Annotated in this window: 165 protein-coding genes, 1 rRNA gene, 2 pseudogenes, 2 riboswitches and 2 other annotated features (1 of these 172 only partly in view); of the genes and pseudogenes, 129 read left to right on the top strand and 39 right to left on the bottom strand. The window is 41.1% G+C overall.

Annotated elements, in window-relative coordinates; translation table 11 throughout:
• The 4 genes from hisF to M8E35_RS04800 form a co-directional block, all read left to right on the top strand.
• A protein-coding gene (hisF, locus tag M8E35_RS04785) for an imidazole glycerol phosphate synthase subunit HisF (RefSeq protein ID WP_252467642.1) crosses the window boundary here: on the top strand, nt 1–219 show its final stretch. Its footprint begins 543 nt before the window's first position; the window shows 219 of its 762 coding nt (coding positions 544–762); its start codon lies off the left edge, out of view; it ends in the stop codon at nt 217–219.
• A gap of 43 nt (nt 220–262) precedes the next feature.
• Nucleotides 263–934, top strand: coding sequence for a bifunctional phosphoribosyl-AMP cyclohydrolase/phosphoribosyl-ATP diphosphatase HisIE (gene hisIE, locus M8E35_RS04790; protein WP_252467643.1), 672 nt, complete (start codon nt 263–265; stop codon nt 932–934).
• Between the two features lie 183 nt (nt 935–1117).
• Nucleotides 1118–1915 carry a bile acid:sodium symporter family protein gene (locus M8E35_RS04795; protein ID WP_252467644.1) on the top strand — a complete coding sequence of 266 codons (798 nt, stop codon included), beginning with the start codon at nt 1118–1120 and terminating at the stop codon, nt 1913–1915.
• Entirely contained in the window at nt 1905–2120 is a 216-nt protein-coding gene (locus M8E35_RS04800) for a hypothetical protein (protein ID WP_252467645.1), read from the top strand. Before M8E35_RS04795 ends, M8E35_RS04800 begins: the two co-directional genes overlap by 11 nt.
• A 92-nt stretch (nt 2121–2212) precedes the next feature.
• Here the strand turns inward: M8E35_RS04800 and M8E35_RS04805 are convergent, their stop codons facing one another.
• The 6 genes from M8E35_RS04805 to M8E35_RS04825 all read right to left on the bottom strand — a co-directional run bounded on the left by M8E35_RS04805 (nt 2213) and on the right by M8E35_RS04825 (nt 7459).
• Nucleotides 2213–2815: a hypothetical protein gene (locus M8E35_RS04805; RefSeq protein ID WP_252467646.1), complete on the bottom strand. Its 603-nt coding sequence runs from the start codon at nt 2813–2815 to the stop codon at nt 2213–2215.
• Between the two features lie 246 nt (nt 2816–3061).
• Nucleotides 3062–4306, bottom strand: a complete 1245-nt coding sequence (locus M8E35_RS04810; protein ID WP_252467647.1) for a hypothetical protein — start codon at nt 4304–4306, stop codon at nt 3062–3064.
• Nucleotides 4307–4524: 218 nt separating this feature from the next.
• Nucleotides 4525–4650, bottom strand: a complete 126-nt coding sequence (locus M8E35_RS26430; RefSeq protein WP_289710678.1) for a hypothetical protein — start codon at nt 4648–4650, stop codon at nt 4525–4527.
• Between the two features lie 33 nt (nt 4651–4683).
• A complete protein-coding gene (locus M8E35_RS04815; RefSeq protein WP_252467648.1) occupies nt 4684–4899 on the bottom strand; it encodes a hypothetical protein in 216 nt (71 codons plus the stop codon).
• Nucleotides 4900–4923: 24 nt separating this feature from the next.
• Nucleotides 4924–5532 (bottom strand): DUF1836 domain-containing protein, encoded by a 609-nt coding sequence (locus M8E35_RS04820; protein WP_252467649.1) that lies wholly within the window; start codon nt 5530–5532, stop codon nt 4924–4926.
• Between the two features lie 625 nt (nt 5533–6157).
• Complete coding sequence (locus M8E35_RS04825; protein ID WP_252467650.1) at nt 6158–7459, bottom strand: aminotransferase class I/II-fold pyridoxal phosphate-dependent enzyme; 1302 nt, start codon at nt 7457–7459, stop codon at nt 6158–6160.
• A gap of 238 nt (nt 7460–7697) precedes the next feature.
• Here M8E35_RS04825 and M8E35_RS04830 point away from each other — a divergent pair, with 238 nt between their 5' ends.
• The 8 genes from M8E35_RS04830 (at nt 7698) to M8E35_RS26680 (ending at nt 16151) form a co-directional block, all read left to right on the top strand.
• Nucleotides 7698–8360 carry an NUDIX hydrolase gene (locus M8E35_RS04830; protein ID WP_252467651.1) on the top strand — a complete coding sequence of 221 codons (663 nt, stop codon included), beginning with the start codon at nt 7698–7700 and terminating at the stop codon, nt 8358–8360.
• A 469-nt stretch (nt 8361–8829) separates the two neighbouring features.
• A complete protein-coding gene (locus tag M8E35_RS04835) occupies nt 8830–9834 on the top strand; it encodes an ABC transporter substrate-binding protein (RefSeq protein WP_252467652.1) in 1005 nt (334 codons plus the stop codon).
• An 18-nt stretch (nt 9835–9852) separates the two neighbouring features.
• Entirely contained in the window at nt 9853–10722 is an 870-nt protein-coding gene (locus M8E35_RS04840; protein ID WP_252467653.1) for an ABC transporter permease, read from the top strand.
• A 48-nt stretch (nt 10723–10770) separates the two neighbouring features.
• Complete coding sequence (locus M8E35_RS04845) at nt 10771–11565, top strand: ABC transporter ATP-binding protein (protein WP_252467655.1); 795 nt, start codon at nt 10771–10773, stop codon at nt 11563–11565.
• Nucleotides 11566–11791: 226 nt separating this feature from the next.
• Entirely contained in the window at nt 11792–12463 is a 672-nt protein-coding gene (locus M8E35_RS04850; RefSeq protein WP_252467657.1) for a SanA/YdcF family protein, read from the top strand.
• Nucleotides 12464–12772: 309 nt separating this feature from the next.
• Nucleotides 12773–13558: an enoyl-CoA hydratase/isomerase family protein gene (locus M8E35_RS04855; protein ID WP_252467658.1), complete on the top strand. Its 786-nt coding sequence runs from the start codon at nt 12773–12775 to the stop codon at nt 13556–13558.
• 279 nt (nt 13559–13837) lie between these two features.
• Nucleotides 13838–14482, top strand: coding sequence for a cyclase family protein (locus M8E35_RS04860; protein WP_252467659.1), 645 nt, complete (start codon nt 13838–13840; stop codon nt 14480–14482).
• A gap of 157 nt (nt 14483–14639) precedes the next feature.
• A complete protein-coding gene (locus tag M8E35_RS26680; protein ID WP_252467660.1) occupies nt 14640–16151 on the top strand; it encodes a CapA family protein in 1512 nt (503 codons plus the stop codon).
• A gap of 88 nt (nt 16152–16239) precedes the next feature.
• On the opposite strand, the gene M8E35_RS04870 is transcribed toward M8E35_RS26680, so the two are convergent.
• Nucleotides 16240–18021 (bottom strand): L-lactate permease, encoded by a 1782-nt coding sequence (locus tag M8E35_RS04870; RefSeq protein ID WP_252467661.1) that lies wholly within the window; start codon nt 18019–18021, stop codon nt 16240–16242.
• Nucleotides 18022–18592: 571 nt separating this feature from the next.
• Between M8E35_RS04870 and M8E35_RS04875 the strand changes: the two genes are divergently transcribed.
• The 14 genes from M8E35_RS04875 to M8E35_RS04940 all read left to right on the top strand — a co-directional run bounded on the left by M8E35_RS04875 (nt 18593) and on the right by M8E35_RS04940 (nt 36895).
• The gene (locus M8E35_RS04875) at nt 18593–18994 is read left to right on the top strand and encodes a hypothetical protein (protein ID WP_252467662.1); all 402 of its coding nucleotides are present in this window, start codon (nt 18593–18595) and stop codon (nt 18992–18994) included.
• Between the two features lie 10 nt (nt 18995–19004).
• On the top strand, nt 19005–20366 hold the full coding sequence (locus M8E35_RS04880; RefSeq protein WP_252467663.1) for a B12-binding domain-containing radical SAM protein: 1362 nt from the start codon (nt 19005–19007) through the stop codon (nt 20364–20366).
• A gap of 536 nt (nt 20367–20902) precedes the next feature.
• Nucleotides 20903–21664 carry a MerR family transcriptional regulator gene (locus tag M8E35_RS04885; RefSeq protein ID WP_252467664.1) on the top strand — a complete coding sequence of 254 codons (762 nt, stop codon included), beginning with the start codon at nt 20903–20905 and terminating at the stop codon, nt 21662–21664.
• Nucleotides 21665–22317: 653 nt separating this feature from the next.
• Nucleotides 22318–23532 (top strand): MFS transporter, encoded by a 1215-nt coding sequence (locus tag M8E35_RS04890; RefSeq protein ID WP_252467665.1) that lies wholly within the window; start codon nt 22318–22320, stop codon nt 23530–23532.
• A gap of 24 nt (nt 23533–23556) precedes the next feature.
• Nucleotides 23557–24204, top strand: a complete 648-nt coding sequence (locus M8E35_RS04895; RefSeq protein WP_252467666.1) for a Crp/Fnr family transcriptional regulator — start codon at nt 23557–23559, stop codon at nt 24202–24204.
• Between the two features lie 728 nt (nt 24205–24932).
• Nucleotides 24933–26324: an SLC13 family permease gene (locus M8E35_RS04900; RefSeq protein WP_252467667.1), complete on the top strand. Its 1392-nt coding sequence runs from the start codon at nt 24933–24935 to the stop codon at nt 26322–26324.
• A gap of 37 nt (nt 26325–26361) precedes the next feature.
• Nucleotides 26362–28227 (top strand): aryl-sulfate sulfotransferase, encoded by a 1866-nt coding sequence (locus M8E35_RS04905; RefSeq protein WP_252467669.1) that lies wholly within the window; start codon nt 26362–26364, stop codon nt 28225–28227.
• 222 nt (nt 28228–28449) lie between these two features.
• A complete protein-coding gene (locus tag M8E35_RS04910; RefSeq protein WP_252467671.1) occupies nt 28450–29367 on the top strand; it encodes an NAD(P)/FAD-dependent oxidoreductase in 918 nt (305 codons plus the stop codon).
• Nucleotides 29368–29544: 177 nt separating this feature from the next.
• A complete protein-coding gene (locus M8E35_RS04915) occupies nt 29545–29856 on the top strand; it encodes a thioredoxin domain-containing protein (RefSeq protein WP_252467672.1) in 312 nt (103 codons plus the stop codon).
• A 463-nt stretch (nt 29857–30319) separates the two neighbouring features.
• A complete protein-coding gene (locus M8E35_RS04920; protein ID WP_252467673.1) occupies nt 30320–31285 on the top strand; it encodes an MBL fold metallo-hydrolase in 966 nt (321 codons plus the stop codon).
• A gap of 208 nt (nt 31286–31493) precedes the next feature.
• A complete protein-coding gene (locus tag M8E35_RS04925) occupies nt 31494–32885 on the top strand; it encodes an FAD-binding oxidoreductase (RefSeq protein WP_252467674.1) in 1392 nt (463 codons plus the stop codon).
• 4 nt (nt 32886–32889) lie between these two features.
• Complete coding sequence (locus M8E35_RS04930; protein WP_252467675.1) at nt 32890–34173, top strand: (Fe-S)-binding protein; 1284 nt, start codon at nt 32890–32892, stop codon at nt 34171–34173.
• 30 nt (nt 34174–34203) lie between these two features.
• Nucleotides 34204–35487 carry an NPN-dependent 2-hydroxyacid racemase, LarAH10 family gene (gene larAH10, locus M8E35_RS04935; protein WP_252467676.1) on the top strand — a complete coding sequence of 428 codons (1284 nt, stop codon included), beginning with the start codon at nt 34204–34206 and terminating at the stop codon, nt 35485–35487.
• 53 nt (nt 35488–35540) lie between these two features.
• Nucleotides 35541–35791 (top strand) — a binding site (T-box leader).
• 96 nt (nt 35792–35887) lie between these two features.
• Nucleotides 35888–36895, top strand: a complete 1008-nt coding sequence (locus M8E35_RS04940) for an ABC transporter substrate-binding protein (protein ID WP_252467677.1) — start codon at nt 35888–35890, stop codon at nt 36893–36895.
• Nucleotides 36896–36999: 104 nt separating this feature from the next.
• Here M8E35_RS04940 and M8E35_RS04945 read toward each other — a convergent pair whose 3' ends face one another.
• From M8E35_RS04945 to M8E35_RS04970, 6 genes are all read right to left on the bottom strand, one after another.
• Nucleotides 37000–37695 (bottom strand): ABC transporter ATP-binding protein, encoded by a 696-nt coding sequence (locus M8E35_RS04945; RefSeq protein ID WP_252467678.1) that lies wholly within the window; start codon nt 37693–37695, stop codon nt 37000–37002.
• The gene (locus M8E35_RS04950) at nt 37692–38429 is read right to left on the bottom strand and encodes an ABC transporter ATP-binding protein (protein WP_229249910.1); all 738 of its coding nucleotides are present in this window, start codon (nt 38427–38429) and stop codon (nt 37692–37694) included. Before M8E35_RS04950 ends, M8E35_RS04945 begins: the two co-directional genes overlap by 4 nt.
• Before the next feature lies 1 nt (nt 38430).
• Nucleotides 38431–39417, bottom strand: a complete 987-nt coding sequence (locus M8E35_RS04955; RefSeq protein WP_252467679.1) for a branched-chain amino acid ABC transporter permease — start codon at nt 39415–39417, stop codon at nt 38431–38433.
• A gap of 16 nt (nt 39418–39433) precedes the next feature.
• Complete coding sequence (locus tag M8E35_RS04960; protein ID WP_252467680.1) at nt 39434–40312, bottom strand: branched-chain amino acid ABC transporter permease; 879 nt, start codon at nt 40310–40312, stop codon at nt 39434–39436.
• A 99-nt stretch (nt 40313–40411) separates the two neighbouring features.
• Nucleotides 40412–41647 carry an ABC transporter substrate-binding protein gene (locus tag M8E35_RS04965; RefSeq protein WP_252467682.1) on the bottom strand — a complete coding sequence of 412 codons (1236 nt, stop codon included), beginning with the start codon at nt 41645–41647 and terminating at the stop codon, nt 40412–40414.
• Nucleotides 41648–41944: 297 nt separating this feature from the next.
• Nucleotides 41945–42751, bottom strand: a complete 807-nt coding sequence (locus M8E35_RS04970) for a carbon-nitrogen hydrolase family protein (protein ID WP_252467683.1) — start codon at nt 42749–42751, stop codon at nt 41945–41947.
• A gap of 216 nt (nt 42752–42967) precedes the next feature.
• Between M8E35_RS04970 and M8E35_RS04975 the strand changes: the two genes are divergently transcribed.
• Complete coding sequence (locus M8E35_RS04975; protein ID WP_084110257.1) at nt 42968–43195, top strand: glutaredoxin family protein; 228 nt, start codon at nt 42968–42970, stop codon at nt 43193–43195.
• An 81-nt stretch (nt 43196–43276) separates the two neighbouring features.
• On the opposite strand, the gene M8E35_RS04980 is transcribed toward M8E35_RS04975, so the two are convergent.
• Nucleotides 43277–44452, bottom strand: a complete 1176-nt coding sequence (locus tag M8E35_RS04980) for a pyridoxal phosphate-dependent aminotransferase (protein ID WP_252467684.1) — start codon at nt 44450–44452, stop codon at nt 43277–43279.
• A 36-nt stretch (nt 44453–44488) separates the two neighbouring features.
• Nucleotides 44489–45466, bottom strand: coding sequence for a 2-hydroxyacid dehydrogenase (locus M8E35_RS04985; RefSeq protein WP_252467685.1), 978 nt, complete (start codon nt 45464–45466; stop codon nt 44489–44491).
• Nucleotides 45467–45783: 317 nt separating this feature from the next.
• On the opposite strand from M8E35_RS04985, the gene M8E35_RS04990 reads away from it, so the two are divergent.
• The 7 genes from M8E35_RS04990 (at nt 45784) to M8E35_RS05020 (ending at nt 52730) form a co-directional block, all read left to right on the top strand.
• Nucleotides 45784–47718, top strand: coding sequence for an HD domain-containing phosphohydrolase (locus M8E35_RS04990; protein WP_252467835.1), 1935 nt, complete (start codon nt 45784–45786; stop codon nt 47716–47718).
• Between the two features lie 271 nt (nt 47719–47989).
• Nucleotides 47990–48715, top strand: coding sequence for a metallophosphoesterase family protein (locus M8E35_RS04995; protein WP_252467686.1), 726 nt, complete (start codon nt 47990–47992; stop codon nt 48713–48715).
• A gap of 66 nt (nt 48716–48781) precedes the next feature.
• Nucleotides 48782–49570 carry a YdcF family protein gene (locus M8E35_RS05000; protein ID WP_252467687.1) on the top strand — a complete coding sequence of 263 codons (789 nt, stop codon included), beginning with the start codon at nt 48782–48784 and terminating at the stop codon, nt 49568–49570.
• Nucleotides 49571–49664: 94 nt separating this feature from the next.
• Complete coding sequence (locus tag M8E35_RS05005; RefSeq protein WP_252467688.1) at nt 49665–50285, top strand: dienelactone hydrolase family protein; 621 nt, start codon at nt 49665–49667, stop codon at nt 50283–50285.
• A 60-nt stretch (nt 50286–50345) separates the two neighbouring features.
• Nucleotides 50346–51245: a helix-turn-helix transcriptional regulator gene (locus M8E35_RS05010; protein WP_252467689.1), complete on the top strand. Its 900-nt coding sequence runs from the start codon at nt 50346–50348 to the stop codon at nt 51243–51245.
• Between the two features lie 123 nt (nt 51246–51368).
• Nucleotides 51369–51830, top strand: a complete 462-nt coding sequence (locus M8E35_RS05015; RefSeq protein ID WP_252467690.1) for a GyrI-like domain-containing protein — start codon at nt 51369–51371, stop codon at nt 51828–51830.
• A 15-nt stretch (nt 51831–51845) separates the two neighbouring features.
• Nucleotides 51846–52730 carry an SPL family radical SAM protein gene (locus M8E35_RS05020; RefSeq protein WP_252467691.1) on the top strand — a complete coding sequence of 295 codons (885 nt, stop codon included), beginning with the start codon at nt 51846–51848 and terminating at the stop codon, nt 52728–52730.
• Nucleotides 52731–52906: 176 nt separating this feature from the next.
• Here the strand turns inward: M8E35_RS05020 and M8E35_RS05025 are convergent, their stop codons facing one another.
• Entirely contained in the window at nt 52907–53062 is a 156-nt protein-coding gene (locus M8E35_RS05025) for a hypothetical protein (protein WP_252467692.1), read from the bottom strand.
• A 212-nt stretch (nt 53063–53274) separates the two neighbouring features.
• Between M8E35_RS05025 and M8E35_RS05030 the strand changes: the two are divergent.
• The 3 genes and pseudogenes from M8E35_RS05030 to M8E35_RS05040 all read left to right on the top strand — a co-directional run.
• Nucleotides 53275–53999 (top strand): annotated as a pseudogene (locus M8E35_RS05030) (helix-turn-helix transcriptional regulator); the annotation flags it as partial.
• Nucleotides 54000–54122: 123 nt separating this feature from the next.
• Complete coding sequence (locus M8E35_RS05035) at nt 54123–55058, top strand: DMT family transporter (RefSeq protein ID WP_252467696.1); 936 nt, start codon at nt 54123–54125, stop codon at nt 55056–55058.
• The gene (locus M8E35_RS05040; RefSeq protein WP_252467697.1) at nt 55030–55698 is read left to right on the top strand and encodes a B3/B4 domain-containing protein; all 669 of its coding nucleotides are present in this window, start codon (nt 55030–55032) and stop codon (nt 55696–55698) included. Before M8E35_RS05035 ends, M8E35_RS05040 begins: the two co-directional genes overlap by 29 nt.
• A 79-nt stretch (nt 55699–55777) precedes the next feature.
• Here M8E35_RS05040 and M8E35_RS05045 read toward each other — a convergent pair whose 3' ends face one another.
• Nucleotides 55778–57001: a S1C family serine protease gene (locus M8E35_RS05045; RefSeq protein ID WP_252467698.1), complete on the bottom strand. Its 1224-nt coding sequence runs from the start codon at nt 56999–57001 to the stop codon at nt 55778–55780.
• 350 nt (nt 57002–57351) lie between these two features.
• Here M8E35_RS05045 and M8E35_RS05050 point away from each other — a divergent pair, with 350 nt between their 5' ends.
• The 3 genes from M8E35_RS05050 to M8E35_RS05060 all read left to right on the top strand — a co-directional run bounded on the left by M8E35_RS05050 (nt 57352) and on the right by M8E35_RS05060 (nt 61425).
• A complete protein-coding gene (locus tag M8E35_RS05050; RefSeq protein ID WP_252467699.1) occupies nt 57352–57741 on the top strand; it encodes a hypothetical protein in 390 nt (129 codons plus the stop codon).
• A gap of 195 nt (nt 57742–57936) precedes the next feature.
• Nucleotides 57937–59955, top strand: a complete 2019-nt coding sequence (locus M8E35_RS05055) for a molybdopterin-dependent oxidoreductase (protein ID WP_252467700.1) — start codon at nt 57937–57939, stop codon at nt 59953–59955.
• A gap of 186 nt (nt 59956–60141) precedes the next feature.
• A complete protein-coding gene (locus M8E35_RS05060; protein WP_252467701.1) occupies nt 60142–61425 on the top strand; it encodes a glycoside hydrolase family 18 protein in 1284 nt (427 codons plus the stop codon).
• A gap of 210 nt (nt 61426–61635) precedes the next feature.
• On the opposite strand, the gene M8E35_RS05065 is transcribed toward M8E35_RS05060, so the two are convergent.
• The 3 genes from M8E35_RS05065 to cax form a co-directional block, all read right to left on the bottom strand.
• Nucleotides 61636–62991, bottom strand: coding sequence for an ammonia-forming cytochrome c nitrite reductase subunit c552 (locus M8E35_RS05065; protein ID WP_252467702.1), 1356 nt, complete (start codon nt 62989–62991; stop codon nt 61636–61638).
• 18 nt (nt 62992–63009) lie between these two features.
• Complete coding sequence (locus tag M8E35_RS05070; protein ID WP_252467703.1) at nt 63010–63495, bottom strand: cytochrome c3 family protein; 486 nt, start codon at nt 63493–63495, stop codon at nt 63010–63012.
• Between the two features lie 273 nt (nt 63496–63768).
• Nucleotides 63769–64803: a calcium/proton exchanger gene (cax, locus tag M8E35_RS05075; protein ID WP_252467704.1), complete on the bottom strand. Its 1035-nt coding sequence runs from the start codon at nt 64801–64803 to the stop codon at nt 63769–63771.
• Between the two features lie 102 nt (nt 64804–64905).
• Here cax and M8E35_RS05080 point away from each other — a divergent pair, with 102 nt between their 5' ends.
• Nucleotides 64906–65415, top strand: coding sequence for a GNAT family N-acetyltransferase (locus tag M8E35_RS05080; RefSeq protein WP_252467705.1), 510 nt, complete (start codon nt 64906–64908; stop codon nt 65413–65415).
• A gap of 192 nt (nt 65416–65607) precedes the next feature.
• On the opposite strand, the gene M8E35_RS05085 is transcribed toward M8E35_RS05080, so the two are convergent.
• The 4 genes from M8E35_RS05085 to M8E35_RS05100 form a co-directional block, all read right to left on the bottom strand.
• Complete coding sequence (locus M8E35_RS05085) at nt 65608–66528, bottom strand: SufB/SufD family protein (protein ID WP_073029904.1); 921 nt, start codon at nt 66526–66528, stop codon at nt 65608–65610.
• Nucleotides 66509–67261 carry an ABC transporter ATP-binding protein gene (locus M8E35_RS05090; RefSeq protein WP_252467707.1) on the bottom strand — a complete coding sequence of 251 codons (753 nt, stop codon included), beginning with the start codon at nt 67259–67261 and terminating at the stop codon, nt 66509–66511. Before M8E35_RS05090 ends, M8E35_RS05085 begins: the two co-directional genes overlap by 20 nt.
• Nucleotides 67262–67449: 188 nt before the next feature.
• A complete protein-coding gene (locus M8E35_RS05095) occupies nt 67450–67710 on the bottom strand; it encodes a hypothetical protein (RefSeq protein ID WP_252467709.1) in 261 nt (86 codons plus the stop codon).
• 222 nt (nt 67711–67932) lie between these two features.
• Entirely contained in the window at nt 67933–68574 is a 642-nt protein-coding gene (locus M8E35_RS05100; protein WP_252467710.1) for an HAD family hydrolase, read from the bottom strand.
• A gap of 224 nt (nt 68575–68798) precedes the next feature.
• On the opposite strand from M8E35_RS05100, the gene M8E35_RS05105 reads away from it, so the two are divergent.
• Nucleotides 68799–70343 (top strand): L,D-transpeptidase, encoded by a 1545-nt coding sequence (locus M8E35_RS05105; RefSeq protein ID WP_252467711.1) that lies wholly within the window; start codon nt 68799–68801, stop codon nt 70341–70343.
• A 590-nt stretch (nt 70344–70933) separates the two neighbouring features.
• Here M8E35_RS05105 and M8E35_RS05110 read toward each other — a convergent pair.
• Nucleotides 70934–72019: an FUSC family protein gene (locus tag M8E35_RS05110; RefSeq protein ID WP_252467712.1), complete on the bottom strand. Its 1086-nt coding sequence runs from the start codon at nt 72017–72019 to the stop codon at nt 70934–70936.
• A 318-nt stretch (nt 72020–72337) separates the two neighbouring features.
• Here M8E35_RS05110 and trkA point away from each other — a divergent pair, with 318 nt between their 5' ends.
• The 3 genes from trkA to M8E35_RS05125 all read left to right on the top strand — a co-directional run bounded on the left by trkA (nt 72338) and on the right by M8E35_RS05125 (nt 75712).
• The gene (trkA, locus tag M8E35_RS05115) at nt 72338–73669 is read left to right on the top strand and encodes a Trk system potassium transporter TrkA (RefSeq protein ID WP_252467713.1); all 1332 of its coding nucleotides are present in this window, start codon (nt 72338–72340) and stop codon (nt 73667–73669) included.
• 14 nt (nt 73670–73683) lie between these two features.
• The gene (locus M8E35_RS05120; protein ID WP_252467714.1) at nt 73684–75135 is read left to right on the top strand and encodes a TrkH family potassium uptake protein; all 1452 of its coding nucleotides are present in this window, start codon (nt 73684–73686) and stop codon (nt 75133–75135) included.
• A gap of 88 nt (nt 75136–75223) precedes the next feature.
• A complete protein-coding gene (locus tag M8E35_RS05125; RefSeq protein WP_252467715.1) occupies nt 75224–75712 on the top strand; it encodes a GNAT family N-acetyltransferase in 489 nt (162 codons plus the stop codon).
• 93 nt (nt 75713–75805) lie between these two features.
• Here the strand turns inward: M8E35_RS05125 and M8E35_RS05130 are convergent, their stop codons facing one another.
• Nucleotides 75806–76315: a cytochrome c3 family protein gene (locus M8E35_RS05130; RefSeq protein ID WP_252467716.1), complete on the bottom strand. Its 510-nt coding sequence runs from the start codon at nt 76313–76315 to the stop codon at nt 75806–75808.
• Between the two features lie 118 nt (nt 76316–76433).
• Between M8E35_RS05130 and M8E35_RS05135 the strand changes: the two genes are divergently transcribed.
• The 14 genes from M8E35_RS05135 to M8E35_RS05200 all read left to right on the top strand — a co-directional run bounded on the left by M8E35_RS05135 (nt 76434) and on the right by M8E35_RS05200 (nt 89730).
• Entirely contained in the window at nt 76434–76820 is a 387-nt protein-coding gene (locus M8E35_RS05135; protein ID WP_252467717.1) for a RidA family protein, read from the top strand.
• A 74-nt stretch (nt 76821–76894) separates the two neighbouring features.
• The gene (locus tag M8E35_RS05140; RefSeq protein ID WP_252467718.1) at nt 76895–78007 is read left to right on the top strand and encodes a TDT family transporter; all 1113 of its coding nucleotides are present in this window, start codon (nt 76895–76897) and stop codon (nt 78005–78007) included.
• Between the two features lie 137 nt (nt 78008–78144).
• Nucleotides 78145–78774, top strand: coding sequence for a hypothetical protein (locus M8E35_RS05145; protein WP_252467720.1), 630 nt, complete (start codon nt 78145–78147; stop codon nt 78772–78774).
• 5 nt (nt 78775–78779) lie between these two features.
• Entirely contained in the window at nt 78780–79388 is a 609-nt protein-coding gene (locus tag M8E35_RS05150; RefSeq protein WP_252467722.1) for a DsbA family oxidoreductase, read from the top strand.
• A 52-nt stretch (nt 79389–79440) separates the two neighbouring features.
• Nucleotides 79441–80139, top strand: coding sequence for a ferredoxin-like domain-containing protein (locus M8E35_RS05155; RefSeq protein WP_252467724.1), 699 nt, complete (start codon nt 79441–79443; stop codon nt 80137–80139).
• Nucleotides 80140–80333: 194 nt separating this feature from the next.
• Nucleotides 80334–81002, top strand: a complete 669-nt coding sequence (locus M8E35_RS05160) for a futalosine hydrolase (RefSeq protein WP_445012471.1) — start codon at nt 80334–80336, stop codon at nt 81000–81002.
• On the top strand, nt 80999–81841 hold the full coding sequence (locus tag M8E35_RS05165) for a 1,4-dihydroxy-6-naphtoate synthase (RefSeq protein ID WP_252467728.1): 843 nt from the start codon (nt 80999–81001) through the stop codon (nt 81839–81841). The genes M8E35_RS05160 and M8E35_RS05165 overlap by 4 nt, the downstream gene beginning before the upstream one ends.
• Nucleotides 81842–81997: 156 nt before the next feature.
• Nucleotides 81998–82258 carry a spore coat protein D gene (locus tag M8E35_RS05170; protein ID WP_252467730.1) on the top strand — a complete coding sequence of 87 codons (261 nt, stop codon included), beginning with the start codon at nt 81998–82000 and terminating at the stop codon, nt 82256–82258.
• A 228-nt stretch (nt 82259–82486) separates the two neighbouring features.
• Nucleotides 82487–83386, top strand: coding sequence for a uroporphyrinogen decarboxylase family protein (locus M8E35_RS05175; RefSeq protein WP_252467837.1), 900 nt, complete (start codon nt 82487–82489; stop codon nt 83384–83386).
• 270 nt (nt 83387–83656) lie between these two features.
• On the top strand, nt 83657–84964 hold the full coding sequence (locus M8E35_RS05180; protein WP_252467839.1) for a phenylacetate--CoA ligase family protein: 1308 nt from the start codon (nt 83657–83659) through the stop codon (nt 84962–84964).
• Nucleotides 84965–85233: 269 nt separating this feature from the next.
• The gene (locus tag M8E35_RS05185; RefSeq protein ID WP_252467731.1) at nt 85234–86118 is read left to right on the top strand and encodes a GNAT family N-acetyltransferase; all 885 of its coding nucleotides are present in this window, start codon (nt 85234–85236) and stop codon (nt 86116–86118) included.
• A 780-nt stretch (nt 86119–86898) separates the two neighbouring features.
• On the top strand, nt 86899–87135 hold the full coding sequence (locus M8E35_RS05190; RefSeq protein ID WP_309446442.1) for a helix-turn-helix domain-containing protein: 237 nt from the start codon (nt 86899–86901) through the stop codon (nt 87133–87135).
• A 141-nt stretch (nt 87136–87276) separates the two neighbouring features.
• Nucleotides 87277–88044, top strand: a complete 768-nt coding sequence (locus M8E35_RS05195) for an NRDE family protein (RefSeq protein WP_252467733.1) — start codon at nt 87277–87279, stop codon at nt 88042–88044.
• Nucleotides 88045–88128: 84 nt separating this feature from the next.
• Nucleotides 88129–89730: an ASKHA domain-containing protein gene (locus tag M8E35_RS05200; protein ID WP_252467735.1), complete on the top strand. Its 1602-nt coding sequence runs from the start codon at nt 88129–88131 to the stop codon at nt 89728–89730.
• On the opposite strand, the gene M8E35_RS05205 is transcribed toward M8E35_RS05200, so the two are convergent.
• A complete protein-coding gene (locus M8E35_RS05205) occupies nt 89704–90705 on the bottom strand; it encodes a methyl-accepting chemotaxis protein (protein ID WP_252467736.1) in 1002 nt (333 codons plus the stop codon). The two genes, M8E35_RS05200 and M8E35_RS05205, sit on opposite strands and share 27 nt — an antisense overlap.
• Nucleotides 90706–90850: 145 nt before the next feature.
• A complete protein-coding gene (locus M8E35_RS05210; protein ID WP_252467737.1) occupies nt 90851–91258 on the bottom strand; it encodes a hypothetical protein in 408 nt (135 codons plus the stop codon).
• A 109-nt stretch (nt 91259–91367) separates the two neighbouring features.
• Here M8E35_RS05210 and M8E35_RS05215 point away from each other — a divergent pair, with 109 nt between their 5' ends.
• From M8E35_RS05215 to fakB, 12 genes are all read left to right on the top strand, one after another.
• On the top strand, nt 91368–91634 hold the full coding sequence (locus M8E35_RS05215) for a hypothetical protein (RefSeq protein WP_252467738.1): 267 nt from the start codon (nt 91368–91370) through the stop codon (nt 91632–91634).
• A 471-nt stretch (nt 91635–92105) separates the two neighbouring features.
• Entirely contained in the window at nt 92106–93071 is a 966-nt protein-coding gene (locus tag M8E35_RS05220) for an HlyD family secretion protein (RefSeq protein WP_252467739.1), read from the top strand.
• Between the two features lie 15 nt (nt 93072–93086).
• Nucleotides 93087–93740 (top strand): HlyD family secretion protein, encoded by a 654-nt coding sequence (locus M8E35_RS05225; protein ID WP_252467740.1) that lies wholly within the window; start codon nt 93087–93089, stop codon nt 93738–93740.
• 15 nt (nt 93741–93755) lie between these two features.
• A complete protein-coding gene (locus M8E35_RS05230) occupies nt 93756–95387 on the top strand; it encodes a DHA2 family efflux MFS transporter permease subunit (RefSeq protein WP_252467741.1) in 1632 nt (543 codons plus the stop codon).
• Complete coding sequence (locus M8E35_RS05235; RefSeq protein ID WP_252467742.1) at nt 95344–95811, top strand: MarR family winged helix-turn-helix transcriptional regulator; 468 nt, start codon at nt 95344–95346, stop codon at nt 95809–95811. The genes M8E35_RS05230 and M8E35_RS05235 overlap by 44 nt, the downstream gene beginning before the upstream one ends.
• An 81-nt stretch (nt 95812–95892) precedes the next feature.
• A riboswitch (purine riboswitch) is annotated at nt 95893–95994 on the top strand.
• A gap of 472 nt (nt 95995–96466) precedes the next feature.
• The gene (locus M8E35_RS05240) at nt 96467–97630 is read left to right on the top strand and encodes a pyridoxal-phosphate-dependent aminotransferase family protein (protein ID WP_252467743.1); all 1164 of its coding nucleotides are present in this window, start codon (nt 96467–96469) and stop codon (nt 97628–97630) included.
• A gap of 217 nt (nt 97631–97847) precedes the next feature.
• A riboswitch (purine riboswitch) is annotated at nt 97848–97949 on the top strand.
• 179 nt (nt 97950–98128) lie between these two features.
• On the top strand, nt 98129–98932 hold the full coding sequence (locus M8E35_RS05245) for an FAD binding domain-containing protein (protein WP_252467744.1): 804 nt from the start codon (nt 98129–98131) through the stop codon (nt 98930–98932).
• Nucleotides 98917–99366: a (2Fe-2S)-binding protein gene (locus M8E35_RS05250; protein WP_252467746.1), complete on the top strand. Its 450-nt coding sequence runs from the start codon at nt 98917–98919 to the stop codon at nt 99364–99366. The genes M8E35_RS05245 and M8E35_RS05250 overlap by 16 nt, the downstream gene beginning before the upstream one ends.
• A gap of 1 nt (nt 99367) precedes the next feature.
• Nucleotides 99368–101647 carry a xanthine dehydrogenase family protein molybdopterin-binding subunit gene (locus M8E35_RS05255; RefSeq protein ID WP_252467748.1) on the top strand — a complete coding sequence of 760 codons (2280 nt, stop codon included), beginning with the start codon at nt 99368–99370 and terminating at the stop codon, nt 101645–101647.
• Between the two features lie 183 nt (nt 101648–101830).
• Nucleotides 101831–102172 carry a MazG-like family protein gene (locus M8E35_RS05260; RefSeq protein ID WP_252467750.1) on the top strand — a complete coding sequence of 114 codons (342 nt, stop codon included), beginning with the start codon at nt 101831–101833 and terminating at the stop codon, nt 102170–102172.
• Between the two features lie 184 nt (nt 102173–102356).
• Nucleotides 102357–103373 carry a uroporphyrinogen decarboxylase/cobalamine-independent methonine synthase family protein gene (locus tag M8E35_RS05265; protein ID WP_252467752.1) on the top strand — a complete coding sequence of 339 codons (1017 nt, stop codon included), beginning with the start codon at nt 102357–102359 and terminating at the stop codon, nt 103371–103373.
• Between the two features lie 147 nt (nt 103374–103520).
• A complete protein-coding gene (gene fakB / locus M8E35_RS05270) occupies nt 103521–104363 on the top strand; it encodes a DegV family protein (protein ID WP_252467754.1) in 843 nt (280 codons plus the stop codon).
• Between the two features lie 530 nt (nt 104364–104893).
• On the opposite strand, the gene M8E35_RS05275 is transcribed toward fakB, so the two are convergent.
• Nucleotides 104894–106597: an acyl-CoA dehydrogenase family protein gene (locus tag M8E35_RS05275; RefSeq protein WP_252467756.1), complete on the bottom strand. Its 1704-nt coding sequence runs from the start codon at nt 106595–106597 to the stop codon at nt 104894–104896.
• Between the two features lie 325 nt (nt 106598–106922).
• Between M8E35_RS05275 and msrB the strand changes: the two genes are divergently transcribed.
• Together msrB and M8E35_RS05285 are read left to right on the top strand one after the other, a co-directional pair.
• Entirely contained in the window at nt 106923–107885 is a 963-nt protein-coding gene (msrB, locus tag M8E35_RS05280; RefSeq protein WP_252467758.1) for a peptide-methionine (R)-S-oxide reductase MsrB, read from the top strand.
• 244 nt (nt 107886–108129) lie between these two features.
• On the top strand, nt 108130–108741 hold the full coding sequence (locus tag M8E35_RS05285; RefSeq protein WP_252467760.1) for a nitrogen regulation protein NR(II): 612 nt from the start codon (nt 108130–108132) through the stop codon (nt 108739–108741).
• 26 nt (nt 108742–108767) lie between these two features.
• Here the strand turns inward: M8E35_RS05285 and M8E35_RS05290 are convergent, their stop codons facing one another.
• From M8E35_RS05290 to M8E35_RS05310, 5 genes are all read right to left on the bottom strand, one after another.
• Nucleotides 108768–109076 carry a zinc-ribbon domain containing protein gene (locus M8E35_RS05290; RefSeq protein WP_229248573.1) on the bottom strand — a complete coding sequence of 103 codons (309 nt, stop codon included), beginning with the start codon at nt 109074–109076 and terminating at the stop codon, nt 108768–108770.
• A gap of 168 nt (nt 109077–109244) precedes the next feature.
• A complete protein-coding gene (locus tag M8E35_RS05295; RefSeq protein WP_252467762.1) occupies nt 109245–109952 on the bottom strand; it encodes a B-box zinc finger protein in 708 nt (235 codons plus the stop codon).
• Between the two features lie 17 nt (nt 109953–109969).
• On the bottom strand, nt 109970–110446 hold the full coding sequence (locus tag M8E35_RS05300; protein ID WP_252467763.1) for an anti-sigma factor family protein: 477 nt from the start codon (nt 110444–110446) through the stop codon (nt 109970–109972).
• The gene (locus M8E35_RS05305) at nt 110403–111080 is read right to left on the bottom strand and encodes an RNA polymerase sigma factor (RefSeq protein ID WP_252467764.1); all 678 of its coding nucleotides are present in this window, start codon (nt 111078–111080) and stop codon (nt 110403–110405) included. The genes M8E35_RS05300 and M8E35_RS05305 overlap by 44 nt, the downstream gene beginning before the upstream one ends.
• 106 nt (nt 111081–111186) lie before the next feature.
• The gene (locus M8E35_RS05310) at nt 111187–111651 is read right to left on the bottom strand and encodes a hypothetical protein (RefSeq protein WP_252467765.1); all 465 of its coding nucleotides are present in this window, start codon (nt 111649–111651) and stop codon (nt 111187–111189) included.
• Nucleotides 111652–111885: 234 nt separating this feature from the next.
• On the opposite strand from M8E35_RS05310, the gene M8E35_RS05315 reads away from it, so the two are divergent.
• Together M8E35_RS05315 and M8E35_RS05320 are read left to right on the top strand one after the other, a co-directional pair.
• Entirely contained in the window at nt 111886–112116 is a 231-nt protein-coding gene (locus M8E35_RS05315; protein WP_309446443.1) for a hypothetical protein, read from the top strand.
• Between the two features lie 15 nt (nt 112117–112131).
• Complete coding sequence (locus tag M8E35_RS05320; RefSeq protein ID WP_252467766.1) at nt 112132–112782, top strand: potassium channel family protein; 651 nt, start codon at nt 112132–112134, stop codon at nt 112780–112782.
• Nucleotides 112783–112799: 17 nt separating this feature from the next.
• On the opposite strand, the gene M8E35_RS05325 is transcribed toward M8E35_RS05320, so the two are convergent.
• Complete coding sequence (locus M8E35_RS05325; RefSeq protein ID WP_252467767.1) at nt 112800–114218, bottom strand: Na+/H+ antiporter NhaC family protein; 1419 nt, start codon at nt 114216–114218, stop codon at nt 112800–112802.
• A gap of 229 nt (nt 114219–114447) precedes the next feature.
• Here M8E35_RS05325 and M8E35_RS05330 point away from each other — a divergent pair, with 229 nt between their 5' ends.
• Complete coding sequence (locus tag M8E35_RS05330; protein WP_034600576.1) at nt 114448–114633, top strand: hypothetical protein; 186 nt, start codon at nt 114448–114450, stop codon at nt 114631–114633.
• Between the two features lie 146 nt (nt 114634–114779).
• Here M8E35_RS05330 and M8E35_RS05335 read toward each other — a convergent pair whose 3' ends face one another.
• Nucleotides 114780–115637: a methyl-accepting chemotaxis protein gene (locus tag M8E35_RS05335; RefSeq protein ID WP_289710681.1), complete on the bottom strand. Its 858-nt coding sequence runs from the start codon at nt 115635–115637 to the stop codon at nt 114780–114782.
• A 57-nt stretch (nt 115638–115694) separates the two neighbouring features.
• Between M8E35_RS05335 and M8E35_RS26850 the strand changes: the two genes are divergently transcribed.
• The 21 genes and pseudogenes from M8E35_RS26850 (at nt 115695) to M8E35_RS05435 (ending at nt 144110) form a co-directional block, all read left to right on the top strand.
• The gene (locus tag M8E35_RS26850; RefSeq protein WP_373887423.1) at nt 115695–115871 is read left to right on the top strand and encodes a 4-hydroxyphenylacetate 3-hydroxylase C-terminal domain-containing protein; all 177 of its coding nucleotides are present in this window, start codon (nt 115695–115697) and stop codon (nt 115869–115871) included.
• Nucleotides 115852–116430, top strand: a pseudogene (locus M8E35_RS05340) (4-hydroxyphenylacetate 3-hydroxylase C-terminal domain-containing protein); the annotation flags it as partial. The gene M8E35_RS26850 and the pseudogene M8E35_RS05340, both read left to right, overlap by 20 nt.
• A gap of 594 nt (nt 116431–117024) precedes the next feature.
• Entirely contained in the window at nt 117025–117711 is a 687-nt protein-coding gene (locus M8E35_RS05345) for a PHP domain-containing protein (protein ID WP_252467768.1), read from the top strand.
• Nucleotides 117695–118528 carry a 4Fe-4S binding protein gene (locus tag M8E35_RS05350; protein ID WP_252467769.1) on the top strand — a complete coding sequence of 278 codons (834 nt, stop codon included), beginning with the start codon at nt 117695–117697 and terminating at the stop codon, nt 118526–118528. Before M8E35_RS05345 ends, M8E35_RS05350 begins: the two co-directional genes overlap by 17 nt.
• 15 nt (nt 118529–118543) lie before the next feature.
• The gene (locus tag M8E35_RS05355; RefSeq protein WP_252467770.1) at nt 118544–118846 is read left to right on the top strand and encodes a 4Fe-4S dicluster domain-containing protein; all 303 of its coding nucleotides are present in this window, start codon (nt 118544–118546) and stop codon (nt 118844–118846) included.
• A gap of 47 nt (nt 118847–118893) precedes the next feature.
• On the top strand, nt 118894–119487 hold the full coding sequence (locus M8E35_RS05360) for a hypothetical protein (protein WP_252467771.1): 594 nt from the start codon (nt 118894–118896) through the stop codon (nt 119485–119487).
• A gap of 11 nt (nt 119488–119498) precedes the next feature.
• Nucleotides 119499–119696, top strand: a complete 198-nt coding sequence (locus M8E35_RS05365) for a hypothetical protein (protein WP_073029975.1) — start codon at nt 119499–119501, stop codon at nt 119694–119696.
• Between the two features lie 92 nt (nt 119697–119788).
• The gene (locus M8E35_RS05370) at nt 119789–120142 is read left to right on the top strand and encodes an FAS1-like dehydratase domain-containing protein (protein ID WP_252467772.1); all 354 of its coding nucleotides are present in this window, start codon (nt 119789–119791) and stop codon (nt 120140–120142) included.
• Nucleotides 120139–120543 (top strand): MaoC family dehydratase, encoded by a 405-nt coding sequence (locus M8E35_RS05375; protein ID WP_252467773.1) that lies wholly within the window; start codon nt 120139–120141, stop codon nt 120541–120543. The genes M8E35_RS05370 and M8E35_RS05375 overlap by 4 nt, the downstream gene beginning before the upstream one ends.
• Before the next feature lie 260 nt (nt 120544–120803).
• Complete coding sequence (locus tag M8E35_RS05380) at nt 120804–122201, top strand: sigma-54 interaction domain-containing protein (RefSeq protein ID WP_252467774.1); 1398 nt, start codon at nt 120804–120806, stop codon at nt 122199–122201.
• 296 nt (nt 122202–122497) lie between these two features.
• The gene (locus M8E35_RS05385; protein WP_252467775.1) at nt 122498–123277 is read left to right on the top strand and encodes an enoyl-CoA hydratase/isomerase family protein; all 780 of its coding nucleotides are present in this window, start codon (nt 122498–122500) and stop codon (nt 123275–123277) included.
• A gap of 87 nt (nt 123278–123364) precedes the next feature.
• The gene (locus M8E35_RS05390; protein ID WP_252467776.1) at nt 123365–124843 is read left to right on the top strand and encodes a 4-hydroxyphenylacetate 3-hydroxylase family protein; all 1479 of its coding nucleotides are present in this window, start codon (nt 123365–123367) and stop codon (nt 124841–124843) included.
• Between the two features lie 142 nt (nt 124844–124985).
• Entirely contained in the window at nt 124986–126800 is a 1815-nt protein-coding gene (locus M8E35_RS05395) for an acyl-CoA dehydrogenase family protein (RefSeq protein WP_252467777.1), read from the top strand.
• Nucleotides 126801–126889: 89 nt separating this feature from the next.
• Entirely contained in the window at nt 126890–127756 is an 867-nt protein-coding gene (locus M8E35_RS05400; RefSeq protein ID WP_252467842.1) for a 3-hydroxyacyl-CoA dehydrogenase family protein, read from the top strand.
• Nucleotides 127757–127797: 41 nt separating this feature from the next.
• Complete coding sequence (locus tag M8E35_RS05405; RefSeq protein ID WP_252467778.1) at nt 127798–129099, top strand: DUF362 domain-containing protein; 1302 nt, start codon at nt 127798–127800, stop codon at nt 129097–129099.
• Nucleotides 129100–129152: 53 nt separating this feature from the next.
• The gene (locus M8E35_RS05410; RefSeq protein ID WP_252467779.1) at nt 129153–131540 is read left to right on the top strand and encodes a 3-hydroxyacyl-CoA dehydrogenase/enoyl-CoA hydratase family protein; all 2388 of its coding nucleotides are present in this window, start codon (nt 129153–129155) and stop codon (nt 131538–131540) included.
• Between the two features lie 11 nt (nt 131541–131551).
• Nucleotides 131552–132709 carry a thiolase family protein gene (locus M8E35_RS05415; protein WP_252467780.1) on the top strand — a complete coding sequence of 386 codons (1158 nt, stop codon included), beginning with the start codon at nt 131552–131554 and terminating at the stop codon, nt 132707–132709.
• Nucleotides 132710–133907: 1198 nt separating this feature from the next.
• Nucleotides 133908–135563 (top strand): AMP-binding protein, encoded by a 1656-nt coding sequence (locus M8E35_RS05420; RefSeq protein ID WP_252467781.1) that lies wholly within the window; start codon nt 133908–133910, stop codon nt 135561–135563.
• Between the two features lie 204 nt (nt 135564–135767).
• Nucleotides 135768–137417, top strand: a complete 1650-nt coding sequence (locus M8E35_RS05425) for a long-chain-fatty-acid--CoA ligase (RefSeq protein ID WP_252467782.1) — start codon at nt 135768–135770, stop codon at nt 137415–137417.
• Nucleotides 137418–138032: 615 nt separating this feature from the next.
• Nucleotides 138033–142607, top strand: a complete 4575-nt coding sequence (gltB, locus tag M8E35_RS05430) for a glutamate synthase large subunit (protein WP_252467783.1) — start codon at nt 138033–138035, stop codon at nt 142605–142607.
• An 18-nt stretch (nt 142608–142625) separates the two neighbouring features.
• A complete protein-coding gene (locus tag M8E35_RS05435) occupies nt 142626–144110 on the top strand; it encodes a glutamate synthase subunit beta (protein ID WP_252467784.1) in 1485 nt (494 codons plus the stop codon).
• Between the two features lie 370 nt (nt 144111–144480).
• Here M8E35_RS05435 and M8E35_RS05440 read toward each other — a convergent pair whose 3' ends face one another.
• Nucleotides 144481–145680: an MFS transporter gene (locus tag M8E35_RS05440; RefSeq protein ID WP_252467785.1), complete on the bottom strand. Its 1200-nt coding sequence runs from the start codon at nt 145678–145680 to the stop codon at nt 144481–144483.
• A gap of 272 nt (nt 145681–145952) precedes the next feature.
• On the opposite strand from M8E35_RS05440, the gene M8E35_RS05445 reads away from it, so the two are divergent.
• The 6 genes from M8E35_RS05445 to M8E35_RS05470 all read left to right on the top strand — a co-directional run bounded on the left by M8E35_RS05445 (nt 145953) and on the right by M8E35_RS05470 (nt 153696).
• Nucleotides 145953–146885, top strand: coding sequence for a magnesium transporter CorA family protein (locus M8E35_RS05445; RefSeq protein ID WP_252467786.1), 933 nt, complete (start codon nt 145953–145955; stop codon nt 146883–146885).
• A gap of 15 nt (nt 146886–146900) precedes the next feature.
• The gene (locus M8E35_RS05450) at nt 146901–149285 is read left to right on the top strand and encodes an ATP-dependent DNA helicase (RefSeq protein WP_252467843.1); all 2385 of its coding nucleotides are present in this window, start codon (nt 146901–146903) and stop codon (nt 149283–149285) included.
• Nucleotides 149286–149414: 129 nt separating this feature from the next.
• Complete coding sequence (locus M8E35_RS05455; protein ID WP_229248609.1) at nt 149415–149840, top strand: EamA family transporter; 426 nt, start codon at nt 149415–149417, stop codon at nt 149838–149840.
• Nucleotides 149841–149888: 48 nt separating this feature from the next.
• Nucleotides 149889–151118, top strand: a complete 1230-nt coding sequence (gene mutY, locus M8E35_RS05460; RefSeq protein WP_252467787.1) for an A/G-specific adenine glycosylase — start codon at nt 149889–149891, stop codon at nt 151116–151118.
• A 644-nt stretch (nt 151119–151762) separates the two neighbouring features.
• Nucleotides 151763–153091, top strand: a complete 1329-nt coding sequence (gene glnA, locus M8E35_RS05465) for a type I glutamate--ammonia ligase (RefSeq protein WP_252467788.1) — start codon at nt 151763–151765, stop codon at nt 153089–153091.
• 32 nt (nt 153092–153123) lie between these two features.
• Nucleotides 153124–153696 (top strand): ANTAR domain-containing response regulator, encoded by a 573-nt coding sequence (locus M8E35_RS05470; RefSeq protein ID WP_252467789.1) that lies wholly within the window; start codon nt 153124–153126, stop codon nt 153694–153696.
• Nucleotides 153697–153793: 97 nt separating this feature from the next.
• Here the strand turns inward: M8E35_RS05470 and M8E35_RS05475 are convergent, their stop codons facing one another.
• Nucleotides 153794–156385, bottom strand: a complete 2592-nt coding sequence (locus M8E35_RS05475; RefSeq protein WP_252467790.1) for a PEP/pyruvate-binding domain-containing protein — start codon at nt 156383–156385, stop codon at nt 153794–153796.
• A 529-nt stretch (nt 156386–156914) separates the two neighbouring features.
• Here M8E35_RS05475 and M8E35_RS05480 point away from each other — a divergent pair.
• From M8E35_RS05480 to M8E35_RS05560, 17 genes are all read left to right on the top strand, one after another.
• Nucleotides 156915–157475 carry a UbiX family flavin prenyltransferase gene (locus M8E35_RS05480; protein WP_252467792.1) on the top strand — a complete coding sequence of 187 codons (561 nt, stop codon included), beginning with the start codon at nt 156915–156917 and terminating at the stop codon, nt 157473–157475.
• A gap of 640 nt (nt 157476–158115) precedes the next feature.
• A complete protein-coding gene (gene serC, locus M8E35_RS05485; RefSeq protein ID WP_252467794.1) occupies nt 158116–159201 on the top strand; it encodes a 3-phosphoserine/phosphohydroxythreonine transaminase in 1086 nt (361 codons plus the stop codon).
• 112 nt (nt 159202–159313) lie between these two features.
• The gene (locus M8E35_RS05490; RefSeq protein WP_252467796.1) at nt 159314–160477 is read left to right on the top strand and encodes a phosphoglycerate dehydrogenase; all 1164 of its coding nucleotides are present in this window, start codon (nt 159314–159316) and stop codon (nt 160475–160477) included.
• Between the two features lie 38 nt (nt 160478–160515).
• On the top strand, nt 160516–161754 hold the full coding sequence (locus tag M8E35_RS05495) for a DUF1015 domain-containing protein (RefSeq protein WP_252467797.1): 1239 nt from the start codon (nt 160516–160518) through the stop codon (nt 161752–161754).
• A 419-nt stretch (nt 161755–162173) separates the two neighbouring features.
• Nucleotides 162174–162429: a binding site (T-box leader), on the top strand.
• A 195-nt stretch (nt 162430–162624) separates the two neighbouring features.
• Nucleotides 162625–163761: a bifunctional 3-deoxy-7-phosphoheptulonate synthase/chorismate mutase gene (locus M8E35_RS05500; RefSeq protein ID WP_252467798.1), complete on the top strand. Its 1137-nt coding sequence runs from the start codon at nt 162625–162627 to the stop codon at nt 163759–163761.
• Nucleotides 163762–164225: 464 nt separating this feature from the next.
• The gene (locus M8E35_RS05505) at nt 164226–164969 is read left to right on the top strand and encodes a GntR family transcriptional regulator (protein ID WP_252467799.1); all 744 of its coding nucleotides are present in this window, start codon (nt 164226–164228) and stop codon (nt 164967–164969) included.
• Between the two features lie 10 nt (nt 164970–164979).
• Nucleotides 164980–166746 (top strand): adenine deaminase, encoded by a 1767-nt coding sequence (ade, locus tag M8E35_RS05510; protein ID WP_252467800.1) that lies wholly within the window; start codon nt 164980–164982, stop codon nt 166744–166746.
• 14 nt (nt 166747–166760) lie between these two features.
• Nucleotides 166761–168905: a xanthine dehydrogenase family protein molybdopterin-binding subunit gene (locus M8E35_RS05515; RefSeq protein WP_252467801.1), complete on the top strand. Its 2145-nt coding sequence runs from the start codon at nt 166761–166763 to the stop codon at nt 168903–168905.
• 52 nt (nt 168906–168957) lie between these two features.
• The gene (locus M8E35_RS05520; protein ID WP_252467802.1) at nt 168958–169989 is read left to right on the top strand and encodes a BMP family protein; all 1032 of its coding nucleotides are present in this window, start codon (nt 168958–168960) and stop codon (nt 169987–169989) included.
• 117 nt (nt 169990–170106) lie between these two features.
• Nucleotides 170107–171645, top strand: coding sequence for an ABC transporter ATP-binding protein (locus M8E35_RS05525; protein WP_373887421.1), 1539 nt, complete (start codon nt 170107–170109; stop codon nt 171643–171645).
• Nucleotides 171639–172733 (top strand): ABC transporter permease, encoded by a 1095-nt coding sequence (locus M8E35_RS05530; RefSeq protein ID WP_252467804.1) that lies wholly within the window; start codon nt 171639–171641, stop codon nt 172731–172733. The genes M8E35_RS05525 and M8E35_RS05530 overlap by 7 nt, the downstream gene beginning before the upstream one ends.
• Nucleotides 172669–173619: an ABC transporter permease gene (locus M8E35_RS05535; protein ID WP_252467805.1), complete on the top strand. Its 951-nt coding sequence runs from the start codon at nt 172669–172671 to the stop codon at nt 173617–173619. The genes M8E35_RS05530 and M8E35_RS05535 overlap by 65 nt, the downstream gene beginning before the upstream one ends.
• Before the next feature lie 19 nt (nt 173620–173638).
• Nucleotides 173639–174088, top strand: coding sequence for a hypothetical protein (locus tag M8E35_RS05540; RefSeq protein ID WP_252467807.1), 450 nt, complete (start codon nt 173639–173641; stop codon nt 174086–174088).
• A 74-nt stretch (nt 174089–174162) separates the two neighbouring features.
• Nucleotides 174163–175056 (top strand): FAD binding domain-containing protein, encoded by an 894-nt coding sequence (locus tag M8E35_RS05545; protein ID WP_252467809.1) that lies wholly within the window; start codon nt 174163–174165, stop codon nt 175054–175056.
• Nucleotides 175025–175495 carry a (2Fe-2S)-binding protein gene (locus M8E35_RS05550; RefSeq protein ID WP_252467812.1) on the top strand — a complete coding sequence of 157 codons (471 nt, stop codon included), beginning with the start codon at nt 175025–175027 and terminating at the stop codon, nt 175493–175495. The genes M8E35_RS05545 and M8E35_RS05550 overlap by 32 nt, the downstream gene beginning before the upstream one ends.
• 368 nt (nt 175496–175863) lie before the next feature.
• Complete coding sequence (locus M8E35_RS05555; RefSeq protein WP_252467813.1) at nt 175864–176181, top strand: DNA-directed RNA polymerase subunit alpha C-terminal domain-containing protein; 318 nt, start codon at nt 175864–175866, stop codon at nt 176179–176181.
• Between the two features lie 148 nt (nt 176182–176329).
• A complete protein-coding gene (locus M8E35_RS05560) occupies nt 176330–176542 on the top strand; it encodes a hypothetical protein (protein ID WP_073030001.1) in 213 nt (70 codons plus the stop codon).
• A 127-nt stretch (nt 176543–176669) separates the two neighbouring features.
• Here the strand turns inward: M8E35_RS05560 and M8E35_RS05565 are convergent, their stop codons facing one another.
• Complete coding sequence (locus M8E35_RS05565; RefSeq protein ID WP_252467814.1) at nt 176670–177221, bottom strand: manganese catalase family protein; 552 nt, start codon at nt 177219–177221, stop codon at nt 176670–176672.
• 208 nt (nt 177222–177429) lie between these two features.
• On the opposite strand from M8E35_RS05565, the gene M8E35_RS05570 reads away from it, so the two are divergent.
• The 9 genes from M8E35_RS05570 to M8E35_RS05610 all read left to right on the top strand — a co-directional run.
• On the top strand, nt 177430–178104 hold the full coding sequence (locus M8E35_RS05570; protein WP_252467815.1) for a GntR family transcriptional regulator: 675 nt from the start codon (nt 177430–177432) through the stop codon (nt 178102–178104).
• Between the two features lie 196 nt (nt 178105–178300).
• Nucleotides 178301–178828, top strand: coding sequence for a chromate transporter (locus tag M8E35_RS05575; protein ID WP_073030004.1), 528 nt, complete (start codon nt 178301–178303; stop codon nt 178826–178828).
• 93 nt (nt 178829–178921) lie between these two features.
• The gene (locus M8E35_RS05580) at nt 178922–179461 is read left to right on the top strand and encodes a chromate transporter (RefSeq protein WP_252467816.1); all 540 of its coding nucleotides are present in this window, start codon (nt 178922–178924) and stop codon (nt 179459–179461) included.
• 150 nt (nt 179462–179611) lie between these two features.
• Nucleotides 179612–179953, top strand: a complete 342-nt coding sequence (locus M8E35_RS05585) for an HIT family protein (protein WP_252467817.1) — start codon at nt 179612–179614, stop codon at nt 179951–179953.
• Between the two features lie 2 nt (nt 179954–179955).
• The gene (locus M8E35_RS05590) at nt 179956–181092 is read left to right on the top strand and encodes a M20/M25/M40 family metallo-hydrolase (RefSeq protein WP_252467818.1); all 1137 of its coding nucleotides are present in this window, start codon (nt 179956–179958) and stop codon (nt 181090–181092) included.
• A gap of 232 nt (nt 181093–181324) precedes the next feature.
• Nucleotides 181325–182014 carry a protein-L-isoaspartate(D-aspartate) O-methyltransferase gene (locus M8E35_RS05595; RefSeq protein WP_252467819.1) on the top strand — a complete coding sequence of 230 codons (690 nt, stop codon included), beginning with the start codon at nt 181325–181327 and terminating at the stop codon, nt 182012–182014.
• A 116-nt stretch (nt 182015–182130) separates the two neighbouring features.
• Nucleotides 182131–184332, top strand: a complete 2202-nt coding sequence (recQ, locus tag M8E35_RS05600) for a DNA helicase RecQ (protein WP_252467820.1) — start codon at nt 182131–182133, stop codon at nt 184330–184332.
• A 170-nt stretch (nt 184333–184502) separates the two neighbouring features.
• Nucleotides 184503–186008, top strand: coding sequence for an MDR family MFS transporter (locus tag M8E35_RS05605; RefSeq protein WP_252467821.1), 1506 nt, complete (start codon nt 184503–184505; stop codon nt 186006–186008).
• A gap of 420 nt (nt 186009–186428) precedes the next feature.
• Nucleotides 186429–187000: ribosomal RNA gene (locus M8E35_RS05610) — 16S ribosomal RNA — on the top strand; the annotation flags it as partial.

Raw genomic sequence — 187000 nt, forward strand, 5'->3', positions numbered from 1 at the left:
GGCTACGAATTAGAATTGACTCGGGCTGTTAGTCGAGCCGTGTCCCTGCCCGTCATAGCGAGCGGCGGGGTAGGAACCTTAGAACATTTAGCGGAAGGGCTCACCTTAGGGGAAGCGGACGCCGTCTTAGCGGCTTCGATCTTTCATTACAAGGAGTACAGCATTGAGGAAGCCAAACGGTATTTGGCGCAACGGGGAATTTTGGTACGACATTCGTAGTTCGATATTCGAACTGCGATATAGATAGAAAGGTTTGAGATATATGGATGCAAATGAAATACAAGCTTTAGACTTATTGAAGATCCGCTGGGATGCTCACGGGCTTGTTCCTGCGATTGTTCAGGATGTGGAGACTAGGGAAGTCTTAATGTTGGCATATATGAATGAAGAGTCCTTGCGAAGGACTCTGCTTGAAGGGAAGGCTTGTTATTACAGCCGAAGTCGACAATCCCTGTGGCTGAAAGGGGAAACCTCAGGACATTTCCAGGAGATCGTGGATATTAAATTTGACTGTGATCAGGACGCCTTACTTCTGACTGTGAAGCAGATAGGTATGGCTTGCCATGAAGACTATTTCTCGTGTTTTCACTACGATCTGACCAGCGAAGGATTTAAGGGAATTGGAGAGCCTGAAGTGAGGCCTGAGCCTACACTGGGAAGGACTCTAGAGCTGCTGACAGATGTGATTCATTCCAGAAATCAGGAACGGCCTGAAGGGGCTTATACGACCTATCTATTTGAAAAAGGAATTGATAAGATTCTTAAAAAAGTCGGAGAAGAAAGCGCGGAAGTGATTATCGCCGCTAAGAATGCCGATCCAGAAGAGATTAGGTGTGAAGTATCGGATTTGTTCTATCATGTGTTAGTGATGCTGGAAGAGCGCGGGGTTAGAGTCAGTGAAGTAGCCAGGGAGTTGCTTGAGAGGCGTAAGTAGGATGTCTTAATTTAATATACTGAAACAAACAAAGCTGGAGGAGAGTTCCAGCTTTGTTTTGTTTCAGATACATATTGGTTTATTAAACACCGATAAGCGGTATTACTAGATTATCTTTAAATATTGTATTACAGGGTGTACAATATTTAAGGTACATATGACATTAATAATGGAGTATAAAATATGCAAACTTTTTTAACTGAGTTTAACCAATGGTTAAATAGGTATATGTTTGTAATGGTAACAGCTGGAATCGCCGCTGGATTCTTCATTCCGCTTATAAATTCACCGCTTATCAGTGCCTTAGCAACAGGTTTATTTGCCTATATGACCTTTATGAGCGCCTTACGTACAACCTTTCAGGATGTCGTCCGTATTTTAACGAAACCTCTTGTTCCTTTATGGAGCATGTTCTTGATCCATGGCATTTCACCGCTAGTTGCATGGGGGGTAGGACTCTGGATCTACCCAGATAATTTCTACATGCGCTTAGGTCTTTTGCTTGGTTCCACTATCCCGATTGCGGTCACTTCGGTTATTTGGACCACGATTGCTAATGGAGATATTGCACTCGCATTGGTGACGGTGACTCTGGATACTTTACTGATCCCTATCTTATTTCCAGCCTTTTTTATAATTATACTTGGAACAAGTATTGTCATCGATTATGGAAACATGATATTGCGGTTGCTCTTAATGGTTACCATCCCAAGCATCCTTGGAATGGTAATTAATGAAATAACAAAAGGGAGGTTGGAGAACTTCGCTGTTTCAGTAGGGGGAGTGACTTCGAAGATTGCTAGCTTTTTCGTTGTCTTTCTCAATTCTGCTGTTGTTCTTCCAAATATAAAATGGGATATTTCGGCAGTCAAAATGATGATCGTCGTTGTGGGATTAGTTTCTGTTAATTATTTAATTGGGTTTTGCGGGAGCTATCTTTTAAAAGATCGGCGGCAAGGTCGTAACTGCCATGATCTTTAATGTAGGAATGCGCAATACAGGCTTTGGTTCTGTTATAGCCATTTCTTATTTTCCAGCTACTGTTGCCTTACCTATTGTCTTAACACTCCTCTTTCAACAACCGATTGCGGCGATTGTTTCGAAGATTATAATGAAATTTGATCATCAGGATCGTAAAATAAGACCAGAGGCCGGCACACTAACCAGTCCAGTTAGAGATCTTTGAATATCACATGCCCTATGTGCCCATAGAGACCATATGATGTATTTTAGAAGATTGAACGACTATCTCCTTTGAACAATAACATTGAGCTTTTTTTAGATAAAATACTTTACGTCTATCTGTAATGAATCTAAGATTTGTTGTATTACATTATCCAACTTATTTGGGAAGTCGACCGTATCTGATAGAAGAGATATTCTAACGACTTCGTCAGTATTGTTAATTTTCAACCAATATTCTTTTCCACTTATTGATTCTTGTCCAAATTCAGCAGTCCATTCGATTATGAATCCTTGATATTCACTTTTTAGAACATTACTTACCTTATAAGACCTGAAATCAAAAGGACTTAAGGATTTGCTATAGCTAAGAAAACGCTCTAAATCCTTGATCTTCCATAACTGTATATAGCCCCTGAAAGCCAATTCATTGTTTACTAAATATGTACTAAATTGCATCTCATTTCCCATGTCAGAGCTAACGTAGACCTCGGTGGCATCCGGTACTGAAAATGTTATAGTATAGTCGTCTATATCATATTGCAAAGGCTTGTAACTGGTCATTATAGTTGCATAACTCTGTATTGGAAAATAACCATGTTTAATAGTTTTTACCGACCCTCTTAACAAAAGGCTCAGAGATATAAGCACTGCAATAATTAAAGTTGTACCTATAAGGATAAGCGTTTTTTTTCTCATCTTTTTCCCCTTCTTTTGTTTTCTACCTTATAATCTATTGAAATGCATGAACAATAATTACCTAACAACTTTTCTTATACTCCTGAATGGTTTTGACAGCGCTGGCGACTTATTTATGGAAAGGCTTTTTGCTAAATTTCTAATTTCCGTAAATGTATGCTAAATAATTAAAGCACCCTATCGTGACTTTTACAGTCTAACTCGATAGGGTGCTTTAATGCATCTGGGAGGGTTATTGTTTTAGATTCAAGGCCTTGCAAAGTGTTCCATGATTTTTGCCCAAATACGTTGTGTTTCAAGGAATTCGCTATTATGTTTTTTAACATTTTTATGGTATTTCTCCAATTCAGCTAAGACTTTAATAAAATCCTGCTTCCCGAAATAAGCGCATATTTTGGGTAATATCTCGTTAAGTTGTTCCCGCATCTCTTCAATCTTTTCCTCGTAATGATCTCTTTGTGTGATGTAGAGCAGTAATGGCTTATAACGAATCCAACCTATACAGGCCTTGTAAAAGCGAGTGGTAATTTGCTCGGTATCAGCCTTTATAAATTTTAATCGGAGTGGGAGAACACCTTCTAGAAGGTCATTATAAGTTGAGAACCCGTCATGAAATGTGTAACATGGCACGCGCAAAACTTTTCGTTCGCTAAGGCAGGTACTTAAAAAGGTATCCTCGCCTCTAGCTCCTGGCGGATTGTAAAATGGAAAAATACGACGAGAATCGGTAAGGTTGATACACAGATTAGCACCTGAGATGAATTTGGAATGGTTTATTTCCTGAACCTCTATGGCATCAGCGCTAGTCAATATCTTTGTATCAGCGTAGGTTACTCCGCCATTTTCCATAACAGTTTTCAAAGTATCCCAGTTAATGATATCATTGCTGATTGCCTCGATGAATGAACGGAAATCAGCTTCGGTCATAGTGTCATTAAACTCTATATGGGGAATAGGGGATATATATCCGCAATGATTCCCATGGGTGATGTCCGCTTGAGCAATATATTTAAGATGCCCTGTCAGGACCTCCTGGCCTCCCCAAATTGCTGTATTACGAGTATTGGTCACTGCCAGCGGGTATTCGTCGTCGTCCAGAAAAACCAGATAATCCATATTGTGCTTAATAGCGTTATATAGCACAGCGTTACGTTTGGCTGCATACCCCTTACCAAAGATCAAGGGAACTTCACTAAAATTGATGACGTTTTCTCGAATTAAATAGTCAATTTCTTCTTTTATAGCAATGCTCCCAATAAAATTGCTGCTATCAATCTGCTCTGCTAGTTCTGGGTGTACATTGGTGTAATCAGTTATTTTAGTTTTATGATAATCAAGATCATATGCTACAAAAAGATTTAAACTAATACTTTTGTTTTCAACCAACCCGGATTCCTTCCAGGTGTGTATATAAGTTCTCAGCACCTTTTGAAAGCTCTTTCTCCCAGTCGCAAAACCGATGCCAACTTTAATGATTTTGTCCTCGTGCAATTAATCACTTCCTTTTGAAATAAATCTTTCATAAAGTCTCGTTATATTGCTATAAATAATAGCAAAAAGTTATAAAGTTTAAGTGTCGCCAACATATTCTTTACTTGAATAATTAATGTATATCTGCACCGCTTTTTCTAAAGTAAAGTAATCAGTTCCACAAAAGTTAAAGTAGGTGCTCTCCTTGCTGCCGTTGACAAGAGCTTAAGATTGGAGCATTACGGCAATAAACTTATACCCACAAGTAATGAAGCTGATAAACCAAGGAATATCAATACATGCTTTAAGTCCTTAATAGTTTTCATGATAAACACGATTCTTTCGCCCGCCTTTCGTAACCTCATGTCTGAAGCATCCTCCTTAAAGAATACTAAAAACTAACATTTACTTGATTTCAAAGGATAAAGATTAGTTCGCTTTTCTAAGTGAGCTTTCATTATGCCCGTTAAAACATGATCTGTCTTCGTACAAATTCTCTTTACCTTGTACTGGTCCCCTATCACACCGCTAGTATCGACATGAGCTTGTACAATTCCATTTTTGATAATGTTCAAACTAGTGTCAGGGCTAGTTTCCTTGATAGCTTTGGCCATTGAATAATGCCTCCTTTAGTCATTCTATACCCCATCAATTGAGGGCGATTCAATCCACTTCAGAATAAGCTCCCTCGTAAAACTTGCCCACTTGGATATTGTCAAAAATGTCACAAAGGTTGATGCCTTAATATCATCTTCTGATGGATCTCTTTTAGCTCTAATTATTTCTAATGCTCTACCGTAAAGTACATTTAGACTTGGGGTAAGTTTCTCAATCTCACTAAATAGAGATAAATGATATTCATATAACTCAACTAACGTAAAATTTGATATCGACTCCCCATAGTCGATAATTTCTTTGGCCTCTTTTAATTCAAACAACACTTTAAGATCGTTAGTCATAAGGATTCTAGCCACTTGTTGTGGTGGATACTTCTTACCGTCTGGACTCTCAATGATGCCCCGTTTTACCCAGTTTTGAATTGTTGCAACCTCGAAAGCTTGATCATTTACACCAATTATGGACCCAATGGAGTTACTTGTACCTAATTTAACGATTTGTGATGCCATTAATTCTATATCGGGTATGCCTTTATTGTTACTAAACTTAGAAAACAAAGGACTTTCTGCACCCTTTATAATCATTTCTACGGGTCCCAAGAGTTTTTCTTCTATTTCATCATTTGACATCAAAACACAACCTTAAATCAATATAGTATAACTATAATACGTGAAATATATTTATTGTATTACATAAAGAGTTCAATTGACTGTATTAATATTTATAATAGCTCTTTAATAGTATAAAGTCAAATAAAGATTATTGTTTTATACAAATTTATCCACCTAAAATTGATCGAAGAAGAAAAAACCCTATAGGGTTAGACCTTTTATCAGTCCACTCTATAGGGTTCACTTTATCAATTCCGAGACACCCACTTCTTCAAGTGGGTGTTCCTTATTCTACTTCGGTGACGATAGTCTCCAGTGGAGAGTATGGACGAGCGCCTTTCCCAATAGGAACACTTGGCGCGAAGGAGGTAGACTCCATCCTACGCCGCGAATGTATTCGTCTGTGCATATGCGCCTTCGGCATAAGTCTATCCTCAGCGCAATTGTATTCGTTACGGGCCGTGCGCTTTCGGCGATAATTTCCACCGGAGACTATCGTACTGGAGACTTATGCCACCGAAGTCTCGATGTTCAGCTTTAGCTGAACGAGTTCACTAGTTGCATCTAGATCTTTGTTCTTTCTTTACAAATACAGGTTTTAGACACTATCGTATAAGGGCTAATTAGAGGATTATGGGTTACCCTAAGAGTTCTGCCCTGATAAATCTTTAAATCCCTGATAAATTAGATCATAGAGGTCTTTCAGTTCATCTTCCTCGACACAAGAAAAGGCTACTCGAATATCCCCTTCACCAAGTGAGATGACTCCAACACCGTATTTCTCAAGTAGATGAATGCGCAAGGCTTCGGCATTGATCCCTTTAAGTTTAAGACACATGAAATACCCTGAATTAAATGGATAGTAGTCCCAAGCGTCAGCAAAATCACCTTGATCAAGTATCTGTTTAACTTTAAAAGCTCGTTTCTTTAATACTTCAAACTTTTCTTGTTTTTGAGCTTGAAATTCTGTCGAACGAATTGTATTTAAAACAAATGTTTGGGCTGGGTGAGAAGCACTGGAAATTGTTCCCCTAAGGATGCCTTGAGTCTTCTTTTCCAAGCCATCCAGTACAGCAGGAAATTCAGAGCCAAAGGTGATAAAGCCTACACGAAAGCCCCACATATAGTCTTCTTTCGTTGCTCCATCTACCTTAATGGCTAAAATTCTTGGATGTATGTTAGCGACTCGGCCAAACAGTGATTCCTTGATGGTATTTTCATAGAATAATCCAAAATAAGCATCATCGCTAATCACGACTAAGTTCATTCCTTGTTCAGCGACTTCTTTTAAAGCTTCAACAATGTCCGTTGCTTCTTGTTCCGTGGGGGTATACCCTGTCGGATTATTTGGGAAATTAAGCAGTAAAATAGCTTTTCCATGGTCTTTTTTAGAAAGTAGAGCTTCTTTCATGCCTTTAGTATTGAAGGTCCCTTCCTCTGTATAGAAAGGAAAAGAGATGTTTTTTGCTCCTCTGCGGATCCCAAAGATGAAGGTATAATTCCCCCATAATTTATCCGGTAAAACAAGAGGGTCGTTCTCGTCAATAAATAAGTCCGCGATAATACTTAAACCATGGGTTAAGGCATTAGTAACGATGGGATAACTAAATGATTTATTGGTTAGTGAAGGGTTTTCTATTATCATTTTTTCTCGCCAGAGCTTTCTAAGCTCGGGTTTTCCTGCAGGAGGGGCATATGGATAAAGGTCCTTAGGATCGTAGTCAGCTAGAGTTTCTTGGATTAACGGTAAGAACATTGGGCGGTCTTTCTCAGTTGCAATCCCTATCGTGGCGTTAAAACGGTAGGCTTTCTGCTTAGCTTCAGCAGTTTGAGTTAAGATCCCCTTGGGATAGTACAGTTCTTTTCCGAGAGTTGATAATAATTCATAAACATAGGGATTTTCCTGTTGTATTTTGTTATTTAAGTCTTGGGCAATCTCATTCATAATATTACTCCCTTGCTTAATCTTGGTGTCATTTTTAATAAGTATTGCGAAGCAATTAAATTGTACACTAAAATAGTTTTTTCCTCCACTATTTATGATATAAGACTGAAGGAATTTTTTGAATTTGTACAGAATTATTACATATGCTGTATAGATTCAAACCTATGTAATGCTAGTTTGATGGCGTGTTCAGATTTAAGGTATTGAAGATTTATGAGAGGATAAGTGGAACTGAGATATGAATAAATCTATGCTAGAAGATTTAAAGGGAAAGATGCCTGCAGTGCCTGGAATAAATGGCAAAGAAGAGTATTTTAATTCAGCTGTTTTAGCGTTACTAATACTAATCGATGAAGAATATCATTTTATTTTTCAAAAAAGATCTGCCGCTATAAGACAAGCAGGACAGATTTGCTTTCCGGGCGGTAAATTTGATCCCCATAAAGATGCTGACTTTAAAGAGACTGCTATAAGAGAAACTGCAGAAGAATTAGGCGTTGCCTCTGATAAGATAAGTATCATTGGTACGCTTGATACCATTTTTTCAGTGATGGGCACCACTGTAGACGCATTTCTGGGCGTCATAGATATTAGCAGTCTGGATGACCTAAACATTAATCCGCATGAAGTCGAGAGAGTTTTCTCCATTCCAGTCTCTTACTTTGAAAGAACTGAACCCGAGGTATATCAGGTAAGTATTACTGCCAATCCGTCATACATCAACAAGGCGGGGGAAGAAGTTATTCTCTTGCCTGCGAAAGAACTAGGGTTAGAAGAGCAGTATACCAAGCCATGGGGAAACATTATGAATAATATTTATGTCTATAGGGTTGAAGGAGTGACTATATGGGGGATAACTGCAAGATTAATTAGAGATGTTATAGCAAAAATCAAGGCGTAGCGGAGCGACTGGATCTATTGAGCCAGCAAGGTATTCCGCTTGCCTGCAGGATTGAGGAAGAAAGTTGCTCTTGAAATCCACTTGATGGAGTGCTATTATTATATAAACCGTTGAAGGGGAAGTAAAACCGCATGACCAACCTCATAGAGAGTCGAGCAGGGTGGAAGCTTGGCAGGTAACGGAGCGTGTAAATGGGCCCCTGAGGGTGGAGCGAAAAAGCTTAGGCTTTAGTAGTTGCCAACGCAAGGCCAGCGTTATTGGGCTAAGGGTGTGTTGGCACTCTGCATGAGAGGATGCAATTTATGCATCAACTAAGGTGGTACCGCAGATTAACGTCTGTCCTTATTTTAGGATAGGCGTTTTATTTTTGTGTGTCCCACGCTTCGTCCCATTCAGAACCGCGAACTGAATGAGACGTGCAGAGAAGGAAACCCTCAAATTTTTTAATTAGAATGGGGAGGTATCTTCTATGAAAAAGCAATTGGCGGCAGTAATCTCAGCGTTTATGACCTTGGCCCTGGTTTTTTCCTTAACGGCTTGTGCGCCCAGCAAAACAGAAAACACAGGCAACGCCGATGCAAAAAAGAAAATCGGTATCGTGCAAATTGTTGAACATCCTTCACTAAATACCATTAGAGAGTCTTTGATAGCGGAGTTACAGGCCCAAGGCTATAAAGATGGCGAAACTATTACGATTGATTATCAAAATGCCCAAGGAGACCAGACTAACTTAAAAACCATAGCTCAAAAATTTGTAAGTAATAAATATGACCTTATTGTTGCTATTGCAACTCCTTCAGCTCAGGCAGTCGTCAGTGAGACGAAGGATATTCCCATTCTTTTCTCAGCATGTACTGATCCTCTGGGATCTGGATTGGTTACCGATATGGAGAAACCGGGCGGTAATGTTACGGGTACATCGGATGCTGTATCAGCAGAAAAAATTATGGAGCTTGGCAAGCGCATTACTCCTGATATCAAAACAATTGGGGCATTATATAATTCGAGTGAGACAAATTCTGTATCCGTGATCAATGAACTTAAAGAGTATGCTCAGAAAAACAATATGACGGTAGTTGATGCTACTGTAACTAATTCCTCTGAAGTTCAGCAGGCAGTTACTTCTCTTGTAGATAAGGTCGATGCTCTTTTCTCGCCCATTGATAACACCGTCGCCTCCGCTATGCCTCTAGTGACTCAAATAGCGAATAGAGCGAAAAAACCTATCTACGTTGGAGCTGATTCTATGGTTAAAGATGGAGGGCTTGCAACTTACGGAATTAATTATCAAGTATTAGGTAAAGAGACTGGAATTATGGCTGTGGAAATCTTGAAGGGTAAAAAGGCTGGAGATATTCCAGTCAAAACCATGAAGGATATGGATATTTATCTTAATAAGACAACTGCAAAAGCAATCGGAATTAATCTGTCAGATGATGTGTTGAAAGAAGCGGCTCAGGTATTCGAAAATTAAGAAACAAGGGGTTTAAATATGAGTGTCATGGTGTTACTGGGTTCCATTGAATTGGGAATCATTTATGCAATTATGGCTTTAGGGGTTTTTGTATCTTTTAGAACCCTTAATATGCCTGACCTAAGTGTGGACGGCAGTTTTGTGCTTGGTGCGGCGGTGTCTGCCGTCATGAGTCTTAACGGGCATCCGTTTCTGGGCTTGGGGATCGCATTTATAGCGGGATGTGGAGCAGGGTCTATCACTGCCTTGTTGCATACCAAACTAAAGATTCAACCGCTTTTAGCTGGAATCCTAACCATGCTGGCTTTATATTCTTTGAACCTAAAGGTTATGAGTGGGCGGGCCAATATCCCCCTGATTAATAAAGCAACTGTTTTTAAACCTTTTGAAGGAATAATTCTGGGCGGGTATGATTATAGCAAGTTGTTATTTTCCCTAGCCGTGTTGACTCTGTTACTCCTTTTACTGTTCCTCTTTTTGAAGACAAGACTGGGGTTCGTTTTAAGAGCGACAGGGGACAATGATCAAATGGTAAGAGCCCTGGGAGTTAATACGGATTTGGTGATTCTAGTGGGATTAGCTCTTTCCAATGGTTTAGTTGCCGTGGCTGGTGCGCTGATTGCTCAGTCTCAATCGTTCGTAGATGTTGGGATGGGGATTGGTATGGTGGTTATCGGACTAGCCTCAGTGATTATCGGGGAAGTAGTATTTGGGGTAAGTTCCCTCCTGAGAAGGCTGATTGCGGTTATTCTGGGATCTATTCTCTATCGCTTGATTATTGCCTTTGCGCTTGAAATAGGGATGCCCCCTACTGACTTAAAACTTGTCTCAGCGGTGATCGTGGCCTTAGCGATGTCTATGCCTATTCTTAAGAAACGTTTTCTGTAGTAAAACGGAAATTATCGTATACACCTCATGAAAGGAGCAAATAACCTGATGCTTAGAGTTGAGTCGTTAAGTAAAACGTTCGGAAAAGGGAGCACCAATGAAAAACTCGCTCTTAATGAGGTTAACCTGTCACTTCAGGAAGGCGAATTTGTAACGATCATTGGTGGCAATGGCGCTGGAAAATCGACGCTTCTGAATTGTATCTCAGGAGTATATGAAATTGATGAAGGCAGGATCATTCTTGACTCGAAGGATGTCACCTCTGATCCAGAGTATAAACGCTCTAGAAACATTGGAAGGGTTTTTCAGGATCCACTGAAGGGAACGGCCCATGATATGACCATTGAAGAAAACTTGGCTATTGCCTTTGCTAAGGGAAAATCTGTAGGTTTACAATCTGGAGTGACAAAAAAGGATACCACTCTTTTCAAGGAACGACTTGAACTGTTAGACCTTGGTCTAGAAAATAGAATCAAGCAGAAGGTGGGCCTTCTTTCTGGAGGACAGCGTCAAGCCCTTACGCTTCTGATGGCCACAATTATAAAACCTCGGCTCTTACTTCTCGATGAACACACCGCGGCGCTTGACCCTACTATAGCCCGCAAGGTATTGAGTTTAACTCGTAAACTTGTCTCTGAGGAAAAACTGTGTACTTTAATGATCACGCATAATATGAAGGCTTCCTTAGAATACGGGACAAGAACGATTATGATGCATGGGGGAAAGATCATGATGGATCTTCAGGGCGAAGAAAGAAAAGACATGACCGTGGATCGACTGATCGAGCAGTTTGAGAAAAGAAGCGGAGCCGAGTTGGATAATGATAGAATGTTATTAGGCTAAGTTTCAAGCATGTTTAATAGTAATTTAGTAGATCAAAGCCGCTAACAGATGTGAAGTTAGCGGCTTTTTAACGGGGTTAATGTTGAATATTTCTTGCTATAACATATAATAGAAGATGATTAAGCTAGATCCCAAAATACCATCCTTCGTAATTCTATTCCCGCTGATCTAGGACATGAAACTTGATGAAACAGAGGAGTGTCATAAGAGGAAGGGTGTATCTATTTTGAAAAAACGTCTAAAAAAGATATTAGTTTCATTGATTTTGATAATGATTATTGGATCTGCAACTGTCTTAATTATCAACAATAGTGTAGAATCAATCGGGGAAAGCTACATATTAAGTCCCAATGAGGTTCCCAAAGCAGATGCTATTCTAGTTTTAGGTGCGTATGTTTTTCCAAGCGGAACTGTGTCCACTATGCTTAATGATCGTTTAACTGCAGGTTATGAACTGTATGAGTTGGGGAAAGCGCCCAAACTATTAGTGAGCGGAGATCACGGACAAAAAGATTATGACGAAGTTAATTCGATGAAGAGCTTTTTGAGAGATAAAGGGGTGCCAAGTTCGGACGTATTTATGGATCATGCCGGCTTTAGCACTTATGAGAGTGTATACCGAGCCAGAGATATTTTTAAGGTTCAGAAGGTTATTATTGTTACTCAGGAATATCATCTAAAGCGAGCAGTTTTTGTGGCGAGGGAGCTAGGCTTAGAAGCCTATGGAGTTGTTTCCGACAAACGTGATTATGGACAGGCCATGCATATATATAACCTGAGAGAAATAGCAGCTAGGAATAAAGACTTTTTATGGGCAAAGATCATAAAACCAGAACCAACATTTTTAGGGGATTCAATCCCTGTTTTCGGTGATGGCAAAGCCACGGATGATAAGTAGGTTTATTTGTTTAATTTGGACGAACTATTCTCTTAGAAAGCTGGGGGCTTATTTACAGCCTCTAGCTTTTTACATTTAATCTGCCTAGTAATAATTCATGTGTTTACTGCAAGGGAGTATAGAAGCACCTGTTCAACACGAAATAGGATGTGTCCCTTTATAATTGAAATTTTGATTAGAAAAATAGAGGATTATAATAAAATTCGGCGAATTTGAATTATCAGAATATGAATAGCAATTCATATATAGTTAGAGGAATTTTATTTTAGACTTCATTCTTACAGTCTCAAGAAAGGTGGAAAGAAAAATATGGATTGGAAAACTGTTAAACTAGAAATCATGGACACTGGAGTTGCAGTACTTACATTGAATCGACCTGACACAATGAATTCAGTCAATGACCAACTTTGTTCAGATGTTCAGGCTGCTTGTAAGGAGGCATCTGAAAATGATGCGGTAAAGATCATAGTTATTACTGGAGCGGGCAAGGGGTGGTCTAGCGGGGGAGATATTTCTATGCTCGCTAAAATAAAAGACCCTATCAGCGCTAAGGAGACTTATGATGCGTCAGGCGCACTTGTAACAGCGATCTATGAAATGAAAAAACCGGTCATAGCGGCACTTAATGGAGTGGTAGCAGGTGCTTCCGTAGCCGCATGTATGGCTTGTGACTTGATTATTGCCTCTGAAAAAGCGCGTATTGGTTTTACCTTTATGCAATTGGCATTTTGTCCGGATAGTGGTGCCTCGCATTTTCTAATTCAGAAAGTAGGCTATCATAAAGCTCTGGAATTACTGTGGTTCGGTAAAATCATTAATGCCGAGGAAGCAGAAAAGTTGGGATTAATAAACAAGGTGGTCCCGCATGAAGAGTGCTTGCCTGAAGCTATAAGATGGGCAGAAAGGTTAGCTTTGCAACCATTAATGGCAGTAAGTCTGGATAAGAAATTATTGCGCGAGGCCGGCAAAAATGATTATTATCAACAGACTGAGTTGGAGGCAATGTATCAAGTTCTGACTTGGTCTTCCGAGGATTTTAAAGAAGGCTGTGCGGCATTTGCCGAGAAACGAAAACCCGTGTTTAAGAATAGATAGCATAGCAAACTTGAAAAGCAGATTGATTTAATGGACTCATTTATGAACTAATCCCTAGATAGTGTAAGGACCCGCAAAACTACAGTTGCCCATTAATTATGGGTAACTGTAGTTTTGCGGGTCCTTAATTATTTAATCATACTAAGTAGAAAGGGCTATGGAATCCAATCGATGTTTTAAGTTGTGCAAAGAGTGGGAAGAGTATCGGGATTTACTTTAGGGGAAGTTAAGGGTATATTTAGGTTCGAGCGTATGTCATAGGATATCAAGGAGGAAAACATGAAAGTAACTGATTTAACGCATATAATTTATTCGAGTATGCCTGTTTTCCCAGGAACTGAAGGACCACTCTTTCAGAAAGCAAACACGATAGAAAAGGATGGTTTTCAAGAGGTAAAAATCACAATGTACTCCCATACAGGTACACATATAGACGCACCAGCACACATGCTCCAGAATGGATTGTATTTAGATGATTTCGAAATTGATAAGTTTATTGGGAAAGGTGTTATTCTTGACTTTTCAGATTCCAAAGAATCATCAATAGAACTTGATAGTTTAAGATCCTATGAAGAAAAAATAAAGAATGCAGAATTTATTATATTAAAAACAGGATGGAGTAATTATTGGGGAGACGAAAAATACTATGCAGATTTTCCTGCTTTAAGTGAAGAAGCCGCCAAATGGTTAGCCCGATTTAAGTTAAAGGGAATTGGTATAGATGCAATTTCAATTGATAATATGAATACAGAGACATTTCCAGTTCACAAAATATTCTTGGCGGAAAACATCCTAATTATTGAAAACCTTACGAACTTAGAATCAATTATGGAAGAAGCCTTTATTTTAAGTATCATGCCGCTGAAAAACAAAGCTGCAGATGGTTCACCAGTTCGAGCATTTTGTATCGAAGACGAAGTTTAAGTTATTAGGGATAACTCAAAATTAACATAATATAACTTAGATGTTCATAGGAGGATATAAACCTTTATTTTACAAGTGCATAGTAGAGATAAGTATTCACCTTCCTGGAGATTTTAAATTTAGATCTAAATTTAAAATCAAAGGGGGGTGATCTTTTGTGTTTAACCGATTCTTAGCTTTCCCCATAACTTTAATTCTCGTTTTTGGGTTTTCTGCCCAAGTTCGAGCAGAAGATACAATTACGCTCAGCCAAACAGGTGATGTCAAACAAAAAACGGATTTTGTAGATATCCAGCAAATAATACCTAATATAGAGTTAGATATAAAGTATGCGACCACTGACAATTTTACTCATTCGAAACTTTATGATAGTCCACAAGCGCTTCTCCGCCAAGGGACCGCCGAGAAACTTAAAAAGGTTGCCGACGAAGTAGGAGAAAAGGGATATCGATTAAAGATTTGGGATGCTTACAGGAGTCCTGATGCCCAGTTTGCGATGTGGAAGCTTATACCGGATCGACGGTATATCGCAGACCCATATAAGGGCTATTCTAACCATTCTCGAGGGTCTGCAGTTGATTTGACCTTGGTGGACAAACAGGGTAATGAGCTTCCCATGCCTACGAGCTTTGACAATTTTACGGAAGAAGCAGCTCGGTCCAATAAGAATGCAAAATACTTACGAGAAGCTATGGTGAAACATGGATTTAAGCCTTTGGCGACGGAATGGTGGCATTTTGACGATAAAGATGCCTATCAACCTGCTAAGGCAGTTAAGGTTTCACCAGTCTTGCCAAAAGAGGCTGTTATTACTATTAGCGCAATAGGAGATGTTACCCTGGGCCAAGATGAACGTTTTCTATATGAAGGAAGTTTCAATCAGTATTACAACCTAAAAGGACCTGAATATTTTTTCTCAGGAGTCAAGAAAATCTTGAGTGAGGATGATCTGACGATTGCTAATTTAGAAGGGACACTGACTGAGGCAACCGAAAAACCCAATAAGAGTTCACAAGGAAGTAGGGCGTTCTTCTTTAAAGGAAATCCGTATTATACAGCTATCTTGAAGGATGGAAGCATTGAGGCTGTAAACCTCGCAAATAATCATTATATGGATTTTTTAAGCAGAGGGTTCATGGACACTTTATCAACCTTGGATCATGCGGGGATATCTTGCTTCGGGGATCAAAAAGTTGTAATCTTTGATAAAAAAGGTGTGAAAATTGGATTGGTAGGAGTTAATACTTTAGGGCCATTAGAAGAAGGAGTTGACTCTGAAAACCTGATATCTGAGTTAAAAGTTAACATAGAGGCTTTACGTGAAAAAACTTCTCTAATAATAGTAAGTTTTCATTGGGGGATAGAAAATAAATACAACCCAACCGAAGAACAACGTAAACTTGGCCGATTGGCGATCGACCAAGGGGCAGATTTAGTACTTGGTCATCATCCCCACGTTATTCAACCATACGAAATATATAAAGGTAAATGTATAGTCTATAGTCTGGGAAACTTTGTATTTGGGGGCAATTCAAATCCATGGTATAAAGACACGGAAATATTTCAGCAACAGTATAGCTTTGTAAATGATAAACTAGTCGAAATAAGTTCACCAGACATTATACCATGTCGTTTAACGTCTAGTTTCAAGCCAGAACCGTTAAAATAAAAACTGTCGGGTTGCAAAAAGGCTCCTCATTCACATGCTGTGAATAAAGGAGCCTTTTTAACTATAAATATCTTCGGTTATAAGTGAATTATTTTAGAGGAAGATTCTTAAGTCTGCTGTTATTCGTTGCAATAATATAGACTGCAGCAGCCCAAATTAAAGCTACGATAATCGTTCCGGCATTGAAGAACCCTTTTTGGGCTGTATAGAGGATGGAATATCCGAGTGCTCCTGGGAGTAAAGCATAATATGAGAATACTACTAATGTCTTACGAATAATATAGCCTTCTTTTCCGAGGAGACCAACAACTGCTGAAGCAGCGACAACATTGTGTACGCAGATAACATTACCAGCTGCACCACCAATGGCTTGAAGTGCCACAATCCAAGTAGGGTCAACCCCAATTCGCTCTCCAACACCGAACTGGAACAAGGAGAACATCATGTTGGAAACCGTGTTACTTCCGGCTACGAAAGCACCAAGACCACCAATTAAAGGAGCAAAGATCGGCCATGCAGATCCTGCTAACCCAGCAACAGCATCAGCGAGGACAATCGGCATACTATCGAGACCAGCTGCGCCTCCTTTTGAATTCATGAACACTTGAACCATAGGGACGGTGAAAATAAGAGCCGAACCGGCACCGAGCATTGTTTTTGCGGAGCCTTTCCATGCTCTGGCATAGGCTACCCCATTCATCTTATGCATAAAGAATGTAATGAGGGAGACTGCGATAAAGACCGTACCTGGTAAATACAGAGGTTGGAAGGAGGCTGTGATACCTGTTCCGAAAATTTTCGGCCAAACAACATTCCAACTCTTGACCCAACCTAAGAAGGGTAAGAAACTGAGCCGAGTGAGAACAAGGAACAAACCTACGAGTACATAAGGCATCCAAGCCATAAGGCCACTCATCTTAGTCTTAGCGGAGATATCCTTAATTTCAATCGAACCAGTCCAAGATGGATCCCAGTTTTCTTTTGGTTCGAAATCCCAAGCTTCTCCTTTAGGCATGAGGAAACCTTTTTTAGCAGCAGTTACAACAATTGCCAGACCTGTTAATCCACCGATCATGGAAGGGAATTCAGGTCCGAGTAATTTAGCAACGGTAAGGTAAGGTATTGTCATCGAGAACGCTGAAAAGAGTGCGAATTTCCAAATCTTGAGGCCTTCACTAAAGGATTTGTTTTTACCAAAGTAACGAGTCATGAAAGCAACAACGAAGAGAGGAATAAAGGCACCTGCCACAAAATGTAGCATAGCGACTTTGGCCGCGATGGCAAATCCGACGAAAGCATTCCAGTCGGTATAGCCTAAAGATTGAGCATAAGCTTGTAATTCAGGAGTTTTGAGACCTGTTCCGACTCCTACGAGCATGGGCGTTCCAACAGCACCGAAAGATACGGGAGTACTTTGAATCATCATTCCAGCGACGACGGCAGCCATAGCTGGGAAGCCGAGTCCAACCATCAAAGGAACAGCCACTGCAGCAGGAGTACCGAATCCTGATGCACCCTCAATAAAGGATCCAAAGAGCCAAGCGACAATGATAACTTGAATTCTTCGGTCGGCGGTGATTCCAGTGAAGCCTCTCCGAATGGCTTGGATTGCTCCACTTTCTTGTAATGTATTTAATAGAAGAATAGCACCAAAAATAATATATAAGAGTGTACCAGCAGTAATAATACCATTAACAGTTGCAGCACCTACTTGGTTGCCGGGGACTTTCCAAACAAAAAGTGCGAGAACAACAGCAGTTACAAATGAGAGGGGCATTGCTTTACTTGCAGGCCATCTCAACCCGACAAGGAAAACTGCTACAACCGCTATAGGGAGTAGTGAAAGAATGGCTAATAATCCTGTGCTCATCTAGAAACCTCCTCAATAATTTTATTGATAAATTAATATAATTCCTTATTGCATAATTCTTACATAACCAACCCCTTTCCTAATAGGAACCTCCTTCAAATGGTAGAATGGTTTACCTATCATACCACACTGTTAAAAAAATTAAACTAAGAACCTATTCATATATTATACTAAATGAAAAATATTTTCAATAAATTGAGTTTATTTTCACTAATAAATAATTCTATATAATAGTATAAGTGTTTTGAAAATAATTTGCCTTCATACTACAGATACTTTGAAAGATTCTGAATCTTATTTTGAAACAAATAAAAATAAAAGAATCTGTAATATAAGTTAAAGTAGAGGTTACAAGTTAAGGAGCTTATTGAATTGCTAGCCTAAAAAATGCGGCGGAGCCTCTAATGTTTTAGAAACCTTTGTATATAAGATGTTGTTTCCTGCAATGTTCTTAATTCACTGATTTCATTTTAGAAAGACTATAGGATCGATATTTTTAAAAAATCAAATTTCACCAAAACATAACTATTTCTCCTCGAAGGAAGCTATAGTTAGTGAGTTTTTTCAAAGAATGAGTAGTGAGTATGTGGATTTAGTACTGACAGCTTTAGAAAAACAACCGAATACCCGCCTGAAAATCTTTGAAATGTTTCGCCAGCAGTTTGAGTGGAATGCTCAATACAGGGACCTTTTGCGGGTTTACTTTGTTTATCAGTTTCAATCCATGCTAAAGGCAGAGACTTACCAAGGAAGCGGTTTAGATATTGTTTTGGCACAAATCATTAGGTACGGACAAGAAAATGGTGAAGTCCGCAAGGATATGCCAACTGAGTATCTTGCCAAACATCTAGAAATGATGTACATATTGGAATTCTTAGTTTGGTTATTGGAACCTGAAACTTGGGATGCTGAGAAGAATCTTGGCGCGATGGTCGACTTGTTTATGCACGGCGTAGAAAATAAAAGAGAGTGAGGAACAAATCATGAAGGTGATGTTGATTCAACCTCCCAGCAGTACTTCCTTTATGGACAAAGTATATATGTATGAACCCCTTGGATTGGAGTACCTTGGGGCAGGCCTTAAAGAAGATGGTCATGAGGTTTTGCTTTTGGATGCTCGAATAGAACCTGACATTGAAGTCGTTTTTCGGTCCTTTCAGCCGGACATCGTAGGAATAACAGGCTATACTAGCCACTTAACCATCATTAAAAATATGGCTATTCGGTTTAAAGAGATCAACTCGGAGGTATATATTATTATTGGGGGGCATCATGCCACAGTAAGGCCTAAGGATTATAATGTTGAAGGGATTGATTTAGTAGTAGTAGGAGAAGGGGTTTTCACCCTTCGAGAGGTTATTAAACATCGGCAGCTGCAACAATCACTAGATGATATACCGGGCTTGGCGATCCCTGGAATTGAAATGAAGTTTACCAAGGATCGCCCCTATACGAACCTCGACGACTTGCCTTTTCCTGATCGTTCACTTACTGCCCAATATAGGGAATTATATTTTAGCGATTGGATGAAACCCTTAGCCTCAATTCGGACATCTTTGGGATGTTTTGGTCGGTGCAATTTTTGTGCACTCTGGTCGATTACTGGAGGTAAGTATTTACAACGTCAACCGGAAAGAATCGTCGAAGAGTTACAAAACATTCAAGAAGATTACGTTTTCTTCTGTGACGATGAATCCATGTGCGATACTCGAAGAATGGATAATTTGGCCGATTTAATCCGAGAGTCAGGAATACGAAAAAAGTATTTTCTTTATGGCCGTGTCGATACAATTGTCAAGAACCCAGACCTTTTTGCCAAATGGAAAGAAATTGGTTTAACACAAGTTTTTGTAGGCTTTGAAAGCTTTTCAGATACTCGGCTTAAGGAATTAAATAAAGAAATCACTGTAGAACAACAAAAACAAGCGGTTAAGATTTTAAACGATCTTAAAGTAGATATCTATGCAGCGTTTGTGATCGATCCATCCTTCACCCGTCAAGAATTCAACCAATTAATCGACTATGTCACAAAGCTCAATGTATCCTATGCTGCCCTTTCAATTCTTACTCCCTTACCAGGAACGAAGCTATTTGAGCAAACCGAACATCAGCTTATAGCGAAAGACCCTGAATTCTTTGACTTTATGCATACCGTCTTGCCAACGACCTTGCCCTTAGAAGAGTTCTACAGTGAATATGCCAGGACAATTATGAAATCCACTCCTACTCTGCGCTATCTTAAATACATTTCGAAATTCAACTGGAAGAGAAGGTTGCCAATCATGAAGGATCTCCTAGGTGTTGTGAAAGACGTTCGCGAAGGTTATAAGTGGCATCTATCTTAACTTTGTTTTCGAAAAATAGTTTTCTTAAGAAAGTTAGTAAATGAGAATGAGTACAAATTTATGATGCATAAGACTAACAGAGGATAGTGCATCAGGTAATTTCATACTTGAAAGGTAATGAAGTAGTAGATCTAAATAATAAAACTTGCAGGAGGCGGTTGCGACGAATCGTTTGGTTCTAATCTTATTTGGAATTTCAGTATTCTTTTCGGGCCTAACCTATCTTTTAGGGCGAGTATCACCACGAATAAAGAGTGTCAAATATTTACCGGCCCTACTGTGCTTACTCGGTGGTATGTATTATCTGTACTTGGCTAAGACTGTGCATAGTGGAGCTGGTTTTGAGGATCTTGCAAATGTGGTCATGTCAATGATGTTTCTGATAGGCTTTGCTTCGGGGGCAGTTACGGGTTTAATTCTAGATATTTCTCCTAAGTTTAAATCATAGGCTTGATAATTTTATATAAAAATATCTTAAAAACCTCTTTACATTGACGTTGCGTAAAGGTGTATAGTTCATTTCAGGAGGTGATCACGTGGAATACACGGTGCAAAAATTAAGTCGTTTGGCAGGCGTCAGCACTCGTACTCTGAGATATTATGATGAGATAGGAATTCTTAAGCCGGCGAGAATTAATTCATCAAGGTATCGCATTTATGGCCAAGCTGAAGTTGATCGTTTACAACAGATTCTTTTTTATCGAGAGTTAGGTGTAGGCTTGCCGAGTATTAAAGATATAGTAACGGCCCCTTCTTTCGACGGAACAAAAGCACTGAGAGAACATCGTGAAAAACTTCTTGAAAAAAGAGAGCAGTTGGATGCGTTGATTGCCAATGTTGACAAAACCATTGCGCTAACTGAAGGAGGAATTACCATGTCGGATAAAGAAAAGTTTGAAGGCTTTAAGCAAAAGCTCGTGGATGACAATGAAGCAAAGTATGGCAAGGAAATCCGCGAAAAATATGGGGATGAGACGGTTAATAAGTCTAATCAAAAAATGAAAGAGATGGCTCAAGAACAATACGACGAAATGACGAAGCTTGCTACAGAGGTTAACGACACCCTTTACGCTGCGTTTAAAACAGGCGATCCGGCTGGAGAGCTCGCTCAAAAAACTGCAGATCTCCATCGTCAGTGGCTATGCCATTCTTGGGATAGCTATTCAAAAGAAGCCCATGCTGGACTTGCCCAAATGTATGTAGATGATCCGAGATTTACGGCATACTATGACGAGAAGCAACCGGGCGCTGCAGAATTTCTAAGAGATGCCATCTTCATTTATACGGGAAAGAAATAAGCTGAACGAACTGCAAGTTAAAGGCTACGCATAAATGCGTAGCCGTTTTTTATCTTAAGAAAGTTACATACTTCTGGATCACGACACCTTGCCATCCATGGCGGTGTTACAACCTCGAACATCCAAGCAAATTCTTTTTAGTTAAGGAAAATCTAATAATTGGTTTTCAAATACTTAAAGTCCCATATTAACATGGAACAAGAGAGATCACGTGAAAGGACGAAATAAATAAATGATGATCATAAAAATTTTTTAGGGAAGATTTCCGCTTGGGGTCCTCCTGTTCGAGTCAGGGGCATCGCCAATTGCTTAACGTCAACCAATTTTTCTTTTGCTAGAAGGGTTGCTGAGGATTCGATTTTTTAGAATTATCTTGACTTAGTATCTCAAATAGTTTAGCCTATAGTAGTATTGGTTAAGAAAGGGTGACTATTAAAAAAATGCGCTACTAATTCTTGTTCACACAAAGATTCTTGTTAATATGACGAGTAATTTTTTCGGATAGGATTAGTATGAGCATTTTTAATAGATAATTGGGTTGCTTTGAGGAAAGGTTTTTGGCCTTTTCGTGCTATGCCGTGTTAAGGGTAGGCAACTCACTTCAATTATTAAGGTGTTTCTGCCTCCTGTCCAAAAATGGATAGGGGGCTTTTATGTTAAATTTAATCCGTAATCGGTTAGTGCAAGCGATTTTAGGATCTGTGTTATTTTTACAAATTGGAATCTGGGTGCGTAATTTTGCTGTGTTACTCTTTGTCATGGAACAAACGAATGGGGATGCGTTTGCCATCTCTATGATTTCCGTGGCAGAATATGCGCCGATGTTGATTTTCTCGTTTATCGGCGGAACCTTTGCGGACCGTTGGCGTCCTAAGAGAACAATGATCTGGTGTGATGTTCTCAGTGCAGTGTCAGTGTTTGCTGTTTTGCTCACCTTGGTATTGGGTACTTGGAAAGCCGTTTTTTTCACGACAATCATTTCGGCAATCTTATCCCAGTTTTCTATGCCTTCAGGTATGAAGCTGATAAAGGAAAATCTGCCAGCCGAGCAAATACAACCAGTAATGTCAATTTATCAGACGATCTTTACTATCTTTATGATTCTTGGACCAATTCTTGGCACCTTTGTCTATCAGAAGTTTGGAATTATGATCTCCATTGGTGTAATGGGCCTGGCCTTTTTACTATCGGCGGGTACCTTGACATTTCTGCCTCCAGATCGTATGAACGTAGTAGAAAAGACCGGCACAACCCTTCGTCAGGAAATGATGGAAGGAATTCGATATGTATTGGGGAAGAAAATCTTGACACTCTTAGGCTTGTGCTTTTTGGCTGCTGGCTTGGGAGGGGGACTTGTTCAACCTTTAGGAATCTTTCTGGTCACAGAACGGCTTGGCTTGCCAAAAGAGAGTTTGCAATGGCTCTTGACCTTTAACGGAATAGGGATGCTTATAGGTGGAATCATCGTTATGATTTTTGCTAAAGCCATTGCTCCACAAAAACTCTTGGCCTTCGGGATGTTCATCGCTGCAATCTGTATAGCAATTAGTGGACTTTCGACGATCCCATGGTTGACATATCTAATAAATTTATTCATGGGACTAGTGCTTCCGTGCATTATGATCGGAATTAACATGATGATGATGCAAAATTCCGAAAGTCAGTTTATTGGCCGAGTGAATGGGATTCTGATGCCCTTGTATACCGGAGCTATGGTTTTGTCGATGAGTGTAGCAGGACTGCTTAAAGAAACCTTTTCTTTAGTTGCTATGTATGAAGCAGCAGGAGTACTATATATTATTGGATTGTTGTTTCTGTTGCCGTTATTTAAAATGGAGGGTGATAAACCTCATTTTGAACGTGGATGAAAGATTCTTAGAAGGAGAGCCCGCATGGACCTGCTTAAAATGCCTGGCGTTGTTTATTGTGAATTTAAGAAAAAATCATATATTATCCGGCAAGGGGAAAAGGTTGACTCGATATATTATTTAGTCAGTGGTACCTGCTATCGGACAGCCATCACAGAAAAAGGGGACGAAATCATTTATGGTGTTAAAGAATCAAATAATAACCTGATTTACTCTTTATTGGGGGTCCTAGTTTTATATAGTGATGGAATTAGCACGAATCAATTTGTTGCTAGAAGCAATTGTTGTTGCTATAAGATTCCTAAAGAAGTATTTTTCCAATATGTACAAGATAAACCCGAAATTTTAACTCAAATGCTATATATGGCCATGTGGGAGCTGCGAGAATTAGCAGGCTCCTTTCAAGCTAGGCAAGAAGGCAAGGTTGCCAATCGCCTATGTAATCTTTTGTTGAAGAATGCTCAAACTAACCAAGGAAAACGATTGATTGATAAAGGGTATAGTAATTCGGAAATTAGCCGATTCTTAGGTATCCATAAAGTTACGGTGGCACGAATTCTAAGAGTATTAAAGGAGGAAGGTATTATAGATAAACAAAAAGAAGGTATTATCATCCTGGATGAAAAACGATTGGAAAACTACGCGAAAGCTGAAAAGATGATGGATTACTAGAATTATTGCCTATTACTAACAGATCTTCGAATATATAGAAGCTATGGAGTTTAAATTCCATAGCTTCTATCGATTTTTCCACCTTAATATCCAACTCAGACTTTGGGCAATCCGCTAAGGATGGGCAGCCGGTATGAGGATGGAAATTTCAAAGAGGGGCCAAATGTTGCACCGGTGCAACATTTGGTTTTAACTCCAGGTGCACGGTTTTAGACGCCAAAGGCTGTTTTTTCATGCACATTATTTATTAAAGACACTACCCGTAAACCCTTGCAAAATCTAGACTTTTCGATAAATCAGCAAGCCCTAGTTATAGCCATAAATCCTTAAGACGCAAATCTCTTTTATACGGTTCTTATAGAAAATTTGTCTTTCGAGGTAGCAATGGGTGTTGTAGTATTGGAGTCATAATCTCTAAGTTAGATGTCTGAAATATTATTTGACTGGTCGTTGGGAATAGAATAAAAACGTTAACATAGGTTATCGTTTTTATTTAGGTTTTGCTGGTAAGATTGGCTTAACTGATAGATGGTATTAGTAATACTGATAGTTTGGAGGGCGGGATTTTCATAGAGAGATTGTATCGAATTAGCGAAGAAGGATATTAACTACAGTATAATTTATATTTTTTGCAAAAGGATGTGATTAAAATTACAAGTACAAATGCAAAGCCTAAAAAAACAAACAATATTCTATATTATGTCCACTGTGTGATTGGTATTATTATAATGTTCGGTTTTGGGATGTTAGAGCCCTTTACTCCGGTGACTCCAGTAGGCATGCAAGTCTTAGGGATCTTTATCGGTGTAATTTATTTGTGGTCTTTTGTCGGTATCTTATGGCCCAGCTTATTAGGTTTGATTGCATTAGGAGTATCTGATTATGCAACTATGCCAGAGGTTCTACTTAAATCCTTTGGTGATACGGTCCCTATCTTAGTGTTTTTCGCTATGATCCTCTTTGGCGCAATTCAGCACCACGGTATTACAAATTATATTAGCAGATGGTTTTTAACCAGAAAAGTTATCAATGGAAGGCCTGTCGTATTTAGCTTTATCTTTATATATACTACTTATGTTTTGGCAGCTCTTTCAGCTAATATTTTGCCAGCCTTGCTTTTGATGTGGGCGATTCTTTATGGCGTACTTGAAAATGTTGGTTATAAGAAGGGTGACGCATACGCTTCAATTATGGTTATTGGTACTATGTTTGGGGCTATCTCAGGTCAAGCTGCGAAACCATTTACTGGGTCAGCCCTAATGGTTGTAGCCTCTTTTGAAAAGGTGTCTAAAATGAAGCTCGATTATTTGCCTTATATGCTATTTGGTTTAGTTATGTCCACCTTGGCCATTATAGTATTTAGCTTATTGATTAAATTTGTATTCAAACCGGATATGAGCAGAATTGCTAATATTAATACAGAGCAATTTGAGAAAGAAAAGCTACCAGCAATGGATTTGCGACAAAAAATATTATTTGGATGTTTGTTTGGTTACCTAGGATTAATTCTCTTGCCAAGTATTTTACCCAAGACCATTAGCTTTGTTGCTTTAATCAATAAGATAGGGCCTTGGGGGGTTGTCATTGGGTTTATTGTAGGATTAAGTCTGTTTAAAATCAATAATAAACCAATTATCGATTTTAAAGAGATCACTGGGCGTTATGTTACTTGGGATGTCTATTTCTTGGTAGCAATGGCTATGGTTATCTCTGGTGCCTTAACTCAAGATGCGACGGGTATTAAGCCATTTTTAGTCGAAGTATTAAATCCCTTACTGGGAAATCGTTCGCCAATCGTCTTTACAACAATCCTCATCATCTTTTCGATGATAATTACTAATGTTGCCAACAATGGGGTAATGGGTGTCTTATTAATGCCCATTGTATACTCTTTCTCCTTACAAAATGGCACCAATCCGATGGCGGTCGCGACAGCACTAACCTTTGCCTTGCATATAGCAATTTTGACACCAGCCGCTTCTCCTTATGCAGCTATTTTATATGGCAACAAAGATTGGGTGGAAGCGAAGGATGTTAGTAAATATGGATCGATTATTGTTGTCACCATGCTCGCGTTATATGTAATTGTAGGTTTTCCACTATCAAATTTCATTTTTTAGTATTTAAGTCAAACGAAATTTTAAGGAGCGATTACTTATGACAGTGAAATTTAAAGAGTTCGAACACATCATTAGCGAGCAGTTTCGCACTGAAGAAGCTTTCTTAGCGGAATACCAAAAAGGAGACTACTCCTTTAGTAACCCTTATGTCAAGCTAAATCCTTATCTCATTGCACCATTAACAGCTCTTATTATGTTCAAAACACCAGAGCCTACAGATGTAACCATTACGGTTAAAGGAAAAGAAACTGCTGGAGATATCACCTTTGAAATCAAAACAGCTACTGAGCATATGATTCCTGTCTATGGCCTTTATGCAGATTATGCGAACCAAGTGGAGTTAGTTTTGACTAATGGGGAGAAAACCGTTGTAACAATTCAAACCGAAGCGGCGCCTGATTCAGTCAAATTGCCAAGCAAAATAGAAACCACCCCTGAATACTTCGGAGACAATATGATGTTTGTCAGTCCCACCTCTCCTGCAAGCACTGCTGCCTATGACTATAAAGGGGATGCTCGCTGGTATGGTACCCTAAATACGGCTTTCGATATTAAGCGGGTAAAAAACGGCCGCTTATTGCTGGGGACGCATCGTTTGGTTACCCCTCCTTACCATGTTACAGGTCTCTATGAAATGGGGATGATTGGTAAAATATATAAAGAATATCGACTTCCAAGTGGTTATCATCATGACCAATTTGAAATGGAAGATGGCAATATCCTCATCTTAACTCAGGACTTACCCAGAGGGACTGTGGAGGATATGTGCGTCTTAGTAGATCGTAAAACTGGCCAGATTCTGAAAAGCTGGGATTACCAAAAAGTATTACCGCAAAATGTTGCGGGATCGGGGAGTCATTCCAGCCATGATTGGTTCCACAATAATGCGGTCTGGTATGACAAAAAGACAAATTCCTTAACGTTATCCGGACGCCATCAAGATGCCATCATTAACTTAGATTATGAGACAGGTGCTTTGAACTGGGTTATCGGTGACCCTCAAGGCTGGCCTCAAGAACTCGTGGATAAATACTTCTTTACTCCAGTAGGGGACGGTGAATTTGACTGGCAATATGAACAGCACGCTTGTGTCGTATTACCCGATGGAGATATTTTTGTCTTCGACAATGGACATTGGAGATCTAAGGTTAAGGAAAACTATGTGGCGGCCAAAGACAACTTCTCCCGTGGAGTAAGATATCGAATTGATACCGAAAGAATGGAAATTGAGCAAGTCTGGCAGTATGGTAAAGAGAGAGGCGCTGAATTCTTCTCGACGTACATTTGTAATGTGGAGTACTATGCTGAAGGTCACTATTTAGTGCACTCTGGAGGTATCGGTTACTTGAATGGCGAGCCTAGTAATAGGCCACCTGTACAGTATACAGGCAAAGATAAAGAAAATACGATCTTTAATTCCATTACTGTCGAGCTAAAAGATGATGTTGTAATGTACGAAATGCAAATACCGGCTAACTACTATCGTGCTGAAAAATTAAAGCTATATTGTGCTGAAGATGTCTTGACTCTCGGCAAAGGAGAATTACTGGGAACCCTAGGCGTGACTGAAGAGTTCTTAACGATCCCACCAGCCGAGGAAGCAGGCTTGGTTCCTCAGCTATACAATGTTAAAATCGGTCTCGAAGAAGATAGAGTTATATTTAAAGCAACCTTTGAGAAAGGTCAAATGGTTCTGCTTCAGTTCGAAGGAGATACAACTCAAAGTTACTTTGTCCCCACAACCAAACGCCCATTCTTAGCAATGTGTGTGGGTACGTTCCTCGAAAGCGATGATAGGGCCGTTGAATTCCCAGTCAGCAGAGAAGGGTTAACAGGTGAATTTAAAATTACCTTAATTATTGATGAGAATAAATTCGAAACTGGTCTAACTGTTCAACTCTAAGAGAACGGCTTTAATTGCTATGAAGTGCCTCTTTTCCTAACTCATAAGGGACTGAGGTACTTCTAAGTTTATGATCCATGTAGTTCGCAGACTTTAAAATTACTGACAGGAAAAGGGCGCAAAATATGTTAGCTTAGGCTATACCCTCCTTTTCCCTACGCTGTTAAAATAATATTTAGGCGATAATTTGCGGACGACCATATTATTTTTGGAGGGAAGACAATGATTCAGTATGATGTAGCAATCATCGGTGCGGGTCCGGCTGGAATGACCGCAGCTATATATGCAGCAAGAGCAAATTTGAAGGTATTACTTTTAGATAAATTGGCCCCAGGGGGGCAAATTGTTAATACCTTTGAAATCCAAAACTATACTGGAATGGGAACCATTAATGGCGCGGAATTAGCTATTAAAATGTTTGAACATACCCAAGAGTTGGAGGTTGCCTTTGATTATGGCACAGTAATAGACATTCAAGCAGAAGGCAACTTAAAAAAACTAATTTGTGAAGAAGGCCACTCTTATGAGGCTAAAGCTGTTATTATTGCCACTGGTACTAAGCCAAGAACTCTTGGGGTACCTGGTGAAGATAAGTTTACGGGAACGAGTATCAGCTGGTGCGCTATTTGTGATGGAGCACAGTATCATAACAAAAAGGTAATCGTCACCGGCGGTGGCAATTGTGCCGTTGAAGAAGCCCTCTATTTAGCAGGTTTGGCAGAGGAAGTGACCATTGTAACGTTATTTAATTTAACCGCTGACCCGGTAGCTTGTTCTAAATTAAGAGCAATGTCCAATGTCAGAATTTATGAGTTTTATGATATTCTTGAATTCTTGGGGGAAGACAAATTCGAGGGACTAAGGGCCAAATCGACGGTAACTAGTGAAGAGATCACCGTGCACGCAGACGGCGCTTTTGAATATATCGGGCTAGAACCGAAAGCGGAGGCGTTTAGAGGCTTAGGAATTTTAAATGAGCAAGGGTACATCGAGACGGATTCATACATGGCGACCAAAGCATCGGGTATTTATAGTGCAGGCGATATTACGAGTAAGCACATGAGACAGGTTATTACCGCGTGCAGTGATGGGGCTATTGCAGCACAAGCGGTTGCAAAATATATTGAAAACTTACACTGAACTCGTCCGCATAGTAGAAAGGAAATCTCGCTTAAAGAGAGCAGGAGTTTAATAGTTACTTAATTAAGCGTCGCTCCCACCATCGTATGTACCGTGGGTATATAGCAGTTCAACAGGAATTAATGCACTAATTTTGGAGTCAAAGAATCGTTCAAAAATGAAGGAGAGATAAGTAAAATGGCGGTTGCAGTCAGAGAAATTAACGGGGTGGAATTAGAGCAATTAATTGCTGAAGGTAAGGTTTTAGCTGATTTCTATTCAAAGGTTTGCGGACCTTGTAAAATGTTAAGCTTTGTTTTAAATGATGTTGCCAAAAATGTAGATAATGTAGAGATTGTAAAATTAGATTTTGACGAAAATAAAGAAACGGTAGAGAAATACGGTGTAGTGGGCTATCCGACATTGATTCTTTTCAACAATGGTCAGGAAGTAGAGCGGTTAAAAGGATTACAACAAAAACCAATTATCCAGCGAATGATTGAAAGATAATCCCAATTTTTGTGAACTGGTTCAGCTAAAGCTGAACATCGAGACTTCGGTGGGGGAGTCTACCTCCTTTGCGCCAAGTGTTCCTATTGGGAAAGGCGCTCGGCGATACTCTATCCTACGCCGGTAGGCATTCCTATTGGGACCACGGCTTCGGCGATACTCTCCACCGGAGACTATCGTCACTGAAGTAGAACAAGGAACACCCATTTAAAGTGGGAGTCTCGGAATTGGTAAATGAAATAACCCCTTGGGATTAATTGATATAATCACAAGGGGTTATTTCATTCTTCTTAATTAAAAAATATCGTGGATGTTAAGACCGAATTAGCTAACAGGACTTAAGAGAACGGTTACATTACTGGTAAAACAAGGTATAATATATTAAAGATACTTGTAACACATTAGTGCAGTCTTTTATACTAGTGTTACCCTTTCGATAGCGAATTAATTTGGAGGCATTAAAATGATTACTGAAATCTATCCCAATATTTTCAAAAACGAAATACCTCTCCCTAAAAATCCTTTAAAGGCTATCAACAGTTACGTCATTATATCTGATAACAAGAATTTGATTATAGATACAGGATTTAACACTGCAGAATGCCAAAGTGAGTTAATGCGCGGCCTAGAAGAGCTAAACATCGACCTAAATAAAACGGATCTCTTTATAACCCATATGCATACTGATCACTCAGGTCTGGCACCTATGCTTAGAAAGCAGGGAGTACATGCAATTTATTTTAGCAAGATTGATGGAGAAATTTTCAATCAAGCTTCCCAAAAGAATGTATTTTTTAAAGTTCTTAACAAACTATTAGGGTTTGAAAGCGAAAGCGTATCTAAGTTTGGCAAAGAGTTTGGGGTTAGAGAGACTGAGCTTCTTGAATTCAACCCATTATATGAAGGGGAAAAATTAGATATTGGAGATTATAGTTTCGAAGTAGTGGATATTCCAGGGCACACGCCAGGCCACATCGGTTTGTATGAGAAAAAGCATAAACTGTTTTTTTCAGGAGACCATATATTGGATGAAATAACCCCGAATATAACCTTTTGGGGATTCGAACAGGATATTTTAGCGACCTATTTCAAGAGCTTAAATAAGGTATTTGAGTATGAAATCGATTATTTGTTTACGGCTCATAGAACCATTATCAGGGATCATCGCAAAAGAATTACTGAGCTTCTGAGTCATCATGAAGAACGCCTCAATGAGATTAGGGGCATATTAAGAGATGGTGGAAAGACACCTGTTGAAATGGCAGCAACTATGCACTGGGATTTGAGTCATAAGAAATGGGCTGACTTCCCTTTTTCACAGAAATGGTTCGCTTCGGGAGAGGCATTATCTCACTTAGAGCATCTGGTACATATTGGAGTCGTCGAGCGGATAACTAAAGCAGAGGCGCTCCTTTACGAACTTAAATAATAAATCGCCATTCATTGAGAGGTAAACCGATACTCTCGATACTAAGATAGCAGTTAACGGTGTTTGGCTAATGAGATGGAGACTGGCATTTGTCGGTTTCCATTCTTAGTTTTAAAGGATATTAGCTGTAAATAGCGAAATAATATATTATTCTTAGTATAATGAAGAATTCTGTAGAAAAAAGGATCCGACTCGAGGAGGGAACAAGTTGAGGCCAGAGATTATTCAGAAACTTAGCGAAATTGTTGGAAAAGACAACTTATATACAGAGTTGGAAGATTTGTATTGTTATACCTACGACGCTTCATTTGTTAAGGCGGATTTTAAGAAGGATTTGGCGGGCGTAGCTGTGTATCCAAGTAACACCGAAGAAGTAGTACAGATAATCAAGCTGGCTAATCAAGAGATGATTCCGGTAGTTCCACGGGGGGCCGGAACAAATGTTAGCGGGGGAACTATTTCTGTAGGGGATTGTATTATCTTGGTTCTTAAAAGAATGAACAAAATACTTGAGATTGACGGCAAAAATTTAATTGCTGTGGTGGAACCCGGCGTCATTACTGGCCAGTTACAGTGCGAAGTTGAGCGAATAGGCCTGTTTTATCCCCCAGATCCCGCCAGCCAGGCCTTTTCAACAATGGGCGGCAATGTGGCCGAATGTGCAGGAGGACCGCGTGGCGTGAAATATGGAGTCACTCGAGACTATGTAATTGGGCTCGAGGTAGTACTTCCCACAGGGGAAGTTATTAATACCGGTGGAAGAACAATTAAAAATGTGACCGGGTATGATATGACAAAGTTATTTACCGGTTCAGAGGGGACCTTATGTGTCATAACTAAAATCATCGTTAAACTTATTCCGTTACCAGAAGCTAAGAGCACTATGATGGCAGTTTTTCCTGAGATTGTTCAAGCCTGTGAAACGGTATCAGAAATCATTGCCACGGGACTAGTTCCCTGTTCACTCGAATTGTTGGACAACATTTACATTAGAAATATTGAGGAATATGCTAAAGTTGGGCTGCCCACAGAGGCGGGTGCCGTGCTCTTAATCGAAGTTGATGGGGACTCGGAAATATTGGCGAAACAGATTGGAAAGATAGAAAAAATCTGCAGTAGATTAGGAGCAGTCCAGATCAGGGTTGCCAAGACTAAAGAGGAAGCAGAAGAATTGTGGCGCGCGCGCCGCTCGGCCTTCGCAGCCGTGTCGAGGTTAAGGCCGACCATTATCGGTGAAGATGCGACGGTTCCGCGCAGCAGTATTCCGGCAGCTGTGAACCGTATTCAAGAAATAGCGACTAAATATAACATTATTGTTGCGATACTGGGACATGCCGGAGATGGCAACTTGCATGCCACCATCCTTACTGATGAGACGGATCAGGAAGAGATGGCAAGGGTCGAAAAGGCTATCGACGAGATCTTTATAGCTACCGTAGAACTGGGTGGATCATTAAGCGGTGAGCATGGTATAGGGCGGGCGAAATCCAAATTCATTACAATTCAGACTGGGGAGGCTGGACTGGAAGTTCAACGTCAAATTAAACAAGCACTTGATCCTAATAATATCTTAAACCCTGGCGTAATGTTTGGAGCGTGATGAAATGGATCGTTCATTAGAGTCTTGGCAAAAAGAAGTTATCCGATGTATTCGTTGCGGTGCCTGCCAAAATGTCTGTCCTGTTTTTAAAGAGTTGCAGGCAGAATCCACAGTCGCCAGAGGGCGAGTTAAGCTCATTCGAGGAGTCATAAGTAAAGACTTAGATTTAACGGAGGGTTTTATTGACAAGATGTCGTTGTGCTTAATGTGCAAGGCCTGCGTTGTGAACTGTCCGAGTGGAGTGAAAGTTGACAAGCTAGTAGAAGCGGCCCGTAAGGAGATCGCAGAGAAGAAAGGACTTTCTCCGCTTAAGAATCTAATCTTTCGCTTAGTTTTGAAAAACCGTTGGGTATTTAACACGGGAATGAGGACCGGACGAATTTTTCAAGGCTTAGTCTTCCGCAAAGGGCCTAATGGGCAAGGAATGCTGCCAAGAATGTCCTTGGGAATAGACAAGAGAAGACTCCTTTCTCCTCTCGCTCAAAAACCGTTTAAAAGCATGTATCCCGAAGTGGTTAAAGTCCCTGAAGCAACCATGAGGGTATCTTTTTTTACGGGGTGCATGATCAACTATATTTATACAGATACCGGTCGGGCAGTTATCAACGTCCTTAATCAAAACGGAGTGGAAGTTGTAATTCCTTCTCTCCAAAACTGTTGTGGTACTCCTGTTCGGATTAATGGGGACTACGAAACTGCTAAAACAATGGCGAGGGCAAATATAGATGTTTTCCTGAAAGAAAAGGTTGATGCTGTTGTCGTGGCTTGTGGCACGTGTGGTTTAAGCCTGAAGGAAGAGTATGCTGAGTTACTTGAGGATGATCCGAGCTATGTTGAAAAGGCCAAGAAGCTTGGGTCCATGGTCAAGGATTTCACAGAACTGGTGGTTTCTTTGGAGGGATTTGAGGGCAAAATGGGTCGGTTACCAGTTAAGGTCACTTACCACGATCCTTGTCACCTCGTCAGAGGGTTGAAGGTTAAAGAACAACCCAGACAGATTATCAGAAGTATTCCTGGCGTGATTTTTGAAGAAATGACTAAAGTGGATACCTGCTGTGGCAGTGGGGGTTCTTTCAGCTTATATCACTACGAACTTTCGACTAAAATCAATGACCATAAAGTGGAATCTATTCATCAAACTGGGGCAGAGATATTGGCTACAGGGTGCTCTGCCTGTCGAATGCATATCGCGGACGGTCTGAATCGCCAAGGGAATCCAGTAAAGGTGATGCATACCGCGCAACTATTGGAAATGGCTTATCGGGCCAGAGAGAATCCGGCCCTGTAAAACATGATAAAGGTTAAGGGAGGAAAAACCTTGAATAGCTTTAAACTTGCCTATGGTAAAGAAATCTTGTCTTTTGAAGTACCATCTGCAGTAAAGATTCAGGAGATTGAAGCGAAAGCCAGTCAGCCAATAATAGATATAGAAGAGGCTGTGCGCCAGGCAGTGGCTCATCCCCTAGGCACGGTTCCCCTGATAGAGGTGGTGAAACCTGGAGACAAAGTGGTAATTGTGGTTAGCGACATTACTCGGCTTTGGGTTAGGGCGGATGTTCTTTTACCTATCTTACTGGATGTCCTAAATGAGGCTGGTGTTCCAGATAAGGATATCTCCATCGTCACGGCAACTGGTGATCATCGTTTGCAGACGGTTGAAGAACACACGGCCATTTGTGGTGCAAAGGTCTTGGATAGAGTTCCAATTTACGATCATGAGTGTAATGCCCCTGATTTAGTTGATTTAGGTTTATCCAAACAGGGCACCCCTATCAAAGTTAATCGTCGGGTATGGGAAGCGGACAAGGTAATACTTACCGGAGGAATAGCCTATCATTTGCTGGCAGGTTTTGGTGGCGGACGTAAGTCGATTGCTCCTGGAGTCTGTGGCTACGAAATGATCCAGAAAAACCATGCTTTGGCGCTTAAAGAAGCAGGGCCCTCAGGACTTAATCCAAACATTCAGACCGGAAAAATGGAAGGCAATCCAGTTGCAGAGGATATGTTAGAAATCGCTCGTCTAGTAGGCGTAGATTTCATCCTTAATGTCGTTGTCAACGAGAAGAAGGAGTTTGTCTATATTGCGGCGGGTGAGTTACATCAGGCTCATTTAGCGGGGTGCAGGGTTACTGAAGAAATCTTCGGCATTGAGATCAAAGAAAAAGCTGATTTGGTTATTGTTTCAAGCGGTGGGTATCCTAAAGATATTCAACTTTACCAATCAATTAAAGCCTTAGATAATGCTACTTACGCTGTGAAAGAGGGTGGCGTTATTATCCTGGTTAGTGAATGCTCAGATGGGATAGGTTCTCAACCTTTTCAGGATTATTTTAAATATGGCGAGGTAGAGGATATGAGTGCTAGGCTCCATGCTGATTTTACTATGCCTGGTTTTGTAAGTTTGAGAACAGCGAGCATTTGCCGAAAGACACCAGTTATTTTGATTAGTTCTCTACCAGAAGATGTGGTAAAACTGGTGAAGATGGTTCCCGCCCATTCTCCAGCAGAGGCATGGCAATTAGCGACCCAAATGCTTGGTCAGCAACCTGAATCCATCTATGTAATGCCTCACGGTGGAAATACCTTTCCGATTATGAGCTAGGGCATAATATTTCTAAATGGTATTGAATTTATGGTATAGGGGTGTTATTATCATATAAACCGTTGAAGGGGAAGTAAAACCGCATGACCAACCTCACAGAGAGTCGAGTAAGGTGGAAGCTCGGCAGGTAATGGAGCGGGTAAATGGGCCCCAGAGGGTGGAACGAAAAAGCTCAGGCTTTAGTAGTTACCAACGCAGAGCCAGCGTTATTGGGCTAAGGGTGTGTTGGCACTCTGCATGAGGGGATGCATTATTATTTGTGCATTAACTAAGGTGGTACCGCAGATTAACGTCTGTCCTTATTTTAAGGATAGACGTTTTATTTTTATCTTCACCGTTCTGTTTGTAAGAATAGAACATGCAGTTGCCAGAAATATTAAATTAGAAGAGAGGTATTATAATGAAAAAGCAATTGGCAAGAATGATGATTTCCGTAATAATGACCATAACCTTATTGATTTCTTTAACCGCCTGCTCACCAAGTAAAACTGAAACTCCCGATAAGACTTCAGCAAAGAAGACTATCGGTATCGTCCAAATTGTAGAACATCCCTCATTGAATACTATCAAAGAATCTATTGTCAATCAGTTACAGGAGAAAGGTTTTAAAGATGGTGAGACTATTTCAATAGATTATCAGAATGCCCAAGGTGATCAGTCTACGCTAAAGACAATCGTCACTAAATTTGTAAACAATAAATATGACCTTATCATCGCTATTGCTACACCCTCAGCACAGGCTGCTGTAAGTCAAACAAAGGATATTCCCGTGCTTTTCGCGGCTTGTGCTGATCCTTTGGGATCAGGAGTCGTGACTAATCTTGAAAAACCAGGCGGTAATGTAACGGGTACCTCAAATGCTGTTTCTGCTGAGAAAATAATGGAGTTGGCCAAGCGGATCACCCCGAATTTTGAAACCATTGGCGCATTATACAATTCAAGTGAAACCAATTCTCTATCTGTAATTAAGAATCTAAAAGAGTATGCTAGTAAAAATAATCTAACGATTATTGAATCGACCGTGACCAGTTCCGCTGATGTACAGCAGGCGGTCACATCTCTGGTAGGTAAAGTCGATGTTCTCTTCTCACCCAATGATAACACAGTTGCTTCTGCGATGCCTTTAGTAGCCCAAATTGCCAATAACGCCAAGCTGCCTGTATATGTGGCAGCCGATTCAATGGTTAAGGATGGGGGGCTGGCAACCTACGGTATAGACTATACTGTGCTTGGGAAAGAGACTGCCGACATGGCTGTAGAGATCTTAAATGGAAAGAACCCTGGGGATATTCCAGTCATGACCATGTCTGATATGCAGATTTATGCCAATAAAGACACAGCAAAGGCTATCGGAATTAATCTGCCGGATGATGTGTTAAAAGAGGCAGCTCAGATTTTCGGGAATTAAGGAAATTAAACTGCCTAAATAGTGGTGTAAAGAATAAGGGGCCTTCCAAACTTCAAGATGAAGCATGGAAGGCCTTTGCATTCAAATAATAATGCAATTGCTTCTTATACCAGCAAATACTTCGAACGCACTTCTTCATTTTCGGCTAACTCATCTACGGTACCTTCAAAGCGTACCTGTCCTCGTTCAAGAACATAACACCTATCGGCTAATTTTAAAGCAGATTTGAGGTTTTGTTCGGCTAAAAGAATCGATATCCCGGTTGAACGAAGCTGAATAATTTGTTCTTCCAATTCCTTTACGATTAAAGGCGCTAGACCTTCGGTAGGTTCATCTAAAATCAGAAGCTCTGGATTTCCAAGTAAGGCCCTGGCAATACTTAACATTTGCTGTTCTCCTCCGCTTAAGTTCCCACCCCGTCGGTTTTCTGTTCTTTTGAGTACAGGAAATAACTCGTGGACTTTGGCCAAATTCCAAACCCCTGTTTTGATGCCATCGGCAATCTCGAGATTTTCACGTACAGACAAGTCTGCAAAAATCCTGCGGTCATCAGGGACAAAGCTAATCCCTAATTTAACCATCCGCTTAGTAGGGGTTTTCGCAATGTCTTGTCCTTTAAAATAGATTTGTCCGGATTTTGGCTGGGTAATTCCAATAATACTCTTGAGAGTCGTTGTCTTTCCGACCCCGTTACGACCAAGTAAGGATACGACCTCTCCTTGATTGACCTTTAAAGATAAACCAAACAGAACATGGCTTAATCCGTAGTAGGTATGAATGTCTCTAACGTCTAACATCATCCAGTTTCCCCCAAATAGGCATTTTGCACAGATTTATCATTTCTGATGTCTTGTGGCAGACCTTGAGCAATTGTTTTACCTTGGTGAAGTACCATAATTTTTTGGGCAACATCAAAAACTAATTCCATATCGTGTTCAGTAAGCAGTATTGTAAGGCCTTTTTCACGAGATAAGTGCTTAATAAGATTGACAATTCTGCGGGTTTCTTCTGATGACATTCCAGCTGTAGGCTCATCTAATAGAAGGAGTTCAGGTTTGCTCCCCAAGGCAATGGCAATTTCTAGGACTTTTTGGTCCCCATAAGATAAAGCACTGCACGAACGATCTTTAAAATCAAACAATCCGAAACTGTCCAGAATTTCCAATGTCTCTTCAATAAAAAGTTTTTTTGCAGGTCTGAAAAAGTTTTGATCTAAGCGATGTTTAGCAATGACTGAAGCTTGCACATTTTCAAAAACCGTAAGACTTGAGAAAATATTGATCAATTGAAAGGACCTGGCCATTCCTCTATGGCAGATTTTATAGGGAGCCATACTCGTGATTTCTTTACCTTGAAATCGGATATGGCCGGAGTCCGCCTGCAAGTGTCCAGTTATTAAATTAAATAACGTGGATTTTCCTGCGCCATTAGGACCAATAACTGCTACAACTTCACCCTTTGGAACCAAAAGGTTAGCATCTGAAATGGCTTGAAATCCATCGAACGATTTCTTGAGCTGTTCAACCTGAAGCATATTAATATTCTCCTCTCTTATCCTGGCTTTTGTTATAAATCTCCATAAGATAACCAAGAATACCTTGAGGCAAGAACAATACCAGAAGGAGTAACAGCAGTCCAAGGACAAGAAGCCAGTACTCTGTGTACAGACCAACAACCATAGATAAAAGGACTAAAATACCTGCACCCAACATTGGACCCATAAAAACAGTGAGTCCACCCATTAAACACATAATCAGAACCTCTGCCGATTCGCTCCAAAATAAAAGAGAAGGGGCAACAGAGCGTTCAACTAAGACAAATAAGACACCTGCAATTCCTGCAAAGAATCCGGCAATTACAAAGGCTGTCAAGCGATGCCTTTTGACATTGACACCAACACTTTCAGAGCGAACAGGGTTATCACGAGTAGCAAGTAACATGAGTCCAAAAGGGGATTTGGTGATTATATATAGAATTATTAAAGAAATGACTAGAATTAAAAGAGTTGCATAATAGACAGAATTGATTGAGGTAAGGAATTCCGGAACAGGTATTGCATGAATTCCGTTATCTCCATTGGTTAGTGCATTCCAGCGGTAGACAATGGCCCAAACCAATTGACCTAGTGCCAGTGTAAGCATACCGAAATACAGGCCTCTTAAACGTACACAAAACCATCCGATTACAAAGGCTATGAGAGCAGCAACCAGGGGGGCGAGCAAGACGGCAATAGCAAATGGCCATGAAGTTTTGGTTGTAACGATCGCCACTGTATAGGCGCCCACTCCGAAAAAAACGCCATGGTGGAGATGAAGCAGTCCACCGTATCCCAGAACCAAATTCAAACTTGTGGCGAGTAAAGCCGTTGTAAAAACAGTGGCTAGCAAGTAGACATAATATTGGGTTAGAAACTCTGGGGCTAGCAAAAGAACTATAATGCCGACTGCTGCTATACCCAGGCCTAGATAGGTATTAAACTTTCCCTTCGGATTTTCAATTAACTTAAAATTATTCGTGGACATATCTGTGTTCCTTTCTCTACCAGGCAGATTTTAGTAAACCAGAAGGTCGTAGGATAAGCAGAACACCCGCTATAATATAAGGAATTATAATAGCAACTCCAGGGATAAATAATATCCCAAAGGCCTCCCCAACTCCCATAATAATTGAACTAATGAGTGCGCCCCATATATTGCCCAGGCCACCTACTACCACGATTAAGAAGGCATAAATGATAATACTGGCATCCATACCCATGGAGATGGTGGTTGTTGGAGCAATTAAAGCTCCCCCCAGACCGGCAAGCCACCCACCTAGCGCAAAAACCATGGCAAATACCTTGGTACTGTTAATACCTAAGACATCCACCATTTCGCGGTCCGTAGCTGTTGCACGACAAATCTTACCTAGATTAGTTTGGGATAAGAAGAACCACAAACCGAGTGCAACAACAGGTCCGACAACCAGCAAGAAAGCATTATACCAGGGAAGAGAAGCCCCCCATAGATTAAAGGAACCCCTTAAAGCTTCAGGAATATGCATAGATTTATATTCTGTTCCCCAAATTATTTTGACCAGATCCCCCGCGATAAGCACAAGAGAATAAGTCAATAGCATCTGTATTAAATGATCCCTGTTATAGATAAATCTGAGCAACCCGCGTTCGATCACCAAACTAATGAACATGACTGCGATAGGGGCAACCAGCAGGGCTAACCAAAAGCCATAAGGACCTTGCCCAAATAGAGTTGAGACTGAATAAGCAATAAATGCACCTACCATATAAAGTGCACCGTGAGCAAAATTAGTAATTCTTAGGACCCCAAAGATGAGAGTGAGTCCTGCAGAAACAATAAAGAAAATCATTCCGCGACTTAGTCCAATGAAAAACTGACTAGCGAGTGTAGCAAAATCCATGGGTTAATCTCCCCCGTCATTAATGATTGCATAAATGGACGGTACCTAGCAGCACCGCCCATTATTTATCCCGTTATTTCTTAATTAACAAACCCCATACTATTTTGACCGAGCCTTAAGGATTTGGTCAACAGAGGGCATAATTTCCTCGGAATTTAAGGTATGAAGGTCACCGCCTGTAAAGACGCCATTAACTTTGGCAACTACACCATAGGACATGGGAATAGCCACCTGATGATCCTCTTTTCGCAGGGTTGCTTTGCCGACCGGGGTATCAATCGTTAATCCTTCCATAGCGTCAATGATCTTTTCTTTATCTGTACTTCCGGCTTTAGCAATCGCTTCACCAAGGAACTTGCCGCCCATGTAACCATATAAGGCAAATGCAGCGGGTTCACGATTATATTCCTTCTTAAACGCTTCAGCAAAGGCCTTGTTTTCTGGTGTGTCCGGATAATTATACAGATAAGGATTAGTACCCATGACACCCTCTGGAGCTTGGTCTCCCAAGGGTCTCAGAGTGGAAGGATCGTAGCTGGTGTGTGCCCAGACTGGGATTTCCTTATTTAGCCCGGTTGCTTTGACTGCTTTCATAAAGGCTACCATATCTGCTCCCCCAGTACCAACTACCAGCACATCAGGTTTTGCGCTGCGGATAGCGTTAATATATGGAGTGAAGTCTGTTTCTCCAACGCGCCACCAAGATTCATCCATTTTCTGAACATCGGGTTTAAGTGTTGTCAAATTGGACCATAGGTTATTGATCAAAGAGTGACCATATTCATAATCACTTCCGGCTAACCAAACCTTTTTATAGGATGATTTGGAGAGTTGGGCGGCACCTGCTTTTCCTATGATCGCAGTATTTGGCAAAGTGCTAAATACATAACGATGTCCAGCTTCACCAGTGATTTTTTCACTCATTCCACCCCATACGATGAAGGGTACTTTGCTCTCTTTAGCATATTGTGAAACAGCTAGTGAGCCTGCACTATTCGTAGTTCCTGCCAGAAAATCGACTTGTTCACGCATTACGAGTTCTTTAGCCCAGCTTGTTGATTTATCCGGCTTGAATTCGTCGTCACGAGTAACAAATTCGATCTTTGGACCACCTTTATCGGCAAATTCTTTGACAGCTAATTTAAAACCGTCTAAAGAGTCACTGGCATATACAGCTGCACCGCCGGTATAAGTATCAATAATTCCAACTTTAACTGGTTTATCTTCTGTCTTAGCGGGTGAATTACTTCCACAACCTGAAGACATTAATGCTGTAATTAACAGCATGGACCCTAAGCGAATAAGTGATTTTTTCTTACCTACCATTCTAACCATTCTGTTTTCCCCTCAATCTTTATTTTTTGTGTAAATAATGAGTTTAGATCTTCTCTTTTTCTGAACTTTTCCTAGTTTATAAAAATAATTTTTCCGTCCTACCATACTTCCTTTCACTTAGGTTCTTCCTTTGAGCTTCATTTGCGATAGTTTATTTGAGAGAGACGTAAAAGAATATGTATGAATTATAACAGGTGAGTGTAGAACAGACAATACTTAATTTAATGTGTATTAAAACACTCTAATGGATAAAGTATCCAAAGTATCGGCTATTTTCATGCATCAGAAATCCAATTTTTAGTAGAGATCTTCTCTGCGTTGCTTCCAAACTGGCAGTGCATCCCTATATTCTTCAATCTGAGCAAAATCAAGATCAACTATCAGAACTCCCGGCTTTTCGTCCAACTGTGCAAGTATTTGGCCCCAAGGATTGACGGCTATGGAATGGCCGTAGGCAACATAGGAAGCCTCGGAATTGCGGGCTGGAGAAGTGCCCAGCATAAAGATCTGGTTATCTAGAGCACGGCTTCGAAATAATAATTCCCAGTGAGCCGGACCGGTGGTCATGTTAAAAGCAGCAGGAACAATGACAAGGAGTGCCCCTTCTTTAGCCATTTTCCTAGTTAATTCAGGAAAGCGAATATCATAGCATATTTCCACACCGAATTTACCCCACGGTGTTTCAAATATTGTAGTGGTATTTCCCGCAGACAGTACTTGTGACTCCGTAAACTCAATCCCATTCTTGACACATACATCGAATAGGTGTGCCTTGCGATGCTTGGCAATAATCTCACCCTTTGGATCAAATACAATGCTCGTATTGTAAAGGAGTTCACCGACCAATTCTGGAATAGATCCGCCAATGAGGAAAAGACCGTGGGTGCGAGCCAGGGCAGAGAGGTGGTTCACAGTTTCTCCAGAGAGTATATTTTCAGCATAGTTCCTAAAGCAATGGATATCGTACGGGCAATTGAACATTTCTGGCAAAACTGCCAATTGTGCCCCGGCAGATGCAGCCTCTTGCACCATGATTGCAGCTTGGGTAAGATTTTCTTGCTTATCGGCTTTAACAGGCAGTTGGCATAATGCAATCTTTAGCATAGATGAGTGCGCCTCCCCAGTATAGTATGGTTATTGATAATTGGAATTATAACTCTATCTAGTGTATATTATGAACTCGTCTCTCAATTCAAAACAGTAAGTGAAGATTTACCATGGAGTCAGTGTTGAGGGCTTGCAAATCGTATAGGATAAAACGAATGAAAACTGCAATTTATGTGATACTAATAATAAAATAAATAACAGGAGGATATAACAATGAAAAATGTAACTATGTTTTCCAACAATACCTGACCATATTGCACAGTAGCGAAGAAGTTTCTTTCGCAGAACAATATTCCTTTTGAGGAGAAGAATATCAGTACTGATCAGGAAGCTTTAAAAGAGTTGCAAAGCAGGAACATTAATAGTGTTCCCACTTTCTTGGTGGGGGATGAAACTGTTGTAGGTTTTAACAAGGAAAAGATACTTGCCCTTTTACATTGAATTCTCGTTGATAGGAAAAACCGCTGGGTACTTATAAAGCCCAGCGGTTTTAAATTATAAATTTGAAAAAGGTAATTTTGACTATCTGATTTTAAGTAACGAAGTTTCGATACGTTCTAAAGCTTTCTCGATATTCGCTACCGAGTTTGCATAGGAGAAACGGAGATATCCTTCACCGTATGATCCAAAGGCGGTGCCTCCCAGACAAGCAACTCCTGCATCGTACAAGAGGTGATCAGCTATTTCTTTTGTGTCTTTACCGAAGGATTTGAAATTAGGAAATACGTAAAATGACCCCTCAGGCAATAGACAGCTCACTCCGGAAATAGAGTTTAAGCCATTAACCATTATGTCACGGCGCCTCTTAAACTCCGCTACCATATTTTCGACTTCTTTTTGTGGTCCCGTGAGTGCTTCCTTTCCAGCCATTTGAGTAAATGCGGAAGTACAGGAATTAGAATTGACCATAAGTTGAGCAATTCGAGCCGCAATTTCAGGGTGCATTACCCCGTAACCCAATCTCCAACCCGTCATGGCATAGGTTTTTGAAAATCCGTCTAAGATAATGGTCCAATCCTTCATACCTGGCAACGAGGCAATAGAAAGAAGGGGAGTGTCACTATACACGATTCGATCGTATATCTCATCAGAAAGAACAAGTATATCTTTTCCCCTCACCAGGTCTGCAATCGCTTTAATGTCATCACTTGTGAGAACACCACCGGTAGGATTTCCTGGGGAATTAATAATAAGCATTTTAGTTTTTGGTGTAATTAACTGGGCTAGTTCATTAACATCTAATCGAAACTGATTTTCTTCTCGCAATGGGATAGGGACAGGTGTTCCTCCCACAAACCGAATTACGGATTCATATATCGGAAAGCCGGGATTCGGATAAATTACTTCATCGCCAGGATTCACAGTCGCCATGATGGAAAAAAACATAATCGGCTTTCCGCCTGGGACGATAACTACATCCTCAGCAGAGGCATCAACCTTTTTATGATTGCGAATGTATCCAGCTATTGTTTCTCTGACTTCTGGGATACCGGGAGCGGGAGTATAGTGTGTATATCCGCTGGTTAGGGCAAGGCAGGCGGCATCAATAATATTTTTAGGGGTGTCAAAATCGGGTTCGCCAATTTCTAGATGGACGACATCTTTACCCTCAGCTTCTAACTTTTTAGCTTTTGCCAATACTTCAAAAGCAGTTTCTGTACCAAGCAAAGACATTCTGTCTGCAAATACTTTTTTCATTTGAAACACCACTTCCCATGTGAATTTAGTTGAATTTTATTTTTTAAATACTTCTGGGTTTAAACAATTCGGAGGAAGTTCCCCTCTCATAGCCGCTAAAATATTGGTCACAGCGATGATCCCCATTTTGGTGCGGGTATCGATTGTGGCACTGGCAATATGAGGGCAAACGATAGCATTATCCAGTTCCAATAGTCCTTCAGTAAACTCAGGCTCGAATTCGTACACGTCAAGACCCGCTCCCCATATTTCCCCGGATTGCAGAGCCTTCACCAGTGCGGATTCATCCACTACTGGACCGCGGGAGGTATTTATTAAAATTGCAGTATTTTTCATTAGTTTAAACTCTTTTGTACTTATTAAATGAAAGGTCTCTGGGACAAGCGGAGTATGGATGGAAACAAAATCGGATTCTCTGAGAAGAGTTTCCAGACTGACGTATTGACCCTCGGTTTCTTTTTCGAAATCCGGATTAGCTGCAACGTCCGAATAGAGTACTTTCATATCAAAGGCTTTTGCCCTTTTAGCAAATGACAAACCAATTCTTCCAGCACCAATTACCCCAACGGTCTTGTTCATTACGTCCTGCCCTAAAAAAAGCATTGGACCCCAACCTTTATATTTTCCCATTCTGGAGTACTTATCTGATTCCACGACTCTTCGCGCCACAGAAAACAATAAAGCCCAAGCCATTTCTGCCGTTGTATCAGTAAGAACCCCCGGTGTGTTAGAGACCATAATGCCTCTTTCAGTAGCGGAGGGGATATCTATATTGTTGTAACCTACAGCATAGTTAGCAAAAATTTTGGCCCCTTTTGCGGCATCCATCACCTCAGCATCGATAGGATCAGTAAGCAAACTTATGATAGCATCTCTGCCCTTAACCTTCTCTAATAAAACGGATTTTTCTAGAACATGGCCCGATCGATTAACCTCCATGTCGCAATACTCTTCGAGCATATCGAGGGCCGGTTTAGGAATCTCATTGGTGACATAAACTTTCCATCTACTCATGTCTAACCTCCAATTATTATAGTCTAGTAGATTCTATACGAGTAGTAATCCCAAATGCAAGAGGTATTATGAATTTATTACGAAATTTATCGTATCATCTAAGAATTCTGCATCTTCAACTTTAGTTGAACGAGTTCACTAACTAGGTCTGTTAAAAGTGACAAAAAAGATATTTTTTTTCAGAAAAAAAGTTGGTCACATTATTTACTATTAGACAGTTAAATTTCTCTTCAAAACAATGATATAATTATCTAGTTACTGTGTTTTGAGGAGAGTTGCACTTGGATAATAATAGTTTGTTTATAGTAATTTCATTAGTGTCTGTATTATTTTATACATTAGTTCGGTTGATGTCTAATTTGCGTCGCAAAAATGAAGAACTTCAAGCATATATACAACAAGTAACAGCAGCTCAAGAAGAACTTAGATTTCATTATAATCAGAATGTTGAAAGCGAAAAGAAGTTAAGTATAAGTGAAGAGAAATTCAGAACTATGTTTGAGCAAGCACCTTTAGGTATTGCTTTAAGTGATACATTAACAGGAAAGCTATATCAGATAAATCCAAAGTTTGCGGAGATCATTGGTAGAAAAATGGAAGAAGTCGTTGGTATTGACTGGATGTCCATCACTCATCCTGATGATGTTCAGGGAAATTTGAAGAATTCAGTTTTAGTTAATGACAAGAAGATAAAGGGCTTCAATATGAGTAAACGATATATTAAGCCCGATGGTTCTGTAGTTTGGGCTAAGATAACAGTGGCCACCTTGAATCTGGAGTATAAAGGCAGTATAAGTGAAATATGTATGGTAGAAGATATTACCGAACAAAAATTGAATGAGGATGCCTTAAAATCCAGTGAATATACTTTTCGCAAGTTATTTGAGGGTTCATCCGATGCAATATTATTATTAGAGGATTATAAAGTTATCGATTGTAATCCAGCAGCAATTGAGTTTTTGGGCTATGATTCAAAGAGTAAAATTGTTGGTAAAACAACATGGGAGCTTTCACCTGAAAGGCAACCCGATGGAATTCCTTCTATGGAAAAAGCGCTAGATATTAATAAATACGCTCAAAATAAAGGTAAATACAAATTTGAATGGTGGCTTAAAAAGGAAAATGGCATTGAATTTCCAGTTGAGATAATGTTAACTCCGATATTGCTTAATGGTAAACAAGTTTTACATGCAATCTGGAGAGATGTCAGTGAACGCAAACTATTGGAACAAAAACTGGAATATTTAAGCTATAAGGATGTATTAACAGGCCTATATAATAGAAGATTTTTTGAAGAGGAATTAAAGCGCCTAAACGTACAGAGAAATTTACCTTTAACCATTGTTATGGCAGATGTTAATGGCTTAAAGCTTATTAATGATTCCTTTGGTCATGCCATGGGGGATGAACTCCTTAAGAAGGTCGGCCAGGTGATAGTTAGAGGGTGCCGAGCGGATGATGTTATCGCTAGACTTGGCGGAGATGAATTTGTCATACTGCTCCCCAAGACAGATACTAATGAAACAGAACAAATTGTTAAGCGTATTAAAGCACATGCCTTAAAAGAAACAATAGGCTCCATTGAGATCTCTATTTCTTTTGGCTGGGAAACAAAAATTGACAGAGAAGAAGATATCCGAGAAATCCTTAAAAAAGCTGAAGATTATATGTATAAGAGGAAATTATATGAGAGCCCAAGTATGAGAGGGAAAACGATCAATGCTATTATTAGCACCCTTCATGAGAAAAATAAGCGAGAAGAACAACATTCACATAGAGTATCGGCTTTATGTGAATGTATGGGGAAAGCTTTAGGATTACCTGAAGGAGAAGTCGAAGAACTTAAGACCGTTGGTTTACTTCATGATATTGGGAAAATAGCAATAGAAGAAACAACACTTAATAAGCCTGGTGCGCTAACAGAGGATGAATGGGAAGATATTAAGCGTCATCCTGAAATTGGCTACAGAATACTCAGTACTGTCAATGATATGGCAGAAATAGCGGAATACATTTTATATCATCATGAGAAATGGGATGGACAAGGGTATCCTAAAGGCTTAAAGGGAGAAGATATACCTTTCCAATCAAGAATCATAGCTATAGTTGACGCGTTCGATGCCATGACCAGCGAAAGAAGCTATCGCAGTGCGTTGCCTGAAGAGGTCGCTATTGAAGAACTGCTGAAAAACTCTGGCATTCAGTTTGATCCTGAAGTGGTAAGTGTATTTGTTGAAAAGGTATTGAAGTGACTACGGGTGTTCGACAAATGCTAAATAACAAGGCTGGAAGCGATTATTATTGCTTCTAGCCTTGTTTTGAGTAAGTTTAAAAATAAGACAATGATAAGATTTTTAACGCTAGGAGGGATTTGCTCTAAGAAGTGGAAGATATCCATTAAGTACACTTATAGCAATCTTTTTGAAAAGGAAGGCATTCTGAAGGATAGGTGCGGAATGTCAGCTTAGGTTGTTTTAATCACATAACTGGCAACACAAGTTATTAAAAAGCAAGGAGATCAACATGGAGAAAATTGCAGTAATATCTGATATTCATGGGAATCTGCCCGCCTTAGAAGCTGTATTAGAAGATATTAAAAATAGAAGGATCGAGAGAATATTTTGTCTTGGAGATCTAGCCGGAAAAGGACCAAGTTCAGCTGAGACCGTAGATATAATTAGACAACATTGCGAAGTAGTGATTAAGGGCAATTGGGACTACTATTTGACAGAACAAACGGGGCATGAAATTTTAACGTGGCATCAGAGTATTCTGGGAGTCGAAAGACTAAACTATATGAAGGAGTTGCCAATCTATAAAGAATTTTATATAAGTGGAAAGCTATTAAGACTGTGTCATGCATCGCCGAATGATCTTTTTCATAGAGTCTACCTTTCAACTGAACAAAGCAAGAGAATAAAATTGTTTGAAGCGACATCAACACTTAATCTTGAAGCAGATGTGGTTGGATACGGAGATATACATGGCGCTCACGTAGATAATTTCGATGGAAAGACAATTTTCAATGTTGGAAGTGTTGGCAATCCACTTGATATAACCGAAGCTTCATATGGAATAATTGAAGGGAATTTAGATGATAAAAATAAAGGTCCATTTACAATATCACTTGTTAGGGTGCCCTATGATATTGAATTAGCAATTTTTCATGCTGCCTTAACAAATATGCCAGAGAAGCAAGAATATATTAACGAATTAAAGACAGGGATATTCAGGGGGAGAAAAGCCTGAAAAGTACATTTGAATTAGGACTGATTCCGATGAATTTTAACTGGTATAAGGCCATAGAAAGGAGTGATGAAAATCAATCGAAAAGTGAGAGGGCTTCTTTTCTTTTTAGGAACTATCGGTATTCTAGATACTTTGTTGCTCTTTTTATCTAATGGGGGAATTAATTTAGGAACGATTTTACCAGGGGTCTTGGGAGGGATGTTGATTTTATCGGTTGTGGTCAAGGAACTTTTCTGGAAATCCATCCTTTTAAGAAAAGATAGACCATGGTTCATTAAGCTCCGTCAGGGTATTATTTCCTTATTCTTGATTGGATTGATCTCATTTCTGGTAATCGAGGGGGAGATCATTGCTAATTCTCGCCCAGATCCAGTTGTCGAGGTGGATTATTTGATTATTTTAGGGGCAGGTCTGAATGGAGAACAACTTTCCTGGACACTTTGGGAGCGGATGCAAAAGGGTCTAAACTATTTGGAGGCGCATCCCAAGGTGAAAGTAGTCCTTTCGGGGGGGCAAGGTCCTGGCGAAGGAATTTCTGAAGCGGAAGGAATGCGCCGTTTCTTGGTGGATCATGGGATTAAAGACGAACGCATTCTTAAAGAAGATCAATCTACAAGCACAATGGAAAACTTCCGCTTTAGTAAAGAAATATTAGCCCGTCAAGCGGGCTTTCAAAACTCAGAGACGGTTGCGGTGATCACGAATGACTTTCATCTCTTCCGCTCAAAAATTCTTGCTCAGCGCAATGGGTTAATCCCGGTGGGTATTCCGTCCCCAACACCCTGGTATATCGTGCCGAACGTTTATTTAAGAGAGTATTTTGCGGTCGTAAAATCCCTTATTTTTGATTGGTAGCTTTCATTAAACAAGGTTGGAAATTGAAGTTATTAAAAAGGTATGAATTATGTGAAATAACCTTTATAAATATGAAAAGGTTGGAGTCTATGCGATGGTTGATAGTATTAATAATAATGAGGAATCAGTAATAATCGTTTTACACGAGATATATGGAATTAATCAGCATCTCAAATTGATTTGTGAACAATATTCATCGGCTGGATACCATGTTTTATGTCCAAATTTTGTGAAGTCGGGCGATTATTTCGATTACAGTAGAGAAGAAGAAGCTTACCAGTACTTCATTGAACATATCGGTTTCTATACAATGGTGGATGAAGTTAAGTCAATACTGTTGAAAGCTAAATCAGACTATAAATATGTATTTCTACTAGGGTTTAGCGTAGGAGCAACCTCAGCATGGATTTGCAGTGACCTTGAAAATTCGGTAGACGGAATAATTTGTTACTATGGTTCTAGAATAAGGGACTATGAAAGCATAACTCCCAATTGCCCGGTATTATTAATCTTCGCTGAAGAAGAAAAGTCATTTAATGTTCGGGAATTGACAAGTTCCCTTGGACAAAAGAAATTTGTAGATGTACACGTGTTAAATGGAAAACACGGATTTAATGATCCATTTTCCAATCGCTACAACAAGAAATGTCAACAAATCGCTAAAGATCTGGCAGATGGGTTTTTAATAAGGGTAAAAGAAGGACCGGAGGGTTAATGATCTTAATATGACATGCGGTTGTCATATCCTTAAGGTATAATGATAACAGGTGATGAGATGCAAATTAATAGATTGTTTGAAATCGTATATAGCCTTCTTAATTGCAAAACAATAACCGCTAAAGAATTATCTGAGCGGTTCGAGGTGTCTGTGCGCACAATTTACAGAGATGTTGAAGCCTTAAGCAACGCTGGGATACCGGTGTATATGAGCAGAGGCAAAGGCGGAGGAATCAGCCTCCTTGACAATTTTGTGCTCAATAGATCAGTCTTGTCAGATACTGAACAGACTGAAATACTAACTGCTTTGCAAACCTTAAATGCTATAAATTATCCTGACGTAGACACTATTATTGCTAAGTTAGGGGCACTCTTTAATAAAGAAGATTATAATTGGATTGAAGTAGATTTTTCCAATTGGGGCAGTAAGGACCAAGGAACGTTCAATCTGTTAAAAACCTCAATTGTTAACAGAAGAGTTATTACCTTCAATTATTTTAGCTCCTACGGAGAAAAAACATTCAGAACTGTAGAGCCATTGCAACTGTGGTTTAAGGATAAAGCATGGTATTTGAAGGGTCGCTGTTTATTAAAACAAGCCTTTAGAATCTTCAAACTTAATCGAATGAAAAATCTACGAATGACTGAAGAATCATTTGAAAAAGAATCAGTGAAAGAACTTGTGAACGAGCCCGCCCAAGGAATCAATTTCCAGAGGGTTGACTTAAAATTGCGTTTTAAACCATCTGTCGCCTATCGTGTATATGATGAATTTGACGAAAATGAGATTGTTAAAAATTCCGATGGAAGTTTTAATGTAAGTGTTTCATATCCTGAAGATGAATGGGTTTATGGATATATTCTATCTTTCGGCAGCTTTGTTGAGGTTATAGAACCTAAGCATATTCAGGATATTATAATTGAAAGGTTAGAAGATACTTTAAAACAATATAAATAGTCCATAGGGGTAATATGACACTATGTCGTCATATTACCCATGGTATCCTTTGTATATCAACGATCTACACGGAGGAACTGATCATTAAGTACCGTGTGACGTTAATCAAAGGAGGGCGAGACTATGGATTATGAAGTTGTTCTTGTGGAAGAAAAGACAGTAGTCGGGCTTATGGTTACCACCACCAATGAAGAAAACCGGGCAATGACAGATATAGGAATGCTTTGGGGAGAATTCTTGCAGGCAGGGGTCTATGATTCTATATCTAATAAGATTAATGCCAAAGGGATTGGGCTCTATACTGACTATGAAGGAGACTTTACAAAGCCTTATAGGTTTTTAGCGTGCTGCGAGGTTAGCGAAGCCACTGACATAGCAAAGATGGTTGTAAAAATGATCCCGCGTGGGAACTATGCCAAGTTCATTGTCAAGGGGCACATGCAACATGCAGTAGCCGAATTTTGGTCAAATCTGTGGGGATTATCGCTGGACCGTAAATACAGCTCAGACTTTGAAGAATATCAAAATAATTCTAATGATATGGAAAATCAAGAAATACATATTTATATTGCTGTGAATGATTAGAGAAAGGGCTTTAATATGGATTTCATACCGGCAAAAGCTATTTTATCCGGTTATAGTGGGGACAATAATTGGTTTGGAAACAACTATAACATGAATATTTACAAAGGGTGTAATCACGGGTGTATCTATTGCGATAGCCGAAGCGAGTGTTACCATGTTGAAAACTTTGATAAGGTGAGAGCTAAGGAAAATGCTCTTACCTTAATTCATCGTGAGCTTAAGTCAAAGCGCAGAACGGGAGTCATAGGTACAGGCGCAATGAGCGATCCATACAACCCTTTTGAAAAGGAATATAAACTGACGAGAGGTGCCTTAGAGCTTATTAACACTTATCGCTTTGGCGTTTCGATTGCTACAAAAAGTGATTTGATTACACGGGATATAGATCTGTTAAAAAAAATACGCCAGCATTCTCCTGTTCTCATTAAGCTGACAATTACCACTTGTGATGATGAGCTTTGCAAAAAGATCGAGCCTAATGCGGCAGTATCCTCGAAGCGTTTTTCTGCCCTTAAACAGTTGTCTGAGAACGGTATTTTTGCGGGGGTACTGCTGATGCCAGTTTTGCCGTTTATTGAGGATAATGAGGAGAACATTAGTGGGATTATTCGTATTGCCCATGAAAACAGTGCAAAATTTATATACCCTGCCTTCGGCGTAACACTCAGGCAAAATCAAAGGGATTGGTATTACAAAAAATTAGATGAAATTTTTCCGAATCTTAAAGAGAGCTACATTCGTAAATTTGGTAATTCTTACGAGTGCAGTTCACCAAAAGCCGATCAGCTTTGGAAGTTGTGTAAGAGTGAGTGTGAAAGGCTGGGAATTCTTTTTAAAATGGATGAAATTATAAAAGGTTACAAGCGAGGGTATGGCGAACGTCAGCTTACGCTGTTTTAGGGGTTGTTATAAGACAGTTAAGAGTATAACATTATCACCGAAAGTGCCCTAAAGCAGTGAAAGATACAGTATAAAACTGAAGGAAGCATAGAAAGAGCATTAACAAACTAATTCAAGTTTTGTTAATGCTCTTTAATTAAGCACATGCGATTATCATTTTCTAAACGAAGAAATATTCATGGAAGATCTGGATGAATAGTTGTCCATTGGGAGGCGTGTTGATATGCCTTATGCTCTTTTCCTGCAAACATTTTTGTCTGAGAGTCAGTGTCTAATGGCTCGATACATTCTTGGTAAAGATCTAAAGAAATAAATTCGTAATCAGTTGACATTTTTCCCAATCCTTCTTTCAAGTAATTAACGTTTAGGCGAATATTTAGTTAGGTCATTTTAAATTGTGTAAATATCATTGGAATTATGCATGATGCATGATAGATACGAAGACAATGAAAGCTCTCAAACACTGATATACTGGAGCTTACTAATATTCATGCTATAATATACTGAACAGGTTATATTAATCTTAGAAGAAAAGGTGAATGCATTGGAGTGTATTAAATGTGAACGCAGGGTATATGATTCCAGACTTAATTCACACGCACATACGTATGCACAATTAATTTTACCCATGCATGGGATGCTTTATATAGAAACTAATTCTAAAAAACTAACTCTAAGAGAAGACCATTTGTTTTTTCTCCCACCTGATTGCCAACATACGTTTGGGTCTGAGCAGAGTAACGAATTCTTGGTTTTAGATATATCCGATAAGATGCTTAATAAATATGATATGGAAAAAATGATGGGTGGGAGGGAGTTTTTATTCGATGATAGATGGAAAGCAATAAGATATTTATTGTTAAATGAAGCTGATAACAAAGAAGGTACTGGTTCACTTAATGACTTATTCCTTTACTGCTATCATTTTATTGCCGATGGAAATATACCTCCTTCAATCAAGTACATCAACGATCATTTTACGGAAGATATAGACCTAAAAAAATTAGCAGATATTGAACACTATAATATCTGTTATTACAGTGAATGGTTCAAAAATAACCTGAAGGTCTCACCAGTTGAATATATTCAGAATTTGAGAGTGAAAAAAGCAAAAGAACTGCTTTTAAATACAAACCTTTCCATTTTACAAATTACTCAAATAATAGGGTATAAACATAATTCATCATTTACGAGAGTATTCAAGGATTTGGAAAAGATCACACCTGCAGAGTTTAGAATTAGAAATCTAACAATATGCTAAAAGACAACTGTATTTTAGAAAAGACTATTACTGCTAAAGGAGCTATAATTATAAACAGGTTTATCAAAAAACTATCTTAGAATAGTTTTTTATTTTTTTCCAGCCAATTTATTATTAGGAGTGCATTACAGTTGGAATTACGGTTATTAAAAAACAAAAAAAATATAGCCTATACTAATTTAGTTCTTTGCATTTTATTATGGGCCTCTATACCCGTAGCAACAAAAAAAATGCTATTGGAGCTGGATAGTTTACAGATTTTGTTTTATTCGACATTCTTCTCAACGCTAGTACTTGGGATATTAATAATATTCCAGAAGAAAGTTAATTTCTTGAAAATATATACCAAGAGTCAATATAGTATGATGTTTCTGCTTGGCTTCCTGGGGAATTATTTGTATTATGTTTTTTTGTACGGAGCACTCAGTAAAACAACAGCTTCCGAAGGTTTTATCTTGGCCTACACTTGGCCTATTATGGTGCTCGTCTTGTCCTTTATAATACTTAAAGATAAGCTCACGATACAAAAGGTTGTAGGAATTTCGATCAGCTTTTTTGGGATAATTGTAATAACTACTAAAGGAAATATAGCAACATTTAATTTAACCAATTTCCAAGGAGATCTATTGGCACTTAGTGGAGCTTTTGTTTTTGCATTGTTCTCTGTGCTAGGTAAAAAGTATAACTTTGACAAAACAATAAGTGTTTTTATCTATTTCTTATCGGCATTAATATTCATTATTCCAACGGTATTGATGTTTTCAGAAATTATTTTGCCAAGCTTTAATGTTTGGCTATGGATTATTTATAATGGAGTCTTTGTTAATGGTATTTCTTATATATTTTGGTTTAAAGCTTTAGAAGAGGGAGAGACTCATATTATCTCTAATTTACTTTACCTGACTCCGTTTATATCCCTAATTTACATTTCAATATTTTTAGATGAGAAGATACTAATGAGTGCAATAATTGGTGGCGTAGTGATTGTTATGGGTGTTTCATCCCAATATATACCATTGAATAGGAATAAGGAGTTAGATGAAATTGATAGACATTATGATATGTAGCGAATTAAAGATAATTTGTCCTAATATTAAACTTGGATGTATTCAAGCAAATGTAAAGGTTGACAGCAGTGCTGACAGTCTATGGGAGGAAATAAATAATTATTGCGATGTTCTAAAACGGCAAATACATATAGAAGAATTAGAAGCCTTACCCGGGATTAATGATGGAAGAGAAGCTTATAAAAGATTAGGTAAAGCGCCCAGTAGATACAGGCTGTCTTCAGAAGCATTAATTAGAAGGGTCTTACAAGGAAAAGGAGTTTATAGAGTAAACAATATTGTTGACATTAATAATCTAATATCATTGAAGTCAATGTTACCGGTCGGGTCGTATAATGTCGAAAACTTGCATTCTCCTATCTCCTTGAGGATAGGTAAAGAAGGAGAACAGTACAAAGGCATCGGTAAAGACCTTGTAAATATAAATAGTCTTCCCGTGTTAACAGATTCAATTAGTAGTTTTGGAAGTCCTACAAGTGATTCGGAGAGAGCAATGATCACAAATAATGTCAGCCAAATACTGATGTGTATTTATTCTTTTAATGTCAAAATTAATATTGAAGAATATCTTCAACATGCCGGAGAACTCTTGAAAAAATATGCTAATGGAACACAGATTAAGACGAAAATAATTGAGTAAGAGTTCCTTATGCAGAACGACAAGGCTGAAACGAATTTGTTTCAGCCTTGTCGTTCTTATTCCGCTAACGATTGATTTTTTAAGTCGAAGATAATTCTCCTAGAATTGCTTCTGCTTGCTTAGTTTGTCCATCCCGGATATAGGTTATGGTTACTTTGTCGCCTACCTTGTTTTTATAGAGCTCACGAATTAGGTCCGAAGAATTTTGAATTTGGACATCGTTAATCTTGGTAATGACATCGCCCTGTTGAATTCCGGCCTTTGCGGCTGGACCATTTTGCGTTACTCCTGAAATGTAGGCCCCTTGGGGTTTATTGTTAGTTTTAGCGTAAGTGTTGTATTGATCATCGGTGCTGACTAAAAGGGCTGGATGCGTGGCTACTCCTGAAGCGATCAGCTGTTGAATTGTTGGCAAGGCGTCTGAAATTGGAATTGCGAAGCCCATTCCTTCAAAGCCTGTTTCGGCATATTTCACCGAGTTAATGCCGATAACCTGTCCTTGATAATTCACAAGCGGTCCGCCGCTATTACCAGGGTTTATGGCTGCGTCTGTTTGAATTAGATTGTAACTCGCTACGCCTTGGAGGTTTAGGGTGCGATTGGTGGCTGAGATGACTCCCGTGGTTACGGAACGTGCAAATTCATCGCCGCCAGGATTTCCAATTGCAACCACAGATTCACCTACTTCAACTTTTGAAGAATCTCCTAGCGCTACTGCGGTAAGGTTTGTTGTATCCGAAATCTGCAATACCGCAAGATCTGTACGTGGATCAGCGCCAATGAGTTTCGCATCAAGAGTACGCCCATCGCTTAGACTGACGGTGATTTTTTGGGCACCCTCAATCACATGATTATTGGTCGCAATATAGCCTTTTTCAGCATCAATGATAAAACCTGAGCCGCTTCCAGCCTCCTGGAGATTGGAGTTTCCTGAAAAACCTCGACTCGATTGGAGGTTTGAAACCCCCACAACTGCGGGACCAACATTTTTAGCAATTTGCGCTACAGGGTAAATAGTTGCATCGGCTGTATAATTAGCAACTTGTGTAAACGAGGAATTAGTTGTCTGCAGTGGTGAGGAAGTGTTTGCCGGGTAAATATAAGGGACTGTTGCAACAGTAGTCAGGCCGCCAATGACGGCACTGATTAAACAGAGGCTTGCGTAGGCAACAACCTTTCTCTTCGGTTTATGGTGGGGGATAGGTTGTTGTACGGCGGACAATATTTCGATTTCCTTTACCGCGTTAGTGTTATCTGAAGAGCCGTAATTATCATTGAACGTTGAGCGAAATTCTTCTTCCATAATATGTTCCTCCTTTATTTTCTGGATTTAATTAGGATCGTAGAGATTATGGCAATCAAAACAATTCTGGTAGAGTATTATTTTGGAGTTCTCTTCGTCTGACTAAGTGCTACTTCCTAAGGATATCCGAAATATGTTAAAGGAAAAGGTGCAAATTGTGAAAGTTTATTGGGCTTGAAGTCTAGATTCTGTGAAATGGGGGGAAGAGGGTGACTAAAAGAAATAATCTTTGCTTTGCATATTAGAAGGACTAAACAAGTTTTTGCCGAATTGTGAGGATTAAGGAAAAGTGGCTATACGGGGGCAGGTTTGTGAATACAGTGATGAATATTAGATAGGAGTGTCAAACTATGTTATATAATAAAAGGTATCTGGGAACTTCTTTGGCAACCCAGATGATTCTTATACCATTTTTGCTCACCATAGGACTTCTCATGGTTTCGTCGATCACAGATGGGCTAAGGTTATACGAGCTTGGCAGGGATGCAAGGAAGTTGATTCTTTCATTAATAGCCCTAACAGGTTCAGTTATGGTGGGGATTTTTGTTGGTTACTTTTTTGCAAGATTGTCCAAACATAAGCCCGACAGCGCAAAGGAAAGGTATTTCCCCGCCCTTGTGCCAATTATCTATGCTCTGGTCTTTGCTATTGTTGCATTAACATTTTCAAAGGGGAATTTCAATTCAGGTTGGTGGGGAGTGTATGCTCTTAAGAACCCAATGCTTTTGATCGCAAAATAGAAACTAGGGAAAATAAAATTTCTATAAAAGTAAGGATTCTGGACAAATATGAGGAGTTACCAGCAGAAAAGGAGCTAATAATTTTATATAATGGTTTTATACTGTACAGGCATCTCCAAATGTCGAAATCGGTGTAAAAGAACGATAAAGAATTTTATGCTTATCAAAAAACTGTGTTTAAAGAGGAAGTGTAGTATGAATTCTGAAGTAAAACGCTCAGTTTGCCCTTACGATTGTCCTGACGCGTGTGGGCTTTTAGTTACAGTTGTTGATGGACAAGCCGTAAAGGTGACGGGTGATCAGGAACACCCTTTTACTAAAGGTACTTTATGTCCCAAAATGGTTCATTATGAACGAACAGTTCATTCCCCACAGAGGTTGACACGTCCGCTCCTGCGCATTGGTGAAAAAGGAGCTGGCCATTTTAAACCTATTTCATGGGAGGAAGGGATTCAACATATTGTCAACCGTTGGAGGGGAATCATTTCTGATTATACGGCGGAAGCTATCTTACCTTATTCCTACGCGGGAACCATGGGTGTTGTTCAACGGAATTGCGGGGAGGCTTTTTTTAATAGATTAGGAGCCTCCAGGTTGGCCCGCACTATATGTTCCTCAGCTAAGGGTTATGGTTGGGCATCTGTTATGGGGAAGACCCTCGCACCTCATCCTGATGAAGTTGAAAAAAGCGATTTTATTCTTTTGTGGGGCACGAATGCGCTGGCTACAAACATCCACCTTCTGAATAAGGTCCGTGAAGCCAAAAAACGTGGTGCGACAGTTTGGCTCGTTGACACCTACGAAAATCCCACAGTGCAGATTGTTGATAAGGTAGTGTTAGTAAGACCTGGAAGAGATGGTGCTTTGGCCCTCGGTATAATGCATATCCTGGCTCGTGAGGGTTGGATAGACCAACCTTTCATTACTAGGTATGTCCAGGGATATGAACAGCTTGGAACAGAAGTTTTGCCCGAATATACGCCGGATAGAGTAAGCCAAATTACTGGGATTGAAGTGGGTTTGATCGAAGAAATGGCGCTTCAATACGGCAAAGCTCGTGCACCTTTTATTGCTTTGGGATCAGGGCTTTGCCGTTATGGGAATGGTGCAATGACGGTCAGAACAATTACTTGTCTTCCTGCACTAATCGGAGCTTGGGGTAAGTCGGGAGGCGGGTTGCTGGCAAGTGTTTCTTCCGGCTCGGCTTTTGACACGAGTCAAGTAACCCGTGAAGATTTCTTGCCTGAGCCAACCCGTGTCGTGAATATGAATCAGCTGGGGTATGCCCTGACGGAATTATCAAAACCGCCGATCATGAGCATGTACGTGTACCACTCCAACCCGGCCGTTGTAGCCCCTGATCAAACGATGGTTATCAAGGGACTAATGCGAGAGAATCTGTTTACGGTCGTTCATGAACGATTTATGACTGATACAGCTCGTTACGCGGATATTATCTTGCCGGCTACCAGTTCCTTAGAACACCCGGATATATACAGGGCCTATGGGCATTATTGCATCCAGCGAGCGGCGGCGATTATACCACCTGTAGGCGAAGCTAAGTCTAACTGGGAGGTTTTTCAGTTGCTCGATCAGGCTATGGGCTTTGAAGAGGCTTTCTTTGCTCAAAAGGCCGATGACCTGATTAATCGACTGATTGATCCGCCAACACCTTGGCTGGAAGGAGTAGACCGAGTGAAACTCCAAGCAGGCCATCCAGTAGAACTTTCTTTGCCCGAGAACTACAAAACAGCCTTTATTACTCCTTCTGGTAAAATTGAATTATACAATCCCAATGAAGCTGAGCCATTACCACGCTATTTTGATCCTTACGAGGATGATGCCCCCTTTTATTTAATGAGTTCCCCCAGTTTATATTCGTTAAATTCTTCGTTTAACGAGCGACCTGATTTACTGCAGAAGAAGGAAGCGCCCTGTCTCCAAATGAACCCCAAAGATGCGGAATACAAGAAATTGCAAGACGGGCAGAGGGTGATCGCCTTTAATGAGCGAGGAGAGGTAGAGTTTAATCTTAAGTTAACGACTGCTGTTCCTCAAGGGGTCGTGGTAACGGAAGGCCTGTTCTCAAAGGAAAATATGCCAGGAGACAGTTCAGTAAACGCTCTTACATCCCAACGCTTAACGGACCGAGCAGAAGGGAGTACACTCTACGATGTGAAAGTGGATGTCAAATCAGGGGAGGCTAAACCATAAGTAAGAAGCTCGTCAGATTCATTTCATTTAGAGGTAACGCTTTTATCAAAAATCAATAACCTACCAATTCAATATTCAGGTTGGCGGCAAACATTTGCCGTCATTTTGCTTTTCTATAGGCGCGAGTATCATTCTCTGAACATAAATTAGCAGAAGGGAGTTTTACTAGCTTAGAGGAGGATTTTTATGCAAATTCATGTGGTAAAGTCTGGGGATACTCTCAGCAAGGTTGCCCGAGATTATGGGATATCCGCTCAGGAGATTGCGGATGCCAATCAGATTCCAAATCCTAATCGATTGGTCGTTGGGCAAACGTTTGTAATACCGATAACAGGGCGATATCATTTTATTCAACCGGGAGAAAGCCTATGGTTAATCAGCCGCCGTTATAATGTCTCAGTAGCAGAGTTAGTCAGAATCAACAAGATTCCAGATCCTAATAATATTCCGGTTGGTTTACGGCTTTATTTGCCTCAGAAACCAAAGCAACCCATAGAAACAAACGCATACATCGATCCGAGAATGACCAGAGGCCGTTCGGCCGAGGCTGTCGACAAAGTAGGCGAGCACCTGACATATCTGGCTATTTTTACGTATGCGGTTAATCGGGATGGGAATCTAACCCCCGTTGAGGATCAGCCATCGCTTAATGCTGCTTTTAAGGACAGAGTCTTACCTCTTTTGGTTTTAACCAATTTTGAGGAGGGACAGTTCAGCACAGAAATTGCCACTGCAATTTTGACGAGCGAAACTTTGCAAGATCGAGTGCTGAATCAAGTGCTTCAGATTATGAATGAGAAAGGATACAGGGGTCTTGACTTTGACTTTGAGTATTTGGGAGCTGAAAATCGAGTGCGGTATGTTCGATTTTTACAGAAGGCCCGGCAATTATTAAAGTCTCGTGGGTATTACATTTCTGCTGCACTGGCACCAAAGTATAGGGAAGAGCAACGCGGAGTTCTTTATGAGGGTCATGATTATAAGGCGATCGGTCAAGTCGTTGATTTCATCTTTTTCATGACATACGAATGGGGATGGTCCGGTGGAAAACCAATGGCAGTATCGCCATTGCCTCAGATGAGAAACGTAATGCAGTATGCCGTATCTGTTGTACCGAAAGAGAAGATCATGATGGGGATGCCTTTATATGGATATGACTGGACCCTGCCTTATGTAGCTGGAGGTAAGTTTGCTAAGTCTATTAGCCCGCAACGAGCTTTGGAACTAGCCCTTCGTTACGGTGTAAGTATTAACTATGACAAAGTCTCTCAAGCTCCGTGGTTTAGATACACAGATGAAGAGGGAAAACAACATGAAGTTTGGTTTGAGGATGCAAGGAGTATGCAAGCCAAGTTTGATTTAGTCAAAGAGCTTGGGATTAGAGGCTTCTACTATTGGGTTTTAGGAAACGACTTTCCACAGAATTGGCTTCTGATTGAAGACAATTTTGTGGTACGCAAACTGATGTAGTGAAAATCCCAAAAGATGACGACTACTCGTGAGGGGATGTAATGAAACTTGCCACGAAACCGCTAGAACCGAAAGGTTAAGGCGGTTTTTCTTTTGGAAAAATCCCTGAGAGCTGCGTGAAACCGCAACGGCTGACCGATGCGGTTTCAAGTGGATATCATGTGTTAAATATTTAAAAGTTTTTAGATGATCAACGTATGCTTCTAAAGCTTATTGTTTTGGCGCTGTACCTGGACCGGCGGCATCCACCGCTGTGCCTGAACCAGGAGTTTTCCCTGCGTTAGGATCAGACGAACCTTCAACGGCTGCCCCTACCCCCAAATTTGCTTTGAGTTGTGCTTGCCGTGCTAAGTCAAGCCCTTCACCTAGTATCCTCAAGGCTTCTTTAGGGCTGTGCCATCCCATGCTATTTTCAGCAGATACATAATCCCATCGCCACTGGGCTTGGCGATGCAAAGTTCTGGACTCATTCATCATATCTGCTTTGGCAGCAGGGTTTTTGGAGGCAGTTGTGATGGCATTGATGGCGTCTGTGAGCGCAGTCTCTAATGCAACTTTTGCTTTAAACACAGTATCCTGGGTGCCTATAACTTGATTCCTTAAGTATTCTTCACTTTGTTTATGACAGGTTTGACAGGATTGAGAGATAGAGTTAAGTGGACTTTGAAGATGATGTGAGGAAATTTTGCTTTGACCTTGTTTTACATAGGGCATATGGCAATCCGCACACGCGACACCGTTTGCTGCGTGAACGCCTGTAGAGAAGAGTTCATAATCTGGGTGTTGAGCTTTAAGCATTGGAGCCTGGCTTTCTTTATGATCCCAGTCTTTGAAGCTTATCTCAGTATATAACTTTTCTGCATCATCCATTTTTAGACCGTAGTTCCAAGGAAAGGTGACTTTCTTGTTATCTGGTTTAAAGTAATACTCAACATGGCATTGAGCACACACCATAGTCCGCATCTCTTGCCGACTAAAGTTTGCAGGGTCAATTCCTCTGGTTTTCAGGGCATCGAGAAGGGGTACACTGGTAATAGTGAGGGCCATAGTTTTTTGGTCATGACAGTTCGCACAGGAGATTGGGTGCTTAATTTGATCTTTTAAATCGTTAAAAGGAGTTGACCAGAAGGAATCTCCCATTTTGTCGACGAGTGGTTTAACATTGGGGCTTTTGCAGTTCCAGCAAGAACTGATAGTTTTTGGGCCAACACGCAGTGTTCCTGTAACATCTTCCAAAGCCCAAACGTGGCCCCGTTCCTCGTTATAATCTTCCGAAAAAGGGTATCCTGCAAATAGTTTCACTTGAGCCGGAGATTCTTTCAGATGAGATTCAGGGAGGGAACCTCCGTATTTAGAATTTCCCTTTGTTTCTTCTTTTTGCTTTTGGTAGCTGGCATATTGATCAGGGTATGCTTTCCCCCAGACGGCTGGATCGAGTTCTCCCTCTGGTATCGTTGCTGTTGTTGGAGGAGTTGGTGATGAATCTTGGTTGCAACCAAGTATTAAAAATCCTGTTAGTATCAGCATAAGACTAATTAAAAGAGAGCTACGCCAAAATTTTTGCATTAAAAGTTACCTCCATTATTAACGAATTGCCGTATGAATTTGTTGACTGCTGAAAGGCTGAGTGGGAGAATCGTGCGGCTCTCCACGATGGCACTCAAAACATTGTTTTCCATCACTGGTGTTAATTCGAGCAACGACCGTAGAATGACAATTAAGGCAGTTGCGTTGAAGTATGTTTCTGCTCCATTCTGTTGTATGTAACACATCGGGTGGGGCAAAGGTGTTTTTATAGTAATCCCTGGCACCTGAATATCCTTTGTATACAATCTGTTCGACGATATTATTATGTGGAATGTGGCATTCTTTACAGCCTACCCCGTTTGTTTCACGATGAGTACTGTGAAGAGAGGTTTCGTACGGGGGGTTCATAATATGACAGGTCGTTCCGCAGTAATATGTGGTCGAAGTCCGCTCATACTGTGCTACGATGAAAATGCCAAAGATAACTAATAGGGGTATGCCAATGAGAAGCCACTTTTTTGCTTTTCGTGATAAGTTTTTCATAGGAACCTCCTTTCAATTCAATATTTTTAGTATGAAATTTTTTCTTTGCTTTTATGTACTTATGAACTATTAACAAAGGTTATTACGGCGTAGCAGTCAATTGAGTAAATACTGACTAATGGCGGGCATAAAGGGAAGCGAGTTGCACAATTAAATATAAAAGGACCCTTGACTGGCATCTCTTTACTTCCAGCTAAGGGTCCTTTTAGTAAGCAGAAAATTCATTTCGGGGGAAAAGAATTCTTTCTTATGAGATTATATGGTTATTAGTAATTAAACAAAAAGAAAAGCTAAGGCCATAATGAAATAGGCTGCTAAAAGTTGTGCACCCTCTAACCAGTTGGAACGGCCATCCATGCTTATAATCGCCGTGATTACAGTAGCCATAATAATAACGATGAGTTCATACCCAGAGAACAATAGGTCGAGGGGTTGCCCAATAAAGTATCCCAGGAAAACCAACAGAGGTGCGACAAAGAGCGCAATTTGAGTACTTGAGCCTATAGCAATTTCCAAACTGATATCCATCTTGTTCTTCATGGCCATTAATACGCTGGTAGAATGCTCTGCGGCATTGCCGATGATCGGAATGACGATGACCCCAATGAAAAGCTCACTAATACCCAAGGTTTTAACGACAGGGTCGATTCCTTCGACTAGAAATTCACTCTCAATGACTACAAAAAAAGTAGCGATGAGCAGAATCGAAAAAGCTTTAAGTTTTGACCAATTTGGGGAATCTGAACATTCTTGACTAGGTCGAAAAACATCCTTGTGTGTATGAAGAGAAAAAATTAAACTAAGTATATAGACCGTCATTAAAATTCCAGCAACTCCAAGGCTTAAGGGCTCTGCAGCAGGATTAGAATGTGTATTGAGAAAGACTGCAGGTATAATCAATCCCGTCACGGCCATAAGGAGCATGGAAGTATGCATACCAGCGGCTGCCCTGTTAAATTTTTGGGTCTTATATTTAAAACCGCCGAGAAGCATGCTTAGTCCTAACACTAAAAGAAGATTCCCGATAATAGATCCTGTAATGGAGGCTTTGACCACTTCGACAAGTCCTGCTTTTAGAGCAAAAATAGTAATAATAAGTTCTGCGGCATTACCAAAAGTGGCATTCAGCAAACCGCCTACTCTTGGGCCAACATAAATAGCAATTTCTTCTGTGGCTTTGCCCATATAGCCGGAAAGAGGTATTATACTTAAACAGGCAGTAACAAAAAGTAAGACAGGCGAGTAATCCGTCAGATGTACGAAAATGCTGATTGGGATAGCCAAAAGTAATGGGTTGAGATATTTCAAAACCTAACCTCCTCAAATTATCTAACCATCATTAAAAGTCTATTTGATTAGGTATGTCAATTAGATTGCTCTAATCAAATAAGAAATTAATAAGGAGAGAGTATGAAAGAATTAATTGACACATGTTTGTCGGATTTCAAATTGCGATTCGCTGAAATTGAAGATGTTTCACTTATTTTAGGTTTTATTAAGGAATTGGCAGACTATGAAAAAATGTTGCCTGAAGTTGTAGCTACTGAAGAAGTTTTAAGAGAATCTCTCTTTAAACAAAAAAATGCAGAGGTGATTATTGGGGAATACAAAAATGAACCAGCAGCTTTCGCCTTGTTTTTCCACAACTTTTCTACATTTTTAGGAAGACCCGGTATATACTTGGAAGATTTATACGTTAAACCTGAAATGAGAGAAAAAGGGATGGGGAAGATTATCTTGTCATACCTGGCTAAATTAGCTATTGACAGAAAATGTGGCAGATTGGAATGGTGGTGTTTAGATTGGAACGAGCCTTCGATTAAATTCTACAAAAAGGTTGGGGCAGTTTCCATGGATGATTGGACGGTATACCGAGTAGCGGATGAAGCTTTGTATAAACTAGCGAGCGATTCGAATTAGTAGGATAAAGGCCAGAAGTTGGGTTAAGCAATTTCAAGAATTAAAGATGAAACAAGGCTGGAATGCGCTAAGAGCTTCCAGCCTTATTTTATTAAATTTGAAAGTCCTGGCAGAGACGATATGGCAGGCTGTATTTAACTATAAGTACAAAAATGAGGACTGAGTAACTATACGTTGAGTAACACAAGAGTGTTATTTTAGAAAGCCATTAAGGATGGTATCTTCTGCTTCCTGCTCTGAGAATCCCAGAGACATTAATTTGATTAACTGTTCCGATTCTATTCTGCCAATGGCGGCCTCATGAACAAGCTGTGCTTCACTATGATGAGCAGAAATCCTCGGTGTAGAAAGAACCTGAGCATTATGCATGATTATGGCATCACATTGTATATGACCACGACCTTTATTTCGGCCAATAAGATCAAAATAAAATACTTGCTTTGAATCGTTTTGAGCAACCGAACGGGAAATTATTTGTGCGGAAGAATCTACTCCTAATAATTCTACGGTTATATTTGATTCAGCTTCTTGATCTTGATAGGTGAGAAGCCTTTCAGTAACTACGAGCTTTGCATTATCCATTAGACGAATTTCTGTATCCCGTTTTGTTTGGTCAATCCCTTTTATTTGGATCAGTTCTAGTTCGACTGCAGCACCCTCTTCTACTTCGATAATCGTCTTAGGATTTAAAACTCGTTGGCCTTTTCCCTCACCTTGCCCGTAGTGCTTTTCTACATATTTCAGTTTGGCGCCTTTTCGAACAAAAAAAGTGTGAATTCCGTCGTGCTGAGATTTGTGGTGTCCTGAATTATGTATTCCACATCCAGCAACAATCACAACGTCTGAATATTCGCCAACCTCAAAGGTATTATAAACAACATCATTAATGTTTTCTTCTGTAACAATAACCGGAATATGAACGCTTTCTCCTTTTGTGTAGGGTTTTATGATCACGTCAATTCCTGACTTGTCAGTTTTGGTGATAATGTCAATATTAGCAGTTGTATTGCGCTGAACTCCAGCTCCGTTTTTACGAATGTTAAAAGCCCCTTGTGGAATCTCATGAAGATCGGCCACTTTCTCCAGCATCAGCTTATCCAACGCATTCAGCACTTTGACCAACCCCTTTCACACATTTAGTACTACATGCACAAGAATCATTATTCATAATTCCAGCAAGGATTATATCACGTTCCGATTGCGCGCTCACCATGCCACTGGACATAATGATTATTTCATCGGCGAGCTCCATAATGCGTTCTTGATGAGAGATGAGGATGATTGTTGTATCATATTTCATATGAATATTTCTAAAGGTTTCAGCGAGTTTTTGAAAACTCCATAAATCAATCCCTGCTTCAGGTTCATCGAATACCGCGATTTTTAGATTTCTCGCAAGTACAGTGGCGATTTCAATTCTCTTCATTTCTCCGCCTGAGAGACTGGCATCCACATCCCTGTTCAGATAGTCCTGTGCGCACAATCCAACATCATAGAGGAGATCACAGATATTTACTTTTTCCGGATTATGTGAGGCCGCCATTTTTAGTAGTTCCCTGACTTTTATTCCTTTAAAGCGTGGGGGACTTTGAAAAGCATAGCCAATACCCATACGAGCTCTCTCAGTAATACTCATAGATGTAATATCTTGTCCATCAAGTAGGATTTGGCCTGAGGTAGGATTATAGACACCCATAATAATTTTGGCCAGAGACGATTTGCCTCCGCCATTTGGACCAGTAACAACATATATTTTTTTCTCATAAAACTTTAAATTGATATTCTTGAGAATCTCAAAACCTTTATCTCCTTGTATTTCTAGAGATACTTTTTGTAGCTCAAGCATTCATACTCCTCCTTTGTGTCGACATGCCTATGTTCAACAATAACATAATTCTACAATTTATTGTAGTTGAATTATAAAAGTAGTTCATATAAAAAAGGCTGAAAGCGGGAGCGCTAACAACTTCCTGTGAAAAACTCTAAGTAATAACTTTTATGTAGGGCAACGGCCAAAGAGGCCGCTGCAGATTACTAAGCGAATTCCACTCTTCCACCAGCTGATTGAACTGCACTAACGATAGAATCCAGATTCATAGCGTTACCAGATCCGCCACCGAGGAAAGGCAAACGAATAATTAAGCAAATTCCACTAGGTGAAGCAACCTCAACAAGGTTTAATAGATTGATAACAGCGCCGGGCGGTATAAAAATTCGCAACAGTGTTCCAGGAAGTTGACCGCATTGGGGTATAACAGGTTTTGGTTTGCAGATATTAGATCTTCGGTAAAGCATAACATCACTCCCCTTATTCATAGGACTGTTTGCACAGTCCATAAGACGACTAACACTAGAGGAAGAATGTTACGGAAGTGAAAGATCTTGCCTTACCTGGTTTATAGTATGATTGATTGTCCAATAAGGTTACACCTGTAAAATGTGTTTTTTAAAACGTTCTCTTAATCACTGCCTTTGAGGATACGTTTCATAAGAAACGGATGCAATCCCGCATCTTCTTTACAGAGTATTGCTAATCCATTCAATAAATGATTCAACCATCTCAAAGGCGCAGACAGGATTAGCAGCCAACACTTTATGGATCTGTGCGGTTTCAGCCCAAAGCGCACTAATGGATAAAACACCCACTTCCTTAGCAGCATGTACATCATATGCTATGTCACCCACATAAGCGACTTCTTCAGGTGAAAAATGCCAAAGATCCAGGATTTGGCGAATATGATCGGGTTTACTGGCTCGATGCTCTGAACCGGTTATAATTTTTTCGAAAAAATGTTCTAATCCCGAGTGCTTTAAAGATATTTCCATGCTTCCAGCACCCTTGCCGGATACAAGGGCTAACTTAATTTTTCGTTCTTGCAGGAGATTCAGAGCTTCAATTATACCTGGAAAGGGCTCAGCATAGTCTACATGAAGACGGTCATATTCGTCTAGATAAAACTGCAGACTTTCCCTCCATAAATCTGGATAAAGTTTCTTGAAGATTCCTTCCTCAGATGGCCCAAATAAGGAAGATAATTCTTTGTCAGAGTATTCACGACCAGAAAACTTTAATAGCGTACGACCAAAACTAGTTCGTACGACTGGCAGTGAATTGATTAATGTCCCGTCCAGATCAAAAATAAATCCTTTAAGTTTCATATATACTCCTTTAACTTATTAGCATCTCTGACTATTTCTGTTATTTTATAACATATTAAATACAAATACCATACCTGCTAATGATAAGTGAATGGTCGTTTTTTGGATATTAGTAAAAAAAGTTTAAATGTTCTTTGAGGCCTTGGAAAAAGAGTCTAATTGGTTTGATTTATGAATACTATAGATTGTACAAGTTAGCAGACAAGTATAAAGGATGTGTTAAGTTGGAGTCTAATTCTAATCTTAAGGCAAACTTATTTTACTTAGATAATGGTTATTATCTGTCTAAAAACGATCCATTATTTTGGAAGAAGCTATTGCAGAGGCAAGCCGACAATGGGGAAGCAATGTTTCACGTTGGAATGGACGCAGAGTTAGAGGCCAAGAAATACTTAGAGAAATTCTACACCACAAGAATAGACAAGTATTTAATTTTATATCACAAGGCAGTAACACGCTCTTTTAATTTAGTAAAACATTCTTTCAACAAAGGGTTTGTACCTGCTAGAATAGAAGCGCTAAGAATTGAGCGAGAGATGAAACTAACTGAAAAGAAAATATCTGAGATTACTAAACCTGCGAGATTTAGTAACAAACAAATAATCCTGTTGTTTATTACAGCCATTATCTTCAGCGTTCTTGGGGCGTTCCTTTTCTTGCCGTTTGAAGAATCAAGAACGCTGAATTATTCTAACCACAATTATACTTATATGTTGCCTTATGAAATTATAGAGATGAAGCCCAACAGTATTGCGTTTCTCCCTAAAAATCAATCTGTCATAATCATTCCCGAAAAAGATTTGAACAGAGAAAAACTAGTTAATGAACTTGTTGGAAAGCTAAAAATAGAATACGAGTTGAATCCCAGAACTGCCAAACAAGTATTGGCGATGGACGAAAAGAGTAATGAAATTGGTATGGCAGTATGGGAAGGCGGAGATAGGAATATCCAAGTTTATATTTATCTTCCAGACAATCAGGTTGCCATGAATAACAAAGAACGTCAATTATGGGAGACTGCAACTGTAGTTAGGAGTGCTTTATACCAGTTTGTTAAGGAAAATGGGTATATGCCTAAAGATTTAAAGGTTCTCGGTCAGGCGTTCCCTTATAATTATTTAACCGAATTACCCAAGGAACCCTACGAGTTAAAGAATGCTGTCACTACTTTTCCGACAAGAGACGGGGGGTGGCTTTTTTCGCTTGTAGAGTTATCGAATGAAAAGGACTTAGTTTCTGTAGTGAAAGATGCCCTAAAGCCTAATCTTCTCTATGATAAGGATATTCCTTTTATGCCCCTGTCCATTGCCATTGATAAGGAAAGTAATAGTTTATCCGTTATATCAGAAGATAAAATTATTCGTAACTATAAGGTTGCCCTGGGTAAAGCTGACACAACTCCAGAAGGGATTCTGCGCATATCCAAAAAGGTTGTGAATCCGGATAAGAATATTCTTAAAGCAGATAATGTGTATGGGACAAGAGCAATGGAATTGTCAAATATGAATTATGCAATACATGGTACGAATACTCCTGCGACTATTGGTGAAAATGTTTCTCAGGGCTGCATTCGATTGAATAATTCGGACATGGAAGAATTATATGCGATGATACCGCTCAATACAGCTGTTGAAATATCGAAGAATTTATCTCTGAAGAATCCGAAGGAAAAGGAATGGATCCTTTATTCCCCTAATAAGAACCTCTATAACTCCCTTGGTGATCCAATGGAAGAAGACCTCTTTACCAAGTATCATTGGGCTAATTAAATTAAGTCTAACAAGTGAATTAGAGTAAACTAGAATAGATGTAATAATTACCAGAGTATTATAAGTGACTTAGTTTATACTATTGATTATAAGGGTACGTATTGGTTGAGCCAAGATTTATATATGCTCCTCAAGGGGTGTATAATTAATCGGCCAAAGACTTTATATAAGGTGATAAACGCTTATATAAAATCGGAGGGAAGATTTTCAAGGGTGGGGAAAAGCTTTTTTGCAGTCCACAAGGATTGTTTTAAGAAGGTTCCAACTTATCCTAAAAAATCGAGCTAAGACTTTATTAGGTGTTGAGTTTTTCTTACTCAACCATATGTCTGAGGATATATGCATGTGTAAGAAATCCGGTTATATTCAGCCGAGAGGGTGTGTGTAGCTGGGTAGATATCTTATAAGGTTGAACAAACCATCAATTTGAGTGGTGATTTGCTCAATTATTATCGTAAGATAATAGTTAGGGTAATAAACGATTTTAATTGGTGTTAGGTGAGATCAGTACGTGCTCTTATTTATAAACCCCTAGAAATTTAAATGCCAGCACATTGTGCTGGCATTCGATGTTTAGGAGCATAAGGGAATCAGACACTTTTCTTTAGTTTCTTTTCAGATTGTTTGTTAATCATATTCAGCAAGTTTATGGTACGCCGATTTGCCCAACGCAGTTCAGTTGCAACAACAGATACTTCCATTAAAGCCCGTAAATAGAAGACCCCACAAACTTTACGATTCCAATCATCAATGGCACGGTCAAATGATTCCCAATACCCTATATCCTCCGTATAAGAACCGGAACCTTTCTTCTCGGTAACTCCAGAGGAGAGAGAGTCAATAAGTCCGGCAAGCTTCTCATATCCAAGAGACAAGATATCCAGAATTTCTTTGAATTCCGCCGTGATCTCTTGCAGTTCTTCGGGGGAATAGGACTCTCTTCTTCTTGTTACTCGTTGTGCAGTCATTTGATTAATGCTTTCTCCGCGTTCGATAAAGCCTCGACAGATCTCCAATAGTCGTTCAATAAAGGGAGGATGATCGTCCATTGTCATTTCTTCTCTGGCATGCTCGTAGAGGTTAGTCACCTCATCAAGCAGGTTTTGTTGCTCTTGAGGATCAGGCCTCTGATAGTAGGTGAAATTTCCTGCATGAATGAAGGTGTTAAGGCTTTCTAAGAAATACTTTGATGTGAGTTGGACAAGATCGTTTAGAGTACTCATAAATTTGGATTTATATCTTGGCGGGGCCAGAATTCGGTTAATAAGTAAGGCCACCCCAAGACCGACAAAGATACTGAGGGATCGGGAAAGAGCGTGGATAAGAAAGGTTTCTCGAGGAGAATCGAGGATGAATATGATTGAGACAATTCCCATAACGATTCCGTTAGGCCAACCTATCCAGTTGCAAAAGATAATAAGAAATACAACCGTAGTGCCTATGAAAATGGGATTTGTACCAAAGAGCAAACCCATAATTAGGGAAAAAACGATGGCCAGCAAATGGACGCCAATCTGTTCCCAGGCATTATTTATTGATTTGCTAACAGAAGGCTGCATATTTACCACTGCGGTAATGGCTGCAAAAGACGCAGGTTCAATACTAAATACATTACAGATAAAGAGTGTTGTGGCGACAGCAAGTCCGGTTTTGACAGTTCGTGCTCCAATAAGCATAATTATTTCCCGCCTTTGAGCTAGTAATTGAAATAGTTTATCACATATTGGTCAGGAAATAAATTAGTCAATTCTCGATGAGGGTGAATCTTTTTGGCCAAATTATCAAGGAATCATTTTGTAAAAGAAGGGGACAATGTTGCTTATAAGGAAAACTATTATCTCTATATTATTGATATAAATAAAGGAATTTTAGTATACCTTGCCGAATAGCAGTACGTTATTCATAATGTACTAAAATAAGAAAATTAAACCATTAAACTAGAAGTAAGATAAGTTTGCTTATTTTGGGCTAAGGGGAAGGAGAACACAAAAGCTATGCGCATTGTCATAGTTGGAGCCGGAAAAGTTGGATTTAGTTTGGCCCAGCGATTATCTGAAGAGGGACATGAAATTACAGTGATTGAGCAGGATGAAGAGCGACGTCTCATCGTTCAGAACAGCTTGGATGTAATGACGATCAGCGGTAACGGAGCTAGTCCCCAAATTCTTGCGGATTTCGGTTTGTTGAAAGCGGACCTAATGGTTGCAGTAACGGATCGGGATGAAGTTAATATGATCGCCTGTATGGCAGCCAAACAAGCAGGGATATCCCGAACCATTGCTCGTGTAAGAAATCAGGAATACGCAGGGAGAAATCAGCTTGATTTTAATAAAGCCTTGGGGATAGACTTGACGATCAATCCGGAAATGGTAACAGCGGTTGAAATTAGTCGCATTCTTCTCACACCTGCGGCTTTGGATGTTGAAGATTTCGGAGATGGTAAAGTACGCTTATTGGAAGTTCGGGTTAGAGCTGAGTCTCCGTATGTCAATATAGAACTTAAGAGATTGACTTTACCGGATCAAATACTCGTTGTTGGAATTCTACGTCAGAATCGAATGATAATACCCCATGGCACGGATTGCTTGTTACCGCAGGACAGTGTTTTTTTTGTTGGGGCACAGGCTGCTATTGAGGAATTCAGCGAACATTTCTCGGAGACAAAAACAAAGATACAACGTGTAATGATCATTGGGGCTGGTCGCATCGGGAGACATCTGGCAAAAATCTTAGATCAGGTAGGAATTTCAGTAAAAGTCATTGAGAAAAGTCGAGAACGCTGCAATGAATTGGCCAAGATCATAGATAAGGGACTTGTGCTCTGTGGTGATGGCACGGATATTGATCTGTTAATCGAAGAAGGGGTTGGGGAAACAGATGCTGTGGTTTGCCTAACGAGCGATGATAAACTGAATTTATTACTTGCCCTTTTAGCTAAAGACTTGGGAACCCAAAAGACGATAGTCCGTGTAGGTCGTTCTGAATATATGTCTCTCATGGGTAAAGTGGGAGTTGATGTGATTCTTTCTCCAAGACTCCTAACTGCTGGAGTTATTTTGCGCCAGGTACGTCAAGGGGAAGTCGTTTCTGTGTCTCTGTTGGAAGGTGCCAAAGCGGAAGCAATGGAAATTGTGGTTTCTGCAAAGTCTTCAATTATTGGTCGTAAACTTAAAGATGCAAAAATTCCAGACAATATTTTGATTGGTGCTCTTGTTCGAGGAAATGAACTTATTATTCCTGATGGAAACACGATACTTCAAGCCGGAGATCGCGTTGTAATCTTTACGCTCCCAAATTTAGTTAAAAAAATATGTAAAACATTTTAAGGCAGGGTAAGAAAGTGAACTATTCATTTGTAGAAAACATTCTTGGCCGTCTGATGATTGCCTATGCTGGGTTTATGGGAATCCCTTTTCTAGTGGCTTTGATTTGGCAAGAGGGGGACATCCTTTCGTTTTCTCTCTCAATAATTATAACCTTAGTTGCAGGGCTCATACTGGTAACTCACGGACAAAAAGAAGGCCGCATGGGTGTGCGGGAAGGATTTGTTATTGTTGCTGGTGCGTGGCTATTGACGGGTTTGGCCGGTGCATTACCCTTTGTTTTAAGTGGAGCAGTTCCAACATTTCTTGACGGTTTGTTTGAATCAGTTTCAGGTTTAACGACCACAGGCGCAAGTGTCATTGACAATGTGGAGATTCTCCCTAAGAGCATTCTCCTTTGGCGAAGCCTAACACATTGGCTTGGGGGAATGGGAATCATTGTCTTATTTATTGTCTTTCTGCCTAATATGACCGGTGCAGTTCATCTCTTTAATGCAGAGGTTACGGGTCCGACTTCCGAAAGAGTTCTCCCTAGAATCCGAGATAATGCCCTGAAACTGTGGCAAATCTACTTGGGCTTTACAGTAGCGCAATTTTTCCTACTGATGCTCGCAGGTATGAATTGGTTTGATGCTATTAATCATTCCTTTGCAACGATGGCGACGGGAGGATTTTCTACAAAAAATGCCAGCATCATGTACTATGATAATTTGGCGATCGAACTCATTATTATAATTTTCATGATTATCGCTGGAGTTAACTTTGGACTATATTTTCAGGCGTGGCGCTCTGGGATAAACAAGATTTTCAATGATATTGAGTTTCAGTTTTATCTGCTGATTATTGTAGTCTCGACTCTTCTGATTACCCTAAGTTTGTGGTGGACTATGGGCACTGGGGGAGGCAATTCGTTGCGACAGGCGCTCTTTGAGGTTGTTTCAATCATGACCACTACCGGGTTTACTGCAGCGGACTATGATCAGTGGCCGTCTGTAAGCAAGATCATCCTTCTGTGCCTTATGTTTATCGGTGGATGTGCGGGTTCTACGGCAGGAGGAATGAAAGTGTCTAGAATTATTCTTCTTTTTAAACTTGGTTGGGTAGAGTTGAGAAGAGCAATTCATCCTAAGGCGGTTATCAATGTACGCTTTGCTAAAAGGACAGTCGATCCTGTGATTTTTAATACAGTAGCAGTTTTTTTCTTTCTCTTTTTATCGATTTTTGCATTTGCCACGCTTCTTCTTGCTGCAACAGGATTAGAACCGTTTGATGCGATGAGCGCAGTAGTTGCCACTTTAGGGAACATTGGTCCGGGTTTTGGAGTGGTTGGCCCGACCACTACGTTTTCTTCAATCAACGCCTTTGGTGAAAGCGTCCTTATTCTATGCATGTTACTGGGGCGATTAGAGCTCTTTACTTTGTTGGTACTTATACAGCCAGAATTTTGGCGCAGTCGTAAAGGGTGGTAGGATTTCAGTTTGCGAGACTCTTATTATTAATTAGACTAATTGTGTCACTGTTTAGTTAATGCAGGCGTTTTGCGGAAGGATAAGAAAAATGATTGAGATTAGAAAAGCTCAAGGATCAGACTTCCAACAAATATGGACTATTTTGCAGGAAGTTTTTCAAAAAGGGGATACATATGCTTTCTTTCCTAACATCACTAAAGAAGAAGTATTCCAAATTTGGATGGAAATACCTTTAGCCACATATGTTGCAGTCGAGAATGAACTCATTCGAGGTACCTATTATTTAAAACCTAACCAACCGGGTTTAGGTTCTCACGTTTGCAATGTTGGCTATGCTGTAAGTTCTAATGTCCGTGGTAAAGGAATCGGCAGACTGATGTGTGAGCATTCTCTTAACGAGGCTAAGGCTTATGCATTTAAAGCAATGCAGTATAATTATGTAGTAAGTACAAATCAAGCCGCCGTTGAATTATGGAAAAAATGTGGTTTTAAGATTGTCGGTACACTTCCCAAAGCATTTAACCACAAAGAAAAGGGATTAGTTGATGCTTTTGTGATGTATCAATGGTTTAATTAATAATAAGGCGATAAGGTATCCAATTCTCTTTAAATAAAAAGGCCTTTAACTTGGTTTTAAACAAGTAAAGGCTAATTAATTTTCTGTCCAGCTTTACTGTTTTGTTGATTCTTGACTATGTCCCACATTCAGATGGCAAGTAAGACAAGAAGTCTTATTCTTTATAATTTCTGCATGCGGAAACTTTGGCGCAAGATCTCCGGAAGTAAGGAGAAGATTCTTTGCCTTGGGAAAATCGCTGCCAGTATGGCAGGAAATACAAGCTTCAGTATTTAACCTTGCCTCTATCTTGTTAGGAACCTGGTTAGTAACATGTAAATATACTTCCTTTAAACCACCGACTTTTCGCTTAACGTAACCGATTGTACCAGGATCGGCATGGCATTTTAGACAAGTAACATCTTTGTGTTTTCCTTGGGCCCATGAGGTTACAGATGGACTAATTTGATGGCAACTTGCGCAAAAGTTTGGTTGTGAGGTGTAATGCATACCAATTAAAGCTAATATACCCAGCAGAACCACGGCCAGAGTAGAAATTATTACTACTTTTTTGGTCTTTCTACTTAGCTTTTGTTCTTTATAGGCATCTTCAGCATTGGTCAAAGTTCTCAGCTCCTTCTTTAAGTAATAACGTTTAATCTTTCATATTTTTAGATAACGAAATTATAGTTCCCTTATTCCTTGAATTATATCTATTGAAAAATTAAGGAGGTTTTTTCAAATGCCAAGAAAAGCTTACACTGCTGAAGGGGCGGTTGCAATCGGCCCGTATTCCCATGCCGTAGAATCGGGTGATCTCATTTATCTTTCGGGGCAAACCCCTATAGATTGCACAACAGGAAAGCTTGTTTTAGGTGATATCACTACTCAAACTGAACAATGCTTTCAAAATCTATTCAATGTTTTAGTTGCTTCCGGTTTGACGTCAGATGATGTTATTAAGGTGAACGTTTTTCTAACAGACATGGTAAACTTTGATGCTATGAATTCAGTCTATAAAGCTAAGTTTTCTTCACCTTATCCTGCCCGTACTACAATTGGTGTCTCCTCATTGCCTCTTGGGGCTCAAGTGGAGATTGAAATGATTGCAAGAAGAGGAGATCGCTAAACATACTCAATAAAAAAGATTTGGATTATAAGGTCAATTTTAAAGGCGACAATTATAGAGGGGATTTTTAGGATATGCTTGAGCGTCACGTCATAAAACACTTAGCACCTGGATGGTTCGCTGTAGTCATGGGTACAGGGGGACTTGCAAATATCTTATATCAATGGAAGTATGTCTTTCCCGCAGGAAACGTGTTGAGCTTAGCAGTTGCAGCACTGGCTGATATTCTTTATTTCTTGGTTCTCGTTCCATGGATTATTCGCTGGATTTCTTTTTTTGAGTATGTTCGAAGGGATCTTCATCATCCAGTCGCAAGCAATTTCTTCGTTACGATGCCCGTAGCTACTATCATTGTAGGAACAAATATCTATACAATTTGGAGTCAATATCTAGGCGGATCCCTGACTTTCATAATTACGACTATTGCCTGGATGATAGGATTAGCGGGAGTCACCTTTTTCTCTTTCTACACGACTTTTAGGATTATTCAGGTTGAAGTGGCACCCAAACCAGAAACGACTAATTTCTCCTGGATTATGGCACCGATAGCTAATATGGCAACATTATTGTTGGGGAATGTTGTTTTAATTCAAAGTTTAAGTTATAAGCCCGCTTGGAGCATGTCTATTTTCATTATCAACACAATTATGCTGGGGATAGGTTTCTTTTTGTTTATATTTATTAGTGCCGTGATCTTTGTTCGTCTTGCCCAACATGCGCTTCCTCCCGCGGAGTTGACGCCGTCGTTCGGGATCCTGTTAAGTGCTGTTGGTCTTGCTGCTATTGCCATCATTGATATTGCAAAAAATGCCGAAAACCTTGGAATATTAACATCCATCGATCTTGCTTACTTAGGGGCAACGATTATCTGGGGTTTTGGTGTTTGGGTAATTGGGATTACTGGACTGATTTTCATTCATCATATGCGAAGGGGTGGAATCCCTTTTGGGTTGGGATGGTGGGCGTTTATCTTCCCCTTGGCAGCCTATACAATAGCAAGTCAGAAAATAGCCTCAATCTATTTAACACCCCTTACTTATGGGTTTAGTGCTTTGTTAACATTTTCACTTGCTCTTCTTTGGAGCTATGTTTTTATAAAAACCATGGCAGGTGCTTTAAGTGGTAAGCTTTTCATGGGCAGCCCAATTTCACAACCGGTAGGGAAAACTGTAATTGCGAAATCCTAACGGGACTATTGAAGGGGACGAGTTGGCGTTTAATCCTAAATACTGTATTATTGTAAGTATAGAAGCATGGAATTAAGTTGTTCTGTAAACGTTAAAGAAATTTATGTTTGTATTTTTTGAAAGGCGTGTGACATTAGATGGCGGTTAAGGCACAGCGTATCTATTCTGAACAATGGAATCCTTCGGGGGAAGAAATAAAGAGTCTTTTTCCTGTAGATGACTTGAAATCTGAAATTGGAAGAGACCCTGGAATAAAGGTGCTTCGTGATGATGAAATAAGACTTCAGTATCCGGGACAATATAATATCTCTGTTCAGGCTAGAGCATACAATCAGCAACTAGTTCAACTCTTACAGGAGTATTATACTACCTACTGTAATAGTCCCGAACTTGCAGGTTTACTTGGGATTCAGATACCTCAGATTATGTGGGTGGATACATTAGGCTTTGAAGAAGCTTTAATTAGTCTTCACATTTCAAAGCTTAACAAACAGGAAATCTTCATTAATGATATCGTCTTAGTTAAGAATGAAGACTTCGATCTATTAAGTGAGGGTACTATGGAAAAGATACTTAACAATTTGCGACTATTTGCTAAAGAACAAGGGGCAAAGTATCTATCTGGATATGCCACTAACCGAAGCACTTTGAATCTACTGAAAAGTAAAGGATTTATTGAAGACAAGAGAGAAGGCATGGGTAACGATTACTTGTGGAGAATAGCAACTATCAGGGGCGAGCAATTGCCCTTCTATGAGGAGTTGTAATCTTGATGTCAAGTAAAATAACAGTCTTCTCGGATTTCTTATGACCCTTTTGTATGATAGGGAAAGTCCCCCTTGACCAGTTGGCCAAGGATAAAAATTTAACTGTAGAATGGAAAGCTTTTGAACTTAGGCCAGAGGGGATTGAACTCCCTGAGAAATCACCGGAATATTTGGCCAGAGCGAAGGCTGGTGTTGAAGCTTTAGGGAAAAAGTACGGGCTCCATATGAACTTTAATGAAAAGAGCAAGCACTCAAGATTAGCCCTGGAAGGGTCTAAATTTGCGGAAGAACAGGGGCTTGGCAATGCATATCATGATGCAGTTTTTGCGGCTCAGTTTCAAGAACAAAAGAACATTAATGATGTAGGCGTTTTAATCGAGCTGGCAGGGCAGATTGGACTGGACAGTCAAGAATTTAAGCAGACTCTCCTTAGCGGGAAATATAAACAAGCTGTATCCCAGGATATAGCTGAAGCTCAGCATCTGGGAATTCAAAGTGTTCCTTGTTTCATTGTTGATGGTCGTGCAGTCCATGGAGCCCAGAGTTATGAAGCTCTGGAGAAGTTCCTTCAGGGAACAGGGGGCGGGTTTCCGTTAGATATTAAATTAAAATGAAATTCAAGAATTATAGTAGAGATCAAGGAGCAGGGGAGGAGAAGTACTTAAAATGGAGTTAACTGATGAACAGAAAAAGGCGTTAAAAGGACGAGGCTATATCGTCTACAAAGATGGTATTCATTTTTCCTGCAGGGTGTTAATACAGGGAGGCAGTATGAATGCCCAGGAAGCTCGAAAGATCACAGAGGTCAGTGAGAACTATGGCAGGGGTTATTTTACCTTAACCCAACGCTTAAACGTAGAAATACCTTGGATCAAGTATCAGGATTTAGAGACTGTCGCACGTGAGCTTAAGGAAGCGGGGCTGTCGGCAGGAAGTACGGGGATGAGGGTAAGACCGGCACTCACCTGTAAAGGGGATGTTTGTCAAGTTAGCTTTTTCGATACGGCAGAAGTGACTAAGCAAATTAATGAAAAGTTTTATACAGGGAAATACGATATTGCACTTCCTAATAAATTCCGAGTAACGATTAGTGGATGCAGGAATGGTTGTTCGAAACCGCAACTTGGATGCATCGGATTGCAAGGGCGAAAACAGGGCCAAATAGCGATTACTATCGGAGGAATGTTCAGTCAAAAACAACATGTGGGAAGAGAGTTGCCTGGTTTATACTCTATTAGTGAGGCGCTCAATATTGTGGATAAGGCTATGGAATTTTATCGTGAAAATGGTCTAAAAGGGGAACGATTTGCTAAAACTGTGGAAAGAATCGGGTTTGAAACTGTTGCAAGCTTCCTAACAGTGTAACTCCATTTACTCTGGCATCTGCACTTCTGAAACTGCTAACATATAAATTGGGGTTGGGATTCTTGTGGAGCAAGGATTTCTGCCCTAGTTTTGTCTGTCAAAACTATTTTCTAAATGGAAATCTTTTAATTAGAATCTCATATAAGGGAGTATTTCTTTTGGATTCAGAACAAAGATTAAAAAAACCAACTAGTATAATTCCTTGCGGACAGCAATCTCAATTGCGTGTCCTAGTAGTGACGGCAGTTTCGGCCGAGAGGGATGCGGTATGGCGAGCTTTACACAGAGATCCAAGGTTTGATGTTTTGGTGGGGGGCGTCGGTGCGGTTGTTGCCGCAGTAAATACGACTAAGGCGCTTGTTGGAGCCGAATACAGCTTGGTTATTAGTGCAGGTATCGGTGGAGGCTTCCCTGGCAGAGCTGAAGTAGGTTCACTCGTGGTAGGGACAGAGATCGTCGCCGCCGATTTGGGGGCAGAGACTTCAGATGGGTTCAATAGTTTGGAGAAGTTGGGTTTCGGAATGACCCGAATTCTGACTGATGCTAACTTAGCAAAGTGCATTACGAAGGCCTTGCAAGATGCGAAATTGCCTGTTAATACCGGCCCGGTGCTCACAGTCTCAACCGTTACAGGGACGTCTGAGACAGCTATAGAACTGGCTGCCCGGATAAATGACGCCTCAGCAGAAGCGATGGAGGGATTTGGTGTTGGATTTGCAGCGCTTGATCGCGGTTTGCCGGTTCTGGAGATTCGCGCGATCTCAAACATAGTGGGTCCGCGTGACCGGTCTGCATGGCGGATTAAAGAGGCACTGGACGTTTTGGAAGCTGCTTGTGAAGTATTAACGGAGGTATTAGCGTGAAAATTGCATTCTCTCCTTGTCCCAATGACACGTTTGTTTTCCATGCATGGGTACACGGGCTGATACCCGGGGCACCTAAGCTGGATGTAACCTACGCAGATATTGACATTACGAATGGTATGGCCGCTGGTTCCGACGGCCCTGATGTGGTTAAGATCTCATATGCGGCCCTGCCGTGGGTATTGTCTGAATATGCCCTGTTGCCATGTGGGGGTGCTTTGGGTAAGGGCTGCGGGCCATTGCTACTGACCTCAAATAAAGCAGGCGGCATCTTTGATCCTGCGAAACTGCATAGCAGTCGGGTGGCGGTTCCGAGTGAACGGTCAACCGCATATTTGCTTTTTCGGTTATGGGCAGCGCAAAATGTGCCAGGGGGAGTAGGCGAGATTACAGTGCTCCCTTTTCATGAGATTATGCCGGCGGTGCGTGATGGTTTAGTCGATGCAGGGCTTGTGATCCATGAGGCGCGTTTCACCTATCCTGCATATGGGCTTACCCTCATGGCAGACTTAGGAAATTGGTGGGAGCAAGACACTAATCTGCCGATTCCGCTGGGAGCTATTATTGCTCGACGCTCGCTTGATCTGTCTGCAATCACCAGCTGGATTCAGGAATCAGTCAGATATGCCTGGGCCCACCCGAAGGCGTCGAGCGAATATGTGTTGCACCACAGCCAAGAGCTGTCTGCTGAGGTAACTCAGGCGCACATTAAGCTTTACGTTAACGAATTCACCGAACACATCGGCAAGATCGGATATAAAGCGGTTGCATCCTTGCTGAGCAGAGCGTCACAAGAAGGCCTGGTACCAAAGGTAGATTTGGAGAGGCTTTATTTATAAAAAATCAGAAAACGAGATATAAATAGACCCCAAGCAAATTCTGGATTTGCTTGGGGTCTATTTATATCTCGTTTCAAACAGGATAATGTTTTGTTGGAATATTATACCATAAATATATTTCTTGCATATAGTAAAGTTAAGGAGGTGAGTTTCTAAATGCATGGATGTAAACCAATCTGTTGCCCCCCGCAATATTGTGTTCGAGATTTTTACACTCAGCGAATGGTCCCAGTTATTCATCCTATTGTGAATATTAACCGTCAGAATATTATCGATGTTCCTCAGCATGTTTATCAACAGACTACTAGAACCGTCGTTGTCGACCAAGGCTTCGCAGGCCAAGGTGTTCAAGGTCAAGGTTTCTTAGGCCAGGGTGTTCAAGGGTATCAAGGATACACTAATCGTCTCTTCTATTAATTGATAAAATTGTAAAAATACAAGCCGCGCTGAGCAAAGCGTGGCTTGTATTTTGATGCGTCTAGTATTAATCTGACTGAAAGATTATAATAACTATGAATCTAAAGAATAATCGGACTTTTATATAACCTCTTTTAAAGGAGATTACATAAAATTACAGGGAATTGAAGAATGAAAGAGGAACGAACTTTCGAATGCAATCCTATAGAGAGGAAGTAGTGCAAAGTGATGACTAAAATCGAAAGAATAATGGCGGCTGTACGATTTGAGAAGGTGGATCGCCTACCTAAAGGAGAGTTTCATCTTGAAGATGGTTTTATTGCAGACTTATTAAGTTTGAAAGAGAGCGTAATGTTTAAAGACAGAGTAGAGGCTTGTGAACTGTGTGGACTCGATGCGTTAGCAGTTTCCCCTGCATTGTCACAACAAGACAATGGAAAGGTTTGGGAGGAACTCAAACAATGGAGAAAAGAGACAGATTTTTTTGTTTTTGCTATAATCGACGGCCCTTTTCAAGGAACTGCTAAGCTATTCACTTCGTTTACCGATTATTTGCTGGCAATCGCTAAATGTGACCCTGTAATACCTAAACTTGTCGCTAAGTCTGTAGCTGCTAATATCGAACTTGGGCTAAATGCTTTGGCTTCGGGGGCAAACGGAATAATCGTTGCGGACGATATAGCATATCAGAGTGGAACGTTTATATCCCCTGCGGCTCTGCGTAAGGACTTTTTCCCTGGACTTGCGGAGCAAACAGAATTTTTCAGGGGCCAAAAGGCTCCAGTTTTCTTCCATGCTGATGGAGATTTATTGCGGGTATTAGATGATATAATTAATTTAGGTTTTAATGGCTTGCATTCCCTCGATTTTTCTTCCCTTGCTGATATAGCAAAGGTCAGAATGGCGACGGAAAATCGGCTCTGTCTAATGGGTGGATACGATCTGGGATGGTTTGCAGAGGAAAACAGGACTGAAAAAGTCTTAGAATTATTAACCGCAACTTCTATTGAGGGTATGGAGGGCGGATATATTTTTGGCAGCAGCGCGGGGATTCTGGGAAGTACTTTATCGGCTAAACAGGTATTAGACGTATATAAGTATGCGAGTAACCTCCCTGTAGGTATATAATATGAAATACATAAGGGGAAAAAACTCTAGACAATTAAACAATAGTTAGTTAGAATGAATAATGTAGAAAACCTGTGATCTGTTTCACAGGTTGTAGCAAGGTAGAATTGGCAAGTGGTTTAGGGTTGAGCATATTAATAGAATGGAAGGATGGCAGAATATGAAGCATTTTGCAATTGTTTGTGTAATAGCTATCCTTTCTTGTGGTAGCTATTTTTTATTTTGTGAAAAGAGTTATTAAATTTCCAAAGAAGCGAGGTTGGTTTTATGGTGATCTGGAATACTGAACAAGAATGTATGAGTCGCAGCCGACTGGAAGACCTGCAACTGGAACGGCTGAAGTGGACAGTCAACAGGGTTTACAATAAGGTGCCTCATTATCGTGCGAAATTCGAAAAGTTAAGTATAACTCCTGAGAAGATCAAATCCTTAGTCGATCTAAAATGCTTACCATTTACGACAAAGGACGATTTAAGGGGTAACTATCCTTTTGGTCTTTTCGCTGTTCCCCAGAGAGAAGTGGTACGGGTTCATGCCTCATCCGGAACGACTGGCCGTCCTGTGGTTGTCGGCTATACGGCTAATGATCTCAATACCTGGACGGATCTGACAGCGAGGATGGTCAGTCTGGCAGGGGTCACTTCGGAAGATGTTGCTCAAATAGCGTTTAACTATGGCCTCTTCACAGGAGGGTTTGGCCTCCATTACGGATTGGAGAGGGCCGGGGCCTTGGTAGTACCCGTTTCGGGAGGGAATACGGAAAGACAGCTCATGCTAATGCAAGATTTCGGTACTACTGTACTAATATCGACCCCGAGCTATTCCCTCTATATTGCAGAGGTTGCCGAGAAGATGGGTATTGATATTTCTTCATTGAAGCTAAAGATCGGGCTGTTCGGCGGTGAACCTTGGACGGAGGAAATGCGCAGCGAAATCGAATCCAGACTTCACATTCTTGCTACCGATAACTATGGCTTAAGTGAGGTCATGGGGCCAGGCGTTGCTGGGGAATGCGCTTGCAAATGCGGTCATCATATTGCTGAGGACCATTTTATCGTTGAGACGATTGACCCAGAGACGGGTGAAGTTCTTGAGCCGGGCCAGGAAGGCGAGTTAGTCTTTACTTCCTTGACTAAGGAAGCTTTCCCAGTGATCCGCTTTCGAACCAAGGACATTTCCCGCGTTACCCAGGATCCCTGCCAGTGTGGGCGAACCACGGCTCGAATGCGTAAGATTATCGGTCGAACAGATGATATGCTAATTATTCGCGGGGTCAATGTCTTCCCTTCTCAAATTGAAAGCGTTCTTATGACGATCGAAGGTATCGGTCCCCATTATGTCATCAATGTCCACAGACGTAACTTTCTCGATGAGCTGGAAGTGGTGGTCGAGCTTACTCGTGAAGATTTACTCGAGCCTTATTCAAAGTTGGAGGACTTCTCCGGCTACATCCGCCAGAAGCTCCACAGTGTTCTTTCAATTAACGTTCGCTTGAAAATTGTCCAACCGGGTACCTTGGAACGGAGTGCAGGTAAAGCCAAGCGAGTCTTCGATTACCGCAACCAGACTGCTAAATAATATATGGTTATATTTGTCCTGCCTTAGAGCTGAGTGAATAGAGTTTGAAGAGTCCATGCCTTTAAAAATAAGGAGTGGACTCTTCTTTAGATAAGATAATTAGTATATTCTCACAATTATACATGATGAAAGTGTTATAATAACTAACGGAGCACCTTCTGAGGACTTATTTGAAAGTAGAATAACTTTAAATATATGTGTTTAGTAACTGATTGGTATGGTATTATCTCTTAAGGACTTTGCAGATGTAAAAGGATGCGGGTTATACAGTGAGGAGGCAATTTGGGGCAAAAATGACTATAAGAGCTTATGTAAGTTTAAGTCAAAAGGCTATCGCGGAGGTACTTGATTTAGAAGGGATTTGTATTGACCATGATAGCCTTAGAGGAAGCGTATTTTTAGATTCGTCATTGAACATCAATCAACAGATTAAAAGTTTTTTCCTGCTCTATAAAAATGGCAAGTTAATAAGTATGTTATCTATGTTTATCCCGACAAAAAATGAGGCAGAGATTACTGCCTACACTCTGCCAAAGTTTAGAGGAAAAGGATACTTCAAGTCATTATTAGGAAAAGCAGTTGAAGAATTAAGGGCATTTGATATTCCCGAACTTCTATTTGTATGCGAAAGCCCATCAATTCCGGGTAAACGGGTAATTGATGCTCTCAATGCTGATTATGATCATACTGAGTATTTTATGAGATTTGATAGGGCGAGTTATACTCGTCTTAATAGGTATCGCTTAATTCTGTCAAAGGCAGAGCAAAAGGATCTTGAAAAAGCAATTGCGGCTAATATGAAGGTGTTCGGCGACAGCCGTGAAGAATCTAAGAACCTAATTAAAAACTGCTTTTCATCGGATACAAGAGAACAATACTTTGCGGTTTTAGATGATGAGATTATTGGTGTGGTTTCAGTGAATTTAGAGGAAGAAGACGTGTCGATATTTGGGTTCGGTATTGTACCTGAATATCACAGCAAGGGTTACGGGAAAGAGCTGCTTCACCTTATTGTAGATGATTTATTGCATAGAGGAAGATCGGGTATCACAATTGACGTCAATAACGAAAATGCCGATGCCTTAGAGCTTTATCAAAAGACTGGTTTTCATATAGAAGCAGCTTATGAGTATTATCGCAAAAAAAGTGGGTAAAATTTCGAGAGATTAAGTATTTAGCTATTTGTCGACGAATTGGGTCTAGTGATTATGCGACAATTTTTATGATAAACTTTTAAAGTTTATAAATTAATTAATAATCACAGCATCCTACTCTGCGTAACGGCGAGGAGAGTGGGACTTCTCCGGGGTCGAAGAGCCAGGCATGCTATACAATGATTACACAGCAACTCGGGAGATCCTGCTCGTTCTTTCAGGAGAGAGTATGACAAACAACCGATACAAAGGGGATGTCAAACGATGAGTAGGAAGTCGGATAACCGCGTAAGAGCTGCTGAAGGAACTGACTAAGCTGGCTCCGGCGGACCCGGAAGCTCACGAAAAGTATAAGAGTGAGGTAAGCGGGCTGATCGGGAAAATAGCGGGGAGACTGTAAGGCAGCGGGCTCAGGGGGCAGGCGGGTTTGCGATAGTGAAGGGACTGTTGCAAAATGAACGAAGAAAGTTCACAGAGTAGCAGCCCCTTGTTTTCAAAAGGACATCAGTCCCTTCTCGGCCGCGATCATTCATGGGACTTCCGCTTTTTAAGAAGTTCGGAGGTATGCATTATTAGTTCTTCCGACCTGGGAATCTTACAGAACATTATCGCAGGGCGTTCCTTGCCATCCATTGAAGAATTTTTGTATATCTGTGAGTAAAGAGTTTGATGTTTGCTGGTTTCTGCCTTTTAGTGTGTTTTTGCGGTTGACATCCAGCTGGAAAATATTCGGGGTACTTGCTTTGGTCAAAGTAATCATATTTAGTAGTCCGGTTATACTTGACCAGATTTTCCGATACGGTTTCCGTTAGTTTGAATTTTGATTATGATTTAGAATGTTTTCCTGAGATTAATATAGCTTATCAAGGAACTCTAAAAAGTGTTATGAAAGCCGTGGAAGAGAAGTATGTAAATCAAGTTCTGGAAGAATGCAATGGACGAGTAGACGAAGCAGCTCGGAGATTAGGAGTCCACTGCTCCTTGCTGTATCGAAAGCGCGAAGTAAAATCCACATGACGAAACGTTACAGATACAGTTTTTAACAATTTAGCCGCTTTTTCTTTACGATCTATTATAGAATGACTTATAATAAACAAGACACTCATGTTGGAGTGTCTTTGGCTTTGGCGAATTATTTCTTATGAGAGGGACAGAATTATGTGCTTGATCTTATTTGCATATAACTGCCATCCGAATTATCGTCTGATTCTCGCAGCTAATAGGGATGAGTATTTCCAGAGGCCAACAGAAAAGGCTCATTTCTGGGAGTCTTACCCTTGGGTTTTAGCTGGCAGAGATTTGGAAATGCTGGGAACTTGGATGGGAATAACCAGTTCAGGGCGTTTTGCAGCACTGACAAACTATCGAGATCCTTCTCAACAGCTTACGAATGTTGAATCCAGGGGGAAGCTGGTCAGTGACTTTTTATGTATGAATGAATGCCCAACCAATTACTTACAAGATGTCGTAAAATATCGCGAACTTTATAATTCGTTTAATCTCATAGCAGGAGATTCATCATGTCTTGTATATTATTCTAAACAAACATCGGAGCTTAAGGAACTTAAACCTGGGATCTATGGTCTTAGTAATCATCTCATAGATACACCTTGGCCAAAAGTCCTAAAAGGGAAACAAGCACTGGCCAATTACATAGAAAATAAAACCTTGATCAAAGCTCAAGCTCTTTTTGAGATTTTGGCCGATGAAGAAAAGGCAATGGATCACGAATTGCCGAATACCGGGATTAATTATGCTTTTGAGAAACAGCTATCCTCAATCTTTATTAAAGGTATGGATTATGGAACAAGGTCTTCTACAGTGCTATTGATTGATCGCAGCAATCATGTGACGTTTACAGAGAAAAGTTTTTCCCCTGGCCAAAAAAACTCTATTGAAGTTAGTCATGAATTCAAAATAATATAAAACGGCAACAAATTTGGATACCTTAAATCTCTTACAGAATGATAGTATAGAAAATAATTTAAAAAATTAAAATGAGGTACGATTATGTTAAACAATAAGTCGAACAATAATCAGAAGCCTGTGATTCTTTCGGATCAGGTTCAATCCCCTCTAAATAAGCTCGAGCCCCTTACCAGGAAGGTATTCTTGTCTCTTAACCCGCCTGGCCCACAAGATAACCGGGCAGATGTCGACCAAATACGTCAAGTGTTAGAGCGCATTTGCGGCGGCTTTGTATATGTACCATTGGCAATGATGCCTAAGATACCCAGCATATGCAGGGGTGCCAATTGGCAACTTACAGCCACCGTAGCAGACACTGGACAAGCCTGGAAATTAATTGACATAGAACCCGGCGATACTGCCCAAGAACACTACGGGTTGGCCATAGACATTGGAACAACAACCGTGGTTGTATACCTGATCAATCTCTGCGATGGCACGGTACTTAAACATGCTGCTGACTATAATGATCAGATTGCCATGGGTGAGGATTTACTGACCCGGATTCGTCATGCATCAGAACCGGGCGGTTTAGCAAGCCTGAAATCGGCGGTTTTGAATACCCTCAATCGTCTGATAAAGCGTCTTTATCCGCTGCCAACTGAGACAAGTAAGATTACCGCGGCAGCAATAGGGGCAAATACGACTATGATTCATCTTTTGTTAGGTCTAGACCCTGCTTCAATCTGCCGCGCTCCATATACTCCGGTTGTTAATAATCCGGGATTGATTCCGGCGGGAGAAATTGGCCTTGATATTGCCCCCTTGGCCCCAGTCTATTGCTTGCCCAGTATAGGCAGTTTTCTTGGTGGAGACGTCATAGGAGGAATATTAGTTAGTGGCATGCACCAACAGTCTGACATTTCCCTTTTTGTCGACATAGGGACAAATGGGGAAATCGTGTTAGGTAATGAAGAGTGGCTTGTCGCCTGTGCTGGTGCAGCCGGACCGGCTCTGGAAGGCGGGGTTACAACCTATGGTATGCGGGCAGAACCAGGGGCAGTTGATCATGTTTCCATTGATCCAAAGACAGGCTGGGTGAATTATTCAACAGTAGGTAATCTCCCTGCTCGCGGTATTTGCGGTTCAGGTCTGGTGGACACACTCGCCGGACTTTTCCTTAGCGGCATCATTAATAGAACTGCCCGTTTTCAGAATGGACAGAAGGAGTTTGTTATAGTCCCTGCCCATGAAGCAACCTCTGGGGAAGACATTGTTGTTTCTCAGGTCGATATTAATAATTTTATGGCGACTAAAGGGGCAGTCAACGCAGCTACGGATCTATTGATAGAAAATGTTGGATGTGATTGGCGAGAAATTTGTCATTTCTATGCTGCTGGAGCCTTCGGTCAGTATCTTCCAATTGAGTCTGCCGTTACGATAGGTCTCTACCCTGATCTTCCAAGGACAGCGATCGTGCGCCTAGGTAACAGTTCAGGTGAAGCGGCCCGCCAAGTGCTCTTGTCCCGTGGCAAGCGTCTGGAAGCAGAAGGGATCGCGGGAAAAGTAACATATTTTGAGCTAAATGCTAATTCTGCTTTTATGGACAAGTTCGTAAGCAGCAAATTTCTGCCTCATACTGATCTGGATCGCTATCCTAGTGTCGCAGGAAGGCTGTTAGAGGTTTTCACTAACAAGAGCTGACCAGTTTTTTCCTTTATAGGCGTTATAACCACGTGTATGTGCATACCCATAAATTTTAGTACCCATAGTATTTTTTTCGAAAAGATAACCGTAAGTTTCCCCATTAATAGCTAATTGGGCAGCCTTAAGGTGCTTCAAATTATCTGTAAGTATACCTTTGCGATTTCGGCAGGCAATGACGTATCCAGCGCTGTTTATAATGAATATATCTCCATTCTTGCCTATTCGGGCAGAATCGATAATGTCGTAGATGTAGTTCCAGTTGAATCGAGTAGAAAAATATCCGATTATTTGACCTCCATCATTACGAATTGGGCATGTATACGCCACGGTATGAGATTTAGCAACCGTGGAATAGTAAAGGTCACTTACCGATATGGTATTTTCAACCTTAGCAGCATTAAACCAGTCTTTATCCGCCATGCTCTGGCCGATGAGTTCGTGATGAACGCCAGCGGCAACGATTATTCCTTCAGGGTCTATTACGTATAGGTCATTATAGACCTCATAAATATCAACTAGTTTTTTTAATAAGCTATTAGCAATCGATGAACGGTCACTAATGGCTGTGCAGAAGCAGTTTTTAACTTTATCGAAACCAGCCCAGGCTTGGGCATCGCAATTACGTTCAAAAAGGTTCCGATCAATCTTATCAATCGTGTCATAGGCCACATCAGCCATTCGTACAGCCATTACCTCGTTTGCTTTAGTTTGAATATTTTCAATGATCGCAGTACTCTCTTTAGTTGAAGCTAAACTTCGTGTGGCCAGTTTTTTAATTTCATCCGCTACTACGCTAAAGCCACGACCAGCTTCACCTGCTCTGGCTGCTTCAATGGCAGAATTAAGAGATAAGAGGTTTGTGTGCTGGGCTATTTGCCGTATGGATTCAATGACTTGACCCATTTCCTGGTTCGCGCCCTTGAGTTCGCTTAGTAGGATTGAAGTATCGATAACGAGATTTTCGTTTGCCATGTAGATCAGATCACCCCTAAATAAAAATAGCCGACCTGAAAAAAACAGGTCGGCACCTTTGCCAATCTTTTCTCATTATACGACAGTCCTAGGAATTTGCAACGATTTCTTTTCAGGAAATAGTATTGATAAAAGCTGTTATATGTTAACTCTCACTTTCGGAATTGGGTACTTCAAACAATAATTTACTAAAGGTAAGTACATCGTTGAATTCGATAAAGTTATAGTCGCTAATCTGAGCTTTTTCCATAAGGAGTGATATGGGAGTTGTTGTGAGGATAACATCTTTAGGTTGAAGTAATTGGTCAATTAGGCCAAAATGTTGAGGGTTAAAGCGGATAGCAATGTGAATTTCGTTTTCCCAAGTTACTTGCAGGACATAGGCATCCTTATGTTCTGTTGCAAACCAATGATAGGTATATTTAGAAAGGCCGGACTGGTTAATGGACCGGACTTGTTCGCTAAATTCCTTGACATAGAGAATAAGTACATCCCGACCATTTTCAAGTTTGCCAAAAGCAGATTGTTCAGGTGAATAAGCCTGAGTAAACATAGAATTCCCCCAATTCATTGACGTTATCTGTCCTCTTATGTATATTGCAATTATAGACTATTTGTTTGTTAGAGTGAAGCAATAATCAATTCGGAAAGGAGGGAAATCAATGGGCAACCCATGTGGAATGACAAAGGCCAAGATTTATGAGGAAACTGAGGTATATGGGATACCTGTTTATTATGGTGCTGGGGTTAATCCCGTCAATTCTCCTGCTCAGCTTTTTGTAGCTTGGGGCAGAGGGGCTATATCTGCTGGTTTGATCCATACCTTTAACAGTGAATCAAAAGATCAAGGGGTATGGTGGTTTATTGATGAGGATGAGGCAGAGGCTCAATATGTCAAAATACAAGAAATCCTAAGCGACAACAAATAGATAAGCATCTGCACTAGAAGTGCAGATGCCAATAATTTTTTGATTAATTTACCAACGACGACGACGTCCCCAGCGTGGAACAATAATTATCAAAGGAAACCGACGCCAAAAACGCCTGCGATGCCTGCGATGCCTGCGACTCCATCTGTCCATAAAAATCACTCCTCCTCATAAGACTTAACAGTTTAAGGTAGTTCAAACGCCATTTAGCGTTAATGCTATTTGTTAGCTTATAATCCATTATATGGAATTAGCAATTTGTCTCGTTCCGTTATATTCCATTGCGTTTCTTAAAAATAAAGGACGCTTTTTTTATTGTCAGCATATGTGGATCACTATAAAAAGACAAAATGAAAAAAACCAAAAGTAAAAAATAGCTATTGACATAACTTTAAAATCGCAGTAAATTAAATCTTGTTCCAAATGTACGCATACGAACAATTCTTATAGAAACGAAAAAGGGGGATTGGAATGAAAAGAGTGGTCGGTATCCTATTAATTATGAGTGTTTTGCTTACAGGATGTAATAGTACAAGTCAAAAAATTGAAACCGATACTGCTGTTGAAGTAAGTAAACCTGTGTTTGTCATGGCAGGAATCGTTGACGCTAACGAAAAGGCCCAGATCAATAGCAAACTATCGGCTAAAGTATCTGATATTTCTGTTGAAGTAGGCTCAGTAGTAAAAAAGGGTGATTCCTTGATTACACTGGATACAAAAGATATTGAAGCTCAAGTGGCACAGGCTGAGGCAGGAGTTAATACAGCTCAGGCAAACTTAATTAAGATGCAGGCTGGAGCGCGACCAGAGCAAATAGCTCAAGCACAGTCAGCTCTGGACAGTGCTAAAATAAGCTACACTAATTCTAAAAATAACTTTGATCGAAACCAACAACTTTTATCAGCCGGAGCAATATCTCAATCTCAGTTTGAAACCGCTCAGACTCAGCTAGCTGCGGCACAAGCACAATACAACTCGGCTCAAGATCAGCTAAATCTGTTAATCCTAGGAGAAACAGAAGAGTCTTTAAATGTCTTGCGAGCACAAGTCGCTCAGTCCCAAGCAGCCTTAGAACTTGCTAAAACTCAGTTGACTAATGGAACGATAGTATCTCCGATTTCTGGAATAGTTAGTGAAAAGAATATTAATGTTGGAGAATTAGCCTCCCCGGGTGTTACTCTGATTTCCATTGTAAATGTTGACTCGTTGTATATAAAAGCTTCTCTGCCTGAAGGACTTATGGGGGATGTAAGTGTTGGAGAGGAAGTTGTTGTTAAAGTTGCGGAAATTAAAGATCAAGAATTCAAGGGGAAAATTTCACTGATAGATCCGGTGATCGACTCTCGCAGTAAAAGTGTTTTAGTGAGAATTCAAGTAGATAACCCCAATTCAATCTTAAAACCTGGAATGCTGGCTGAAATCGGCCTTATTAAATAGGGGTAGGTGAAGAATATGGCTGACAAACGAAAAAAACTAATCTCTCTAATAATTGTCGTGATGGTGATTGCCTTGGCCAGTGTTGGCGGCTATTACTGGTATAAAAATTCATATTTCGTTTCAACAGAGGATGCCCGAGTGGCGGGTGATCTAGTAAGCGTGAGTCCGCAGATTTCGGGGAAGCTTTTGGAACTGAATGTTGAAGAAGGTGATAAGGTTATTAAGGATCAAATCCTTGGGCGTCAGGGGATGAGCAACCCTCAGGAGTCTAACATAGATCAATCTGTTTTTAGAGCACCTATCAGCGGAATGGTTATCAAGAAGCAAGGAACGGTCGGGGAGTTTATTTCCACAGGTCAAACCGTTGCCATAATCGTTGATCCAGAAAAGCTATATATCAGTGCTAATATTGAAGAAACAAAGCTTACAAAGATAAAACAAGGTCAGGAGGTAGATATTACGATTGACCAATTTTCGAATAAGTCATTTTCTGGGACAGTTAAGTATGTTGGTCAAGCTTCAAATTCTGCGTTTGCCTTACTGCCTTCATCAACAAGCGGTACTTTCACGAAAGTCATCCAAAAGGTCCCTGTGAAAATAGAATTTGATAATAGTGATGTCACTTTGCTGCCTGGTACTAATGCTGTCGTGAAGATTCATATTAAGTGATGGGGTGTATGAAATATGACAGGACATGACACACCAGAAAAGGCAGATGGCGGCTTATATAAGTGGTCTGCTTTGCTTGTCGTTGTAATCGGTACGTTTATGGTAATGCTAGACAGCAGTATTGTTAATATTGCAATTCCCAAAATGATGAATGTTTTTGGCTCTGATTTGGAGACAGTAAAGTGGATACTAACGGGATACACACTTGCTATGGGTGCTGTAGTGCCTATAACCGGCTTTATCAGTGATACGTTTGGGATAAAAAAGCTGTTTATTGGGGCTTTAGGCCTCTTTACTATAGGATCGTTTTTATGCGGCTTTGCCTGGAGTACTAATACCATGATCGCTTTTCGTGTGATACAGGCAATAGGCGGCGGTGCTATTATGCCAGTGGGTATGTCCTACATTATGCAGATTTTTCCCATTCATGAACGTGGTAAGGCCTTGGGTTTTTGGGGAATCGCTTCAATGTCCGCTCCTGCTATTGGACCTACCCTGGGCGGATATATCATTCAATATATGGATTGGCGCTTTATTTTCTATGTTAACGTTCCAGTCGGCGTGATTGGCGTTATAGTAGCAGCGCTGTTACTTAGGGAGACCCCCCTGAAACCATACAAAGGGAATTTCGATTACGTTGGATTTATTTCCTCGATTTCTGGTATTGTCAGCCTTTTGTACGTCTTCGGTGAAGGTAATTCAATTGATTGGGGAAATGTTAAATTTCCACTTATCCTTACATTTGGGTTATTTAGTCTTCTCATATTTGTGGTCAATGAACTAACCCATCCTGAGCCATTGCTTGAATTGAGGGTCTTTAAAGTATATAATTTTACATTAAGTCAAGTTATTTCAGGTGTAACGACTTTGGCAATGATGGGTGGTATGTATGTACTGCCTCTGTTTTTGCAAAATATAAGAGGGTATACGGCAATGGAAACTGGTTTAATCCTGTTCCCATCCGCTATCGCTTCAGGATTAATGATGCCCATAAGCGGTGCTCTGTTTGACAAATACGGAGCAAAAGTCGTTACGATTCCAGGTCTTATCATCGTTGCCTTTGCTACCTATGAAATGTCCAGGTTTAATATGAATACTGCAATGTCAACAATAACCTTAGTAGCAGCTTTAAGAGGGATTGGACTTGGCTTTTCGATGATGCCTGTCAATACGGCCGGAATGAACGATGTGCCCAGGCATCTCTTTGGAAAGGCAACGGCTTTGTCCACGACCGTTCGAAGTATAATGAATGCCTTAGCTATAACATTTATGACGACCATGATCTCTACAAGATCAAGCGAAAATTACGCTCGGCTTACTGAGCAGATTACCTCCTTTAATCAAGCTTCAAGCTCTTTGTTGAAGGGTTTGCAAGGGATTTATCTGAAAAACGGCTTAACGCAAGGAGATGCACAAGGGTCAGCGCTGACAACTCTTGGAAAGATGATTTATGCCCAGGCTTATCTGGATGCCATGAATTATGTGATTGCCATAACTGTCTTCGCAGTGGTTATTGCTATTTTCATGGTTCTAATGATGAGAAACAGTAAAAAATCTAAAAATAAAGAACCCGAAAAAGGTCTCGTCAAGGGGGAGGTATTAGATGGAACAGAATCAGAAGCCCGAATTGCAACAATCCTGGAGTAAAGATTCTGAACGAGTAGTATCTCTATTTAAAGCCATTCACAAGGTATATCGGGATTATCTCTACAAAAAATCCAGGCAATATGGTTTTACTGGACCTCAAATTGGTTTAATTATGGGTCTGCATAAGAACCCTTTTTCTACCTTGAATGAGTTGAGTGAGTGTTTAGGTCTTTCTAAAAGTACTGTATCCGGAATTGTGGATCGCTTAGTCAGCCAAGGGGTAGTTATTAGAGAAATTCCTGAAAGTAATCGGAGGATTGTGCGTCTCTCATTATCTCCAGAATGGCAAAAAAATAATGCCATACAAGAGCTAATGAATAACTACATCTACGATACTCTTAAGAATGCCAGTGCAGAGGAAATGGAAAGAATTATTTTGGGATTAGAGATCTTATATTCGTTGATCAGCAAGAGCGAATCTTAAATATCGAACGTTCTCTCAATCAATCTAGTAAACGTTCGAAAAAATGTTTGACCTATCTCTATATTTCTTGTAAAATATAATCATGACAAGTGAATATTAGTTCATATAAAAGCAGAGATAAGGTCTGCTAGTTTCTACCGGGCTGCCGTAAATCGTCCGACTATGAGCGAAAGTGTCCTAGGAGTCAAATCCAAGTTAACAGATTGCAAGACTTATCAAAAAGTTAATCTGTATTTGGATTATTCCGTTGGGTAAATTGCGATCCGCAACCCTAAGCTGACAGGTTCTCTCACTTCATCTGAGCAGGATCTGTCGTTGGGGTCTTCTTTTTTTGTACTATGGCCTTCACCTGCGGCTTGGCACTCAAGTTTTCTAATACTCAAAGATTCAGTGTATCCATTATAACCAGCAGTTGTTTGGTAATAATTTTATATGGTTGGTGTATGCAACGAAGGGAGGACAATAGAAAGGTCGATAATCATAGTAATCATGACTTGTGTTCATTTACGTACTTATATTAATTAATTTTACTTGATAAGAGAACATACTTCGAGCGGTTTAACTCCTTCGAAAGTGTAGTTAATTGTCCAGGGGCTTAATCCCTTATTGAGCCCATTGATACAGAGTGTTTATTATTAAAAAGGAGATGGATATTTTGCGTAATAAAGAAATGCTGCTTGTCCCAGGCCCTACACCAGTTGTGGATGAAATATATGATGCTCTTTCCAGTGAGACGATGGGACACACTGATCCGAGATTTGCCAAAATCTTTAAGAACAGCTTAGACTTAAGTAAGCAATTGTTCAACACAGATGGCGAAGTTTTTGTGATTGCAGGTTCAGGGACCTTGGCGATGGAAATGGCAATTATCAATACTGTTGCTCCAGGAGAAAAGTTGCTTGTGGTTAGTCACGGCTATTTTGGAGACCGTTTTGTTCCCTTGGCAAAAGTCTTTGGCATCCAAGTGGAGACTCTTCAAGCGGAGTGGGGTCAGCAGATCAGTAAGGAATTAGTCGAAGAAAAATTGGCTGAAGGCGGTTTTAAGGCAGTAACTGTAACTCATGTTGACACGTCAACTGGAGTCATGGCTAATGTTGAAGAATTGGTTCCAGTTGTCAAAAAAGCTGGTGCGCTCTTTATTCTTGATGGAGTATGTGCCTCTGCTGCCATGGAAGAGGATATGCAAAAAACCTACGGTCACCCAGATTACAAGATAGATGTTGTTTTAACAGGATCTCAAAAAGCAATTGGCGTTCCGCCCGGACTGGGGATTGTGGCCTTTGGACCAAAAGCTTTGGCCGCTCGTGAAGCGATGCCTTCTGTTATGGGGTACTATACAGATATTAAGAATTGGCTCCCAGTCATGAATGAGCCTGTGAAATACTTTGCCACGCCTCCGGTTAACATGATTTATGCTTTTAATAAGGGCATGGAACTAGTTATGGCGGAAGGACTGGAGACCCGTTATAGTCGTCATTTAGCTCTTGGACGCGCTGTGAGAGCTGGTCTAAAAGTCTTTGGCATGAAGCCCTTGGCAGAAGAAGCGGTCGCAGCTCCAACCTTGAGTTGCATAATCTACCCTGAAGGTCTAAATGATGCGGAGTTCAGATCGAAGTTAGCTTCGAAAGGTGTTATCGTGGCTGGAGCTTTAGCCGCTTTAGCTGGAAAGGCTTTCCGAATAGGGCACATGGGGAATGCCACTGAAGAAATGTTTGTTAAAGCACTCCAAATTGTTGGAGTGACTCTTCAAGAGATGGGCTATACCGCTAATATAGATGCAGCAGTCGATGAGTTTAAAGGGATTTATCATTCGGCCTAAAGGAAACTTAATGATTGATAATACTAATAGCTAAACATGGACTTCTGTTCAGGAAACAAGGCTGTAAGATTAACTTGCAGCCTTGTTTTTAAATATACAGATTTGTTGTGAAAAGGCTACTTCAATCTTGAATTTGATCGAACAATATACAAAATTACGCTGTTAATGTTCGGAAATGTATTGACCTATGATTAAGTTTCTTGTAGAATAAACTCTAGGTCAGCAAATAAATAGTGTTCATATAGTAGCAGAGATATGGTCTGCAAGTTTCTACCGGACTGCCGTAAATGGTCCGACTATGAGCGAAAGATGTACTAAAGGCAATATGCCAATTGTACAGATCCAAAGACTTTATTTATAGGTCTAAATTTGTTTTTGGATTATACCGCAGGGTCAGATCCCAGGCGGGCAGATTTCTCTCACCAATTTGAGTTGAAACCTGTCTGCTTGGGTTTATTTTTTCTGCAAAAGAATTAGAGTCACTGAGGAGGGGCAAGTGTGTTTACTATTCTTGATTTAGTTCAACCAGATAACCTAGCAGAAGCCTATCAGATCTTATCTGATAAACGAAATAATACCATTCTTGGAGGCTGTGCTTTTCTGAAAATGGGCAAAAAGCGAATCAATACAGGGATAGACCTGACTAAGCTTAAGCTTAATTATATACAGGAAAAGGATGGTTTTATTGAGATTGGGGCTATGACGAGCCTGAGAGACATTGAAACTCATCCTCTGTTAACGGAGCATTATAATGGGGTGCTTCCTCAATCCGTTCGTGACATTATTGGAGTGCAGTTTAGGAACGGCGTAACTGTGGGTGCTTCGGTTTATTCTAGATACGGTTTTTCTGATTTAATCACGGCCTTGTTGTCTTTGGACACTGAGGTTGAGCTATTTAAGGCCGGCAGAATGCCTTTGGCGGACTTTCTGGCTAGACCTAAAGAAAAGGACCTCCTGGTTAGATTATGGATTAAGAAAACCAAGCGTCAAGCATCCTATCTGAGTTTCAGAAACTCTGCCAGCGATTATGCGGTTTTAAATGTGGCCGTCTCTATGTTGAATAATCGCTGGACGATTGCTGTGGGTGCCAGGCCAAGTAAAGCCTCGATTGCGATAAGTGCTTCTGCGCTGTTATCACTGGAAGGTGCAACATCAGAAACAATTGAAGAAGCAGCGAAGAGGACATCTGAAGAGTTATCATTTGGAACGAATACGAGGGGAACAGCAACCTATCGGAAAGCCCTTTGCAGAGCGCTTGTCAAACGGGGAATAATGGAGGTATTGGCATGCAAATCGAACTAACGATTAATGATAAAGTTGTTAAATGGGAAGTCGCTAACGATGAGTTTTTAGCGGATACACTCAGATCCCATGGCTTTCTGAGTGTTAAGAAGGCTTGTGATACAAGTTGTTGCGGGCTTTGTACTGTCTGGATGGATGGTAAATCGATGCTTTCCTGTTCTGTCCTTTCTCTGCGGGCACATAGCAAGAAAATCACAACTATAGAAGGTCTGCCCAAGGAAGCAGAGGAATTTGCCCAAATACTCAGCGCAGAAGGGGCTGAACAATGCGGTTTTTGCAGTCCAGGTTTTATAATGAGCGTCTTAGCTATGAAGAATGAGCTGGTTAACCCTACAGAGGAAGAAATTATTCACTATTTAACGGGCAATCTATGCCGTTGTACGGGTTACATGGGACAGCTTAGAGCGATAAAGATCTATCTGGGGGTGGCTTAGAATGGAAAATGTCGGACAAAGCATTCGTAAAATAGATGGAATGGCAATTGCCATGGGCAAACCTGTGTATACTGAGGATTTAGCTATGCCTAATGCTTTAGTGGTAAAAATCCTCAGAAGCCCACACGCTTTTGCCAAGATTACGTCAATAGACATTTCCAATGCGGAGTCTTTAGAGGGTGTAGAATGTATCCTGACCTTTAAGGATGTCCCGAACGCTCGATTTACTTTAGCTGGTCAATCTTATCCTGAACCTTCACCCTACGATCGTCTAATCCTTGATCAGATTGTGCGTTATGTAGGGGATGAAGTGGCTATCATTGCGGCGGTAGACGAAAAAACTGCGCTCTTGGCTATGAAAAGAATTAAGGTTAAATATGAGGTGATGGAGCCTGTTTTAGATTTTGAGCAGGCCATTGGGCATCCTTCAGTCGTTCATCCTGAAGAGGACTTAAGCTGTAACTTTGAGATTGGACTGCAAAAAGAAAACAATATTACATCTTCCTCTCATGAAGAAGTTGGAGATGTTGACGAAGAATTTAAACGTTGTGCTGTGGTGGTAGAGGATGTCTATTATCCACAAGCTCAAGCGCATACTATGATGGAAACCTATCGGGCCTTTACCTACTTGGATCATGCAGGGAGGTTAATTGCAGTCAGTTCTACACAGGTCCCCTTTCATATTAAAAGGCAGTTGGCAAGAGCTTTACAAATCCCGGCAAGTAAGATCAGGGTGATCAAGCCTAGAATAGGTGGTGGGTTTGGCGGAAAACAAACCGGGGCAGGGGATGTATTTGCCGGCCTTGTAACTTTGAAAACAGGAAAGCCAGCGATGATCATTTATGATCGAAAAGAAACCTTTAGCGCTACAACAAGCCGTCATGCCATGAGATTAAAGGTTAAGTTAGGTGCAGACCAAGAGGGCTTTATTAGAGCTATCGATATGCAGGTTTTATCGGATACTGGTGCATATGGAGAGCATGCTCCGACTGTTTTAGGTTGTGTAGGGCATTACACGCTCCCGCTTTATAATAAAACAAGGGCGGTACGGTTTGACGGGAAGGCCGTATACACTAACAAAATGCCAGCTGGGGCTTTTAGAGGATATGGAGCAACTCAGGGTACATTCGCCTTAGAATCGACTGTAAATATGTTAGCTGAACAATTAAAGATGGATCCCACGGAAATTCGCCTTAAAAATATCAGTAAAGTTGGGGAAACTTTTCTTACCGGGCAGGGAGTCATGCTAGGCAGTTCAACCTTAGATCGCTGTATTGCCAAGGGCAAAGAGCTGATTGGCTGGGAGGAAAAATTCCCGCGTCGGGAAGTCGGTTACAATAAAGTGAGAGCAGTAGGGATGGCGATCACGATGCAAGGCTCAGGGATTGCTAATATTGGGACTGCCTCTGCTGAAATTCGCTTAAATGATGATGGAAATTTCACTCTGCTCACTGGGGCTACGGATATGGGAACGGGCTGTGACACAATTCTCAGCCAGATGGCTGCAGAGATCTTAGAAGTTCCCATGGAGAAGATCATTGTTCATGCCGGAGATACGGATACTTCTCCCTATGACCCAGGTTCTTATGCTTCCAGTACGACCTATGTTGCGGGGGGAGCAGTGGTGAAGGCTTCAGAAGAGTTGAAACATAAAATACTAGCACAGAGTGCAGCAATTTTAGGGGTTGCCCCTCAAGACGTCGAATTCGATGGCTTAGCAGTCCGTACTATAAGCGGGGATCAAGAAATAAGCTTTGCTAAGCTAGCGGAACTTACCATCCTGGGTACGGGAAAACTTCAGTTAGTGGGTTATGCTACGCAGGGGTGTGAAGTATCCCCACCGCCTTATATTGCAGGGTTTGCTGAAGTAGAAGTTGATCAAGAAACTGGAAAAGTAGACTTAATTGACTATGTGGCAGTCATAGATTGCGGTACAGTGATTAACCCAAATCTTGCGCGTATTCAAGCCGAAGGCGGGATTGCTCAAGGAATCGGAATGGCCCTCTATGAACAGGTAAGATATGATGAGATAGGAAAGATGGCTACGAACAGTTTTATGCAATATAAAATTCCCAGTCGCAAGGATGTCGGGAAGGTTCGAATAGCCTTTGAAGAAAGCTACGAACCCACGGGTCCTTTTGGGGCAAAATCAATTGGAGAAGTGGTGGCTAATACTCCGCCGCCTGCCATTTCTCATGCAATTTATAATGCTGTCGGTGTTAGAGAGAATCATTTGCCGATTACTCCGGAAAAGGTTTTCTTAGGAATGCAGAAACTATAGATCATAAGAGACTGGGGAAGTTACAACCGCCAGATATAATGAGAAGAGCATTTTTGATTCACAAGTGGAGTCTTTGGTCCGCTGAAGTATCAAAAATGCTCATTTTTTGTTGTTTCTGTCGATTTGCACATCCATAATAATGTATACTGTGATAGATAAGATAAGCCGAGAGGTCGTGGTGAAATGACTGAAAATAATAGATTCAGTAAAGAAGGGTTCGTTTCAAAAACCGTAACTCTTCCTCGTTTGAATCGTTTGAGCCCCTCCCTGGAAAGTACAGCTCTTAAAATTATGGAAGAATCCGGTGAGCTAGCTCAGGCAATTGGTAAACTTAGAGGGCTCAGTGGAGAGAGTCAGCGGATGAAAGAAGAGGAAGCCATGCAGATGGTGGCTCGAGAATTGGTAGATGTGGCTCAGACAGCAGTAACAATGATGTTTGTTTTGGAAGAGCAATATGGAATTAATTTGGAAGCTATTTTAAAAGAGCATTTAGAAAAACTACGGTATAAGGGATACTGTGATTAAGGTTCTTAGTATTCAATCTCTTGCTGGAAGGACATTTTGAGTATGTTCCGGAGTTATTTTGCCATATATAGGTTGTTTAATTTGTTTATGTGATTCAAGTCACGATAAGTCAGTTTAGAGTTTAGTATAATTCAAGGTAATAAATTAAAGGACTATTCTGACTAACGGAGAGGGGTTGTTCTAAATGCTGTCAGGTCAAGCTGTAACAACCGCCATGGGCATTTTGCCGCACACTGATTTACCAGAGGCTCAGAGATTGGCGCTGAGTTTAGATATTCCGTTTTGGCCTCAATTACCGCGTTTTCGATTTAAGGAAGATATGTATGCTCAATTTGCCGAGCATTTCCCAGGTATCATAGTTAATGAAGAAAAACAAAGTCTTCATTTCTCCCATGAACGCTTTGCACAGGAACTTGACGAATATCTCGAGGCTAGTATTAGCCCAGATTACTTTGCATTATCTGAAGAATCTTCAGCAGCGTTTAATGGATTTTTAGCTCAGGATCTGTCCTCCTATAAAATGATTCATGGGCAGACAGTTGGTCCAATTAGTTTTGGACTGAAAATCTGCGACGAAGAACGAAAACCAATGATTTACAATGATTTTGTTCGCGAAATTCTATATGATTTTCTTCATCATAAGATAACTTGGCAATATAATCAATTGAAGAAGGTTCATTCTACACCCTTTGTTTGGCTGGATGAACCAGGATTAGAAATGATCTTTAACTCGCTAAGTGCTTATACTTCAGAAGTTGCTCAAGTGGAATACGGGGCTTTCTTGTTTAAACTGCCGGGTCCGAAAGGTGTCCATTTATGCGGGAATCCTGATTGGTCCTTTCTATTAAAAGCAGATATAGATATTCTTTCGGTCGATGCTTTTAGCTGGGGACACATTTTGGTTCGTTACATTGATGAAGTAAAAGAATTTTTGAGACGGGGAAAAATAATCTCCTGGGGAGTCATCCCCACTTTGACCAGCGAATTAAGTTCAGAGACCATCCAATCACTGACTGCTCGTTTGCTTGATTTATGGAAGTTTCTTAACCATCATGGACTGGATGATAGTTTGATTTATGATCGTTCCTGGTTAGCCCCGTCTCGTTGTTGTCTTATTAATAGGGATGGAAATGCCAGTATCAATCGCTCTTTTGAATTGTTACAAGAAATATCCCAAAACCTGAAATTAAGATTTGCGTAACTGCTAATATACAGAAACATTGGCTGAGATACCATTCTTTCAGCCTTTTTTGTTTCAAATAAAATTTCTTTCATAGGAGTGGAGGAATTCATCGGAATTTACCGAATGTTGAAGATAGATGGAATGTTATAAAACGGAGGGTTTTTAATGAAAAGGATTGCCCTGGTGACAGATAGTACAGCTGACCTAACGGAAGAAGTTAAAAAGGATTTTGATATTCATGTAATCCCTCTTAAAGTGAGGTTTGGAGTGCAGGAGTATTCTGATGGGGAGCTTACAAGTGAAGACTTCTATCGACGTTTAATGGAAGATAAGATACTTCCAAAAACATCACAACCAACTCCGGAAGAGTTTAGCTGTTTATACAGTAAGTTGCTAGAGGAATATCAAGAAATTATCTCCGTGCATATATCTTCTGCTTTGAGCGGTACATTTAATGCTGCATATCTGGCCAAGGAGAAGTTCAAAGAAAGGATCCACCTCGTAGACTCAAAAACCATTAGCCTGGGTGCAGGACTAATGGTAATGGAAGTTGCAAGGAATATTAAAGAGGGTCAAGATACTGAATGGATTCTTGAGAACATTAAGAAGGCCAGAAAAAATATCGAAACGCTTTTCACTTTAAATACGTTGGAGTACCTGCAAAAGGGGGGGCGTATCGGGAGGGTTCAAGGTTTCATGGGCTCGCTCTTGAATATTAAGCCAATCATCCGGGTAGGAGATGACGGGGTATATCAAACCTATGGAAAAGCGCATAGTCAGAAGAAGGCGTTAGATAGTGTTGTGCAGGCTTATCAAGATTTAACTAAAGGCAGGAAACCAATCCGATTGGTAGTAGCTCACGGTGCTGCACATAAGGCTGGAACATATCTGAAGGAAGCTTTAGAATATGCCTTTCAACTTCAGACAACGGTTTTTACTCAGGTGGGGCCAGTTATAGGGGTGCACACTGGGCCGGGAACGGTGGGAGCCGCTATTCAGTTCGAGTAAAAAACTAAGAACCCATGGGATAAAATCTCAAGGGTTCTTTTTATACTAACAGTATAAACTTTCTGGTGAAGGTCCCTTCTCGCCATCCTGCAAGAAGGCTAATCCGTGCGAAGACAGTGTCTGCAAGAAGAGTAATCCGTGCGAAAACAGTGTTTTCGTGGGCTCCAAGGAGACTTGGCCGTCCATGGCGATGCTTGTGGTTGGGTGCTAGATAAGTTTTATTTATGATACTATTTAAAAATCTTTGGCAATATAATTAGGAAGATAATAATTTAAACATGATATAAGCTTGGAATTGAGTAGATTGGCCTCTGCATATAATTAACTAATATATTGTTCGGTTGGAAGGGTGAGTGCTGCATAATGGGCTATTTGACACTGACATTAGCGATGGTAATTATAGTATCGGTGGGTTTTTGGTCAAGAAACCGTCGTCTCAAATCAGAGAAGAGACAAAAACAAACTGTACCCAAAGTCTATCCTTTATCAAGAACAAAGAGCCAGACTAAACTGCGTAGAATCAAATAGGGTTAAGCGTGTTGATAGGTACCTGCTAAAGGCTTAACCTCTGTCTCCCAAAGCGCTTGAGTGGCAGCAGAATTTAAGTTAGGCTTTTTCATCATGGCTTTTAAGAAATCTTCTTGTTGTGCAGAATTGTTATAATTTGAAATCTGAGTTAAGGCGAATTGAGCAAAGTCACGAACTATAAAGCTGAAAATTTCATCCAGTAAGGCGGAAGAAATAGTATGGATTTTGGAGTTTTCCAAGATCAGCTGGGCATAAACAATTAATGTAAACATTTCACCTAAAGCGAGCATATAGTCAATATTTCTTAGCTGTTCCTGATTAGGGCTGGCTTGTTCTAAGAAGGAACGGAAGAGTTCAATTTGTTCTTGAAAAACAGTTACATTGGGGACTTGAATTCCTTCGTAGGCCAAACGGTAGTCTGGAAAACGGACAGACGCAAGTTTCCCTGCCTTTTGACGGAATAGATAGGAATCGTCTGCAAGATCGTCCCGTTTGGGAATAATGGGGTATTCTTGAGGATTAAAGAAATAGTTGTTAATAAACTTAATTACGAGGGCAATATTTACATGAGTCGTCCCTTCCAAGCGAGGAATCATACCGATGTCCCGGATGGCCGTTTCAAAATATGTGTCTTGTTCAAATCCTTTGGCAGCAATAGCATCGAGGAGCATTTCAATAATTTTCATCCCCTGAGTAGTAACTTTCATTTTTTGTATGGGATTGAAGAGTAAATAACGTCTGTCGTTGTCAGTGGCAGAACGGAAATAATCTAAACTTCTTAAGGCATACAACTTCATGGCAATCAGTCGGGCATAGGATTCAGTGAAAATTTTCTGGATATGTGGAAAATCAGTGACCTTATTACCGTATAATTCACGGTTTGAGGCGTGATTCAAAGCTTCATAATAAGCATGGGTACAAATACCTATAGAGGCAAATCCTAATTGAAATTTGCCAATGTTAATACTAGAAAGGGCAGAATCCCAAGCTAAAGGCCCACTTGATAGAATCTCATTCTGAGTGATTGGATAATCGATCAGTTCGTAATCTCCTACATAGGCGGCACGAACCCCAGAAGTTGAGATTTTTTTAATTAATTTGTAGTTGCGGTGTTGACTATCGACGATAAAAAATACGTAATCTTTAGAGTCGCTATATTTAGCGAAAGTCGATACTAGTGCTGCTTCATTAGCATTACCAATATAGTACTTTCCACCGTTAGCACGGTAGTTCCCTTCGCTAGTCGAAGATAATGACATTTCATTACTGTAAAGATCTGCACCATGAGCTTTTTCGGATAATCCGAACGCAAAGATAGCACCCTCTCTTAGTTTTTCTGCCGTTAAGTGTTTTGCTTTTTCATTATCTCCCATCCAAATCGGTCCAAGTCCAAGAATGGAAACCTGGTAAGCGTACTGATACGACAAGGAATAAAATGCACTTATCTCGTTAAATTCACAGACTCGACTTAGATCAAATCGTGAGTCAGGTGCACCATATCCTGCCGGGGTTAATAAAGTAGAAAAAATTTGTTCTTTTTTAATTAGTTTTAAGAAATCCGTATACCATCGACTTGCCTGGTCATCTTCTTTGATGCTTCTGAGCCCTTTTTCCTCAAAAAAAGCAATAGTTTTCTCCATTATTTCCTTTGATTGAGAATCTTTTTGCGGACTTTCATAGTTTTGTGGATTAAGTAAGAGGGACACCAACCTCACACCTTTCTTCTAATTGATATAATGAATGACCGTTCATCAATTATCATAATTATCTCATAAATTCCGAGAATGTAAAGTAAACATTTTCGTATCTTGTAGCAGTAGGCTCCTTAGCTTAAACCTTTCTAATCAGACCCATCAACTTAATAAGGGGTATGATTATCGTGATTTATCAAATAATAGCATATGAGAATCGTTTGATAAGTTAACAATGGGTTCTGATAATAACTCTAATTTATATTAATTTCAATTGATTATATGCCTATTAATAACTAAAGTGGCGAAGATGATTTAGAGAGAATGTGAGGAAGAAATTATGAACAATAACGAATTCCAACTTGCTACCTTTGCGGGAGGCTGTTTTTGGTGTATGGTCAAACCGTTTGAAGAATTGTCTGGCATTGTTAAAGTGGAGTCAGGATATACTGGCGGGAATTTAGAAAATCCTACATATGAGGACGTTTGCTCTAAAAAGACAGGGCACTATGAGGCGGTACAAGTTACCTTTGATCCACTTTTGTTGTCTTACACTCAATTATTAGAGGTTTTTTGGAGACAAATTGACCCTACAAACCCAGGAGGACAGTTTGCTGATCTAGGGCAAGCCTATAGAACAGCCATTTTCTATCATAATCAGGAACAGAGGAATTTTGCCGAGCGGTCTAAAGAAAATCTGGAAAAAAGCAAGAGATTCCAGAATCCTATCGTAACGGAAATTATACCAGCTGCGACGTTTTATCCCGCTGAAGACTATCACCAAGGTTATTATAAGAAGTTTCCATTAAGATACGGTGCCTACAGACAAGGATCAGGACGGGATACGTTTCTCAATGAACATTGGAGTCAGGAAAAGGAACAAGAAAAGGAGCTAAAAGCTAAACTGTCAACGTTACAGTATGAAGTTACTCAAAAACGAGGGACAGAACCACCTTTTCAAAATGAATACTGGAATAATGTCAGAGAAGGAATTTATGTTGATGTGATATCTGGGGAGCCTCTTTTCAGCTCTCAAGACAAATTCGATTCTGGTTGTGGGTGGCCTAGCTTTTCAAAACCTCTCAGGCCTGAAGAGATAAAGGAAAAGCCTGATTTTAGTCATTTAATTAAGAGAACTGAGGTTGTGAGTGCAAAATCGGATGCACATCTCGGGCATGTCTTTGAGGATGGTCCTGAGCCAACTGGGCTTCGTTACTGTATCAATTCTGCAGCTCTGCGGTTTATTCCTAAAGAAGTACTAGTTGAAGAGGGTTATGGAAGCTACTGTGAAATGTTTAAATAAAGAACATAAATAATTTGATCCGAGATTCATTATTAATGTAAAACCTCCTGGTCTTTCGACCGGGAGGTTTTTATAGTTGATTAAAATTATTGCCAATAATACAGATAATTTAGATTTTATAGTATAATATAGCTATAAATTATGTAACTTTTAGATTGAACTATATTTTTGAAAACATTAATTTAAAGTTATGCAACGATAAGTAAGATTGAAATACTAATATTCTGAAAGGAGTGTGCGAGTTTTGGAGAAATTATTGAAACAAAAGGGGTTTACTAGAATTTTATTTGATACTATCCCTCAGTTAGCCTTGCTCCTTGATCCAAAGTGCCAGGTTCATGCTTTAAATCGATCGGCAAAGGCCTTCTTCGGATATAAGGGGGGAGAATTTAAGGAAGCAAGTTGTGGTGAAGTTATACGGTGTGTTCATCATCGAGACCATCCTCAAGGGTGTGGATTTAGTTCAGTTTGTCCTAAATGCATAGTCAGGAATACAGCCTTGGACGCGATTGTGGGAACAGAAACTCGTCGAGCAAAAGGAAAACTGGAATTTCTTACAGGCCAAGAAATGGCGATATTAGTTAGTTCCTCGCCCTTTGAATATAATCAACAGGGATATGCAGTTATTGTTATAGAAGATATTTCTCTGATTACAGAGTTAGAAGGACTTATTCCAATATGTGCATCTTGTAAAAAAATTAGAGATGATAAGGGCTACTGGAATCGAGTTGAGAGTTACATAGAAGCACATTCTGAAGCGGAATTTACTCATGATATTTGTCCAGAGTGTTCCGAAGAATTGTATGCTAATATGCAAGCAAAGATCAGAAAAAGAGAAAAAACCTCCTCGGTTTGACCTGGGAGGTTTTAATATATGGATGTCTACCAATTGTTACGCGGGGCGGGGTGGAAGCAGTCCCGACAATATACCGGCTTCTCACCAGACGGTCGAAACGGAACTGTGGTTTCCTTTCCACATGTAGCACAGGTGGCAGGGAACATTTCCCGTTCTTGACGGTTATTGTTATATCCGCCCGAAGAACGATTCTGAGCCTTTTTTTCTGCACGGCATTGGGGACATCTTCCGGGTTCATTCGTAAACCCTTTCTCTGCAAAGAATTCTTGTTCTGACGCGGAGAAAACAAATTCTTGGCCACAATCCCGACAAGTCAAAATCTTGTCATTAAACATAAATAAACACCTCTTTAGTTCTTAGTGGATATCGTCGTGTTCAGGAAACTGCAAAATTACTTCCTGATGTCACGCACCGATATATAGAGTATAACCAAAGTTATGTTTTTTTATCAACGTTAGCATGCTTGTGATTAAGACCTTGATCGATGGATACCTTAATTGGGATTATTGATTCTCTGATATTTCAGGGTCTGATATCACCTTGGGCGGTTGTGGACGGGTCGCTTTGACGACAAGGTAAATACCGCCTAAGATAAGCAAGAGTGGAATTAAACTCCCTCTAAGTAAGTTGTAATAATCCCAGTTTCCGATCAGACGAGGTAAGAATGAATATCTGTCTATTTGCCTTATAAGGCTGAGAAGGCCGATTATTATTATTGTAGATCCAATTATGCGACGATTTTTTAAAAGAGGAGTATAGTCAAACAATTGACGGTCAAAGAGATCCTGATCGACGATAGTCTGCCCGTTTTCAAACTGCTTCCTTAAATGATGGCTCTCAAAGAAACTGAAAAACCAAGTGGGTATTACTATAAAAGGAATGAGGAAATCCAAACCAATAAAGTTGATAAGAGCGATTCCGCCAAAGGTGATGATCATCAGCTGAAGACCACGCCGAAAAAGGCCCAAATGCATGTGCGCAGCACCAGGAATCAGACTGTAGCAGAGAAATAGGAATTTCTCTAGAAAGGTTTTTCTAGGGATGCCCACAGGTGAATTTGTTGACGCTGGGTTGAAACTGAGATTTTGTTCAAGGCACTTGCGGCAGGCGGTTTTATCGTCTACTTTAATCGTGCATTCCGAGCAGATTGGATTTTTACATTTCACGCATATGGCTTGGGCTTCTTCATTGGGATGATATTTGCAATTCATGGGTAACCCCCCTTTTTCTATTTTGACAAACTCAGAGATTCAATTTTTTCAAGAGCGTCGTTAGCAACTTGGCTCATTTTATCGAAGGGTATAGTGAATTGCTTACCTAGCTCGGTATGCAATTCGGTCATCTGACCGTTTTCAGATCCAGGGTTCAAGGTGGTTAGGTTCAGGGCGAAAAGGAGGATTCCTGCTGCGATCATGCTAACGCCCCAGTTTTTCAACTCGAAAAGGTGGAAGGGGTTAGTGCTAACGATGTTTTCCCTATACCGATGCTTATCAATAGCCTTCATAACGTTGATTTTGATATCTAGAGGAGGACAGAGGATTACTTGATTTTTTGCCAAGCTCTCTAATGTCTCCTGAATAATTGCAACGATACTGCGGCATTCAGGGCAATTCGATAGATGAGAAGCCATTTCGTCTCGTTCTGCCTCGCTCAAACTGTTCTTAACGTAGCTGTGCCAGTTGTCTCGACTTCGATAACAGGTCATGGTCTTCACCTCCAGAAGATGTAGGTTGGAGTTTGTCTCTTAACATTTTTCGACCCCGAAACAAGCGGGTTTCCACCGTTCTTTTGGGTATTTCCGTTATGTCTGCAATTTGTTGGGGACTGAAGTCTTCAAAGTAGTATAGGATAAGGACTGTACTGTAGATTGCCGGCAGGCTCCCGACTGCTGCGTGTACTTCAGAGGTAATCTCCTGCTGTAGAAACAAGTCTTCTGGGCTGTCTTTGTCAGAACAGAGATTATCCAGACTGAAAGATTCTACATATGTGGGTTTTTTCTTCCGACACCAATCGAGGCAATGGTTTATTGCAATTCGGTAGAGCCAAGTGGAAAACGCAGAGCGCTGTTTGAATCCAGCCAAATTGTTATAGGCCTTGATAAAAATATCTTGGGTGAGGTCTCGGGCGTCTTCAACATTCTGAGTATAATAATAAACTGTCCTATATAGCCCTGTCTGATAGCGCTCCACGATATCTCCATATCGCTCGCCATTTCCTGCTAGGATATATTTAATTAATTCTTCATCCCCTTTGAGGATGTTTTGAGCTTCATCATCATGCAAATACCGTTCACCGCCCTTGCTATCTTTTAGACGTATTAATGCTGGATTATACTTCAATTTAAATGAAATTCTTAGCTGAATTCTTAAAAAGAAGAACCTCACCGGTCTTTTGACTGGGGAGGTTTTCCTTTAGGTGACTAGCCAATTATATATAGAATAGAGTTTAAACAGGTTGTTTCACCTTGCGCTGAAAATATAGAAATATCGGGAGAGGAACGATAATCCAACCGAAGCTCTTAATTAAGCTATTTTGTGCTCTTTGTTTGGTTAAGGATCGTTCATCATTAACAATTCGATCGTATTGCTCTTTTAACTCTGCATCACTTAGAGTTTGAGTTGGATTAGCAGGCGTTGGAATCTCTCCTTTATATTGGGGTTGCATCTTATATTGCTCAAAGCTCTGATAATAACCAGATGGTGCTACAATATCAGCCACGGCCATAAAAGCAGCTACTGTCCCCCCAATCGTCATCATCAACGTTGCGAATAGTATCAAATAAACATAGACAGTTTTAATCATTTCATTACCTCTTTCCACAGATTCTTCGTTGCCTTTTTTAATTCCTATCACACTTGCTATGATTAAAATGATAAGTACTAAGGGTACGATACCGATCAGAATGCTCATTGTTATGTTGACCACCTCACTTTGCTTTATTATTAAGTAGATTTACTTCTACAGATTTCACTATAAACCCTTTTTAATGTTTTTAGTAAAGTTTGATTTTATTTTTTATGCTGGTTTACCAAGCTGTAGTTTATACATATTAATGATAAAAGTCACCCAGGGGTAAGATTAGATATATTGTTTTTGGACAGATTAAGGCATAATTAGTATAAAGAATTATGGGGAGAATGGGATTTGAACATATTAAGTAAATTTCTCACACCATCTCGGGTGTTGGTTGTAGGGTTTGCTTTGCTCATCTTGTTTGGGACATTATTACTTACCTTACCTCAAGCTACTCAAGACGGATTAGGCTTACCTTTTTTGAATGCGACGTTTACAGTGACTTCTGCGGTTTGTGCTTGCTCAGAAAAAGAAAAATCAAGCAAATTTAAATATCCGGATGAACGAATTCTGATTGGCTAAAGGAGGTAGTTGTTAATGCGTAGACAATTCGTAGTCATTGGATTAGGCAGATTTGGAACAAGTGTCGCAAAAACCTTAAGCGACTTAGGACATGATGTTTTAGCGATGGATAAGAACGAACATGCCGTCCATGCCATCATGAATGATGTGACCCAAGCGGTACAGGCTGATGGACGAGAGGAAGAGACACTTCGAGCTTTAGGAGTGCGAAACTTTGATGTTGCAATTGTAGCGATGGGGGATGACTTAGAAGCAAATATTTTGATTACACTGATGTTGAAAGAAATGGGAATTCCTACTGTAGTTGCCAAAGCTCAATCGTCTCAGCACGGAAAGGTTTTAGAAAAAATCGGAGCAGATCAAATTATTTATCCGGAACAAGATATGGGGCTACGCTTAGCTCATAACTTAATTCGATCGAATGTCATGGATTTTATTGAATTATCACCAGATTATAGCATTTTTGAAATTGCTGCTCCTTCCCGTTTTCTTAAGAAAACGATTGGAGAATTAGATCTAAGAGCTGTGTGTGGAATTAATGTCATGGCCATCAAGAAGAAGGGAGAGCATATAATTGTTGCGCCAGGAGCAGAGGATGTCATAGATGAAAAAGATGTATTGGTCATCGTTGGAAGTAAGAATGCACTTTCGAAATTACCTGAATAATACAGGCATGCCTTAAGTCAAATAAACAGTGATGCAATTCCAAATAAAATCGTGGTTATGCCTGCCGCAATTAACGATGGTTTTAACTTTGAGTGCGCATATTCCATTACTGGCAGATCAAGTATTGCGCAGAGCGTTATGGAATTATCACTCAAAGGGGAGGCGAAAGCTCCAAACGTTCCACTCGCAAAAACGGCGCCAATGACGAGGATAATATTTGATCCGGTTTGGTGGGCGAGAGTTACTGCGAGGGGCATTAACAGGCCCCAGGTTCCCCATGATGAACCAATAAAATAAGCTATAAAGCTCCCTAAGATAAAAACTACAGGTGCTATAAAGGTTTCGGGGATCCAACCAATCAAATTTGAAGCAATATAGGTGGAAAACCCTAAATCTTCAGAGACGGCGGATAAGGCCCAAACTAAGGCAAGCATAAGGATAACAGAGACCAACTCATTGCCTCCATCAATGAAATGAGTAACGATTTTTGCAACGCTGAAACGTTGCAAAAGGAAAAGAAGCAAAGATAAAAATAATGTAACGAAGAGTGCCTCAAGCATAACTCCAAGTGCGTCTGCCTTAACAAAGGCATCAAAGAAACTTATTGCCTGAGCCTGACCATTTCGCCAACTTAAATACAAAGTCATAACTAAGATTATACCCAAAGGCAATAATAGATTTAGAGGCTTGCTGGGAGTATCTTTTTCATAAGCTTGTATACATTTTTGCAACTCTTCTTCCTCTCGCTGGGCATCAGAATCTTCAACCATATCTCCTTGCATATGATTGCTCATTTCTCTAAAAAAGCTATAGTAAATTCCTATTCCAATAATAATAAGTGAAAAAAAGTTAAAAAGTATACTCTTTATGAAGATACTATAAGGGGATTCATTAATGCCGACCTGTTGCAACGCTGTCCCTATCAAAGATACCATATATCCGACAAAGGCAGTCGCTACAGGTACAAGCGCAACAACCGGATTTGAGGTGACTTCAATCATGAAGCCGATCTTCTGAGTGGAAATCGGTAATCTCCTTTTCAGCAGTTTCATGATAGGTGCGACAGTTACAATTCGAAAATTGGGATTATTAAAGGTCCCAATTGTTGAAAGCCATATAAGAAGCATAGCCGAGCGTTTTGTTTTTACTTTTCGACTTACTAAGTCAACGAAACCTTTAATTCCTCCAGTCATCCTGGTTAAATTAATGAGGCCAGCAAACACATAGAGGAAAATAATTATACGTATATTATTGGGTTTTACCAGATTGTTGATCAGATAGGAGATAAGTGTCATAATGCCTCCAAAGAGATCCGGTTGTATAAGATAACTTCCGAGGATCAAACCCGCAAACAATCCTGGCAGAACCTGTTTAGTTAAGACCGCTATTGGAATGACAACGATAAAAGGCAAGAGTGAAACCCATGAATTTTCCATGTATGACCTACTTTCCGTTTCCGAGTATTTATAAATCTATCTCAAGACTAATTGTATTAAAATTTTACTAATATATTATCCCCAAATTGGCAATCATATATTAAGGTCGCAATCGCAATCATCGATTCCTTGACACAATCAAAGAAGGAATCTCTAAATATTTATCGAATTGTAACAGATATGATTTATTGTTTGTGAGTAAACTTTAATTTGATAAGGGGATTTTATTTTGGAAAGACAGCAAAGCAACCCGAGTCGTATGGTCGTCATTGAAGACAAACGCAGTGGTGAACGTTTTCTGGTTGACCTCTTAAGGGGGCAAACTTATGACAAAGAACAATATACTAAAATTACCTATGAGGTCCCGTTAAAAAAGGAATTCTGGGATTTGCCTCGATTAACTAAGTCTAAGTAAGTGAGTAATTTTTGAGAAAAACATCCTGAATTAAAATATAGACGCCCTTGAAGGGTGTCTATATTTTAATTCAAGTATAAGTTCAACCTTATTTGTTCCAATTATGCTGCTTATGCAATAGCAACTCATAACCTTGTTGAAATTATTTAAATAATTTCTGATACCGCTCGCATGGTCTGAGTAGTGGCGGTGAAACTTTCAATGGTAGCTGTCATTTCTTGGTTAGCTGCTGCTTGAGTATGTGCGACATTCATTAATTCTTCAACTTTTCGCATAAGATGATTAACTTTATTATCAATCGTTGAAATGAGTTTCTTAGTATCAGTAACTGATTTTGCACTATTTTCGGCCATTTTACGTATTTCATCGGCTACAACGGCAAAACCACGCCCAAATTCGCCAGCTCGTGCAGCCTCAATAGCCGCATTTAGGCCTAGGAGCCTCGAATTAGTGGCAACACTATTTACAAAATCTAATATGTTATTAGTTTGCTCTATCAGTTGCAGAATATCCTGAGTTTGTTCTAATACCTCAGATACATTATCGGATAATAATAATGCGGAGGATGCTAAATCTTCTGTTGTAGCTGACAGTTGTTCAGCCGAAGATGAAATATTCTCAGTTATCTCTTGTAGAGCAGTTTGACCTTTTAAACTTAACGCAAGAGTCAGGGTTCCGATAATTGTATCGGAATTATTTTTTATAGGTAAGGTTGAGGATTTAAATGCTACGCCATAGAGTTCCTTTGGCATAATGCCTATTTTATGGACACCAGTCTTTAAGACTACAGGGATATGTCCTTTTTCGGGGATGGGGCTCCCTATTAAGTTAGATTGCTTTACAACAGCTTCTGAACCCATAAAATAATGCCTGAATTTTTCTCTATCAGTTATTATCACAGTATTCTCTATCGGTATCACTTGATGAAATAACGATGCGATTTTTCCAATAATTTCAAAAAGGTTTTCTTCATTTAAGTTATTCAATGTTGCAGTGTTTTCCATATATACGCCTCTTCCGTTAAATCCACAAAAGCTCCTTCAGGAACTCAAATCCCAGATATCGTCTATACAAATGTAGGTCGTTACCATGCAGGGATTAATGTCTACCGCGAACACGAGATTCTCGCAGAAATAGCAGGGGGATTACCGGCTACTCTCCCCTCAGAGAAGGAATTCTTTAATCCGGTTATCTCTGATTTTATGGCAAAATACATCGTGCAAGGTTGGGGTTGGTGATGCACTAATCGGGGCTACTCAGGCCATGGCGGAGTACAATGGCGTTTCTCGGGCTTCCCATGTAAAGGACAAGATTGTGGAGATGTGCCACCTTAACGAGACCTTATATTCTTGCGGAATTGCCTGTTCCACAGAGGGCCGTAAAACGGCATCTGGCAATTATCTCGTTGATATTTTGTTAGCTAATATCTGCAAACAAAATGTCACTCGTTTTCCCTATGAAATAGCTCGCTTAGCGCAAGATGTTGCAGGAGGAGCATTCGTTACAATGCCATCAGAAAAAGACTTCGCTCACGTGGAGGTAGGGCCATTAATTAAAAAGTATTTTATCGGCAAGTCGGACATCTCAGCAGAAAGTCGTCAGCGGATGCTCCGGTTGATAGAAAACCTGACGATGGGGACAGCAGCTGTAGGTTACCTGACAGAATCTATGCATGGAGCAGGTTCTCCCCAAGCCCAACGCATTATGATCAGTCGATTGATCAATCTCGCGCACCGGAAAAACTTAGCGGAGAAGCTTGCGGGTGTTCAGGAAAATAAAGACGTGGATTGGCAGTAAATCCACTATCTTCGGAACGGTATTCCTATTAAGAACCGTGCTTTTGGCTGATGCTATCCTGTGGGGACTTAAATATTAAGTAGTATTAAATATCGAACATACGGTTACTGTTGAAAGGAGCTTAAATGGGGAGAGATTGTTGTTTCGTATTCATCAACAATGTCCATCTATGGTCTTTCTCAGGAGATATTGTTAGGATGGCAGAAATAGCCGCGATTTCAATCGTGGCTATTTCTTATAACATTCGAGAGATCTCCCAAGGCATCCCAACCATTTTCAACATTGCTTAGTCTCGAGAGTACATAAAAGTCAACATCGACCGAAACCTGGTGTGCGATATTAAAACATATTGAAAACTATTTTTATGATTAAAGGATTATGAAGGACAAGTTTCTTGAAATCTGAATTATATTTGGCTATTCCCGAGAGCTGTTGCGGACTCGCCAGAGTAATGGTATTTTTCTTAAATATATTTAAAGTGATGTGTGTATCCGCTGAAGATAGTCTTATAGTAATTCATTGGCATGGAAATTGCTTAGAGTAATAGCAATAGTAATAGTAATAGCAAAGGATCGAAATTAAGCGGGGAGGAATATGAAGAAATCTAGTATGGAGTTTGATTTGCATACGCATTCCAGTCAGGGCTCGGCCTGCAGCCGTATGAACATTTGGGACTTAATTCACGCAGCGTGTCAGAAAGGTTTAGATGGTGTCTGCATCACCGATCATGATTATTGTTGGGATCCAAGGGAGTTGGCCAAACTGCACAAGGAAAGCGGTCTTCAAGTCTATGGTGGAATTGAATTAAGCACATCTGTTGGAGAAATATTGGTATATGGTGTTCATCAATCCTTGTTACACCTTAGAGATGACTTGCCAAAATTAGCACAATTCGTACGGGAATCGAAGGGGGTGATGGTCGCTGCGCATCCTTTTCGAACTGATTTTGCCTTATCCCCATTCTCTAGGGAAGAACGTGGTTTGGAACCGATTGAAGTGGAGGTGATGTGCAGGAGATCAATCTTTGACTTTGTAGACACCTTGGAGGTCTATAATGGCCGAAGCTGTCAGGAGGAAATAAATGCGGTGCGTAAGGCCACAAAAATTTTAGGTAAAAAAGGAACCGGGGGGAGCGACGCCCACAGTATACTCAGTGTTGGCTCTTGTGTAACCGTATTTGATGCCCCAGTTGAGAATGAGGCACACCTGGTAGATCAATTGCTAAATGGATGTATTCAGGCAAAAAAGAAGGAGGTATCACGGAATGTGTTGGGTATGTGATAAATATAGTAACGGAGAAAAATGGTATCTCAACCCGGAAAACTATGCAAGACGTTTATATAAAGTTCGCAAAGAGGGCAAAGAAGCGGCTGGTGCTGATGCAGACCCACAGGCAGCTGGGATGGGTGCCGGCGTGGTGGCAGAGTTAGTTAAGGCTAGAATCAGCGGGGATCAAGAATGGGAGGACGAAATTAAACGCGAAGCCTTGGAACATGCCTATCAAACACATTTTGGACAGGTAGTCACCCTTGATGAATATCTTCAGATTCTGGATATTGCATATCCTTTGGCTAAAATGACGTGCGGATGTCGTCGAGTGCAAAGGGGTATGCCTGATGAGGAAAACTTCACGTGTATGGGCATCGGACCTGGAATGTATAAGTGGGAACGTTGGCCTGAGACTTATCATGGCGGGGTAGAATTCGTTACCCCGGAGGAAGCAAAAGAATGGGCAATGATGAACCACAAGGAAGGAAGAGTTCAGACGGTTGACGTATTTGGCACACCCTACATTGGGGGACTCTGCCAATGCGAGTATCCTGGGTGTGTAGCGGTGCGTAACAGGATCGATTATGACTTTAAATTTCTGCTCAAGGGCCATACAGTGGCTAAAGTAGATCGAGAGAAATGCACAGGGTGTAAAAGTTGCTTGGGCCGTTGTCAGTTTAAAGCTCTAAATCTTGAGGTTTACACGAACAAAGCTTATATAGACTTAGATCAATGTTTTGGGTGCGGACTCTGTGTAACGGCCTGCCCAAGTGGCGCTATCGAATTAATTGACAGGCAAAGTTTGCCCGGATTAGCCGAAAACTGGTAAAAGGAGGAAGATCTAATGATTGCTCAAATTGGCATTGACTACGACTTATGCAAAGATCCCTTAAACTGTCGCAAGTGTTTGAGTGTATGTCCATCGGTAGTTTTCGTGTGCGGTCCGACGAAAGTCTGGAAAGGACGAGAGAGTGATCCCAGTGAATATCGAATCGTTGGACGCTATTTCGACAAGTGTTCCGGATGTGGTGATTGTGTCAAGGTTTGTCCTATTGATGCTATACAACTGAATTTTGTCCCCCGTGATCAGTTAGCCCAGAAATATAAGGAGGAAAGGGCAGCTCAATTAAAACAACGTAATTCTTAACTTATTCGGGAATAATTGAACATTTTATAAACAAAGGGGAGTTAAGTATGGCTTTGGATTTTAAGGTTTTGCAAAAAGTCAAAGGCAACCCCAGTGCAGAGGCAGCACCTGGGCGCAGGCTAAAGATAAACCCCGGTCAGGATTATGTCTATGATCTGCCTAAGGAGCTAATTTATGCTGTGAACAAGGAATTCCCAATTGAAAGTCTGTTTAGCTCAGACGAAGTAACCAGCGAGGAATTTCTGGTAAAACAAGGGAAAACTTTTATGAACCTTGTAATAAGAAACGCTGATTCTGACGCCTACAGAGATAGGACGGCAGATATGATTGAACGTGTAGCTCAGCAAACTGGGATTCGTTTTCCCCATGTCTTTGAACGATATGTTGAACTTGCCATTTTAGCTTTGCGTCCACGAGATGCCTGGACTGTCACAGAAGCAACGACAAGGGTCTTGAAAGTGCGCAGTTTTAACTGCAGCCTAGGCAAGAAGTTCGCTGAAAAAGGGATAAACAACTGCCAGACCTTCTGCTTGGCAGCTTGTCAAGTGGCAGCAGAACAAGCTGGAACTCCCGTGCAAATGACTTATAAAAATGAGGAAGACGGCAGCGGGCTATGTGAACTTACCTTTCAAAAGGTGTAAGGAGGTTAATCGTGCACATTGGACATAACGAGGATGACCTCGATCATGAGAGCTTAGCTATGCGTCATTTAGGTGAGGGTATTTGCAAGGAACGTGCTGGCCATCTTTATGAAGCTTTAAATGAATATATGGTGGCAAATGCTCTTGATCCAGATTTAGAAATAATACAGATCAAACTGGGCGAACTTAAGAAGAAAATGGGTCTTTAAAAAGTGGCAATTACCTATGGCAAAAAGGAAGGAGGGCGGAGAATATAATAATTGGCAAAGAATTAATTGGCCTTGAGAGTAGGTTGCTCCCATTGAAAATTAAACTTGAAGATGTGCGCAGGTTCGCAGAAGCTATTGGGATTCGGTTCAATGACCAAGTGCCAGCAACTTTTGTGGGAACATTAGTTCAGGCAAACATTCCCGGAGTAGAATTGCCGGCACCTGGCATGATTCACGGAGAACAGAATATAACATACTATCGTCCGCTCTGTGTGGGGGATAGTCTTAATTATAAGAAGTGCGTCAAAGATGTTTATGAACGCAGTGGCAAGCTAGGGAAGAAGATGTTTTTAGTGCTCGAAACTACTGGTTATGATTTGGCAGGAGAATTGGTATTTGCCAGTAGTTCTGTCTTAATTGCACCTTCTAAGGAGGAAGGCGAATGAAAAGCCTATTAGATTATCAGGTTTCAGAACCGCTTCCTATCCGAGAATGGGTTCCTAGTGACTTGCAAGTACGTCAATACGCGGAGGCGACTGGGGATTTTAATCCAATTCATTTAGATGATGATTATGCCCGCCAAGCCGGTCTGGAGGGGGCGATAGTGCACGGCATGTTAACAATGGCCCAAATGGGTGCAATGTTAACAGATTGGATCGGTGAAGAAGGGACGCTTAGTAAATTCAATGTGCGGTTTGAGCAATTAGTCCGACCAAATGATAAGATTACGTGCTCTGGTTCTATTAAAGCGCGATCGAAAAACACCTTAGTTTGTATTTTAGAAGCCTCTAACGACAAGAAGGAGAGAGTTTTATCCGGCTTGGCATACGTCATGCTCAAAAGCTAAATCACTGTTAACGAGTCCTTTTTGATCTGTCATATATGCAGGGCGGACCTGTTTAAACTGAAAATTGTTGTGCGTTTTAGTATACAACGGTTTGCACGAATGCCTCTAGAAACACAAAAAGGCCTGGACGGGTCTTTTTGTGTTTCTAAAGGCATTAAATTATATCAAGAATATTTGAACTATTTAAAGATTTATCCTTTACTTCAATTAACCAGCTTCTATATAATGGTGATAAAAAGCAAAGAGAATGGGGGAAAAGCATGAGTGTCGGAGTCCATGCTGTCACAACCAGCGATTTTCCACAATGGGACAGAGAACTATTGTTTCATATATTGGATAATATTCATGACGTAGTGCTTGTTATTGATTCCGATACGACTATTGTTTATGCAAACGAGGCTTATGCTAAAATTCTTGGAGTGCCTGTGGCTAAAGTATTAGGGCGAAGATTAGACAAGATTGAGCCAAAAGCGGCGGCGATTGAAATATTGCGAACGGGTAAGCCAACCAGCGGTGCAGATTATTTGGATTCTTTAGGGATCGATGTGGTAGGGAGCTCCTTTCCTTTATATAATGGCGACAGTATTATTGGCTGTGTTTCTACATTTAAAAACATAACTGAAGTCGTTGAATTAAACCGTGAGCTGCAACAAACCAAGGGACTGGCGGACTATTTAAAAGAGCAGTTAGAACAGTGGGAACAACTGCCTCTTTCCTTCAAGGAATATGTAGGACAAAACAGGAACGTGAAAGAGACATTGGTGTTGGCTGCCAAGGTGGCGCGCACGGATAGTACAGTATTAATCCGCGGTGAAAGCGGTGTAGGCAAAGAAGTGTTGGCAAGAGCAGTACATAACAGCAGCCGTCGTAAAGATATGCCCCTGATTAAGGTGAATTGTGCAGCTATACCCGAGGACTTAATAGAGAGCGAACTCTTTGGATATGAAGACGGTGCTTTTACGGGTGCAAAAAAGGGAGGGAAGCTAGGGAAATTTGAGTTGGCTCACAGCGGCACAATTTTCTTGGACGAAATTGGGGATATGAGCTATACCATGCAAGCAAAACTACTGCGAGTGTTACAAGAAAAAGAGTTTGAACGAGTAGGGGGAACCAAACCAATAAAAGTCAATATTCGGGTGATCGCGGCCACAAACCGAGATTTAGAAAGTATGATCAAACAAGGTACTTTCCGACGTGACTTATATTACCGCTTAAATATCGTTCCTCTTAATTTAACTCCACTGCGTGAGCGTAAAGATGACATTTTAGCTCTGGCTAAAACCTTCCTTGGTCAGTTTGCTCGAGAAGTTGGTCATGAGCTGATATTGTCTCCCCAGGTCGTAGGTTTTTTTCAGGATTACGACTGGCCCGGTAACATTAGGGAATTGCAAAATGTATTAGAACACGCAAGTATCGTGTGTAACGGTATGATTATCGAAATGTATCATTTGCCTGCTCAATTAATACCGTCTACTTTCGATCAATATGATAACACGAAGGACTCTTCTTCTGTAAAAGAGATTATCGCATCCGTGGAAAGGGAACTTATTTTATCGGCTTTAGTCACTCATAAGAATAATCGTACGAAGGCAATGGAGGCATTAGGCTTTTCTAGGCGAGTATTTTACGATAAGTTACGTCGGTATGGTATAAAGTAATTCGCCCAGCTAACGGTAAAAGGGGTTTAGGCGCATGTGCGTTTTACGCACTATATTATAGTTAAGGAATCGAGCTTTGTATCTAATTCCATACGGATTAAGTAATTTCCAACGGGCGGATCTGCCTGTTGGGAGTTTTTTTTTAGAAATTATCGCTACCTTCTAGCTGTTATGCCCTCTTTGTCATCACCGCTACTTCTAATCAGGCATGCTTTTTGCAAAGATGAGTGGTAAATAAATATTCAGAAAATTTAAAATCGATATGGTTTAACGAACAAAATTAGGGGGTTGTTCAAATGGCTTATGAAACGATAATTGTGGAAATTGAAGAGGGAATCGCAGTACTTACTCTTAATCGCCCCATGGTACTCAATGCTCTAAACAATCAGGTCTTTTACGAGTTGGCTGAAGCTGCTTCAACTATAGCTGCTGATCCGTCTGTGCGTGTCATGATCATCACAGGTGGGGATAAGGTATTTGCCGCAGGAGCGGATATCGGTCAGATGGCTTCTGCATCCGCTGTGGATGTGACAACAAGCGATAATCCCTCGCATCGAGCATTTCACTTAATCGAAAATATGCCTAAGCCAGTCATCGCGGCGGTCGCTGGTTATGCTTTAGGTGGCGGGTGTGAACTTTCATTGGTTGCGGATGTACGAATCGCTGCCGACAATGCTCTGTTTGGCTTACCCGAAATAAAGCTGGGTATTTTGCCAGGGGGAGGAGGAACACAGCGTTTACCTCGTCTAATCGGTGCTGGCAAGGCGAAAGAACTAATATTTGGCGGGGATTTTATTAAGGCAGATGAGGCCTTGAGCATAGGTCTTGTTAATAAAGTAGTGCCTGCAGATCAGTTATCCACTGAGGCTAAGAAAATGGCAACACGCTTTGCTGAACGAGGTGCTGTGGCTTTACGTCTGGCTAAATCATGCGTGAATGAAGGGCTTAAAATGGACTTGGAGGCAGGTTTGCAGTACGAGCATAAATGTTTCAGTCTTCTTTTTTCGACTGAGGATCAAAAAGAAGGCATGAAAGCCTTTTTGGAAAAAAGACCTGCAAGATTTCAGGGGCGTTAGGGTTAAGATCATGTAAGAATATCTGACAAACGAGGGTAAGCATCGACGGATTGGATGATTAAACTATGAACTGAAAGGGGTTTGACTATGAGAACAAGAGCTCAGTATATTGAGAGATTAGGCAAAATGAACAACAACCTCTATTGCAATGGACAGAAAATGGATAGGTTGGATGAGCGTCAAGAAGGGACCATCAATGTCATGGGCTTGACCTTTGACGCGGCCTGGGATCCCGCCAGCAAGGATCTTTGTACAGCGACGTCCCACATTACAGGAGAAATCATTAATCGCTTTAACCACATTCACCAGAGTGTAGAAGATTTACATAAAAAGCAAGACATGACTCGATTTATGTGCAATAAGGTTGGTCAGTGCATTCAACGGTGTATGGGTATAGATGCCGCCAACGCTATCAATGCCGTTTCTTTTGAAGCTCAGAAGTCCCCTAAGGCTAAAACTGCCTATCATGACAACTGGCTTAAGTGGCTGGAGCGGTTTCAAAGAGAAGATCTTGTAGCAAGTTGCGCTCAGACCGATGTCAAGGGTGAACGTCTGAAGCGGCCAGCCGAACAAGATGATCCTGACATGTATGTCCACGTTGTAGAAGAGCGAAGTGACGGCATTATAGTCCGTGGTTCCAAGGTCCATATTTCTGAAGCTTCGATATCCGATGAAATATTGGTAGTGCCTAACCGGGCCCTTAAAAAAGGGGAAGAGGCTTATGCTTTGGCCTTTGCTGTCCCTTCGGATTATGAAGGCATTAAGCAGGTTGTCCATATTCACAATACTCGCAAGCGCGAGCATTATCAAAGGGGAATTGAATATGGCTATACGGATTCTTATATAATATTCGAAGACTGTTTCATTCCCTGGGAACGCGTATTCCTATGCGGAGAAACCCAGCATGGGGGGATCGCCGCCCTATTGTTTGCTTTGTTCCACCGCCATTCATATTCTGGATGCAAGCCAGCAATGCTTGATTATGTCATTGGTCTGAGCGGTTTGGCGGCTGAAATAAATGGAATTGAGAGCACCCCGCATGTGCGTGAGATGCTGTCCAAGCTGATCATGACAGGTGAACTGGGATATGCAGCAGGTTATACGGCATCTGATTTTGGCAAGCCAGAGGTTTATATCCCAGGAGTAGGAGTCATGAAGTATGGCCCGGGCAGCTATATCCCAAACTCAATCTATGCCAACGTTGGAAGGTGTCTAACTGGGGAAGCCGTCTTCCATGAGCAAGAGATTCTCTGCAACATAGCAGGGGGTATGCCTGCAACGTTTCCTTATGAAAAGGACCTTGCAAATCCAGAAACTAAACATTTGCTGGAAAAGTATCTTAACCGAAACCCGAAGATTCCCATCGAGGATCAAATCAAGTTCTGGTTGAACTTTGCTGATTTTGGTCTCTCCAGTTTTTCGGGACCAACACAATACGGTGCCTACCATGGCGGGGGATCACCGATTATGGAGCAGATTGCGATAACTTCCCAGTACGACTTAGAGTCTAAAAAAGACATTGTCCGCGCTATTGCCGGGATGTCACCTAGGTCTAAGAAAAAATAGTGAAGAATATTGGTACTCAAGGATAGTTTTGATGACTTAAAAGAAGATAAGAAATTGACTCGATTATTACCTTGATATGACCAGGTCTGTAGTATTTAAGTCACTATAACTTTTAAAGTCTTAGGAGAGAGGATGATTATCCATGGGAAGTAAATATATATTTAGCAATCGTGACCACAAGTTTATTATAAAAGAGTGGCTGGACGGAAGAAAAATTCTTAGTTTAAAACGCTTTCAGGACTATTTAAGCATAGAGGATGTTGATGGAATTCTTGATCAGTCCTTAAAAGTATGCAGAGACGTTGTCGCTCCCACGAATGATGACGGTGACACAATCGGAGCGATCTTCAAAGAGGGAAAGGTTACAGTTCCGCCCTCATTTCATAAAGCATTCAAATTCATTCAAGAAAATGGGTGGGGAGCCAGCAACAGTGATGTAGATGGAGAAGGCGCCCTTCCGGAGATCCTTAATCAAGCTGTACGTGAGTTTATTATTGGTGCAAACCCATCTTTGTCTCCCTATGTTGGGTTGTGCGGGGGTATAGCATCCGTAATCAAAGCCTTCGGGTCTCCGGAACAGATTGCTCTTTTTACTCCGAAAATGTTCGAGGGAGTTTGGGAAGGAACAATGTGCCTAACTGAACCAGGCGGCGGTTCTGATGTTGGGGATATGACAACCAAGGCTTATGCTACAGACAACCCCTTAATTTATAAGTTGAAAGGCACTAAGTGTTTTATCACCGGAGGGGATCACGATCTTACAGATAACATCATTCATCTGGTACTGGCTCGAGTGGCTGGCGCCGCCCCCGGCACCAAAGGTTTGTCTTTATTCATTGTGCCAAAGATCTGGGTTAATGAAGACGGCAGTTTGGGAGAATCCAATGATGTTGCTACGGTTGGGATTGAACATAAAATGGGTCTCAAGGGTTCGTCTACAGCAGTGCTTAGTTTCGGAGATGAAGGGCAATGCCGCGGTATCCTGTTAGGAAGCGCCCCGGATGAAAAAGGGTTTGGACAGGGTATGGCCCAAATGTTTATGATGATCAACGGTTCACGCTTGGATACAGGGCACAGTGCCCTTGCAGTGGCGACAGTAGCCTATAATAATGCAGTTCACTATGCTAGAGAACGTATTCAGGGTCGACCTATTCACAATCCCAAAGGGGACAGGGTTCCCATTATTCAGCATGAGGATATAAGGCGTATGCTTCTTACCCAAAAAGCGACCCTAGAGGCAATGAGAGCTATGATCTTTAAGGGCTACTATTATCAGGATCTAATCGTATTTGGGGATGATCCTGCCGATGTCAATAAAGCCAAACGTTCCATTGAAGTTATCACTCCTCTAGTAAAAGCGTATTGCTCTGACCAAGGGTGGTTAATGATTACTGAAGCCATTCAAGTTTTTGGTGGATATGGGTTTACCGAGGAATACCCAGTGGCGCGTCAAGCTAGGGACGTCAAGATTTACTCTATCTGGGAGGGGACCAATTTCATACAATCAATGGACTTAGTCGGTCGTAAATGGAATCTGGATAAAGGGAATATCTTTAAAGAATGGCTAATGGAGATTGCAACATTTGTCCAGGCGAACCAGAATCACGACACTTTTGCCCGGGAGTTTAAGGTTCTCGGTAAAGCATTATTAGCCTATCAGGAACTTCTGGGTACGGTTTTAGGTTACTTTAAAGAAAATATCCGACTCGTTCCTTTATACAGTACAAGGATTTTGCGTATTACAGCTGAACTTTATGGGGGTTATTTACTAATTCAACAAGCTATAGTTGCCCTGGAAAAACTGAAACAAGGGGATGATGACAAAGATTTCTATAACGGGAAAATCCAGACTGCCAAATTTTATCTACTAAATATTGTGCCTGATGTAATGGCAACAGTGAAGGTTATTAAGGAAGGGGATACTTCGGCCATTGATATTCCAGAAGGAGCTTTCTAAGGTTTCGTTAAGTCGGTTCTCTTATGCTTGGCATGAAGTTATTTCATTACGTTTTGTGCCTTGAGCGAGCGAAAGGAATGGATATAAAAATGAAAATCGAGGACGTAAAGAAGATTGGGGTCGTTGGAGCAGGCATCATGGGGCATCAAATTGCCTTGAGCGCGGCTTTGGCCGGCTATAAGGTCAGTTGTACAGATATTAATCCGGAAATGCTGGGCAAGGCTGAGGAATTTGCCCGCACATATTTCCCGGAGAGAGTTGCTAAAGGAAAATTAACTCAACAACAGGTTGATCTCGCTATGGCGAATATTTCATTTACTCAATCCCTTGAAGAGGCCATTGGAGATGCAGATTTTGTGATCGAGGCTGCTGTCGAAAAGATGAACGTAAAACGCGATCTCTTTGCCAACCTGGATAAAATAGCTCCTCCTCACGCGATTTTAGCCACAAATAGTTCCTTTATTGTCAGTTCAAAAATTGCCGATGCTACGAATCGACCTGATAAAGTTTGCAATATGCATTTTTTTAATCCTGCTCTAATCATGAAACTAGTTGAGGTCGTTCAAGGACCGCATACGTCCACAGAAACTGCCCAAATAACCATGGAGTTATGCGAAAAAATGGGCAAAAACGGTGTTTGGCTTAAGAAGGAGATTTACGGCTTCTTAGTTAATCGCATCCTCGTCGCTCTTCATCATGAAGCCCAGTTTCTTGCAGAGATGGGGATAGCCACTCCTGAAGAGATTGACTTGGCAGTAACCAATGCTTTAGGGCATCCGATCGGGCCCTTCCGTTTAATAGATCTTACAGGTATAGATCTGGCCTATTATGTCACTATGGAACATTATCAAGAAACTGGCGACCCCAAAGATAAGCCTTCCCCATTAATTGTGGAGAAATTTGCCAAGGGAGAATGGGGTAGGAAAACGAAGAAAGGTTTTTATTCCTATGAATAATGACTAATAATCCAATTGCCAAAAAAGGGAGGGTAGTTTCTATGCTTCAGGAAGCGGTATCTCTAGTTAGAGTAACGGATGTTTATGAGTCTCTTCAGAAGTGCTTAAGCCTATGTGATGGATTTGCAGGACTTGCGACAAATGACAAAATCCTAATTAAACCAAACGTCGTATGTTGGGAATACAAATTACCATTTCCGCCTTATGGTGTCATTACCACCAGTTTAGTGATGGATGCCTTGGTACGCATCTTAGCGGAACACGGCTTTAGTGATTTGACAATTGGCGAAGGTGCTCTACAATCCCTGATACCTGATATAAATGTCGTTTATGAAACTTTAGGATATAAGAAATTACAGGAGCGCTACGGAGTTAAGCTTGTGGATTTTAACCAAGGAGAGTTTAGCTCAACAGATTATGGAGATGGCTTTCAAATTGATCTTGCCAAACAAGCGTTGGAAGCAGACAAAATTATCAATGTTCCGGTCTTAAAAACTCATAATCAGGCTAAAGTGTCCTTAGGCATTAAGAACCTCAAAGGGTGCTTGAATAAAAAATCCAAACAGGCTTGTCATGGTGTGGGGGATAATGAGCTGAGCCAAATGTTCCCCCGTATTATTGAAAAGTTACCAGTGGCGTTGACCATTATCGATGGCCTTTATACCTTGGAGAAAGGTCCGGGACCTACTGGAAGAGCATTTCGTAAGGATGTACTGATAGCGTCGCGTGATTCTTTTGCCTGCGACCTTGTGGGGTCAGCCATCTTAGGCTATCAAGGGAAGGAGGTGGAACATCTAACTAATTATGCTAAGCGTCATGGATACAGCATGGATTTGGCAGATTACGAGGTCAAAGGGGAAAAGGTTACAGATCTTCAGGAATTTGTTGACTATGATTGGGAATGGTCGGAAGCAGATACTGGTCCGGCAGGGTTCGAAAAGCGGGGAATTACGGGACTTGCAATCCGAAAGTATGACAGTAGTCTATGTACGGGCTGTTCGGTTGTGTACAATCCCATGTTAATTCTTTTCTCTTCAGCCTTTAAGGGAGAGCCCTTTCCAAATGTAGAGGTCGTCAGTGGCAAGCAGAGACTAGCGGCCGAGGGTTTTGACAAGACCGTCCTTTTTGGAAAATGTGCTTGTCACTTGAATAAGAATAATCCCAATATTAAAAAGGCAATCCCAATCTGGGGATGTCCGCCCGATCTGGAAAAGTTCATAGCGGCGTTAGCCGAAGAGGGAATTAAGTGTAACTATAAGGAGTATTTGGGCTTCCTTGACTATTTAGTTGGTCGCTACAAGGAAGAAGAGGGTTTCAGGTTAAAGGATTGGTCGATTGAATAGCTTTTAATTGCTGCGCCAAGATGCATCAGCGAAGAAATGAGAGGAGGATATAAATGCAGATTCATAAAGTAGCGGTATTGGGGTCAGGCGTGATGGGGAGTACCATCGCAGCCCATTTTGCCAATGCCGGAATCCCGAGCCTGTTGTTGGATATTGTCCCTTCCAAGCTCTCAGCAAAAGAGGAAGCAGCCGGATTGACCCTAGAGGACCGTAAGGTTCGAAATAGCATTGCTGAAGCTAATAAGAGTAAATTGGTTAAAATGAATCCTGCCCCATTCTTAGTCCCGGAGTTTGCGGAACGAATTGAGGCAGGGAACTTAAGTGATGATTTGGGGCGTTTAAGTGAAGTAGACTGGGTAATTGAGGTTGTAGTAGAGCGTCTCGATATCAAAGTAGACTTATTTAAAAAGATCGCTGCCAATGTCCGTCCGGGGACAATCGTCAGCTCAAATACGTCGGGTATTTCTTTGAAAGCTATGGTGGAGGGGCTCCCGGAAGAATTCGCCAGATATTTCCTGGGAACGCACTTTTTTAACCCCCCTCGCTATATGAAACTCTTGGAAATAATTTCTGGGCCTAATACCGATCCAGAGGTCATCACATTCCTGAGCGAATTTGGAGAGCGAGTATTGGGTAAAGGAGTTGTCATGGCCAAAGATACTCCTAATTTTATTGCCAATCGGATTGGTGCAGTCGGCTCTCCTGTAATACTTAAGGAAATGCTTCGAACAGGTCTGACTGTAGAAGAAGTTGATGCTTTGACCGGACCTGTTATGGGTCGTCCGAAGAGTGCATCGTTTCGAACGATAGACCTCGTCGGATTGGATACTTTTATTCATTCCAACAATAACGTTGCCGAAGGCGTACCGGCAGAAAAAGATGATTTTATATTGCCGGAGTTTATCCAAACCATGCTGAAAAATGGTTGGTTGGGTGATAAAACCAAACAGGGCTTTTACAAAAAGTCTAAAGGCCCTATAGGAAAAGTCATTGAAGTCCTAGACATTCAAACCATGACATATGGCCCACAGAAGCCTGTGAAATTTGGTTCTTTAGAAAAGGCAAAACAGGCAAAAGGTTTGCCGGAAAAACTTCGTACCTTAGTGAACGGTGATGATATTGGCTCAGAGTTTGCTTGGAATGTTTTGAAGGCATCCTTACTATATGCTGCAACGATCGTTAAAGATATTGCGGATGACATCACAGCAATCGATCAAGCAATGCGTTGGGGATACAACTGGGAACTGGGTCCCTTTGAGTTGTGGGATGCCTTGGGAGTCAAGGCAACTGCGGACCGTATCCTTGCCGAAGGTGGTACGATTCCCCCACTTGTGGAGGAACTGCTTTCTAAAGGACATACGAGTTTCTATCAGAAGACAGAAGATGGACAGACGGCTTATTACGATACCGGAACATATCATGAAAAAGCCTTGAGTCCTTACTCCTTTTCATTTAAGCAGGCGCATAAAGCAGGTAAGGTTATATTTGGGAATGATGGAGCAAGCTTGATAGATCTTGGAGACGGTGTGGCTTGCTTAGAATTTCACTCACCTAACAACTCTATTGGTGAAGATATCGTCACTATGATCCAAAAATCATTGCAAGAAGTTGAAGATAACTATCTGGGAATGGTTATCGGAAATCAAGGTAAGAATTTCTGCGTGGGTGCAAATCTTATGCTCATTCTCTTGGAAGCTGAAGAACAGAATTGGGATCAGATAGACCTAATGATACGTGCCTTACAAAATGAAACAATGGCACTGAAATATGCCAAGAAACCTGTCGTCGCAGCTCCCTTCGGGATGACACTCGGCGGGGGTGCGGAAATTTGCTTGCATACCCACGCTATTCAGGCCTCTTCAGAAACTTACATGGGACTTGTCGAAGTGGGGGTAGGCTTGATTCCTGGCGGCGGCGGAACTAAAGAAATGGCAGTAAGGGCGATGGAAGGAGTTTTGCCGGGTATACAAGTTTCACCGGATTATTTTTTTGGGAAGCGGTTTGAAGCGATTGCCATGGCCCAAGTTTCGACGAGCGCTGAAAAAGCCCGTCAGCTTGGCTTCTTGCGGGATCATGATCATTACAGCATGAATTCTGAACACGTCATTCTGGATGCTAAGGCCCGAGTCATTGATTTGGCTCGTAATTTTAGGCCTAATCTGCCAACTAAAGTTAAACTTGCAGGTCCGGGTGTTCGTGCAACTTTGGAGTTAGCCCTATATGGAATGCGCCAAGGAAATTATATCTCTGATTATGATCGGTATTTGGGCAATAAGCTGGCCTACGCTATGACCGGTGGAGATCGGCCTGCAGGGATGCTGGCTGATGAGCAATATCTCTTAGATCTTGAACGAGAAGCCTTTATGAGCTTGCTTGGCGAAGCAAAGACCCAGGATCGCATTCGCCACATGCTTGCTAAAGGGAAGCCATTACGGAATTAGGGGGGAAAAAGATGCAACAAGCCTATATTGTGCAGGCCAAACGGACGGCTGTTGGAAAGTCAGGAAAAGGGTCCTTGGCACAGGTCAGACCCGATGATTTAGGAGTATATGTTATCCAGGACATCCTTAAAAATGTACCTGCTCTTGAACCAAAAGATATTGAAGATAGTGTAATAGGTTGTTCTTTTCCTGAAGCAGAACAGGGGATGAACGTGGCCAGGATCATGGCCTTGCGTGCGGGTCTCCCAATTGATGTTTGCGGCGTGACAGTCAATCGCTTTTGTTCATCCGGACTGCAGGCCATTTCTATGGCAGCCGATCGAATTCGTTTGGGCGAAGCGGATGTTATGATTGGCGGCGGAATCGAGAGCATGTCTATGGTTCCGATGGGCGGGACTAAACCAGCCCCGAATCCCTATATGATCGTAAATGCACCTGAGGCGTATATTTCAATGGGCATAACTGCTGAAAATGTCGCTAAAAAATATGAAATTACCCGTGAACAACAAGACGAATTTGCTGCCTTAAGCCATAAGAAAGCCTGGGCAGCTCAGAGCAGTGGACGCTTTGATGATGAGATAGTTCCAATTCCCTTGCCGACATGGGGAAAACCGGGTGAAAAATGGTTTAGCAAAGATGAGGGGATTCGTCCAGAGACTACGGCCGAATCTTTGAGCATGCTGAAGCCTGCTTTCATGACTGGGGGCTCGGTGACGGCGGGAAACTCCTCTCAGACCAGTGATGGTGCAGCAATGACTCTTATGATGTCGGAGCAAAAGGTCAAGGCTTTAGGGTTGAAACCTCTTGCAGTTTGGCGCGGATTTGCTGTGGCCGGGGTGGAACCGGAACTTATGGGGATTGGACCGATCAAGGCTATTCCTAAAGTTCTTAAGCAGGTAGGTTTGACTCTTGATCAAATCGATTTGTTTGAGTTAAATGAGGCTTTTGCCTCTCAGTCCTTGGCGATCTTAAAGACGCTGGAGATTGACCCTGCAAAGGTGAACGTTAATGGTGGGGCGATTGCCTTTGGACATCCACTTGGGTGTACGGGCGCTAAGCTTACAGCTACACTTTTAAGTGAGATGAGCAAGCGGAAGTTGAAGTATGGTATGGTGACTATGTGCATTGGGGGCGGTATGGGGGCTGCTGGCGTTTACGAGATAGTGTAGGGATTTGGGGTCTTGTGAAAGAAAGGGGAAATTGCCCGTTCACCCACGTTCCCGTTCACTGGCTCGCTGATGCTGAAGGAATTTCGCCAACCTCTGGGCGGCGCAGGATGTGAACCTGGGCGAAATTGGCCCTTCAGCATCGGAACTCGCTTTATCGTGAACTCCCACGAATGGGTTCACTATGCAATTGCCCCTTTCTTTCTGGTCGACGGGGGTGGGACGAGGGGACGGGGGACGTTGGGGACGGTCTTGGCTTCGTCTTTGGGGTCGTGAAAGTCAGGGGAAATTGCCCGTTCACCCACGTTCCCGTTCACTGGCTCGTTAGATGCTGAAGGAATTTCGCCAACCCCCGGGTAGCGCAGGATGTGAACCTGGGCGAAATTGCCCTTCAGCATCGGAGCTCGCTTTAACGTGAACTCCCACGAATGGGTTCACTATGCAATTGTCCCCTTACTTTCTGGTCGACGGGGGTAGGAACGAGGGGAGTGGAAGGAAACGAGCGACGTTGGGGACGGTCTTGGGTTCGTCTTTGAGGTCTTGTGAAAGACAGGGGAAATTGCCCGTTCACCCACGTTCCCGTTCACTGGCTCGTTAGATGCTGAAGGAATTTCGCCAACCCCCGGGTAGCGCAGGATGTGAACCTGGGCGAAATTGCCCTTCAGCATCGGAGCTCGCTTTAACGTGAACTCCCACGAATGGGTTCACTATGCAATTGTCCCCTTACTTTCTGGTCGACGGGGGTAGGAACGAGGGGAGTGGAAGGAACGGGCGACGTTGGGGACGGTCTTGGGTTCGTCTTTGGGGTCTTGTGAAAGACAGGGGAAATTGCCCGTTCACCCACGTTCCCGTTCACTGGTTCGCTAGTTGCTGAAGGAATTTCGCCAACCTCTGGGTGGCGCAGGATGTGAACCTGGGCGAAATTGGCCTTCAGCATCGGCGCTCGCTTTATCGTGAACTCCCACGAATGGGTTCACTATGCAATTGTCCCCTTTCTTTTTGGTCGACGGGGGTGGGAACGGGGGGACGAGGAAGAATTTAAAATAGATTTATAGAGGTGTAAAAAATTTTAATATAAATTATCAGAAAATTCATATTAATATGTAAACTACTGTTTCAACTTCACTTGGAAAGGAGAGTTTCAGCAAGTTGTATAATTATGGAATGTCAAGTTTACAAAAGAAATTTGAGGAGGCAGGCTATGGATGAACTAATACGCAAAGATTGGCCTGGTAATTTAGATCCGAACTTGACTTATTTTAAGGGGCAGAAGCCTTTGCACGAGTATTTGAGGGGTAATGCTCGTCTAAATCCGGAGAGGATTGCGATTATATGGTATGGGCGGGAGATTACCTATGGGGAGTTAGATGATCTTAGCGAGCGGTTTGCATCCTTTTTATCGAGTTCTGGAGTCAAGAAGGGTGAGCGTGTAGCACTTTTTCTCTCCAATTGTCCACAGTATTTTATTGCTCATTATGGCATCCAGAAAATCGGGGCGGTTGTTAGTCCTTGCAGTCCATTATTTAAGGAGTGGGAACTGGAGTACCAGTTAATTGATATGGAAGCTAAGGTCATTGTAGCGGCGGACAGTCTGTACGATGTTGTTGCTAAGGTACAATCTAAAACTAAAATCGAGCAGATTATTCTAACGAATTATGGGGATTTTCTACCGGATGAACCTTCGTTGAATGTCCCAGCCGAGATTTGCAAACCTAAGCCGATCATATCGGATGTTCAAGACATGCTTTCGGTTATAAACGATGTGAAAGGCTCAGTACCCGCTGTGGACGTTAACATGGATGATATTAGTCTAATGGTTTACACTTCTGGCACGACGGGTAAACCTAAGGGGGCTATGCTTTCTTACGGTAATGCTCTCTTTAAAACCGCGGCTGCAACACAAAGCAACCGAATATTGGAGAAGGATATTTTTCTTACTGTGGTACCGCTTTACCACATCGCTGGGATGTTATTGGGGCTTAATTGCCCGATTTATGCTAACGCGAGTATGGTGCTTTTGTATCGGTTTGATCCGCTTACCATTTTGCAAGCGATTGATCGGTACAAATGTACGTGGTGGTATAGCGTTGTTCCTATGAATGTCGCAGTTATGCAGGTACCAAATGCTGGACAATATGATATTTCCTCCTTAAGAACAACTAGGGGTACCAGTTTTGGGATTAACCTGACCCAGGAGATTGCTGAGGCTTGGGCTAAGTTCACGGGAGGCTGCCAGATTTGTGAGGGGGCCTACGGTCTAAGTGAGACTCACACCGCGGACACCTTTATGCCTTCGAATGCTGTTAAGTGGGGAACACAAGGTATTCCTACCTATGAAACAAAGATACGCATTGTTGATCCGGAAACTGGCAAGGAAAAGCCTGTTGGAGAAATGGGAGAAATAGTTATCTCCACTCCAGGTGCTTTCAAAGGCTATTGGAATAAGCCTGAAGAAAGTGCTCAGACTCTGCGTGAGGGATGGATATACACTGGAGATATGGGGCAGTTGGATGCGGAAAATTATTTAATCTTCTGCGGACGATTCAAAGAGATGATTAAGGTAAGCGGGTACAGTGTGTTCCCAGAGGAAGTGGAAGCCATGCTGATGCGGCATGAAGGGATAGCACAAGCAGCAGTTACAGGTGTACCCGATGCCCAAAAAGGAGAAGTAGTAAAAGCCTATGTCGTTCTCAAATCGGGTCAGAGCACTCATATTACGGATCAGAACATTATGGACTGGGCTAAACAAAGAATGGCCCCATACAAGGCCCCGCGCTATGTGGAATTTCGCGAGTCCTTACCAGCCACCGGAGCGGGAAAAGTGTTACGCAGGCTGTTAAAAGAAAAACAGAACTAGAGATTAGTGATGCAAAAAAGTTGATCGACAAGTCTTACCTGTGTTAGGTGGTTAAGAATAATGCAAAGAAGAGTGATGCCAAGAAGAAAAGGTGAGAAGATTTAAGAATTAGTTTTATAGGTCATAAGGCGAAGATATTCAAAAGATCTGTTTTCTCTATTTATGCCTATGATTAAATAACTAAAAGTAAGAGGAGGAAAAGGGATGACGGAAAACGAGAGAGTATGGATAAAAAGCTATCCTGCCAATGTAAGGTACCATATTGATTATCCCAATAAGTCACTAGGTCAGATGTTTGACGAGACAGTCTCCAAAATGCCGGATACTCCTGCTATGATCTTTGCAGGTCATACCGTTACTTATAGACAATTCGGTGATCAGGTCAACCGCTTTGCCACTGCTTTAGCTGATCTGGGTGTTACAAAAGGGGAACGTGTGGGGCTGATGGGTCCTAATTGTCCCCAATGGGAAGTCGCCTTCTTTGCTTTGCTCAAATTGGGTGCGATCGTCGTCCAGACAAACCCTATGTATGTTGAACCGGAAATTGCTCATCAGATGAATGATTCAGGGGCAACCACGATCATTGTGTTTGAAATGATGTATCCTTGTGTAAAGAATGTACTCCAGGAGACCCCCCTGAAAAGAGTTATAGTGTTTAATTTTCTGGCACCGGTCAAAGCAGCCCCGGACATGTATTCATACGATGATCTTATCAAATGTGAGCCGGCTCTTCCTGAAGTAACCATTGATCCTGCAAAAGATTTGGCGGTTTTGCAATATACTGGTGGTACTACGGGTATCTCTAAAGGGGTTATGCTCACTCACAATAATCTTAGCGCTAATACCCAACAAGTTATTGAATGGTCAATTGACATGAAGTATGGAGCTGAACGAGTTCTCACGATCTTGCCAGTATTTCATGTATATGGCATGACTGACTGCGTTAATTATGCAGTGGCAGTAGCCGCTACTCAGATAATATTGCCTCGTTTTGACCCCGATCAGGTATTGGAAACGATTCGTGCCTACAAGCCTACTTTGTTTCCTGGGGCACCAACTATGTTTATGGCCTTGAATATGCACCCCCGCATTGCGGAATACCATGAGAGCTTAGCTGAAATAAAAGTTTGCACGAGTGGTTCCGCTCCTTTGCCCTTAGAGGTTGCTCAGAAGTTTGGTGTGGTGACGCATGGTATGGGAAATCTGGTGGAAGGATACGGACTTTCCGAAGCATCCCCAATAACCCACTGCAATCCGCTTGACCGCCCTACGCGAGCTGGCTCCATTGGATTACCTCTTCCCGACACGGATTATATAATCACTGATCTGGAAACGGGTGATAAGGAACTCCCCATAGGGGAAATAGGAGAATTATGTATTCGTGGTCCGCAAGTAATGAAAGGATACTGGGAAAAACCGCAGGAGACGGCTGAAACCTTGCGTAATGGCTGGTTGCATACTGGCGATATGGCAAGAATGGATGAAGAGGGTTTCTGTTATATTATCGACCGTAAGAAAGATATGATTATTGCAGGGGGGTTCAACGTATATCCCCGCGATATTGAAGAAGTTTTATATAAACATCCTAAAGTTAAAGAAGTAGTTGTGGCAGGAGTGCCTGACGCCTATCGAGGCGAGACGGTTAAAGCATTTATTGTCTTGCAAGCTAATACCGAAGCAACTGAGCAAGAATTTATAGATTATTGCCGGAACAAGTTAGCCGCTTTTAAAGTCCCGCGTCTTGTTGAGTTTAGAAATGAATTACCTAGGACGATCGTAGGTAAAGTTTTGCGGCGTCAGCTTGTAGAAGAGGAGAAGGCGAAAATTCAAGCAGCGGCTGTCAGCCAAACCTGAATATTATAAAAAAAGAGGGGGATCATTTCAGGGATTAATGCCCCTGAAAATCAGACATATAGCTCAAAGCCCTTTGGAGTTGCTCATTCCGAAGGGCTTCTCTTATTAAGATTTGTTTTGTTGCCGATTTATTCGTTTTTCGTAAGCAGGAATAGTGAACTCGTTCAGCTAAAAGCTGAACATCGAGACTTCGGTGGAGGAGTCTACCTCCTTCGCGCCGAGTGGGTCTATCGGGAAAGGCGTTCGGGGATACTCTCCACTGGAGACTATCGTCACCGAAGAAGAATAAGGAACACCTACTTGAAGTGCGAGTCTGGGAATTATAAATAAGGAGCTAAATTAGAATTTGATGCCAAGCAAAGGGATTTGTGTAAGTCGACAGGTATAGGACATTTTTTCGCATGTTTACTGTATAATCTAGCTAAAACAGTTGAATCATTTGTGTTCTTATGTTAAGTTTAATTAAACAAACTAAATTGTTTAATCTTGAATTTAATTTAATAATGCAGGGCAAAGGCGCTCGAAAAAGTTTTGTACTTCCAGATCTGAGGTGCATTCTTTTGAGGGCGCTTTTTTGTTTTATAAATATTAAATTCGCAACGAAGGGTGAGTTATATGCAAAGTTATGGTTTGCCAAAGAAACAGGGACTTTACGATCCAGCATTAGAACATGATGCATGCGGTATGGGATTCGTTGTGAATATCAAGGGTGAAAAGTCTCATGGCATTATAGAAGAAGCTTTAACTGTATTGGAAAACTTAAGTCACAGAGGGGCAAGCGGAGCGGATGAAAATACCGGCGACGGTGCCGGTATACTAATTCAGATTCCTCATGGTTTCTTCAAAAGAGAATGTGATGTTCTGGGTTTTAATTTGCCGGAAAAAGGCAACTATGGCGTAGGCATGATTTTTGCACATAAGTATGATGATTTCAGAAAAACGCAGATGGAAACCTTCGAAAAAATTGCCCGGGAGGAAGGCCAGAAGATCCTTGGCTGGAGGGAAGTCCCTATCGATATGACTACAGTCGGCGAAGGCGCAAAGGCGGTAATGCCCAGATTTATTCAGGTTTTTATCGAAAAGAATACCAGCATATCAGATGAAATGGACTTTGAAAGAAAACTGTATATCATAAGAAAAAAAGCAGAAAAAGTCATGGTCCCGATGTGCGAAGATAAGGGAGGGACATTCTATGTTGCCAGCCTTTCCTCTAAAACTATCGTTTATAAAGGCATGCTTACAGCAGAGCAACTGAGAGATTTCTATCTTGACCTTTCCGACCTTGATTTTGTATCAGCACTCGCTATGGTCCATTCAAGGTTCAGCACCAACACCTTTCCAAGTTGGGAGAGGGCTCATCCCAACAGATACATTGTTCACAATGGCGAGATAAATACGATTAGAGGGAATGTAAATTGGATGAAGGCGAGACAAAAGTGTATCGCTTCCCCGCTGTTTGATGATCTCTCGAAAGTCTACCCTATCGTTGATGAGTCAGGCAGTGATTCTGCGATGTTCGACAACAGCCTGGAATTTCTTCACCTTACCGGCAGGTCGCTTCCACACTCCGTAATGATGATGATCCCTGAACCTTGGGAAAAGAATGAGCAGATGTCTAAGGAAAAAAAGGATTTCTACCAATTCCATGACTTTTTAATGGAGCCTTGGGATGGTCCCGCTGCCATGGGTTTTACAGACGGTGTGGTCATTGGTGGAGTACTGGACAGAAACGGACTCAGACCTTCAAGGTATTATGTTACAAAAGATGACAAAGTTGTTCTGGCTTCAGAAGTCGGAGTAATTGATATCAAGCCTGAAAATGTAAAATATAAAGGCAGGCTGGAACCAGGCAAAATGTTGCTTATTGATACCCGAGCGAAGAGGATCATTTCAGATGAAGAAGTAAAGCAAAGTGTAGCGATGATGCATCCCTATGAAGAATGGAACAGCCGCCATATCGTCAAACTCAGCGATCTTTCGGTTGAGAATGTTAAGGAAGAGAAGATAAGGGAAGACCTTATAAAGCAACAGAAAGCCTTTGGCTATACGTTTGAGGACATCACTAAAACTATTCAGCCTATGGCAATAGAGGGTGTAGATCCTATAGGAGCCATGGGTATGGATTCCCCTCTTGCTGTATTATCTGAGAAACCTCAGATGCTGTACCTTTATTTCAAACAGCTCTTTGCCCAGGTTACCAATCCTCCCATTGACGGAATAAGGGAAGACATAGTCACTTCGGGAAGCATGTTGCTTGGAGATACCGGAAATCTTCTGGACCCTGATCAAAGAAACTCAGCGAGCTTGTCCCTTGAGCAACCGATACTAACCAATGAACAGCTTCAAACGATTAAGCAACGAAATGATGGCAGGCTCAAAGCTGCTACCCTTTCCATACTTTATCAAGTCTCGGAAGGGGCAAAGTCTATGGAAAGGGCTTTAGAAAGTGTTTTCAGAGAAGCGGACAAGGCGATCAATGAAGGCGCTAATATCATTATTCTCTCAGACCGGGGCGCCGATGAGAAGCTGGCAGCAATACCAGCACTTTTGGCATCCTCAGGACTTCACCACCACCTGATCAGAAAAGAAATCCGAACTAATCTGGGAATTGTGCTGGAATCTGCTGAGCCGAGAGAAGTACACCATTTTTGTACGCTGATTGGTTATGGAGTTACGGCAATTAATCCTTATCTGGCTTATGAAACCATTAAAGACCTCGCTGGAAAAGGACTGTTAGAGGGACTGAATTACGAAGAGGCTAAAAAGAATTTCATTAAAGCTTCGGTTAAAGGAGTGCTCAAAGTACTCACGAAAATGGGCATTTCTACCATGAGAAGTTACCACGGAGCTCAAATCTTTGAGGCAGTAGGCCTTAAAAAGGAGCTTATTGATAAGTATTTCACAATGACACCTTCCAGACTGGAAGGAATAGGACTTGAAGAGATCGCTCTAGAAAATCAAATGCGGCATGAAAGCGCCTATGATGAGAATTCACTGTATACGGACTCCCTTGAAATAGGCGGATACTTCCAGTGTAAGGAGGATGGAGAAATCCATCTCTACAATTCTGAAACCATCTACATGCTTCAAAAAGCATGCCGAGAAGGAAATTACCCTCTTTATAAGGATTATTCAAAAAAGATAAACGAAGACGAAATCTACACCTTAAGGAGTCTTCTTGATTTTAAGATTAATGCAGGCGACACCATTCCCATAGAAGAAGTGGAATCAGTTGAGTCAATAGTTAAAAGGTTTAAGACCGGAGCTATGTCCTACGGATCTATAAGCAAAGAGGCCCACGAGTGTCTGGCCATTGCCATGAACAGATTGGGAGGGAAAAGCAACTCGGGTGAAGGCGGAGAGGACAGCGAACGATTTAAGGTCATGGTAAACGGAGACACGAAGAACAGTGCCATTAAGCAGGTGGCTTCAGGACGTTTTGGCGTTACCAGTAACTATTTAGTGAATGCCCAGGAGATTCAAATTAAAATGGCTCAGGGAGCAAAGCCGGGTGAAGGCGGCCAGCTTCCGGGACGAAAGGTTTATCCAGAAATCGCCAGGGTAAGGCATTCAACCCCGGGCGTAAATCTTATTTCTCCTCCGCCGCACCATGATATCTATTCAATCGAAGATTTGGCTGAACTGATTTTTGACCTGAAAAATGCCAATCGGGATGCGCGGATTAACGTCAAGCTCGTTTCAGAAGTTGGAGTAGGGACAATCGCTGCAGGAGTGGCTAAAGGTAAAGCAGACGTTATTCTTATCAGTGGATACGACGGAGGAACTGGTGCTTCCCCAAGAACAAGTATCAGAAATACGGGACTTCCTTGGGAGCTGGGGCTTGCCGAGACTCATCAGACCTTGGTTTTAAACAAGCTAAGAGATAGAGTGGTTGTTGAAACAGATGGCAAGTTGCTATCAGGGCGGGATGTTGTCATTGCGGCAATGCTGGGAGCTGAGGAATACGGATTTGCGACTACACCGCTAATTGCCTTAGGATGTGTCATGATGAGGGTTTGTAATCTTAACACATGTCCTGTAGGGATAGCGACTCAAGATGAAAATCTAAGGAAAAACTTCACAGGAAAGCCTGACCATGTTGAGAACTTCATGAAATTTATCGCTCAAGAAATGCGCGAAATCATGGCTAAACTCGGCTTTAGGACAATCAATGAAATGGTTGGACGTTCGGATCGACTTAAAACCAAAGAGAAAGTTAAGCACTGGAAGGCGGCGCACTTAGATCTGTCCCCAATTCTTTATCAACCGTACGCCGGTGCCGATGTCAGCCGATTCAACACTCAGTCTCAGAACCATATGCTGGAAGAATCAATGGATTTAAAAAAGCTGCTTAGAATCTGTAAACCGGCTCTTGAGAATCAAACACCTATCCGAGCTAAACTCAAGATCAATAATGTGGACCGAGTTGTCGGCACAATTATCGGAAGCGAAATTTCCAAGAGATACGGTGAAACTGGACTTCCTGAAGATACAATCAAGCTTACCTTTGTAGGATCAGCCGGACAAAGTTTTGGTGCATTTACTCCGAAAGGGCTTTCTCTGGAATTAGAAGGAGATTCAAACGACTATTTAGGAAAAGGCCTTTCAGGCGCAAAAATTGTGGTTTATCCTCCCAAAACTTCTGACTTTGAGCCTGAGAAGAATATTCTGATCGGAAATGTCGCTTTCTATGGGGCAACTTCAGGGGAGGCCTACATCAACGGGATAGCTGGGGAAAGATTCTGTGTCAGGAACAGTGGGGTAAAAGCAGTAGTCGAAGGCGTAGGTGACCATGGCTGTGAATATATGACAGGCGGTAAAGTAGTTATCCTGGGCAAGACAGGAAGGAACTTTGCAGCCGGGATGTCCGGTGGGATAGCTTATATTCTGGATTTTGATGAAGTTTACTGCAACAAGTCGATGGTGACACTGGAGAAAATTGAATCTGAAGAAGAAATGAACGAAATCCAGGAAATGATACAAAAACATGTAGAGAGCACCGGCAGTCCTCAAGGCAGGAGAGTTCTTGACAGCTGGGAAAGCTATTCGGTGAGATTCACTAAGGTTATTCCTAAAGATTACAAACGTATGCTGGAGAACATTACTAAGGCTCAAGAGGCGGGCTTAAGCGGCGAAGAGGCCTTGATGGCCGCATTTGAAGAGAATTTTAAAGATGTTTCCAGGATTTAAGGGCGAGGTGGGACTGAAATGGGAAAAGCAACTGGATTTTTAGAGTATGAGAGAATCAAACCGAAAAAACGATCTCCAGAAGAAAGAATCAAAGACTGGGGCGAGATAAGGTTGTCGCGAGATCCTGAGGTAATCAAAACTCAGGGTGCACGATGCATGAACTGTGGAGTCCCTTTCTGTCACGGCGGTGTGCTGTTAAATGGCATGGCTTCGGGATGTCCTCTTCACAATCTTATTCCGGAGTGGAATGAGCTTATTTATAAGGGGCAGTGGGAGGAAGCATACCAAAGGCTGACCAGAACCAGCCCTTTCCCGGAATTTACGTCCAGAGTCTGCCCTGCACCGTGTGAAGGGGCCTGCACAGAAGGCTATATCATGGAGCCTGTTACCATAAACAGTCTCGAATATGAAATCATTGAGAAAGCTTTTGCCGAAGGGTGGGTAAAACCCAGGAAGGGTAAGGCTACAGGAAAGAGAATTGCCATTGTCGGTTCAGGCCCTTCGGGACTATCTGCTGCCTACTATTTAAAGGCCGTGGGACATGACGTAACTGTATATGAGAGAAGCGACAGAGTTGGCGGCTTAATGATGTACGGGATTCCGAACATGAAGCTTGAAAAACGCATTGTGGAAAGACGATTTACACTGCTGAAGGAATCAGGAATCCAATTCGTGCTTAACACTGAGGTGGGCAAAGACATCAGTTCGCAGGAATTGGTTGATCAATATGATGCAGTTGTACTGTGCGCCGGTGCAACCAAAGCGCGAGGACTTGACGTTGAAGGAAAAGACCTTAAGGGGGTTCACTTTGCTGTGGATTTTCTAAAGGCTAATACCAAAAGCCTCTTGGATTCAAATCTTCAGGACGGCAATTTCATTAGCGCCAAAGGTAAGAACGTTATCGTTATCGGTGGGGGGGATACAGGAACGGACTGCGTAGCCACCTCTATACGGCATGGTTGTGAGAGTGCCTTTCAGTTTGAAATTATGCCTGAACCGCCAGCTAAGAGAATAGAAGAGCATAATCCTTGGCCTGAATGGCCGAAGATGCTAAATGTGGACTACGGTCAGGAAGAAGCTATAAGCCTGTATGGCAAGGATCCTAGAAACTACCTTATATCCACTAAAAAGATTGTGGGAAATGAAAACGGTGAGGTCACGGAAGTTCACACGGTAGAAATCTCCTGGGTCAGGGATGCTTCTGGAAGAATAGTGCCTCAAGAAGTTCAAGGGAGCGACAAAGTCTGGAAAGCTGACCTTGTGCTTCTGGCCATGGGATTTCTAGGTCCGGAAGATATGATAGCGAATGAGCTTAAGCTTGATAGAGACCCCCGCAGCAATGTGAAAGCAGAATATGAGGTTTTTGAGACCAATGTGGATAAGGTATTCACCGCAGGCGATATGAGAAGAGGTCAGAGTCTCATAGTCTGGGCTCTCCAAGAAGGAAAGCTTGCCGCAAGGGAAGTCGATAAATACCTGATGGGTAAAAGTGTCATTAAATAAGTCAGTAAGTATTAAGGCCCGCAACACCGTTCAAAAGTTGGTGATGCGGGTCCTTTTTATTATGTCTGCCAAGGGGGAACTTTTAAATTCATCAATTATCATTCAAAGAAGAGTTCCACTTCTATAAGTGGGTATTCCTTATTCTGCTTCCGCAGGGCAGAGTCCATCCTATGGCGCGAAAGTATTTGTCTGATGGATATGCGCCTTCGGCGTAAGTCTATCCTTAGCGCAATAGTATTCGTTACGGGCCGTGCGCTTTCGGCGATAATCTCCACCGGAGATTATCGTACTGGAGACTTAATCACCGAAGTCTCGATCTTAAGCTTTAGCTGAACGAGGTATGAAGTGAAAATTTCTATCTGTAATGGATTTAGACGGCAGACTCATTATTAGGCAGTTTATAAAATCGTTGCATCTTGGTGGTCAAGAACAAATTTAGTGCTGCAATAGCGGCGCCGATCACAAAAACGTATTCATAGCCGAAAATAGTCCAGATAAAACCGCCTAAAAATGGTACAAACATAGAGACTATGTGGTCGATGCTTATTCCCATAGACAATGTGGGAGAAACATCTTCTGGACTAAGGGCGATTTTTTTGACATAGGTAGCTCTGGCCATACTCACGGATGCCAGCATTTGATCTAGTACAAATAATCCACAAATAGTGTATAGAGCAATTTTGTCCATACCCAAATTTTCAAATATTCCTTGAGTAAAGGCATAACCCAGACAGATAAAGATTAAAGACACAGCTTCTCCAGCCAGAACAAATCTTTCTCCCGCATTGTCAATTAAATAACCAATAAAAGGCTTAAAGACAATTCCCAATCCGGCGATAAGAAAGCTAAGAACGGCAAAAGTAGCTACTCCTTGATCAAATACTTTGATCAGGACCCAAGGTCCAAAGGTAATGAAAATCTGCTTCCTTGCTCCATAAAGAATACTAAGTCCATAGAAGACTTTATATTCCTTGCGTAGGACAAAGCGTTTTCCGACTCTCTTGCCAGAGTGGGGTTTCATTAATAATATAAGAATAGCGGATAAAAAGAAGGCACCTGCCGAAATAGACAAGGCCAAATGATAGTCTATTTTAATAAACCTAAATAAAAAAGCGGTTGCCAGACTTGTCGCCAGAAAGACAGCGGTGTTTACCGAGTTGATCTGACCTAACCGTCTCCCCATCTGACCGTCTGTTGCAAGGTTCATTCCAATACTGTTGGACATGGGCATAAATAAATGTTGGCCCATGCTGTAAAGCGTCAGCCAACCAATCATAGGCAGATATTCAGGCGACCAGAATGCCAGTCCGAGAGCCCCCAGACCTCCAAGGAGGTTTGCCACAGCAGCCGTCCGTACGTCTCCGAAGGCAAACAATAAACCAGTTACAAAGACAACTGCAAACCCTGGGAATTCACGTGGTATTTCTAGAAATGTTCTTTGAGATATGGTTAGTTGATAATTATCATTCAAAAAGTTATTAAAAAAGGAAGTATCTATACTTTGTGTAATGCCTATTACTGCACTGGCCATTAAAAATAAGACAAAATCCCTTTTCCCTATTCCCCACATATCGTTTAACCTCTTACTCTCTTTTCATATATCTCAGATATATAATTCTACTTGAACATAGAAATTCCTGCGGTTTTCGAATCTTTTTATGCAGTCTAAAGTTAATAATTGATATGATGAAAATTATTGGGAAAATTGTAAACAAACCTAGTTAATGGTAACCTATAGAGTGTGATTGATCAATGAAATTAGGGTATTAATAAAAGAGCGATTCTCGTCCTTTTTAAAAGGTAAAAGACTGGTTTGGAAGATCCAAAGTGGGAGGAAGAAAAATGTTAGCAGTCTATAATACTATCGGAAATAATATCGTAAAAACTGACAAACCAGAGGAAAAGGGCTCTTGGATAAATATGATAAATCCGACGGAAGACGAAATAGCTCTTGTCACTAAGGCGATAAGACTTGAGAATGATCATTTTATCAGGGATGCATTAGACGATGAAGAGCGGCCCCGAATTGAGTCGGAGAGTAACCAAATCTTAGTTATTATTAATGTGCCGATTATTCAAAATGCGACGGTCATTTACGATACAATTCCTCTTGGAATCATATTGACAGAAGATCATTTTGTGACAGTGTGTTTGCAGGACGTTGAAGTTCTTAAGGACTTTGCGACCGGGAAAGTCCGCGGAATGAATACTCATAAGAAGACCCGGTTTTTGTTTCAAATCCTCTATAAAAGTGCTACCTTATATCTAACCTTACTAAGAGAGATTGAAAAGAAGACTAACGAAATTGAGTTAACACTTCACAAATCGATGAAGAATAAGGAATTAATTCGGTTGTTAAATCTTCAAAAAAGTCTTTTGTATTTTACGACTTCCTTGAAATCCAATGAAAAAGTTATGGAAAAAATGCTAAGGACAAGGGTTTTGAAAATCTATGAAGAGGATCAGGATTTGCTGGAAGATGTTATTATAGAAAATAAACAAGCAGTAGAGATGGCGGAAACCTATAGCAACATTTCGAGTAGCATGATGGATGCTTTTGCTTCTATTATTTCTAATAACTTAAATATGGTGATGAAGTTTTTAGCGTCCATTACGATTGTTTTAGCCCTACCAACTATGCTGGCTAGCTTTTTCGGAATGAATGTAAGAATTCCGTTTCAGACATCTGACTATGGTTTTGTGATTATCGTTGGCATGTCTGTCGTCCTCTGCTTTGGCGGTATTATTTTTTTAGCGAAAAGAAAAATGTTCTGAGGAAGGATCTAATCAATTGTGATAATCAAAATTTCAGTGCGTAATTTGGTTGAATTTGTACTCAGACGCGGAGACTTGCAACCAGGATCCATAGGTGCTTCAAGGGCCTTGGAAGGAATCAAAGCCCATCAATATATCCAAAAAATTAGTGGAGCAGACTATGTACCTGAAGTTACGCTCAGTTACGTTTATCCTAATCAGGAAACCCAAGACGGTTGGGTGCCCAAGAGCATAAGCGAAAACCTCTGCTTAGAAATTAAAGGTCGTGCCGACGGTATCATAATGAAGGAATCCGGTGCTTGTATTGATGAGATCAAGACCACTTCCTTGGACTTAGATTTGATCGATGAATCATTCAGTGATTTGCATTGGGCTCAAGCTCGATGTTATGCATTTATGTATGCCATGCAAGAAGGCTTAGAAACAATGGAGACACAGCTTACTTATGTTCAGCTTGATACCGTCCAAACCAAGAAATTCTTGAGAAATTTTTCTCGGACAGAACTAACAGAGTTCTTCTTTAGTCTGGTCGAGCAGTATTTGACATGGGCATGTCAATTGCAAGAATGGGCGATGAAGAGAGACGAAAGCATTCGGACAATGCAATTTCCCTTCGGAACCTATAGACCAGGTCAGCGTGAATTAGCAGTAGCCGTTTATCAGACGATTAAACAAAGTCAGAAGTTGTTTGCCCAAGCCCCTACAGGTATTGGAAAGACTATTGGCACGCTGTTTCCTGCCTTAAAGGCTATGGCTGAAGGGTTTACTGTGCAGATTTTCTATCTTACTGCGAAAACTATTACTCGCACAGTTGCCGAAAAAGCCCTGACAGATATACAATCACAAGGATTAGATATTAAACGTCTGACGTTAACGGCTAAAAGTAAACTGTGTTTTCTTCCCGAAGCGTCATGCTTGCCCGAAGACTGTCCATTTGCACGAGGATATTATGATCGGGTGAGAGGAGCTGTGGAGGACGTCTTTAAGGAACAAGCTTGGACACGACAAATAATCGAGCTATATGCTCGCAAGCACGTTGTTTGTCCTTTTGAGTTCTCCTTGGAAATGGCAAATTGGGCAGATGTGGTGATTTGTGATTATAATTATGTGTTTGATCCACGCGTCTATTTAAGGCGCTTTTTTCTAGAAGGAGGAGAGTACACCTTTTTGGTGGATGAAGCACATAATTTAGTAGACAGAGCAAGGGATATGTTTTCAGCCGAGCTGGGGAAGGAATCTTGGCTGAGTTTAAAGAGATTAACAAAAGAAGACGACTTGAGGCTGACTAAAAGTTTGACAAAAGTTAATTCTGCTTTAGTTAAAGAAAAAAAGGGTTGCACAGAAGCTGGTGAAAATGGGGAGAGTGTTGGAAAGGAATCCCCAACCAAACTGATTCAAGCATTAAGGAACTTTGTTAAAGCGGCTGAATATTTCCTAAAAACGAACGAGCAACTGTTTTCTTGGCGGGAACAACTGGTTGAACACTATTTCCAGGCGTTAAGTTTTACCAGAACAGCAGATAGTTATAATGAGCGATATGTTACTTATAAGTATTTAACAAGGGATGATTTTAAAATTAAGTTGTTCTGCCTTGATCCTTCTATGCGCCTAAAGGAAGCTCTAGAAAGAGGTCGCTCCGCTGTGCTTTTTTCGGCGACACTGAGTCCAATGGAATACTTTATGAACATTTTAGGCGGGGACCAAACGTCTTACAAACTTAAACTAACGTCTCCTTTTCCCCCAGAGCATCTTTGTCTGCTGATAAATGATCGTATATCTACTAAGTATAAGCAACGGGCCGCGACTTACGAGCAAGTTGCAGAAGCGATTTCGGCGGCGGTTCTATACAAAAAGGGGAACTATTTAGCCTATTTTCCTTCGTATCATTATATGAATGAAGTTTATCTAAGATTTAAGGCACTAAACCCTCAAGTAGACGTAATCTGCCAAAGTTCCGGTTTGACTGAAGAGGAACGAGAGGCTTTTTTAATAAGATTTTCACATAACCCCGAGCAAACCCTAGTGGGTTTTGTTTTGATGGGCGGGATCTTCGGCGAAGGTATCGACCTGATTGGGGATAGGCTCTCAGGAGCGATAGTAGTAGGAGTTGGCTTGCCACAGGTTTGCATGGAACGAGAAATTCTTCGCACATATTATGAAACAGCAAGCCATCAGGGTTTCGAATTTGCGTATCTTTATCCTGGGATGAACAAAGTCTTACAGGCAGTAGGCAGGGTGATTCGAACAGAAAAAGATAGAGGGATTGTCTTACTAATAGATGAACGCTTTTCAAAAGCATCCTATAGAAAATTGTTTCCTGATGAATGGAAAAAGGTGTGCAACGCTGGATCACTAGACAGTATGCTTCCTGTCATTAAAAACTTCTGGATCTCAGATTAAATTTGGTCAATAGGGTTTCTTGAAGGAATTAGAATGTTGCTAAAACAAGCGAAATGCTACTAGGCTTAGCGCTTGTTTTTATGGTTTAATAGACGAGGAATAAATATGCAATAAATGAGGTTTTTGATAATGATAATGTATTTTTTTCCTATTGTACTTATAGTCACATCAAATATTATTTACAATGTGTGTCAAAAGTCTACCCCTCACAGTGCCAACCCCTTTTCGGCTTTGCTGGTTACCTATTTGACTGCAGCTGTTTTAACTCTAATAGCCTTTCCTTTTTATAAAACGGATAAGGGTTTTTTTCAATCCTTTCATGAGTTAAATTGGACTAGCTTTGCCTTGGGTGTTGCGATAATAGGCCTTGAATTAGGTTATTTGCTTGCGTATAGGGCGGGGTGGAATTTAAGCGTCGGATCTTTGGTAGCAAATATTATTCTTGCTATTATGCTTATTCCCATAGGAATACTGTTTTACAAAGAGGGTTTTGCAGTTAACCAAATTATTGGGGTGGTATTTTGCATGGTAGGATTGGTATTAATCAACAAGTAATAGTTATTAAACTGAACAAATTTATGCAACTATAGGAGACGACATAAGATGGATTTATTAGATGATATCTCAAATGGTAATGCGGACGATCAGGGTTTAAGTTTATCTGCACGATTATTAACTTGGTATACAGCGGAGCAAAGGGACTTGCCATGGCGGAAGACCGGAGACCCATATGCGATTTGGGTGTCGGAGGTCATGCTCCAACAAACTCAGGTGAAGACGGTCATTCCGTACTATGAACGATTTTTAAACCGCTTTCCCAGCGTTGAAAAACTTGGTACGGCAAGCCTTGAGGATGTTTTAACGATCTGGAGTGGACTGGGATACTATTCCCGAGCCCGTCGTATGTGGGAAGGGGCTAACTATCTGATTCTAAAACTGGGAGGAAAAATGCCAAGAGGGTATGATGAACTTCTGCAAATTCCGGGGATCGGGGATTATACCGCAGGGGCTATAGCGAGTATTGCCTTTGGGCAAAGAGTAGCGGCTATAGATGGAAATGTAAAGCGGGTAGTATCACGTCTCTTGGCTTGGCCGGAACCGGTAGAGACAGTTCGCAGCTATCGTCACTTTAAAGATCATCTTATGGCATGGCAATCAGCTCAAAAGCCGGGGGATTTCAATCAGGCCTTGATGGAACTAGGCGCGATGGTTTGTTCCCCCACGAAACCGGACTGTAAAGGTTGTCCTTTAGCCGAAGTTTGCAAGGGGTATTTGCAGGGCGACTTCCTGCGCTACCCTGTAAAGAAGCTCAAGGCTCAACGCCAAGAGGTTACTCGCTTGATTTTTGTTCTGCGTAAAGGCAACCGGTTATATATTCAAAAACGCCCTTCCAAGGGGTTATTGGCTGATCTATGGGAGTTCCCAGGTGTGGAATTGAGTCTCGGGGATATTCATAGCTTGCAGGACGGTCTGCCTGTCATTACTATGGATGATTGCTTTGAATTTTTCAAACAGGCGGTGCCTGATAGAGCGTTTGATGTTCAAGTGAAAGGCCAATTCGAGAAAGGGATAGAGTTTCATGGTCCAGTTTGGTATACCTTTAGCCATCGGCGTTGGAAAATAATCTGGTCAATTATTGATCTGTCTGAAACGTTTCGGGCAGAACCGACGAACGCTTCCTCCCTGAGAGAAATAGATGAAAAGTATTGGGCAGAGCCTAAGGAAGTAAACAAGCTTGATAAGCAACGGTGGGTTTCCACGAATGAGCTGGGATTGCTCCCTCTTCCGGTTGCTTTTACTGCCATCGTTGAAAGTTGTTTAACGATTGATTAGTATTATATTTTAAACGGTACACCTGAAACTTTGGGCGATGATGATCCTCCCATATTGCCGCCTTTAATGTCTCGACCCTTGGAGTAAATCAATATGGGATTGCAGAAAATTTAAGAGAAAAAGATGATGGAATAAACACTAATTTCGGCCTTGTTAGATTAATTTGTCAAATTACCAAGTAAAAAAATATATATTGTATACATGGGCTAAAACAGTTGAATGTGAGGTGGTCTCTATGTTACTTTAAGTGTATAAACCAGTTAATGAATAGAGCAAAGGCGCTCATAAGAAATTTTGTGCTTGATTTAAGTGCAGTTTCTTAGGAGCGTCTTTTTTAACTAGTCAGAAAGTTGTTATGGTGAGAAGGGACCTTCCAGAAAGTATATAACGTAAAGTTATACCCGTAACAGCTTAATCGCTATGTTAAAGATTATGTAGGATATTTTGGCGGGAATTATGAGTAGATTTTAGATAAACCATTTTCTAAGTTAATTCTTTATAATACAAGACCTTATGGAAATCTTTATTGTGGTTGGTAAGGATTATGAACTATGACTGCAAACAAGATTTATATGGGATATAATAAGTCTAATAATGGCGATTTTAGTTCATATTTTTCACTTTGAGAAAGGAGAGCACCTCAATTGCATTTTTCAAAAGAAGATTGTCTAAAGTTTGTAAAGGAAAATGATGTTCGATTTATTCGTCTGCAGTTTACGGATATTGCCGGTAACATGAAGAACATTGCGATCACAGATAAACAGCTTGCCATTGCTTTCGAAAACGGAGTTATGTTTGACGGCTCAGCTGTGGCGGGATTCTCCGGTATTGAATCGTCTGATATGTTTCTTTTCCCAGATCCGGGTACCTTCTCAGTCATTCCTTGGAGGCCGCAACAGGGCAAGGTTGCAAGAATCATATGTGATATTAAAAATCATGACGGTTCTCAGTTTGAAGGAGATCCCCGCTATATTCTCAAACGAACCTTAAAGAAAGTGCAAGACTTAGGCTATACCTTCCAAGTTGGTCCGGAATGTGAGTTTTTTATGTTTTACAACGACGATGAAGGTCAGCCAACCACGATTACCCATGACTCGGCTAGCTATTGTGATCTGGCACCCATTGACCAGGGGGAAAACACCCGTCGGGAGATTTGCATGGTCTTAGAGGAAATGGGGTTTGAAATCGAAGCATCGCATCATGAGACAGCGGCGGGGCAACATGAAATTGATTTCAGATACACGGATGCTCTAACTGCGGCAGATAATATTATGACCTTTAAAATGGTAGTCAAGATCATTGCTCAACGAAATGGTCTGCATGCTACTTTTATGCCTAAACCGCTTCCCGGCGTCAATGGTTCGGGAATGCACATCAATATGTCATTGACCCAAAATGGTTCCAACCTCTTTAGCAGAGGCCCAGGCACCACCGATATATCTGAAACTGCAAAGTATTTTGCTGCAGGGCTATTGAGTCATATTAAAGGAATTACAGCCATCGCCAATCCCCTTGTAAACTCCTATAAACGATTGAAAGCGGGCTTTGAAGCTCCAGTGCATATCGCCTGGTCACATATGAACAGAAGTCCTTTACTGAGGGTTCCTGCACCTAGGGGAGAGGGGACAAGGCTCGAACTCAGAAGTCCTGATCCTACCTGTAATCCTTATTTAACCTTAGCGTTAGTACTGGAGGCAGGACTTGACGGTTTAAACAATCGTTTGCCGCTGGTTGATCCAATTAACGTTAATATTTACAATTTGACGCCTGAACAGGAGAAAGAACTTAATCTTGAACGGTTACCTTCAAATCTCTTGTTCGCTCTTGAAGAGATGAAGAAAGACCCTTTAATTCAATCGACACTTGGTGCGCATACGTTTAATAAATATTTAGCCACAAAGGCTTTGGAATGGGAAGCCTATGATAACTCCATTCATGCATGGGAGATTGATAAGTATCTGAAATCTTATTAACTGTCGTATCCCTGCTCAAAGGGGTGATTGTAGTGAGCGCAGGGAGTGTTTTAATCGTTTGTGGAAAGGCTGAAATGGCGAGCAGCATGCAAACGATGCTCATAAAAGAAGGTTTTTATCCGGTTAGCTGCGCTCATTCAGCCAGTGAAGCGCGCAGGAATTTCTTTAACACCGTATTAGATATAGTAATTATAAGTACTCCGCTGCCCGATGAACATGGTACAGATCTGGTCTTTGATGTTCACGAGAAAACATCTGCAGGAATAGTAGTAATCGCAAGGCCGGAACATCTGCTTGATATGCAATGCAGTCTTGAGAAAATTAATGCACTGATTCTGCCTAAGCCCATTAATCGCTTAACATTGTTGCAAACTGTTCGATTCGCCCTATCAGTACGAAATTCGATGGCCCAATTAATAACTGAGCGGGATAGTTTAAAGAAGCGGATGGATGAGCGTAAGATTGTTGAACAGGCGAAGTGGATGCTTGTGGAAAAACTAAATTTGAGCGAGCCTCAAGCCTTCCGCCTTATCCAGAAAAAAGCCATGGACTTGCGTCTTCCTCAGGTTCTGGTAGCGGAAGAGATTATAAAGAAGTACGAATAAGAGGGATACTTGGTTTTTGAGCCAGGTATCCCTTTTTATCCAATCGTAAGACTCGCATTTCTTCAAGTGGGAGTGGGCCCCCGTACTCTGCTGATTATTAAGTATCAGTGAAAAAACATTGGATCTCTTGTGTTGAAATATCTGAAATTAATTGTAATCCGGGTTTCCCGGGGGTAATATTATAGACCTTTATCACATTTCTCAAATTTGATTTTTCTGGAATCATATCCACTGTAGTTTCAGCGAAGTTTTTTAGCAGATCTAACTGATAAATTGTTTCATTTTTTTCTGGAAAAAGGGCCAGATAAAAAATCTCGCTTTCGATCATGTCTTGAAAAAAATGAGTTCCAAACGATACGTCCGGGAGGAATCCAGTGTTATGGTAGCCGATCTCGCCTAAAATAGAAACATGATTGAATTCCGCAAAAGCAACGGGAACTCCCAATGAAGGGATACGCGATCCCCACCTTCCGGGACCTAGGAGCAGAACAGTCGTTATCTCTTTATTGATTTGCTGATTGAGCCTGCCAACGATTCTGGCAACCTCGTATTTGTCAGATTGGCTTAGCAGGTTATAAGCATGTGGCTCGACAATTATTACTTTATGGATATTTGTATATATGTTGCCACCCATAAAGCAACCCTTGCTTTTAAAAAGAACTTGGTTTAATGGAAGTGCTTCAGGGAATTCTATACGTTTTTTAAACCCCTGAACTTGTAAGGGTCTGCATTGTAAGAGATTAATCTGATAGTTGCCATTGCTATTGAAGTTCACTGTGAACTCAATATCAACCGGATGACGATAGGCGGATTCGAGGGTTTTGAGAAGTTTAGAAAAGGTTAAAGGGAAATCCGTGTGTGAAAAGAATGGATTAAAACTAAAAACCCAGGATTCTTTGCGTTTTAGCCCGAGTTGTTGGATTTTTTGTTCAGTTTCATGATCTCGTTCGGCGATCATTGTTTGATGCAAGTCGATCGGTTGATCCATCAGTTCTTGAATTGAAAGACATTCTTGCCGATTACGACGGATGTTTAGTACATCAATTTTTTGCTGTGAATAGGCCTTAAAACTTCTCAGTCCGTCATATGGGATACATTGGGGCCGATCTAAGGCGGCAATTCTAGCATAATCTCCTTCTAGGCGATTCACAGCCCTGGTACCCAGCCCGACCACAAGTCGTATCATACCAGCGTTTGGATTTATCTGAGGGTCCCAAACGTACGTGTTGTAGGAGAATCCTACCCCTGCGATATCCGGGAAAAAGTAGTCCTGCTTATTAGATCCGGAAACCCTTTGGACAAGGAGGGCCATTTGCTCTTCTGAATTGCTAAGATCATGCTTTTCCCTATAAGTTAAGGCCTCTTCGCTTAGAGTGCTGGCAAAGACTTCTCGAACGGCCTTAGTAAAGCGCTGATAGCGTTCATCCAGGGTACCCTGATTAATACAAAAGATACTTTCGTATTTACCCGGAAAGGCATTTCCAAAACCATCTTCTAAAAGACTGCTGGAGCGTACAATAATTGGGGATTGACCGAAGTATTCCAGCATCCTGAGGAATTTGTGTTTTATTGCCTCATTAAATTGTCCTTGGAGAATTTTCTCTCTGAGGTTTAAGGCTGTTCCCAGACTTTCTTGGGGGGCTCGTCGTTGTTCCATTTTAAGTTTCCATAAATTATTATCAACCAGATAAGAGTAATAAACATCTGAGCCAATATAAAATGAATCATGAGGTTCTAGTTTGCTGCTCCATGTTTCAGATGCTTGAATTAGAATTTTCCGTGCCAGAAGCATTCCGACAGCTTTACCACCGATAAATCCGGAACCAATTAAACGTGACTTTACGGACAATATATCTTGAAGGGAAAAATGCACCGAAATCAATTCGAGAATCCTCTCATCGCGGGTCAAGAATATTTTAGATAATTGATTAATGTGCTCTGTTATTTGATTTTTAGTTAATGGGGAGGCTCGGAGTTCTCCGGCCCTTATAAATAGACGGTCCCAATAATCAAGATCTCTTTCAGGGTTTTCATCATTTTCGCCGAGTTTAGAATAGAGCGCAGCAACATCCCCACTGCTGGTTACAGGTATAAATCGGTCTCCATGAACAAGATGAGGCAGGAATAATGTCGGTGTGTAACGATTCCAGACTTTCAGAGGATACACATAGGTTTTAGCGTCAACTTGAAAAATATCAAATAAGACCTGAGTTGTATCACGAATGACTGCTGTGGTATGGAAGGAGTTATGATTTTTAAAAGTTGCAAAATATGCAATAGTATTTAGCTCATAAAGATAGGGACAAGTAACCTTGAAGAAATTTCCAATCATTGAATCAGTAGCCCAACGATCTAGAAGCTCAGATAAGCAGTCGAAAATATAGAATACATCTCGTCCTTCGAGAGTAATCTTCTCATGGATTTGGGAACAAAACTCTTCAAATCCGTTATCGGCATTGACTGGGAAAACCTCAATACTGTCATTATTTATGAGCGGATCGTGCTGTGTAAAGCGAATATAGATTATCTTTTTTGATGAATCAATATTCGCTTGGATAAATGCAGTGACGAACCTCTTATATACTTCAAGGTTTCTAACTTCAAAAACAACATTATCCCCCATTCTCAAATGTTGAATGACGTTATCCAAAGAAGTAAAGCCAGTAGTTACAGTTTGAGGCTTTTCCATTTCAAATACCTCCTTTTGTAATTAATGAGCTAGGACATTTTAACAGGTGCAAATAAAAAACGGCGCATTAGAAATACTCGTTTGTTCGAGTGATTTCAAAGCGCCATTGCTTTGCTTATGATCGCCCTAAGGCGAGAACCAAAATCCTTGTTATATTTATAATAGTATCTCAAGATTAAACTTTAATGCAAGAGCTAAATGCTAATAAAACAAAAAAATAAATAGCATCACCATAATAAGGGGAAATTAAAGACGATCAGAAACACTTCGAGAAACTTCATCCAAGCTTTAGGCAGGGGATTATTGCAGGCATAGAGAAGTATAGCACTTATTAAGATCGACAAACTATACGTACCTTTATGGAACTACAGCGATTTGTTAATCTACCTTTGTTGAGAGATTAGCAGAGACTGCATTGATTACTCTCTAGAATTTAAAGAAGGAATTTTACAATCGGATCAGGAATAAGTCATTCTCAGTGAAAACTGGTAAGATGAAATTAAAAAATCATTCTGGGAGGTGATGGAATATGGAGATAATAGTTGGGGTTTCAGGGGCAACGGGAATAATTTACGCGATTAATTTATTAAGGGCCTTGAAAGACAGAGATAACCTGAATACTCATCTTATTATAAGTGACTGGGCCAAAGAAAATTTAAAAATAGAAACGAATTATTCCTTAGAAGAGGTAGAAAGTTTAGCCACGGTTGTCTATGATAATAAGAACTTAGGGGCAAAAACCTCGAGTGGTTCCTTCATTACAGATGGAATGGTTATTGTGCCTTGCAGTATGAAAACTTTAAGTTCGATTGCCAATGGTTATGATGATAATCTGATTTCTCGAACAGCAGGTGTCATGATCAAGGAAAGAAGAAAGCTAATACTTAGTCCTAGAGAGACTCCTCTAAGTGCTATCCATATTGAAAATATGCTGAAGTTATCAAGGATTGGAGTTAGAATGGTTCCGCCCATGCCAGCTTTTTATAATCATCCGCAAAGTATCGAAGATATGATCGATCATCATGTCATGAAGATTCTGGACCAACTTGGAATTAACGTTGATAGAGCTAAGCGATGGCAGGGGTACTAGAAGATATTCAAAAAGCCCGCGAAAGTTTTCAGAAAGCACTTATGAAATATAGATAGGACAATGAAGAATGGGGAAGACATAAAAACAAATAAAAAATAGAAAATAAAAAGGAAAGACTTGACAGGATAAGAGGAATCGATTAGAATCTAGATAATCAAAAACACACTTAACACGATGAAAGGAAGTCCCCAGCTCATAGAGTTTAGAGAACTGACGGTTGGTGCAAGTCAGTCTGCTGAGTTGAAGGATTCCATCCTGGAGTGGCCAATGAAGAATTGTGACGGGTTCCGCCCGATAAAGCGGACATAAGTTGGCCGATTCGGCAACATGGGTGGCAACGCGGGAATAACCTCTCGTCCCTATTTGGGACAAGGGGTTTTTATATTTTTAAGCGTTTGTTTTCATGTACCTATAATCGGTTAAAACTTGGGTGGCACCGCGGAATTCCCGCCCCAATACTGGGGTGGGTTTTGTTTTTCTCTTGTCAACCAATATTAACCATTTTATTTATAATTTTAAAAAGGAGGAATATTCTATAAGCAATTACTATTAATGGTCCTAATCCTGGTTCCATGAAATTAGGAGTTACCAGATTCTTTGTGATGGATTTAAATACATAGAAAAAAAGGGAGGAATTTAAATGTCAAGAGTTTACAATTTTGCTGCAGGTCCTGCTGTGTTACCGGAAGAAGTGCTTAAAGAGGCAGCAGGGGAGATGCTAGACTATAACGGCACAGGAATGTCGGTTATGGAGATGAGTCATCGTTCAAAAGCTTTCGAACAAATAATTACTGACGCAGAAAAAACATTGAGAGATTTGATGAACATTCCGGATAATTACAAGGTTTTATTTCTTCAAGGAGGAGCATCCCAACAGTTTGCCATGATTCCCATGAATTTAATGAAAAATAGAGTAGCTGATCACATTAATACGGGACAATGGGCAAAAAAAGCGATTGCTGAAGGAAAACTATTTGGGAAGATCAATGTTATTGCTTCCTCTGAAGATAAGATGTTTTCATATATACCGGATTTAAGAGACTTAAAGATATCTGACGATGCGGACTATGTGTATATCTGTCATAACAATACGATCTATGGAACGAAATACAATCAATTACCTGAAACAGGAGACAAGATCTTAGTCGCTGACATGTCCTCTGATATATTATCTGAACCAGTAGATGTAACAAACTATGGTCTTATTTTTGCTGGTGTTCAGAAAAATATTGGACCTGCAGGCGTAGTGGTAGTCATCATTCGCGAAGACTTAATCACGGAGGATGTTTTGCTAGGAACCCCCACAATGTTACGGTATAAGGTGCATGCAGATAACAAATCCCTTTATAATACCCCTCCAGCCTATGGAATCTATATTTGCGGTAAGGTATTTAAGTGGGTTCAGAATCTTGGCGGACTTGAGGCTATGAAGAAAATTAATTTGGAAAAGGCCTCAATCTTATATGATTACCTTGATTCCAGTAAGCTGTTTCGAGGTACGGTTGTTAAGAAGGATCGCTCTTTAATGAATATACCTTTTGTTACAGGCTCTGATGAAATGGATGCTAAGTTTATTAAGGAAGCTAAAGCAGCTGGATTTGAAAGCTTAAAGGGACATAGAACTGTTGGCGGTATGAGAGCAAGTATATACAATGCGATGCCAACTAAAGGCGTCAAGTTGTTGGTTGAATTCATGAAGAAATTTGAAGCTGAGAACAAAATCTGATCACATCTGATGACGCCTGACGCATAAGTGGAACTCCACTAAGACAATAAAACGTTAAAAATGCGAAAAGATTTCGGGACATCGGGCAAATAAATATTAGGGGTGGATAATTATGTTTAAAATTAATTGTTTGAATCCTGTTGCTAATGTGGGCTTAGACCTATTTACTAAGCATTATGAAATGGTTGATCAATTTAATGATGCCAATGCAGTACTGGTAAGGAGTTCAAGTGTCCATGAGTTAGAGTTACCCCATTCGTTAGACGCTATTGCAAGAGCTGGTGCTGGAGTTAACAATATTCCTCTGGAAAAATGTGCTGAAAATGGAGTCGTAGTCTTCAATACTCCTGGCGCCAATGCCAATGGAGTTAAAGAGATTGTAATTGCGACACTGATTATCGCTTCACGTGACATTTTTGGAGGAGTTAACTGGGTCAATTCCTGTAAAGAAGATCCAGAGGTTGCTAAACTAGTTGAGAAGAATAAATCAAAGTTTGCTGGGACCGAAATAAAAGGGAAAAAACTAGGGGTCATAGGACTTGGAGCGATTGGGGTTTTAGTTGCTAATGCCTTGAATAAGCTGGATATGGAGGTCTATGGATTTGACCCGTTTATTTCTGTCGATGCGGCCTGGAAGCTTTCAAAATTTATCAAGCAGGCTAAGTCTTTAGAAGAAATCTATAGAGAATGTGATTTTATTACGGTTCATGTGCCTTTAACGGATTCAACCAAAGGAATGTTTAACAGAGAAACCTTTGAGATGATGAAGGACGGAGTTAAAATATTAAATTTTTCAAGGGATTCTTTAGTCATTGATGAGGATATTGTTGAAGCTTTGAAGTCTGGAAAAGTCGGCAGATATGTGACGGATTTTCCTAATCCCAAGGTGTGCGGAGTTGAAGGGGTCATTACCGTTCCTCATTTAGGCGCTTCAACGAGTGAATCAGAAGATAACTGTGCAATTATGGCAGTAAAGCAACTAATGGACTACCTTGAAAACGGGAATATCAAAAACTCAGTCAATTACCCAACTTGCGATATGGGAGTATGTAATCAAGCTGGACGTATTGCCATTAATCATAGAAATATACCGAACATGCTCAGCCAATTCACATCAACGTTCGCTAAAGAAAATATTAATATTCCCGACATGATTAATAAAAGCAAAGGAAAGTATGCTTATACTGTACTCGATATTGAATCCCCTTCGACCCCTGAATTAGCAAAGAAAATCAGAGAAATTGACGGGGTATTAAAAGTTAGAATCATTAAGTAGGCTAAGTGAGATTAACTTGATGGAGCGGAGGAAGAGCATTGGCTACTATTAGACCTTTTGATTCGCTAAGACCCAGGGCAGATGTTGCAAGTAAAGTGGCAGCACTTCCTTATGATGTTTATAATCGTCAAGAAGCTTTAGAGGAAGTATTAAAGGAACCTTTATCTTTCTTAAAAATTGATAGGGCAGAAACTCAGTTTGATATGGACTTTAATCCTTATGATGTTATGGTCTACGAGAAAGCGAGAGATACTCTTCAGGACATGATAGAGGAAGGTATATTCATTAAGGAAGGGCAAAACTGCTATTATGTCTATGAACTAACGATGGATGGCCGTTCCCAGACCGGTATAGTGGGATGTGCAGCCATTGATGACTACCTGGATAATGTAATAAAAAAGCATGAGAAAACGAGAGAGGACAAAGAGGTTGACAGAATAAACCATGTCGATGTTTGTGATGCTCAAACAGGACCAATATTTTTAGCCTATCGGTCTCAGAAGATTATTAATGAACTGGTAAATAAGGTGAAAAATAATACACCATTATACGGTTTTGTTGCTCCAGATGGGGTCAGGCATTATGTGTGGAAAATAGATAATCCAAGTGATGTTGAAGCAATATATAATGAATTCAAGAAGATAAATAGCATTTATATTGCAGATGGGCATCATAGAACAGCTTCAGCCGTAAAAGTCGGACTAAAGAGGAGAGCGGAACATCCGGGATATACAGGAGAAGAGGAATTTAATTTCTTCCTTTCTGTGCTTTTTCCACACGACCAATTAATGATTTTAGACTACAATCGTGTAGTGAAAGATTTAAATGGTTATGGCAAAGAAGAATTTTTGACTAAAATATCTAAAGATTTTTTAGTTGAAGAGATGGGAGCCGAACCCTATAAACCGATAGAAAAGGCCACATTTGGAATGTACTTAGAAGGAGCTTGGTATAAGCTAACGGCAAAAAACGAGATCCGTTCAACGGACCCCGTATATGGGCTGGATGTATCATTGCTTCAAAATCATTTACTAACTTCAGTGCTCGATATCAAAGACATAAGAACTGATAAAAGAATAGATTTTGTTGGTGGAATAAGGGGGCTGAAGGAACTTGAAAAACGAGTTAACAGTGATATGAAGCTTGCATTTTCGATGTTTCCGACTTCAATCAATGAATTATTTGAAGTATCTGATGCCGGTCAATTGATGCCGCCAAAGTCGACTTGGTTTGAACCCAAACTAAGAAGCGGGCTATTTATTCATGAGTTAAGCTAGGGCATTCAAAGACTATAAAAAAACTTTAGGAACTCATGTATAAAACTAAATAAAACAGGTTATGCTATGTTTTGAGATGAACTTCATGGCAAATTCAGACTGATTGACAAGTTATATTACCGCCTTGGCATTGATTACAATCGCTACAGCCTTATTGGCTTGGTCCAAATCCTAAGTAGAACGTGAATAAGTCATCCAACAGAGTTCGGGTTGCCGGGCTCTGTTTTTTATTTCATTTTCTTTATGGCTGTAACTTCAAGTTATATAACTTTAACCTCGCGTAAAGAATATATAGCAACTAGCTTAACTAGAATTACTCTAAAAAGGTAATGAATAGGTTCCGAAAATATGGAAATAAACCTCGCATAAAATAGTTGACAAAATAATTGGGCGTGTTATAATAAAGTTCAATTAAATCTTTAAAGGCTAAGACGGAGAAAAGTAGTCTGTTTATTACCTTTCAGGGAGGAAGAGTCTCGACTGTAAGCTCTTCTATGTGTAGTGATAGATGAAGTTCCCTCCCGAGCTGCCGGCTGAACGAAATCAAGTAGGCTAGGACGGTTCTTCACCGTTAACAGGAAGGGGGTATCGGATTATTAATTCCCGTACCTTTGTCGAGTGGCCTTTTTGGCTTAAGTTGGGTGGTAACGCGAGATATAACTTCTCGTCCCTGCATGGGATGAGAAGTTTTTTATTTTAAGTGACCTTACGGAATTCGACAAATACGAGTTTTTGATATACCTGTACCTTTAGTTGAGAGGACCGATTTTGGTCAAAATGGGTGGTAACGCGGAAGTCCACGGCTTTCGTCCCTGTAAATGGGATGTGCCGTGGACTTTTTTAATTAAAATTTGAAGGAGGGCTATTATTATGAAAGATTTAAAATTAGCAGGGCTAAAGGCTGAACGCAGTGCTATTGAGGTTAATGGGGTAACGATAGGAGGCAAAGAAATTATCCTTATAGGTGGACCCTGTGCAGTTGAGTCAAGTATTCAGATGAGGCAATCCGCTGAAACAGTAAAAAAGGCGGGAGGAAAAATCCTGCGTGGCGGGGTTTTCAAACCACGTACTTCCCCCTATAGTTTTCAAGGCTTGGGTCGAGAGGGACTTAATTATTTAGTGCAAGCCGCTCGAGAACAAGATTTGCTTTGCGTTACTGAAGCCATTGATGTTGCAAGTCTTGAGTTAGTAGCAGAGCAGGTTGACATCATCCAAATCGGTGCTAGGAATATGCAAAACTTTGAGCTTCTGAAAATGGCCGGTAAAATCAACAAACCGATTATCCTTAAAAGGGGTTTATCAGCTACGATAGAAGAATGGCTCTTAGCTGCAGAATATATTTTATCCGCAGGCAATCCTCGTGTTATCCTTTGTGAAAGGGGAATTCGCACGTATGAACCCAGTACACGCAACACCTTAGATCTTAGTGCAGTCGGGGTCGCTAAAGAGCTTTCTCATCTGCCGGTTATAGTCGATCCGAGTCATGCTGCAGGCAGAAGAGATTTGATTTCGTCCCTGTCTAAGGCAGCACTTGCATCTGGTGCGGATGGTTTGTTGATCGAAATGCACCCAAATCCGGCAGAGGCGGTAAGTGATGGACCTCAATCATTGCATCCTGAACAATTTGTTCAGCTGGCAGGAGAATTGGGTGTTGTGGCTGAAGCAGTGAATAGAGTCTTCGCTTGCAGCCGGAAAAATGAGGAGGAGACCCTTGAATCTCTGCGTAATGAAATTGACGACATTGATCATACAATTATCGAACGGTTAGCAGCTCGAATGCAAATAGTGAGCAAAGTTGCGGATAAGAAACGTTTGGATAGGGTGAAGGATAATACTCGAGAAAAGGAAGTTATGCAAAGGCTTACTAGTCTGGGCGATGAACTAAAGCTCCCTTCAGAATTAGTAAAGAAAATCTACCCAATAATCTTTGAAGTGGCAGTTCAATCCCAAATCAAACGGAAATTGGTAAGTGAAAAAGAAATGGACCGTTCACTTGCTTCAAGGTAAATGATAATTTAGATGTTCAGAATTTATCAATTTTCAGTATTATAGTTGACAAAACTAATAACATTGTTATAATCAATACAATTAGTTTTTACTCCTTAAAAAATTTGTGGCAATGGTGCCGTTGGAGATCTAGGAATCACTAGACCTTCAACGGCACTTTTTATTTATATATTTAGTGTAAGGGTTTTTGGCTAAAGTTTTACTAAAAGTCTCTGGATACAACCTAACTTTAGCGTGATTTATTTGATTTATAGTGATAAAATAGGGCTTGTTATTAGTCATACTTATTACCTATTACTTGTTGCTGGTTTAAATCCACATTTATTCAGGCTTATCTGAGGTTCATCCTCTCATAAGAAACTGACGAGTGAACTCGTTCAGCTAAAGCTGAACATCGTGACTTCGGTGACACCCACTTGAAGAAGTGGGAGTCTCGGAATTGATTAAACTTAGAGAGGTGCTTTATGCCGCATATTCCAAAGCTTGATAACGAACAACTGTCATCAAAAGCTCATAAAATCTTGTTAGCAATGCTCCGTGAAGGCGCTTTTGATCAGTCGGGGAAATTGCCTCCTGAAGAAATTTTAGCCCAAAAGTTAGGGATCAGTCGGTCGGTGGTTCGTGATGTTTTGGCTGCTTTTGAAAGTGAGGGATTTATCACCCGGCGAAGGGGAATTGGAACGATTATTAACAAGCATGTTTTAAAAGTCACTTCTCGCTTAGACCTGGAAAAGGAGTTCCTTGAAGAGGTGGCTGATTGTGGATATACCCCTTCGGTAGGTTTTGTGACCCCTTCGGTAATCAAAGCGGATGAAGAGGCTGCAGAGCGTCTCGAAATCCCGGTGGGGGAAGAACTTATTGTCGTAGAACGGCTTATATTAGCCAATGGACAGCCTGCTATCTATTGTATCGATCATCTATCGTCAAGTTTGATTATCGATAACAATTATTCACTAAACGATTTAAAACCTCCAATTTTTAGTTTTCTGGAACAATATTGTCACTGTTCCGTCCAAATGGATTTGACGAAGATAGCACCTTATTTGACGGATGATCATCTGGCAGAAATCCTTAACATTTCTCAAGGCACTCCCATCTTATATCTTGATGAACTCGGCTATGATATCCACCAAAAACCCGTTCTATGGTCAAAGGAGTATTATGCCCCAGGAATCTTTAAATTCACAGTACTAAGAAGAAAGATTTGAGGTGTCGTCAATGAAAGAAAGCGTTGAATCTCTTGCTCAAGAGCTTAGAGTGGCCTCTGGTATAGAACAGGCCGACTTGCACATTACTAATTTGCAAATCGTCGATGTCTTCACGGAAACAGTTTTCCCCGGTTCAATGGTAGTTAAGAACGGGAAAATTGTAGCTATTAACCCCACGTGGGAAGTGAAAGCCAATAATACGTTTGATGCTGAAGGGAGATATGCTGTACCGGGTTTTATGGATGCTCACGTTCATATAGAACCGACCTTGTTAACACCGCAGGCTTTGTCCAGTGTTATTGTACCTTGGGGGACAACAGTAATGTTTGTTGATGCTATGGAAATTGCCAATGTTGCCGGACTTTCAGGTCTGCAAGCATTGCTGAGCAATATTGAAGAGTTGCCTTATAGGATTTTTTTAGAGGTATCCTCTAGAGTGCCCACCGCACCAGGTTTAGAGACTACCGGAGGGGAATTAGGCCTAGTGGAGGTCGCAGAACTTTTAAAATTAGATATTTCTTCTAGCTTAGGCGAGTTGGATCCCTCAAAGATTTTAGGTATTCGAGAAGAGTATTTGGCTAAGATCTTGAGTGCAAGGGCCCAGGGAAAAATAGCGAATGGGCATGCGATAGGACTTAATTGGGATCAATTAAACGTTTATGCTGCTGCAGGGCTTTCTGATGATCACGAATCTGTCACTTATGATGAACTTTTTGAACGCTTGCGTTTGGGAATTAAAGCACTAATACGTGAAGGAAGCACTGAGCGTAATGTTGAAGCTTTGGTCAAGGGAGTTCTTGAAAACCATGTGCCGACGGAAAACTTAATGTTTTGCACGGATGACAAACATGTTATTGATATAGCCAGTGAGGGACATATCAGTTATAACATTCAAAAGAGTATCGATTTGGGCTTGGAACCCATCACTGCGATCAAGATGGCGACGATCAACATAGCTAAACATTTTCGTTTAGATCATTTGTTGGGCGCCTTAACTCCCGGGCGGTATGCAGACTTTGTGTTACTGGATAGTTTGGATAAGATCAAACCAGTTTATGTTTTTAAAGATGGAAAAATTGTGGCGGAATCTGGAAAGCTCAGGCAGGAATTTTCAGGCAACGGATTTCCGGAATTTCTAAATTCAACGGTTAAGCTGTCACCTAAGTTAAGCCCCGAAGACTTTGCTGTTTTGGCAGAGGGCGAACGTGCAAAAGTTCAAGTCATTAATCTCTATCCGGATCAAATCATCAATTTTGCAACTCAGGAGTGGTTAGAGATTTCTAGTGGCGAAGTTAAACCTTTCATAGATAAGGACATTTTAAAATTGGCTGTGGTCGAACGGTACGGAAAGAATGGCAGAGTTGGGGTAACCTTTGTTAGAGGTTTTAATCTTAAGTCCGGCGCACTGGCATCTTCGGTTTCGCATGACCATCATAACCTTGTGATTGTCGGTACCAATGATGAGGATATGTATCTGGCCGCACAAGAGATCGCAAGAAATCAAGGAGGGCTAGTTGCTGTGCAAAACGGTCAGGTTCTGGGTGTGTTGCCTTTGCCCATAGGAGGGCTCATGAGTCCACTTTCCGCTGATCTTGTTATGCAGCAACTTAATAGTATGAATGAGTTTGCGATCGGTCTGGGATGTGACTTGCCCGCACCATTTATGACGTTATCCTTTATTTCGTTACCCACTGTACCTGAGCTTGGATTAACGGATTATGGCTTGATTGATGTGCTTAAGCACAAAGTAATTCCATCTGTTCTTGAAATTATATAGTGAGGGATAAAGAGATGTCGCATGCATCAGGTTGTTCGGTTCCTAGAGTGGATGCTCTGGAAAAAGTAACTGGAAAGGCAGTTTACCCCAGTGATTATTCCTTTCCTGATATGTTGCACTTAAGAATAGTAAGAGCTACTGAAGCACATGCCCGGATTAAAAAGATCGATACCGATTCCTGCCTTGGTATTGAGGGGGTGTATTGCTTTAGTGCGGCGGATGTGCAAGAAAATTTATTTGGAAATATAATCAAGGATCAGCCGCTTTTTGTGAAGGATAAAGTTCGATTCTACGGAGAGCCTATCGCCTTGATTGCTGCAGATACTCCAGAAAAAGCAGATCGATACGCAGAATTAGTTCGGGTAGAGTATGAGCCTCTCCCGGTGATCAATAATCTTAAGGAAGCATCAGAGGCTAACTGCAGTCCATCAGTTCACGACAAGGGAAATCTCTTGTTGCACCTGCCGTTTCGCAAAGGAGAGGTCGAAGAGGCCTTTAGTCAGAGTTTTTTAGTTATAGAAGATACGTTTACCGTCCCGGTCGTTGACCATGCCTACTTAGAGATGGAGGCTGGAGTTTCTTACTTAGATGAAACAGGAGTTTTGAATATTATTGCAGGTACCCAAAATCCTTTCTGTGATAGAGAGGAAATTGCACGGTGCTTAGATATTCCCCTTGATAAAATACGGATGCGTACTGCTACAATCGGAGGCGGATTTGGAGGCAAGGATGGCAATACGGTTCAGCTTTTTCTAGCTCTAGTGACTTGGCAAACGAAGCGTGCAGCCCGACTGGTATTCACTAGGGAAGAATCTCTCAGCACTTCTTATAAAAGGCATGCAGCCAAGATAGAGGTTAAGCTGGGTTTAGACTCTGCGGGTTTGATTAAAGCCTATCAAGCTGTCCTTCAATATGACACAGGCGCCTATGCAGCTCTGGGGCCAGCAGTTTTAGGTTTGGGAGTTGAACATGCATCCGGTCCCTATGTGATTCCGAATGTTCAGATTGACGGATATCTATATTACACAAATAAACCCCCGGCAAGTGCTATGAGAGGGTTCGGTGTCCCTCAAGCGGCTTTCGCAGTTGAAACCTTACTTAACCGAGCGGCAAAAATTCTTGGTCTGGATCCTATTAAACTGAGATGGCAAAATGCCTTGTTCAAGGGAGCAGAAGGTAGCCTCGGTCAAAAAATGGAACACACGGTTGGGCTTAAAGATGCTTTAGAACTGCTAGAGAACTCCTGGCTTTGGCGGGAACGAGTTCAGAACACAGATCCAACGATTGGCTATGGAATGGCAGCTGGTTATCTGAGCTGTGGATTGGGTAAAGGGATACCCGATTCGGCTAAAGTAGAGATAGAAGCTTTTCAAGATGGAACATATGACGTGAGAATTGGAACTGTGGAAATAGGTCAAGGAAGCAGCACGTTATTTGCTCAATTAGCGGCTGAGAAGTTAAACGTTCCCAAGGAACGAATCCGACTCATTATGGGAGACACGGCTCTTACTTATGACAGTGGTTCGACGGCAGCATCACGTACATCATATATATGTGGCAATGCTCTCTTGAAAGCTGTTGACGATTTAAAGAGGCAAAAAAAGATAGGGGTTCTTAATCCGATAGGAATTGGGGAAGCTGTCTTTCCAGAGGAGAGACAGTTGGACCTAGGCATTGGCTGGCCCCATAGTATGTACACTTTCATTGCACAGGCGGCCAAGGTCAGAGTTAACAGATTGACGGGCGAAATAGAACTCCTTGATGTCTTTGCAGTGACTGAGGCAGGCAGAGTGATCAATCCAGTTGCTCTCGAAGGCCAAATACACGGTGGTGTGGTAATGGGAGTGGGATATGCTCTCACAGAGCAACTAGATTTCCGGCAGGGAAAACCCCAACAGACCAGTTTGTCAACATATCTGCTCCCTACCAGCTTAGATTCACCGAATATTGAGGCAGTTAGTGTTTCAGCATATGAAGAATCAGGTCCGCTGGGATTAAAAGGGGCGGCTGAAGTAGGAACGATTGTGATTTCCCCGGCTATAGCAGCTGCAGTCAATGAGGTTATTGAACTGCCAATTTGTGAACTGCCGATTTCACGTCAAAGAATTACAGACTATCTATCAAACACAGCAAAGGTGGTGGTTACGGGGGGGAACTAGCAAAAGAGAGTGTATAGTAACTAAAATCTAGAAAAAATGAGGAGGACCTAAAATGAAAAAGAAAGCCAGTTTATTACTAGCCATAATGCTAGTCTTTGCACTACTGATGTCTGGATGTGGAGCTAAATCCTCACCTGCGGAAGCGACAGGAGACAAGAATGCAGTTAAACCATTAAAAGTAGCTTTAATCCTTCCGGGTAAAGTTGATGATGTTTCTTGGAATCAAGCAATGCATGAAGGCATGAAAGAGTTAGAAAAAGATTATGCCGGAAAAATTGAAGTTACTTACTCCGAAAATGTCTACGAGGTATCCAATATTGAGCCAGCTTTACGAGAGTTTGCTTCTCAAGGATACGATTTGGTTATTGGACACGGTTTTCAATTCCAGGAGCCTATTATTAAAGTGGCAGGCGAATTTCCTAAAGTGAAGTTTGCGTTAGGAACAGGATTTAAGACATTAGCTAATACCGCAATCTACGATGTTCAGTTGGAAGACGGGGGTTACCTGATGGGAACTCTGGCCGGACTTCTAACCAAGACCAACAAGATTGGGGTTGTGGGCGGAGCAGATGTCTCCGAAATTTATCGAGGACATGAAGCCTATAAGTATGCTGCTAAAAAAGTTAACCCAAGTATTCAAATTCAAGAACTCTACACTGGTGACTGGCGAGATGCGGCTAAGGCTAAAGAAGGTGCTATCTCTATGTTTGATTCAGGTGCAGACCTTATCTGGCATTCTGGGGATGGGATCGGTCTAGGCGTTGTTGACGCTGGCAAAGAGAAAAATAAACTTGTCTTAGGAAATGTTGCAGATCAAAATGTCTTAGCGCCAAACAATGTGTTGTCAGGAATTGTTTACAACTGGAACCCAGTCCTCAAGCAAATTGTCGACGATATTTTAAACAACAACTTTGAGAATCGTGAAGACAAGCATTATTGGTTGACTGTGGCTAATGGAGGGGTAACAGTAGCGTCTTTCCATGGCTTAGATAGCCAAGTTTCTGCTGAAGTAAAGGAAAAACTCGAACAAGTTAAAAAGGATTTTGCGGATAAGAAAATAGAAATGCCTAAGTTCGATAAATAAGTAACGGATGCAAGAACGAGTTCAAGAAAGAGAACCATCCTCGAAGGTAAGTTCGGGATGGTTCTCGAACACGCACCGCAATTTGCAAAAAAAGAACACGCTGTTATCGTTTAGGAGGTGAGAAATTTGCAAGAGCTAGCAGTAGAGATGAGTAATATTATGAAAGTCTTTAAGGGAGTTGTCGCCAATGACAGTGTGGATTTCCAGCTAAAAAGGGCTTCGATCAATGGTCTGTTAGGAGAAAATGGGGCAGGGAAAACGACACTTATGAATATCTTGTTTGGCCTCTATCAGCCAGAAAACGGGACGATTTCTGTGAACGGTACTCAGGTCGTCATAGATAGTCCATCGAAAGCTATGAGCTTGGGCATTGGAATGGTCCACCAACATTTTATGCTTGTTCGGCCCATGACTGTTACAGAAAATATCATGTTAGGCCTGCCTTCAAAGCGGTGGCCGTTCTTAGATACTGCTAAAGTTGAGCGTGAGTTAGTAGAACTCTCACGTCGATATAACCTTCAAGTCGATCCTAAAGCCAGAGTATGGCAACTTTCCGTTGGTGAACAGCAGAGGGTTGAAATCCTCTCTGCCCTTTATCGCGGCACGGAAATCCTAATCTTAGATGAACCGACGGCAGTTTTGACGCCTCAGGAAGCAAATCACCTCTTTGAAGTTTTGAGGATCATGCGGACAGATGGGAAATCAATCATTTTAATCAGTCATAAGTTAGAGGAAGTCCTAACGATTGCCAATGAAGTTACTGTCCTGCGAGATGGCCGGTTGGTAGGCCAAGCACAAGTTACTGCGGAAACAACTAAGCGCGACTTAACTAACATGATGGTCGGTCGGGATGTGTTGTTCAAGTTTGATAACCAGGATTCAGCCCTAGGTAAGATTAAGTTGGTTGCTGAAGGGCTTAGCGCAAAGAATGACAAAGGGCTGATGGCTTTAAATAAAATAAGTATTACCTTGCATGCAGGAGAAGTATTGGGGATTGCTGGTGTTGATGGGAATGGTCAAAAAGAACTCTGTGAAGTTTTAACGGGTTTAAGACCTTTGCTGTCGGGCCAGGTAATCCTTAATGGCCGGGACCTCACAGGGGAAAATCCAAAAGAGTTTATTAAGACGGGTATCGCCCATATTCCCGAAGACCGTCACAAAACCGGGTTGGCGATGAACTTTCCTCTTAGTAAAAACTTCATTCTCAAAGAGTTTGACAGCCCGAATTTTTCACGGCGAGGATTCCTGAATTTTAAAGCGATAAGGGAAAATGCTGAGTTGCGCATGGACGAGTATAAAATTAAAGCTAAGGAACACAGCGTCAAGGCGAAGGACCTTTCGGGGGGGAATCAGCAGAAAGTTATTCTGGCTCGTGAACTAAGCTCCAGACCGGAAATTATCATTGCCAATCAACCTACAAGAGGTTTAGATATTGGAGCTACTGAGTATGTAAGACAGAAACTTCTTGAAGAAAAAGGCAAAGGGGTTGGAGTGTTATTGATCTCGGCGGATCTTGAGGAGGTCAGGCAGCTGGCTGATCGCATTGCCGTAATTTATGAAGGGCAGATTATGGGAGTTCTCGATAGATCGGCTAGTATTGAACAGATCGGACTCTTAATGGCGGGTGTTAAGGGGGAAGGGGTGGAAGCATGCTGAAAGTTTGGACTGTAACAAAACGAATCTTGGTCAGTATTCTTCCCTCGGTAGTCGCGGTTGCCTTAGCTTTTGGTGTGGGTGCGCTTTTACTTCTTGTAGCAGGAAAGCATCCAGGCGAAGCCTTTTCGACTTTATTTATGGGCGCTCTAGGTTCCCCAAATCGCATAGCTGAAACGTTGGTAAGGGCTGTTCCTTTGATGATTTTGGCTTTAGGTATTTCAATTGCCTTTAAGAGCCAAATTTGGAACATTGGCGGAGATGGTCAGTTTATGATGGGTGCAACCTGTGCGGTATTCGTAGGTCTTAACCTTAATTTAGCGCCTGTGCTTTTATGGCCAGTTACCTTTTTGGCAGCTTTTTTAGGAGGGGGCTTGTGGGGAGGGTTAGCAGGGTTAATGCGTGCCAAGTTTAATGCTAATGAAGTTATAACAACCTTGATGCTTAACTATATTGCTATGCATCTCTTATCATGGCTGATCAGAGGACCGATGATGGATCCCAATGGACAGGGTTTTCCACAAACTGCCCTGCTTGCGCAACCTTTGCAGTTGCCCATTCTTTTTGGTGGGACTAGATTGCATTTTGGCTTAATTATTGGCTTGCTAATCATGGCGGCAGGATATTTCTTTTGGCGAACGACTGTTGGTCTGAAAATTGAGCTGGTAGGGGAAAGCGAACATGTTGCGCGGTACTGCGGTATACAGGTACCGAGAACGATCATTTTGACCATGTTTATTTCAGCAGGCCTTGCTGGAATTGCCGGATGGAATGAAGTATTTGGAGTGCAATACCGGTTATTAGATGATATTTCATCGGGCTTTGGCAACTTGGCTATCGTCGTGGCTCTGCTTGGAAATTTGCACCCCTTGGGCATTGTTATCTCCGCATTTTTTTTCGCTGCCTTAATGGTCGGTGGCAATACGATGCAACTTATGGTAGGGATTCCATTTTCTTTGGTAACCGTTATTCAGGGTTTAGTGATCATCTTTGTGATTAGCCGGGTGGTTTACACTCAATGGAGGGATGGACTTGCAATCAGACGTTTTAACAGTAGGGTTTCTGGTCAGTCTTCTGGCAGGAGCCATTAGACTAAGTATTCCAATTCTCTTGCCTGCCTTAGGAGAGATTTTTACCCAGCGCTCGGGGATACTTAACCTTGGGTTAGAGGGGATTATGTTAATGGGCGCCCTAGGAGGCTTTGCCGGAACGTTTTTTACGCACAATTTGTGGTTCGGTCTATTGTGTGCGGTGTTTGTCGGGGTACTATTTTCCCTAATTATGGCCTTTCTTAGTATTACGGTTAAAGCAAATCAGGTTATCGCAGGAACCGCCTTGACAATCTTAGGAACGGGTCTATCTGCATTTTTATTTCGGGCGATTTTCGGTATTCAAAAACTTCCTCCCCAGGTAGAGTCGTTTCAACCTCTCAAGTTTCCTATCCTCACGGATATACCGGTTCTGGGACCGATTTTCTTTAACCACAATATTTTAGTTTATCTAACCTTAGTTTTAGTTATTGTTACAGCGGTTGTTCTAGAGAAAACGACCTTTGGCTTAAAGGTTCGGGCGGTAGGAGAGAATCCAAAAGCTGCTGACGCTAAAGGGATTCATGTTCAGTTAGTTCGTTATATTTGCGTAGCGATTGGCGGCGCATACGCCGGACTGGGAGGGGCTTTTCTTTCGATTGGTTTCATGAGTACTTTTCTTGATCGGATGGTTTCCGGAAGGGGTTTTATTGCCGTGGCCGTTGTCATCTTCGCCAGGTGGAATCCTTACCGTGCCTTAGCTGCTGCGCTCTTGTTTGGCGGGGCAGATGCTTTGCAAATGAGATTACAGGCTATAGGAGTACCTATTCCTCACCAGTTTCTGCTGGCCTTGCCGTATGTCTTAACGATTCTAGTGCTAGTAAGTGTATCTAAGAAAGCAGAATTCCCAGCAGCCTATACTCTTCCTTATACTAGGGCCGAACGCTAAGGGAAATGGAGTTTTTAATATGCAACGAAATACCAGGCCTTGGATAAGACTGTTTATCATTTTGCTTTTATTAATTATAAGTGCAGGGATTTTTAATGTGCCAAGTCAGTGGCGGGCGACAAAGCGGATCAATAGTCTTAATGAGGCCATTAATGCTAACAAGCCAGCGGACATTTATCCTTATTTAATACCAGAACTCAGGGAAATGCTCACTAAGGAAGAATTTGTCCAAAATTTTGCCGAAGAAAGATCCTATCCCTATTTGTCCCCCTTGTACGTCTATTTAGATGAAGTTAAACTCGCTGCAGATCGTCGGTCTGGCGAAGCAATCTCCACAGTGGCCGCGCGGTTACCTGGACAAAAAATGAAGGTTAAACTTATCTATATAAGAGGGAAGTATTATGTAGAAGCTTTTCGGGACATTGCCGATAAAAGCTATTTATTAAAATTCCAAAACATAAAAAAATAGGCAACCCAGTAATTGTTCTTATAATTGATAATGTACCCTTAGAATAAAACTAAGTTTGGCAGAGGATGGGGCATATGAGTTTTAGGGCTTTTTCTCCACAAAGTGAGTTTGAAGCGTTGGAATTGTTAAACCAGCAATTAGAGGGTATGCTTCCAATTGCAGGCGGCACTAATGTGTTGGTGGATATTAAACAACGAAAGATTACTCCGAAAGCTTTGGTGGACCTATCTAGAATTAAAGAATGGAAGAAGATAGAGCTAACTGAGGAGGGACTGGAAATAGGTCCCCTTGTTACTCATTCGGAAGTTGAGGCGAGTCCCTTGGTTGCGAAATCATTTACTGCACTTGCCATGGCAGCGTCAACAGTAGGCAGCCCCCAAATAAGAAATCGGGGGACATTAGGAGGTAATTTGCAGAGCGCCTCCCCAGCCGCAGATTGTGTACCGCCACTGCTAGTTTTTGATACTATGTTGACCCTCGTAAGTCTTTCTGGAAAACGTGAGGTAGGTGTAGCGGATTTTTTTCTGGGAGCCGGAAAAACAGTTCTCAGACCTAATGAATTAATCAGCAAGATTTCTATTAAAAATTGTTCCAACAAAATTTCAATCTTTAGGAAAACAGGTTTGCGTAAGGCATTGGCAATTTCTTTAGTTAATCTTGCTGTTAGTTTAGAACTTGATGAGGATAACCGATGCAGCAAGGCTCGCGTTGCTTTTGGGTCTGTTGCCCCAACCCCTATTAGAGTAAAAGGGGTCGAAGCTTTCTTAGAGGGGCAGATGATAGATCCTGACATAATTAAGGCATTATCAGAGATTGTAGAGCGGGAGATTTCTCCGATCACTGATCTCCGGGCTACTGCCACCTACCGTAGATACCTGGCGAAAGAGCTGCTAAAGGAGTCGATTTTAAATGTGATAAGCACAAGGAGGAGTTCATATGGCCGAGACCACAGTGAGTTTAACAGTTAATGGCAGGCCTTCCGCGGTTCAAATTGACGAAAGCAGAACTCTCCTTTATTTAATTAGGGAAGTGCTTGGACTTAAAGGGAGCAAAGAAGGGTGCGGAGAGGGTGTTTGTGGAGCGTGTACGGTACTTCTCGATGGACAAGCGGTAAATGCCTGTTTAGTTCTTGCTGTTCAGGCGGAAGGGAAGGACTTGTATACAATTGAAGGCTTAGGGGCTGAGGAAAATCTTCATCCTTTGCAAAAAGCGTTTATTGAAGTTGGAGCAGTACAGTGTGGCTACTGTACGCCAGGTATGATTATATCTGCTAAGGCCCTCCTGGATAAAAATTCTAATCCCAGTGAGGTGGAAATTCGTCGAGGGTTATCTGGAAATCTCTGTCGCTGCACGGGTTATCAGAAAATAATTGATGCAGTACGACTTGCTTCAAAAGATGATAAATAGAGAAAGTTTTTTGTGTAATTTAATAAAAGTAAGTAAGAAAGCCTTTAGAAAATTAGATTTTTCTAAAGGCTTCTTACTTTTCATGTTCACCTAGGAATTTGAAATTTAAGGATTGAGATAAATATTATTGATTATGGCCATATGTATCCTCTATAGACATTGTTATAGTACAATGTTAGACTTTACTTGAGTTAGGCTGAAGTATGAACGAGGGGAGTGAATGGATTCAAAGCAACCTGTTTAAACAGTCATTGTAGGGAATTGAACTTTGAATTATGTTAAGTTGATTAATGTTTAATAGACTCCTTTTCCTTCATTTTTATTAAAGTTGGAAAAGTCATAAAAGTTTAAAGAGGGAAGGATGCAAGATGATTCTAGAAACACAAATTACTATATATGTTTGTTCTCTTTGTCAGAGGACGTATAGACTGAAGGAAGATGCTAAAAAATGCGAAATTCTCTGTGCTAAATTACTTGAGTCTCCCGATATATCTGTTCTAGGGTTAAGCTCAAGAACCTATAACCTTCTAAAGATTGCCGGAATAGATACTATCGAAGAACTGCTTGAAAAAAGTGACACTCAGCTATTGCAGTTAAAGCGCTTTGGACAAGGAGCTTTATACGAGTTGCGTCTGCAATTGCAACGCTATGAGGCCAAAATGCAGAAAAGGGGAACTATTAATTAATCAGAGGATGAATCAGTTGTTAATCACTTATAAAACCACTGCCTAACAGTAAGTGAGGTATCTATCTTATTATTCGAGAACGAGTTTTTCCGTGTAGCCTAAACACAATAGTAAAGGCATCGTGATACAAAATGGGAGGTATGATATTATGATTGAGAAATATCATGAATTCCAATCGGATTCTTCCCTTCTTCACCAATACCGGTTTCAAGTTGGAGACCGTGTTGAGACATGCAGTCACTGTATCGGAACAGTTGTACGAATTGAATGCGATGAAATGGGAGTCTTTATTATAGTACACTTAGATATTCTGCCTGGGGAATTTGCATATGATCCCTACGATCTGGAAATTGTCCGATAATAATCAACGGCTAGAAAAGGTTGCAACGAAAGTTGGGTAAAAAATATGGTCGAGAGAAATGAGCAAACTGTATCATGGCAGATACAGTTTGCTTTATTTTATGAGCATTTTTCCTGTGTATTTGTCTTCAATTATTCTTCAAACTCATTTTATAATCAATAATTAGTTCATTAAATTGTTCCGGTGGGGCTCCTTTTCGGATCAATATCTGAGCCTTTTTGAAAAGGAGTTTATGCACATCTTCTCTGCAACCTAAGAAATGAATCATCTTTTTAAGCGAGGGGTCGTTTGTCATCGTGAAATGATGATTATATAGGATGCGTGCACGAACTTCAGCTTCAACATCAGCCTGAAGCATCCCAATGGGGTCTAAGGTTTGATCCACATAACATATATTCCAAGGGATTCCTTGTGAATCAACAAAACTTAAGGGTGGCCCTCCTAACTTGTTAATTGCGACTGCAATCATTTCCATGTGCCCCATTTCCTCGGCCGCAATCATTCCCAATAGATCACGAAGATAACGATTACTCATATTTGAGCGATGATTTAGGTACTGGGTTGCCGCGGAATATTCGCTATCCTTTCCGCCATAGTGCTCAAGCAGTATTTGGGCAAACACTGGGTCTCGGGTCTCCACCTGAACGGGATAGAACAGAGGTTTGCTATAACTAAACATGCTAACTCTCCTTTATATAATAAATTCCCTCATCTATTATATGATTAGGAAATTTTTTGGTTAGGTGTCGCTTCGTCTTTTTGTTTCTAGAGAGATTGGTTTTGTTTTTAGAATATGGTATACCAACATCCCTTGCCTTTATGCAGTATAAGGAATTATAATTGCTTTAAAAGTGGACATAATGAAGATTCTAAAGGGGAGAAGGAAAGTGGCGTATCATTTTTCACCAATTAAGCTTGATGACAAGGGCCATATCCGAGATTCAGTGTTTGCTATTTTAAGAAATGCTATTTTAGATAAAAAGTTAGAACCGGGACAGAGGCTTGTTGAACGCAGTATTGCAGAAGAATTGGGGATTAGCAGAACTCCAGTTCGAGAAGCAATTCACAAACTTGTTTTGGAAAGACTGGTAACCCATGTGCCGCGTAAAGGGGTAGTGGTTTCCGGATTTACTAAGGCCGATATTGTAGAGATTTTAGTTATTAGAACATCATTGGAAGCGCTTATTTGCAGTATTGCAGCTGCTAAGATTAAACCTCGCGAATTGAAACGTTTGGAATCGCTAGCTAAACAGATTTCAGATGAACACGAAAAGGGCAATTTAAAAAAGTCTAATCAGTTGAACGATAAATTTCACGAGATAATTTATAGAGCAGCTGAAAGTCCGCGAGTCCACAATTTTCTTAATACTTTGCACGAGTATATAACAAAATTCACTCAAGTTGCCTATTCTAAACCTGGTCGCCCTGCAGAAGTATGGGTGGAACACAAGGCGATTATTGAGGCTCTAAGCAGACATGACAGCTCTGAAGCCGAGGCTGTAGCGAAAAAACATGCCGAAAATTCGAGCAAAGCGTTTTTAGAAATGGCTTATTGTGATTAAGAATGTTAAGGTGACAACCTTTTTTCCTCTTACAAGAAGACGATTCATATTTGGTATACAAAAATCAGTAATTTGGTATACCAAACGTATTGAATTACTGAACTTAAGGTTATATACTTACTTAAGAAATTCAAGCTTACCAGGCTGGTAGGCATTCTCAAAGGGATTTGGGAAATCTAAGTGAAAGGAGAGCACTATGTTATCACAACTCTGGGATCTGTTAATTGCTTTTGGCAGGGCTAGCAACTTAGGCTTTGGAGGCGGACCGGCAGTTATTCCTCTCATTAAGATCGAAGTTGTGGAGCGGTATCACTGGATGACCAACTCTGAATTCACTGATGCGCTTGCCGTTGGAAATGCTTTACCAGGCCCAATCGCTACAAAATTAGCAGGTTATGTTGGTTATCAAGAAGCCGGATGGTTAGGAGCCTTGGTGGCAAACATTGGGGTTATCTTACCTACCGCACTCGCGGTCATCTTATTGGCACGGGTGTTAATGAAGTACTCCAATTCTCCAGTCTTAAAGGGAATGCTGAAAGGAGTGCGTCCTGTTGTCGTAGTCTTAATAGCGCAAACTGCCCTTGACATGGGTATCGGCTCGTTTCCAAACCTAATAACATGGGGGATTGCTTTGGCTACGGTGGTTTCTGTATTTTGGTTAAAATTGCATCCTGCGCTAATTATTTTAGTATCTATGGGCTTTGGATTGTTGGTATTTCGCTAAACCCTTGGATTTGACTGAATTTCAGATGGAGATATTTCAGAGTAAGTTAACAATATGCTCCTATTAATACGGTGTTAAAAAGGGGTGCTCTTCGTGCTTGGAAAAATATGGGACCTATTTATTGGCTTTACCCGGGCTTCAAACCTGGGATTCGGGGGAGGTCCTTCACTAATTCCTCTCGTTAAAGCAGAAGCAGTGGATCGATATCATTGGGTGGATAACGAAGAGTTTGCGGATTCTTTAGCTATCGGTAATGCCTTGCCAGGGCCAATTGCCACGAAGATGGCAGCTTATATAGGCTACAAGGTCGCAGGTTGGTTAGGAGCTCTAGCCGCTATAATTGGAACAATAGCTCCTACGATAATTGTAGTAGTTTTATTAGGAAGTTTGATTGTGAAATATTCGGATTCTCCAGAGCTTCAAGCAATGCTGAAGGCAGTTCGGCCAGTGGTAGTTGTACTTGTTGCTGAGACTGCTTATGACATGGGGAAGAAGGCTTTCCCGTCCAGCAGCACGTGGGGAATAGCAGTTATAACGGTTGCGCTCCTTTATTTCCTTAACATCCACCCGGCCTTTATTATCGTAGCATCCATGCTGTTTGGTTGGGCAGTATATGGCAGAACTAAAAAGTAGAATAAGAAACACCCACTTGAAGAAGTGGGAGTCTCGGAATTGATAAAGCAGGAATTTTTATAAAGATTACTTGACTTTGAGTCAAAAACAGGCAATATTAACATAAAAGTCTATTTATTGGGCAGGGGTAAAACAGTAAGGAGGATACGGATGAACGAGTGCGTATTTTGTACACTGCCAGAGGGAGTCAACCTTGTAGAGAACGAACTAGCCCGGGCATTTTATGATAAGTATCCAGTCAGTGAAGGACATGTTCTTATTGTTCCTAAAAAACATGCTTCAAGTTTCTTTGATGCGACTACGGAGGAGATGGCTTGTGTCGGAGAACTTCTCACAAAAGTTAAAGAGTTGTTAGACGAGCGGTTCCATCCTGATGGCTATAATGTGGGAGCAAATGTAGGAACCGCTGCAGGGCAAACAGTTTTTCATTGGCATATACATGTTATCCCTCGATACAATGGAGACGCAGGTACTGTGAGGTGGCATACATAAAAATGGTCAATCGGGAAAGATTGTTGGCTGAGTTTTTTGAACTTATTCGAATTGATTCTCCGACCAAGAATGAGCGCCAAATAGCTGATATACTAAAAAATCGTCTGCAGATTATTGGTATGACAGTATTAGAAGACGATGCCGGTCAAAGATTCCAAGGTAACTGCGGAAATGTTTTTGCCTATTTGAAAGGTAATCTGCCAAAGGCTCTAGTCGTCTTGTTTTCAGCCCACATGGATACGGTAGACCCTTGCCTAAATATCGAGCCGCAACTGCAGGGAGGAATAATTACTTCAGCCGGGCCAACAATCTTAGGAGCGGATGATAAATCAGGGATAGCGCCAATCCTGGAAGCACTAAGAACTATAGAAGAGCAAAATATCCCACACGGCGATATTCAGGTTGTTTTCAGTGTTGCTGAAGAAGGGGGTCTCAACGGCGTTAAGAACTTAGATAAAACGCTCTTGAAAGCTGACCTGGGATTTGTTATGGATTGCGTGGGTGGACCGGGAGAAATAATTCTTGCTGCCCCAGGGCAAGATCGGCTTAACGTGATGATTAAAGGCAGAGCATCTCATGCTGGTTTTGCTCCAGAAGATGGAATAAGCTCAATTGTTGCAGCAGCCAAGGCGATCTCTAGTATGCCAACAGGCAGAATAGATGAGGAAACAACAGCGAATATCGGTACGATTCAAGGCGGCAGAGCTACGAATATTGTGGCCGACGAAGTCAATATTGCCTGCGAATCAAGAAGCAGAGACTTGCTTAAGCTTGAACGTCAAACGTCCCAGATGTGTGAAGCGTTTCAACATTGTGCTGAGGAAATGGGCGCAGTTGCAGAAATCGAAGTGATCCGGTTATATGAGCCCTTTACGCTTGAGGAGGAGTCTCAAGTCGTAGTCATTGCTAGTCAGGCAGCCCGAGCCGCCGGTTTAAAAGTCATCAAAGGGGCAACCGGAGGAGGCAGTGATGCCAATTATTATAATGTTTACGGGATACCGTGCGCTGTTTTAGGTACTGGGATGCAAAAGCCCCATACAACTGAGGAAGCGATTGAGGAAGAAGATTTGTACAGGACAGCTGATTTATTGGTTGAGATTATTAAAGGTGTTGCGAAGCTTGAAAAAGCTGAATGCTAAATCGTGTATATAACGTGAACTGGTGAAAAGAAGCCTAACAAAATTGCGTGGATAGGCTTCTTTTCTTTTTCATTATATAAAATGCCAAGAGTTTAAAAGTTTCTTGTAATTAAAGTGCCAAAGTTAGTTTTTCTCTCGTTCACGTCTTCGCTTCTCTTAACTTCCTTAAACTTACAAATTAAAAAAATTAAATGCGGATAAAATATAAAAAAAATTGAAAGGTGAGGAGAATTTGGGCAAAGATTATTGGAAAGATGATTTAAATGGTCGTGAGGCTAAACGTGAGTGGATGGTTCGAACCCAGCTCAGAAGTCGAGACATCACAGATGAGGCAGTAATTCAGAGTATGCTAACTGTTCCGCGACACAGGTATGTAAATGAAGATAAACAAGAGCTTGCGTATTACGACACCGCCTTGGAAATAGAAGCAGAGCAAACTATTAGTCAGCCCTATATTGTAGCTCTTATGGCTCAAGCATTGGAACTCAAAACGAGTGATAAAGTTTTAGAGATAGGAACGGGTTCTGGTTATTCGGCTGCGATATTATCTCGAATGGCCAAGAGAATTCATACAATTGAGCGTCATAACTTACTCGCGCATCTTGCGGAAGAACGATTTAACAGTCAAGGTTATGAAAATATTGAAGTGCGCGTGGGAGACGGCACGCTTGGATGGACAGAAAAAGCACCATTTGATGCAATTTTAGTAACGGCGGGAGGTCCTGAAATTCCAGATTCCTTAATCGAGCAGTTAGCTCCGGGTGGCCGCTTGGTAATACCGGTAGGGAAAAAAGAAGATCAACATCTGTTGCGTGTTAAGAAGACACTGTCAAATGAATTAATAGAAGAAGATTTGGGAGCAGTACGTTTTGTTCCTCTGATTGGTACAAAGGGCTGGAACGAGACAGAAGCAGGAGGCTAGAGCAATCTAGCCTTTAGATATAGGAAACTTACTTCAGAAGGACCCCGTTATCACTCTTTTTTTGTTATAATAAGGACAGCTTCGAAAGTACACAACCTTAAGGAGATGTTCTTATTATGATAAACAAAGCCTTGGAGGTATTGCAAAGGTATTTCGGGTATACTCAATTTCGAGATGGCCAGCAAAAAGTGATTGAAAGTTTACTCCAGGGCTCGGATACTTTAGCCATTATGCCGACTGGAGCAGGAAAATCACTTGCTTACCAAATTCCAGCCCTATTGTTTAAGGGAACAACTCTCGTGATTTCTCCTCTAATTTCCTTGATGAAAGATCAAGTGGATGCATTGCAACAGTACGGAGTTCCAGCAACCTTTATCAATAGTTCTCTGTCTCTCAAGGAAGTTAGGACCCGGATTGACAGGGTGGCAAGTGGTAAATATAAGCTCTTATATATTGCACCTGAACGACTTGAGTCAGATAGTTTCCGATGCCTTTTAGACTCTTTGCGAGTTTCCTTCCTAGCGATTGATGAGGCTCATTGTGTTTCCCAGTGGGGACATGATTTTCGGCCTAGTTACCTGCATTTGGGGCCTTTTCTTAAATCCCTCCCCCAGAAACCGCTAATTGGAGCTTTTACAGCAACGGCAACTGAGGATGTTCAGGCTGATATAGTCCGACTGTTGGGATTGAGAGAACCTAGTATATTTGTTACAGGATTTGATCGTCCGAATCTTATGTTTTCTACGTTTCGAGGGGAGAACAAGAAGGATTTTTTACTTGAATACACAAAAGCTCATGCCGATCAACCTGGAATTATTTATGCGGGGACGCGTAAAGAAGTGGACAATCTCCAGAGCTTTTTAACCAAAAGCGGCTTAAAGGTTGGAAAATATCATGCGGGTATGACCGACGAAGATCGCCTAAAAAGCCAAGAGGATTTCCTCTTCGATGAAATAACCGTCATGGTAGCTACCAACGCGTTTGGAATGGGTATTGATAAATCCAATGTTCGGTATGTTATTCATTATAATATGCCAAGAAATATGGAAGCCTACTATCAAGAGGCAGGGCGTGCAGGGCGCGATGGAGAACCGGGAGAGTGCCTTTTGTTGTTTTCTCCTCAAGATGTGGTGTTGCAAAGATATTTGATTGAACAAACCATTTTTCAGCCTGAACGAAAAATGAATGAGCTCAAAAAGCTTCAAGGGATGGTTGATTACTGTCATACACCCCGGTGCTTGCGGAAGTCGATTCTAGAGTATTTTGGAGAAGAGGACGTACAAGAAGAATGCGGTAACTGTAGCAGTTGTAACGATCAGAGAGAAATTGTAGATATTACCTTGGAGGCTCAAAAAGTATTTTCCTGTATTTATCGTATGCGGGAACGTTTTGGGATTGGCATGGTGGCTGAGGTTTTAAAAGGTTCACGCAAAGCGAAGATTAGGGAACTTCGGTTTGATGAACTTTCAACGCATGGGATTATGCACGAAGTTGCGTTGCAAGAAATCAAAGATCTAATAAATTATTTAGTAGCAGAGGGCTATTTGCAATTATCAACCGGAGAATATCCAGTGGTTAAACTCCAGCCCAATGCAGTTTCCGTCTTAAAAGGGGAAGCGAAAGTCAATCGAAAAGTGTCACCAAAACCTTATCGTAAGGAGTCGGAAGAGGTTAGTCTATTTGATCGGTTGCGTACATTGCGCAGAGAAATATCCATTAGAGAAAACCTCCCTCCCTACATGATTTTTGCAGACAGTACCTTAAGAGAAATGGCTCAAGCGTGTCCGATCGATCACAGATCAATGATTCGCGTCAGCGGGGTTGGGGAGAGAAAGTTAGAAAAATACGGAGATGAATTTCTGGAGGCAATCAGGATTTTTTGTAAGGATTCTGAAAGTGTAGAGAAGCCGGACTTAAAGAATAATCCCCTCGAAGAGAAGCGTGATGATCAAACGGACAGCGAACATGGTTTGCAAGATATAATTAATCTTGAGGATTCTTCTCACGGGAAAGTCTCCAGTCATCTGCAGACCTTTCTAATGTACAAAGAAGGATACTCTTTAGAAGATATAGCAAAAATAAGGAAGGTTACTCCTATAACTGTTCAAAATCATTTTGTGCGCTGCAGTCTAGATGGACAGGCTGTTCCGTGGGATGATTTTATTCCATTTGAACAAGAAACCCACATCTTGGAGGCAATTAAGCAAGTAGGTGGAGAAAGATTGCGTCCCATTAAAGATCTTCTCACTGATGAGGTGGAGTGGTTTACAATCCGGGCAGTTTTGGAAAAGCATAAAATTATCGGTAACAAAGAATAGTAAACAAAAAAAGTGAGCAGTCAATAAGTGTCTCTGCGCCCCTGGATAAGAGTTTAACTATACTTCCGAGTCCTTCTTTCGCTAAAGCGTGTGCGAGGGAAGGACTTAATTACGGTATTTTTGCAAAGAAGTTTTTAAAATTTAATAGGTAGAGGAGTTTGTTAGTTGTAATGCACGAGAGTGAGCAAGTTTATATTCGTAAATCCATAAAGACAAATCGATCGATTGTTTTAGCCAGTGTTCTGTTAGCAATTTTCATAGCTGCTATAGAAGGGACGATTGTGGCAACCGCAATCCCTAGTATTGTTGGAGATCTCGGTGGCTTTTCCCTATTTAGTTGGGTTTTCTCATCCTTTCTCTTGGCTCAAGCAGTTACAATCCCGATTTATGGAAAACTAGCTGATTTGTTTGGCAGAAAACCTGTATTTACGTTTGGAATTATAGTTTTCCTTATTGGTTCTGTCCTTTGTGGCTTTGCAAAAACAATGAATATGTTGATCATTTACCGATTGCTGCAGGGTATTGGTGCTGGAGCTGTTCAGCCTATTGCCACGACGATTATCGGTGATATTTTCAGCCTGTCAGAACGTGCGCGCATTCAAGGTTATATTTCTAGTGTTTGGGGGGTTTCTTCAATTATTGGGCCAGCCCTCGGAGCCTTCTTTGTGCAATATGTTCATTGGGCTTGGATATTTTGGGTAAACGTGCCGATCGGTATGCTCGCTGTAGCAGGAATATGGTTTTTTCTTGGAGAGGCAGTACATAAGCAACAACATACTATTGATTACATTGGATCGGGGCTGATTTTTATCTCGGTCAGTGCCTTGATGATTGTTTTTATACAGGCGGGAACTGTTTGGGCGTGGTCATCTGTCCCGGTACTTCTTTTATTGGGGTTATCTTTCGTTGGATTTTATCTGTTTATATTGCAAGAAAAGCATACTGCAGAGCCCATTATGCCATTGGAGATCTGGACTGATTCTTTACTGGTAGTTTCAAACTTAGCAACTTTAACGACAGGTATTGTGATAATCGGTATCTCGTCATTTTTGCCTACTTATATTCAAGGTGTGATGGGGAAGTCTCCAATTATTTCGGGTTTTGTTCTTGCTTTTATGACAATGGGCTGGGTGATGGGTGCATCGATAGCTGGTAAGATTATGTTTAAATTCGGATTCAGACGAATCGCGATCATTGGAGGGTTTTGGATCCTCGCGGGCTCGATGTTTTTAATAACAATGGCTCCTGAAAGAGGGTGGCTCTGGGCCGGAGTAGGTTCGCTTCTGATTGGGATCGGAATGGGATTTGCTAGGACAGTCTTTATCGTTGGGATTCAAGACAGTGTGGAGTGGCAAATGCGTGGAGTGGCGACAGCCTCTAATATGTTTATGAACATTTTAGGGAATACAATGGGTGCAGCTCTTTTGGGCGGAGTTTTAAATACCAAACTGACTAGCTATTTAAAGGGTGTGAGTGGAGAGGCATTTAGTGTAGATGTTGTTAACGTCTTACTTGACCCAGTTAAGAGGGGAACGCTTCCCAATGGAGTCATAGATCTGATGACGTCAGGCCTGACAATTTCGTTGCACTACGTCTTTTACGGTGTTTGTATTGTATCTGGCTTGAGCTTCATATTAGTATTGTTTTTTCCAAATAAGACAAGAGATGCGCTTTAATCATAGAAAAGGTTATTAGTTATACTACTTCTCGTGTTGAAATATGTTGACCTTTAACGAGGTATGTGTTAATATTTCAAATGTCGCTCTTGGGGGTAAAGCCTCAGGAAAGATAATGTAGAAAAGAAGAAATACTTGTTGACAGCAAACGATGAAAATGGTATTATAACTGAGTGCCACAAGACACACAACGATTAAATGGTTATTATTGAAAAATAGTAAAGTTTTTAATCGCAAGCACATAAATTAGCTATTGACAACATAAGTTGAAAATGCTAAGATATGAGTCCGGCCTTAAACAGCCAAAGAAAATGATGGTCTTTGAAAACTAAACAACAAGGACAGCCAATGAGAGAAACTCGAAAGAGTTTCAAAAGAAATCATGAGCGAATCATCTTCTTCATTGAAGTGACATAACTTTTTTTGGAGAGTTTGATCCTGGCTCAGGACGAACGCTGGCGGCGTGCCTAACACATGCAAGTCGAACGGAGAATTTCAAGAAGTTTACTTTGAGAAATTTTTAGTGGCGGACGGGTGAGTAACGCGTGGGTAACCTACCCATAAATCCGGGACAACCCTTGGAAACGAGGGCTAATACCGGATAATCTTTGAGCTTGGCATCAAGCTTTAAGGAAAGGTGGCCTCTGAAGATGCTACCGATTATGGATGGACCCGCGTCTGATTAGCTAGTTGGTGGGGTAAAGGCCTACCAAGGCGACGATCAGTAGCCGGCCTGAGAGGGTGAACGGCCACACTGGGACTGAGACACGGCCCAGACTCCTACGGGAGGCAGCAGTGGGGAATCTTCCGCAATGGACGAAAGTCTGACGGAGCAACGCCGCGTGTATGATGAAGGTCTTCGGATTGTAAAGTACTGTCTTTGGGGAAGAACGGTCGATTTGAGAATATTGAGTTGACATGACGGTACCCAAGGAGGAAGCCCCGGCTAACTACGTGCCAGCAGCCGCGGTAATACGTAGGGGGCAAGCGTT

This window comes from Desulfosporosinus nitroreducens (assembly GCF_023897015.1).
Taxonomy (GTDB): Bacteria; Bacillota; Desulfitobacteriia; order Desulfitobacteriales; family Desulfitobacteriaceae; genus Desulfosporosinus; species Desulfosporosinus nitroreducens.

Excerpts from the sequence above, each read along its gene's own strand:
- hisIE (WP_252467643.1), top strand. The coding sequence starts at position 263 with ATGGATGCAAATGAAATACAAGCTTTAGACTTATTGAAGATCCGCTGG.
- M8E35_RS04795 (WP_252467644.1), top strand. The coding sequence starts at position 1,118 with ATGCAAACTTTTTTAACTGAGTTTAACCAATGGTTAAATAGGTATATG.
- M8E35_RS04800 (WP_252467645.1), top strand. The coding sequence starts at position 1,905 with ATGATCTTTAATGTAGGAATGCGCAATACAGGCTTTGGTTCTGTTATA.
- M8E35_RS04805 (WP_252467646.1), bottom strand. The coding sequence starts at position 2,815 with ATGAGAAAAAAAACGCTTATCCTTATAGGTACAACTTTAATTATTGCA.
- M8E35_RS26430 (WP_289710678.1), bottom strand. The coding sequence starts at position 4,650 with ATGAGGTTACGAAAGGCGGGCGAAAGAATCGTGTTTATCATGAAAACT.
- M8E35_RS04815 (WP_252467648.1), bottom strand. The coding sequence starts at position 4,899 with ATGGCCAAAGCTATCAAGGAAACTAGCCCTGACACTAGTTTGAACATT.
- M8E35_RS04820 (WP_252467649.1), bottom strand. The coding sequence starts at position 5,532 with ATGTCAAATGATGAAATAGAAGAAAAACTCTTGGGACCCGTAGAAATG.
- M8E35_RS04825 (WP_252467650.1), bottom strand. The coding sequence starts at position 7,459 with ATGAATGAGATTGCCCAAGACTTAAATAACAAAATACAACAGGAAAAT.
- M8E35_RS04830 (WP_252467651.1), top strand. The coding sequence starts at position 7,698 with ATGAATAAATCTATGCTAGAAGATTTAAAGGGAAAGATGCCTGCAGTG.
- M8E35_RS04835 (WP_252467652.1), top strand. The coding sequence starts at position 8,830 with ATGAAAAAGCAATTGGCGGCAGTAATCTCAGCGTTTATGACCTTGGCC.
- M8E35_RS04840 (WP_252467653.1), top strand. The coding sequence starts at position 9,853 with ATGAGTGTCATGGTGTTACTGGGTTCCATTGAATTGGGAATCATTTAT.
- M8E35_RS04845 (WP_252467655.1), top strand. The coding sequence starts at position 10,771 with ATGCTTAGAGTTGAGTCGTTAAGTAAAACGTTCGGAAAAGGGAGCACC.
- M8E35_RS04855 (WP_252467658.1), top strand. The coding sequence starts at position 12,773 with ATGGATTGGAAAACTGTTAAACTAGAAATCATGGACACTGGAGTTGCA.
- M8E35_RS04860 (WP_252467659.1), top strand. The coding sequence starts at position 13,838 with ATGAAAGTAACTGATTTAACGCATATAATTTATTCGAGTATGCCTGTT.
- M8E35_RS04870 (WP_252467661.1), bottom strand. The coding sequence starts at position 18,021 with ATGAGCACAGGATTATTAGCCATTCTTTCACTACTCCCTATAGCGGTT.
- M8E35_RS04875 (WP_252467662.1), top strand. The coding sequence starts at position 18,593 with ATGAGTAGTGAGTATGTGGATTTAGTACTGACAGCTTTAGAAAAACAA.
- M8E35_RS04880 (WP_252467663.1), top strand. The coding sequence starts at position 19,005 with ATGAAGGTGATGTTGATTCAACCTCCCAGCAGTACTTCCTTTATGGAC.
- M8E35_RS04890 (WP_252467665.1), top strand. The coding sequence starts at position 22,318 with ATGTTAAATTTAATCCGTAATCGGTTAGTGCAAGCGATTTTAGGATCT.
- M8E35_RS04895 (WP_252467666.1), top strand. The coding sequence starts at position 23,557 with ATGGACCTGCTTAAAATGCCTGGCGTTGTTTATTGTGAATTTAAGAAA.
- M8E35_RS04900 (WP_252467667.1), top strand. The coding sequence starts at position 24,933 with ATGTTCGGTTTTGGGATGTTAGAGCCCTTTACTCCGGTGACTCCAGTA.
- M8E35_RS04905 (WP_252467669.1), top strand. The coding sequence starts at position 26,362 with ATGACAGTGAAATTTAAAGAGTTCGAACACATCATTAGCGAGCAGTTT.
- M8E35_RS04910 (WP_252467671.1), top strand. The coding sequence starts at position 28,450 with ATGATTCAGTATGATGTAGCAATCATCGGTGCGGGTCCGGCTGGAATG.
- M8E35_RS04915 (WP_252467672.1), top strand. The coding sequence starts at position 29,545 with ATGGCGGTTGCAGTCAGAGAAATTAACGGGGTGGAATTAGAGCAATTA.
- M8E35_RS04920 (WP_252467673.1), top strand. The coding sequence starts at position 30,320 with ATGATTACTGAAATCTATCCCAATATTTTCAAAAACGAAATACCTCTC.
- M8E35_RS04930 (WP_252467675.1), top strand. The coding sequence starts at position 32,890 with ATGGATCGTTCATTAGAGTCTTGGCAAAAAGAAGTTATCCGATGTATT.
- M8E35_RS04940 (WP_252467677.1), top strand. The coding sequence starts at position 35,888 with ATGAAAAAGCAATTGGCAAGAATGATGATTTCCGTAATAATGACCATA.
- M8E35_RS04945 (WP_252467678.1), bottom strand. The coding sequence starts at position 37,695 with ATGATGTTAGACGTTAGAGACATTCATACCTACTACGGATTAAGCCAT.
- M8E35_RS04950 (WP_229249910.1), bottom strand. The coding sequence starts at position 38,429 with ATGCTTCAGGTTGAACAGCTCAAGAAATCGTTCGATGGATTTCAAGCC.
- M8E35_RS04955 (WP_252467679.1), bottom strand. The coding sequence starts at position 39,417 with ATGTCCACGAATAATTTTAAGTTAATTGAAAATCCGAAGGGAAAGTTT.
- M8E35_RS04960 (WP_252467680.1), bottom strand. The coding sequence starts at position 40,312 with ATGGATTTTGCTACACTCGCTAGTCAGTTTTTCATTGGACTAAGTCGC.
- M8E35_RS04965 (WP_252467682.1), bottom strand. The coding sequence starts at position 41,647 with ATGGTTAGAATGGTAGGTAAGAAAAAATCACTTATTCGCTTAGGGTCC.
- M8E35_RS04970 (WP_252467683.1), bottom strand. The coding sequence starts at position 42,751 with ATGCTAAAGATTGCATTATGCCAACTGCCTGTTAAAGCCGATAAGCAA.
- M8E35_RS04980 (WP_252467684.1), bottom strand. The coding sequence starts at position 44,452 with ATGAAAAAAGTATTTGCAGACAGAATGTCTTTGCTTGGTACAGAAACT.
- M8E35_RS04985 (WP_252467685.1), bottom strand. The coding sequence starts at position 45,466 with ATGAGTAGATGGAAAGTTTATGTCACCAATGAGATTCCTAAACCGGCC.
- M8E35_RS04995 (WP_252467686.1), top strand. The coding sequence starts at position 47,990 with ATGGAGAAAATTGCAGTAATATCTGATATTCATGGGAATCTGCCCGCC.
- M8E35_RS05000 (WP_252467687.1), top strand. The coding sequence starts at position 48,782 with ATGAAAATCAATCGAAAAGTGAGAGGGCTTCTTTTCTTTTTAGGAACT.
- M8E35_RS05005 (WP_252467688.1), top strand. The coding sequence starts at position 49,665 with ATGGTTGATAGTATTAATAATAATGAGGAATCAGTAATAATCGTTTTA.
- M8E35_RS05010 (WP_252467689.1), top strand. The coding sequence starts at position 50,346 with ATGCAAATTAATAGATTGTTTGAAATCGTATATAGCCTTCTTAATTGC.
- M8E35_RS05015 (WP_252467690.1), top strand. The coding sequence starts at position 51,369 with ATGGATTATGAAGTTGTTCTTGTGGAAGAAAAGACAGTAGTCGGGCTT.
- M8E35_RS05020 (WP_252467691.1), top strand. The coding sequence starts at position 51,846 with ATGGATTTCATACCGGCAAAAGCTATTTTATCCGGTTATAGTGGGGAC.
- M8E35_RS05025 (WP_252467692.1), bottom strand. The coding sequence starts at position 53,062 with ATGTCAACTGATTACGAATTTATTTCTTTAGATCTTTACCAAGAATGT.
- M8E35_RS05040 (WP_252467697.1), top strand. The coding sequence starts at position 55,030 with ATGAAATTGATAGACATTATGATATGTAGCGAATTAAAGATAATTTGT.
- M8E35_RS05045 (WP_252467698.1), bottom strand. The coding sequence starts at position 57,001 with ATGGAAGAAGAATTTCGCTCAACGTTCAATGATAATTACGGCTCTTCA.
- M8E35_RS05050 (WP_252467699.1), top strand. The coding sequence starts at position 57,352 with ATGTTATATAATAAAAGGTATCTGGGAACTTCTTTGGCAACCCAGATG.
- M8E35_RS05055 (WP_252467700.1), top strand. The coding sequence starts at position 57,937 with ATGAATTCTGAAGTAAAACGCTCAGTTTGCCCTTACGATTGTCCTGAC.
- M8E35_RS05060 (WP_252467701.1), top strand. The coding sequence starts at position 60,142 with ATGCAAATTCATGTGGTAAAGTCTGGGGATACTCTCAGCAAGGTTGCC.
- M8E35_RS05065 (WP_252467702.1), bottom strand. The coding sequence starts at position 62,991 with ATGCAAAAATTTTGGCGTAGCTCTCTTTTAATTAGTCTTATGCTGATA.
- M8E35_RS05070 (WP_252467703.1), bottom strand. The coding sequence starts at position 63,495 with ATGAAAAACTTATCACGAAAAGCAAAAAAGTGGCTTCTCATTGGCATA.
- M8E35_RS05080 (WP_252467705.1), top strand. The coding sequence starts at position 64,906 with ATGAAAGAATTAATTGACACATGTTTGTCGGATTTCAAATTGCGATTC.
- M8E35_RS05090 (WP_252467707.1), bottom strand. The coding sequence starts at position 67,261 with ATGCTTGAGCTACAAAAAGTATCTCTAGAAATACAAGGAGATAAAGGT.
- M8E35_RS05095 (WP_252467709.1), bottom strand. The coding sequence starts at position 67,710 with ATGCTTTACCGAAGATCTAATATCTGCAAACCAAAACCTGTTATACCC.
- M8E35_RS05100 (WP_252467710.1), bottom strand. The coding sequence starts at position 68,574 with ATGAAACTTAAAGGATTTATTTTTGATCTGGACGGGACATTAATCAAT.
- M8E35_RS05110 (WP_252467712.1), bottom strand. The coding sequence starts at position 72,019 with ATGCTTATTGGAGCACGAACTGTCAAAACCGGACTTGCTGTCGCCACA.
- trkA (WP_252467713.1), top strand. The coding sequence starts at position 72,338 with ATGCGCATTGTCATAGTTGGAGCCGGAAAAGTTGGATTTAGTTTGGCC.
- M8E35_RS05125 (WP_252467715.1), top strand. The coding sequence starts at position 75,224 with ATGATTGAGATTAGAAAAGCTCAAGGATCAGACTTCCAACAAATATGG.
- M8E35_RS05135 (WP_252467717.1), top strand. The coding sequence starts at position 76,434 with ATGCCAAGAAAAGCTTACACTGCTGAAGGGGCGGTTGCAATCGGCCCG.
- M8E35_RS05140 (WP_252467718.1), top strand. The coding sequence starts at position 76,895 with ATGCTTGAGCGTCACGTCATAAAACACTTAGCACCTGGATGGTTCGCT.
- M8E35_RS05145 (WP_252467720.1), top strand. The coding sequence starts at position 78,145 with ATGGCGGTTAAGGCACAGCGTATCTATTCTGAACAATGGAATCCTTCG.
- M8E35_RS05155 (WP_252467724.1), top strand. The coding sequence starts at position 79,441 with ATGGAGTTAACTGATGAACAGAAAAAGGCGTTAAAAGGACGAGGCTAT.
- M8E35_RS05170 (WP_252467730.1), top strand. The coding sequence starts at position 81,998 with ATGCATGGATGTAAACCAATCTGTTGCCCCCCGCAATATTGTGTTCGA.
- M8E35_RS05175 (WP_252467837.1), top strand. The coding sequence starts at position 82,487 with ATGACTAAAATCGAAAGAATAATGGCGGCTGTACGATTTGAGAAGGTG.
- M8E35_RS05195 (WP_252467733.1), top strand. The coding sequence starts at position 87,277 with ATGTGCTTGATCTTATTTGCATATAACTGCCATCCGAATTATCGTCTG.
- M8E35_RS05200 (WP_252467735.1), top strand. The coding sequence starts at position 88,129 with ATGTTAAACAATAAGTCGAACAATAATCAGAAGCCTGTGATTCTTTCG.
- M8E35_RS05205 (WP_252467736.1), bottom strand. The coding sequence starts at position 90,705 with ATGGCAAACGAAAATCTCGTTATCGATACTTCAATCCTACTAAGCGAA.
- M8E35_RS05210 (WP_252467737.1), bottom strand. The coding sequence starts at position 91,258 with ATGTTTACTCAGGCTTATTCACCTGAACAATCTGCTTTTGGCAAACTT.
- M8E35_RS05215 (WP_252467738.1), top strand. The coding sequence starts at position 91,368 with ATGGGCAACCCATGTGGAATGACAAAGGCCAAGATTTATGAGGAAACT.
- M8E35_RS05220 (WP_252467739.1), top strand. The coding sequence starts at position 92,106 with ATGAAAAGAGTGGTCGGTATCCTATTAATTATGAGTGTTTTGCTTACA.
- M8E35_RS05225 (WP_252467740.1), top strand. The coding sequence starts at position 93,087 with ATGGCTGACAAACGAAAAAAACTAATCTCTCTAATAATTGTCGTGATG.
- M8E35_RS05230 (WP_252467741.1), top strand. The coding sequence starts at position 93,756 with ATGACAGGACATGACACACCAGAAAAGGCAGATGGCGGCTTATATAAG.
- M8E35_RS05235 (WP_252467742.1), top strand. The coding sequence starts at position 95,344 with ATGGAACAGAATCAGAAGCCCGAATTGCAACAATCCTGGAGTAAAGAT.
- M8E35_RS05250 (WP_252467746.1), top strand. The coding sequence starts at position 98,917 with ATGCAAATCGAACTAACGATTAATGATAAAGTTGTTAAATGGGAAGTC.
- M8E35_RS05255 (WP_252467748.1), top strand. The coding sequence starts at position 99,368 with ATGGAAAATGTCGGACAAAGCATTCGTAAAATAGATGGAATGGCAATT.
- M8E35_RS05260 (WP_252467750.1), top strand. The coding sequence starts at position 101,831 with ATGACTGAAAATAATAGATTCAGTAAAGAAGGGTTCGTTTCAAAAACC.
- M8E35_RS05265 (WP_252467752.1), top strand. The coding sequence starts at position 102,357 with ATGCTGTCAGGTCAAGCTGTAACAACCGCCATGGGCATTTTGCCGCAC.
- fakB (WP_252467754.1), top strand. The coding sequence starts at position 103,521 with ATGAAAAGGATTGCCCTGGTGACAGATAGTACAGCTGACCTAACGGAA.
- msrB (WP_252467758.1), top strand. The coding sequence starts at position 106,923 with ATGAACAATAACGAATTCCAACTTGCTACCTTTGCGGGAGGCTGTTTT.
- M8E35_RS05290 (WP_229248573.1), bottom strand. The coding sequence starts at position 109,076 with ATGTTTAATGACAAGATTTTGACTTGTCGGGATTGTGGCCAAGAATTT.
- M8E35_RS05295 (WP_252467762.1), bottom strand. The coding sequence starts at position 109,952 with ATGAATTGCAAATATCATCCCAATGAAGAAGCCCAAGCCATATGCGTG.
- M8E35_RS05300 (WP_252467763.1), bottom strand. The coding sequence starts at position 110,446 with ATGACCTGTTATCGAAGTCGAGACAACTGGCACAGCTACGTTAAGAAC.
- M8E35_RS05310 (WP_252467765.1), bottom strand. The coding sequence starts at position 111,651 with ATGAGCATTCTGATCGGTATCGTACCCTTAGTACTTATCATTTTAATC.
- M8E35_RS05320 (WP_252467766.1), top strand. The coding sequence starts at position 112,132 with ATGCGTAGACAATTCGTAGTCATTGGATTAGGCAGATTTGGAACAAGT.
- M8E35_RS05325 (WP_252467767.1), bottom strand. The coding sequence starts at position 114,218 with ATGGAAAATTCATGGGTTTCACTCTTGCCTTTTATCGTTGTCATTCCA.
- M8E35_RS05335 (WP_289710681.1), bottom strand. The coding sequence starts at position 115,637 with ATGGAAAACACTGCAACATTGAATAACTTAAATGAAGAAAACCTTTTT.
- M8E35_RS05345 (WP_252467768.1), top strand. The coding sequence starts at position 117,025 with ATGAAGAAATCTAGTATGGAGTTTGATTTGCATACGCATTCCAGTCAG.
- M8E35_RS05350 (WP_252467769.1), top strand. The coding sequence starts at position 117,695 with ATGTGTTGGGTATGTGATAAATATAGTAACGGAGAAAAATGGTATCTC.
- M8E35_RS05355 (WP_252467770.1), top strand. The coding sequence starts at position 118,544 with ATGATTGCTCAAATTGGCATTGACTACGACTTATGCAAAGATCCCTTA.
- M8E35_RS05360 (WP_252467771.1), top strand. The coding sequence starts at position 118,894 with ATGGCTTTGGATTTTAAGGTTTTGCAAAAAGTCAAAGGCAACCCCAGT.
- M8E35_RS05375 (WP_252467773.1), top strand. The coding sequence starts at position 120,139 with ATGAAAAGCCTATTAGATTATCAGGTTTCAGAACCGCTTCCTATCCGA.
- M8E35_RS05380 (WP_252467774.1), top strand. The coding sequence starts at position 120,804 with ATGAGTGTCGGAGTCCATGCTGTCACAACCAGCGATTTTCCACAATGG.
- M8E35_RS05385 (WP_252467775.1), top strand. The coding sequence starts at position 122,498 with ATGGCTTATGAAACGATAATTGTGGAAATTGAAGAGGGAATCGCAGTA.
- M8E35_RS05390 (WP_252467776.1), top strand. The coding sequence starts at position 123,365 with ATGAGAACAAGAGCTCAGTATATTGAGAGATTAGGCAAAATGAACAAC.
- M8E35_RS05395 (WP_252467777.1), top strand. The coding sequence starts at position 124,986 with ATGGGAAGTAAATATATATTTAGCAATCGTGACCACAAGTTTATTATA.
- M8E35_RS05400 (WP_252467842.1), top strand. The coding sequence starts at position 126,890 with ATGAAAATCGAGGACGTAAAGAAGATTGGGGTCGTTGGAGCAGGCATC.
- M8E35_RS05405 (WP_252467778.1), top strand. The coding sequence starts at position 127,798 with ATGCTTCAGGAAGCGGTATCTCTAGTTAGAGTAACGGATGTTTATGAG.
- M8E35_RS05410 (WP_252467779.1), top strand. The coding sequence starts at position 129,153 with ATGCAGATTCATAAAGTAGCGGTATTGGGGTCAGGCGTGATGGGGAGT.
- M8E35_RS05415 (WP_252467780.1), top strand. The coding sequence starts at position 131,552 with ATGCAACAAGCCTATATTGTGCAGGCCAAACGGACGGCTGTTGGAAAG.
- M8E35_RS05420 (WP_252467781.1), top strand. The coding sequence starts at position 133,908 with ATGGATGAACTAATACGCAAAGATTGGCCTGGTAATTTAGATCCGAAC.
- M8E35_RS05425 (WP_252467782.1), top strand. The coding sequence starts at position 135,768 with ATGACGGAAAACGAGAGAGTATGGATAAAAAGCTATCCTGCCAATGTA.
- gltB (WP_252467783.1), top strand. The coding sequence starts at position 138,033 with ATGCAAAGTTATGGTTTGCCAAAGAAACAGGGACTTTACGATCCAGCA.
- M8E35_RS05435 (WP_252467784.1), top strand. The coding sequence starts at position 142,626 with ATGGGAAAAGCAACTGGATTTTTAGAGTATGAGAGAATCAAACCGAAA.
- M8E35_RS05440 (WP_252467785.1), bottom strand. The coding sequence starts at position 145,680 with ATGTGGGGAATAGGGAAAAGGGATTTTGTCTTATTTTTAATGGCCAGT.
- M8E35_RS05445 (WP_252467786.1), top strand. The coding sequence starts at position 145,953 with ATGTTAGCAGTCTATAATACTATCGGAAATAATATCGTAAAAACTGAC.
- M8E35_RS05455 (WP_229248609.1), top strand. The coding sequence starts at position 149,415 with ATGATAATGTATTTTTTTCCTATTGTACTTATAGTCACATCAAATATT.
- mutY (WP_252467787.1), top strand. The coding sequence starts at position 149,889 with ATGGATTTATTAGATGATATCTCAAATGGTAATGCGGACGATCAGGGT.
- M8E35_RS05475 (WP_252467790.1), bottom strand. The coding sequence starts at position 156,385 with ATGGAAAAGCCTCAAACTGTAACTACTGGCTTTACTTCTTTGGATAAC.
- M8E35_RS05480 (WP_252467792.1), top strand. The coding sequence starts at position 156,915 with ATGGAGATAATAGTTGGGGTTTCAGGGGCAACGGGAATAATTTACGCG.
- serC (WP_252467794.1), top strand. The coding sequence starts at position 158,116 with ATGTCAAGAGTTTACAATTTTGCTGCAGGTCCTGCTGTGTTACCGGAA.
- M8E35_RS05490 (WP_252467796.1), top strand. The coding sequence starts at position 159,314 with ATGTTTAAAATTAATTGTTTGAATCCTGTTGCTAATGTGGGCTTAGAC.
- M8E35_RS05500 (WP_252467798.1), top strand. The coding sequence starts at position 162,625 with ATGAAAGATTTAAAATTAGCAGGGCTAAAGGCTGAACGCAGTGCTATT.
- M8E35_RS05505 (WP_252467799.1), top strand. The coding sequence starts at position 164,226 with ATGCCGCATATTCCAAAGCTTGATAACGAACAACTGTCATCAAAAGCT.
- ade (WP_252467800.1), top strand. The coding sequence starts at position 164,980 with ATGAAAGAAAGCGTTGAATCTCTTGCTCAAGAGCTTAGAGTGGCCTCT.
- M8E35_RS05515 (WP_252467801.1), top strand. The coding sequence starts at position 166,761 with ATGTCGCATGCATCAGGTTGTTCGGTTCCTAGAGTGGATGCTCTGGAA.
- M8E35_RS05520 (WP_252467802.1), top strand. The coding sequence starts at position 168,958 with ATGAAAAAGAAAGCCAGTTTATTACTAGCCATAATGCTAGTCTTTGCA.
- M8E35_RS05530 (WP_252467804.1), top strand. The coding sequence starts at position 171,639 with ATGCTGAAAGTTTGGACTGTAACAAAACGAATCTTGGTCAGTATTCTT.
- M8E35_RS05535 (WP_252467805.1), top strand. The coding sequence starts at position 172,669 with ATGGACTTGCAATCAGACGTTTTAACAGTAGGGTTTCTGGTCAGTCTT.
- M8E35_RS05540 (WP_252467807.1), top strand. The coding sequence starts at position 173,639 with ATGCAACGAAATACCAGGCCTTGGATAAGACTGTTTATCATTTTGCTT.
- M8E35_RS05545 (WP_252467809.1), top strand. The coding sequence starts at position 174,163 with ATGAGTTTTAGGGCTTTTTCTCCACAAAGTGAGTTTGAAGCGTTGGAA.
- M8E35_RS05550 (WP_252467812.1), top strand. The coding sequence starts at position 175,025 with ATGGCCGAGACCACAGTGAGTTTAACAGTTAATGGCAGGCCTTCCGCG.
- M8E35_RS05555 (WP_252467813.1), top strand. The coding sequence starts at position 175,864 with ATGATTCTAGAAACACAAATTACTATATATGTTTGTTCTCTTTGTCAG.
- M8E35_RS05560 (WP_073030001.1), top strand. The coding sequence starts at position 176,330 with ATGATTGAGAAATATCATGAATTCCAATCGGATTCTTCCCTTCTTCAC.
- M8E35_RS05565 (WP_252467814.1), bottom strand. The coding sequence starts at position 177,221 with ATGTTTAGTTATAGCAAACCTCTGTTCTATCCCGTTCAGGTGGAGACC.
- M8E35_RS05575 (WP_073030004.1), top strand. The coding sequence starts at position 178,301 with ATGTTATCACAACTCTGGGATCTGTTAATTGCTTTTGGCAGGGCTAGC.
- M8E35_RS05585 (WP_252467817.1), top strand. The coding sequence starts at position 179,612 with ATGAACGAGTGCGTATTTTGTACACTGCCAGAGGGAGTCAACCTTGTA.
- M8E35_RS05590 (WP_252467818.1), top strand. The coding sequence starts at position 179,956 with ATGGTCAATCGGGAAAGATTGTTGGCTGAGTTTTTTGAACTTATTCGA.
- recQ (WP_252467820.1), top strand. The coding sequence starts at position 182,131 with ATGATAAACAAAGCCTTGGAGGTATTGCAAAGGTATTTCGGGTATACT.
- M8E35_RS05605 (WP_252467821.1), top strand. The coding sequence starts at position 184,503 with ATGCACGAGAGTGAGCAAGTTTATATTCGTAAATCCATAAAGACAAAT.